This window comes from Anaerostipes sp. 992a, assembly GCF_001940245.1.
In the GTDB taxonomy this organism is placed as follows: Bacteria; Bacillota; Clostridia; order Lachnospirales; family Lachnospiraceae; genus Fimousia.
This window is the reverse complement of sequence record NZ_MJIG01000001.1, coordinates 1-230,686: the sequence shown is the minus strand read 5'-3', so window position 1 is coordinate 230,686 and position 230,686 is coordinate 1. Positions and strand designations below refer to the sequence as shown.

The window sequence follows — 230,686 nt, the reverse complement described above, 5'->3', positions numbered from 1 at the left end:
GGAGAAAGCAGAATAATCTTTTCTACCCCTGCATCCTTCATATATACATCCATTTCTTCTTTTGATAAGAAGTCATGAGCAATAATCACTTTTGCCCCAGATTTCTTTACAGCTTCTGCATTTTCTTCAATCGTATTGTCGCGGCATAATAAAGAAGCTCCAATCTTTTCAGCTGCTAATAACAGAGAAATAAACTGAGGTACAGACTGTAAGAATACTGGAATCTGATCTTCTTTGCCAAATCCAACTGCCTTCAATGCCTTTGCGACTTCCTCTACTTCCTTAAATACCTCTTCCCATGTAATATCTGTTCCATAATAATTCATGGCAGCTACATCCATTCCTGGACATGTGCTCTTAATGTAATCATATAATGTACATTCTGGAATCTGCAACTGTGCCATCTGTGGTGGATAATACTGCATCCAAGGTCTATCAATACTTGCTCTGTTCTCTAAATTTTTCATCATTCAATCTCCTTTTATATACATATACTCCCCAAAATAATGTATCACTAAATTTATTTTGTTCGTTTACTATTTGTTAACACATAGGAGTCTATCATAAAAGGAAAATATTAGCACGGGACTAATATGGACAAAAAATGATAAAATGGAATCACATTCATTCACTTACTTTTCTTCCGTCTTAGAAATTAATAGAATGGACCTCATAAAATGATGAATATTATTGATGATGGTCTCTTTGTCTTCGATGACTACTTCCTTCTGATTCGTCCATATCTCCTCATAAAAATCATTGAACAGATGGGTAATACTAGCTCCATTTAAAATACGTATATTACCTTGATACTCATCGGTGTCCAACCTTAAATAACTTACCATATCGGACATAAACAAGCTTGGCGGCTGAATAAACTGAAATCCTGAAACAAATCCACCATGAATCAATTTCATCTCTAACTTTGGATTCTTATCAATCAATTCTAACAAATGATGCATATATTTCATCCGCTGCTCTGTCGTAAGAATCACTTTATGATTATAAAAATCCAGTTCTCCGGAAACTGCAAAATTCGTAAGCGCAGATTCATAGATCATAATACGAATTGTTGAATCCTCCAGAATATGTTTCGTCAGATCATGTGTTTTCCGAATCATCTGGAAATCAACTCTCCACTCTTTCTCATTTTCCTGTGATAAAAGTTCCTCAAATAAATCCTCCGGAAGAAAATATTCTGTCATATGTCCGATCAGCCATCGCAGATTCGTAGAAAGCACATTCTGAATATAATCATATTTCACAAGCATGGTCCGCATACTCACCTTTCGAAACAACAGTTGCTCTCCCGTACAAAGAGATTTTAATTTTTCACACAGTGCATTGCTGGTATTGATATCTTCACTGGAAATCACCCCCATACAATGATTATTGTCAAAAAGCATTCCCGAAATGGCAAATCCATCTTTTACTGTAAAAATAATCTTTCCATATGCCTGATTACCTCCATAGAGACGAAAATCTACATTGGAAGAGTTTGTCATCATATTCATCAAGAAGATACTATCATAGAGACAATCTCTTTCTCCAATGTCTAAATTCACCATCACAGAAAAATGCACCGTCGGATACTCTCTCCGAACCGATAGATGCTCATTCTCAATTCCTGCAATCATCAACCGATATTCATGTTCCAATGATAAAAGATCCATTGCAGCCACAATCTCTAAAGCTTTTACCCTTCTAAGAACAGGATGCTTCATCTTTGTGATAAACTGAAGCAATGGCAATTCTGAATAAAACAGGATATCCGGTGCAATTTCTGTCCCCGTACTCTTCTTTAAATTTTTTACATACACATATTCCGCTTCCAGATTATCATAAATCGCTTCCTGCAAATCTTCCAGGTTGTCCACTTTATAATCATAAAATAGATTTTCCCTGCCTTCCTCATTTAACGCTTCTACCACACATTTACTAATAACATGCAGTACCTTTTCTGAACTTTTTTCCGCTGGAAGCATACGTCCGCTTACCCACTTGCTAATATAGGAAACATCATATTGCAATTCCTGTGCCAGTGTATAATTCTTTAAGTCTGCTTTTGTCATTAATTGTTCAAGCAAATTACTGAATCTATTCTTTTTTTCCATCTCTACCCCTTCAACTAATCAATCCTGTATTAATCTTTTTCATTATTTAGTTTACCATACTTCATTTTCTTTCTCAAATCAATAATAGTATCCAGTAAAACAATAGGGATTATCTTCATCATATATAATATGAATATGCCTCATATCCGTTTTATTCACTTTGATTGGCATTGCTTCTAAAGGTAAAATATCCATATCAGTAAGCAATCCACATATTCTTTTTCCATCCTTTGTGATAAACTGAACAATGGGATAGCTTCCTTCCTGAGATTGTACCCAGTTTATGATGCTGCCTCTTACCTTTTGTTTTCTTCTTTTCCAAATCTTATCTGTTAAGAACATTCACAAGACCTCCTTTATTAAATGCCAATATCCATTCCACCCTATATGGATAAAGCCACAAAAATTCTATACTTTTATCATATAGAATTCCTGTGGCTGATTTGTGAATTTCTTCAATTCCTTTGATTAAGATTTGCTTAATAATTTCTGTTCACATTCCTACTTTTTTAAATTGCCTTTTTCCACATTCTGATCAATCAAACTGTTGACATACTGAAATAATGTTTCGGATCCTGGCTGAATCTTCTTAGCAGTCCTCGTCCGAACCTTATCTTGACTTACCTGATGCTCTCTCCATGCAAGCCCATCGGTTGCATTGTTTAACATAATCGGCTGTAGACCATCCATGGCATGAGCAAATCTGGCTTCTGGAGTTTTCGCTTCTTCAAATTCATCCCAAAGTTCCCGAAAATACCTTGCCTGATCCTCTGGAAGTATCTGAAAAAGCCGCTTTGCTGCCTTAAGCTCCCGCTCTCGCTTGGTCTTATTGCCGACTGCATCATAAGCGTAAGTATCTCCTGCGTCAATTTCAATCACATCATGAATAACAGCCATGCACATGGTGCGGAATACATCAATGTGTTCATCTGCATACTCAGACAGTACCATGATCATTAATGCAAGATGCCATGCGTGCTCTGCATCATTTTCTTTTCGACTGGCATCTGACAAATATGTCTGCCGTCCGATCTTCTTTTCTTTATCCAACTCCAGAACAAATTCCAGCTGTCTTTTCAATCGTTCGTCCATCTTCTATCCTCTGGTCTTATAATATAACATGCAATGACAATATCCTTCAAATTCGGGATCTGCAATCTGGTCCCGAAATTCCTTACAGATGCATTTATTATCCGGTATCCGTTCCAAACGACATGGACAATATCCATCCTTCTTCTTCAGTCCTTCTTTGATTTTATTGACCACTTCCTGATCTTCATTAAAACGAACTGCCATCGGCCTTTCCTCCCTGTATTTCTTAAACAAAGGTTTTCTTTAGTTCATCTGCTAACTGATCTTCTGGTACATAACCCACAACTTCATTCATTGCTTCTCCATCTTTAAAGAATAATAAAGTTGGAATACTTACTACATGAAAGTTAGATGCAAGTTCCATATTATCATCGATATCTACTTTATAAAACGCAACATCTTTAAACTCTCCAGATACTTTTTCTACGATTGGTGAAAGCATACTGCATGGTGCGCACCAAGTCGCATAAAAATCGATGACCATCCACTTATTATCTTTTACCGCCTGATCAAATGTACTATTTGTTAATTCTTTTACTGCCATATTTCTTCCTCCTCGTTTGACAATTTTTTCTTCGATTTAAATCCACTCATAATCTCCACCAGTAATGGCAAGGCTCAAAAGTGTATCCATCTTCTCTACTTCTTCTCCTTCACAGACCTGTAGCAACTGAGCTGTCGGATTCACATCCGGCATCTCCTCATCTGGTCCAATTTCCATATCCACATCCAAATCACAATCCGGACAGGCAATGACAGGCATGATCTTCATATCCAAAAATCTTTTCCCACATTTTTTACATTCATAAAATCCACATCTGGTTGTGCCTTCTGGCAGATAATACATATCCCTTCACTTCCTTTATTTTCATTTATCTATTTTAAGATAACATATTTTTCCTATTAAATAAAGCACCTGTGCCTTTTCTCCCACCAAAAAGACGGATATCTAATTCATACCTTTTAGATATCCGCCTTTACACTGATTCTTCAATCATGAACTTTTTTATTTCCTTTCTTAACCAGTTACTTTTTTCTAAATCTTCTAAAATACATTATTACTAATATAAGCGATTAAAGAGTTACGAAATGACTTAAAAAAATAAAATGACTTACAACAATTATATGGATTAATACTTATACGACTAATATGACTCTTAAACTTTACTTGAATTTATTAATATAAAAAACTAACGATTTTGGTGGTCCGTACCTCCTTCCATAAATTTAAAGAAGTAAAAAGAGAAATAAAACTTTTACCAGCTATTATCTGTTTTATCTTTCCTTCCCTTTTCTTTATACTGCTATTATACTCACTATTTTTATATTTGTCAATATATTTTTTATATTATTTATTATATTCAGAATTGTCAGATAATTAAAGTGTTGTACTGCACCTATTTGCCAATACACGAAAGACGGATATCTAATTCATACTATTTAGATATCCGCCTTTACTTTGACTCTTCGATCATTCGATTTCCTTTCTCTGTAGTTTTTCACTTCTACAAATCAGTTTTTTCGTCTTCCCTATGAAATTGTGTTGTTAAGCTTCTGTGGTTACTTACCCTTACTGTTCTTTCATACTCTTTGGAGATTTTTGAATGATACATTCTTCTAATCCATTCATTGGAAATTTGAAATCATGTAATCCATTCAACATTTACATGGCCTTAACCCTTTCACTTAAAAGTTTAAAATTTGATTTAACTGTTTGGTGGTCTGTCCTCCTGTTTCAAAAATTTGAACCTTAAATTAAAAACTAATTATTTTGGTGGTCCGTACCTCCTTCTTTAGATTTGTCTACCCATTCTGATTTCTGTAATTACATCTTCGATTCGGGTACTGACTATCTAAATGTCAGCTAAATGTATAATTTTGATTCTGATGTCATCGGCTTAACCACTGCACTGACTGTCTTATCAAATTATACTTTTGTAAATCAATCAAATATTTTTTCTATCTTTTATTTGTTTGATTTACTTTATACTGTTATTATAACTGGTTTTTATTTTTTGTCAATACTTTTTCTTTATTTTTATATATATTCAGAATTTTCAGACATTATTGTTTAAAAAATAATACATTTTATTGCAATAAATATGAGTTTCTTTGACTATGAGATAGTGAGTGAGAACGAAATCATTCCGGTCAGCAATCAGGCTACGGAGCTTCCAAATCTGATACATGTTTTCTCTTGTTCTACACCAGGACAGACGAAAATCTTATCTCTCGTCCAGGGACAAATGGCTATGTAAGCAAGCTTTCAGCCATTTGTCCTTATGGACGGGCAAAAGCATCGCTTTTGCCAAAGATTTTCTGCCCGAGAAAACATGTAAGCTCCTTCGCAGATTGCTTTACCGGAATGGTTTCGTTCTTTGTAGTATATTGGCTTCTCCCATATTCGTGTGGAGAAACGGAGTGTGGCAAAGAAGAAGGCTTTTTCATAGACCATATCCCCGTTTTCCCAACTTATATAGATGCAATATTATAAAAACAGTATCATTTCAGTCAGAGATCAGGCTGTGGAGCTTCCAAACCTGATACATGTTTTTCCTATATTTATATGGAGAAACGGAACATGGAAAAGAAGAAAACTTCTCCGAAAGCGACATATGCGGAATGTTAGAACAACCTGCTGGCTGGATTCTATCACCAGAACTGCTTCAGGCATCGAAGATGACTGTTTTCCATAGGACAGTTGGTAGGGAAGTTTACTTACCTTTCCAACTGTTATGGAAAAAAGGAAGGCAGTTCGTCTTGTGCCTTGCCAAGCCCGACTAGCGGAGCGGATTAGGGTTTGGCTCGGGATAAATCCAGACAGCTTTGGTTGTTCTTACGTTCTGGCATCTTAGGCGCAGGAGGAGAAATTTTCTTCTTCACTTAGTCCACAAAACCCATAGTTATGTTTCCACAGAAAGCGAAGGGCTGTTCTTTTTCTTGTATATCTGTGGCTGAAAATCCTTATTATCTCCAAAAAAACCTCCGCCCAGAGTCTCCGTTATGGTCTTCATTGCAGTTTTGGCTTCCTCAAAACTTTCTGGTACTACAGTTACATAATAAAGTGCTTTTGTGTTTCTTTCCTCTAAGAATGTATTCCCCATTTCCTCACCAAGATTCGGCTCTCCCCATTCCATATCGATGGATTTTCCGCATGGAAGCTCTACTTCAATCACACCTGCTTCCTTCCATACTTGAAGTTCCAGAGCCCCACCTTCTGGAAAGACTTTTAGAAAATCTTCCGGTGTAATCTCCTTTTCATTTAGATAAAGCCATTCCTTTGGCCAATTTACACTTGGTTGTATACGTTTCTTTTGCTGTTTGATCTTTTTTCGTTTTGATTTATTCCTCATATATTTCCTTTCATCTCTTCCTGTATTGCTCTTTGCCAAATTCTTTTGCAATCATGATAAGTCCTATCACTCCAGCTGTACAATCTGCAACCGGTCCTGCATACAAAATTCCATTAATTCCGATCAATAACGGAAGAATCAAAATCAATGGAAGCAGAAATAAAATCTGTCTGGTTAAAGACAGGAACATACCCTTCTTGGGTTTTCCAATCGCAGTAAAACAATTGGAGGTAATTGGTTGAATAAAGTTTAAAAAGGTAAAGAATAAGAAGATTCGAAAATAGCTTTCTGCAAATGCATAGTATTCTTCTGATCCATTTCCAAATAATGAAATGATATTTCTCGGGAATATCTGGAATAACGCAAAGGCTCCAATTGACAAGATACATCCATAGGTGGCCGCCTTAAAATATGCACTCTTTACTCTGTCATATTTTCCTGCTCCATAGTTAAAGCTGACAATCGGCTGTAATCCCTGAGAAATTCCAATAATAAATGAGAAAAATACCTGATTCACCTTTGTAATGATTCCAGCACATGCCAAAGGAATGGATTCTCCAAACGAAGACAAGTTTCCATAGTATGTCAGCGACTTATTCATAACAATCTGCACAATCATCATGGCAAGCTGATTGCTGCAAGGTGCTCCTCCCAGGGACATAATTCTGGATATATATTTTTTATGAGGTTTTAAATGGCTTCTTTTTAACGTTACCGTCTTACAATGGCAAAGATATCGAAGCGCAATACCTCCGGAGACAAACTGTCCTATGATCGTTGCCAGAGCCGCTCCTGCCATTCCCATATGCAGGACAAATACAAACATGGCATCCAATATCGTGTTGATGATCGCACCAATCAGATTACAGATCATAGACATTTTAGGACTGCCGTCTGCACGGATGAGATGGCCTCCCCCACTTGACATAATCAAAAATGGAAAACCGATAGATGTGATTCTAATATAGGTTTTTGCATATCCTGCGATATTTTCCGGTGCCCCAAAAAAATATACCATTGGTTCCAAAAACACCTGACAGATCAAACACAAAAATACACCACACCCAAACATGGAGATTGCTGCATTTCCCATATAATGTACTGCCTCTTCTTCATCTCCATGTCCCATTGCCAGATTAAAAGCAGATGCTCCTCCAATTCCAAACAGCAATGCAATGGCAATACAGGAGGTTGTGAGCGGGAATGCAATATTGGTCGCAGCATTTCCCAATTCTCCTACACTATTCCCGATAAAAAACTGGTCAACAATATTATAGAGGGCACTGACCAGCATCGCTATAATACTCGGCACTGCAAACTGCTTCAATAATTGATTTACCGGTAGTGTCCCAAGTGGATTTTCCTGATTTTTCTTTTGCTTCTCCATATTTTTCCCTTTCTTTTCTATTCTTCATTTCTTTTTGAAGATACATTGGCAACCATTTGCTTTAACAGTCTTCCTGCCTCCTCTTCTTCTTCTTGCGTCATATGACTCATCAAAATATCGTTCCATTGATTTAATACATCTTCTATGATCGGCTCCATCTTTCTTCCTCTGGATGTCAGAAAAACCCGGTTACAGCGCTGATCCTTTTCATCCTTCTTCTTTTCAATCAATTCCTTTTTCTCCAGCGATTGCACAATTCTTGCAACTGCTGATTTATCCAGACAGAGATAGGATACGATATCCTCCTGGGTGAGTCCATCTCCGCGATACAGCATCAACAAAACAGGATATTCACTGGACGAAATTCCATACTTTCTTAATGCCTGCATAATATACATCTGATTTCTTCGATACAGAATAGAAATCCATCTTCCATTTCGTTCCTTCATTGCATTTTCCTCCTTAATACCTTGTGCATCCTGTCTGGAACGTTTTCTTTTATCGATAAGCAATTAAAAAATTCTTATGATCAAAAATAGTTGATATAGCAACCATTATCATACTCGTTTTTAGTTGCTATGTCAACCATTTTCATTTTCCAGAACAAAATAGACGGCATCTTTCGATGCCGCCTGTAATCATTCTTTCCTTTTATTTTGCCCAGCCGAAGGAACATTTCACTGCTTTGTGCCATCCATCCAGCTTTTCTTCTCGTTCTTCTGCTTCTATTTTTTCAACAAATACTCTATCGCTTTCCCAGTTTGCCAATACATCTTCTTTATCTGCCCAATAGCCAACAGCAAGACCTGCCAGATAAGCAGCTCCCATCGCAGTTGTTTCTACACATCTTGGACGGTTAACATTTGCGCCCAGCATATCTGCCTGGAACTGCATTAAGAAGTTGTTCGCACTTGCACCACCATCTACCTTTAAGGTTGCAAGGAGAATACCACTGTCTGCCTCCATTGCAGTTAATACATCACTCACCTGATATGCCAGAGATTCTAAGGTTGCACGAATAACATGATACTTATTTACACCACGGGTAATTCCTACGATAGTACCGCGTGCATACTGATCCCAATATGGAGCTCCCAGACCTGTAAATGCAGGCACTACATAACATCCATTCGTATCATCGACTTTTGTAGCCATGTATTCAGAATCTGGAGAAGAATCTACCAGACGCATCTCATCGCGCAGCCACTGAATTGCTGCACCAGCAACGAAGATTGAACCTTCTAATGCATAATTTACTTCCCCGTCAAGTCCCCATGCAATGGTTGTAACCAGACCATTGTCAGAATATACTGGCTCTGTTCCTGTATTCATTAACAAGAATGCTCCTGTACCATATGTACATTTTGCTTCCCCAGGTGTAAAGCATGTCTGTCCAAACAATGCGGACTGCTGATCTCCTGCAGCTCCTCCAATTGGAATTTCTACGCCAAAGAGGCTTGCTTCTGTGCTGCCGTAAATGCAGCTGGATGGTTTTGCTTCTGGAAGCATGGATTTCGGAATATCCAATTCTGCAAGAATCTCATCATCCCATTTTAAATCCTTAATGTTAAATAACATGGTTCTGGAAGCATTACTATAATCTGTTACATGTACACGTCCCTTTGTCAATTTCCAGATCAGCCAGGTTTCTACGGTTCCGAATAATAAATCTCCAGCTTCCGCACGTTCTCTTGCTCCTTCTACATTATCCAGAATCCATTTTACCTTTGTTCCACTGAAGTAAGCATCGATCAACAATCCTGTCTTTTCACGGAATTTATCAGAAAGTCCCTTTTCCTTTAAAGAATCGCAATATTCTGATGTTCTTCGACACTGCCACACGATTGCATTATACACTGGCTCTCCCGTCGTCTTATCCCAGACAATGGTTGTTTCTCTCTGGTTTGTAATACCGATCGCTGCTACCTGATCTGCAGTAATGTTCAGCTTCTGCATTGCTTCTAATGCTACCGCATACTGTGTAGACCAAATTTCTTCCGGATCATGCTCTACCCAGCCTGGTTTTGGAAAGTACTGTGTGAATTCCTTCTGCGCTACACTGCAGATTTCTCCTTTTTCGTTGAATAAAATACAACGATTGCTAGTTGTCCCCGCATCCAATGCCATTACATATTTTGCCACGTTACATTCTCCTTTCTATGTATAAATAAAATAATTTTATTTCCCCTTCCCATTAATTTCATACTATCATATTGCACATATTCTTGCAAGAATCTTTATAGTTTTTAATCGTTTTATCCAAATTTTCTATAATTTTTCTAATCCAGCTTTCGATATACGGTGAAATACATGGTCGTAAAACATGCCAATCCGCCAATGGCATTGGAAATGGGTTCTGCCAGAAATACTCCATGTACCCCAAGTCCTCCCATCTGAGGAAGCAGAATTGTAAGCGGTACAACGATGATCACTTTTCGAAAAATAGAAAAGAACACTGCCTGCTTCGCCTTTCCTAATCCTGTAAATACCGATTGTCCACAAAATTGAAACGCCATCATAAAGAAACCGAAGAAATAGATATGCAATGCCTTCACTCCATATCGAATCAGCTCCGGATCATTGTTAAAGATCCGAATAAAAAATTCTGGAAACAGGAAAATCAGAATCCAGGCAACGACTGTATAGAAGCTTCCTACTAATACAGTAAAGCGAATTCCTTCTTTTACTCTTCCATATTCCTTGGCACCATAATTAAATCCCAGTACCGGCTGGCATCCAGAGGTAATGCCCTGAATCGGGAGTTGGAAAATATCCCTGACCGATCCAAGGACTGTATTAATTCCCACATAGAGATCGCCCCCATACACACTCAGGGTCGCATTGCAGACCACATGAACTAATCCGTTGGTTCCCTGAAGAATAAACCCAGTCAGCCCCAGTCCCATTATCTCTTTGTCCAGCTTGGGTCTAAGCTTCATAGACTTTAGCGACAGCTTTAACAACGTCTTTTTTCCCAACAAAAACTTCATAACCCATACCGCTGAAACAAACTGGGATATTACGGTTGCCAATGCCGCTCCCCTTATTCCCAAATCCATTCCAAAAATCATAATGGGATCTAAAATAATATTTACCACTGCTCCAATAATAACAGAAAGCATTCCGATCTTTGGAAACCCCTGACTATTGATATAGTGGTTCATGCCAACACTGATCATGAGAAACATCGTTCCTGCCAGATAAATGTTTAAATACTGCTCTGCATATACATAAGTAACATCACTGGCACCAAAGGCATATAAAATTGGCCGTTTACACACATAGCCAACCATCGTAATTGCCATTCCTGCCATAAGAAGCATGGTAAAGGAATTTCCCATAATATTCTCTGCCCGTTCCTTATCACCTGCTCCTCTGGCAATGGAACAAAGCGGTGCCCCTCCCTGTCCAAATAGGTTCGTAAATGCCATTACCAGCATAACAATAGGAAAAGTCAATCCAATACCGGTCAATGCAAGGGACGAACTTCCTTCCATATGCCCAATATACATACGATCAACAATATTATATAAAAGCTGTACCAACTGTGCGATGGTAAGTGGAACAGCCTGTGCGATGATATTTCCCCAGACGCTCCCCTTACTAAAATCATTCTTAGTGACAGCTGCCTGCTCTGCCATATTCCTCATCTCCTTTTTCTATCCAAATCTGCCAAAGCAATCTGCCAATTATTATACAGAACTTCCACTCAAAAAACAAAAATCTTTTTATAAAATATTTTCATTGCCTAACCATACAAATTCCTCTATACTGGTCTTAAATAAATGTTATAATCTTCTTTGAAACGCAAAGGAGGAGCTACTGACTGATAACATGTTCTCATTTTTTATCAATCAGTAGCTCCCTTTTGCGTAAAAACCATTATAAATATTTTCTTACATCCTTTACCAGATTTTCTTCTGATTTTATCAGCTCTTTCGCTATATTCTTTGCATGGGCATCCGCCTCTCCATATTGATTCAAATATCGATTTATGGATGTAATCCCCATATTACACCCATCTGTCACTAAATTGGCGATCGTTTGATCCGACTCCTTCATAACCATTTTCATATTGGTTTTAGCCCAGGACATGGCCGATGCCATAAAATCTGGTTCTTTTCCCATTTGATGATTTTCCTGCAGCATAGAACAGGTTTTAGACTCAATGTTTTCATGTTGAGACCGACTCTGTCTCAATATTTGCTGTAAATGAGAATCACAAACGCTTTCCATAACTTCATTCAATGTTTTTATCCCCATCTTGGCACCTGCATTGCATTCCTGTAAAAGGCGGATGGTATCCTGATTCATTTTGATTTCCTCCTGTCACATCCAAATTTCTCTTTCATTAGTATGTCACAAAGGAATTTTTTTATTCAAAGCTAACGATAATCGTCACAATCTCGCTATCGGTTCCTACTCGCATAGCCGGTCCCCAGACCCCGACTCCAGAAGTTACAACCGTATGCATCTTCTGAATTTTTTTATATCCCGATGGATTCTCCCAAATCCGTTTCATAAGAAGATTTAACGGAAAGAGCTGTCCATTATGCGTATGACCTCCCACCGTCAGGTCTGCTCCTGCTTTCTCAAGTTCCTCATATTCCTTTGGCTGATGATCCATAACAATAATCGGATTGTTATGGTCTAATCCTTCCAAAAGCTCTTCCGCTGTTTTTCGTGTTTCCAAAAGCTTTTCCGATCTGGATGGATCTTTTCTTCCTACCAGATAGAAATCATTTCCTATCCATGCCACTTCATCCTCTAGTAGCTCGATCCCACAGTCTTTTTCCATAAATTCTCTCATTCGTGGATCATCGATCAGACCTTCCTCCTGAGGAAAGGTAAAACCTGCCAGAATATCTTCTTTCACATCATGATTTCCCCAGCAGCCATATACTCCATATCGACTCTTAATTTGTTGAACATATCTGGCCACCTTTTCAGGATTTCCAATTGCCTTAAAATCATTATCATAAAAGTCTCCGGCGAAAAGTACCAAATCTGGATTTTGTCTATTGATCTTCCGTACCATCTGCTTTACATGAAGCTCATCGATGCTATATCCCACATGAAGATCTGCGATCAGAACAACGGTCAATGCTTTCCGGCTCTTGCATTCCTTCTCGATTGGAATCTCATACTGGTTATTCTTTATGATCCTGGGATGAAACATACCATAAGCGGATACGGCTGTAATCAGTACCATGCAAATTCCTCCATAAATACGAAAGCCGTTCCTGGATTTTATCCATTGAGCTCTCTTCCTTCTGCTCTTTTTTAATATAAAAAGAATTCCATCTGCCAGAAAAATGATCATTCCCATATAAAGCAGAATTCCAAACCAGTAATTGTTTAACATTTTCAATATCCGATGTACTAGTCCATCTTTGAAAAGATAGGCAGTAAGTGGGGTGAAAGCCAGAAATGCATAAAGAATACAAAATCCAACACGAAACCTTCTGCTGCCAAATACACCATGACAAATATGCAGCCATTTTAATATGCGCCAGATAAAATAGACATTCACCAAAATATAAACCGGAGATAACCAGATAGCCAGCATACAATCCCTTCCTTCTGCTCTTTTTTAAAGAAACTGTAGCATAATCGGTATTGAATTACAATTGCAAAGTATTTAAATATTTATTATACTTATTAGTAGATGGAAGCATCAAAGAAAGGAATTCAAAATGAGACCAACCATTTTATTATATAGATTTTCAAAAACAGATTTTACAAAATTAGCAAAGCAGCTCCTTCCTATGAAGCTGCGCATAAAACAGGTAAACCCTATGGATTATGGAAAACCCATAGGTGTTTTCGCTGGCATAAAAGAACTGGAACCTGTGGAGATCGAGGAAGCCCCTGTCAAGGAACTATCCGATCCCATGCTCGTCTTCTGTGGACTTGGCAACTCCCAGCTGGATCTAGTTCTGTCCGCAATTCGTCGTTCTGGTATTGGGCCAGTTCCCTATAAGGCTATTCTGACCCCATCCAATCAGACCTGGAATGCCCATAAGCTTTTGGAGGAACTGAAACAAGAGCATGCAAAAATGCAGCAAATATAAATTTCTGACAAATATTCCTTTGCCAGATTGCCCTATTTTTAAATAATCAAGATTTTATTATTTCCACTGATTTTCCCATTTTTTAAATTGGGAAAAATATCCGTGTTTATATAGATAGAAAGGTATTACCATGAAAAAAACCATATTATTTGTTCTTGCAGCGTATGCCATGTTAGCATCTGCTGTCAAAATTGTTGCGTCCGCAACTATGCAGGATGCTATTTATCCTATTATCATTATGTTTATTTGTGTTGCCATCATCATCTGGCATATGCTTCATGCATTATCTTATACAAAGAAAGAAGCCCCTGTAAAAGAGCTCTACCGTCGGGACTTCTATTCAAAACTATATTTAATTCCATTTTACATTTTAATCGTCGTATGGGGATTTGGCTTTGCCATGGCTCCTCTGGGATTCATCTTTTTGCCATTTTTATTTGTATTGGATTATATCGTGCTATTGTCTTCTTCCGCTTACGGATTTGCCGGTCTAATCCACGAACGAAGACAGGGGACGATTTCCTCTCTCTCTCAGAAAATCCATATTATCATGCACATTCTCTTATTTCTGGACTTTTTCAGCAGCTTTTCCCTCTGGGAACGGACCAATTATCCAGATTAAGACAGCTTTTTCGTTATATAGGGGGATTCTTATGAAACCTGTGAATATTTATTTACTCTCTCAGGTAAAGGAGGAACAGCTTTTCTCTCGTTATGAGAATATGCTGTCTGGAAGAAAGGAAGAAAAACGGACGAAAGTACATGAACAGCTATCTCTATGTCTTCTCGTCAATCACCTTCTTCTTTCTGGAACCTCCTTAGAAGCCATGGATGGGTTCTTCTATTCCTATACCATTCAGCATATCAGCAAAGAATTTGACCTGCTTAAGTTTTCCTCTGACTGTAAGAAGATTCTAAATATTGAATTAAAAAGTGTGCCTGTGAAACAGACGGATATGGAAAAACAGTTACTGCAAAATCAGCATTATCTGCAGCATTTGTCCAATAATATCTTATCTTATGTTTATGTGGCTTCAAAAAATCTTCTCTACACACTGGATGTGAAAAAAGGATTGATTTCCTGTGCTTTTGAACATTTAGTGGAAGATATGATGAGCTTCGGAGATGTATTCAGAAATGACATTGATGCACTTTTTGAGGCTTCTGATTATTTGATTTCTCCGCTGAACACACCGGAAAAATTTCTAAATCATAATTATTTTCTGACGAATCAGCAGGAGGATTTTAAGAACAGCATTCTCTGCCATCTAAAGGATTCCGAACACAATCCCACCCTGATCGGCATCTCTGGAAGCGCCGGAACGGGCAAAACTCTGCTTCTATATGACATTGCAAAATCATGTGCTGAAACCAGCCGGATCTGTATGGTGCATTGCGGCCTTTTATCCAATGGACATTATTATCTGGCTTCTCACATTGAACATATGGATGTTCTATCCATTGCAGACCTGAACGAAAAGACATCTTTTTCTTCCTATCAGTATATTTTTATCGATGAAGCACAGCGTATTTATCAGGACCGGTTTCAGATCATCGAAGCTGCTGCCAGACTTCATAACATTAGCTGCATCTATTCCTACGATCCAAGACAGGTACTTTCCAATGAAGAATTTAAACTGGATATCTCATCCAGAATTTCATCGATGACCCATTATTCCTATAAACTGTCCAATCGAATTCGTACCAATAAGGAACTGGCATCCTTTCTCACTTCATTTTTTGATCTGAAACGAAAGATTTATCGCTATACTTATGAATCGGTAGACATCTTATTTGCCTCTCGTTTTCTGGAATCTGTTCGCTTTCTTGATTTTTATGCGAAGGAAGGGTATACCTTTTTTAATTTTACCCGTTTTACTTACCCTCAGCAGATTTTTGATATTTCCCATGACGAAACCGCCATCCTGCAAGTAATCGGACTGGAATTTGAACGGGTCTGCATTCTGATTGACGGTTCCTATACGTATAATGAAAAAGGAGTGTTACAGGCCACCGGTACGTCTGACTCCGATTATATGGCCCTGAAACTCCTGTTTCAGGCTGTTACAAGAACACGGGATAAGCTTTGCATCATCGTGGTTGAAGACTTATCCTTCTTCCAACAGATATTAAATATTAAAGCAGATTGTCTTTTTGATTAGAAAAAGAAGAGGCATCACCAACCGGCTTGAACCTCTTCTTTTTATTTATAATCCTAAAATTTTCTTCTCCACAAGGATGGCGATAACAACATTAAAAATGGAAAGATTTCCAAACGTCCCACCAGCATATCAAAGCACAGCACCACTTTCGTCAATGGTGAGAAGAATGCAAAGTTGCAGGTCGGACCTACCAGTGAAATTCCTGGTCCTACGTTATTCAGTGCCGTCAGCACTGCCGTAAAGGATGTAGCAAAATCATAGTTGTTAATGGATACAATGACCACAGAAATCGCCAATATGATCATATAGGCAAAGAAATAGATCATAACACCACGCAAAGCATCTGATCCTACTTTCTTTCCATTTACTCTGGTCACACATACACATTTGGGATGCAAAAGCTGCTTCACTTCTCTGCTAATGCTCTTAATAATCATTAAAATTCGGGATACCTTCATCCCTCCTCCTGTGGATCCTCCACAGGCTCCGATCATCATGACCATTAATAAAATGCACTTGGAAAATTCCGGCCATAGATTGAAATCTGCCGTCATAAATCCGGTCGTCGAAATAATGGATGCTACCTGGAAAGATGCATACCGAAAGGCCTTTAACACACTTCCATACATATGGGTAATATTAATGGTGATCAGAAAAACCGCACCTGCAATAATTCCCAGATAAGCTCGTAGCTCTTCATTTTTAAATATATTCTGAATGTCCTTGATCAAAATCAGGAAATACATATTAAAGTTAATTCCAAACAAAATCATGAACACGGTAATCACACCATCAATATACGCACTGTCATAAAATGCTACACTGGTATTACGATTGGAGAATCCTCCAGTCCCTGCTGTACTGAATGCATGGAGAATACTATCATAAAGACTCATTCCCCCAAACATCAGGAACACAACCTCTGCTGCTGTTAGCACAAAATACATCTTATATAACAGCATCGCATTCTCTCTTGCCTTAGGAATCATCTTATCCTTATCTGGTCCTGGCACCTCTGCCCTCATCAGATGCATGGCGTTTTTATCGCTTAACGTGGTCAACATCATAACAAAGACCAACACACCCATACCACCGATCCAGTGGGTCAGATTTCTCCAGAAGAGAATTCCTTTCGGCAGACTCTGAATCTCAGAAAGAATCGTAGATCCTGTGGTTGTAAAGCCTGAGATGGTCTCAAATACCGCATCCAGATAAAATGGTATGCTGCCGGACAAGGTAAACGGTATGGCTCCGAACAAAGACCATAAGATCCACGCAAATCCAACAATGACAAATCCTTCCTTTCCGTAAATATGGGCTTTCTCCGGCTTATTTCTTGTCATAGTTATAGAACAGATAAATAAGAGGATGCTGGTAATCAGGAAGAACCGAAAGCAGTTCTCCCCATATATCAGGGAAACAATCATAGGAATCAGCAAGACTGCAGCCTCAATTCCCAGCATCTTTCCCAATATGTAAACGATCATTTTATAATTCATTCCGTACAGCGTCCTTTCCTTCTGCCCCTGGTCTCTGGAATAAAGCCATGGATAGAATATCTTCAATACTTTGTATTTTCTGATTTTTCGTTACCACAATCACACTGTCTCCCGGTTTTAAGCAGTCATTCCCACCTGGAATGATCACATTTCTTCCCCGAACAATAGCTGCGACTAGATTATTAGATTTGATTGGAAGATCCTTCAATGGAATATCCAGATATTTTGCATCGGCACGAATCAGAAATTCCATTGCTTCAATTCGTCCTCCCATCAGCTGGTACATAGTCTCTACATTGGCACTGCTGTAAGAATTCTGTCTTGCACGAACATAACCCAAAATCGTATCGGCAGTTGCAAGCTTTGGAGAAACCACACTGTCAATACCCAGAGAATCCACCATGGAAGAAAGATTTTCTTCATTTACCTTAGCAACGATCTTCTTGACACCCTGCATTTTCGCATATAATGCCATCAGCATATTTTCCTCATCATTGCCGGTTACGGTAATAAATGCATCTGCCTCCTGAATGCCCTCTTCCATCAAAAGCTCATGTTCTCTGGCATTGCCATGAATGACTGTTACTTCTGGTAATTTTTCACTAAGATCTTCACACTTTGCGTACTCTTTATCAATGACCTTTACCTGCATCTTCAAAGATACCAACTGTTTGGCCAGATAATATCCCAGACGTCCACCACCAATGATCATTACTTTTTTAATTCTAGTACTAATATGTCCAATTGCCTTAAAGAAACGCTCCAGCTCCAGATGACTGGCCACCATGTTAAGCTTATCTCCAGTCCGCATCACAAAGTCCCCATCCGGAATATGGACATCCTGCTCTCTTTGCACCGCACACACCAGAATCTTGATCTGATATTTTCGATAAATATCCTTCAAGGACAATCCGTCCAGTGGACTTCCCTTCTTCAATGGAAATTCCACCAGTTCCACCCTTCCTTTTACAAAGTTCTCCACTTTTGTAGCTTCCGGGAATATCAGTACTCTGGAAATCTCATTGGCCGCTTCTAGTTCTGGATTTACCGCCATACTAAGTCTTAAATCCTCTTTCAAAATATCCATTTGATGAAAATAAACAGGATTACGCACACGAGCGATCGTATGTTTTGCTCCCAGTCTTCTGGAAATCAGACAGCTTAACATATTAGACTCATCGGAAGATGCACAGGCAATGACCAGATCCGCATGCTGTACATCTGCTGCCCTTAAAATCTCCACATCTGCTCCATCCCCATGAAAACAAAGTACATCTAAGGTATTCGATGATTTCTTGACTCTTTCCTCATTCTGATCGATCAGGACCACATCATAATTTTCTTCGGAAAGCTCTGTTGCGACCTTATGTCCAACCTTTCCATCACCTATAATTACTATCTTCATTTTGTGTTCCACTCCTTTTATCACATTCAAGAATGCCTCTTTTATGCAGCAAATCTTTATGTACTCTTTATGTATAAACTATAAGCTTTATATAATCTTTATACATATAGACAGAAGCATTATAGCATTTTTACCAAACCACATCAACATCAATTCCAAAGAGTGATACCCCCATGCAACAAAAAAGAAGCTGCTGCTCAAAAATTCTTGCAACAACTTCTCATTAAAGCCTAATCTGCTTTTGGTTCTCTTAGCATCTTCTTTAGTTTTTTCACGACTTTTTTTACATTTTTTACATTGGCCGCCGTATGCCCCGGTCTTTCTAAGGAATGATTACAGTCTTTGAAAATCTCTCCTGTCTTTTGAGGATAATCCTTTGCTGCCTTTTCAATCATCTTCTTTTTTATGTATGGATCCTTTGTTCCTGCAAAGAACAATCCATCCACCTCTTCCAGATAAGGAATCGTAAGAGGAATCGGCGTGAGCAGGCAATGCTTTGCCTTGATTCCAAGTTCTTTTTCTATCCAGCAGGCAATGACCGTTCCAATGCTTTTGGAAAGGAATAAAATCTGTTCATATTGTCCCCAGTCAATGATTTCCAGCTGTTTTTTTACCCTTTCCTGTGCTTTTTCTATCAAAGGCTTTAGTTCTTCTTCCTTTCTTCCCCGAAATGTATGGATGTCCTCTCCGTAATCCAGCTTAAGAAGCTGATAGCCCTCATCCTGCGCTGCAGAGGCTGTATAATACAGGAGCGGTTTCTGAGCAGTATATCCAATACCTGGGAAAATAACTGCGATTTTCTTCATTCTATGCACCTCTTTCCTGAGTATGATTTCTCTTCTTCATAATAAATAAAAATCCGACAATTCCAACTATCCCAATTGGCATGCCTGGAAGCTGGGTTCCCATAAATCCACAAACCACATAGGATAAAAAGCTGACAGCTGCAACCACAATTCCATACTGAAGCTGTGTTTCCACATGGCTGATATGATGGCATCCGGCTCCTGTAGAACTTAAGATGGTCGTATCAGAAATCGGACTGACATGATCCCCGCACACGCTTCCTCCCAAAACTGCAGAAATGGTCAATACCATGATCGGAGATACCTGATTCTGGAACACTGAAATGGTAATCGGAAGCAGAATCGCAAAGGTACCCCAGGACGTTCCCGTAGACAGAGCCAGAAAAATTGCAATTATAAAAAAGATTGCCGGCATCAGGCTCAGCGGAATCTGATATTCTACTACGGTACGGGCAATAAAGCCACCTGCATCCAGATAATCACTTCCACAAATACCACTTAATGTCCACGCAAAAGTAAGAATTAATACCGTTGGCACCATATTTTTAAATCCTTCTACCAGTCCATCCAGGTACTGCTTTCCAGTCATGATCTTTCTTGGCAGATACAAAACTCCAATGAACAAAATCGCATAAAAGGCCGCCATCGCAAGGCTGGTGGCTGCATCACAATTGGAAATTGCAGAGATTGCAGAAGCCTTCCCCGCAAAAAATCCTCCCGTGTAAAGCATGCAGGTAATCGATAATATAATGAGTACTATCACTGGAAGAAGCAGGTCTGAAACTCTTCCATTTTCTGGAATTTCCTTCCCTTCCATCTGCTGATCGATGCTCTCATATTGATATTTTCCCATGTCCGCCGCATATTCACACTTTTTCATCTTCCCGAAATCGACTGCCAGGATGGTAGTTAATAACACCATAAGCAGTGAGAGCCAGGAATAGTAATTACAGAAAATCGATTTGATAAACAATAAAAATCCATCAATGGATGACTGCTCTGGTACCGATGAACTAACGGCTACTGCCCAGCTTGAGATCGGAGCCATAATGCAGACAGGTGCTGCTGTAGAGTCAATGATATATGCCAGCTTTTCTCTGGATATCTTCTTCTCATCACAAATTGGCTGCATAACCGTTCCCACCGTCAGGCAGTTAAAATAATCATCAATAAAAATAATCACTCCAAGAAGCATGGTAGCCAAAAGTGTCTGTTTCTTTGTCTTTAATTTCTGTCCTGCCCATTGTGCATACTTATGGGAGGCTCCGGACATATTCATCAGATGAACGATGACTCCTAATAAAATAATAAAAATCAATACGTTCATATTTCCATAGACTTTTGCTCTCAAAACATCTAAAATAGTAGACACAGCCGTAAAAATATTAAATTTACAGTAAATCAATCCACCTACGATAATTCCAAACAGCAAGGAGAGATTTACTTCCTTTGTAATTAAACTGACTGCTATCGCTAAAATTGTAGGGACAATTGCCCAAAAAGTTGCTTCCATTCTTTCCTCCATATATTCCTTCTTTTTTCGTGTAAGAATGCCCCACAAAGGCACTCCGCTAGTCAACTACCCATGACCGAAAGGTCATGGGCTTGTAACTGCCCAGTCGTAGTAACGGCTTACGCCTCCGACCTTTTAACCCCGATAGGTATATTACCTCCCGTGGCGTTACATCACAGGGTGGTTGACAGCACCCTTTGTAGCAAAGTTTACTCTGTTACAACTGTATTCGGTACTTGGCTATCTGCGAGATAGTTTATTCCCATACGATACAGATTCATAGCTCCAATACGGTCATCATTCGATTTATAGCCACAATTCTTGCAAGTAAACAGATGTATTTTTTTGTTACGGTTCGACTTTTCAGTATGTCCACAAATAGGACAACACTGGCTCGTATAACGAGGGTCAACCTTAATGACAGTAGACTGGTTCTGTTTGGCTTTGTAGATTAGTTTCCGTTCAAGATCATAGAATGACCATGATACAGAAACATAGCGGTCTTTCGTTTTCACACGCTCTGTAGCATTACGAATGCCTGCCAAATCTTCCAAAACAAAGAGCGTGTGCTTCGGGTTTGATTCAACAAGTGCCTTTGATACCTGATGGTTGATATCCTGCATCCAACGGTTTTCTCGCTGACCGATAGCTTTGATTCTTCGTCTTGAAGATGGAGTCTGACGTATTTGAAGCTCTTTACGAAGTTTGGAATAATTAGCACGTTTCTGCTTAATAGCCTTACCACTAACGAATCCGGACTTGTGGGCACTGTTATAGGTCGCAACAACAAAGTTAATTCCTCTGTCGATACCTACAACATTACAGATGTCAGAAATATTGCTTTCCTCGACATCATAAGTTACTGGTATGTGAAGATAATATTTACCATGTTTGTTTACAAGCTTAGCAGTGCCAAACTTGTAGATGGTATGGTCAAAATATTTAGACATACCATCAGCAAAATATGGTAACTTAACACGACCATTCAGAGTGTTCACTGAAAAGCAGTTTTGCGTCAAAGAATAATCTCTGTTCCAAACCAAATCATACTGTGGTTTTTTGAACGAAGGCTTAATCCATTCATTCTGATTTTCAAGGATGGTTTTATATCTCGCAATAACAGTCTTAAATACAGACTGAGTCATTTGCGATTTAAGACCAAACTTTTCTCGGAGCGTAGAATATAACATTTTGTTAAGCGAAAACTGTTTCAAATCGTGTGTACGGAATACGTACTCTGAAACAAAGTTGCAGGCATCACGATATACAGACATGGTTTTATCAAGCAAAACCTTATCTGTATCATCTGCGACTATTTGAACTTTTGCTGTGATAGTCATCTGTTCCATAACATGTACTCCTTTCATTGATATTTCACTAAATATATCGTATAATAATTATTAGTGAAAGTCAATATTTGAGGTAAAGTTATGGATACAGACAAAGATATTTTGGTCAGACGGATACTTTTCATGTAGTATTGGCAAAGTATCATCAGCTACAATTCAAAAGTATATGGAAAGTCAGGGTTAATGGCTAAAGATTTACAAGAACTTAATATTTTCTTTATGTTAAATAGCAAAAATTACAATAGACTAAGGAGGTTTCCATATGCCATCAAATTATGCACATTATAGCTTCGGAAAACAAGTATACCAAAAGCAGCCTGCTTTCATAAAAAAAATCATCCACGATCATCTTGATCTCTATCTGATCGGACTTCATGGACCGGATATTTTCTTCTATTACCATCCGCTTTCCACTCATCCAATCAATCAGATGGGGAATAATATGCATGATCAATCCGGACTCTCTTTCTTTGGTCCAGCCTGTGATCTGATCCGCCAACAGAAACAAACAGCCAAGCAGCATGCTATGCTGGCCTATATCCTTGGATTTCTCTGTCATTTTTCTCTGGATACCTGCTGCCATAGCTATATTGAAAAAAAGATTCTGACCAGCCATATTTCTCATACAGAAATCGAAGCTGAATTTGACCGTTATCTGATGGTCCAGGAAGGCTATCCGCCTCTCAAGCACCGTCTGACCACTCATATACGCCCTACCAGAAAAAACACCGCTACCATCGCTTCCTTTTTCCCAATGGTATCGCAGCAACAGGTATCACATTCTCTCATTACCATGATCGTTTGTGATCACCTTCTTCTGGCTCCCCATGAATGGAAGCGCAAACTGCTTTATTCCGGCATGAAGTTTTTCGGAAAATATGAAAGCCTGCATGGTATGATCATAAATAAAAGTCCAAATCCACACTGCAAGGACAGCTGTATGCGATTGGAAAAGCTTATGGATTCAGCCATTCCGCTTTGTCTTAAGCTAACAGAAAACCTTATGGAACACCTGAATCACTATGTACCACTGGATCAGGAATTCCTTCAGACCTTTGGTCCCGACCCTGACTGGGAATCCATTCCAATACTTTCCCCTAAGGAGGAAAAAACTTATGAAATTTAAACTACATTCTCTAGAAAAAAAATGGATACTTTATGATGTAGGAAATTCTGCATTTACCCTTTTGGTATCTACGATCATTCCAATTTATTTTAATAACCTGGCAGATAATGCCGGTATCTCCAGCATCAATTATCTGGCTTACTGGGGCTATGCCACATCGGCTGCCACAATCATTGTGGCAATCCTGGGACCAACTCTTGGAACCATTGCAGATTTAAAGGGCTTTAAGAAAAAAATCTTTTTTATCTCTCTTTTGTTTGGTGCCATTTCCTGTGTCATCCTTGGATTTTTATCATCCTGGATCTGGTTCCTGCTTCTGTTCGTTCTGGCGAAAGCTGCGTACTCCCTGAGTCTGGTCATCTATGATTCCATGCTGACAGACGTATCTTCGGCAGAGCGTATGGATGAAGTCTCCGCCCATGGTTATGCCTGGGGTTATATTGGAAGCTGCATTCCTTTTGTCTTAAGTCTGGTCCTCATATTATTTTATGAAACATTGGGCATCTCCATGCAGACAGCTATGAGTGGTGCTTTTGTTCTGATCGCCGTCTGGTGGTTGATTTTAAGTCTGCCATTGCTGACTTCTTATCAGCAAATTTATTATATTGAGAAAAAGGACCATCCAATTCTTTCTAGTTTCCACCGCCTTGGAAAAATCTTTCCCGAGCTGGCAGCTAATAAAAAGATCCTCTTTTTTCTCATTGCTTTTTTCTTTTATATTGACGGTGTTTATACGATTATCGATATGGCAACCGCCTATGGTACTGCTCTTGGCCTGGATACCACAGGTCTTTTACTGGCCCTGCTTTTAACCCAGATTGTCGCCTTTCCGGCTGCCCTTTTCTTTGGAAAACTTTCCAGAAAGGTACCTGCTGCCAGAATCATCCTGATCTGCATTGTGGCTTATTTTTGTATCGCACTTTATGGAGTCATTCTGACCAGTCAGTATCAGTTCTGGATTCTTGCAGTCTGCGTAGGGCTCTTCCAGGGAGCCATTCAATCCATGTCCCGCTCATATTTCGCTAAGATCATTCCGGCAAACAAATCCGGCGAATACTTTGGCATTTATGATATCTGCGGAAAAGGTGCTTCCTTTATGGGGACTATGCTGGTCTCCATCATAAGCCAGATCAGTGGAAGCGTAAACTATGGGGTTGGCGCCTTGTCCCTGATGTTCCTGGCCGGTTTTGCATTCTTTCTTATTACTGACCATAAATCATAAAATCCACTTAGAAAGGAATTTTAGAAAATATGAAAACATCAAAAGATTTAAAAATACTATTGCAAAATATTGATCATAAAGGTTATCCCGCCTATAAAAGTGCTCGTGGCAGTTATCGGTTTGATTCCTATGTGCTTTCCATTGATCATGTGCAGGGAGACCCCTTTGCCGCTCCTTCCCGTTTGAGTATCCACCTTACCGGATCAGAGGCTGGCTTCCCAAAGAATTACTATGACAAGCCATATAAGAAAACTGCCCTGTCCGATCACCTGATTCGACTGTTTTTTCACGCACTGGAACGCTATAACTTTAAAGCAAAAGGTTCTGGAAAAAGTGGTTTGATCTCTATCAGCCGGTGTGGGCAGGAAATCTTAGAACGTACTGCCTGTTTCATCCATCCTTCTTCTGGAAACATCACCCTCCGTTTTGAAGTAGGATTTCCAGCAAACGGCCGCACTATCAATTCCAGAGAGCTGATAAAAATTCTCTTTGATTTCCTTCCCAACTGCGTCCTGACTTCTCTTTTTTATAAAAATATCAACCAAAAGACATTGGAAAAGGCCATATTCCTTGCGGAAGATCAGCATTATATCAGAGAGCAGTTATCCTCTCTTGGACTCACCGCTTTTGTAGCCGATGGTTCCGTTCTGCCCAGACAAAGCGGAGTTTCCCAACGTCCCCTCAAAGGAGGAATTCCATTCCAGGCTCCTGAAAGCTATCGGGTCAGCCTTACCCTTCCTCACAAAGGTACCATGACCGGAATGGGTATTCCAAAAGGAATCACTCTGATCGTTGGAGGTGGCTATCACGGCAAATCTACGCTTTTAAAGGCCTTAGAGCTGGGGGTTTATAATCATATAGAAGGGGATGGCAGAGAATATGTGATCACAGAACAAAGTGCTGTAAAAATCCGTGCAGAAGACGGACGAAGCATTCGAAATACGGACATCTCCACATTCATCAACAATCTGCCAAATGGTCGGGATACCGTCTCCTTCTCCACCGAAGATGCCAGTGGCAGTACTTCACAGGCAGCAAATGTCATCGAAGCCATTGAAAGTGGTACCTCCTTATTTTTGATTGATGAAGACACCAGTGCGACCAACTTTATGATTCGGGATGAATTAATGCAGAGAGTCGTAAATCGCCATCAGGAGCCGATCACTCCATTTATCGAACGGGTACGAAGCTTATATGAAGAACATGGAATTTCTTCTATTATCGTTGCTGGAAGTTCTGGATCTTATTTTCATGTTGCGGATCATATTTTGCAGATGGATCAATATGTACCAAAGGATATTACAGCCTTTGCCAAACAGGAGGCTCTTGCCTTTCCTTCCATCTCCCTGCCAAAGGAAGAAAAAAGCCTTCCTTCTTTCCAAAGGAGTCTTCTTCCAGACCGGAGTTTAAAAAAAGAACGTAGAATCAAGCTAAAGACACTTGGAAAGGATGCCTTTATGCTCAATAAAGAAACGGTAGATCTGCGCTATCTGGAGCAGATCATCGATACAGAGCAGACAACTGCTCTTGGATATTGTCTGCTCTATGCCCAGACCCACCTGATGGATGGCAAGAAAACCGTACAGCAGGTGGTAGATTCCCTTCTTTTCATTATCGAAAAAAAGGGATTGGACACGATACTAGATTGCGATTATGTAAAATGTAATTTAGCCCTGCCAAGAAGACAGGAAATATTCGGATGTCTAAACCGTTATCGAAAATAACTCCTTTGCAGTATTATTCCTGGAAGGTTTTCAACGCCTCTATCGTCTGAGCGATCAGATCATCCAACGTCCATCCCAGCATATCTGCACCCCGTTGAATAACCTCCCTGGAGCACCCTGCTGCAAAGTTCTTGCTTTTGAATTTCTTTTTCACGGATTTTACCTTCAGGTCCTGTACGCTTTTTGATGGACGCATTAATACAACGGCTCCGATCAGCCCCGTTAGTTCATCCACTGCATACAGGACTTTCTCCATCTCATGAACCGGTTCAATGTCTACGGTAATGGCATATCCATGACTTGCTGTTGCATGAATCAGACGTTCCTCCAATCCACGCTCTTTCATGATCTCCTGACTTTTGATACAATGCTCTTCTGGATACTGTTCAAAGTCCAGATCGTGAAGCAGTCCTACCAGGCCCCAGAACTCCTTTTCCTCACCATATCCAAGCTTTTGGGCAAAATACTTCATTGTATTTTCTACAATCTGCGCATGCTCCAAATGAAATTCTTCTTTATTGTATTCTGTAAGCAATTCCCATGCTTCTTCTCTTGTCATCCTTTCTTCCTCCCTTTCATGCGATTGCTTCCTGATAATCATCTGCTTCCATTGCTTCCTGAATCAAACGGGCTAATTTTTTATGATTTGCAGCATCCATATGCTCCTGATCCTCTCTGCTTGGAGCTGCCACATCTGAAGCCGCCAGAAAATCACATCCGTACTTTCGGGCAATGGTCTGATATACGTCTTTTAGCTGCTTTGAAATTTCAATCGAAGCTTTGTCAAATTCTGGATCAAACTCCTGCTTCCATACCTCTTCTCCCAAATGAATAGGAGAAATCAATAATATCTTTATCGTTTCATCCACATTCCGAATCTGTTTGATCAGCATCTCAACTCCACTGCCGATCAATGCTGCAGAGGGATGATAGCAAAATTTGCAGTCATTAGTCCCGAGCATAAGGATAACCCGATCGATCGGTTTATGAGTTTCCAAAAGAACCGGCAGCATCTTCGTACCATTTCTTCCCTCGCGCGTTCGATCATCAAATCTGGTCGTCCTTCCACACAATCCCTCCTCAATGATCCGATATCCTTTTGCATATAAATGTTTATCCAGAATTCCTGTCCATCTGGTATTGCGATCAAATCTATTCTCTGTGCCAGGAATTAATCCATACGTATTGGAATCTCCAAAGCATAAAATCTCTCTCATTTTTGCACCTCTTCTCCTATTATTTCACTAGGTTATATAGGAATAATATCTTAAAAGGCGCTGTCTGTCAATCTTTTTTCTTATCTAAGCCGGCAAAAAATCCAGCAAGAAGAGTTCCTGAAATAGAATGCCATACACAGGATACTGCACAGATGACTGCTGATTCTGGTGTTGCCGCAAACTGTGAAGAGGTTGTTGCAAGATTGGTAGCCAGCCCTGCATTCTGCATACCTACTTCAATAGAAATGGTCCTCTTCTTCGCTGTATTCATTCCTGTCAACTTTCCAGCACAGTATCCAAGAAGATATCCCAGACTATTATGCAACAATACTGCAATAAAGATCACAATTCCTGAAGTAAAGAAATTGGCTCCCTGAGAGGAAATGACCCCACCAACGACACAGGCAAGTCCGATGACTGCCACACCTGGCATCACCTGCTGAATTTCCTTAAATTGTTTCTTCTCACCAAATATGTAATTGATCACAAATCCAATGGCAATTGGAACAATGACCGTTTCAATGATAGAAACGAACATAGGCAATCCTTTGATGGATATCTTTGTTCCGCTGGCAAGAAGTGCCACCATGGTCGGAGTCATAATTGGAGATAATAAGGTAGATACCGTTGTCATCCCAACTGAGAATGCCACATCTCCACCGCAAAGATAGGACATAACATTGGAAGATACTCCTCCTGGGCAACATCCTACTAAGATTAGTCCCAATGCAATCGCATCCGGCAGATGAAGCAGTCTGGTCAGAGTAAATGCCAGAAATGGCATAATCAGATACTGGGCTATCGCACCAATACAAATATCAAAAGGACGTTGTGCCAGAATCTTAAAATCCTGCGTTGTCAGCGTAAGTCCCATACTGAACATGATAATTCCAAGAATGATGGACTGACTGGTGAACTTATTGCCAACCGGATCCCAAAAAAGCTGGTAGTTTACCCATCCCATCAGCTGCGGGATGAAAAAAGTAACAACGGCAATGGCGATTACCACCACTGACGTATCATTGGATAAAAATTTACTGAATTTTTGTAGTGTTTTCATAGTTTCCTTTCCTTTCAAAACTCATGTAAGAATTCAAGGAATTTCTTATGTGACAAAAAACCCCCTTCCAGTATAATATCTGGAGGGAGTCCTCTTCTCTTCAGTGAAACTTATTGAATTCTTTTCATTTTCTACATGAGTTTTATTCATTTTTAGTACGATACCTATTATAGCCCTTCGGAAATAAAAATCAAGTATTTATTTTAATACATTTTTCTTTCAAAATCCTTGTGATTTTTTCTACTTCTATTATAATAGAAAGCGAAGGAAATTAAAAAATTAATTTAATTAAGAAGGAGAAACTTTATGCCAAAAAGAACTGACATTCACAAAGTACTTATTATCGGTTCCGGTCCTATTATTATCGGACAGGCCTGTGAATTCGATTATTCTGGTACTCAGGCTTGTAAAGCACTAAAGAAATTAGGATATGAGATCGTATTGGTAAACTCTAATCCGGCTACTATCATGACAGATCCGGAAACTGCTGATGTTACTTATATTGAACCATTGAATGTAGAACGTTTAGAACAGATTATTGAAAAGGAAAGACCAGATGCACTGCTGCCTAACTTAGGAGGACAATCAGGACTTAACCTATGTGCAGAACTTAATAAGGCTGGTATTCTGGATAAATATAATGTAAAGGTTATCGGTGTTCAGATCGATGCCATCGAACGTGGAGAAGACCGTATTGAATTTAAGAAGGCTATGGATAAGCTTGGTATTGAGATGGCTCGAAGCGAAGTTGCTTATAGTGTAGAAGAAGGACTTGCCATTGCAGACCGCCTCGGCTATCCAGTTGTACTTCGCCCTGCTTATACCATGGGTGGTGCCGGCGGTGGACTGGTCTACAATAAAGAAGAATTAAAAACCGTTATGGCAAGAGGCCTTCAGGCCAGCTTAGTTGGACAGGTACTGGTAGAAGAATCCATTCTTGGCTGGGAAGAATTAGAATTAGAAGTTGTTCGTGATGCAGATAACAATATGATCACCGTATGCTTTATCGAGAACATCGATCCATTAGGCGTTCATACAGGAGATTCCTTCTGTTCTGCACCTATGCTTACGATTTCCGAAGAATGCCAGAAGCGCCTTCAGGAACAGGCTTATAAGATTGTAGAATCCGTACAGGTAATCGGAGGCACCAACGTACAGTTCGCCCATGACCCTGTATCCGATCGTATCATCGTTATTGAGATCAACCCTCGTACTTCCCGTTCATCCGCACTTGCTTCGAAAGCTACCGGCTTCCCGATTGCTCTGGTATCTGCAATGTTAGCCACCGGATTAACCTTAAAGGATATCCCTTGTGGAAAATACGGTACCTTAGATAAATATGTACCAGATGGCGATTATGTAGTAATCAAGTTTGCACGCTGGGCATTTGAAAAATTCAAAGGTGTAGAGGATAAGCTTGGAACACAGATGCGTGCCGTTGGTGAAGTTATGAGCATCGGTAAAACCTATAAAGAAGCTTTCCAAAAAGCAATCCGAAGCTTAGAAACTGGACGCTATGGACTGGGTCATGCCAAAGATTTTGATTCCAAATCCAAAGAAGAACTGCTGAAAATGCTGATCACTCCTACTAGTGAACGTCACTTTGTGATGTATGAAGCTCTCCGAAAAGGAGCCACTGTGGATGAAATCCATGAACTGACAAAGGTAAAACACTGGTTTATCGAACAGATGAAAGAACTGGTTGAGGAGGAAGAAGCACTTCTGGCATCCAAAGGAAGTCTTCCAGCCGACGAACTGCTGATCACAGCTAAGAAAGACGGCTTCTCCGATAAGTATTTAAGCCAGATTTTAGAAATTCCAGAAGAAGATGTCCGCAACCACAGAATCCAGCTTGGTGTCGAAGAAGCATGGGAAGGTGTACATGTAAGTGGTACCGAAAACAGCGCTTACTACTACTCTACTTATAATGCAGAAGATAAAAACCCTGTAAACGAAGAAAAGCCAAAAATCATGATCTTAGGCGGTGGTCCAAACCGAATCGGACAGGGAATCGAATTTGACTACTGCTGCGTTCATGCCTCTCTGGCATTGAAAAAGCTTGGATTTGAAACAATTATCGTAAACTGTAATCCAGAGACTGTATCTACCGATTATGATACTTCTGATAAATTATATTTTGAACCATTAACCTTAGAAGATGTATTAAGCATTTATAAAAAGGAAAAACCTTTGGGGGTAATCGCACAGTTTGGTGGACAGACTCCATTAAATCTTGCATCTGAATTAGAGAAAAACGGTGTAAAAATCCTCGGTACTTCTCCTTCTGTGATCGACCTTGCAGAAGACCGTGATTTATTCCGTGCAATGATGGAAAAATTAGAAATTCCAATGCCTGAATCAGGAATGGCTACTACTGTGGAAGAAGCACTGGCAATTGCTGACCAGATCGGCTACCCAGTTATGGTTCGTCCATCCTATGTACTTGGTGGACGCGGAATGGAAGTTGTCTATGATGCAGAAAGCATGATTGGATATATGCAGGCAGCTGTTGGTGTGACTCCTGACCGACCAATCCTGATCGACCGTTTCTTAGGACACGCAACCGAATGTGAGGCAGATGCCATCAGCGACGGTACTCATGCCTTCGTCCCTGCAGTTATGGAGCACATCGAACTTGCAGGTGTACACTCCGGTGACTCCGCATGTATCATTCCTTCTGTTCATATTTCTGCTGAAAATGTAGAAACTATCAAGGAATACACAAGAAAGATCGCAGAAGAAATGCACGTATGTGGATTGATGAACATGCAGTACGCTATTGAAAATGGAAAAGTATTTGTATTAGAAGCCAACCCTCGTGCATCCAGAACCGTTCCTCTGGTATCCAAGGTATGCAATATCCGCATGGTACCATTGGCTACCGATATCATTACTTCCGAACTGACTGGACGCCCATCCCCAGTTCCAAATTTAAAAGAACAGATAATTCCAAACTATGGAGTAAAAGAGGCCGTATTCCCATTCAATATGTTCCAGGAAGTAGACCCTGTCCTTGGACCAGAAATGCGTTCTACCGGTGAAGTATTAGGATTGTCTCCTTACTATGGAGAAGCCTTCTGCAAAGCTCAGGAAGCAACTCAGGTGAAGCTTCCAACAGAAGGAACTGTATTGATTTCTGTGAATAAAAAGGATAAGGCGGAAGTAGTAGAACTAGCACAGATGCTGGCAGACGATGGATTTGATATCATCGCTACTTCTGGTACACATCAGCTGATCAGTGAAGCTGGAATTCCTTCTAAGAAGGTAAAGAAACTTTCCGAAGGTCGTCCAAACATCCTGGATCTGATCACCAATGGAGATATCCAGCTGATCATCAACTCTCCAGTCGGAAAAGATAGCGTTAATGATGACAGTTACCTTCGTAAAGCTGCCATCAAAGCAAAGGTTCCTTACTTTACCACCATTGCTGCTGCCATCGCAACGGCAAAGGGAATCCGTTATATAAAAACACATGGAAACGGAGAGGTAAAATCTCTTCAGGAACTTCATAGCGAGATTCATGACAAATAAAATTTTATAAAAAAGAAGGAGCTGTGTAAAACTGAAGTGGAATAATTTCACTTCTGGAACACAGTTCCTTTTTCTTGTACATTTATTCTTCTTCCGCTATAATAAATATCAGATGAAAAATTTATAGATACTGACAATAATAGAATGAAATTGGAGGACATTATGGGAGGTTTTTTTGGAGTAACTTCGAAACAGGATTGTGTATTTGATTTATTTTTTGGAACGGATTATCATTCCCATTTGGGAACCAGACGTGCTGGTATGGCTGTTTATGATAAAGAATCCGGGTTTGACCGTGCCATTCATAATATCGAAAATGCACCGTTCCGTACAAAATTTGATAAAGATGCCAATACCATGCATGGATGTATGGGAATTGGATGTATTTCTGATTATGAACCTCAGCCATTGATCGTACGTTCCCATCATGGGACCTATGCCATCATGACTGTTGGTAAGATTAACAATATTGATGCCATTGTAGACAGCATTTTCCAAACTGGACATGCTCATTTTCTGGAAATGAGTGGTGGCGATATCAATGCTACCGAACTGGTTGCTTCTATCATCAACCAACGAGATAACCTGATCGAAGGAATCCAGTATGCTCAAGAGATCATCGACGGTTCCATGACTATGGTGCTTATGACGCCAAAAGGAATCTATGCTGCCAGAGACAAGCTGGGCCGAACTCCTGTAGCTATTGGTAAAAAGGAAGATGGCTACTGCCTTTCCTTTGAAAGCTTTGCTTACTTAAATCTTGGCTACACACCAGAACGTGAATTAGGTCCTGGAGAAATTGTCATTATGACTCCAGAAGGAGTCCGAACCTTAGTAAAGCCGGGAGAAGACATGAAGATCTGTACCTTCCTATGGGTATATTATGGATATCCATCCTCTTCTTACGAAGGAATCAGCGTTGAGAAGATGCGTTACAACTGCGGTCAGAAACTGGCTCAAAGAGATGATGCTACTCCAGATACGGTTGCTGGCGTTCCTGATTCCGGAATCGCCCATGCCATTGGATATGCTAACGAATCCGGAATTCCATTCTCAAGACCATTTATTAAGTATACTCCAACCTGGCCTCGTTCCTTTATGCCGACGATACAGAGCAAACGGAATCTGATCGCCAAAATGAAATTGATTCCGGTTCATGACCTGATTCAGGACAAGAGCCTGCTTTTGATCGATGACTCCATCGTTCGAGGCACACAGCTACGAGAAACAACCGAATTTCTCTATCAAAGCGGTGCAAAGGAAGTTCATGTTCGTCCGGCCTGCCCACCAATCATGTACGGATGTAAATATTTGAATTTCTCTCGTTCTACTTCTGAGATGGATCTGATCACACGGCGTATCATTCAGGAAATGACTGGTGATTATAAACATGTGAACCTAACTGCTTTTTCCAATCCTGACACTCCAGAATATCAGGATATGATCAGCCGCATCTGCAAACAGCTGAATTTTACTTCTCTGCGCTATCACCGTCTGGACGATATGATCGACTCTGTAGGTCTGGATCGAAGCAAGCTTTGCACTTATTGCTGGGATGGAAAAGAATAATATCTTAATTGAATTTATGCTATAAAGGAGGACTTACTATGAAAATAGAACGGGTAGAACATATGGCCGGCGGAGAAGGCCATGTTATCATCAAACGAATTCTTGGGGAGAAAGAGTTAAACGGCAAATGCCGTATGTATGCGCAGGTGACTTTAGAACCTGGTTGCTCTCTCGGATATCATGAACATCATAATGAAAGCGAAACTTATTATATTCTTTCCGGACAGGGAGAATATAATGACAATGGAACCACACGACCAGTTGCTGCCGGAGATGTTACCTTTACTCCTGACAACTGTGGACATGGGCTTGCCAATACTGGCGATACCGATCTGGTATTTATGGCACTGATTATTCTAGACTAATTGGGGAGAACTCATATGAATCCAATGAATTTAATGAAAATAAAGGGATTATGGGATGATTTTGTATCCCGCCATCCAAAATTCCCGAAATTTTTAAGAGCAGTTGCCCAGAACGGCATAAAAGAAGGTTCTATTTTAGAAATCAAGGTCACGGACCCTAATGGAAGCTCTCACACTGCCAATATTAAGGTTAAAGAAAAAGATCTGGAATTATTCCGAATCTTGGCGAATATGAAATAAAATCAAGAGGAGTTGTTGCCATGAAAAAGCATCAACTCCTCTTTGTTTTTTACAGCTCAAATGCCTGCTTAATACTGTCATAATGCAGGAAAATTCCCTGACGTGCAAATTCTTTGATCTCCTCCAGTGTTGCCAGCATATACCCATCGGTTTCTTTTTCCTGCAGATCCAAATCACTTTCTTCAAAATCCACAATAAAACGATAAACATCCACAAAATAATTATCGCCTTCTCCCGGGTTTTCTCTATGATATGTGAATAAATATCCACCCTGGCTGTTGGATACATCCAATCCGGTTTCTTCCTTCACTTCACGGATGACTGCATCTTTGGATTCCTCGCCGGCCATAACAGCCCCTCCGGATACTTCCCACCAGCCAGGTGCCCATGCCTTTGTCATCACTCTCTTTGTAATCAAAAATTTTCCATCCGGACGTGCAACAACTCCCAATACTGTCAAATGATATTCATTATCCTTTAAACACCAGTCATTTCGCTTCATCGTTCGTCCGGTTCTCTGCTTGTTACTATCATAAATATCCCAACGTTCCATCTTTCTATTCCTTTCCATATTTCTTTCTATTTCTATATTTTGCTATTTTAACATTTCTTCTCTATAGTAGCAAATATTTATACATTTTCGCATGAAAATTTAACAAAATAAAGTTTGTTAAATGAAAAAAATACAATTACCTTGACAAATTTTTTTCACGTAGTAGAATACCATAGTAAGAGACAACGTTGTTCTAACCAATAGCGTAGTCTCTTTTTCTTTTATCTAAATTTAAAAATTACAAATAAAGGAGAGAGGAATATGGAAAAACTAAATGAAATTGTAGCAGCAATTGACACCTTTGTATGGGGTCCTGTTATGCTGGTCCTTCTCGTTGGTACAGGTATTTTTCTTACGGTTCGTTTGAAATTCCTTCCATGGAGAAATTTACGCTATGCACTGCACAGCGTATTAAGTAAGGAAGCCCGTACAACCAAACGTGGAACTGGCGATGTCTCCCCATTCTCAGCACTGATGACTGCTCTGGCCGCTACCATCGGAACTGGAAATATTATCGGAGTAGCAACTGCCATGTTTTCCGGTGGACCTGGTGCCCTGGTATGGATGTGGATTTCTGCCTGCTTTGGCCTGACTTCCAAGTTCAGCGAATGTATGCTGGCAATCAAGTATCGTGAAGTAAATGAAAAGGGTGAAATGTCTGGCGGTCCTATGTACACGATGAAGAACGCATTTAAAAATAAGACCTTTGGAAAAACCATGGGATTTTTATTCGCTCTGTTTACCGTATTGGCGTCTTTCGGTATCGGCAACATGACCCAGGCAAACTCCATCTCCGGCTCTCTTTCTGAAAGCTTTGGTATTCCAACATGGGGAACTGGTATTGTTCTTACTGTATTATCACTGCTTATCATCCTGGGTGGAATTACGAGTATATCTAAGGTATCTTCCGTTGTTGTGCCTGCTATGGCAATTTTCTATGTCATCGGCGGTGTAATCGTTATCCTTGGTAACCTTTCCAACCTTCCTCATGGTCTGTATCTGATCTTTGGAATGGCATTCAATCCAAAAGCCATCGGAGGTGGTGTTCTTGGTACGATCACCGTATCCATGATGAATTCCATCCGTTATGGTGTTGCACGAGGCGTTTTCTCCAATGAAGCTGGTCTTGGTTCCGCCGCTATCACTGCTGCCGCAGCTACTACTGATGATCCGGTACGTCAGGGATACATCAATATGACTGGTACCTTCTTTGATACCATTGTTGTATGTACCATTACTGGTCTTTCCATCGCTTCCTCTGGTGTTCTTGGGACTGTAGGTGCAGACGGAAAGCCTTTAGAAGGCATTCAGCTGACCATGGCTGCTTTCGGCAGTGTATTAGGATCCTTTGGAAGCTATATTGTATCCATTGGAATCATTCTATTTGCATTTTCCACCATTCTTGGATGGGAATATCATGGCGAGAAAGCCTTCGAATACTTATTCAACAGCCATAAATATAATATCATCTACCGTGTTATATTCTCACTGGTTGTATATGTAGGTGCAACTCAGACACTGGATCTTGTATGGAATATCTCCGATATTATGAATGCTTTAATGGCAATTCCAAACCTGATCTGTATGCTTCTGTTAAGTAATGTTATTGCAGAAGAAGTCAACCGCTTCCAGCCAACCGTAGAAAAGGAAAGAGCTTCCTGGAAAAAACGCGGGGAAGCTGGAGAATACCACAGCTCTAATATCTAAATAAGATAACATTATAAGCAACAAAAATGTCCATAAAGCACACTCAAAGCTTTATGGACATTTTTTCTTTTGCGCAGAAATCCTTGACTTTTCTTCCAAGAACACAGACAATATTGATATGAATACTTATTTATAAATATCTATTTACAAAGGAGGAGCGTATGGATTTTGTACAATACAAGTGTCCCTGCTGTGGCTCAGCACTGACATTCTCCCCGAAGACTCAGAAGCTTTCCTGCAAAAGCTGCAATAATGAATATGAGATTTCTGTCATGCAGCAATACGAAGCAGATAACCAGGCCGCCAGTGACCAGGACTTAAGCTTTCATTCTTCTACCAGTCAACCAGTGGCCCAACGTACCGATGATGGTCATTATATCTGCCCATCCTGCGGGGCAGAAATTGAGGCTGCCGATGATAAGGTCAGCACGATCTGCCCTTATTGCGATAATGTCGTAATTTTAACTGCTGATACCGATGAGCAATGGCGACCCGATGCCATCATTCCATTTAAAGTGACCGGAGATCAGGCTAAGCAAATGCTTGCAGATTTTTGTCATGGCAAACGACTGCTGCCAAAGAATTTTCGAAATAGAAGCTATTTGAAAAATTTAAAAGGCTATTATGTTCCCTACTGGCTTTTCACCTGTGATGCCGAGGCAGATATGAGCTTTCATGCTACCAGAACAAGGGCCTGGAGTGACAGTGATTATGATTATATTGACACATCCTACTATCTTGTTAATCGAACCGGCAGCATGAGCTTTTGCAACGTGCCTGTAGATGGAAGTACCCATATGGAAGATGAGACCACGGAATCCATTGAGCCTTTCCACTATGAAGACCTGACAGAATTCAAACCAGCATATCTGGCTGGCTATGAATCAGACAAATACGATGTAGATGCCAAAACTGCAGAAAAGCGAGCCAACGAACGCCTCTATAACAGTGCAGAGGATTTACTTTGTAACACAGTACAAGGATATGATACGGTCCATGTAAAACGTCGCCAGATGACTTCCAAAACCGGTCAGGTACAATATGTCCTGCTTCCTGTATGGCTTTTTGAAACCGTCTATCAGGGAAAAAATTATCAATTTGCCATCAATGGCCAAACCGGTAAAATGGTAGGCGAGCTTCCGATCGACACACATGCCTTTTGGAAATACCTTTTTGGATTCACTGGAGCTTTCACCATTCTACTTTCCATTCTTGGTATTTTTTTGTTGGGAGGTGTATGGTAATGAAAAACATCTTACATAAATCCTTTGGACAATGGATCTTAAAACTATGTATGCTTCTCCTATGCTGTTTAACCATATTGACACTAAGCATGGCTCCCGTCCATGCACAGGAACAGGCATTTGTTACGGATAATGCCAATTTGCTGGATGTTGAGGAAGAAAATACACTTAATAAAACCTGCAAAGAACTGAGTCAAAAGCATAACGTAGCCATCTGCATCATCACCACGTCTGACTATGGAAGCGGTGATATCAAAGACTGGCAGAGACAATACTATCAGTCACACCATCTGGGGATGGGCGAAGAAAACAGTGGAATCATGCTGGCAATCAGTATGGCTGGGCGTGACTGGGGAATCGTAGGCTTTGGAAACGCACAGAAAGCATTTACTACCTATGGAAGAGAACGAATCGGAGAGCTGATCGTAGAGCATCTATCAGATGGAGATTATTATGAGGCCTTTTCTCAATATGCCTCTCTGGCAGATGAATTCCTGGTGGCAGCCGAGGAGGGAGAGCCTTATACTTCCGATCATAAATATCAGGAAAGCGTCCCTATTCCGTTCATCGTTCTGGGCTCATTCCTTTTATCACTGATCATCTCCCTGATCATTGTCCTTTCATGGAAAAAAAGCATGAATACACGAATTATGCAGGACAGTGCATCCGAGTATCTGAAAAAAGACAGTTTTTCATTGTCAAACCGTTCCGATATTTATTTATATCATACAGTTAACCGGACCAGACGGGTAAAAAGAGAATCTTCTACACATTCTGACAGTTCTGGATCCAGTGGAAAATTTTAATCAGGAGGAATTATTGTGGGATTAATCAAAGCTACTACTGGTGCCATCGGTGGAACGCTGGCTGATCAGTGGAAAGAATATTTTTATTGTGAATCATTAGATGCAGATGTCTTAGCTGCCAAAGGGGAAAAGCGAATCTCTGGCCGCTCATCTAACCGATATGGCGAAGACAACATTATTACAGACGGCTCTCATATTGCCGTTGCAGATGGACAATGTATGATCATTGTAGAGAATGGAAAGGTGTTAGAAGTCTGTGCAGAACCAGGTGCCTACACCTACGACACCAAAACCAGTCCTTCTATCTTTGGCGGATCACTTCTGGGTGGCTTGAAGGGGGCTGCCAAAGAAGCCTGGGAGCGTTTTTCTTTTGGAGGCGGTACTGGAAAAGACCAACGAATTTATTATTTTAATACAAAGGAAATTACTGGAAATAAATATGGTACTCCAAATCCGATTCCTTTCCGTGCTATAGATAACAATATTGGCCTGGATGTGGATATTTCTATCCGATGTAATGGTGAATACTCTTATAAGATTACCAATCCTATGCTTTTTTATACGAATGTATGTGGCAATATTCAGAATGTTTATACCAGAGATCAGATTGACTCTATGTTAAAATCTGAGCTTTTAACTGCTCTTCAACCGGCATTTGCCCGTATCTCAGAAATGGGAATCCGTTATAGTGCCCTTCCAGGACACACGATGGAAATCGCCGATGCCCTTAATGAAGTTCTGACAAAGAAATGGACACAACTTCGTGGTATTCAGATCTTCTCCTTTGGCGTCAATAGTGTATCCGCCTCTAAGGAAGATGAAGATATGATCAAGCAACTGCAAAAATCCGCCGTTTTACGCAATTCGAATATGGCAGCAGCGGTCCTTTCCGGTGCTCAGGCAGATGCTATGCGTGCAGCAGCTGAGAACAGCAGCGGTGCCATGACAGGCTTTCTGGGCTATGGTATGGCGCAACAGGCCGGAGGGGTCAATGCCAGGGATTTATTCCAGATGGGACAGCAGCAGACTCCTTTCAACCCAGAACCTCCAAAGCCAGCAACCGAGCAAGGATGGACTTGTTCCTGTGGTGCCACCAACATAGGAAAATTCTGTACAGAATGTGGCAAAGCAAAGCCATACGACCAATGGATCTGCTCTTGCGGTACCGCCAACAAAGGAAAATTCTGCTCAGAATGTGGAAAGCCAAAACCTGCTGGTGTTCCTCAGTATCAATGTGATAAATGTGGATGGGAACCAGAAGATCCATCCAAACCGCCAAAATTCTGCCCAGAATGCGGAGATCCGTTTGATGACAGAGATATCAAATAAACAAAGGAAATCAGAATTTATGAAAACATCAACCAGTCGAAACTCTTTTTTATTAGTCCTGACTGCATTTATCTGGGGGATAGCATTTGTCGCCCAGAGTAAAGGTGGTCATGCAGTAGGACCCTATACGTTTAACTGTATCCGCTCCTTCATTGGCGGCATGATCTTAATTCCTGCCATCCAACTGTTGGACCGTGCACAGCTTACCAGCCGTCGACCTTCCAATCATGCTGAAGAAAAAACACTTATCGTTGGAGGGATTATCTGTGGTGCTGTATTATTTGTTGCCAGCAGCCTACAGCAGCTGGGACTTTATTATGGATCTTCAGCAGGAAAGGCAGGCTTTCTGACTGCCTGTTATATTATACTGGTTCCTATCCTTGGAATCTTTGTAAAGAAAAAATGCCCGCTTTCTGTATGGATCAGTGTCGGGATTACTGTTATGGGACTATACCTTTTATGTGTAAAAGAATCTCTGTCCTTCCAGTTCTCGGATGTTCTTTTACTCCTGTGTGCTCTTGGATTTGCCATTCATATCATCGTCATCGATCATTTTTCACCATTAGTAGACGGTGTACGCATGTCCTGTATTCAATTTTTTGTATGTGGATTTTTGTCTATGATTCCAATGTTCTTCGTAGATATGAAGCATTCGATGGCCGGCATCTCTGCCTGGGCACCTGCCTTTTCCCATCTGGATTCCTGGATATCAATCTTATATGCCGGTATTCTTTCCTGCGGGGTAGCCTATACCCTACAGATTATTGGACAGCATGGCGTGAATCCAACCATTGCTTCTCTATTGATGAGTCTGGAGTCTGTCTTCTCTGTTATGGCAGGATGGGTACTTTTAGGGGAAATCATGAATCTTCGTGAACTGATGGGATGCCTGTTGATCTTTGCTGCAGTCATTTTTGCACAGATTCCAATGTCATCTATCAAAAAACAGCTTCCCTGCCAGGAATATCAGGAATAGAAATTCTAAGAATTTCTTATATAACAAAAATGATAAAAACACTCCCTTTCGGTATTGGCACGTTCGTGAACTTACCCACTACCCGAAAGGGAGTTTCTGTCTTTTTCGATTCTTTTATCTCGTCATTTAATACAGTGTCTTATATTCCCCTTCATTCAAATCCAGGGTTCCAAAATACTTTTCAAAATCAAGTCCCAGATATTCACTCATCTGCTTCATTTCGATGACGGTCTTCACATCTACGGCAATTCCTTCCTTTTTGGTCCGTTCAATTGCCAATACCTCTTTTTCTCCATGGGTATAGATGCGTTCCTGTCCTTCTGCCTTTGGAGCGTCTCTTAATTCCTGAAGGAACGTAGAGAAATGCTCTTTGATCGCTTCTTTATCCCCGAACACGGATGGGTCAATAGCAATAAATCCATGACAGGTACCTCCTTTTCCATCAATATGTGTATGGTTGGATGTCATCCCCATAGAAAGAATCGAACAGAAAATCTCACAGATCATTCCATATCCATATCCTTTATGACTTCCTGTCTGCTCCCTGCTTCCACCCAGAGGCATAATACCACCTCCCGCTTTTGCCAGAATATTCTTCAATACATCTTCTGCATCGTTGGATGGATTTCCATTCTTGTCAAGTGCCCATCCATCTGGAAGTGGTTTCTCTGCTTTTCGATACATCTCTAACTTTCCTCTGGTAACTACTGTTGTAGAAGAATCACAGAAAAACGGATATGGTTCTGCCGGCATTGCAATGGCAATCGGATTGCTTCCAAGCATCGCCTTTCTCGCGAAGGTCGGTACCATGATCGCTTCTGAATTCGTGAAGGATAATCCAATCAATCCTTCATCACATGCCATTCTCGCATAATATCCGGCAATTCCGTAATGATTGGAATTTCTTGCCGTTACAATTGCGACTCCTGTCTTTTTGGCCTTTTCAATAGCGATCTTCATTGCCTTATGGCCAATCAGCTGTCCCATACCATCGTGTCCTTCGATGACAGCAGAAACCGGTGTCTCAAATACTACTTCCGGCACTGCATCCACTTTAATCAAACCTTTTTCGATTCCTTTATGGTAACGGCTTAATCTCTGCATACCATGAGATTCAATTCCAAATTTATCAGACATTAATAAAACATCTGTAATAATACTACTTTCTTCTTCATTAAAGCCAAATTTTTGAAAGGCTTCTTTACAGAAACTTTCTAGTGTTTCAATACTGAACTTTAAGTGTGCCATATTTTTCTCCTTTTGATTCAAATAATTTTTTCTTCTACTCTTTTACGCATTTATTCTATCATATTTTTGAAAAATAGACAGAATAAATTTTCCTCTTTTGTACTTCCCATTTAAATTATTTTCATTTTTTAATATTTTAAATGACAATTTCCCATGTTTCTTCTTTCGAACAATGATTGACATTTGAATTTTTAGGACTAAAATATACTGTATTCAATATCCAAACTGTGATGAACAGGACATGACCTTTACTCACATGTTTTCAGAGAGCTGTCGGCTGGTGTGAGACAGTAAACATAGAATAAAGGCTATCCCCTGCAAACAGCATGAGTGAATGACTTTTGTTTAGTAATCCATGCCGGAATCCTCCGTTAACGGGACACACATTTTCTGAACGATCAGCGATGTGAATGAGTGGTCGATGTTTATCGGCAAGAGAAGTGGTAACGCGGAGAATATTTCTTCGTCTTCTTATAGAGTCCTCTATAAGCGGACGAAGTTTTTTTATGCAGCTACACATTTGGATATGAAAAAAATATTTGAGGAGTGAAAATTATGAATACTTTAGTAATCGTACTTATCGCAGCTGTATGTCTTTTAGCAGGATATACACTTTATGGCCGCTGGCTTGCAAACAAATGGGGCATTGACCCAAAAGCAAAAACCCCAGCTTATACAAAAGAAGATGGACAGGACTATGTGCCTACCCATGGTTGGATCGTATTTTCTCACCAGTTTTCATCTATCGCAGGTGCCGGCCCTGTAACCGGTGCAATTCAGGCAGCCGCATTTGGATGGCTTCCAGTCCTTCTCTGGATCATCATCGGTGGTATCTTCTTCGGTGCTGTTACAGACTTTGGTGCTTTATATGCCAGTGTAAAAAATGAAGGAAAATCCATGGGTCTTCTGATCGAACAATATATTGGTAAGACTGGCCGCCGTATCTTCCTTGTATTCTGCTGGCTCTTTACATTAATCGTAATCGCTGCATTTGCTGATATGGTAGCTGGTACCTTTAATGCTTATGTAGTACAGGATGGCATCACAAGCCTTGCTCCTACTGCAAAAGCAAATGGTGCAGCAGGAAGTATTTCTATCCTGTTTATCTTATTCGCTGTTGTATTTGGTCTAATCCAGAAAAAGTTCCAGTTAAAAGGAGCGAAAGAGTTTGTCGTAGGTCTTGTTTGTACTGTTGCTGCACTGGCAATCGGTATGATGATTCCTCTGACAGGTGGTAAAGATGCATGGACAGGATTTACCTTCGTATACATCTTCCTGGCATCCATCCTTCCAATGTGGTTATTAAAACAGCCTCGTGATTACATGACGACTTTTATGTTCGCCGGTATGATCATCGGAGCTGCAGCTGGTATCCTGGTTGCTCATCCAACCATGAACCTTCCTGTATTTACTGGTTTCCAAAACGAGGCATTAGGTAATTTATTCCCTATCCTTTTTGTAACAGTTGCCTGTGGTGCTGTATCTGGTTTCCACAGTCTGGTATCCTCTGGTACCTCTTCTAAAACAATTTCCAACGAAAAGGATATGCTAAAAGTTGGCTACGGTGCTATGATCTTAGAAAGTCTTCTTGCCGTATTAGCCCTTTGTGTTGCTGGTGCAGCTGCTGCCACTGATGGAACTGCTGCAGTTGGAACTCCATTCCAGATTTTCTCTGGCGGTGTTGCTGGTCTTCTTGAAATGTTCGGAATTCCGATCTATGTTGCCCAGTGCTTTATGACCATGTGTGTATCCGCACTTGCTCTTACAAGTCTGGATGCCGTTGCGCGTATCGGACGTATGTCCTTCCAGGAATTATTCAGTGTGGATGATATGGAACATGCAGAAGGATGGAGAAAATTATTCTGCAATAAATATTTCTCTACGATCATAACTCTTTTATTTGGATACATTCTTACAAGAATCGGATATGCAAATATCTGGCCTTTATTCGGAAGTGCCAACCAGCTGCTCAGTGCTTTGGTACTGATCACACTTTGTGTATTCTTAAAGGTAACAGGAAGACAGAATAAGACATTATTCCCTCCACTGATCATCATGCTTTGTGTAACCTTCACTGCATTGGTTCAGCGTACTATCGGCCTTGTAAAAGCCTTCTCAGCAGGAACTGCCGTATTCATGGTAGAAGGACTCCAGCTGATCATCGCAATCCTGTTAATGATCCTTGGTGTAACCATTGTTATAACATCTGTAAAAGAATTAGCAAAGCATAAAGAAAAAAAGGAAGTAAAAAACAATCTTAATTCTGCAAAACATGCTTAATCTATCCTAACCGAAGTTTTTTATAACACGAGAAAGGCTCTTCCGGTCACAAAACCAGAAGAGCCTTTCTTTTTCTCTATTTTAACATATACACTTCTCGCAAATGAAATTCCTGATCAACAATAAGAAAATCCGCTCTTTTGCCAGGTGCAATCGATCCCACCTGATCATATACCCCAATACTTTTTGCTGGATTTCTCGTCGCTGCAAAAATAGCATCCGCTTTTGGAATTCCAAATGTCATTGCCCGACACATACAATCGTAAAGATTCGTCGTAGATCCGGCAATGGTTCCATCCTCCAAAGTTGCTTTTTTATCTTTAACATATACCATCTGGCCCCCAAATTCATAGGTCCCATCCTCTAAGCCTGTGGCACGCATAGAATCACTGATCAGAATCATTCGTTCCGGACCAAAAATGCGAAATGCGGTCCTTACTACGCTTGGATGAACATGAAGTCCATCGCTGATGATCTCTGGCATACAGTGAGAACTATCCGCAGCTGCACCGATCACTCCAGGATTCCTGTGCAGGAAAGATGGCATGGCATTGAATAAATGGGTTACGTGATCGGCTCCCAGATCAAATGCCTTTTTCGCTGTATCATAATTTGCATCCGTATGACCGATGGAAATTCCAACCTCCTTCCCAACCTGTCGGATAAATGCTTCACTTCCCTCCTGCTCTGGTGCCAGAGTAACCAACTTAATCTTATGTCCACTGGCCTCATTGCATTCATAAAAAAATGCTGCATCTGGGTGCACAATATATTTTCCGTTCTGAGCACCCTTTTTCTTTTCTGAAACAAATGGACCTTCCATATTGATTCCTACAATCCGTGCTAACTCCTCAGATGGCTGGATTTCTTTCACCGTTGCAAAGATATCCTTTAACCGTTCCTTTGATAATGTCATAGAAGTTGGACAATAGCTGGTAATTCCACAGGACTTCTCATAAGCCAGAATTCCCTTTAACTTTTCCACATCACCATCGCAAAAATCATTTCCAGCAGCTCCATGGCTATGAACATCCACCAGACCAGGAAGAATCAGATTACCTTCGACATCTAATACTGTCTGATCCTCTACCTCATCCATGCCTGCAACGAATCGTCCGCCTTCAATATAAAGTTCTTTTTCTTCAAATGTACCATCTTCTGTAAAAACAATTCCATTTTTAATAATCATTTATAACAGTCCTTTTTCCTTAATTACTGATAATGCTTCTGGATCTGCAAATACAGCTAACTGATTGTGAAGCTGTAAGATAGAAGCTGGAACCTTTGGTGAAATCGGTCCATACAGTGCCTGATATAATGCTTCTGCTTTTCTTTCTCCAGTTGCGATCAGAAGGATCTTTTTCGCAGACATAATATTCTGAATTCCCATTGAGTATGCTTCAGTTGGTACCTCTTCTTTAGAATTGAAGAAGCGTGCATTCGCTTCAATGGTACTTTCTGTTAATTTCACACAATGTGTTACTTTATCGAAAACATCTCCTGGTTCATTGAATCCGATATGTCCATTTCCACCAAGTCCTAATACCTGTAGATCAATTCCTCCAACACTTTCGATCAACTGATTGTATTCATCACATGCCTTTTGGGAATCCTCTTCCAATCCATTTGGAACGTAGGTACGGCTCTTATCAATATTTACATGATCGAATAAATAATGATTCATAAAATAACGATAGCTCTGTTCATTTTCTGGAGACAATCCTTTGTATTCATCTAAATTTACAGATGTTACTTTGGAAAAATCAATTCTTCCCATATTGTATAACTTTACAAGCTCCTCATATACACCGATTGGTGTAGAGCCAGTTGCCAGTCCCAATACTGCATCCGGCTTCATAAATACTTCTGCTGCAATAATCTCCGCTGCCTTCTCACTTAAATCTTTGTAATCTTTTCCCTGATAAATCATCATACTTGTAACTCCTTTTCTTGTTTTTTGCTGTTTATTGACTCCTCGTTATTTCTAACTTGTCTTTACTATATCACGTATGAAGTTTTATTTCAAGTATTTTATTTAAAAATGTAGTTTTACTTCATCTCTTTTTAGATTTCATTGAATTTTCAAGATAAATGAATTATACTTAAACCTAGAAAAACGATAATGAATCTTAATTATGATACTTACGGAGAGAAATCAATGCAGGAAAATAATCTTTTATCAAAACTGGAATCTATGATGCCCTTTTTATCCAATGCAGAACAGTCTCTGGGGCATTTTATCTTAGAACATTCAGACGACATATTGACTATGTCAACAAAAGAATTATCACAAAAAAGCGGTGTCAGCGAAGCCACACTGATTCGCTTTACCAAAAAGCTTGGATTAAATGGATACACGGAGTTTAAATTGACCCTGTCTGCAGATTTGGCCTCCAATGAACGTCAGGCCATCCCGGTCAATGTAACCGAAAAGGACCATTCTCTGGAAATTTATGAGAAACTGGCTGCTTTTACGATTACTTCTATTGAAGCCACTGGCAAGACATTAACCAGTGAATCCATGGATGCTGCTGTTGAGCTTATTTATCATACTTATCAAAGCGGACACCGTATCTATCTAAGTGGAGTCGGTGCCAGCAGTGTTCTTGCCCAGCAGCTTCGCATTAAGCTCATGCGTCTGGATATTCCATCTATTTTCTTTGAAGATACGCATCTGCAGTTAGAATCTAATATTAATATGAAAAAAGACGATCTGCTGATCTGCTTTACCACACTGGCAAAGTCTGTTCAGAACCATCAGTTCATCCAGCTTGCCAATGAGAGAAATGCCAAGGTCATCCTCATTACCCAATTTGGCAATCAGAAGCTGGCAGACAAAGCTACGGTCACCCTCTATACCTCCTGTGTAGAGAACAACTTCCGTCTGACCAACCAGACTTCCATCATCGTCCAATCTATTATCATTGACACCCTGTTCCTGGCTCTTGCCCTTAAAGACCTGCCAAAAATTGTAGGCGACGTGGAAGAAGCGAAAGAAATCTTCGATCAGCTTGGATATTATCATCATTAACAAAAACGGGCATAGCAAATTTCTCTGCTATGCCCTCTGTTATTTCTAATCATTCAAAAATTCATACACGGTTTGATTAAATTCCTCTGGACTCTTATTGGCTACAAAGTGGTCTCCATTCAGAAGTGCCAGTTTCGCATGTGGAATATGCTCTGCGATCAATCGCGTATGCTCTTCCCTGATCATATCCTTAGTCCCGGCAATCACTAACGTTTCTGCTTTTACCTGAGCTAGATCCTCCTTCTTAATAGAAGGATCATGAACCATAAGCCCCAGCATCTCGGCATGTTCTCTTGCCTTCCGGCTTCTTTTCGCAAAAACAGCTGCAATCTTATATCCGACGATGATCGGAAGCTGTATACTCCACTTTACACCACTTCCATCCAGATTTGCTCCATTTAAAATCAATCTTCCCACTCGCTTAGGATATTTCATGGCAAATATCAATGCAATGTTCCCACCATCAGAAAATCCAAGAATATTGGCACGTGCAATATTCATATCATCCATGAACTCATGTAAATCATCGGCAAACTGCCGAATGGTAAATTCCCCGGTTCCTCTTGGCGATCTTCCATGTCCTCTGGTATCGATAGCAATCACTCTATAATATCTGGAGAAAAATTCCATCTGATGTACAAAATAAGAGCTATCTTCTCCGTTACCATGAAGAAGGAGTAACGGCTCCCCCTGTCCTTTTTCTATATAATAGTGCTTTATATCCATGACTGTCCCTTTCTAATATCATAAGAAGCTTCTTCTGCACGCCCTCTTTTATATCTGGATGGCAAGATTCGATAAAAGAACAATGCACACACTCCATTCAGACATAATGCAAGTGTGACATCCAATATACTATGCTGCTTTAAGAACATAGTAGACAAAACGATCAATACGGTCAACAGACTGATCGCTGCCTGAATTCCACGATGCTCCCTCAGGCTTTGCGCTTTCCATACGGCAATGCAGCAAGCTACCGAATGAAATACATGAATACTTGGAAGAATGTTGGTTGGTGTATCAATCCTGTATAACAGATTGACCGCCTGCATGAAAAATCCATCTCCAGTCAGAACCGGTCTTAAATTCTGTCCATTGGGATATACCAATGACACGATCAAAAATATGGTCATGCCCGTCATCAGCGTACCGGTTAACTGACGATATTCCCTCCTGTTTTGATTAAACCATGCAAAATAAAGCACTACAGCAACCACGAAAAAATACCACATAACATACGGAACAATAAAATATTCACAAAAAGGAATACAATCATCAAACCTCATGTGTATAATATGAATCTTCTCATTGGTATTCTCTAAAAAGATGAATGCTGCAAAATAGAAGATACCATAAATCAAAATGGGGCATAGATGCTTATTCTTTTTCAGGAAATCCAAAATATCACCCTTTTCTAAGATTTTAAAAATACTGTCTTTTCAGTATATCTCATTTTATCAAAGAAAGGATACACTTTATAGAAAAATAACCTAAAATTTATATTTTTGTCCACAAAATGCGGGTTTTCTGGACTAAATGAAGAAGAAAATTTCTCCTCCTGCGCCTAGGATGCCAGAACGTAAGAACAACCAAAGCTGTCTGGATCTACCCCGAGCCAAACCCTAATCCGCTCCGCTAGTCGGGCTTGGCGTGGTACAAGACGAACTGCCTTCCTTTTTTCCATAACAGTTGGAAAGGTAAGTAAACTTCCCTACCAACTGTCCTATGGAAAACAGTCATCTTCGATGCCTGAAGCAGTTCTGGTGATAGAATCCAGCCAACAGGTTGTTCTAACATTCCACATATGTCGCTTTCGGAGGAGTTTTCTTCTTTTCCATGTTCCGTTTCTCCATATGAATATAGGAAAAACATGTATCAGGTTTGGAAGCTCCGCAGCCTGATCCCTGACTGAAATGATACCGTTTTTATAATATTGTATCTATATAAGTTGGGAAAACGGGGATATGGTCTATGAAAAAGCCTTCTTCTTTGCCACACTCCGTTTCTCCACACGAATATGGGAGAAGCCAATATACTACAAAGAACGAAACCATTCCGGTAAAGCAATCTGCGAAGGAGCTTACATGTTTTCTCAGGTAGAAAATCTTTGGCAAAAGCGTTGCTTTTGGTCGTCCATAAGGACAAATGGATGGAAGCTTGCTTACATAGCCATTTGTCCCTGGACGAGAGATAAGATTTTCGTCTGTCTTGGTGTGGAACAAGAGAAAACATGTATCAGATTTGGAAGCTCCGTAGCCTGATTGCTGACCGGAATGATTTCGTTCTCACATATTATCCCATAGTCAAAGAAACCCCTATTTAATATAACTGATCAATACTCTCGTTTTTCCTTTGGCATAAGTTCGGTACAGTCCGCCGGTATAAAAATATTCTCCGTAAATGCAAATGGGATTTCTTGTCCGTCATAAAGAATCTGACAGTCCTCTTTCACATTACTAAGACAATAAAAAGTATCTCCATTTGGCTTCAGGCAATAGCTGCCATCAATATCTACCATATGGATAGAAAATTCTTCCCGATTCATAATAATGACATCCTGCTTCTGATCAAAAGGATACGCTGCTTTCTCGCACTGTTTCTTTGTATCGACCACATCAAAGCATTTGGCAAGATGTAATTCCCTTTCCTTACCTTCTACATCCTTTCTATGATAATCATAAAAACGATATGTCGTATCACTATTCGTTCCGATCTCTAGTGCAAGAATACCTGCACCAAGTGCATGCAGTTGCCCTGCATCAATACAGATAAAATCTCCATTCTCCATCTCGATTCTGCGAACGCATTCTTCAATCTTGTCCTTTGCCACAGCCTGCTTCAACCCTTCAATGGAAGATACTGTTGTTCCAGCAATCAGTTTTGCTCCCGGATCAGCCTCAACCACATACCAGGACTCTGTCTTGCCCTCATCATTTTCATGAATGCGAGCATATTCATTTTGTGGATGTACCTGAATGGATAAGGACTCTCTGGCATCCAGATAAGCAATTCTAAGCATCTGACTTCTGTTCTTATTACCCAGCATCTGCTTTGGATATTCATCCAGCAGCTGCATCAATGTCTTTCCTTCATATTCTCCATTCAAGATTACATTATCCGCATGTGGATGTGCACTGACATCCCAGCTGGTACCGCGAATTTTTGGATTTTTTCGAATTTTAGCCAACTTATCATTTCCCTAAATGGAATCCCAATAGATTGGCTCTAGCTTAAGCGGATACATGTGCTTCATCCCATCCTTTCAAAATCTGCAATGAGGAACTGGTTCCAATCCTGGTCGCACCAGCATCGATCATAGCTGCACAAGTTTCCCAATCTCGGATCCCACCAGCAGCTTTTACCTGTACCTCCTCTCCAACCGTTTCTTTCATCAGCTTCACATCTTCAACGGTTGCTCCAGAAGTTCCAAATCCAGTACTCGTTTTAATAAAATCAGGTTTTACTCTTTTGGCAATTAATGCGACCTTTTTGATTTCCTCTTTTGTCAGATAACAGTTCTCAAAGATGACCTTTATGGTCTTTCCATGTTCTCTGCAAACAGCTACCATCTGTTTCATTTCTTCTTCAATATATATCAGATTGCCACCCTTAAGTTCTCCTACGTTAATGACATAATCTATCTCATCTGCACCATCTTCAATGGCCTTCTTTGTTTCTGCCACTTTCATTGCAATCGGTGTCTGTCCCAGTGGAAAGGAAATGGCCGCTCCTACATGAACCGTCGTATCCTTTAAGAACTCCTTACACCATGCAACAGGAGAAGGATTGATCGCAACCATGGCAGTGCCTAATTCCTTTGCTTCCTCACAAAGCTTTCTAAAATCTTCCTTTGTTGCAAATGCTTTTAATAATGTATGATCAAACATTCCAGCTAATTGCTGCCTTGTAATTGTTTTGCTATTCATATTCTCCTCCTTTATCGTGCAATTGAAAATTTTCTCAGACAACGATCAATTCCTTCTTTGGTTGGAAGAAACTCGATTCCAGCCTCTTTTGCCTTCGTATTATCCAGGCGAAGTTCACGAATATGACCTTCATAATATTTCGAATTATCTGCAATCAGCATTTCTTTGATTCTTCCCTCTCCAATGCCCAGCTTTTCCATAATGTATCTCACTATCTCATATCTGCCATCGTTGTTGGTAGAACCGAAATGATAGGTTCCGTATGGGAGGGAGAATAACTTTTCTAAATTTACACAAATTTCATCCACATCCGTCATTCCTCTGAATTCATACTCAGATGTTTTGATCGGCTGATTCTTCATAAGACTCTTCATCGTATCCCATAAAATATTTGTTCCTTCTGCACAATCCTTTTCTGGCAAACCGAAAATCCATGTAAAACGTACAACCCAATAATCAGAAAAAATCTCTGGCAGCTTTTCTTCTACTTCTAATTTATTTTGTCCATAAATGGTGTCTGGATATGGCTTGCTTTCTTCTGTGTATGGACCTGGTTCTGGAGAACCGTTAAATAACTGTTCGGTAGAAGTAAATACCATTTTTGCTCCTGTTCTTTTGCAGGCCTCTGCCATATAAAGTGCTCCATCCACATTGACTGCATGCGCTTTCTCCGGATGCTCCGTACAAAACTGCTGGCTTGGAATTCCTGCTGCATGAATCACATAGTCTGGTTTTTCTTCGTCCATAAACTGATCAATGGCCGCCTGATCGGTTACATCCAGATCTCTGGAACTTAATGCCAGAATTTCATATTTTTCCTGCCACATCTTTTTAAAACGAGAACCTACAAATCCGGAACCACCTGTAATTACTATTTTCTTCATAAGAAATCTCCTTTCCTTTCACACCCATTGCCTTTGTAATTACATTTTAACAGTTTTTTCCCCCGTATAGAAGTCTGTATCTTCAGCTTTTCCTGTGAATATGTTTAAAGGCTAATCTGCTCATATTCCATGTATTTTATATATATTAAAGTAGTTTATAAAACTATATTATAAGTTTCTCAAAAGCCGTTGACGAAGTATCTGGAATACTGTAGAATTATGTATATTTATCTGGTCGGAGAATACTCCGGCTTACGAAAGTACTATTTTATGTATCGAACTACATTTCGAGAGGAGCCCTTATGAACTACAAAATTATATCCGATTCTTCATCAAACATCTTTCACTTATCAGAAATTCCTTATTGTTCTGTTCCTTTAAAGATCATTACCAGCGATAAAGAATATGTCGATAGTCCCGAACTTAAGATTACTCAGATGATGGAGGAATTAAAGAATCATAGCGGAACTTCCAGCACATCCTGCCCAAACGCCCATGAATGGGAAGAAGCCTTTGGCGAAGCAGATACAATCTTCGCAATTACCATCACAAGCACCTTATCCGGCAGCTGCTCTGCTGCTATCCATGCCGGTCAGGAATTCGAAGAACACCATCCTGGTTCTAAAGTATGCGTCATAGACTCCCTGTCTGCAGGTCCTGAGATGGGATTGCTCATCCACAAGCTGCAGGAACTGATGGTCCAAAAGCTTTCCTTTGAAGAGATCAAAGATACGATTCTTTCTTATCAGAAACACACCCATCTTCTCTTCTCTCTTCAATCTTTGGACAACCTTGTACGAAACGGACGTGTCCATCCTGCAGTTGCGAAAATGGCAGGACTCCTTGGCATCCGCATTGTTGGAAAAGCTTCCGAAGAAGGGACCTTAAAACCTCTGCATAAATGTCGTAGTGAAAAAAGAGCCTTAAAAACCATTCTGAAAGAAATGAAAAAGGAAGGCTATGCAGGAGAACGGGTACGCATTGCTCATTGCATGAATCCAGACTCTGCTGCCTCCTTAAAGCAGATGATCCAGGATGAGTTTCCACAGAGCAGTGTAGCCATCGAAGAATGTGCTGGCTTATGTAGCTATTATGCTGAAAAAGGCGGCTTGATGATCGGCTATGTGGATTCTCTCCAGGAATAAGAATACTATCGACAATCCCGCCAGAAGCTATATCATAAAAGGAGAAACATCATGAATCATATATCTTTTGAAACCTGTTGCGGATCTGCAGAGGATGCAATTGCAGCCTGGAAAGGCGGTGCTTCCCGAGTCGAATTAAATTCTGATCTATTCCACGGCGGTTTGACCCCATCGATCGGAAGTCTAATGGTAGTAAAGCAGCAGGCTCCAGATCTTAAAGTGGTCTGCATGGTCCGGCCACGAGAAGGAGGATTTTGCTATACAGACTGTGAATTTGACGTAATGCTGGCAGATGCAAAAGCATTGCTGGCACATGGTGCTGACGGAATCGTATTTGGCATTTTGAATGAGAATGGCACCATTGATGCGAAACGCTGTCAGAAGATGCTTTCTGTCATCGGTAATAAAGAAGCCATCTTCCATCGAGCCATTGATGTGGTACCAAATGTTATGGAAGCACTCGATCAATTAATTGCTATGGGATTTACCAGAGTGCTCACAAGCGGTCAAAAACCAACTGCTTTAGAAGGTGCCCAGACCATTTGTGCTATGATCGAGCATGCGGCCGGACGTATTGAAATTCTTCCAGGGAGCGGTATCCGTCCACACAACGTAGCTTTGTGTGCCAAGACCTTCCAAACCCCATATCTGCACGCCTCCATTCATCAAATTGCTTATGATGACAGCCTGCAGGGGAATCCAGAGATTCATTTTCAAGGCTCCGTCCCTCTTTCTGAGCGTGAATACAAGGTCATTCATTCCGAAGATATTGCAAATTTTTTAAAAAATGCGAATAAATGTTGATTTTTTTTGAAAAATCTGTTTATCTATTATATAACGTAACTTTTAAATCAACAATAAAGGAAGGTAATACCAATGAGCATTGAAGTAATGAAACCGATTAAAGAAGGTAAAGTGCGCGAAATTTATGATAATGGTGACAGTTTGATTATGGTTGCAACGGATCGTATCAGCTGCTTTGACGTCATTTTAAAAAATAATGTAACAAAAAAAGGAACCGTATTAACACAGATGTCTAAATTCTGGTTTGATCTGACAGAAGATATTCTTCCAAACCACATGATTTCTACCGATGTAAAGGATATGCCTGAATTCTTTCAGCAGCCACAGTTCGATGGCAACAGCATGATGTGCAGAAAGCTTAACATGCTTCCAATCGAATGTATTGTTCGTGGCTACATCACAGGAAGTGGATGGAAAAGCTATCAGGAAAACGGAACTGTATGTGGCATCAAACTTCCAGAAGGATTACAGGAATCTGATAAGCTTCCAGAACCAATCTATACTCCTTCTACAAAGGCTGAAATCGGTGACCATGATGAAAACATCTCTTTTGAACAGAGTATTGCGCATCTGGAAAAATATTTTCCTGGCAAAGGTGAAGAATATGCTGTTAAGCTTCGTGACTGCACCATCGCACTTTACAAAAAATGTGCGGATTATGCATTAAGCCGCGGAATTATCATTGCAGATACCAAATTCGAATTCGGTTTAGATGAAGAAGGTAATCTGGTAATCGGTGATGAGATGTTAACACCTGACAGTTCCCGTTTCTGGCCAGCAGAAGGCTATGAACCAGGTCATGGACAGCCATCCTTCGATAAGCAGTTCGCACGTGACTGGTTAACCGAAAACCCAGATAATAACTGGACACTTCCAGAAGATATCGTTGAAAAGACAATCAACAAATATCTTCAGGCTTATGAATTATTAACAGGCAAAACTCTTTAAGATTCATTGCATAACAACAAATGCTGGCAGACTATAGTCAAATAGCTGCCAGCATTTTTAACATGATGTCGTTCAATCAAAGGAGAACTAAAACTTATGTCATTTACAGGTATTTTTAAAGCAAAAGATGGGCTGGTTGCCGTAGTCGATTCCAAAGGGTCCACCATGTCCAATGGACGGCTTACTGAAGATATCGGAAGAAATCCACAAAAGCTGTTTCCATTTACCAATGGCGTTGCTGTTACCTTTGGCGCCAATCAAATTCAGGTACAAAATCCCAATCGGCTCTTCCCGGCAAAAACCAATGTGGAAGACCTTGTCTATGAATATCTGAATCAAAAGCATACTTTAGATTCTGATTTCTTCCAAACTTTTTTGATCAAGATGGGCACTTGCCCCTCCAATCAGGAACCGGTCAATTTCCTTGTAGGACGTAAGATTCGCCCAAAGGAATACCGTATTGAATACCATCAGATTGGATACAACTACTACGTAGAACGCATTGGATCCGATACAGACTATTTTTTTACTGGTGGTGAGGACCTTTACAAACGTGCCTTTGATCAGATTGATTTTCTCTCTCAAATTACTTCTGTAGATGTACTGCAGAAATTTGTAGCTGCCAAATTAGAACAGTTGATCAACTTCTACGATGGCATCCTCTCCTATAATTCTGTGGGCGGTGATGTAAAATCCTATATTCTTCGATAATCTATTGTGCTTTCAGATAACAGTTTCCCGTGAGTACTTTCGTAAGCTTACTTTCAATGCTATCTGGAAGCTTTGTTCCATAAGCGACTACTATCTTTCTATCTTTTTCTTCAGCTTCCAATATTCCATACCAAAATGAAGAAATATGCCTATATATACGATAAAAAGCACTATATACGAAATCAAAACCGGGCGATGAAAACCACCCTCTGATACAAACTGAAAAATTATCTGTGGGATAATGATGCAAAAAAAGATGATCACCAATGGCAGCATCCTTCCCTTCGCAACTCGGATCAACATATCCAGCTTTGATTCCTCATCACAAAAGATGCCTTCATCTTTATCACTCATCTGTGCGCATGACTTTCGAAAATAGCTATATCCTACAAAATCCATCAAATATTCCCATCCGCAATCCTGAAACATCTTCACATACTCATCCTTGTTGGAGATTCCCTCTTGATTATAATCCAGCTGATAGCGGACTTCTTCTGGCTGACATTTTGTAAAATGATAAAATCCAGGAAATGTGATTCCCGTTAGCTTCCATCCCATTCCATGCTGCTTGGACAAATACTCCTCTTCTTTCTCATATTCAGAAATGCTAAACCATCGAAACTCTGTCCTGTTTTCCTTTTTCACTTTACTCATCACATCCAACCTCCTGTAAATTTCGATACAAACGCCTGATTCTCTTCATTTCCAATGACAAAACTTCTCTTCCCAATTCCGTTATGATATAAATCTTACGCTTTTCCTCCTCCCGCACAAAAGTAATCAATCCATCCTTCTCCATTTTCGATAAACTTCCATACATAGTTCCTGGACTTAAGCGGACTTCTCCATTGGTCAAATCTTCTACTTTTTTTACAATGCTGTATCCATGCATCTCTTCTCGCAAACACAAAAGAATATAAAATCCGGTCTCTGTCATAGGTACATATACTTTTTTAATATGCCGATCCATAAATCTCCTCCTGTCATTATTGCATAACAGCTCAATCTATCTCAGTGCTATATATCGCACCTCTATATACTTATAATATCGCACTGCGATGTATATGTCAATAATTTGTGAAAAAAAAGAAATGCTGCCACGGCAACATCTCCTTTTTTATGATTTTATTTCTATATTACAATTTGATCTGTTCTATTTCTGATAATCTGGAACGGCATCTCGTCCCAACGCTTTTAACATCTCCTTATCGCTTCTTATGGTAGCACAGGCAGCTGTTGTCAGCATGTTTCCGGTAATAGTGGCAGATGCACCTGACTGAAAAGCGACTTCTCCATCATTGGTAAGGAGCGCCCTTCCTGCAGCTAACCGTATATTGGCTTCTGGATTGATGTAACGGAAGAAGGCAATCGTACGCAGAATCTCCTCCTCTGTCAGCTGTGGCTGATCTTCCAAAGGAGTCCCTTTGATCGGCATTAATGCATTAATCGGTATGGAATCAATTCCTAATTCAGCCAGACTGATGGCCATATCAAGCCGATCCTCCCAGGTCTCTCCCATGCCTATAATGCCTCCAGAACATGCACACATACCTTCTGCTTTTACTTTTTTCAACGTTTCGATTTTCTGGTCATACGTATGCGTGGTACAAATATTAGGGAAATTTCTTCTGGATGTTTCGATATTATGATGATAGCTGGTAACTCCTGCTTCATGAAGTCTATGAAGCTGTTCCTCATTCAAAAATCCCATAGAAGCACACAGATCGATCTTGCATTCCCGATGCATAGTCTCATACGCATGAATGGCTTTATCAAATTCTTTTCCTGTTAATGCACGTCCAGCCGTGACAATAGAAAAACGATGTACTCCTTCTTTCTCGTTCATTTTGCACATTTCCAATATTTTTTCCTCTGGAAGAAAATCATAGATTTCACAGTTGGTATGATTGTGGGCTGACTGTGCACAATACTTACAGTCCTCGGGACAGCGTCCGCTCTGTCCATTAATAATGGAACAAAGGTCTACTGTATCCCCAATATAATATTCTCGGATTCTATCCGCTCCATCGCACAACTCTTTCAGATCACAGGTGAGGAAAACAGAAAGATCGTCCTCCCTTTTTATACGTCTTCCATCGATGATTTCCTGCGCTAATAACATCATGTCCATTTTCGATATCCTCCATATATAAGTAAGTGGTTTTATACATCATTCTCTACGATTATAGAGCAAGTTCCATATATATGTCAACCAAAACAAATAGAGTGTTAACAATATTATAGTTTTTTAATTTCCAAAGAATCATAGTCATCCAGAAAATGATATTTTTCCCCATCCTTGTGGTATCCAATTACCGTTCTTAGATTAATGTTCTGGACGCTTTTAAATATATTCCCTTCGATTACATCACTGATCTGGCGAAATTTTCCGATCAGCTCTTTCATTTCATCTCTTTTCGATCCTCTTCCTCCTCCACAGCTTGCACAATTTTCCGTAAATCTGCATGCGCATTGTATAAAATGAAGCTTATTATAATCCCTCCATGCTTTAATATCTGCTTCTTTGATCATATACATAGGGCGAATCAGTTCCATCCCCTCAAAATTCCTGCTATGAAGCTTTGGCATCATCGTTTCTACTTTTCCACTATACAGCATTCCCATCAAAATCGTCTCTATGACATCATCGAAATGATGACCCAGGGCAATCTTGTTGCATCCCAGACTTTTCGCCCTAGAATACAGATATCCTCTTCTCATACGGGCACACAAATAGCAGGGATTTTTTTCAATTCCTGCTACAATATCAAAAATATCATTTTCAAAGACCGTCAGCGGTATCCCCAAAAGCTTTGCATTATCCTGAATTATTTTCCAATTATCCTGATTATAGCCTGGATTCATGACCAAAAATACTAGATCGAACTGAATCTTTCCATGCTTTTTCAGTTCCTGCAATAGCTTTGCCATCAGCATAGAATCTTTTCCTCCAGAGATACAGACCGCAATCTTATCCCCTTCCTGAATCAGCTCATATTCGTTAATGGCTTTGGTGAATTTTCTCCAAATCGGTTTTCGAAATTTCTTTATAATGCTTCGTTCAATCTCACTGGTCCGTTCCTGAAGCCCCTGATCTTCCCTGAGGACTCTCCCCAGCTGCAGTCTTAGGAAGGACCGATAACCACCTTCCACATTACAGGCAGTAAATCCCTGCTTGGTAAGCTCCTCTGTTATCCCTTTGCTTTTTTCTCCCGTATGGCATAGAACATATATTGTTTTTTCTTTCTCAAGTTCGTCTATCCTTGCCGGTATCTCTTCGATAGGAAGATTGATAGCTCCGTCTATGGTCCCTCTCTTGAATTCCTCTTCCGAGCGTATATCCACTATGTCAATCTCCGCTCTATCCAGCTTCTCTAATTCTTCTACAACAATTGTATTCATTCCTATTTCCTCGTATTATTCTTATTTTCTCTCATGGCTCTTCGCAGCTGATCCAGAGCCTTCGTCAATGTCTGTCTTGGACAAGCCACATTAATTCTCTGAAAGCCTTGTCCGCTTTTTCCAAAGATGGCACCACTGTCCAGCCAAAGTCCTGCTTTGTGGATGATCAGATCTTCCAGCTCCTCATCTGTAAGCTGCAAATTTCTAAAATCCAGCCATACCAGATAAGTCCCTTCAGGCTCAGTCATTCTGATTTCCGGCAGATACTGTTCTATATAATGTCTGGTAAACCGAATATTATCTTTTATATATCTGCGCACGGCAGTCAGCCATTCTCCACCATAAAGATAAGCTGCTTCCCCTGCAACCAGACCAGCCGCATTTAGCTGACTATAACCAGCCGCTGCTATTTGCTTTCGAAATTTTCTCCTGATGGCCGTATCCGGAATAAAGATATTGGAAAGCTGTAATCCCGCAATGTTAAAAGTCTTACTTGGAGACGTACAGGTAACGCTAATCTTCTTATATTCTTCCTTCAAATTGGCAAATACCTGATGCCTTCCCTTCCATACAAAGTCCGCATGGATCTCATCACTAACGACGAGTACCTGATGCTTTAAGCAGATATCACCCATACGCATCAGCTCTTCCTTTGTAAACACACGCCCCGTTGGATTCTGTGGATTACATAAGAAGAAAAGTTTCACTCCTTCCTCCACGATTTTTTTCTCAAAGTCCTCAAAATCGATGTGATATGCACCATTTTCATCTAAAATCAATGTATTATCCACAATTCTCCGTTCGTTATCCTCAACAACCTCGCTAAATGGGTAATATACGGGCTGTTGAATCAAGATGCCATCACCCTTTTGGGTAAATGCTTTCACCGCCATTGCCAGGGCGAATACAATCCCTGGTGTCTTGATCAGCCATCTTCGTTCTACTCTCCAGTCAAAATTTCTGGCCATCCATGATTTTAAAACCTGAAAATACTCATCCTGTACTTCACTATATCCATAGACTCCATGTTCTGCCTGTTTGATCAACGCTTCCTGAATATAGGAAGATATCCGAAAGTCCATATCTGCCACCCATAATGGCAATATACCCTCCGGCTTTCCACGTCTAACTGCAAAATCATATTTCAGGCAATTGGTATGCCTTCTATTTATAACCTCATCGAAATTAAGATTTTTCTCTCCCATTTTCTTGCCTCCTTAACTGTCTTTTCTGCAGGATAATGCCAGTTGAAAGACCCGATCCAGTTCCCCGATCAGATCCTCTATGGCTTCAATTCCGGTAGAAAGCCGCAAAATCCGATTTGTAATTCCATTTTTAGAAAGCAGCTCCTCCGGCACCTCCGCATGTGTCTGAGTAATCGGATACGTCATCAATGTCTCTGTTCCTCCCAGACTTTCTGCAAACTGAATTAATTTTATATTTTTCAGAATGGATCTGGCCATTTCTTCGCTTTCTACCTCAAATGTTACCATTCCACCAAATCCACGACTCTGTCGTTGCATAATCTCATATCCCGGATGAGAAGGAAGTCCTGGATATATGACTTTGGTAACCAGTTCCTGCCTTTCCAGCCATTTGGCAATACACTTGGCATTTTTTTCTATTCGTTCCATACGTATAGCCAATGTCTTGATTCCCCTTAGAATCAACCAGCTGTCAAATGGAGACAAACCGGCACCGTTGGTTTTAATCAAAAATCGCAGTTCTTCACTTAACACCTGGTCATTGGTTACTAAAAAACCAGCCAGAGTGTCATTATGTCCTCCCAAATATTTGGTTCCACTGTGAACCACTAGATTGGCTCCTAATTCCAAAGGATTTTGAAAATACGGAGACAAAAACGTATTATCTACAATAAAAAGCAATCCTCGTTCCCTGGTAATCTTAGCAATTGCTGCAATATCCGTTACATTCATCATCGGATTCGTCGGCGTCTCAATAAACACCGCCTTTGTCTCCTCCTTAATATAACCGGTAATATCCTCTTTGCTGCAATTAACTCTGGAAAATAGGATCCCATTCTTCTCACTAATATGACTAAAAAGCCGGACACTTCCTCCATACAGATCTTCATCTACAATCACATGATCCCCCGGATGAAATAATTCCATTAGGGTCGCAATGGCAGCCATACCACTGGAAAATGCCAGTGCATCTACACCATATTCCAGTCCAGCTACTATCTTTTCCAACTGCTCCCTTGTGGGATTCTGCAGCCTGCTATAATCATATCCTGTTCCCTCCCCCACTGCTTTATGGGCAAATGTTGCAGTCTGATAAATCGGAAAGCTGATGGCTCCTGAGTGATCACACCCCACGCCATCCTCTTCCAGATGCAGACACTTTGTTTCAAGCCTAAGTCTCATGTATTCTTCCTCCTATATCTCCTTATCCAATGGTCAGCTTCCAGCCTTAATTAATTCTGCCACCAGCTGCGCCCCTTTTATCAGATCTTCGATGGCTATATACTCTCTCACAGAATGCACCTCCTGCATGCCACAGGATAATACGATGCCATGAATTCCATTTTTCACAAAATTATGATTGTCACTGCCACCATAAGTGCCAGTCAATGCGGATGAAATTCCAAGTTTCTGACATGCTGCTTCAAATCTTTTGACGACCAAGTCCTTCGCATCCATCTCATAAGCAATCAGATTGATCTCACGTTCCAATTGATAGGACGCTTGTCTCTTTTTGACCGCTTTTCTGAATATTTCATCTATGTTCTTTAAATAAAAAAGTGCTTTCTTATGACTATAGCTTCGAATCTCTCCTGTACAGCAGCAGCTTTCTGGTACAATATTAGAGGCTTCTCCTCCTGCTATGGTACCAATATTTACCGTTGATTCTTCATCTACATGGCCCTGCTGAATCTTTCCAATTGCCTCACTCATAATCTGGATCGCATGAATACCTTGCTCCGGTGCAAATCCAGCATGAGAAGCCTTCCCTGTCACTGTGACCTGAAAAGAAATCAACGATGGTGCCTTTATGGCTGCCGTCCCAATCTTCCCGCTCATATCCAGTACATAAGCTTCCTTTGCCTGAATTCTCGTAAAGTCAAAAGCATTACTCCCTTTAATATATAATTCTTCTGCAATAGGAAATAACACTTCAATATCCGGATAAGGAACCCCTTCTTCCTGAACACTTCGAATGCCTTCTAAAATCTCCACAAGTCCGGCTACATCATCTGCACCCAGAACGGTATCTCCCTGGCTGGTAATGGTCTCATCCTTATGAACCACCGGTGTTTTCCCAATTCCCGGCTGCACCGTATCCATATGTGCAGATAGTAAGATTCCAGGTCCCTTCCTGGTCCCTTTTAAAAATCCATATATATTTCCTGCATTTCCTCCATATTGCTCTCCTGCCTGGTCTTCCAACACTTCAAATCCAAGCTCCTTTAATTTTCCTTTCAGGCAATCGGCCATCTGCCGCTCCTGAAAGCTAATGGAATCAATCCTTGCCAACTCTTCAAATTCCTGGATTAGTCTTTCTCTCTTCATAATGCTCTTTTCCTTTTTGCTTCTAGATAAAATATTCAATGGTCTTATCTGGCGTTAGCTCTGTCTTGTTATTGAATAATAACACTGCCTCCCGTCCCTCTACTGGTCCCAGGGCATACAGGCTTAATTCTTCCCGATTAAAATATGTTTCTGGAACAATGCAGTTATACTCCTTTGGATGCTCCATCGTCCAGATAATATCCTTTTCCTCAAATGGTCCACCACGATCATACGGATCGAACATATAGATCCTTCCATCCTTCTCACCGGTTAGCAGCACATAATGCCATTCGTCATAAAAAAGACGGAGAACCACCACACCACCTCTTCGCAGTGCATCATTGATGTAACTTTCTCTTCCAAAATATACGCTTTTGCTGTCCAGATACCGACTAGTAACCGGCAATTGTCCAATCCTTCCAAAGCCATTAAGCCAATTAGAAAGAAACATCATCGCTGCCCGTGAGGTACCGCTTTTTCCTGCAACCCCTTCTGTGCTATAGCAATCCAGACAATATAGCATAATATTGCGTATGATTTCTGGTGGAATTTCCTCTCTTTGAAAAAGGTAGCTGATGGCATTCAGCATAGAAGTAGGTCCACAATCATATTCCGATATTTGATAATGCAGCCGATTTTTCATAACTCTCTCCTTATCTTCTATAAATTTGAGAAAATCTGATATAAGAATTTCATATTTTCTTCACTATCAATATACTCATTGCCATGATTCGTTCCTGTGTATATCCGTCTTCCATCTTGATATGCAAGCAATGTATTCATCGGCAGCGGAATCCATCCTTCTCTGGTCAATGGAGCAGTGGCAAACATGGTTCCCTCTTCTTTTTCCAGAAAATGCAATGATTTTTTATAATTGGTATGCACATACATGCATTCTCCATCATATATGATCATATTTAATTTATTTCCTGCTGACATAGCTACAAATATAGAATCCAAAATCTGAAATCGCTCCTTGGCATCCAGTCTTCTTTCTGCCTGTCTCTCTGCCTGGTCAATCTGATCTACCAGATAAAGAAGAATCCTCTCACTATCCGTACTGCCCGTTTGTATTCCCACATACTTGTCCAATGGAGCATAATCAAAAATCGTTCCATTGTGTACCAAGGTCCAACGTCTTCCATTCCGATCCTTTTTGGTATACGGATGGCAATTTATATATTCAACATTCCCGATGGTCGCATATCGAATATGAGCCATTGCATGCTTTACGCTAATGTCAGATGACAAACGTTCCTTCAGATAATAACTTTTGGATGCCTGCATAGGTTCTTTTTCAATCAGTGCCTCTGTCCCATCAAGACATGCCAATCCCCATCCATGAGGATGTTTATTGCTGCGTTCATAAAATTTTTTTAAATAATCATTGATCGTAAAGCGATTCTTAGAACTAATTCCAAATACTTCACACATAGATGTCTAAATCCTTTCCTCGTCTATCCCTTCTGCGTATCTTCTTGCAAGTTCCAACCCCTGTTCTACATATTCCTTCTGATACTCTTCCCTGACAGCAACCACATATCTATATTCCGGATGTATCAGTTTTCTCTTCTGATATTCCATCACATCTCTGTAATAAGCTCCTCCAAACTTTTGAAAGAACTGTTCCATGCCAAACAGGACATGCAATGCCGCATCCCGAACTGGCATGGAGGTACTCCATCCTGTTTCAATCCAGATTCTTCTTTCCTCATATCTTGCTGCTCTTTTTTCATTCTTAATTGCCATCATCTGTTCAAAAGACTCGAATTCCCTGTCTTCTAAAGACATCAGATATAACAAGAACAGATGAATAAACTGAAGATCTTCCTTCATAATCCCCACTGGTGATAGTGGATTTAAATCAAACACTCTCAGTTCAATATGATTTACACCCTTTTCCCGCAGATGATTCAGGGAATTCTCTCCTGCAGGCTTTAAACGAACCGGATAATATAACTCGGCAGCTTCCTTAAGCTGTCCCTGTTCTATATATTCTTCAATGCTGCTCACATAAGTTTCCAGATTCTTATAGTCCAACAATGGTACAAAATCATTCCAGTATCCAATCTCACTACATCTTGCAGAACCATAGTCTCTGATTATCGTCTTTCCTCTGGCATCATCCTCAAAAAAGGAGCCATCCAAAACCGGGCTTGCAGCCGTCAGATATACAAGCAGCCAGGAATATCTGGTTATTTTTTTTGCCAATTCCATATAAATCTGATCTTTATACTGACGAAACGTGGACGCATTACTTTCCCGATAGCCTTCTTTTAGAATGCTTTCTGGAAAAGAATAATTAAAATGAATTCCAGAAAAAAGCATTTTCTTCTTGCCGTATTTTTCAGCCAGATATCTGCGATAGCGTTCCTTCCCCTTTAAGATTCCGTGATAGCTGGCAATGGGTATATCCTCTTCTCCCTTTACATATGGAGGATTTGAAAAGGGCCATAGAAACTCTCTGCCTGACTCCAAATGAAATAATATCTTCACTGCTTTTTTATGTAAACCAGCCATCTCCTTCCAGACGGCATCAATACTATCACACACACCGGTGATCAATTCGGTCTGATTTTCGCAAAAATCACGCTCCATATGAGGATCACTCCCAAATGGATGCTTTGTATGTGCAAGATGTCCATCAAAAGTCACCCTCAAACTTTCTTTTTCTAATCCAAACTGTCCATCCAGCATATGCTCTCTTATTCTCGTATTATCAAAATTCAGACTCATATTCTTGACCCCTTCACCCATTCCAACTTTTCTTATGATTCGAAAAAAGAACGCCGAGGCGTTCTTTTCACAATTCATCCTGCAATAACTCTCACGGTTTATCTTTATAATTCCTATCAATTTAATAGGATTATAATATGTTTTTCACCGTGAGTCAATAGGTTCTAACCACTTTTTACTAAATCCCTATACGTATATGGCTTATTCAGCAAACAGCGGTGTAGAATAATATCTGTCTCCTGTATCTGGAAGCAATGCTACAATGGTCTTTCCTTTATTTTCTGGACGTTTTGCCAATTGAATAGCCGCATATAACGCTGCTCCAGAAGAAATTCCAACCAAAACTCCTTCAGCTTTCGCAAGCAGTTTACCAGTCTTAAATGCATCATCGTTTTCAATTGGAATAATTTCATCATAAATCTTTGTATTCAATACATCTGGAACAAAGCCTGCACCAATTCCCTGAATTTTATGAGGACCGCCTTTTCCGGTAGAAAGAACTGGGGATCCAGCTGGCTCAACTGCTACAATCTTTACCTCTGGATTCTGTTCCTTTAAGTATTCCCCAACCCCTGTTAAGGTTCCGCCAGTACCAACACCAGCAACAAAAATATCTACCTTTCCATCCGTATCTTTCCAAATCTCTGGCCCTGTCGTACTTCGATGAATTGCTGGATTCGCCGGATTCACAAACTGTCCTGGAATAAAGCTATTGGGAATCTCTTTAGAAAGTTCATCTGCCTTTTCAATAGCTCCTTTCATTCCTCTGGCCCCTTCCGTTAAGACCAACTCTGCTCCATAAGCCTTTAAAATATTTCTTCTTTCCACGCTCATCGTCTCTGGCATCGTCAATATAATACGATATCCCTTAGCTGCTGCAATCGCTGCAAGACCAATTCCTGTATTCCCTGATGTCGGCTCAATAATCACGGAGCCTTCTTTTAAAATGCCTTTCTCCTCCGCATCCTCGATCATTGCTTTGGCAATTCGATCTTTGACACTTCCTGCAGGATTAAAATATTCCAGCTTCGCCAATACGGTAGCCTCTAATCCCAATTCTTTTTCAACATTCACAACCTCCACCAATGGAGTATTTCCGATCAATCCTAATGTTCCTTTATAAATACTTGACATGCTATTCACCTTCCCTATTATTTTGATATGTTTTATCTGTTTTATAAATTATATTCCTACTTTTCCTATCTGTCAACTATTTTATATACTTTTTCTCCATCCATAGGCTTTGGATAGCCGGCTTTCTGAATTTACTCATATCCATTTCATGAATTTGCCTTAATCCTATTTTCTCAACTGCCGCAATCGCCTCATTCAAAGGATTATCGTATAAATTTAATTCTTTAAAAGTAATCTTCTCTCCTTGTCTTCTTATCCAAAATACATCTGTTAAAGAAACACAATAGTACGACAGCAAAATTTTGGCACGATCTTTATCTGTTACAGCCTGAGTCACTCCAATGCTATTCAAAAAATCTCTGCCTTTCCGCTTGTAGAAATGCTGGCAACCTTTTTTTCCATGTGCATAATCTCGTATATAATTGGAGTTTTCTTTTTAGAAATAGATTCATTTGAATTTAATACAAAATCATTTTCCAGGAATAATTGATTTTTTCTCATATCATCCACCTCTGTTATTTTTCACAAAATATTGTATATTTTACGCTTCTGACTTTTGAATTACCCATTCCTTCTAAATATGACCAGAACATAAAAACCATTCTTTATCATTGACCGAAACAATACGAACGGGTGTATTCAATCCAGTCCCTTTATCAGCAAAATTTACACATGATAAAATAATATTTTTTCCATCGATGATACTACTAATCTTACTTCCACCAGAATCATCCGTTAAGAATTTTAATACAATGGAAAACTCAAATTCATCATTTGGATTTATCCCAATCTCTAAATCGTCATTTTCATGAAATAAAAATACCTGATTACTCTCCATAATGTTGTATTTACCCGAACTTATATTTACTTACATGGATTCACCTCAATTTTAAATAATTCTATTGCTATTATCATATCTATCAACGATATTCATCTAACATATTTTCCTGGTAAACTGCTCTTTTTTCCTCTAGCATCCTCTTCTTTATTTCCTGCAGTTCTGACAAATTTACTTTCTCAAGCTTTTTTAACCTTTCCTCTGCCAATACGACCTCAGACAAATATTTTTGATAATGTTCTAAATGATATTGCCACAGCCTTGCCTGTTCTCCATAACGTTGCTTCACTTTTTGGGCAATCAATAGTCCTTCTGGATCATAATCTCCTGCATAATATAAAACACTATGTTTGCTAAGCTGATCCAACAAAACAAATGCCGCCAGTCTCAACTGTCCATTGGTACAGACAACACTTTTTTCTGGATTTTGTTCACATAGCCAGGAAAATACTGCCGGATTTTCCACTACATACACCTTATCTTCTGTGGCCCAAATCTCCTCTAATTTTCCCAACGTATATAATGTCAAGATAATGGGTTCTTTCCTCTTAAAAAAGCCTTCGATTCCGGAATGAATATTTCCATTTTCATCTTTTCCGTGAATCCCATAAGCCATTATATGATTGGAAATATCATCTCTCATAATCCCTGCCTGATAAAAAATCATACTTTTTTGCTCTGGACCACTGGTTTCCTTATTATCATCTTTGGAAAAATAAAAATTTAAAAACAATATCAACAAACGTTCTGCCAACGTTTCTGCATCATAAAAATGAGGGTTTCCTGTCATATTGGCAGCAAATACCGCTAAACGCTCTTTCCTTGAAGAAAATACCGGCAATTGGGGAATAGATGCTAACACATGAGACAGCACACACTCCAACTTCACTGGATCTTCCTTATACTGCTGAAGGAAAAGCTGATATCCCTTTCCATGCTCAGAACCAATGTACATCAACCATGATGCACCCTTTTCATCTGCATATTCATTCATCATGTGCTCAAAAAATCTCTGACGTTCTTCTTTTTCCTTTTCGATCTCTTCCTTTTTGCCCTTCAATGCTTCTCCAAAATATTCCTCCAGAATATCTTCCCATGAAAAATTTGAAAATTTGCTATTTCCTAATGCCATCTCCATGTTCTTCATGGAAATGGATACGGTCTTATTCATACAATAATCCTTTTGAAAGAAGCCGCCTAATTGCTTTTTTTCATCGAGGGAAAGATTTCGTAAAGCAACGGTTCCTCCCATTCTTCCAAAACTTTCATATTTTTTCTTAAAGCCTAGAAACAATTTATCAAATACTGGTCTTTTCTTAAAATAATTTTGGCATTCTGACATTAATTCATCATTTTTACTCAAATGAATCACCTATTTTCTCTTCCATTGTACGAACATGTCCATTCCATACATAAGAAATGACCGTAACATATTTTACATTTTCCGGGCGAAGCAGCTGATAAATGGCAATTGCTGGTACCGTTTCATAGTCGCCCCACAAAATTTGAGAATTGATAATAAAATCAAACTCAAATTCTACCATCAAACGAAACATATCCTTAATATTCATTTCATCTACTCCGGCAAATGCTTCATCTAAAGAAATCATTCTTGGTGCTTCTTTTCTCGCGCTGGAATACTTCGCCACTACCGCAGAGAATAAAGGCACATACATTGCCATAGCCTTTTCTCCTCCACTAAATGTAAAAAACATATGATCCGTTAATTCCTTCTTCTTCTCTCCTGCCTTTTGACATTCCAATTGGAACTCAAACCATTTTCGGTAATCCAGAACCTCTTTCATAATACTATGGAAGGACTGTATGTTATTACTATCATCCAGCCGTTTTCTTGCTTCATTGATCTTAGAACGAAAATGTGCCGATAACTGATCAACCTCTTCCTCACGCATGATTTCTACGTCCTTTTCTAACATCTGTACGAGCATTCTGGTATCCATCTGTTCCTCTGTTTCTGCTCTCTTATTTTTCCATTTTAGACTTAACCGAAGACCACTGGATGTCTGCATAGAATCCATTAAACGATTCATCTCGTCTACCCATCGCTTACTAGATTGAATCTTACTCCTTATCTTTTTACTAATGGTATTGGCAAGAATATCCTCAAAAATTTCCCTATCCTTATCATTTAAGAGCCTGGTCTTTTCTTCCACATCATTTTCCAGCTTCTGAAGCAGGTTTAGAAAAGAAATTGTAATTCCACGATACTTTCCAACAATATCAATTCTTCGAATACGTAAATTTAACTCCTTCTCCTGTTCTTCCCACATTTCAAATAATGTCTCAATACTTAAATTATAATCCCTTAAATATATCTGATTGGCATGGAAAGCCTCTCGCATATTTCCTGAAATATCATCCTGACTTTTCTTTGCAAATTTTCCGCCAAATTCTTTACATATTTTATAAGCCTGATCCAGCATATCTTTTGTCTGCACATATTCTTTCGATACATAATCCAACTGATTTTCTTCACGAAATACTTCTTCCAGCTTTATGACCTTATCCTGCTGCTTCAGATACTGAATTTGTAGTTCTTCTAATTTTCCTCTATACATCTCCTGATCTTTGCTTAGAGAAGTTTTCTTCTCAATCGATAATTCAATTTCTTTCGGCAGACTGGCAAGACGTTTTATACATTCATCCAATTTTTCCTTCAACGCCTCATAATCCGTAAGTTTTAGCTGTTCCTGAATCATCTTCTGTTCCAGTAAAAGCCCTTTTTGCCTGCTCACTGCCTTATTTTGATCATATAAGATATCATCCATATCCTGGAGAATTTCTTCAATGTATCCTTCCGTTGTATGAATATCATGAATTTTGGCTAAAAAGCTTTGCTGATTCAGCTGTAATTGGGATAATAAATTTTGATATTCTGACAGATCATCTCTGGCCTGTAAAAAAACATCCAGACGAGCCGTCAGATATGCTTCTGCACATATTTTTTGAACCTGCATACGAATCTCATCCAGCTCCTCTCTTCGTTTTTTGACAATGTCCTGCTGCTCCTGTACTTGATAGATTTTTTTCTCCAACAGATTTTCTCTATACTCAAATTCCCTTGCTGCCACTTTTAGATCATCAAAATCAGGAATCTTTTTCCATTCATCTATCAAATCTCCGATTCCATTTTGAATTGTATGCAGTTTCTCCTGTAGATTATCTATCTTCTGAGATAATTGACTACATACTTCTTCCAGCAAGACGATTTGCTTATCCCGATATATCTCTCTTGTCCTCGCGCCTATAAACTTAGCCTGATATTCTCCGGTAATCGTTCCTTCTAAAATTCCGGATTTATAGTTTCCCCATAGATCAATCCATGACAAGCAATCCTTTTCCTGATTATCATATCCAAGCCCTGACAACACTTTGGAAACTTTTTGATAAAATAAAATATCATTTTCTTCATTAGATATCTCCAACAACATCCCCAAATTTCCTTTTACAGAGGCTACGTCACTGAAAATATAAGTATCGCAAGTTCCCTGATTCAGGGCAAATATCTTCTCGCGATATTCACAGTCTACAATTAATGCATCCAAGACTCCCATACGAAGCAATGCTTCCTCCAGACGGTTTCTCTGCTCTTCCTCCAACGCTTCTGTAAAATCAACCGTCTTATAAAATTCTAAATATGGAATTTTCTGTTCCTTCAACAATTCCCGATTTCTTATGACCGCTTCCTTCCGCTCTGGCTCTGGCTCTTTTTTATTCTTCCATTCCTCAAGCTCTTTTTTCTTCTCATGCAGTTCTTTTTGCTTTTCCTCTATTTCTATGGACAAAATTCGTTGTTCCTGTCGCAACTTTTCTTCTAACTGATACCGTTTCTTTCGAATCGGATCTAAAATCTCATATTCGTCATTACCGTATACATAGGCATGTATCCTGCGGGTAATCTCCTGTAAAATCTCTCTGTTGACTTTTAACTGTTCATTTTTACGTTCCCATTGATAAATGCTCTCAATCCATTCATCTTTGATTTCACCTAATTGTATCTGGTACTGCCGATATTCCCTTTCCGCCTGTTCTCTCTCTTTCCGGCACTCATCCATCTTCTTCCATTCATTGTCATATTGAAGCTGTATATGTCTCTCATTTTCTAATATTTGAATTCCCGCCTTCACTTTATCCATATACTTTAACAGCAACTGTCTGTGAACAGAAAAATCATACTTTTCTTCCGGTCTATTTTTTAGATCATTTTTCATAAAATCAAACTCATCAAAGGATACCTCGTTTATATACTCCTCCATTTCTTCCAGGTTTTCCTGTACTTGCTGCCAGGAATGAGTCTTTTCATTTTCATATGTTCTTTTTTGATCCTCTAACTCAATCCTTCTCTCTTCTTTTCCCTGATACTGCTTTTCCTTTTCCCTCACAGTATGTCCCAGCTCCTGGATTTCTTCCTCTAATTTCAGCTCTTTTTCCTTTAATTTTGTAGCATCACTATCCTTCAGAGAATTTCTTTCCTGTTCTCTCATTTTTTGTTCCTGAAGTAATGCTTCATGATGTCTGATTTCCTCCTCATAAGCATTGACAGTCCACTGAATCTGCTTCTGAATCTCCCCAATCTCATTCTCATATTTCTGGAAAATTTTCCATCCTTCTCTATAAGATAATGCTTTATTATATAAAACACTTTCATTATACTGATTGTATATCTTCTCGATTCGCCTGCCCGCTTCCAGGCTTTCTCTGACATTATCCAGATTGGTCTTAAGCTCATCCATATTTTCAATAGCTTCTGACATCGGGCGTAGATCATCTTCTGACAAAGTCTGTAGCGAGTTGCCTAAAATATCATTAATAATCGTCGGTTTAAAATCCTTTGATAGCTTTGGCGTACGAAGCTGTATTAAAAGTTCCAGCATCTCTTTATATTCTTCCATCGTATCAAATCCAAATAACATCTGATTGACATATTGTGCATAGCTTTTCTGACTGTCAAAGACTTTTCCCCCTTCTCCAATCCGATTCTTCAATTCTGTTTTCGTATACACAATCTTCTGATTCAGATCCTTATACAGAAAAAAATCTTTACCAATTCTTCTTCCATCCGTCAGGCAAAAATACCAGGCATCCAGCTTTTTCCCCTTCCTTGCCCGCATCCCAATCCCTATGGTTATATACTGATTGGCCTCTTTTCTTTTAAATTCCATATAAAGATAACCAGTTCTTTCACTTCTTCCATCCCCTTCTTCCAACAGATAATTTTCCATCTTCCTTGCTCTTGAACCAAATGGATCTAAACGCTCCGGTCTCATATTCCCATCTAATAATAATGGAATAAAGCTCTGCATGGTTACTGATTTTCCAGATCCGTTGGCACCTCGAAGCAGCATTCTTCCATCTAAAAAATAAAATTCCTGTTCATCATAATACCAGAAATCAACCAATCCAATTTTATACATCTTCCATCTACTATTCATTTGCTCCTCCAACCTTAAATGTCTCTGGATATACTCCGGCAATCTTTCCTACTACAGAATGAATTCGAATGCTATCATGCAATTCTTCGATAAGCTCCATTTGTAGCATATAATCCTTGATTTTTTTACAATATTCGCCCATCGTCATTTCTCTATACGTTTTAATCCATCCGCTTCCATAAATCTTTTTACATTCCTCTAATAATGCGGTGAACATTTCCTTTGGTATTTTCACATCCTCATCCGCAGGCACTGGAATCTCTCCTCTTTCTATCTTTTCCCGATATAGATGACACCATAACAATACGATATCTGACAATGTATTCTCCTCTGGAAAACTTCTTCCCAAACTGCTGTCTTCTCCCATAATTAAAAACGCACTGGTTCTATGTACCTGAAGCTCACAATCCAACAATGCTTCCAAATCTCCCTGTATCATATTTCGATAATTTTTTACATAATAAAAATCTTCCTCTGTATTTAACGTCTGGTACATCCCCATAGACATCAAAAGTCTTCGATACACTCTCTGACGCCTGATAATTCCACGATCTTCATTCATACCAATCCATTCCTCTTTCAGAAAATCCTCTGGTTTTTCATACTCAGAAATATCCCTCGTCAGATTTCGCATAAAATATCTGGATGCTCCTGTGTTCTCATATAAAACTTCTCCCGCATCACTCTTCATAAAACTATCTTCATTTCCATCATTGATCTCCATAATTCCTTCTTTTACGCAGAATTTCATAACCTTGATCAAATGACGCCGAAACCGATAAATCGTCCAGTCAATCGGTTCATCCTTCTCCTGACTTTGAATATATTCTGTCAGCTCTGAAAGCACAAATTGCTCTCCGGCTTCCTTATCCTCCAAATACATTAAAATGAAACACAAAAAGACATATTCTATTTTATCTGTAAATTCTTGAATCCCCATCCAGTTCTCAAGACTTGCAGGAATCTTTTCGATTTTAATCAAATTAGGATTCACGATAACCGGATATCCCAGCTTTTCTGTTAAAAAGCCTTTTATCTTCCCGACCTCATCCTTCATCTGATAATATAATTCTTTTTCCCTGCTTTTTAAAATCCATCTTTTGCTTAGTAAAGTTTCAATCGGTCGCATCTTTACTCCTCTTCAAATATAATCACATAGTTTGGCATTTGGAATTTTCCATCTGTACACTGAATCACACATGCATCCTCTCCGGAGGACTGTTCGATATAAAAATTCCTTCCATCCTCCGTCTTCGCTCTTTTATCCTTACGTTCTAATGCTTTCGACAACCACATAAGAAATACATCTCTGACATACGGTTCGATGACTGGCAATGATGCAAATTCCAATCGACTCTCTTTCACATAACTTCTTAATAATTTTTGCTGCGCTTCCAATTCCCGAAGATTCTTTTCCCGCATCTTTCTCTTTTCTGCAGTTCGCTCCACAATACCAGCTCTCTGTGACTTTTCCCTATAATTTCGAACCCGCGGCATCACTATAAATTCTTTGGCTTTTTCATCGTAAACACCACTGTTAATACTCTCCGTATCGCGCCGTATTTCTCCTTTTAGATGTAATGGTTTTTCCACCCCAAACACACTGGCCGATAACCGATGTGCACTTTCTATGCTATCACATTGAAAAAACATATGCGCAAGCCTTGCATATTCTTCTCTTCGATTTGCGCCATTGCTGCTTTGTTCACTAATCCGTACCGCATATCGTGTAATTTTTCGAATAATTTCATTAGTCGTATCAAATACTTTACTAGCCTCAGAGCCATTTGCCCCTTTGCCCAGAAACCAATTATATATACTTTCCCATCTTCCCCTTATTTTATCTCGAATCTGTTCTTCTTTTATCTCCACATCAATTCTCGGAATTGATAATTCATATTGAATGATTCTCTTTAAAAACATTTGAACCATATCATCAGAAACATTTGTCAATAATTTTTCAATTTTTGAAACATTTACCTGCAGACTCTTTACAAAACTTCTTAAATATTCAATCAACCGATCTTTGAATACAAGAAATTCCTTTGTCTTCATCAGCTCTTCCGCTTTGATACTGTTCAAATCTCTCATATAATCCTGATAATTTTGATTTAACCGTTTAAAATCATTATTTAAATCTTCCCACCAGCCATGAATATGCTCATCATCCATTTCTGACAAATTTTCCATCTCAGATAAATGTATCCGTATCCTCTCTAAAAGCGTTGGCTCTAATGATGATCCCTCAATAAATAGATTCTCCAATCGGACAACCATACGTTCAATTTCTACCGAATACTCTGTCAATTGATAGCGAAATTTCTTATTCTTAAATTCTTCAATGGTAGAAACTTTTTTCGTATCCTGGATGGTAGCCAAATTCCCCCAATTGACTAATGAAGATAAGTCCTGTTGACATTGTTCCCAGGTATATTCCTGAAAATAAGGATCTTCCTTTAACTCTTCAAACACATCCTCCTGATACATCCAATAATTTAACTTTTCATACTCCAAATAGAAAATTCTTATAATAGAACGATATCTATCCGCATTTTCCGTGGTTAGATATTTTGTTTCTGTCAGTGGTTTTAATAACTTTTCATTTACTCTCATTTTATTCCATCTACTCTAATATTTTTGTCTGATTAGCAACGATTACTCTTCCTAACTCATATTATAGGCAGATTCTTCTTTAAGGTAAAGGAAATCCTGACGCACCTGATAGAAACATGAAAAAAGAGAGAAGATTTCAAGTATTTCACAAAAATCTTCTCTCTTTTCATTACTCAGAAATTTTTGACAGACTATCCATGATCCTAAAGGCCAACCTTTTGCAATGTCCATACAGTTGCATCCTGATCTCTTTTTTCCAGAGGAATCGATAGTCCAATTCGCATTAATTCATCTCCACCATAGATTTTTCCATCCTGTTCCAAGTAATAATCCCAATGAGGATTAAGACCCAGAAAATGAAAAATTTCATGAGAACTAAAAAAATCATGACGTTTTCTGAAAACCATAGCCATACATTTTTCCTGATTTTTACTCACCGTGGACCACATTACATAATTTTGATTTGTATCATGATGATAAAATTGTCCCTCTTTCATCCAGTTTCGATCAACTTTATAGGCCTCAATTTGGTTTCTGATCTCCTCTACTTCATTTTTATCCACGCATTCCAGATTTAACTCATAACCTAAGTTAAATTGTCTTGCCACTTGATATCTAACAGATAAAGAACTTTCCCTGCCGGTCTGATGATTAGGAGAAGCACTGACATGAGCTCCCATAAGGATTGGTGGATAGAGATAAGAAAATCCACTCTGAATGCAGGTCCGATCCAAGACATCTGTATTGTCACTGGTCCAATTCTGTGCCACGTAATACAACATTCCAGGATCAAATCTGGCACCGCCACTAGAACATCCTTCAATTAATACTTCTGGATACTCTGATGTGATACGAGAAAGAATTTTGTATAATCCCAATACATATCTATGTGCTGTTTCGCCCTTTTGTCTGCCGTTTAATCTTTCAGAACAAACATCCGTTAATGGGCGATTCATGTCCCATTTTATATATTGAATATCCCCATCCTTTAAATACGAACAAATAATATCGACTAAGTAGTCCTGAATTTCTTGTCTGCTTAGATCAAGGAGATACTCATGACGTCCCTCTGTAGGTTCATATCCGGAGACATGCAGAATCCAATCTGGATGTTTTTCATACAGTTTACTTCTTTTCCCAACTGCTTCCGGTTCAAACCACAGACCAAACTGCATTCCCATATCATGTGCCTTTTGGGCAACTTGTCGAATTCCTCCAGGAAGTTTTTCATAATTGCATTCCCAATCTCCCATGGAAGTATCGGTTGTATTTCCCTCTCGAAACCACCCATCATCCAATACAAACAATTCTATTCCTGCTTTTGCTGCCAATTTCATTTGACGTTCCAATTTATCCATCGTCACATCACAATACATTGCTTCCCAGGAATTCAAAAGAACTGGTCTGTTTTGATTTACAAATTGTTTCGGAATCAAATGCTCTCGATACAATCGATGAAAAATGTGGCTCATTCCATTTAATCCCTGATCAGTATAAACCAGCACTGCTTCCGGGCTTTCAAATACAGCCTTCGGGTCAAGTTTCCAGATAAACTCATCTGGATGAATTCCAATCTGCATTCTTACACATCCAAACTGATCCATCTCTGCCTGTGCAAGAAAATTGCCACTATATACCAGATGCATTGCATAAATTTCACCTTGAGAAACATTGGTATCTGGAGAAACAATGGAAAAAAATGGATGGTAATTCGGACTACTGCTCCCCCGTCTGCTTTCAATCCTCTGAATGCCATGATGTAACGGAAATCTGGATAAATTTGCTTCTGCCGCATGAGCTCCATAAAATGATATGCAATCCCAGTTCATAGACGGAAGTTCTAAAGACATACTCTGAATATTATTAATATAAAAATAATCGGTTCCTATATTTTCCAGCTTCTGATGGCGTAAAATTACATTTTGGTCATGATAAATTGTATAATACAATGTCACCCTGACTCCCGCAACCTGATCCTCACAAATAATTTCCAATGTCTCTGCATGTTCCTTCTCTGCCCTAAGGGAAGGTAACCCGTTAAGGTTATCCTTCCCTTTATAAATTTTGTAATTTACATAGGAGAGATCCAACATGGAAATACCGTCTGACTGTTCGATAGAGATTGCCTCAATCCGATAATCGCCGTGTCCCTGATAAGGAAATTCAAATGGAAAGTCATCGAATGATATATTTCCCATACCATGTTCCGTATTATACGACCTTTTGTAATAAGCAACCTTTCCACTATCGTTCCACCTACGAATTCCTTTGCCAAAATATCGGTGCACAAGATAATGCTCATCTATAACTTCTATAATATAACTAATTTGCCCATTGGTCAGATGAAAATAGTTCCCTTGTTTTAAAATCATACCTAATACTTCCTTTACTCAATAGAAAGAAGTTCATCACCTGCAGTTACTTTGCCAGAATCCAGACGCTTTACTGCTGCAAAATCACTTGTATTTCCTACTAAAATCGCAACGGTATCTGGATATCCTGCTTTCTTAATCTCATCAATATCAAACTCAATCAGATTTTGACCTTTTACAACTTTTTGTCCATCTTTTACCAGGGTTTTAAATCCTTTTCCCTGCATAGCAACGGTATCAACTCCAATATGTATAAGAAGTTCCGCTCCATTCTCTCCAGTCACACCAATTGCATGACTCGTTTCTGTTGTAGCTGATATGATTCCATCAAAAGGAGCTACTACTTTACCATTGGATGGATGAATTCCAACTCCATCTCCAAGTATCCCAGATGCAAAAGTTTTATCTGGAATTTCTGATAATGCAACAACCTCTCCGCTAACAGGAGCATAGATTACAGGATCAGCTTTTTCAGAAGCAGTTGTATTTTCTACTGCCATTTCAGAATTTTTACCCTTCGTATTCTTTGCTGCTACTGTCCTATTGTCAATTTCTTTCCAGATAATCCATGTAAGAACAAATGATACTGCAAATGCTACAATGTTTGTAAGGATGTAGAAAGGAAGCTGCTCATTTAAATAAAGCAAAGTTCCCGGAATTCCTGTAATAGACATTCCTGTAGCACGAAGGTGTAATAAAGATGATAAGAAGCCTCCAACACCTCCTCCAATCATGGAACATACAAATGGAGTTACAAGTTTCAAATTGACACCAAACACTGCTGGTTCCGTAATTCCCAGTAATGCAGAAAGACATGATGGGAACGCAACCTGCTTTGTTTTATTACTCGTTGCTTTGATCGCAACTGCCAATACTGCTCCTGCCTGTGCAACATTTCCACAAGTTCCGATTGGATTTAAATAATTCCAGCCGTCATTTGCTAACATACTGATCTCAAGGAAATTCAAAATATGGTGGATACCAAAAATACCAAGCAACTGTCCAAAACTTCCGTATAATAATCCACCAATACCCATTGGAAGATTTAAAAGGTTTTCTACAACGATTAAAACTACACTTTCTAAAGAATGCAGAATTGGACCCAATGCAAAAAGTGCAATCATAATTCCTACTAACAATGTGATAAATGGTGTTACGATCAAATCAATTGCATCAGGAACATGACGTCGAAGCCATTTCTCAAACTTAGCCGTAATAATACCCGTTACAAAGGCTGGCAATACGGATCCCTGGTAACCAGACACTGTAATAAATCCTAAAAAGCGTAAGGGTTCTGCTGCTCCAGAGCCTATGTCATAAGCACTTGGAAGACTAGGGCTAACTAGCATCAATCCAAGAACAATTCCAATGACAGGACTTCCTCCAAAATTACGGAATGTTGACCAGCAGACAAGAGCTGGCAAAAATGCAAACGCGGTATCTGTCAAAATCTGCGTAAACAAAAGAAGATTCTGCGGAACCTGCTAATTCAATAATCTTTTTTGCTAATTGTTGATCTGTCAATTGCTTTTCCTCCCTTTCATTTTGTACATATTCATACTTTTGATCATATCTTTTGATGATTTTTGAAATCTAATTTTTGTATGTTGTTGAGTTGGTATCACTCTTGCAGATAATACAACACTTCCTCCATTTATAAAAATCTCAATGCTGGAAGTATCAAACCAGATTTCCAGATCATCTAATTTTTCTAAAGTAACTTCCTTCTGTTCCAATCCATCTCTTATCCAACTTTTTCTTTGAAATACAAGTTGCTTTTCTCCAGGGTCATAACAAAACACCACTTCTGACTGGTTTATATTTAGTTCAAAGATTCCTTCTTGCTGCAATAGTTCCATTTTGCAATACCAGGTTCTTTCAGATAATGAAACCATTTCTGCTATGGTTTCCTGCTGAAAATGATTTTTCTCTTTTGGAATCTGAATATGATCATCCAATAATTGGTATAATTCTCTGGCTGGCCTTTGGCATATCCGATTTTCTCGTAATGTTAACTCTCTAGGAAGAGTCATACAATGCACATTCGGCTCTCCTTCTCCAAATATTTCTGTCTGTTCTCCATCCATCTGAGACATCCAGGCAAAAAGGATTGTTCTCCCATCTGGCATACAAACTGTTTGTGGTGCATAAAAATCCATACCCCAATCTAATCTAGAATATTTTTCATCCAAGTTCCCAACAGTAAAATCACCTGTTTGGGGTTCCCACTCACCAAGTTGATACAATGATTCACTCCAAAGTACCTCATCTTTATCGTTATCTCTGTGTTGGGAACAAAAGAGTAATATCTGTTGTTCTCCCAGAGAAAAAACTACTGGACATTCTATCATCTCACAATTATCGCTTTCTGCTAAAATGCCAATATAATTCCATTTCTTACCATCACAAGATTTACACAGGGCAATCGCCCCTTTACCAGATACCTTCTGTGCTCCAACTACCATATAATACTTCTGATCCTTGCCTTTCCAGACAAAAGGATCTCTAAAATGTTCTGTAAAATCTTTTGGTGTATTCAGAATGATCCCTTTTTTTTGAAATAATTCTCCATCGTCTGTTTCTGCCAGGCACTGATACGTTTTTCGTATCCCATTGGGTTTTGTATTTCCGGTATAATAGATATGCATTTTTCCATCAATCTCCAATGCATTTCCAGAATAAACACCGTTATTATCATATTCTTGATCTGGTACAATCGCACTTCCATGAAAATCCCAATCTAATAGATTGGAGCTTTTAAATAGTCCCCATTCTTTAAAAGAATGATCTTTCGAAAAACGATTCCATTGAAAGAATACATATAACTCTCCTTTATACCAACAAAGACCATTTGGATCATTCATCAACCCTTTCGGAGCCTCCAGATGAATTTTCTGTTTTTTGGAAATCATATTTTCCTCCTCTCCTTATTTTTTTAAGATTCGCGAATCTAGATGTGGGAGTCATCTCCCATCTGATAGCTTTATTAAACCATGTATTTGATTTTAAATACATGGAAATACAAAAAAACTGCATGGAAAAAACTAACTTTTTTTGATATAATAATTACGAAAATATTTTTAACGTTTCATGAAAGGATTTATACATATATGAATGAACTAGAATATAAGGAAACCAGATATTCCATAAACTTTATGAAAAATTCTGACCTTGCATTTTATGGTGCCGGTCGACAACAATGTAGTCCGGATTACGCATATGGACCAAGAGTTCGTCCATATAATGTCATCCATTTTATAAAATCTGGCTGCGGTTCCCTATACATTGGAAATGAGGAATACTCCCTTCATGCTGGAGAATGTTTTATTATTCCTACTGGAACAGTCGCTTATTATCAGGCAGACCATAAAAATCCTTGGAAATATGCATGGATTTGCTTTCTTGGACTAAAATCACAAACATATATAAACGAAATTATGTCTTCTCTTACAAATCAGTATATTCTTAATAGTTCACAAATCGATTTGTATTGGGAAGATATCGGTAGTATTCTCACTCTTCCTCATAACACAATTAGCAGTTATCTGCATGCAAATGGAATTTTACTAAAACTCCTCGCACGCATGTTTGAAGATATCGATTATAAAGAAGTAACTGATAAAAAACAAACCACAGCAAATAATATCCGATTTTATCTTGACATGAATTATTCAAAACCTTTGCGATTAAATGAAGTAGCACATACTCTCGGTCTGCACCCGAATTACATGACCAGATTATTTCATGAGCATTTTCATATTTCACCCAAACAATATCTTATGAACTTGAAAATGCAAAAAGCACAGAATCTCCTTGAAGATACTATGCTTCCTATTCAAACTATCGCAAATTCTCTGGGATTCGAGGATGCATTGGCTTTTTCCAAGAGCTTCAAGGGAAAATACGGCATCTCACCCAGTTTATATCGTAATGAAAAAATGTTAAATAATACCGATGAAAAGAAAACCCTATAAACAAATAAGCAGACAAAGAGCTTCTTTCCATCCTCTTTGCCTGCTTGTTTGTTTCTTATACTATTCTCCGTCGTAAAATCCTACAAAATTCCCATCCATTTCAAAAACTACGATTCGTTCTCTTTCATTGCTCCCATTAAATAAATCCCGGCAATCAATTTCGTCCAGAAAGGTCAATTCTTCCACCGTCATCAAATACGAAATATATTCATCCGATGGATAATAAAAGAAAAGTGTCATACATCTTGGATTCTCATAATAGGACTCCTGAATGCGAGCCAAAACCTTCTGAAGAATTTCTACAGAAAATGGATGAAAAAAATAGAAACTATCTACATCTGCATCCACCTTGTATTCTTCTGCTCTCTCACAGATAAACTGCGTATGACATGCCTTCTTACAGCCTTTTTGATTTTCCAGTGCAAATCGAATCATCGTCTGATCATATTCGATTCCGATTGCCCGACATCCAGTCCTATAGCTTAAGAAAAAGTCTACTCGCCCTTTTCCACAGCCATAATCCACTAAAACGCTATCCGAAGTCAGATACTCTTCCCTAACCAACCGATCTAGCACCTCATAGGAAGTTGGTTCATATGGATAGCGGTATTCATCCGCATGAGAATCATCTCTGCCCATGGTATGGATATTCAGCTGTTTATCCCAATACTCCTCTCTCTGTTTCATTCCCATATCACCGCTCCACGATTACGTCTTATGCATCAAAATCTACATGATATACTTTATCCCTATCATGGATATCAACATAATGAAGATCAAACTGCTCTTCCATAATTTCCATACATCCCTGATAAAATAAGGTATCACTCTTCTTAACAATAAAAATATATGTTCCAATTTCCTGATCCTCTGCCTCCTTGCTGACATCACTATAAAATTCTCTTCCATCAATCATGCCTGGATATCCTGCTTTCTTGATTTTCTCTTCGATAAATTGATATAACTCTTCCATGTTTTTATTGCCTCCTATATCCTAATTTTTGCCGATGGGCAGTGTTTATTCATTTATTGTGTTGAAAGTATATCATGCATAGTGTTTTTTGTCATCTGGGTGATTGGCTTTTATGGATTTAGGTGAGTAAGAATTTACATTGCAATATGTTTCTACTTCAATGTGGTGTTTCGATGGAGAACCGGTAAACGGTAGAACACTGGTACCTTGACAAATATAATACCGCTTTTGCGGCCGTACATTTATCATTTGAAGTAGAATCATCCAATGGCCAGTTCAGACCAATTTCATCTGCCAGATGAAGGACTTCACTTCCATAAAACAGATCTGTTTCGAATCGGACATCTTTTCACTGGATCTGCCAAATTTGTTTTGATTGGAAAGGACTATCTGCTCCATCATCAGTTGCATCTTATCATTCAATACCTGTGTCCGCTTCGTCAGATCCTCTATAGTGGCTCAGTTGTCAAGACACAAATTTAATCTTTTTATAATGAACTGATATGTGTAGTTGGAAAGGGGAAGAATGCTCCCCCCTAAGCTGCATAATCAATCAACAATGCTGGATAGTAGCAGGACGCTGGTGTTTGATTATTAATAGCGGAATGGCAGCATTCAAAATTGTAGGTGTGGATATATTTCCCAATTGCCTTCCGCGCTTCACGGATATTGGCATACTGGGTAAGATATGCTTCCTCGTATTTAAAACTGTGAAACCATCTCTCAATCATGATATTGTCAGCCCAACGACTTTTGCCATCCATACTCTGCCGGATGTGATTTTCTTTGAGAAAATTTATGTATTCGTTGCTTGTAAATTGACATCCCTGATTTGAATTCAGGATAACAGGTTTTGTCACCTTAAATGCCTTTTTCAATGCGTTGATGACCATTCTGGTATCCAGGGTATCATCGACTTCCCAGCCTACAATAACGGCTGCCAGATATAGGAATCCTCGCTTGATGGGAATGTATGTAATGTCGATTGACCATGCCTGATTCGGACGGTCGATAACGGCATTTCGCAGCAGATATGGGCAGACTTTTGCCTGTTGCATACGTTTGGAAAGGTTCATCTGTAATTCCTTTTTTTATCAGCATCCTACTTACGTATTTCAATTCACGATCTCACGAGGAGGTCGACTCTATGTTACATTTAACTTTTTGCCCGATTTTAAATATTTCAACTCACGACCTCACGAGGAGGTCGACGAAATGGAAAAGATGGGTTCATGCTTCCTCTTAATTTCAACTCACGACCTCACGAGGAGGTCGACTATGCACTGATGATGACAAGCTTTTTTCAAATAGATTTCAACTCACGACCTCACGAGGAGGTCGACGTTATACGATACTAAGAAACAACAAAGTCAAGGTATTTCAACTCACGACCTCACGAGGAGGTCGACAGGCATCTGTAATAACTTCAGCTTCATCTTGATATTTCAACTCACGACCTCACGAGGAGGTCGACAGTGATTTCATGAAAAGCATCGGTATTGTAAGAATTTCAACTCACGACCTCACGAGGAGGTCGACGATGTATATGAAACATTGAATACTATAGAAGCATTTCAACTCACGACCTCACGAGGAGGTCGACGAAAAAGGAAGTGAGAATATGAAAACAAGGAATATTTCAACTCACGACCTCACGAGGAGGTCGACTCGGAGGAAAGCTTATTAGATTTCTTTCGGATGGAATATTTCAACTCACGACCTCACGAGGAGGTCGACCCCATATCCTTAAAGTCTCCTTTATACGTCCAATATTTCAACTCACGACCTCACGAGGAGGTCGACAAGATACAAATGGAAGAAAATTCAAATTCAAAGTATTTCAACTCACGACCTCACGAGGAGGTCGACGAGAATTACAACAAGAACTGGTAACAATATTGTTATTTCAACTCACGACCTCACGAGGAGGTGGATCTATGTCAAGACTTTGGACACAAAAAGTTGAACTTTTCTTTCCTTACTTAATCGCAAGGAGAGATGTTTTTTAACCTGCCAGAGCCTCTTCTTCAACCTGTTGTGGTGTCTTGTAATCAAGAGCACTATGGCGCCTTTTTCGATTGTAGAAAGACTCTATATATTCAAAGAGTGCAGTTTGTGCCTCCTCAAATGTGTGGTAAGTGGTAGGGTAGACCTCTTCCTTTTTAAGTACTGAATGGAAGGACTCTATACATGCATTATCATAGGGATTTCCCTTTCTACTAAAAGAATGAATTATCCCTTGCTCCTGTAAATACTTTTCAAATTCCTCGCTGGCATATTGACTGCCAAGATCACTATGAAGAATAATTCCTGTAGTATTTAGAGCCACCGACGGACCACGCAACATAGTTGTCGATCACTATGAAGAATAATTCCTGTAGTATCTGGTATGTTTAAACAGGCATTTTTGACAGCCTTTGTAGCAAGCTCTGCAGTTATTTTTTTACCATAGGCCCAGCCTATTATTTTGCGATCGTATAAATCCATTACTGAAGCTAGATAGGTCCAACCTTCATTAACTACATGGATGTATGTTATATCTGTTACAAGCTTTTTGAATACCGTTTCAGCCTCAAAATCGCGATTAAGGATATTTTCCTTGTCATCAGGAACATAGCCTTGATGCTTCTGGTATTGATACTTTTTGATAACAATGCTCTTTATCCCAAGCCTTTTCATATGACGCTGAACCCTTTTAATAGAGCAAGAGATGTTTCTATCATTAAGCTCTCGATGGATTTTAATTGCTCCGTAGCGTTTTTTATATTCATTATAAACAGATAAGACTTCTTCGCTGAATCTATTGTATTCTTGTTCTCGTCTAGAAGGAACATGGTTGATAGCAGCATAATAAGTGCTACGAGGAAACTTAAGTGCAGAGCACATTTGTTTAACTGTATATTTATCGATGTTAGCCTGAATAAAGGACACGTATTCAGCTATTGATTTTTTGCGAATATGGCAGTAGCTTTTTTTAATATTTCATTTTCAATTTCAAGCTCCTTCATTTTCTTTTGAAGTGCTTTGTACTCCTTTAATGAAACAGTCTCTGTATCGGAAACTGCAACAGGTGCCAAATTCTTAATCCAGGTAGATATTGTGCCTTTTGGAATGCCATATTCGTTGCTTAATTCAGTTACGCCTTTGCCAGCTTGGCAGTGCAGATCAACAATCTGCTGCCTAAATTCTGGCGTATAAGATTTTTGATTTTTAGCCATTGTATTGAACTCCTTTTTATTTAGTATAGGTTGTTCAACATTTCGTGTCCATAGTTATATCCTAATACCAAGGTCGACCCCTCTCAATATGACAACTAACAGCCATAAAAAATATTTCAACTCACGACCTCACGAGGAGGTCGACTGTGATTTTCCCATCACTCTGATCAGTGATAATATTTCAACTCACGACCTCACGAGGAGGTCGACATGATATCGATGGAATATTAGATGTTACAAATGTATTTCAACTCACGACCTCACGAGGAGGTCGACAAAACAGAAATGACATTGTTGGAAGCTATTGAAATTTCAACTCACGACCTCACGAGGAGGTCGACTTGACCATGACTTGATCTGATTTGCATTTTTCTTATTTCAACTCACGACCTCACGAGGAGGTCGACGTGAAGGAACAGAATGTATAAGTGATGTCAGTTATATTTCAACTCACGACCTCACGAGGAGGTCGACGCTATGTATCTGTATCATTCTATCAGAATAATATATTTCAACTCACGACCTCACGAGGAGGTCGACGAAATATACAGCAGAAAAGGTTTCTTATTTTGACATTTCAACTCACGACCTCACGAGGAGGTCGACAATAATGCAGCTCTATTAGAAAATATATACAATATTTCAACTCACGACCTCACGAGGAGGTCGACTGGGTAACATCAGAGGTCCTTCCAGCTATAAGGAATTTCAACTCACGACCTCACGAGGAGGTCGACGATAAAAATCATGAACGCAATTAAACAAGACATATTTCAACTCACGACCTCACGAGGAGGTCGACGTTCGTAAGACCAGCATTGGATGCTCAAAAAGATATTTCAACTCACGACCTCACGAGGAGGTCGACAAAGCTGGAGAGTTCATTTTGCCGGACAACAAAATTTCAACTCACGACCTCACGAGGAGGTCGACAGAAATACTTGAGAAACCAGTAAAGATTTTAGGATTTCAACTCACGACCTCACGAGGAGGTCGACAGAATAGGTTTTGAAGATGGTGGTGGATTTAAAATATTTCAACTCACGACCTCACGAGGAGGTCGACAGAAATGTGTTTCTGATGGTGATTTTCAGAAGACATTTCAACTCACGACCTCACGAGGAGGTCGACTATATTTACATTTTTGTATTATAAAACTATTGACATTTCAACTCACGACCTCACGAGGAGGTCGACAGATAATCAGTCCTGTATCCGACAACCTTATCAATATTTCAACTCACGACCTCACGAGGAGGTCGACCAAAGTAATCAAATTCTTTCATGACTTAGAAGATATTTCAACTCACGACCTCACGAGGAGGTCGACTAACAAGATTTAATATTTTATCTTTAATCATTTCCATTTCAACTCACGACCTCACGAGGAGGTCGACGATGATTCTATTCAAATAAACGAACAAATAATAAAATTTCAACTCACGACCTCACGAGGAGGTCGACTTGAATATTCCGAAGCATATATTCATAGATTTCATATTTCAACTCACGACCTCACGAGGAGGTCGACTGAGGTTAGTTGATGGACCGAATGTTAACTAATTATTTCAACTCACGACCTCACGAGGAGGTCGACAAAGAACATCCCGTTTTAACTGCAGAAGGATGGAATTTCAACTCACGACCTCACGAGGAGGTCGACCAAATACTGTAAAAGCACAGCAGGAAGAACAGGCATTTCAACTCACGACCTCACGAGGAGGTCGACAGTGTTTTCGGTTGTGGGGAATGTGTTGGAAATTATATTTCAACTCACGACCTCACGAGGAGGTCGACATTGTTTGTAGATAGAGATATGGTTATTTTGAAGAATTTCAACTCACGACCTCACGAGGAGGTCGACAGTGTTTTCGGTTGTGGGGAATGTGTTGGAAATTATATTTCAACTCACGACCTCACGAGGAGGTCGACATTGTTTGTAGATAGAGATATGGTTATTTTGAAGAATTTCAACTCACGACCTCACGAGGAGGTCGACCTCTTTTTAGTTTGGAGGTATCAAAATGGCAACATTTCAACTCACGACCTCACGAGGAGGTCGACCGGATAAGCATTGTATGTTCCGTCGTAGTTAAAAGATTTCAACTCACGACCTCACGAGGAGGTCGACAGTGACAGAGGACGGTGGAAACCTGTCGCTAATCAAATTTCAACTCACGACCTCACGAGGAGGTCGACTACCAGAGCATGACACTTCAAAGTTTGACCATGTTATTTCAACTCACGACCTCACGAGGAGGTCGACGTTTGCTGTTTTTGTGTATAATGTATATGCCATTTAATTTCAACTCACGACCTCACGAGGAGGTCGACATTATCTTCACGATAAGCCAACCATTGAAGAATCATTTCAACTCACGACCTCACGAGGAGGTCGACGTGTGGAGGTGATTCCGTTGGACAGAAAAAGGTTATTTCAACTCACGACCTCACGAGGAGATCGACAGAAAAAGGAAGTGAGAATATGAAAACAAGGAATATTTCAACTCACGACCTCACGAGGAGGTCGACATCTTCATTTTTTTGAATATTCACAGGCAGATAAATTTCAACTCACGACCTCACGAGGAGGTCGACATTTTTTTATTCGTTTCTGTTGTTGACCTCATCGATATTTCAACTCACGACCTCACGAGGAGGTCGACATCTCAACGGCTTGATTTCTCATCTTTTCTGTGTTATTTCAACTCACGACCTCACGAGGAGGTCGACTGGTTTTTAAATGGAGCGAAAATCAGATTAAATTATTTCAACTCACGACCTCACGAGGAGGTCGACCAAAGAAGAGTAAGAAGGTATATTGATTTTGTCAAATTTCAACTCACGACCTCACGAGGAGGTCGACGGTATACAGAATGAATGTTCTATATCCGAATAGGAATTTCAACTCACGACCTCACGAGGAGGTCGACAGAAACTTAGAGCCGGTTCTATCGCTTGTGAGAAATTTCAACTCACGACCTCACGAGGAGGTCGACTATAATGTAGATACAAGGTAAGGAAAGAACAATATTTCAACTCACGACCTCACGAGGAGGTCGACAATAATGAACGTCTGTTTCGGGGTCTTCAAAATCATTTCAACTCACGACCTCACGAGGAGGTCGACGCGTCGTATTTTCCTTTTGCAATTTTTTGAAAATATTTCAACTCACGACCTCACGAGGAGGTCGACCGGTCCAGAAATTAACCAACTTCGCTCCATCCATATTTCAACTCACGACCTCACGAGGAGGTCGACCTGGTCCGGATTTCTTGAGTATGATTTTTATGCTATTTCAACTCACGACCTCACGAGGAGGTCGACGGAGATGGAGGAATATTTTGAACAGCAGAAAGCAATTTCAACTCACGACCTCACGAGGAGGTCGACTCTCATTTGCATCAATCCTTTAATCTTCGAGCATATTTCAACTCACGACCTCACGAGGAGGTCGACACATATGACTTATCCACATTGTCACATCTTGACATTTCAACTCACGACCTCACGAGGAGGTCGACGGTACATATGACTTATCCACATTGTCACATCTTGACATTTCAACTCACGACCTCACGAGGAGGTCGACCATAAACTTTTTCTCCTACTTCACAAGGTAATTTTAATTTCAACTCACGACCTCACGAGGAGGTCGACGGAGATAAGCTGGCTACAAAGGTTGCAGCTGGAATATTTCAACTCACGACCTCACGAGGAGGTCGACAGAGGATACAATTTGATTCTTTCGATGAATGGCTATTTCAACTCACGACCTCACGAGGAGGTCGACAATCAAAATGTTTCATATTCTATCTCCTTTCTAATTTCAACTCACGACCTCACGAGGAGGTCGACGCAATTCCCCTATTTACATTTCCTCCTGAGTACATATTTCAACTCACGACCTCACGAGGAGGTCGACTTTCTAAATCCCATGATCAAGCCTCCTTAAATACATTTCAACTCACGACCTCACGAGGAGGTCGACGTTGTTTTTACTGATAGGCGGGTTAAAAGACTTAAATTTCAACTCACGACCTCACGAGGAGGTCGACGGGAGATCTGGTATTAAAATTCCGTTCTTTGAAAAATTTCAACTCACGACCTCACGAGGAGGTCGACAATATCTCTTACCATCCGAACAAAATTAAAGTCATTTCAACTCACGACCTCACGAGGAGGTCGACGATATTGTTACCTGCAGCTATGCCATCGATTGCATTTCAACTCACGACCTCACGAGGAGGTCGACGTTGCAAAAGCACCAAGTTATACGCAGCTACTTGTTATTTCAACTCACGACCTCACGAGGAGGTCGACTTTTATTTACTTTGCTTTTATCAGTTTTTTTTATATTTCAACTCACGACCTCACGAGGAGGTCGACAGTGGCACCTTGAGAAAGTAGACATTCGCGAAAATATTTCAACTCACGACCTCACGAGGAGGTCGACTTCTATACTGGCAGTCGGTATGACTTCATTAAAACATTTCAACTCACGACCTCACGAGGAGGTCGACTGTTGGATGCGGTAATATTTTTCATGATTTATTATTTCAACTCACGACCTCACGAGGAGGTCGACCCTATTTTTTACTAAATTTTTTATTATTTTTACTATTTCAACTCACGACCTCACGAGGAGGTCGACCTCCTTTATCGCTTCTTTAATCGCTTTCTTTACATTTCAACTCACGACCTCACGAGGAGGTCGACCCACAATTCCAATCTCTCTAATGTCCATTTCTTTCATATTTCAACTCACGACCTCACGAGGAGGTCGACGTACCGGAGAAGGCGGAGAAGAAAATATCTTTAATATTTCAACTCACGACCTCACGAGGAGGTCGACGATATGTTAGCAGAAGATTGGGTATTTGTGGAATATTTCAACTCACGACCTCACGAGGAGGTCGACGGATGAAATTCTTGATATACTGCAGCCGAAAGATATTTCAACTCACGACCTCACGAGGAGGTCGACCCACTTTGCAATTCAATAGCCACTTGTGTTCCGTTATTTCAACTCACGACCTCACGAGGAGGTCGACCTGTATAGGTTCCCTATAAGCGAGCTTAAATATATTTCAACTCACGACCTCACGAGGAGGTCGACTTGAAGAAAAATTTAATATATTATCTCAACATAATTTCAACTCACGACCTCACGAGGAGGTCGACCTTAAAAGGCACTTTAACAATTCTCTCTAATGTATTTCAACTCACGACCTCACGAGGAGGTCGACACTTTTCTAAGGATTATTACATCAGAGTACGTACATTTCAACTCACGACCTCACGAGGAGGTCGACTATATATTCCACAGAAATATTTTTGCAAAGAAATATTTCAACTCACGACCTCACGAGGAGGTCGACCATGAAGGATGGTGAGAAGAATGATTGGAAATGAATTTCAACTCACGACCTCACGAGGAGGTCGACATGATTTGAGCTATACAGAAAAAGAAGGAGAATATATTTCAACTCACGACCTCACGAGGAGGTCGACATAAATGGTGATGATTTACAATATAGCAGAAAAGAATTTCAACTCACGACCTCACGAGGAGGTCGACAGTGAAACAATTGCCGAATTCGCAGCGGATTTAATATTTCAACTCACGACCTCACGAGGAGGTCGACTTTGTTTCTGAATATACTCAATATCGAATTCTTCATTTCAACTCACGACCTCACGAGGAGGTCGACGGATTATTTGCTAAAATTCTTGGTTCATTAATGAATTTCAACTCACGACCTCACGAGGAGGTCGACTTCCACCGTCAGCAGGTGGTTAGTCTGTCAGAAAGTATTTCAACTCACGACCTCACGAGGAGGTCGACAAACAAATTGGGCGTTAAGGGCGTTTCTTATGATATTTCAACTCACGACCTCACGAGGAGGTCGACTTGACGAGTATGAGAGAATTCTAGAAGAATGGGTATTTCAACTCACGACCTCACGAGGAGGTCGACGATATAGCGCTTCCAGAGATCATGCCTGCGAGCGTATTTCAACTCACGACCTCACGAGGAGGTCGACGGAAATTCGTTGCTATATCGCAAATTCCAATAAAATTTCAACTCACGACCTCACGAGGAGGTCGACAATATTGATGGTTGCTTCTACAATCTTATGGGTATTTCAACTCACGACCTCACGAGGAGGTCGACTTGACGGAATTATCGAAAATGAATTCAAATCTGATTTCAACTCACGACCTCACGAGGAGGTCGACTTTGGACGGTGAATTAACCGACCTGTGCGGAGGAATTTCAACTCACGACCTCACGAGGAGGTCGACGAACTGTCTTTCCGAGTATTCCTGCTTGTCTTTCATTTCAACTCACGACCTCACGAGGAGGTCGACTACCTGCCATCAAACATCGAAATTGGCGATAGAGTATTTCAACTCACGACCTCACGAGGAGGTCGACGTGATATGAAAGTACGAATTAAAATATTAAGAGAATTTCAACTCACGACCTCACGAGGAGGTCGACCATCAAGGCAGCTAACAGCAGACGTGCAAGCAGGCATTTCAACTCACGACCTCACGAGGAGGTCGACGAGGAAAACAGCTTAAAAGCATGGATGTGTGGAATATTTCAACTCACGACCTCACGAGGAGGTCGACGATTTAAGGATGCCAGTGTTCGTGAAAAGATTGCAATTTCAACTCACGACCTCACGAGGAGGTCGACGTTACAAGCATAACGTAAAGTACTCCTTTTTTAAATTTCAACTCACGACCTCACGAGGAGGTCGACCCTCTAACGGTTTAAGGGATGCACCAAAAAAGAGATTTCAACTCACGACCTCACGAGGAGGTCGACAGCAATTTTAAACAAATATTTTGTTTAAAATCCAATTATATTTGTTATTATTCACAACATAAAACATTCTAGATTTTATCTTAAATCCATTTTTCCATTTTAGGGCACATAAACTCAATATTTCTTGGTGCGAATCTCCCTAAAAATCTCTGTGCACTTGATATTCGCACTACAATATTAACGTATCTGTAACATCAAATCCCGGCTTCGCTCCTATATGTTCAACTTTATTTTTATATTTGTGCCCCAAATAATAAAACCTTAAACTATCTACTTCTTTATCAATAATCTTTTCCAAAATATTTTTTACTTGTCTACATTTCACAGCATCCATATGACATTCAAATACAGAATTCTGTACCCTTTGTCCATAATTTACACATTCTTTTGCAACCTTTCTCAATCTCTTTTTTCCTGCTGCAGTCTGTGTATTTACATCATATGTAATTAATACAAGCATCTTTTCACCTACTTCCAAAAAAATGGTGGATATTCATCCAAATCACCACGAAGATATCTAGCTAAAAGTAAACTTTGGACATATGGCACCATACCCCATTCTATTTTTTCATCAAGAAATGGGTGTTTAATAACTTCTTGTTTTTTTGACTGCCAAGCAGATAAAAAAATCTTCCTGCCTTCATCATTCAAAATAACCGCACCATTTTCTTTTTTAATAAAATATTCGTGTTTTATTATTCTTTTATTAATTAATGTCAATACAAATCGATCTGCCATTATGCTTCTGAATTCTTCCATAATGTCTAATGCCAATGATATTCGTCCCGGACGATCTGTATGAAAAAAACCCACATAGGGATCTAACCCTACGGCTTCCAAAGCCGAACCACACATTCCTGCTAGTAAAGAATATGAAAATGATAACATAGCATTTACATTATCTAAAGGAGGACGTTTATTTCTTCCATTAAAATAAAAGTTTTCCTTTTGCTGTAGAATTAACTCATTAAATACAGAAAAATATACAGATGCAGCTTCTCCTTCTAATCCGAGCAACATATCAGCTCTTTCACACTTTCTGATATTTCCCAGACTTTGTGCCAAAAATGCCGATTTTCTTTTTATCTGTTCCACATCTAAACGCAAAGCATAATCTCTAGAAGCTCTTTCCAAAACCCATCTTGCATTATATACCTTTCCCAAAATAAAATTTCTGGCAATCTGTATACTTTTCTGCTCATCTTCGCTAATTCGATACTGTTGCTTTCTCAACATCACATTCCCTTTTACTTCGCCTGTAACTCTTGCAAGGAAACGGCCATTACCAGACATAAAAGATAAATCAATATTTCTCTTTGCACAAGCCCCCATTAAAGCGGGACTGGCACCTGTATATCCAAATGTCACTATAGCCTGAAGGTTATGAAGGGGAACTCTTCCTATCTCCTTCTGTTCTTCTGAAATGACAACATTCTCTCCATCTAAAGACAGATATCTGTTTCCTGAAGTTACATACAAAGTATTTAAAAGTCTTTTCATCTTTTTTCCTCTTCTAAAAGCCTATTCTCAATATATCGGGAAACGGATTTCTTTTTATTCAGCACAGGAAGGCATATATCCTTCAACGAGCATGCATTACATTTTTTACTGACTTTGACCTTAGGTGTATACTGCTGATCATAATATTTATGCATTTCAGCAAATATACTTTTAACCTTATCTCTTATCTCATTTGTAAATTCAACCTTCATACGATGTCTCGTTTCACCATAATAAATATATCCATATGGTATTGTACAAAATAGCATCTCCTCTAGACATAATGCCTGAGCGGTCACTTGAAGTACATCTGAATCATTCGTCTTAGGTTTGCCTCTTTTATATTCCACAGGAGTAACTATATAATTTCCTTCTCTTCCCGCCAAAACGATTCCTTGTTTACTTTTACGAAACTCTACTACATCACATTCACCACTCACTCCCATTTCACGAGAGTGAATAGGCATTGCTCGTATAATCAACAAATCTCCTCTTTTTTCTTTAAGACCCGCATCGTGAGCATTTTCATGAAAGATTTTTCCCTCTACAGTTCTTACATTTTCCTGCCATTGCATCTCAATATAGGCTAAAGCCCACTGTCTCCGACAAAAAGCAAAGTGCTGAATTCCGGATAATTGAAGAAATTCCTCCTCATTATACAAAATCAAATTCCTCCGGTTTCATACATCCATCCACATTCCATTCGATTACATAATCTTTAAACTCCGTTGGCCGTTCAACATTTTTATGTATACAAAAGCCTCTCTGAATCTTTCCACTAGAAATTGCCGGAGTTTTTTCATTATGCTGCCACCAATATAATTTACAGACCTCCATACTGCCTTCTGGTCTTGCTGACGATGCATCATTTTCAAACAGAGTTTTTAATGCTTCTTTCAACAGCTCTGCATCCTCCTGACTAAACCCGGTCTTTTCAGCAAGTTGCACATTCACGCTTCCCATCACTTTATAAACTGCAAATCCAACTCTATGTTTAGTTCCCATTGTATCAGAAGCTTTACTTTCTTTTCCCGCTTCACTGTTGACACTTTTTGTAATCTGCATACTGACAATATCGATTGGTGATAAACTTATTGCCTGATGAATGGAAACCGGACCTCTTACTCCAAATGAAACCGGCACTTTTTTAAAGGCGAACACCTGACCGAAAGCCCTTACATCAATCCATTCTTTACATGCTATCTGTGCACATAGATCACGATTTGCTTTTTTTTTGTTACTTATTTGTGCTTTCAATTCTTCACAGCCATCTGCACGATCTTTTAAGCTGGTAAATGAATCATCTGAACGATCATCTGACTGTACAAAGATTCTCTGTCCCAAATCCTGAAGACGATTTCTTATTTTTCTTTTTATACAAACATCAGAAATCTCTCCGTATCCATTCAAATCAATTCTGGGACGATTTCCATTTAATGGATCTCCATTAGGATTGGCATTACATGCACTGATAAATAAAGTAAAATCAATTTTTCCTTTTAATTTGCTCATCGGTTATTCCTCCTCTTTCTTTTCTTGTTTATAATTTTTCAAATCATACGACTGGCTATGAAATCCCAATAAATATAAACCGTTTAATTTACAGTTTTCTTTGTATTCCTCGATATTAAAAAGCTGATTAATTTCATCCATCTGATTTTCATAATACCGTCTTTCTATCATGTTCAGTTTATTTAAATATGGCTGAATATTCTCCTCAATCACTTTCCATGTCTCAAATGGACGCTGTGAAAATTGATTCATATATCGTTTTGCGTTTGTAACTCTTGAACCATCTTTTTCTTTATCATAAGTACGATATTCAATTCGATCTGCAATTGCCAGTAATCGTCCATACAAATAATCCCGTTCCCTACATGTTCTATCCAGTGCCACTTTCCATTCCTCCTCTTTTTTTATTTCTTTCCTATATTTTTTTACCATAGAGCACGCCAACGTTAAAACTCGTTCCCAATTTATTCTTTCTTTATAAGCCATCGGGTTGGATGCCCTTATCATCGCTCTTTGGACATAATCATAAGGTATTCTCTGACCATCCCAGATACAAGGAATTAATCTTTTTGCCACCTCTGCATATAATTTTTTACCATTTGCATCAACAATCGTAAGAATTCCCTTACTTTCCATTCCAAACAGAATGTCGGCCACATCTCTGACACCCACCATCCCCAGGAATTTTGATCTTTTCCCATCTTTCCATTTTTCATGTAGCCATTCGCATCCTTCATGCCACTTTCTTATATTTTCCAGATATCGTGCAGATTCCAGTGTCTTTGCTTCTACCAAAGACAATCTTCCGGTAGTGGCTGCATCTACGCCTAATAAAATCATTGTAGATGTGTTATTAATCTGTCTTCCATATCCATTCAAGGCTTTATAAAACACTTCCGACGTAATTTCATTGCCATCTGAGATATAATCTTGTTCATCCTCCTCATACCATTTCATGCAATCATTCTCATAATCTGTAACAATTCGATCTGTATCCGCATCCCATCTGGGCATAGCAAGCTTATTGGATTCCCACGTGACTATAGTTAACGTATCAAAAGCTCTTCCCTGCTTTCGGATAATCCACTTTAAAGCATTATGCATTTTCTGAGAAGTCTCATTTCCGACAGCAAAAGCTTCTTCCTTTTCAGCAAATCGTCCTCGATATGTAAAATTCTTACTGTCATTTGCAGAAATCAATTTTGCCCCATCGCCTTCATTACGGATTTTTTTTGAGTGTAAATAAGTAATAGATTCCATATTACCACTCAGATAGCAAATTCCTTTGTTCTTTTCTAATGACCTGCTGTATTCAATATAACACTGCTGCAGAGACTGATCCTTCCAGCATTCATCCGGAGAATTTACAGACCGGATAATAAATCTGACAAATGCTTTCGTCTGCGGTATTCCCTGTATCGTTTCTTTCTCATCCAAAATTCCTTTTTCATTTAATTTCAGAACTCTGTACTCCAACAGATCCTTTATTAACGTACCTTTCACTAGATATAAATAGATTGCACGAACCTTCTTATGGGAATAATCTGATTGACACCACTTCTCCAATTTCTTTATATATAGGTCATGGCATACGCCATCATCTTCACAATAATTTTTATAATCTCCTGCAAGATATTTTAAATTGTCACATAACGGATGAGGTTCTTTTCCCGCAGTACGGCTTCCTGATTTTTCAGTAATTGGTATAATAGTAAATTTTTTAATGTTATCTACAGTTTCTGCTCTCAGAAATGTACCGTTCTCATCAATCGTTACTTCTATTTGCGCTGTCACAGTTGTATGAAACGGTGGTAGCAACACATAAGACATATTATTTCTTTTTTCAATGATTCCTGCTTTATCACTGTTTTTTTCATATAAATCAATAAGTTCCTCTGCCCAGTTCACTCATCCACCTCCTCATCAACAAATTCCTTCAGTCCTGTAAAGTTTCCTTCTCCAAAGACTCTTCTTTGCATTTCCCGGATATGTCTCTTCTGTACACATTCCTCAGGTCTGGTAAATTCTATGATTCCACCTTTTTTCATAACAGGTTTCCAGAAACGCACCGTCATCTTGTTTTGATCTTCCGGCAAAATTGCTTCATCAGCATAGGTAATTCCATGATACATAAAGCCGTATTCCACTTCTCCCGACATTGTATCATAATAACTATCTCCTTCACCAAATACACATGGTTCTACAAAAGCCTGACATTCTCTTGTTCCCAGAAAAATATCTCTACGGCCTCCCCGTTCCACCATTCTCCTAGCAATATTGTAATGCTTGTTTTCATTTCTGTCCTGCTCTAATTCCGGATGATTCATATTAAACTCAAAATGAGCTCTGACCTGGTAACATACATCTTTCAAATATGTATAATATGCCAGTTCATTTCCCCCATTGTAAGCAATCGGCCGGATTCCTTTCGTTTCTGTCTGAATAGGTTTCATAATACGCACAGCATCAACGATCCACATGATTGTAGGCTTCCAGTAAACGCTCTCTACAATTCCTTTTAATGCTTCATACGTAGGAATATGATAACTTGTCTTTTCACCGCCTACACGCATAACCGGATCTGAAAATAATGCATATGTACCGTAAACTTCAAACTCTATAGTATTTCTATATTTTTTCAAAAATATTTCACCCCCATCATATCATTAAAGTATTCATTTTTGGATTGTCTAACACTCCAATCTCATGATCATAATAACCATCACTCAACACCAATATCTTTTTATCGCATATTTCATGTATAGCATTACCTAATTTGTTTCTTTTATTTTCAGAAATACTAACTGTATATCTTTGCAATACTCTCATTTCCTTTCGTTGTTCCTCCTGGTTTAAACGGTTGCTTTCCAATTTTTGTATAGAACGTTTTGCAGTTTCATCATATTCAATTACAACATTCGTCTTGTACTCATTGGAAATAACTTCAAATTCTTTTCCTGCCGTTTGAAAAGCCTGTACAAATGGAGACTTCAAGCTTTTTGGATTATGTGAACGTTTGTACTGCTTACAGCCAATGCTGTCCTTTCCTAATAAGTCTACTAAAGTTGTATTATAATCTTTTACAGGAAATTTTGTTTCACCGGTATCCAATCCATAGTGATAATTCTCATAATATGCTTTAATTGTTTCCTGGGAATCCAGCGACCCCCCAAATCTCTCTGGATCATTTCTATAATCATCCAAGACTTTCTGTAAAGCGTTCTGTGCGGTTATTATTTCAGGTAAACTATTCAGGTTTTCTGCTTGTTTTGACATCTGTATAATATAAACGGCACCAAGCCCTTCTAATTCTTTATGCCGATTACATCTTCCCGCTGCTTGAATAATATTGTCCAATCCCGCTTTTGAACGTATCACACATCCAAACGAAAAATTTACACCTGCTTCCACCAACTGTGTACTGACACAGATTACCTTTTTCCCATTTTTTATTTCTTTCAATGCACTCTTTATCTCTTCCAGTTTATCAAGCTTATTCTTTGCACACATGTTATTACTCAAATGAAAAATCTGATATTCACTACCATCACACCACTCTCTCAACGAAGAAAACAGATTCCGGGCACAAGACGTAGTATTCACAATTACTAATATACTTTTATACACTTCTATATTTTCCAGAACAAAATCCTTTAAATCTGCTATCTCCATTCCACCTGGATAAATGCCTGTCTTATCAATAATTTCTGTTCTTTTAAATATTTCCATATATTTTTTTACTTCACCGGCCATCTCAATACATTCACAAATGTTATTTTCTTCATAAGATGCCAGAGTAGGTTGAGTAGCTGAGCATAAAATAACTGTTGTGTTACAGAAAACAGTCAGGAAATTAACTGCCAGATTAAACAATTCCCTACACTTTACAGGAAAAGCCTGTACTTCGTCAAAAATAATAATACTGTTGCATAAGGAATGCATTCTTCTGATACAGCTCTTTTGTTCCGAAAATAGCGTATTTAATACCTGAACCGCCGAAGTAAGAATAATTGGAGAATCCCATGTTTCCGTTAGCCCTCTATATTCTCTTTCCTTCTGTTCATCCTCGCAGATCACATTACAGTGATGTTCCAGAACTATTTCTGAATTTCCTACTGCATTCCTGATTTCCTGAGCATTTTGCTCCAAAATAGAATTAAAAGGAGCAATATAAATAATATGCTGTTTCTTTTGTTCAATCGCATGATGCAGAGCAAAACGCAAACTGCTGAGAGTTTTTCCAGCGCCAGTGGGAACAGTCAATCTATAAAGATTCCTTTTTTGTTTGGATGCCTCCCTGCATAAGTCTGATATTTCCTGCCTATATTCATTTAAAGTACTACAGTTTTCAGGATTCTTTTTAACTTCACTCGACAAATAATTTTCAAAATAATTAGCACTTTGCTTCCATATTACTTGCACTTTTTCCACTGACAAACGTACTGGAAGAGGGATATCTTCAGAAAAACAAGCTGTATCTGTCCAATCACTATCTATCAGAATTGATATTAAAAGCCGAACATACATTCCTATAAAGAAAAATCCATTACCACAAGTTCCGCTTTTATGATTCGACAAAAAAGCACTAATTTTATCATTGATACATTTAAAATCATCCAATGCACGTTTACACTTTTCCTCCAACATATATTTATCATATATTTGAAAAAATCTTTGTTGGATTAAATCATATTCTATACTTTTTTCTCTGCGCTTCTCCTCTAGCGTCTGACCGGTTCTCAAGTCAATACAATCCTGCACTCCATGGTGTGAATACACAATAGTACTAACCATTCTTCCTGCTGCACTGCCTTTGAATAAATCATTCGCCATACGTCCTCCTGCTGTAGAATGATCCAGATTATGTTTATGTACCCCTTCACCATACTGCAAAATTGTCTCAAAATCATTCTGGTTCTCCTTCCCTAATTTCCCAGCATCATGGAAAACTGCCCCAAGATACGAGATATTTTTTAATTCTGGAAGAGGACAAATTTTTTCTGAAAATTCTGCAACATTTCTGAGATGTGCTTCAATAGATTGTTTCCGCCTTGTTTTGTAAATGACATGTGCCAAGTATTCCCTTTTTACTATAACCTCTTCTTTATTATTGATAGTATAACTCCTTTCCAAACTGTGCTTTTTTAGGCGTTTGCGAAACGCTAACACCCACATAAATACAGAATCATTTTTGTCACAAAATATTTCAAACAGAATTTCTTACCGGACTTACAATCCATGTTCGACCATCTTGTTGATCTGACCGAACCGATATGCCAATGTATTGATGCAGATAAAGCCGCTATGGTTTTGTTTGACACTTCCGGTATTGAAACATGGGTAACTGAAAATAATCTTAAATATCCCAATCGTATCATCAAACATCTGAAAACCTTTAAGAAAACCCATAATCTGGATCAGTCCTACGACCCTTACAAAGTTGCTTATGGCTCCATGCCTTCCCACTCAGCTACTAATCCGGCAATCCAGAAGATGTACATTAACGGACATTTCTGCTATACATTTAAATTTGGTATCATTGTCAACGAGCTTGGTATTATCAGGGATATCACCTTCTACAATAAAAATTTCCTCAAATCTCACCCGGACATCGTCATAGAAAAGAAATCAGATTTTCCCGATGAGGATAAATCCCTCTCTCTATAAGATTCTCTTTGTATATTTAATATTTTAAAAGTACTTCTTGCAAATACTCTTTATATTCCTCACGAATATCTTCTGGTGCAATAATTTGAATTTTATCTCCAATTCCTGTAATCCAGCCAAAAAATTGTCTGCTTACTGTCACTATAACTTTTGTTCTAAAGTAATTTTCTCCCTCTGGTATCATCCATATATCCTGTCCAAAGCGGTCCAATATAACACCAGCAAGTCCATTATGACAAAGTAACGTTATTTCTGCATCTTTTCCCCCATACATACCAAATGTTTTTTTTGCATACAACGCCAGATTAAACTCAAGAAAATATTCTTTTCCTTTACGTTCAATATCAAGCATATTTATATGCTGTATTTTATCAACACGATAGTGCTTCACTTTTTCTTCTGACTCATCATATGCTATTAAATAATAATTTTCGTCATCCCAGGTCAGACTCCATGGGCTAACTATATAAAATGTACCATTTTTTCTTAAATGTAATTCTTTTTTTACAGTCCACTCAGCATATTGAAATGTCACTTGTTTATTATAAAAAATCGCCGCATGTATCTGATCCACATTATAATAAATCGTTTCATTTTTTGTTTTTGGTCGATTATAAATTACAACCTGTTGTGATAACTGCTTTGCTTCAAATTCACTACACAATGTTTCCAATTTATTGATAAGCTCTCTTGATTTACTTTCTGTTATAAATTTCGAAGACTGTACCGCGTCTACTAAAAGTTTCAATTCCGGAAGTTCAAATTTTCTCGTTCCAACATAATATCCAGCATTTTTTCCTTTTAATTGAATAATATTTAATCCATAACTATCAAGCGTATTTATATCACTATAAATTGTCCGTCGATCAACATCTATACCATATTCCTTACTTAAAATTCTACATAAGTCTGTTGCATTGAGAATATGTTTTTCATCTGTTTTCTTTAGCATAATATGCATCAAATACAAAATTCTTAATTTTTGATCATTGGTTGCCATAAAAACCCTCCCTTTACATTTAATAATTACACATACCTATGTGCAAAAATCCTGACATCCAATTATTTCTTCTTATTTTTTTCACATATTCCATTTTATTCCTTTTCTCTATTATATTCTTTTATTTATCAACCCACAAGCTTTGTCTTACATTTTTGTTATATTGATGCTAATACAGAAAAAACTGCCAATGAGAAATACTCATTGACAGAAATATTACATGACTCATATTATATTAAAATGCGTTGACAAAAAATGATACAATATCTCATTTGTCACCTTGTTCACTCTCTGATCCTCCACCAGCTGCCCCACTGGCTCTGCCAAGCTGCACTCACCGCAAATATCCACTCCAATAACCTTCTGATTCATAAATACCTCGGAAAGCAGTTTTTTTAGAGTATCCACAGACATATCTCCCTGATTCCAATTGGTTCTGGCACCGTACCGATCAAGAACATCCTTATCAATAGAAATGTAAGCAGGCAAATCCATGCGTATTTTCGATACATCCTTTCTGGCCGTTTCACACTCAATATCCTGGATGCTGACGCAAACTAGTTTTTTCATAAGATCAGCCGGTATTTCTTCCATACTCTTTTGATTTGGTCCTATCAGAATCAGTTGCTCTAAATATAGATTTTGCCGAAGCATTTCGCCTGCCCAACTGCCGCAACTTGTCAATTCATGGATCAATGGCTGCTGCATATCGCTGTGATGATCGAATAATACCAGCGCAAAGGGGATATGAATCTTTTCTGTAAATAATTTTGTTACATAATGATAATTCCCATTGTCCAAAAAGTGGATTCCTTCTGGTCCAAAATCCTTTAGTCGGTTTCGAATCTCATCTTCTGCCTCTTTTGTACAATACATATTGGTCCCGCTGATATCACTTAGATCAACTCTCGTCAAATCCTCTACCTGAGTTTCGATATTTTCTGGATAAACGTGTGAAAAATCAAGTATCACATTTTCTGTCTTTTTCAAATGGAGCACATCCTTTCTTCATAGACATTGTGTGTATGCTATATGAATCCTTTTCGATTATCGAAAATTAAAAATTCTTTATAATTGAAAAAAAGCCTACAAGGCTTTTTTTCAATTCAGACTGTAGACAAAGTTGGTGCTGGAGATAATCTCCAGCACCACTTTTCTTTGAAAAATGACTTTTCTTTTAATAACCGCCAAATATTATGGATGGTTGAGATTCTTTCTTCCCTTTTGGCCAGTATCCTGGCCAGTTTTTTCAGGTTCATACATGCAAAAGTAAGCCCCGCTTTCATCTCCATCCGGGCTTTTCCTATGTATTGTGTATAACGAAATCCATGCTGCTCTTTGGCTGTTCCGAAAATCCTCTCGATTGTCTCCTTTCTTAAGTCATATATCTGTTTATTGCCAAGTGTATGCCTGATGTCCTCTGCTTTCTCCATATATTCTTCCCACACATGGCGGGTGATCACTTTTATATGTTCTTTGCTTTCCGTACATCTATGAAGATTTGGACAACTGGCACATATTTCTCCGCAGCTTACGTATTCCCTATAACCCTCCCTGTTTGTCGTATGATAGGATAATATATGGTTTTCCGGACATATATAGCAGTCATAATACTCATCATATACATACTCATATTTTCGGAAAAAACCTTCCTTTGTCATTGGCCTTTTGTATGGGAACAGCGGCTCGATACCATCTTCTAACAACTCATGGGCGATTGCTGGTGTACGATAACCGGCATCTGCTATGATCATAGCCGGTGAATAGATCTTTATCTTGTCATAAAGTGTTTTGAATGTCCGGCTGTCATGTTCATTCCCCGGATGAATGCTGTATCCCAGGATCCAGCCATGTTTATCACAAGCTGTTTCCACTGCATAGGCAAAAACATGTTTATGCTCGCCTTTACGAAACCAGCCGCTTTCCGGATCACTGATACTGCATTTCTGCGTTTTAATTCCTTCTGGAATTTCTTCTTCCTTTGTATTATCACCGCTCCCGCTGCCGGATGGGGGATCATTTTTGTCTTTTTCTTTCAAAGGCTTTTTCCCATGCGCTTCACGATCCCTGGATATTTCCTTCTGTAGTTTCTCTTCATACCAAAGGGCCTGTTCCTGTGCAACTCTTTTTCGCATTTTTTTGCTGTTTGCACATGCTTTCACATGAGTGGAATCCACAAAGATCTGATCGGTGTCCACCAGTTTAAATTTCATGCAGTCTTCCAATATTTTTGCAAAGATCTGCTCAAAAAGATCTGTGTCCTTAAAACGGCGTGTATAGTTTTTTCCAAAGGTTGAAAAATGTGGTACCGGATCCATCATGTCTAATCCAAGGAACCATCTGTAAGCAACGTTTACTTCAATCTCCTTGATAGTCTGTCTCATACTTTTAATTCCATAAAGGTATTGAATAAAAGGAATTTTGATCAGCATAACAGGATCCATGCTGGGTCTTCCATTATCAGAACAGTATTTTTCTTCTACAAGATCATAGATAAAAGTCCAGTCGATGGCTTTATCAATCAAACGCAGCATATGGTTTTGAGGAACCATGTCATCCATACAGAACATCATCATCTGTTCCCTTTTTTTGTCTGCATTTTTTGTCATCATAAAAAACACCGCCTTTCTGATATTTCAATTATATCAGAAAAACGGTCGTAAACATAGAAAAGCCCGGCTTTCGCCGGGACTTTGTCTACAGTCTGAATTGAAAAAAAGCCTACAAGGCTTTTTTTCAATTAGTTTTCATGCAAGACTATGAGAGTAACTCTCTTACCATTTTGGCATCAAATACTACAGAATCTACGTGGTCCACTTCAATCTGATACAGGGCATTGGCTGCAATATGCTCTGCCGCCTGTTCCAAATCACGGATTCCGCTGGTGTTTCTATGAATATCAATCACTTCATCCAATCCCTCTGGAGTCAGAATACATTCATTCTCCTGCATACCAATTCTCTTCAGTACTTTTGGAAGAGCATATTGGGAAAAGATGATCTTCTTCTCTTCCGGTGTATAGTCTGGAATCTCGATGACCGCAAAACGAGACATCAACGGTGCGCTGATCTGATCTTTATCGTTGGCAGTAGCAATCGGATATACACCAACCGTTGGAATCATACATTCCATGTAGTTATCGGTAAATCCAAGGTTGTCAAGCAGTGTCAGAAGAACATCTGCAGGGTTTCCATTTCCTTTCCCAGAGGCTGCTTTATCCAATTCGTTGATAATAAATACCAGATTAGACTCGCCGGCCATGGAAAAGGCTTCCATAATAATACCTGGTTTTGCGTTGGCATAGATTCTGGAGCTTCCCGTCAGCTGCTCTGGATCATTGATAGAACTCATATCCAGAGTCGTCCAAGGAAGCTTTAAGATACGAGCTACCGCATAGGCAATCTGGGATTTCCCGGTTCCGGCAGGACCGATCAGTAATAAACCATAAGCTGGCAAAGTATGGGTGCGGTTAATCTGAATAATTGTCTCGATGATTCTCTGTTTTACCCGCTCCATGCCATAAAGCTCTTCATCTAAGATGCGACGAGCCTCTTCGGGATCAATGGCTTCAAAATAATTGCTCTTCCACTGAATGTTCATCATCATGGACAGGGCACGCTGGGCATGACGTCTCTCTTCCTGAGAAACCTCGTGAGAACGTGCTACCGCCAGGTTTCTTCTGGCCCAGAGATGAATATTATCCGGCAGGGTTCTGCCCGCACAATTCATAAAATCAGTAATGCTCTGGATACTGGTCAGCTTCATGCTGTCACCAACTTCCTCCTGATCCTCATTCTCCATCTCTTCTGATGGTGCATTGCTAGACAGCAGGCGTTCAATCATAAACTGTAAGAATCCATCTTCTGCAGAAAGTTTGCTTCCTCCTCCAAATGCGATCTCACGAATCTTATATACGGCATAACCATCTTCACGATCGGCACCGGAAAGGCGCACATTGATACGATTCTCACCTAGCCATTTTAAAAGGCTAACAAAACGGGCATCCAACTGTAAAATATCAGCAGTTACCACACCATTTTCTCCTTTGAATTCAAACGCTGTCCGCTGAGACGGATTAATGAACACTCCGCAAGAGTGGTGCTGCAGATTTTTCCCTTTATTATCCAAAACAAGAATCGGCTGTTCTGGAGAAGTGGTAGACTCATTGGTACGAAAAATTGTATAAGTACACGCAGAAACTTTTTGTTTTTCTGGTGCATTGCTAAAATCAAAAACTGGCATGAAATAAACTCCCTTTTCTCTTAAATTTGTAACGTAATGAAAGCATATCCTCGCATTCTTTCTGCAATATATGCATTGGTTTTTAGTTTAACATGAAATAACGCTCCACACAATGTACATCTGCTCAAGTCCAGCAAAATAGACATGTATTTCTACTTTCTTGCAAGCGAAAATCCTTTTCCACGCACTTCCTTCACCTGAGTAATCGTTAAGAAAGCACCTGGATCCACTTCATGGATCATTTCTTTCACCGGGTATAGCTTTCGCCCCGGAATCACACACATGACTCCCTGCAATGAATCATGGGTATAACCTTTTTCCATGTAGATCATGGTCACTCCAGCATCCTGTTCTTCCAGCAGATTCTCCCGGATTTCCTCAAATTTATCGGAAATGATCACAATCTGGATCTGGGCCTTTCCGAGCAATAGAATCTGATTCATCGTCAATGTCTCGATCAGTAATACTAAAATACCGAATAAGATCTGCTCTGCATTAGAAAACGGAACCTGAATACCCAATATAATAAAATCGATGATATACAGCCCAACTGCTACTGAAATCATCGGAACCCAACGATGAAGCAGCAAAGCAATAATATCCGTTCCGCCGGTGGACGCTCCTACGCGGACAACCAATCCGATTCCCGTGCCCAGCACCAGACCTCCCAGAACCGAAGCCAGCATAGCATCACCTGTCAACGTATTTATTCCAGGAATCCCCATGATGATAGAAAGCCATATAGGATAAATAAAGGTACTGGCAATCGTAGAAATGGCAAACTTCTTTCCCATTGCCACTGCTCCCAAGAGAAACAGACAGACATTAAAGCCAAATACCACAACCGGAAGCCCGATGGATAAATAATGACTGACAGCCAGTGCCATACCTGTAACACCTCCCATAATCACACCATGGGGAGAGAAAAAAGCTGCCACGGAAAATGCGATCAGCCCATTTCCTGCCACAATACTGGCAATCATATCTAATTGTTTTTTTCGTTTCATAACAACCTCCCAAATACTGTTTTCCCTTTATCTGACTATTATAGCAAAAAAAAAGACCAAATCCTATGTTATATAGAATTCAGTCCTTTTTCATCTAATCAATTGTTACGTAAAAATATTATACTGCCAAAATACGTCCTATAAACTGTTATTTTTCATTATGAAGCAGCTTATGCTCTTTTCCTTTTAAGATTCCTTCATATGCAGTCCGCACAATTGGATTCTCTTTTGAAAGCTTAATCTGTGCCGCACGATCAATATTATAGATACCTTCAAAACGTGCCTGCTTTGTTCTTGATCCAATTGGAAGTGGCTGACCTCCACCGGAAATACATCCTCTCTTGCAGGCCATAACCTCTACAAAGTCATACTGTACTTCACCGCTTTCCATTTTCTTCAAAAGATTGTCTGCGTTGCGAAGACCATTAACAATTGCAATACGAACTTCTCTGCCTTGATAATCAATAACCGCTTCCTTTGTGCCATGTAACCCGCGGACACCGGTAAAGGCAATTTCTTCCAAGTCTTCCATCCGATTACTTCCTACCAGATTACGAATAACTGCTTCCGTTACACCACCAGTAACACCAAAAATTGCTCCAGCCCCGGAAGCCAGACCAAATGGCATGTCTAATGCTTCTGAAGGCATCTCCTCCAGATCGATTCCCGCCTCTTTAATCATACGTGTCACTTCTGTAGTAGTAAGTACGTAATCAACATTTTGTTCACCATCCGTAAAATGCTCTGGTCTTAAAATCTCTGCCTTTTTGGCCGTGCAAGGCATGATGGATATAACCACTGTTTTTCTCGTATCTTTTTTGTTTTCACGTGCCTCTTCTTTCAAAATAGCTCCAAACATCTGCTGTGGTGATCTGCAGGAAGAAATATGTTTCACAAGATTTGGATGTTTTTGCTCACAAAATTTTACCCACGCAGGACAACAGGATGTAAAAAGAGGCAAATTTTCGCCTTTTGTCAGGCGTTCTACAAATTCCTTAGACTCTTCAATAACCGTTAAATCTGCGCCAAAGTTTGTATCATAAATCTCATCGAAACCAATTCTTCGAAGAGCAGCTGCTAAACGTCCAATGGAATTCTTTCCTTTTGGAATACCAAATTTATCACCGATTGCCACACGCACCGCTGGCGCAACCTGTGCAACTACGCGTATGGAAGGATCTGCTAAAGCTTCCCATACTGGACGGAAATTTTGTTTGATCGTGATGGCTCCAGTAGGACATGCAACCCGACACTGACCACATCCTACGCAATCTGTTTCAGACATCTTCCTATTAAATGCAGGCATAACCCTCATGTTGGAACCACGATATGCAAACTCTAAAATTCCCATTCCTTGTATTTCATCACAAGTACGTACACAATCGCCACAAAGAATGCATTTATTCGCATCAATAACGATACAGTCTGAGGATTCATCAATTGGTACCTGCTCTTTTGTATTTGAAAAACGAATATAACTTACACCCAATTGCTGTGCCAGTTTCTGTAACTGACATTCCCCATTCGTATGACAAGTTGTACATTCTCTGCAATGAGAAGCCAATAAAAGCTCTAAGATCATTTTTCTATGATGCTGTAATTTCGGTGTGTTTGTATAAATTACCATCCCATCTCTTGGTACTTCTGAACAAGAGGCAAATACTCTGCCTCGATCGTCTTCCACTACACATAATCTACATGCACCATATGTAGATAATTCTGAATGATAACAAAATGTTGGCAGGTTGATTCCTGCTTTTCGAATAACGGAAAGCAGATTTTTCTCATCATCAAATGCAATCTTTTGGTTATTCACTGTTAAGTATTTCATCTTCTTTCCTCCTATCCTTCTACATGAATTGCATGGAATGCACATGCATCTTCACAGGCGCCGCACTTAATACATTTATCAGTGTCAATCTCAAAGGACTCTCGAATCTTACCGCTGATTGCACCCACTGGACAGTTTCTGGCACATTTTGAACAGCCTTTACAAAGCTCTGGACTAATGATAAAGCGTTTCATGGCTGTACAATTGTGTGCACGACATTTTTTATCTACTACGTGTTCCAGATATTCATCTTTGAATAAATGCAAGGTACTAAGTACTGGCAACGCGGCACTTTTCCCAAGACCACATAAAGCAGTATCGGTAATGGTTATTGCAAGTTCTTCCAAAAGATCAAGGTCTTCTAACTTACCTTTTCCTGCAACAATTCGTTCTAATACCTCCAACATGCGTTTGGTACCCTCTCGACAAGGTACGCATTTTCCACAGCTTTCATTCTGTGTAAAATTCATAAAGAATCTGGCAACTTCAACCATACAAGTATTATTGTCCATAACAACAAGTCCACCAGAGCCGATCATTGCTCCCATTTTCTTCAATGAATCAAAATCAAGGCTAACATCCAGATGTGGTGTGATCAGACATCCTCCGGATGGTCCACCAATCTGAACACCTTTAAATTCAGCACCTCCCTTGATGCCACCACCAATATCAAAAATAACTTCTCGAAGAGTTGTTCCCATTGGAACCTCTATCAGACCTGTATGCTTTACAGAACCAGTCAGGGCAAATGCTTTTGTTCCCGGACTATTTTCTGGTCCAATACTCTTATACCAGTCCGCACCACGTTCAATAATCATTGGTACATTGGCATATGTTTCTACATTGTTTAATACCGTTGGTTTCGCAAATAATCCCTGTTCAACCGTACGAGGTGGTTTTACACGTGGAAAGCCTCTGTTTCCTTCAATGGATGCCGTCAGAGCACTTCCTTCTCCACAGACAAAGGCACCTGCACCACGGTTGATATGTAGTTTAAATGAAAAATCTGTTCCAAGAATATTCTCTCCCAACAGACCTATTTCCTCTGCCTGTGCAATGGCTAATCGTAATCTGCTGATCGCCAGTGGATACTCCGCTCGAACATAAATATAACCTTCCTGTGCTGCTACTGCATAAGCTGCGATCAACATGCCTTCAATCATCTTATGAGGATCGCCTTCCATGATACTTCGATCCATAAATGCACCTGGATCGCCCTCATCTCCATTACATACGATATATCGAATCTTTTCTTTCTGCTTGGCAACCTGTGACCATTTGTAACCAGTTTTAAATCCACCGCCGCCACGGCCACGAAGATTGGATTCTGATATTTCATGTATCACTTCTTCTGGAGTCATCGTGAATAAGGCTTTGGCAAATGCCTGATATCCCCCAACTGCAATTGTCTCTTCAATATGCTCTGCATCAATATGTCCGCAGTTTTTTAAAACCAACCTGGTCTGTTTCTTATAAAATGGAATTTCTTCCTGCTTCTGATACTCAATTCCATCCTGCTCAAATAAGAGACGATGAATTACTTCACCATTTTGGATCGTCTTGTGATAGATTGCTTCACAATCATCTGGAGATACTTTTGTATAAAGAATTCCCATCGGTTCAATTCGCATCAATGGTCCCATCTCACAAAAACCATGACATCCACTTTTTCGAACAGCAATGCCTGCACCCGGGCAAGTTCCGTCTAAATGTGCAATTTCCGGACCAAATTCTACCTCTACATCTTCATTTCCAGAGGTAAGCTGGCACATTTTTTTATAAATCTCGTCAGATCCTCCTGCAAGACAGCCTGTACCGGCACAAATAAGAATTCTACAAGTCTCTGCATTAATTTTATCTCTTGCCTCATCCTGAAATTTCAGAAGAGCTTCACGGTCTTTTATAATACTCATATCATACCTCCTCCTTTAACTTCCTGATTAACTGAGATACCTGATCTGGAGTCATAGATGGATGTACCACATCATTCACGGTCAATACTGGTGCTAATCCACATGCTCCAAGACAAGAAACTGTCTCCACAGTAAACAACATATCATCGGTTGTAGACTTATTCTTTGAAAGTCCAAGCTCTGAATATAATCTCTCTAAAATTCCAGGAGACTTTCTTACATGACAAGCCGTTCCGTCACACACTTTGATCACATATTTTCCCTTTGGATCAAAGGAAAAATTCTCATAAAATGTCGCCACACTAAATGCTTTTGCTTCTGTAATTCCGATTTTTTCCGCTACATAAGACAATAATTCCGGTGGCAAATAACGGTACTCATTCTGGATATCCTGAATAATAGGGATCAACTTCTCCTGCCTGGCTCCGTACAGATCAATAATCCTATCTGCACAGTCATAATAACTTTGCTCTAACATAAACCCTCCATACATATTATGCTTTTGTGTATTCGTTACATTATATAATTTTATTCTATCTTATTGATAATTTTTTGTCAATTTTTATCATCAATCTACACAACAGTATCATTTAAGCTGTCAATACATTATAAAAAAATGTTCACTACTATACACTTTTGTATAATGATTATGGTTTTATATGTGTTCCATTGTCCGCTCTGTCTGCTGAATATCTGATGGCTGAATATTTAAGCATAAATTTCTCGTCTACTTTCCGAAATAGTAGTATAACAAAGGGGCTGTCTATTTCCCGACAGCCCCCTATTTTCACATTACTCAAACTCGTCTCACAGGAGATTAATCCTGGTATGCTTCTTTTATGCAAAGGGTTATATAAAAATGTCTTTCCTATGATTTAAGTGAATGCCGATATGCCCTACACCCAATATTACTGCAGCCATGAATAGCAATGGATTCCGTCCATATATAGCAATCATACAACATGCAATAACTGGCAGAGTGGCACCTGGCACAGGAATGCTTATTAAGATTTTCCTGCAAGTGAACTTAATATTTTTGGAACAAACCATACGAGCGGAATTCCCACTACAAGAATCCATATTATTGCTATTACTCGATTTCTATATCTAAAGGATTTCTTATCAAGTATCCCTCCTGTATTGCTGCAAAAGTGGCAATGACGCAAATAACACATCCACTATATTTTAAATCAACAAAAAGCAAAGACAATGGAAACGCAAATAACATGGCACCCGTTAATTTATTCAAAAAAGAATGCACTGCCACAAATTTCTTTTTAACTATAAAGCCAGAGATTACATTAATCACCTTTATAATTGCGATTGCACCTATCCATACCAAGAGAAAAACGGGTATTTTCAAGATGGGAAGCAATTTTATTAGGCAAACTGCAATAAAGCTAAAATCTGCAATAGTATCAAGTTTAGAACCTAATTCACTGACGGTATTCGTTCTTCTTGCAACAAAACCATCCATAATATCCGTAACTCCAGTAAGCAAGTAGAAAAAATAAAATGTAGGAGAAAAGACCGGAATGAACAGCAAAAAAACACTCCCTAATATTCTACAGCCGGTTATGATATTTGCCATTCTTCATTCTCCCTCTCTTGTTTAATATATCATTCATATATGCAAGCTGAAATATGCGTTATTCCCTTTTCTTTTGCTGTTTCAGTTCAAACATTCGTATCTCTTGAGCCTCTTTTCGCTCTCGACTTTTTAATTTACGTTCCTGTTTGTTCTGCTCCTGTTGCCTCTTCAATGCTTGCTGTGATTTTGTACCAATACCATTTTCCTGCATCTGTTTTTTAGCATCACGCTGCATTCTCTTAGGATTTCTTTTCACTTATTTTGTCCATGACAATCCCTCCTAAATAATTGATTTGCAAAGAATGGACAACCCGGAGGGGCAGGTTACTTACCCTATATAATGTAGGACGGCTGGGCTACCTACCAGCTCTAGTACATTTACAATGTACATTGCGTTTTTATCTTTGCATATATAATCAAGCCATATGGCACGATTAATAAAATAGGAAATCAACATCTCGAAAATTTCCGATTTGTCTTTTCTCATTTTATCACACTCACATTCCAAACACCATTCTTATATTAACTAAATGAGCAACCTGTACACTGCTCTCCACACTTACAAATGTGGCATATAACTTACCCATTGTTTGCATCCTATATACGTTTTTTTATATTCTCACAACTCCATTCCGGTGTGTTTATAATTATTCTGTAAACGGTAGAATGCAAGTACCTTTTTATTGATTTGAAATTATGCCATAATTACACTCGACAAGAAACTATAAGTCTAAAGAGTTTAACACTCAACTTTTTTGACTGATTATAATCAGGAGGTACGATTATGGATGTCAAAACCTGGTACACCCAAAATAACATCACAAAAGCTTAGAAACTGTGTATTCCATAACTTTGACATGGCAACCATCATTAAAAATGGCATCCTCTCTTTTTTAGGAAATGCATCAAAATAAATACGTTTTATATCCCTGTTGCTTAACTTTATGTTCCGGCATATTCAAAAGCAACTTTGCCTCTGTTCCGGAAAATGCCTGTTCGCAAGAATATCCCGCTTTGGATAGTGCCTCTTGAAGCAGATTGTTGATATTTGTATCATCCTCTACAATCAGTATTTTCTTCATGATTGTTCACTCCTCTATTTTACTAATCAAAAATACCATATCATTCAACCCTCGCAATAAAATTGTTTTTTCATCCAATGTTTAAAATGGTAACTGTCACCTTCTGTCAAGTAATAGTCCGAATAAAGGAATCGTATGATATCTGTATCACCAAAAAGATCAAAAATCCACCCATCCCACCCATCTTCAAGAGGGAAGTCGCTACTTTCCATTAAAAATCGGGACTCTTCAACAATCAAATACAACATCAGCTCCTCAAGAACACTGTGTACTACAAGTTCTGTCCCACAATGAGCCATTTTACGAAACCAAACAATCAAAGCATGCAATGCATACAAAAACTCATAGTCATATTCCATGTAAAATTGCTGTGGCAGAATATCTATCAGATACGAAACTCTAATCTGTCCTATGTGAGTCCCTTTCGGCATCTTCAAAAGCTGTGTCATATCCTCTTCTACATAATCCATCAGAATATCGCTTCCAATCGCAAAAGAAATCGCTGCTACTTCTCCAAAGCGATCTGCAAGATATTGCGACCATGCTTCATGACTTTTGTACTCCTTTATCTCTGACAGAAATTCTTCTCCCGCATTATCGCCCGGCAGGCTTATCCAGTTTAATGCCCTACAAACTCCTTTATACTTATCCTTGCGAATAGATTCTCCTGCTTCGTATCTGCACCACGTTTTTGTGCCAACACCTGCCCTTAATGCTGCTTCCTCTATTGTAAGATCTAATTCATTTCTTCTCGTTTTAATTGCTTTCGCCAATTTTTCATTCCCCTTTATTGATCTCTGTGGCATAATCCCCTCTCCTTTCTTTAGTGACTAGTCATTTTTTTGTCATTATATCACTTCCATTCTATTTGTCAATAACCATACGTAAGTATGTGAACAAAAAAGACCCTGGGGAATTGCTTCCTCAAGGTCTAACTCTTTATTTGTTATAGGATAGTCGATTTTACACTAAACGGGATAATGACTATCACACCATTACAATTTTTTTATTCAAACTCGCAAATAAAATCTCGTCACTATACTTTCTTGTATCGGTATTATGGTTCTATTTGGTTTTATATGTGTTCCACTGTCCTAAGTCCATAGGCTGTACTGAACGGTGTTATCAGACATCATCTTTCATAATGTGTCCACATACGGATAATCTTTACATATCCTTCATAACCAATTTCTTCATGTGTGTTAGGTTCTTCTATAACCTGAAATACAATCCTGTGCTGAATATTGATTCTTCTAGAACAGTATCCCTGTAAATTCCCTACCAGTTTTTCATATGCCGGAGGATTCTGAAACGGATTATTTTTTATAATCTCAATCAATTCTCTGGCTTTTTTATCCAATCCGCAGGATTTCAAATTCTTTATGTCTTTAGCCGCCTGTTTGGTATAAATGATTCTGTACATTACCATTCCACCTCTGACTCATCAAGACATTCGGAAATATCCGTATTTCCTCCCTCAATGATAGATTCTGCCATACCAGGAATAGACATCAGATACAGCGTTTCTTCAATCGCTTTCCAGTCTTCCTCGCCAATCAGAACTGCATTTTTTCCTCTGGTGTTAGTAATTGTTACCGGAGTACAGCTTGCATTTACATCCTGTATCAACTGGTAAATATTCTCTCTGGCTTTTGTTGCTGTAATTGCTGTCATGATATCACCTCTTTTTTCTTTATTATAACGTACGTTTTAACGTTCGTCAATATATTTTAATTGATTCTTTTCAACAATCAGATTGATTCTACATCGTTTCTGCTATTTTTAGTATACGCAAAAAGCTGTAAAATTCAACGTGGATTTTTACAGCTTTTTATTATAACTATCTCTATTTTTTTAATTCTACAAACGGGAATCTGTAAATTTTTAATGTTCCTTACAAGACAAAGCACTGACGGAAAGTTTCAGAACTTTTGTCACATTTAAAACTTTTTCGTTAAATTCCCATTGTGTCTTGTTTGTGTAATGAGCCATAATTTTCTGTAATCCGTAAATTTTCTCATCTATGTCTGAAACTTCCTTCACTGTGCCTGTTCCCATAATACTTTGATATAGAAAGGAAAAATCACACCCAAGATTTCCCTCTGCCAATCGGTGTTTTGTATCCATTTCAAAAGACACTACTGATTGTTTAGGGAGTAAATCTATCTTCCTACCTTCATTTGCACAATGAAAATATAGGAGTATCTGCTCATCGATTATGTCATAACCAAAATTCATCGGTATAATATAGGCTTCATTATTATCCACGAGTCCTAAGCGACAACAATCACAATCATTTATAATATCCATAATTTTAGAATAGTCTTTAATTTCTCTGTCTTTTCTTCGCACAGCAATCATCTCCGTAAATTCCAATTTATCTTTTCCTCATTCTATCATATTTTATTCCGAAATTCTATTCTTATATTTGCAAAGAGCAGCCTTTCGACTGCCCTCTTTACTTTTGTTCATCAACCCGACCCATTTCATCTGATCCTGCATTTTCAACAGCTCTGTCACACTCTGTTTTTCCGCCATCTGCTTCATCAACACTTCCACCTGCTCTCTGGCTTCCCGATCGACTTGATTCAGATGTGCTGTCAACTTCCCAGTCATCAGTAAATACTGATATCTTGCCGGTCTATGCTCTTTCAGAAACTGCTTCCGCAACATTCCTTATTTTCCATATGTTGGTTCATCCTCATTCACTAAAGGAAAACTATCTGAATGCACTGGCTGTCCCAGATATTGACAGCTATGTAGGGCTCATGTACACGCTATTTGCACTGGAAGCCCTCTACGGTCTGCATATCGGCGAGATTGATGGGGAACTCTGCCTGCGGCTTGATAAAACCAAGGGTACCACCTACCTTTCTATGTTTGATATGTTCCACGAATGGCAGGAACAATCTGCAAAACTGGAATCCGGCGAGATCACGAAAGAAGAATACGACCACTGGCGGTATAACTATCCCAACGTGAAAAAATAAAAAACCAGCAAAAAAGGCCTTACCAAACTGATTTCACTCAATTCGGTAAGACCTTTTTATGTTGGTCAAAAATAATAATTACCTGATAACCTCCGGCTCACGCAAGAATAAATGCATGGTTGCCAGTGTTATCATTTTGTTATCAAATAGAACCTTGCTGCCCCTCAAACGCCCTGTTTATGCGGGTTCTCAGATTTTTTTCATCACTCAAACTCCTTTGCGGACTGCGTTATACAGCACACATAGGACATAATTAGTGGCTTATACATCGAACATTTATTCTGTTTTTGTACTTTCCGTACCGCTTATGAAAAGATAAACTCCAAAATAACTCCATTTCACTCTTTGTTATTTTGTTGTTCTTCTCTCTTGTAAAGAATGTCAAGCGCCTGGAATATTACATTACTCATAGTCTGATAGTGGCGTTCCGCATATGAAACCAACCGCTCTTTTTGTTCTGGAGACATTCGAATTCTCAGACTAGAATCTTTCCCGTTTAATGATGGTTTTCTAGGCATCTTTCTCTCCTCCTTACATTGCACAGTTTAACGCAAATTGATACATGTGCCAATCTCTATTTTTCTACTAAATGCCATCTGGCAGCATGTCCTGTTCCATTAACATCTGCTATTCCTGCACGTTTCATCGCCTGCAATATGTTCGATACTTTTTTAGACTGTTGCTTTTCATCTAATACCGCCGGCAGAGCTCCTTCCAATACACTCTTTAGCTCTGTAACGCTGGCTTGTTTCATAGTATCTAATGCATTATATATAATCTTTTTATAAACATCATTAGATAATCCTTTATTTTTTACATACTCTGTTTTCTGACCAACCATATTTGCAATTTTATAAGAAACATAAATATTCGGATATCTTCCCTCTACTATCCCCTGTTTTTTTAATATCTTATAACTTTCTTTTGAAATCACTTCGTGCTTCTGTACTTTATCTAGCAAAAACACTGTCTGTAAATCCAAATCGCCATTAGATCGTAATAATTGCGTATAATTTTTATCTAATATTCTTCCATACAATGTAACTTTCACTCTATTAGGATCACTTAAATCATATGTTGGCAACGGGAAACATTTTTCTTTTTGTATCTGGTACATCATCGGAATGCCCATTGAATTCGTATCAATCATATATAAATTTACCATTGCTCTGCACAAAAAAGTATTTCTATAGTATGGTGGTTTATACCCTTCTTCCAGTGCTCTTTCTACAGTTTCCGGAATAAAGTTTCCTTCATTGATAAAAACTAATCTATCTTCAAATTCTTCAAGATTAATTTTTCCCCTCAGCTGATAATTTGAATGTGCAATGCAATTATTAAGCACTTCTTTTACAACATCAGCCTCATATTGTGTAGTTTCATCTGGAAATAGAGTTTGCTGTCCTGCTATATATCTGTATTTTTCGTTTCTGATTTTAGAATATGCTCTATCTACAGCTAATAATAAAGGCATATCGAAATGTTCATATGCTTTTACTGTTCCATTTCCATTATATAAGGTCCATGTAATTCTTGGTATAAATCCATCAAACAAATATGCCGATTCTTCTTTTCCCAAGAGTATTAATGCGGTATTCGTTATTTTCCCTTTAATTAAAATGCCTGCTTTGTTTAAAATCTCTACATCGCTCATTTTAACAAGCATATCCGTTGATTTTTTTGCTACATTTTGTTTTTTTATAAAAAGTTCTCTGGCATAAATAACCGCTTCTGGATCCAGATCTTCAAAAGATGCTCCCTCAACAATTTCTTTTGACCAATCTACACCAACTTGACTTCTTATTAAATCCATCTTATCAATCGGAAGTGGGCATGTATTTTCATCTTCTCTTGCATATGCTGCACCATTCCAAGTTGTTGGTATACCACGTGTTGCCGGAGGTATTTGAAAAGCTACTACTCTATGTCCATCGATTTCGACTTCATAAATTTCCATAAAAGTAACTCTTTCATTTGTTCCACCTACTATTTCCTTTTTCAAATTTTGAAGATTTCCATCCTGCCGATAAGCTGTTCCAACTATTTCTTTTTTATTTGTGACTCCAAAAATAAGCCATGCTTCTTTGTACCCTCGAATGTTCGCTTCATTTCCTAAAGCTGAAAAATACTTGCCGATGTCTTTAAATGAGTAATTTGTACGTGCCTCTTTAAATTCAACCACTTCGTCTTCAAAATCTATTATCATTTTCCGCACTTTTTTTATTAACTGTTGATCGGTATATATCATGCTATTTCCTTTCTGCTTAAACTATCTTGGACTAATCTTGAGCTAATCTTAGACTATTTTTTTACCAAAACACTTTGATTTCAGCATTGTTTCATCATTTTTTGAACTAAGTTCAGACTAATCTTGAGCTAATTTTTGTTTATTCCTCTGTCTTTAGTCAATGACTTAGCATTACTTATTCCCCCAATGCTATACGTTGCATATGTTCCACATTTATAGGAATACACAAAATTTCTATCATTTTCCCATTTTTCTATTGCCTTTTCATATTGTGACCGACTCTTTTTCTGATTTATAAAAAAGTCCAAATAACTAATGATATCACTTTTTGTTAAGATGCTATTATCAATCAAACTTGCTAAAATTGTTCTTCGCTTTTTCTCTGACAATCCTTCTTCTTTCGAGACATTATATCCATACTGCATCAATATGGACTCTTGCGCCAGACTCATACCTTTCAAACGTGTATTATCTTGTAAATATTTTTTTTCATCCGTTATTCTACACAAAGGTGTACCTATACTTCTTATTTTTTCATATGTACTTTCCATTATGAAATACAAATTACATTCAGGACAATAACCTGCAGGTATTACATGTTTTTCAATACTTCCGTCAGAATTAACAATCCCAACAATCCCTTCAATATTTTTTAATTTATGTTTATCATGCATACATTTGAAGGTGGCTCTTCGTATTACAAAATCCTGAATAGAAATATTATTTTCTTCTTCCTGTTTTTCACGCTCTATTCTTTCTTTCCTTTTCTCTAGAAACTCTTGAAACTTACGCGCTTTCTCTTTTTTTGCCGGATCTTCTTCATTTTTTTTGCTATCCTTTTTTTCTTGTATTTTATCAAGATTAAAAATTGCAAATTGCTCTTGATATCTTGGAAGTGCAGCTTTATTTTGTATATCCCACTTTTCATACCTATGTGCCATATATACACTATATTTTATGTAATATACATCACAGCTTTCACAATATCGTGCCGCATAAGATCTAGAAGTTCCAATATCTTCTTTTGAATATAATATTTGTACTAATTTCAGCGGTTTACGACACTGTCTGCATACCTTTGTCTTTTCTAGGCCATATATATAACATTTAGGGATTACTTTTTTCATATTCTCACTCATATACATGTCTTCCTTTCCAGCAACAACTGCTTATTTCACTTCCAGCATAAATTTCTCAGGATTATCAATAATATTATATGTCCCACTCATATCATCCGACAAGTAGGAAAAAGAAAACATCGCCTTGCCCTTCTCTACCTGTCGCTTAGAGCTATATACCGTCACATAGAGGGCATTCGGCATTGCCTGATCATAGCTAAAACGGACACTTTTGAATGAATTTTCTCTACAGCGTTTACAATTTATTTGCAACTACTGTTAATCGTTCTTCCTGGTAATTATCAAAAGATGTCACATAAGAGCTGCAAACATCCATATCACGACCATACTGCATGTATCCAACACAGTAGCCTGTAATAACTATTATACCGATAATAAGACTAATAAACCACCTTTTTTTCATCTTCTCTTTCCTCGTCTTCTATATTTTCCATACACCTGTATTATAATACAAGTGTATGACAGGACAGCTTATTTTTCAATACAGTTGTATTTATAACTCTAAGAAAAGATGAGGTGTCGACATGATTGTATATATGGATTTAGAAAATCTGCTTAAAGAAAAGAATATCAGCAAAAATAAGCTCTGTGAAGCTTGTAATTTGCAGCGTACACAGCTTAACAACTATTGTAAAAATAAAGTAACCAGGATTGATTTCACCATTCTCGCTAAACTCTGTGAGTTTCTAGATTGTACACCAAACGATATACTGAAATTAAAATAGGGCATTGGATCATTCCAGTGCCCCCTTTTCATGTGATCAAACTTTATGCAACGCTACGATTAAATCTTATTCTTCTTTTTTCTTCTCTTTGTAATCCGACGGCAATCTTACCTCTCCACTCCGTCTTTTCCTAATAGAATTCTGCGTTTCCATCTGTGTTGGAATATAGTCATGCTCTTTTAACAAATCACTGGCAGCTTCCGCATAAGACTCATATCCAGCTGCTTTCATCCCCTTCAACATTTTTGCTAAAGCACTGTTCTTATCCCTGCTCGCCTGACGGTAGCTGATTCCCAGTTCCTCTGTTGTCTCCTTAAGTTTCTTTCCCATAATGAAATAGTCACTCACGATTTTCTTCTCTTTTTCTGTAAGATCACTGAATAACTCCTTGAAAAACAGCTCATTTGCAATATCGCCTGCCACATCAAAACTCATATCTGTGAGAAAGTCTTCCGCACTGCTTGTTTCTGACTGCATTCCGCAAAATAACAAGATATTGTTCCTTTTATGCTGCTGATGGAACATATAGTGTTCTTTATTATAAGAAGTATTCAGTACTTCCAGTTCTTCTGCTGTCACACTCTCATATTTTACTCTCTGGTATCTGTCATAAAATGTATATTTTCTTTCTTCCATGATTGTTCCTCCGATTTGTCGATTTGATTAATTTGCAACAAATCGAAGGTCATGGGTATCTGGCGTAATGCCAGCCTTTTGCCTGCATGGTGATATGCAATCTCATTTTGGGCAATCGAGTAGGAGGGAAATTTAAATAAATTTCCCGACCTCTCACACCACCGTACGTACCGTTCGGTACACGGCGGTTCAACCAACTTAACAAACAACACACCTTTCGGTGTAGTAATCTAACATAGAGACTACTCCAAATTGGGTTAGTCTCCCTTTTGTAACAGCCATATTCATTGCACCGCCTTGGCACACGCGTGCTATATGAGCTCCGTAATAAGCTATTGACCATGCAAACTTCTTGCTAATCCCAAGTTTCATCAAGTTCTTTGCTCTGTTTTGTAGAGTTTTCCATTGTTTCCATATACACATTCGTAGGCGGAAACGTATTCGAGAATCTAGTTCCTTACAGAGTGTCCTCATACTTCCTATCTTGAAGTAATTAACCCAGCCTCTAATAAGCTGATTGAGTTTCTCTACCTTGTGGCTGTTGCTAACGCCCCAACTACGACAAGTGAGTTCTTTCATCCTTTTCTTGAACTTCGCTACTGATTTTGTATGTGGCTTTGCCTTGTATTGGTGTGCCCTTGAATCAAAGTAGAATCCAAATCCTAGATATTTGATATTGACAATATCACTATGTCGCAAATCATGAATTCGAATTCTCTTTACTCCCGACTCTTTTACTCCACGATCCATTTCATGATGTAAATAAGATTTTGAAATATTGAAAATTCGTGTATCTGGTTCAATCCCATATAAACCATTAATAAAATCTTCCATTTCCTGCGCTACCATTTCGGGCATGATTACAACCCTGATACTCTTCTTCGTCTTTGGTTTTGTAATAACATCCCTACCCTTTATCTTCTGATATGACTTTGTTATAGAAACTATTTTATTCTCAAAGTCGAAATCAGATGGTGTCAATGCTCTTAACTCGCCGAGACGAATTCCACACCAGTACAACATCTCAAATGCCATATAGGAATACGGTTTATTTGCCATTGTCGGGATGAATTGTAAGTATTCCTCCTTTGTCCAGAAAAGCATTTCTTCCACCTGTGATTCTGCCTTTCTGACTGGATTAGCCGGAAGATCATAAAACCGTACTGCATGATTAAAAATGCAAGATAATTGAGACTGTATCGTTTTAAGGTATGTTACCGCATATGGATTCCCTGCAGAGTCCTTTAAACTTCTCATCATGTTCTGCCACTTAATAATGTCTCTTGCCTGAACATCTATCATCTTCACTTTACCGAAATATGGAAGTAATTTGTCCCGCACAATATACTCTTTGGATGCCCAAGTATTCTCTTTTAATTTTGGTTTAACATCTGCTTTATATACTTCAAAGAAATCTTCGAATGTCATATCCATACTGGAAGCCTTTGTTAATAAGAAGTTGTTCTCCCATTCCTGGGCTTCTCTTTTAGTTGAAAAACCTCTTTTCAACTTTCTTCTGTTTGTTCCTGTCCAGTCAACATAATGGAAAGATGTATACCATGTTCCTTTTTTATGTCTTTATAGACCGGCATTATCGCTCACCTCTTCGTCTGGTTTTGTAATCCCATAAAAGCGTTCATTAAAATACTGTCTGCTTACTCTACCCGGAATCACAATGTAACCTTTTTCTTTTAATTCCTTGTTTAATAAACGAATGATTCTGTATGCCTTTGATTCTGAAACCTCAAGACATTCCATGACATCAACAACAGTCATAAATGTATTTGTCTTTTCCATTTTCAACCTCCTACACTGCTATTTTTCTTTGTCACAATGTATTTGGGTTGAAAAAAAAGCTAATTGCTAAATTCTTTGGAAAATTTTTTAGAAAATGAAAAAATTGAAACTAGAGACAGAAATAAAATTTATTCTTAGGATATTTAAGACCCCGATTTTTCCTTGCAAAAGGTATCAAAAGATAAAAAAATAGCCCAGAACATTGCATTTTGCAACATTCTGAGCTAAAAAAATTTATTCAAACTCAATCGTTCCAGGTGGTTTACTGGTCAGATCATACATTACCCTATTAACACCCTTCACTTCGTTAATAATTCTTGTTGTTACTTTAAACAGTACTTCGTAAGGAATTTCTGCACATTCCGCTGTCATGAAGTCGCTTGTGTTGACTGCTCTTAATGCCACTGCATAGTCATAGGTTCTAAAGTCTCCCATAACTCCTACAGATCTCATATTGGTAAGACCTGCAAAGTACTGGCCTAATCCTTTGTCTAAGCCTGCTTTTGCGATTTCTTCACGATAAATATAGTCTGCATCCTGTACGATACGTACTTTTTCTTCGGTTACTTCACCGATGATACGGATTCCAAGTCCTGGACCTGGGAATGGCTGTCTGTAGACTAAGTATTCTGGAATACCTAATTCTAAACCAGCTTTTCTTACTTCGTCTTTGAATAACATACGAAGTGGTTCGATGATCTCTTTGAAATCAACTACGTCTGGAAGTCCTCCTACGTTGTGGTGGGATTTGATCACTGCTGATTTTCCTAAACCACTTTCGATAACGTCAGGATAAATGGTTCCCTGAACTAGGAAATCTACAGAACCGATCTTCTTTGCTTCCTCTTCGAATACACGGATGAATTCCTCTCCGATAATCTTACGTTTTGCTTCTGGTTCTGTTACTCCCTTTAATTTATCATAATATCTCTGCTGTGCATTGACACGAATGAAGTTCAGTTCATATGGGCCTTCCGGACCAAAGACTGCTTCAACCTCATCTCCTTCGTTTTTACGAAGAAGGCCATGGTCAACGAATACGCAGGTTAACTGCTTGCCGATTGCTTTGGATAATAATACGGCTGCTACAGAAGAATCAACCCCGCCGGAAAGAGCACAAAGTACTTTTCCATCGCCGACTTTTTCACGAATGGATTTGATGGTTTCTTCTACGAAGGATCCCATCTCCCAATCGCCTTTGCATCCACATACATCATATACAAAGTTGCGAAGCATCTTCTGTCCTTCTTTGGTATGCATAACCTCTGGATGGAACTGGGTTGCGTATAACTTACGTTCCGGACATTCCATGGCTGCAGTTGAGCAGGCTTCTGTGTATGCACTGCGAACGAATCCTTCTGGTACTTCTGCAATATAGTCTGTATGACTCATCCATGTGATGGTCTTTTCTTCTACATCCTGGAATAAGAGAGAAGAACAGTCTACTGTTGTTTCTGTATAGCCATATTCGCTAACTGGAGCTGTCTCTACTTTTCCTCCCAACAGATGTGCTATCAACTGAGAACCATAGCAGATTCCAAGAATTGGCACTCCAATGTTGAAGATTTCTTTATCGTAGACCGGTGAAGCTGGATCGTATACGCTATTAGGCCCACCTGTAAAAATGATTCCTTTCGGATTCATTGCTTTGATTTTTTCTAAATCCAATGTATATGGGTGCACTTCTGCATAAACATTGCATTCTCTGACGCGTCTTGCAATTAACTGGTTATATTGTCCTCCAAAATCAAGGACGATAATCATTTCTTTTTGCACGAAAGTTTCCTCCTAATGTCTTATTATTTTCTTATTATAAGGGAAGAAAAATAGTTTTACAAGGGAACATTAAAAAATAAAGCCACAAAAAACTTTGTGACTTTATGATTCTTTTTATTCGTTTGTCATATATTTCTGAAATTGCTCTAATAGACTTCCCTTTGCCTGCCAGCCAAGATATTTCAGAGTTTCATCCAATCCTGCCATCACTGCCAGCATATCAGGAGTATTGGCACTGGCACCCATGTGCCCAATACGAATCACTTTACCTTCCAGTTCTCCAAAAGATCCTGCCAGCATGATATTGTGTACCTTCTGCATACGGTCCAGAATATCATCTGCCAAAATTCCTTCTGGTACATTGAATACGGTAACCGTATCCGAATATCCACTTTGAAGATGAAGCTTAAGACCGGATGCCTTTACCGCTTCTCTTGTAGCTTTTGCAATCTTTTTATGACGATCATAGAGATCCTTGTCATCTCTAATCAGTTCCATCGCCGCTCCCAGTCCATAGATATCGCTGATTGGCATAGTATATGGGAACCACTGGTTTTTATAGTAATCCTTAAAGATAGTCAGATTACAATAAAAAGATGCTATTGGTGTCTTTCTGTTTTCCATAGCAGCCTTTGCATCTTCGCTTAAGGTTACGAAGGTCAATCCCGGAGGAGCTGACACTGCCTTTTGGGAACCACCACATAACAGGTCTATTTGCGCCTTATCCACATCCAGTTCATTTCCAAACATTCCGGATACAGAATCCACCACTGTCAAAATTCCATATGATTTTAATAACGGACAAATACGATGCACGTCATTTAACATCCCGCTTGGGGTATCACAATGAACCACCGTTGCATATTTAAAATCATAATGCTCCTTAAGATAAGCATCTAATTCTTCGACATTGATCTCATTCAGATAATCTGTTGTATAAAGCACTGGCTGACCGCCATACATGGAAACAAAATCTGCAAATCCTGCTCCATAGATTCCATTGTCTAAGACTAAGACCCGATCTCCCGGCTCCGTCATAGATGCACAGGCAGCTTCTAATCCGAGGATTCCTTCTCCACTTAAAATAAGAGTTTCGTTTTTTGTATGAAGCTGTTGGCTGATCAACTCACATATTTCCTTATATTCATCATAAAATACTGGATCCAAATCTGCATTGGTCGTCGAACGACTTCTTGCCATTCGTACCTTCTCCGGAACCTGAACAGGTCCTGGTGTCATAATCTTATACATTGCCCGTTCCTCCATTCATGCAAAAATATCTTTGCGATTATGCAAACTGATGTACACCGATCTTGCTTGCTGCCAGTTCAATCGGACGAATGACTACTGCCACAACGACTGCTGCTACTCCGATCTGAACCAGATTTCCTGGAATGGAGGCTACTGGTGCAACCCAGTTTCCGTAAATAATTCCTTCAGCAATATAGTATCCAACGATTTTGATTACACATGCAACTGCCATAGCAACGAATTTCCACTGGTACTGAGGATGCTTTTCGCAGATTGCTCCTACTGCATATCCCATGATTCCTACAATGATTAAGGTAAATGGTGCCCATAAAGTCCATCCAGATAGCAGGTCAAATAGTCCCATTCCAATCCCGCCGGCAATCATTCCTGTCTTCTTACCAAATAACATTGCCAGAATAAATAATGCCACATTACCAAGATGGATCAATCCCCCATTAGCTGCGATCGGCAGTCTTACGTTGACAAACGCGGTAAATACATAAGTTAAGGCAATTCCCATTGCTGTAATTGTTAAAAACTGAATTCTATCTTTTTTTTCCATTATCATAAACCTCTCTTCTCATATTCTTATTAAAACATACTGCAGTGTTTGTTGTGTTTTAATGTAGCAGAGAATTGGCTTATTTAAAACAGCCAGTTTTTAATAAAATTATAGTGCCAGATTAGAAAAGAGGAACCTACTACGCCAATTTTAATAAATCATTGCATATATTTTGCAGCTTTTGCGCTTGATGACCTAATATTCTGATGACTACCACATCCTCATCCAGTGCTGTGACTCCACCTGCTTCCTCTTCTCTGGAATCTAAGTATTTCCACACCCGATCCATCCAGTCCCTACCCTTTTTCTGGTTGCACAAAACCAAATTGGCCATATGGGTATAACCTTCGTACATCCCAATCGCCTCCAGATTCATCTCATCCGGGCGATAACGGGTATTATCCCGGTAAATGAGTTTATCGTTCTTATAAATATTGACCAGAGAATCATATTTTCGATATTGAAATCGTTCTCCCCTTGCGGCACGGCCACAGGAGAGGATTTCTTGCATGGTAAAGACTGCAGAGGAATCCGCTAGATAAATATCCATTGTATTTTCATAAGCAGAAGCTTTGAATGGAATCGTCGGCTGTGGATGAAATAAGAAGTGTCCATTCTTTTCCACAACTGCCTTTGTATAACGACGAGCTTCTCCTTCTTTCATCTTATGAATTTTATCAAAGGACTGGGAGAGAAATTCCATCTTAGAACCTTCTCCAATATGAAAATGAAATTCCTGCCGATCTCCTTCCATGATTCCTGCAGAAGCAGACATCATCATAATCTGAATCGATCCATCTTTTTTTACGAAGGGATTCATGACCTTAAATGGAGCTGTAAAATATACATCTTCTAAAATCGTTTTCCCATCTCTTTCTTCTGTCTTAAGATTCAGTTGGGAAACACGTCCAAACGGATTTTCCATTTTCTACATTCCTTCCATTAACACATCTTCTCTCAGCCATTTTACCACTGCATCGATGCCTTCTTCCCCACGAATATTGGTAAAGATAAATGGCCGTTTTCCACGCATTTTTTTTGAATCTCTTTCCATGACCCCAAGATCTGCTCCTACATAAGGAGCCAGATCGATCTTATTAATCACCAGAAGATCAGATCGGGTAATTCCAGGTCCGCCTTTTCTTGGAATTTTATCGCCTTCTGCCACATCAATCACAAAAATGGTGGCATCTACCAATTCAGGGCTAAAGGTGGCAGACAGATTATCGCCACCACTCTCAATAAAAAGCAGTTCAATATCTGGAAACTGTTCTTCCATTTCCTCAATGGCCTCTAAATTCATAGAAGCATCCTCTCGAATGGCTGTGTGTGGACAACCCCCAGTCTCTACTCCGATGATCCTCTCTCTCGGAAGAACGCTGTTCTTACATAAAAATTCTGCATCCTCCTGTGTATAAATATCATTGGTAATTACGCCAATGCTGTATTCTTCTGCCAGTTTTCTGGTCAGTATCTCAATTAATGCCGTTTTTCCAGATCCTACCGGACCTGCAACTCCGATTTTTGTATAGCTCATTGTATGTTCTCCTTCTATGACATATAAATACGGGAATAAAGATGCTCATGCTGAATGGAGCGTAGATCAAATCCAGGGGTAGATGCATAAAGCATTTCTTCTGGAATCTGGTCCATTTCTTTTACAATCTTATCCATCAGCGGGTAGCAAGATGCCAGAATCTGCTGTCCCACAGATTGGCTCAGTGGGATACTCTTGACACAATTGGTCACCATGGCAGATGTCTGGGCATAGAGATAATGTTTTAACGTTTCATTCAGAGAAATTCCTATGGATGCACAAAAGACACCATAAGCGCAACTATGACTTGTTGTTTTTCCATTTCTCATCTCTACATACCTTTCATAAATATCCCATTGATAAGAAACAGACAGTCCCTTGGTTGTTTTTACAAAACGTGCTCCCAGCTTTTTTGCTGCATTGCGGATTTCTTTGGGAATCTTTGCTGCTTCTGCCATTTCCTCCAGTTCCATTAATCTATCTACATCGTGATTACATGTTGCCTCATAGGCAAGTCTTACCATAAGAAGATCCCCATATTTCATATTGACCGCCAATCTGCTTTTGATATAGGTTTCTGCTTCTTTATCATTTGACACCAGCTCCTGCTGAATATAAGTTTCCAGTCCATAAGAATGGGAATATCCGCCTATGGGAAAAAGGGCATCATTGACCTGCAGCAAAAAAAATGTCTGTATCGTTTCCTGTTCGCTCATAAATCTTCTCCTTAATGGTGATGGTTATTGATGGAAGAAGAAATACTATTCTCAAAATTTAACTTTATAACGTCCCTCCATGCAGTAACTCCGTGGATTTTCTGAAGCATGACCAACGTTGGTTCGTTATACGGAGTGATAAAAGTACCCTCTTCCTCTCCCCAAAACAGTGTGGCATGCTTATTGCCAATCTCATAGCATACCTTTTCACGCATTTTAGGGTGATGCTCATCTACCTGAATGATAATTACTTCGCAGGCAGGGATTTCTACTACAACTACTTTTTCTTCGTCAGCATAAAGCACATCTCCATCTTTTAGCCCACGAGTCAGTATATGATGATCCATGCGAATGCCGATGGCTTCTCCATCTCTTGTTTCTTTTTTATGCAACTTTTTAAAAGCCTCATGCCATTCGATTTCAACATAATCTATCTTCTTCCCAGCAAACTTAGGATCGGATATGTGTCCTAATATTTTTTCACAAAGCATAATTCCTTCCACCTTCCCTGTTTTATTTTCCTGATTTTTTTAGAATAAACTATAAAGCTGAGTTAATGGGAGTTTTTTTGCTGGTTTGGAAGTAATGCTCTCCCCATCTGCCTTCACTTCATAGGTTTCTGGATCTACTGTAATTTCTGGAGTCTTATTGTTATATACCATATCTTTTTTACTAATATTTCTGCAATTTTCTACTGGCACGACTGTCTTTTCCAGACCATATGCTGCTTTCACATTTTCTTCCATAGCTGCTTTTGACACAAATGTGAGGCAGGAAGCATATTTGGCCTTTCCATGAGCGGCAAACATTGGCTGGTAAACGACCGGCTGAGTTGTTGGAATGGAAGCATTGGCATCTCCCATCTTGGATGCGATGATCATTCCACCTTTGATGACCATATCTGGTTTTACTCCAAAGAATGCCGGATTCCATAACACAAGATCAGCGATTTTTCCTTCTTCCACAGAACCCACATATTGGGAAATTCCATGAGTAATGGCAGGGTTAATGGTATATTTAGCAATATATCGTTTTGCACGAAAATTATCATTTCCATGACCTTCATCTTCTGGAAGCGGTCCCCGTTCCTCCTTCATTTTCGAAGCAGTCTGCCATGTACGGGTAATCACTTCTCCAATTCGTCCCATAGCCTGAGAATCGGAGCTCATCATACTGAATACGCCCATATCATGAAGAACATCTTCTGCTGCAATGGTTTCGGGGCGGATACGGGAATCTGCAAATGCCACATCCTCTGGAATCTTATTATCCAGATGATGACAGACCATTAACATATCCATGTGCTCATCTAAGGTATTTACTGTAAATGGCATTGTGGGATTCGTAGAAGATGGAAGAATATTTGAAGTAGCGGCAGCCTTGATAATATCTGGTGCATGCCCTCCGCCAGCTCCTTCGGTATGATATGTATGAATGGTTCTTCCTCCGATCGCATCGATGGTATCTTCCACACAACCTCCTTCATTCAGAGTATCCGTATGGATTGCTACCTGTACATCATAATCATCAGCCACATTTAAACAGTGATCAATAGCTGCTGGTGTCGCTCCCCAGTCTTCATGAATCTTCAGACCAATGGCCCCTGCTTTTACCTGTTCTGCCAATGCTTTTTCATCAGAACAATTTCCTTTTCCAAGGAAACCTAGATTCATAGGATACTCTTCTGCTGCTTTTAACATCATCTCCATATTCCATGGTCCCGGCGTACAGGTTGTCGCATTGGTTCCATCTGCAGGTCCCGTTCCTCCTCCTATCATAGTGGTCACACCAGAATATAAAGCACAGTTGATCTGCTGTGGACAAATGAAGTGAATATGAGTATCAATTCCACCAGCTGTTACAATCAGGTTTTCACCTGCCAGAGCTTCTGTAGATGCTCCAACTATCATTCCTTTCGTTACTCCATCCATAATACTTGGGTTACCTGCTTTTCCTATCCCTTTGATCTTTCCATCCTTAATCCCTATATCCGCTTTGATGATTCCTGTATAATCCAGGATCAGCGCATTGGTAATGACCAGATCCAGATCCCCATCTGCACTTGTCGTCTTGACCGATTGACCCATACCATCACGAATGGTCTTCCCGCCACCAAATTTCATTTCATCTCCATAAGTGGTATAATCTTTTTCCACTTCAATCATCAGTTCGGTATCTGCAAGTCTGACCTTGTCTCCTACCGTCGGCCCATACATCATTGCATATTTATCCCCTGAAATCTTTATGCTCATTTTTACATTTCCTCCTTAGCTGTATCTTCCACAAAGCCCCGTTGTCTTGCTCTGTCCATGGATGTTTTCTTTGTTGCATCCGAAACCTGTGCACAAGTCAGATCATTTAGACCAAAAACTCGTTTGGTACCTCCTAACTGCGTTAGTTGAACCTCTTTTTCTTCCCCTGGCTCAAATCGTACAGAGGTTCCAGAAGGAATATCCAGATGGTAACCATATGCCTGTTCTCTATCAAATCTCAGGCATCTATTAACCTCAAAAAAATGAAAATGCGAGCCTACCTGAACTGGACGATCCCCTATATTAGCAACGGTCAGTGTAACCGTATTCTTTCCTTCATTTAATATGATTTCGCGATCTGCTGCTATGATTTCACCAATTTTCATACTACTTTCCCTCCTATTGAATTGGATTATGAACGGTTACCAGTTTGGTTCCATCTGGAAACGTAGCCTCTACCTGCACTTCATGCACCATATCTGCAACGCCTTCCATCACATCTTCCTTTGTCAACAGCTTTTTCCCTAACTGCATCAATTCCACTACATCTTTTCCATCTCTCGCATACTCTAATAACTCAGAGCTAATGTATGCCACAGATTCTACATAATTAAGCTTTACTCCTCTCTGCTTTCTCTGTTTGGCAAGTTCTCCTGCCATATGAAGCATTAATTTTTCTTGTTCTTTGGGATTTAATCTCATATAAAACTCTCCTTTGTTCTTTCTTCTGTACATAAATTTTTTCCCAGAACCAAAAAAGGATACAAAGACATCTCTTGTACGTCTTTGTACCCTTTGCATTCAAGAATCTTACTAATTCCTGTTCTATTTCATAAACTGATCAATGGCTTTATTAAGCTGTTCAATGGCTTCAAAATCCTTTTCTTCCACCGCATGAACAATACAATGCTCGATATGATCTTTTAAAATCACCTTTCCTGTATTATTAATTGCGGATTTAACGGCTGAGAGTTGGATCAATACTTCGCTACAATCTCTACCGTCCTCCACCATTCTTTTTACAGCCTCCAAATGTCCAATGGTTCTGGAAAGTCTGTTCAATACTGCTTTGGTATTCGTATGAACATGGTTATGTGAATGATTTCCTTCTGCCATCCCTTTCTCCTTTTTCATTTCTACCTCTGCTACGCCTATTATAACAACGAAAGTCAAACAAAACAACTTATTTTTCAGAAAATGTGATTCTGCTCATAGGATGGACTCCCGATACCATCAAACTAATAAATTTTCGTAACCAGTTTTTCTCCTGTTGCCATATCTTCTGTAATCTGAATCTTCATAGTCTGGCCACTGTTCCCAGCTTTAAAAATTGGCAAAAGTTTTGGATACGTCACACGGTAACTCTGCTCTTCTCCTCGCACCTTCATTCTTACCGTTTCTTCATCTTTCATGCCCAGAAAAACGCCTTCCACATCATAGATCACAGAGGTATCCGTCTTCTTAACCTGCGTACTCTTAAAATCTCCCAATCCTTTATATGGCTGGTTCATTGGGATCGTAAGATGCAGCTCTGAAATGTTCAATGGCGTATCTTCCTTTCCCCAATAATAGATATTCATTGTCTCTCCATCCTTCTTCAGATTATAGCGAATGGTCTGACGGATACTATCTAAGACAGACTGATAAAAATATTCTTTATATGGAATATAAAATTCGTCACTTTCTTCGTTCTTCTGCCCTGTGTACAAAACAGATTTCTTGGAAAAACAAATAATATATCCATCTGCCCTTTTTGTTACCCTTTTATTCAGGGTCAGATTCCAGCCTGTCGTCTTTTCAATCCCTTTCATCAGTTTTCGTGGAGTTAGCGTTCCTTTATAGTTATAATAGTAACGTCCATAATCTCCTTTTTTTCCAATGAAAAGCGTTGCTGTTTTGACATTTTCTTCTTTTTTTGTTTTTTCCTCTGTCGCTGCAGTTGTCTCCGTCGTAGCTTCTTTCTCGTTATTTCCACATCCGGTTCCCATGATACAAAGGCCAAAAATAACCAAAAACACGGCAAACAGTCGTTTTCTCATATCCTGTTCCTTTCTTATCTCTTATCCTTATTGCCCATCGCCGGAAGGCCCTAATCCTATATCCATGCTTCCTGATCGAAATCCTTCCAGATCAACGGTAATATAATCATAACCCAATTTTTTTAATTTGGGAACCACAATATCTTTTCGGCTTAGAATCTGATCCATGTCCTTTTCATCTACTTCGATTCTTCCAAGAGTACCATGTACCCGAAAACGGACATTATAAAATCCTTCTGCCTTGAGAATCTCTTCTGCTTGTTCTACTTTCCTCATCTCTTCTATAGAAAGTCTGGTTCCATACGGGAACCTGGTGGCAAGACAAGGAGTGGATGGACGATTTGCTACACGAATACCATATTCTGCAGCCATCCTGCGTACATCATTCTTGGTAAATTCACATTCTGCCAGTGGACTATATACCCCAAGCTCCTTTACCGCACGAAGTCCCGGGCGATATTTCCCAAGATCATCCAGATTACTTCCTTCCATGACCTTGGCTGCTCCTTTTTCTCTGGCATAAGATAACAGATTCTGAAATAAAAACCGTTTGCACCGATAACATCGATCCACTGGATTCTTTCGAATATCTGCATCCTTGAGTTCATCCATGTGAATTACTGTGTGAACGGCATCGGTTTCTCCTGCAACCTTTTTTGCGATTTCTTCATCTGCTTTCGGATGCAGTTCCGTATCCATTGTAACTGCATAGACTACCGTTCCATTCTTCTTTGCCTCTTTGCATGCCTGAATCAGAAGAAGGCTGCTGTCCACCCCTCCTGAAAATGCAATAGCCGTATCCTCTTTGGTCAGTTCCTGAAGTCTCTGTATCAGTTTTTTCTTTTTTTCTTCGTATTTCATTTGTTCATTCCCGCTTCCCACTCTGTCAATACCTGATGATATACATCCTGATAAGATTTTCCATTTTTTCTGCACAATGCAATAACGCTGTTATATTCTGGATAAGCGCGTACACCCGTATGAAGATGACACAGCTTTATTGCCGCCTCCCCCAGTGTACTTTGAAATGAAACAATATCTCTTTGTAAGACCGTTCTTTCTATCTCTATTTTTCGAATTCCAATTGTAGTAGTTTCCGCAAAAATAATTTCTTCCAGTTCTGAAACCTTTTCCTGATCGCAGATTACATTCAGCTGGACCGCCGGACGATTCTTCTTCATATAAACAGGTGTATAATGCACATCTCTTGCTCCTGCTTCAAACAACCGTTCCATTACATAGCCAAGTGCCTCTCCGCTGCAATCATCCACATTGGTCTCCAGCTTAAAAATCCTGTCATTTTCCATCTGTGCCGGACAGATCAGCATGGCACGCAGTATACTCGGCCGTTCGTAGCTTCTTTTGCCAGCTCCGATTCCAATCTTATCTACCGTATAAGAGGCTGGAAGCTGTTTGCTGGTCATAATGGCCGCTGAAATAGCTGCTCCTGTAGGTGTTACAAATTCCCCTTCGATTCCAAGTGGATGAAGCACCAGGCCATGTGCCTGTACAATATTGGCTGTTGCCGGCACTGGTACCGGAATCATCCCATGCTGACAGCGGATAAATCCTTGTCCTTCTGATAATTGTGGAATAATAACTTCTTCCACATCCAACAGATCCAGACAAACCGCTGCCGCAATGGTATCCACAATGGAATCAATGGCTCCTACTTCATGAAAATGCACTTGATCCTTCGGCATTCCATGTGCCTTTGCCTCTGCTTCCGCCAAAATATCAAAAATCCGATCAGCCATTTCCTTTGCTCTTTCTGAAATTTTGGTATGGGCAATCATGTGTGTAATCTCTGGAAGACCTCTGTGTGCATGGGAATGATGATGATGGTGTTCCAAATGACCATCTCCATGCAGGTATTGCATATCATGGTCATGATTTTCATGTTCTTTGTCTAACAACACAGAAAAATCACAGGCATCTAGTCCACTTTTTTTCACTCTGCTGATCTGAATCTCAAATCCATCCACTGGAATAGATGCAAGCGCATCCAGAAGCTTCTGCTGATCCACACCCAAATCCAGCATCGCTGCTACAAACATATCTCCACTGATTCCTGAATTACATTCCAGATATAATGTCTTACTCATAATGTCCTACCCCCAATCGATTAATCTGTGTTGCCATATAACCTGCTCCATATCCATTATCAATATTCACTACCGCAATTCCATTTGCACAGGAATTGATCATGGTAAGTAAAGCCGAAACCCCATGAAAACTTGCTCCATATCCAATAGAAGTTGGCACTGCGATTACCGGCTTGTCCACCAGTCCTCCTACTACACTGGCCAACGCGCCCTCCATTCCTGCTACCGCTACAACACAGTTGGCGCTTTGAATGGTGTCTAATTGGGACAAAAGGCGATGGATTCCACTGACACCCACATCGTAGACTCTTTCTACATTGGTACCAAAGTATTCCGCTGTCTGAGCTGCCTCTTCTGCAACTGGTATATCTGCTGTTCCCGCACTGCATACAACGATTTTTCCAACTCGTTTTTTGCCTTCCTTCTCAATTTTCAAAATACGGGACAGCGGATCATAAGTAACCTCTGGATATACCTTTCTGACCAGCTCATATTGTTCCTTAGAAGCTCTCGTTCCGAATACTTCTCCGTCCTGTTCATATAGTCTTCCTACAATATGTAATAAGTGTTCATCGCTTTTTCCACTGCAGAAGATAACCTCTGCAAAACCAGAGCGGATTTCCCTGTGGGTATCCAGCTTTGCATACCCCAATTCTTCAAATGGTGCTTTGCGGAAATGATGTTCTGCTTCTTCAATTGACATCTTTCCATTTTTTACTTGCAGTAAAATTTCTTTCGTATCCATAAAAGTTGTCTCTTCCTTTCCGTCTTAATCTTAACAAAATACCTTTCGGATTCAAAATGTCAGTTTCTTACTTAACTCTAAAAAGCAGAAATATTCTTTCCTTACATCTATCTATACTTGAATCAATTCATATTCTCTGTTTCCCAATCCAATCTTCTCCGCATGCGCAAGACAGCTCTTCCATTCAGATTCTGGGGATGAATTGGTAAAATGATCATGATGATCCACAAATCCTTCTTTATGCATATTTTCATGCAGCTGGCTATGTGGAAGTGGTTCTGCTGCCATACATAAGTCTACACATGCCTGATCCAATGCCAGAGGATCAAAAGACGCCAGCATACCAAGATTTGGCAGGATTGGCGCATCATTTTCGCCGTGACAGTCACAATTAGGAGATACATCCACGATCAGTGAAATGTGGAAGTTCGGTCTTCCATCCACAACTGCTTTGGTGTATTCTGCCATCTTGCAATTCAATACTTCATTGGCATTATCATTGTCAAACGCAATGGCATCAAAATTGCATGCGCCAAGACATCTGCCACATCCAACGCAAGATTCCTGGTTTACCGTCATCTTTTTTCTTTCTCCGTCAAAAACCAGTCCGCCGTTGGCACATTCCTTTTGACATCTCATACAGCCACGACACAGCTTTTTAATGATATGCGGCTTTCCGCTGCTATGCTGCTCCGTCTTACCTGCACGGGAACCACAACCCATTCCAATATTCTTGATAGTTCCACCAAAGCCTGTCATCTCATGACCTTTGAAATGAGTCAAGCTGATAAAAACATCCGCATCCATGACTGCACGTCCGATTTTTGCCTCTTTTACGTATTCTCCACCTTCTACCGGTACTGCAATATCATCGGTTCCCTTTAATCCATCACCAATGAGAACCGGACACCCTACTGTAAGTGGTGTAAACCCATTCTGCCATGCACACTCCAGATGTTCCAATGCATTCTTTCTACTTCCCGGATACATGGTATTACAATCTGTTAAAAACGGTTTTCCGCCCAGCTCCTTTACCAGATCTACAATAGCTCTGGCATAGTTAGGACGAAGATAGCTGATATTTCCCAATTCTCCGAAATGCATCTTAATGGCTACAAATTTCCCGTCCATATCGATGTCACCAATTCCAGCTTTTTTCACCATCTTCTTTAATTTGGTTGGCAGCCCGTCGCCAAATGCAATGGTGCGAAAATTTGTAAAATACACTTTTGACTTTTCCATAACGTTCCTCCTGTTCAATTTCTTTCTTCCAAAATTTTTAGTCTTTCAAATATTCCATGGCAATTTCAAGATCTACTTCTAATTCCTGATGGATTGGCGGCAGCTTGCCTCCAATATCCTTTTTGATTCCATCATACATCTCTCTGGAAAAAGAAATACTTCTGTGATTTCCATCCTGTGATAAAAAGGCAATCTCATATTGATTCTGATCACCCACAAAGAATAGCACCTCATCCACCTGGATATCCTGCTCCTGCTCATACAACTGACTTAAGAAATAAGCCTTAATGATTTCCACGATCCTGTCATCCAGTCCTTCATCGAAGATTCGAATCTTCTCTGCCAACTGATTTTGCGATAAAACAATTCTGACAATTTCATGGGCCAACACAGGACTGCTGTGAGAATCCCGGTCTGCATAGATATTCACCGCCTGCATATAGCTCTCCTCCGATGTTACCAGATGAAAGGTTCTTCCCTTTGCCACCTCCTGATAAATGGTATCATAGGTCACTCTCCTTTTGGCACCACAATGCTTGCAGGTAAAGGTAAAAAGCTCTCCGCTTAACACTTTATCTTTTGTTTCCTGGTTCATCATCGGATCTATCATGTCCCAATATCGATAGGGTGATTCCTTCCCGCAGGCAATACAGGTAATGTTCTCCATATGTACTCTTGACATAATCTCCTCCTTTTATTTTCTTTTTATTCTTCTTCAAAACACCGTTGATAATTTTTCTCCGCTTCCTCCCAATTGATCACGGATAACCAATGATCGATATACTCTGCTCTCTTATTATAATTTTTCAGATAATAAGCATGCTCCCATACATCAACATTCATAATCGGGCATAATCCCACAGAAAGAGGTGTATCCTGATTCGGCGTCGTCATAATCGTAAGCTGTCCGGATCGATTCACCACCAGCCATGCATATCCTGATCCAAAAACAGATAATCCTGCCTCCTTCATCGCTTCCTGAAACTTATGGATGCCTCCATAAGCATAGTCCATTGCCCTTTCCAGATTCCCATTCATGCTCCGAATGGATGCCTTCTTCATTCCACAAAAATAAAGCCGATGACTATAAACACCTCCTGCATTATTTCTCACCGGAATTTGAATCTCGGCTGGTAAATAATCTATATTGGTAAGCAGCTGATGTAATGTCCACTGATGCAACTGAGGATAATCCTTTAAAACAGCATTCAACTGATCCACATAGGTCTGAAGATGCCTGTCATGGTGAAGCTTCATCGTCTTTTGATCAATATATGGTTCCAACGCATCATACGGATAGGGCAAAGGTGTATTCACAAATGGATAATGATCATTCAATTGATTTTTCCCTTTTTGCTATCCTATGATGATTCTCCCAACATGTGCATGAAAAATTGGGTAACCCAAATCTCTTTTCTATCATTATAACAGAAAAAGGGATCGTTTTAAAACAATCCCTTCACTTTATCCCAAAATATTTCTTTTTTCCGATCTTTAAATTCATTAAATAACCATGATTATACACCGGAGCCGGTAAGCTCATAGCTTACCGCATTCCCATTCATTGGTCGTGCAATAGTAGTCATGCTCCAAGGTCCATAGCTATTATCTGCTCTCTTGATTCTGACACGAACATAATACACCTTCGTCTCATTAAAATTAATATACTCCTTCGTATTCTGGCGATTTGCGCCCACCATGCACTGGTCACCCAAATTAAAGTCTGTATGTGTCTTAAAATTCCACTCACGACTGATCTGAAGCTGGTAGCCAACGGCTCCTTCCACCTCGTCCCAATGAATATTGATCAAGTGCTTATCTGTATATTTTGCGGTCACCGTGGTAATCTCTTTGTTGTATTCCTTCCATGAATCCTGAAAACTCATAGCAGAAGCATCCACCTGTGTCATAAAAATCAATAAGAACATCAATAAAAAATTAACTGCTTTTTTCATACTTTCACTCCTAAAAAATTATTGAACTGTTATAAAACGTTATAAATTCAAATGTTTTTGCACGTGCTGATTGTTCTTTGAATTTTTTCTCATATCCCATGCTGCTTCCATGGTACCCAGAGAGATGAAATACCTCTTTTACAAATACATGGAAAGATTCACCGTTGATCACTCGATGAATCTTTTTACTTTTTTTCTTTGAATCATTATAAATTGAAATAACTCTTGACCTGCAGCAGCCATATATGCCCAACTGCAATAGAACTTAGAAACCACTCTTGCGTAGATATGTACCTAGATATATTTGCAAAATGGTTGTTTCATCTTTTATAACATACCACATTTTGCTCTATATTGCAACCATTTATTTCCAATTATGGAATAAATTTATTAGTTTTCTTATCTTCTTATAATGTTTTTGACGATACCATATGTTTCTATTCTCTGTCAAATTTTTATTCGGTACTTGACAATCAAAAAAAATAGTATTATATATAATTATTGAGAATTAAGTGCATAGAAACCCATACTAATGTTAGCAAGAGCTTCCACTACACTTCGTGTTTTGGAAGCTTTTTTTATAGAATAGGAAATTACTTTTCTTAATTTTCTTTAAGGAGGAATTGATAATGAACACATTAAAAGCAGAAAAAAGAGAAATGAGCGTGAAAGCCAAAAAATTACGAAAGGAAGGCTTTATTGTTGGAAACTTAGTTGGAAGAGATATAAAAGACTCTATTCCACTGAAGATCGAAGAGAAAGAAGCTGCAAAATTCATGAAGCAAAATAAAAAAGGTTCTCATATTACCCTTGAAATCGGCGATGAAAAAATTGATGCCTTATTCAAGGATATGGGCTATGATGCTATGAAAAAAGAAATTACATTTATGGATTTTCAGAACCTGGTTGCTGACGAAAAAGTTCACGCAACAACACAAATCGTACTTCTGAATGAAGAAACTGTTCCCGGAATTGTGGAACAGGAATTAGAAGAAGTCGACTATAAGGCATATCCTGCTGATCTGGTAGAAACCATTGAAATTGACTTATCTAAATATAACATTGGAGACAGCATTCATGTCAAAGATCTTCCAATGGCAAAAAATGACAAAATTACAATTTCTACCTCTTTCGATGCTCTGATCTGCCATATCGCAGAACCATCCAGCAATGTTGCAGAGGATGAAGAAGCCGAAGAAGAATAAGGAAGAAACAAAAAGGTGGGTGACAGAAAATTTCTGCCACCCACCTTTTTTATATAATATATAGTAAAAAGAAATTATAGGGTCTGTTCTGTACGTTCGATAATATCATCCTGTGTTTTTTTAGAAAGAACATTGAAAAATGCACTATATCCCGCCACACGAACAATCAAATCTCTGTGATTTTCCGGATGTTTCTGGGCATCCAGAAGTGTTTCCTTGCTAACTACATTAAACTGTACATGATATCCGTGTAAACGGTTAAAGAATGTACGTAGAAGCATGATCAGCTTCTGTCTATTCTCTTCTTTAGCAAGCATCTGTGGTGTCACCTTCTGATTCAACAAAACTCCACCTGTGATTTCCTTTGTTGGAAGCTTGGATACACTCTTAAATACTGCAGTCGGACCATTTTTATCAGCTGCATGGCTTGGTGAACATCCTTCTGCCAGCGGTTCTCCTGCTTTTCTTCCATCTGGAGTAGCTAAAGTTCCTGCACCCTGTGGTACGTTAGCAGAGATAGAAGAAGTTCCTGCATAATATACACCTCCAATCGGTCCTCTTCCATAGCGTGTATTATGATACTTCTTCATTTCATCAATATATACATTGTAGGCATCTACTACCAGCTGATCTACGTAATCATCATCATTTCCATATTTTGGTGCTTCTTGCAGCAGCTTACGAATCTTCTCATTCTTTTCTCCTGCAAAATCAGACTGCAGGGCATCCCAAAGCTCTTCTGGAGTTACCTTCTTGTCCTCAAATACAACCTTCTTCATTGCTGCCAGACTGTCTGCCAGGTTGGCAATTCCTACCTGAAGATCACTGATAAAGTCATAGACAGCTCCACCTTCCTTCATATTAAGACCTCTCTCAATACAATCATCGGTCAGAGCAGAGCAAAGGATATCCGCTGTATCCTGTTCCAAAACCATATCACAAGTTGCATCAATGATCATACACTGACGACACATCTCTCGAATTACTTTATCCCAACATTCCAATACCTGATCAAAGCTTGTAAAATCTTTAAAATGGCCAATTCCTTCACATAGTTTGGTCCCTGAGGTTGGCTCAACACCGTCATTCATGGCAATCAGCAATGCCTTAGGGAAGTTTAAGAAGCTCATTCCGGTACAACGATATCCCCATTTACCAGGAACTGCTGTCTCTACACATCCAATTGCACTGTAATTATAGGCATCTTCCGGCTTTACACCCTTTTCAATAAAGCTTGGAATAATCACCTCATCATCGTTAAATGCCGGCATACCGAATCCACATCTAACTACTTCTACACATTCTTTCATAAATGCATCGGTCAGTCCATGGTGATAACGGACCGTTAAATTCGGCTGTGTCAGATGACATTTTGCAACACTCTTTAAAATCAGCCAGGACATCTGATTCGTAGCATCTTTTCCATCTGGTGTCTGACCTGCTACCGTTACATTCTGATATAATGGTGATCCAGCAGAAAACTGTGTATGACTCCAGGAACGAATCTTATTAATCGTATAGGTCTTTAACCACAGGTTGCACATCAGCTCACATGCATCCTCTTCTATAATCTTACCTGCCTCTAAATCTGCCTCATAATACGGATTCAAATACTGATCCATACGTCCATAGGATAAGCTGTGTCCATTGGATTCGATCTGAAGGATCAGATGTACCAACCATAAGCTCTGTACTGCTTCCCGAAAGCTTTCTGCAGGCTCATAAGGAACTTTTGTAAGAATACGACTCATCTCCAGGAGCTCTGCTTTTCTCTTCGCATCCTCTTCTTTATCTGCCATCTGCGCAGCAAGCTGAGCGTAACGTTGTGCAAATGCTTTGACTGCTTCTACCACGATCAGGATTCCTCTATAGAAGTAGCTTTTTTGAATATTCTTATAATCCGTCAGATCCAATGCATCCAATTTTTCCTGAGCTCTTCTCTCATAATCCTTTAATCCAACCTGCATCATCTTACCGTAATCAACAGCACAATGTGCATCTCCAGAAGTAATGTTTCCTTCAGACTTAATAATCCCCAGATCATAATATAATTTAGAATGAGGAGGAAATGCTGCCAGCCCTCTGTCAAGCAGCGTATTGTGTTCCCAGAATGGAGCAATATCACGGAGCTTCTGTTTATTCTCTTCGGTAATATAAAAGACATCGCCATCTCGATGTTCAAATTCATCCAACTCATCAATGACCCATTTCATGGCATATTCTGGGAAAATCGGTGCACTACGGTTGCTGGACGCCTGATTTCCTGCAATCATGGTTTCCGGTTCAATAAATATCGTCATCTGCTCCAGAATGTTCTTTAACATCAAGGCTCTCTTAATCGCAAGAGGCTGATCCTGATTTTCTTTATAAGTCTGTGTAGTGATCATCGCTCTTTCCACACATACCTGTGGCTTTGCATTCAATAATTCTTCACGGAAATGCTTCATTCTCGGTGTTAAATCTCCAAAATAGCTGCTCATCTATATCCTCCTTTTTGTTCGTAAGTTAATTTCATTTTGTTTGTAACTTAATCATAAATTATCCATAATATTTTGTCAATATTTTTTTAGAATAATCCCATTTACTTTCATTCATAATTATTTTCATTTACATATGAATCTTTATATGCTAAAATAATAAAATAAATATAGAGGAATTATCGCAAACAGAAAGGAATACACGATTATGAACATATCTTCTGAATCCGGAATGATCTTTAATATACAGAAATTCAGTTTAAACGACGGACCTGGAATCCGAACTGTTGTTTTTTTAAAAGGATGCCCTTTAAAATGCAGATGGTGTGCTAACCCGGAAAGCCAATATCCAAAGCTTCAAATCCTCTGGGACAGAGAGGCCTGTGTGGGCTGCAATACTTGTGTCTCTGGCTGTCCATCAGGTGCAATTACCAATGTTGATGGCAATATTCGAATTCAGAATGCCCAATGTCAAGGATGTCATACCTGCATTGCTCATTGCCCTGAAGATGCCTTAAACGCAGAAGGAGAATCTAAAACTGTAGATGAAATCCTCAAAATATGTCTACAAGATAAGGATTTCTATGAAGAAAGTGGCGGGGGTGTTACGCTTTCTGGCGGAGAGGCTCTGATGCAGCCCCAATTTTCCACCGCTCTGTTAAGAACCTTAAAGGAGCATGGAATTCATACTGCCATGGAGACCACCGGATTTGCTTCCCCAGAAGTCTTTCAATCAGTTCTCCCATATCTGGATCTCTTACTTTTTGATATGAAACATTGGGATGAAAAAAAACACAAAGAAGGTACTGGGGTATCCAATACACAGATTCTAGAAAATCTTAAGCAGGCCATCGCTGACGGAAAAGACGTACTTCCAAGACTCCCCGTGATTCCAGATTATAATCACTCTCCTGCAGATGCCGAAGGCTTTGTAAGACGTCTAAAAGAAGTAGGGGCCAACAGAATCCAATTACTTCCATTCCATCAGTTTGGTGAAAAAAAATATGATATGCTTCATAAGACTTACGCATATGCGGATGTCCCTGCACTTCACGAAGAAGATTTGAAAGAATTCCAGCAGGTCTTTTTAAATCATGGCATTGATACTTTTTTTTAAAAAGACCTGCTTATAAGACTTTGTTCATTCTATTAAGGATGTTTATTTACATTAAAGTAGGATAACTGCGGGTTTCTTTGACTATGGGATAGTGAGTGAGAACGAAATCATTCCGGTCAGCAATCAGGCTACGGAGCTTCCAAATCTGATACATGTTTTCTCTTGTTCTACACCATGACAGACGAAAATCTTATCCCTCGTCCAGGGACAAATGGCTATGTAAGCAAGCTTCCAGCCATTTGTCCTTATGGACGACCAAAAGCATCGCTTTTGCCAAAGATTTTCTGCCTGAGAAAACATGTAAGCTCCTCCACAGATTGCTTTACCGGAATGGTTTCGTTCTTTGTAGTGTATTGGCTTCTCCTATATTCATATGGAGAAACGGAACATGGAAAAGAAGAAAACTTCTCCGAAAGCGACATATGCGGAATGTTAGAACAACCTGTTGGCTGGATTCTATCACCAGAACTGCTTCAGGCATCGAAGATGACTGTTTTCCATAGGACAGTTGGTAGGGAAGTTTACTTACCTTTCCAACTGTTATGGAAAAAAGGAAGGCAGTTCGTCTTGTGCCATGCCAAGCCCGACTAGCGGAGCGGATTAGGGTTTGGCTCGGGGTAAATCCAGACAGCTTTGGTTGTTCTTACGTTCTGGCATCCTAGGCGCAGGAGGAGAAATTTTCTTCTTCATTTAGTCCACAAAACCCGTATTTATGTGCATATGCTCTATTTCCCTTGCTTTATCAAAGCCTTTTGATATACAATCGTAAATAAAATAGTAGTAAAGGTTACTGCAAAGAAATCTGCAATGGGCTCTGCCATATAGACAGCCATCGTCTGATTGCTTTTCCATATCTGTGGCATAATATAAATAATCGGTATCAACAGTACAAATTTTCTCATAATCGCAACAGAAATAGATGCAGCTGCCTTTCCTAGCGATGTAAAGGTTAACTGACATGCAATCTGAAGACCAAATAAAAACATACATGCCATATACATACGCAATGCATCTTTGGTAAAGAGAAGCAATGCCTTATCTGCAGTAAATAATGCTGCAAATATCTGAGGGAAGATCATGACCAGCAGCCAGAGTAAAATAGCATATCCAAGGCTGATCTTTAACAACAGCCAGAACGTCTTCCTTACACGTTCCAGATTGCCCGCTCCATAATTATAGCTGATGATCGGCTGCGCTCCCTGTCCAAATCCCTGCAATGGAAGCATGGCAAACTGCATAACGCTGGTTAAGATGGTCATCGCCCCTACTGCAATGTCTCCTCCATATTTCAATAAAGAAGAATTAAAGCAGATGGAAATCACACTTTCGCTGGCCTGCATAATAAACAATGCTGATCCTAGTGCCAAACATGGCAGGATAATGCTTTTTTGCAGTTTCAAATTACATCTTCGTATTCTCAATGTTGTTTTCTTCCCGAATAAAAAGGCCAGCACCCAGATACAGGATACTGCCTGAGAAAGAATCGTAGCCAATGCTGCTCCTCTTACTCCCAAATGGCACCCAAAAATCAGGATGGGATCTAATACGATATTCGTTACCGCCCCGATCAGAACCGATAACATCCCGATCTTAGCAAATCCCTGTGCAGTAATAAATGCGTTCATCCCCAGTGTCAACTGTACAAAAATTGTTCCCACCGCATAAATATTCATATACTTTACTGCATACCCAATGGTATTTTCACTGGCTCCAAACGCCATCAGAAAGCTTCGATTCCATATCAGTAAGATAACCGTCAGAATCGCTGAAATCAAAATCTGCAGGGTAAAGCAGTTACCCAGTGTCTTTTCGGCAGATTCATAATCTCCTTTTCCCATATAGATAGAAGATCTTGGTGCTCCACCGTTCCCAACGAGAGCTGCAAATGCCGTTACAATCAGAATAATCGGCATACAGACACCAACTCCAGTCAGTGCCAAAGCTCCTTCTCCTGGAATATGACCAATATAAATACGGTCTACAATGTTATACAGCATATTAATGAGCTGAGCTGCTAACGTAGGAAGTGCCAATCGGAATAATAATTTGCCAATGGGCTCCTTCCCCAAAAAATCTTTTTCTTCCTGCATTATATATCTCTCCTTCTCATAATGTCATCCGCATTTTTCAAAATCCGTTCATTAAACTTCCATAGCTGCTGCTTTTCCTGTTCGGAAAATCCAGAAAATAATTCTTTAAAAAATACATTCTGCTTATCATCAATAGCATCTGTAATACCTCTGGAAGCCGGCAACAAGGACAAATGCATCTTCCGTCTGTCCTGCTGGTCCGGCTCACGCTCCAACAGCCTCTTTTGAATCAATACCTCCACTGCTCTGGATACATTTCCCTTCGAAAGCATACGAAGCTCCACAATATCCCTGGCCGTGTCCTTAGATGGATGATTGTGAAGAAAACTGATAATATTAGCTTCAAGCAAAGAAAGCTCATATTCTTCACAGATTTCTTTCAGCATACTTTCATGCATCTTATTGATCCTCCGGATACTAACCAGAAAATCTGTTATATTCATCCTCTTCCTCCTTTAAAAGTTTTTATAAAAACTGTTCTAAAAAGAACTTTTATACCGATTATACTCCAATAAAGAAATCTGTCAAGTATACAATCCTTGCGAAGTGTTTTTATCACATAGATATGATAAGAAAAAAGCCCCTAAGGGCTTTTCAGACTGTAGACAAAGTCCCGGCGAAAGCCGGGCTTTTCTATGTTTACGACCGTTTTTCTGATATAATTGAAATATCAGAAAGGCGGTGTTTTTTATGATGACAAAAAATGCAGACAAAAAAAGGGAACAGATGATGATGTTCTGTATGGATGACATGGTTCCTCAAAACCATATGCTGCGTTTGATTGATAAAGCCATCGACTGGACTTTTATCTATGATCTTGTAGAAGAAAAATACTGTTCTGATAATGGAAGACCCAGCATGGATCCTGTTATGCTGATCAAAATTCCTTTTATTCAATACCTTTATGGAATTAAAAGTATGAGACAGACTATCAAGGAGATTGAAGTAAACGTTGCTTACAGATGGTTCCTTGGATTAGACATGATGGATCCGGTACCACATTTTTCAACCTTTGGAAAAAACTATACACGCCGTTTTAAGGACACAGATCTTTTTGAGCAGATCTTTGCAAAAATATTGGAAGACTGCATGAAATTTAAACTGGTGGACACCGATCAGATCTTTGTGGATTCCACTCATGTGAAAGCATGTGCAAACAGCAAAAAAATGCGAAAAAGAGTTGCACAGGAACAGGCCCTTTGGTATGAAGAGAAACTACAGAAGGAAATATCCAGGGATCGTGAAGCGCATGGGAAAAAGCCTTTGAAAGAAAAAGACAAAAATGATCCCCCATCCGGCAGCGGGAGCGGTGATAATACAAAGGAAGAAGAAATTCCAGAAGGAATTAAAACGCAGAAATGCAGTATCAGTGATCCGGAAAGCGGCTGGTTTCGTAAAGGCGAGCATAAACATGTTTTTGCCTATGCAGTGGAAACAGCTTGTGATAAACATGGCTGGATCCTGGGATACAGCATTCATCCGGGGAATGAACATGACAGCCGGACATTCAAAACACTTTATGACAAGATAAAGATCTATTCACCGGCTATGATCATAGCAGATGCCGGTTATCGTACACCAGCAATCGCCCATGAGTTGTTAGAAGATGGTATCGAGCCGCTGTTCCCATACAAAAGGCCAATGACAAAGGAAGGTTTTTTCCGAAAATATGAGTATGTATATGATGAGTATTATGACTGCTATATATGTCCGGAAAACCATATATTATCCTATCATACGACAAACAGGGAGGGTTATAGGGAATACGTAAGCTGCGGAGAAATATGTGACAGTTGTCCAAATCTTCATAGATGTACGGAAAGCAAAGAACATATAAAAGTGATCACCCGCCATGTGTGGGAAGAATATATGGAGAAAGCAGAGGACATCAGGCATACACTTGGCAATAAACAGATATATGACTTAAGAAAGGAGACAATCGAGAGGATTTTCGGAACAGCCAAAGAGCAGCATGGATTTCGTTATACACAATACATAGGAAAAGCCCGGATGGAGATGAAAGCGGGGCTTACTTTTGCATGTATGAACCTGAAAAAACTGGCCAGGATACTGGCCAAAAGGGAAGAAAGAATCTCAACCATCCATAATATTTGGCGGTTATTAAAAGAAAAGTCATTTTTCAAAGAAAAGTGGTGCTGGAGATTATCTCCAGCACAAACTTTGTCTACAGTCTGAAAAGCCCCTAAGGGCTTTTAAGATATTTCCTTTTTACGGAATGGTTTTGCCAGGAGGAAACTTCCAAAGATCAAACCATTGATCACCAAAGTCATAGGAAGCTGTCCCCAATGGATTTCCTGATTCTGAAGCACATCTACAGAATAATTTCCCACAATGATCGGTATCAGATTGTTATTGAGAAAGTGTAAAATTACCGGAACCCATATATTCTGTGTCTTCATATATGCATAGGCAAAGAAGATTCCAAGGGTAATACAAGTAATCTGTTGGGAGGCTGCAGCAGCAAATCCCATCTCCGGCCGAGTATAATAAAAGAAATCTACCGGCAGATGCCACAATCCCCACACAATACCAAGTACGATCACTCCGCCCCGAAGTCCAAACCTTTTCTGAAGCAATGGCTGCAGATAATAGCGCCATCCATATTCCTCACCGAAAAAAGCTACAAAAACTAAGAAAAAGTTTATAGCAAGTGCTGCCATACTAATCCAGGTAGTCGGGTTCTTCACGATTTCGAAGAAGCTTTCCATATCACCGGAAATTCCATAAGAAATCACCGTTCGGAGCATATATAAGGCAATAAACAATACAATACATGCAACGGATGCCTTACTGTTTCTCCAACACAGACCATACTCCTTTCTCTTCTCCTTTCCCGATGTCAGATAAAAAATCCAACAGACAATGCTACCAACAATCATCGCATATTGTACTGCCAATGCCCATATGGATATATTCATTCCTGCAATCTGTAAATAATTTCCAGGTACGATTACAGATAAGATAGAAATTCCCATGAGAAATACTGTGAGCACCAAAAAAGCCAGAAAGAATCTCGTTGGTGTCTTTTGTTCTTTTCGTTTCGTCAGTAAATATGCCAACATTACTCCTGCAGCTGGATACATCATCTGCGCATTTGGAAATGCACTGACATCCAGTTGCCTTCCATTTCCATAAGCCATCAAACCTCCCATAAGAAAGGTAATACCGTAGGCAACAATGATAAAGATTTTAAGCTGCTTTTTTTCTAACCTTGATAACATATTTTTCCCCCTTTCTCCTCGTTAAAAATATTGTGTACCAGCTATCTTTATTGTACCAAATTCTTCTATCTTATGCCATGAAATTACAATCCTCATTCTACCCCCTTGAAAATTCCAGTCAATTTATTACAATGAAATATAGGCTAGTATACAAAGAAGAATATCAATAAGGAGGTGTCTCTTATGAAGACGATTGAAGTACATCATCTTACAAAAGATTATGGAAATAAAAAAGGAATCTTTGATTTAAATTTTTCTGTACAGAAGGGAGAAGTTTTTGGATTTCTTGGACCCAATGGGGCTGGTAAGACAACAACCATCCGTCATCTGATGGGATTTATCCGTCCCGATTCCGGAACCGTAACCATTAATGGCATGGACTGCTTTTCGCAGCACGCCAGGCTCCAGCAGACACTGGGCTATCTGCCCGGCGAAATTGCTTTATTCAATGACATGACTGGCACCAGCTACTTAAAATTCATGGCAGATCTAAAACGGGTAAAGGACCAAACCCGGATAAAAAAGCTCATGGACTATTTTGAACTGAATCCCAAAGGCCCCATCCGGAAAATGTCTAAGGGAATGAAGCAGAAGCTGGCAATCATCTGTACCTTTATGTCCGATCCAAATATTATTATTCTAGATGAGCCTACCAGTGGACTGGACCCCCTGATGCAAAACCGTTTTATTGAATTGATCCTACAAGCCAAAAAGAACGGTGCTACCATTCTGCTTTCTTCCCATATTTTTGAAGAAGTAGAAAAAAGCTGTGATCGCACTGCTATTATCCGAAATGGCCGACTGGTTACCATCGAGAACATGAATTCTCTCGCACAAAAAAAGAAGAAAACTTATACTGTAACCTTTGCCGATCAACAGGCTGCTCAGAAATTTGCTCTGGATCCTTCACTCCCTATTCAGAAGGTCTCCAATAACCAGGTCTTATTATCCGTAAATGGTGCTCCCGGAGAGATTTTACAAAAAATCGGAGCCTGTCACCCTGTAGATATGGATATTAAAACTCAAACTCTGGAAGAGTTATTCTTACATTATTATGATGAGGAGGTCACACCATGATTATTCCATTATTAAAACACAATCTATCCTCTGCGATTAAGACATTTTTCCTGCTTTTCGCATTGATCTGTCTATATACTATTACTATTATTTATATGTATAACCCGGAATTGTCCGATATGCTAAGCGGATATCAGGATGTACTTCCTGGTATGATGAGTGCCGTGGGCATGACCGGCATTGCCTCTAACCTGTTGGAGTGGATTCAAATCTACTTATATGGGTTCATTATGGAGTTATTTCCTATGATATTTGTCATTGTTCTTGGAAATCGTCTCATCATGAGCCACATTGATACGGGAAGTATGGCAAACCTGTTATCCACACCACACTCCCGCTTCCGCATTATTTTTACACAATTGATTTCCTCTATTATGTTGATAACCTGTTTGTTGTCTGCAGTTACTGCCGTTGGTATTATCAGTAGTCATATTCTATTTCCTGGAGAACTTGATATCACAAGATACATACAATTAAATGTTAGCACCTTACTGCTACAGCTGATTATTCTTGGTATTGTATGCCTTGCTGCCTGTGTGTGTAACGAAGCCAGATATTACTATACCTTTGGTGCGGGAATTCCAATCATATTTTTCCTGCTCCAGATGCTATCCAATATGGGAGAAAAGCTGGAAAAGCTAAAATACGTAACCATCTATACGCTTCTTCCAGCTAAGGAGATTATTCATGGAGAGTCTTATTGGATCTACAACCTGTCCATGATTTTATTGGCATTGGCATTATTTTCCTTTAGCATCTTCTGGTTTGACCGAAGAGATTTATCCATATAACACCAGCTATCTTTTCTTTATGTATTTCTCCTGTTTTCTTTATTTTCAAAAGAATTTATGATATAATTCTTCTGTTTATACTGTGTTTACACGATTTTTACAAAACGACAAGGGGAAATTTAGAAAGAAAGGTATGAAATATGTTACACACAATTGAATCTATTAACAATGTGGTCAACAACTTTATCTGGGGTGTTCCGGCCATGATCTGTATCATCGGTGTAGGACTATATCTGAGTATCCGTACAAACTTTTTACAGATCCGCAAGTTTCCATATGCCATAAAGACTACCTTAGGAAGAGTGTTCCGCAAAACAGAGGCCTCTGAAGGCTCCATGACTCCTTTCCAGGCGGTTTGTACCGCTTTAGCTGCCACCGTAGGAACGGGAAATATCTCTGGTGTGGCTGGTGCCATCGCTATCGGAGGACCCGGTACTATCTTCTGGATGTGGATTTCTGCACTTCTTGGCATGTGTACCAAATTCGCTGAAGTAACACTGGCCGTACATTTTCGTGAAACCAATGACCACGGTGAATTCGTCGGCGGTCCTATGTATTATATTAAAAATGGATTGAGTAAAAACTGGCACTTTCTTGCCTATTTGTTTTCCGCTTTCGGTGTCCTTACTGTATTTGGTACTGGAAATGCAACTCAGGTCAATACCATCACTACTGCTATTGATTCTGCATTGTTAAATTTTCATATCATACCAGATAGTTCTGTCTCTACGGTCAATCTGGTATTAGGTATTATCATCGCTATTGTGGTTGGACTGGTACTGCTGGGCGGAATCAAACGAATTGGTAAAGTAACAGAAAAGCTGGTTCCGTTTATGGCTCTCTTCTATATTGCTTTGGCCTTAGGTGTAGTAATCCTTAATATGCAGCATATTCCAGATGTATTTTACTCTATTTTCTATGGAGCATTTCATCCACGAGCTGTGACAGGAGGAATCGTAGGAAGCTTCTTCCTCAGCATGAAAAAGGGAGTATCCAGAGGAATTTTCTCCAACGAAGCCGGTCTTGGTACTGGTTCTATCGCTCATGCCTGTGCCGATACAAAAAAACCTGTTAAACAGGGGATGTTCGGAATCTTTGAGGTATTTGCCGACACGATCATCATCTGTACATTAACTGCACTGGTTATTTTATGTAGTGGTATTCCAATTCATTACGGAAATCCTGCTGGTGCAGAGCTGACGATCCTTGGACTGACCTCTACTTACGGAAACTGGATCTCCATCTTCACTGCAGTAGCTATGTGCTGTTTTGCCTTCTCCACCATTATCGGCTGGGGACTATATGGTGCAAGATGCATTGAGTTCTTATTCTCTTCCAAGGTAACAAAGCCATTCCTCATTGCATACTCTCTGGTAGCAATTCTCGGGGCCACTGTCGACCTTGGATTATTATGGAGCATTGCTGAGACCTTCAATGGCTTAATGGCCATTCCAAACCTGATTGCCGTCTTCCTATTATCTGGTACGGTCATCAAATTAGTAAAAGAATATTTTTCAAACGAACAAAGTCATTAGACTATAAACTTAAGTGGGAAATCTATCAGATGTAATAGAGCTCCCACTTTTTTTCCGCACTGTTTTTGAAAATCTTCATATAATAGAAGAAACTATCTAGATTTTGAGGTTTCTTATGAATACAGATCCCCGTGGCACCATGGTTCAGCAGGGAAACATTATAAGGATTGACAATGCTCTTGTAGAAGAGGTTGTCTGCTTTACGAATTTTAACGGATACATCTTAATTTCCTATGCAGTTCCGCAAAAAAATCAGACCATTTCCATTGAAACAATTCGATTAAATCTAAATCAAAATACCGTGGTTTTGAATGCTTCTGGTCAACGGCTCTGTCCATGCTGTATCCAAAAAGGACTTTGGATCAATGCTATCTTTTCCGCACGAATGACCAGAAGCATTCCTCCTCAGTCCAATGCATTCTTAATCTTAATCCAAAGAAATCCAAAAGCTCCTTCTTCTACCACCACCGGACGAATCTCTTTTGTAGATGTGCGAAATTCAGCCATTTACACTGGAAATCTTAACAACATTAATAGTCAGACCAAATATATGATTACCGAACAAACTTCCATTATTAATCGTTCTGGCAGACCGATCAGCCTCCAGAATCTTAGCCCTGGTCAGTTAGTAACCATCACACACGCCAATTTTCAGACAGCCAGCATTCCTCCACAGACGACAGCATTTGAAATCCGAGTCCTTTCCACATAAGAATAAGCCAAATGGGGTGTGACAAAACATTCGTAAACAATGTTTCGCCACACCCCATTGGTCTCCCCTCAAAAATGCTTTATTCCCGTCTATGCTGCTTCCATCATCTGATAAAACATTTCATGGATTTTATTATTCTCATCCAGCTCTGGATGGAAGGAAAGTCCAATCTGTGTTCCATATCGGACTGCTACGATCTTCTCCTCTACTTTTGCCAGAACTTCCACTTCATCTTCCGCACTTTCCACATATGGTGCCCGAATAAAGGTCATTGGAACCTGTCCAATTCCTTTTACTTCTTCCTCTGTATAGAAGCTTCCCAACTGTCTTCCATATGCATTTCTCTTTACTGTCACAGGAAGTGTCTGAAAATAAGCTTTATCATCATTGCTGATATGCTCTGCCAGTAAGATCAATCCAGCACAGGTCGCCAGTGTTGGAATTCCCTGCTGAATTCTTTTCTTAAGATCAGCAAACATATCCAGGTCATTCAGCAGCTTTCCCTGAACAGTACTCTCACCGCCAGGCAGGATCAGACCATCGAAATGCTGATTTAAATCTTCTTTTTTTCGTATTTCCACACAGGTTGCTCCCAAAGCTTGCATTTTATGCTCATGCTCGATAAATGCTCCCTGCACTGCCAGAATTCCTACCTTCAATCTATTTACCCCTTTCAGCCATAAGAAGCTCGATCTCCTGTTCATTAATTCCTACCATAGCTTCTCCAAGATCTTCAGAAAGCTCTGCTAAAAGCTTGGCATCATTATAATTGGTAACTGCTTTTACGATAGCCTGTGCTCTCTTTACTGGGTCACCAGATTTAAAGATACCAGATCCTACAAACACTCCTTCTGCACCCAGCTGCATCATCAATGCTGCATCTGCAGGTGTTGCAACACCGCCTGCTGCAAAGTTTACTACTGGAAGACGCTTATGGTCATGTACATACTGTACCAATTCATATGGCACACGCAGTTCTTTTGCTTCGTCAAACAATTCATCTTCTCGCATAGAAGATATTTTTGCGATCTCGCGATTCATCATTCTCATATGACGTACTGCCTGAACTACATCTCCTGTTCCTGGTTCTCCTTTGGTACGAATCATGGAAGCACCTTCGTTGATTCTTCGAAGTGCTTCTCCAAGATCTTTCGCTCCACAGACAAATGGTACTTTAAAGTTTGTTTTGTCAATGTGGTAAACATCATCTGCTGGAGATAATACTTCACTTTCATCAATATAATCAATCTCGATTGCTTCTAAAATCTGTGCTTCTGCAAAATGTCCGATTCTGCATTTTGCCATAACTGGAATGGATACTGCTTCCTGAATACCTTTGATCATCTTTGGATCACTCATTCTGGAAACTCCACCTGCTGCACGAATATCTGCTGGAATTCTTTCCAATGCCATAACTGCGCAAGCACCTGCTTCTTCTGCAATCCTTGCCTGCTCCGGAGTCGTAACATCCATGATGACTCCACCTTTTAACATCTGTGCCAGTTCTTTGTTTAAATTCCATCTTTCTTTGCTCATTGGTTTCTCCCCTTTTCTATCTGTTTCGTATGATTATGGAGTATAGAGCAAAACTGTCCAGGTGAAAATAGCCAGTTTTTAATTTTTTAACCATGCCAGTTTGATTTTCAAAATCCTCTTTACTGATTCATCAATCCGTTCTTCCGAAATTCTCCCGTCTTCTACCGCCTTCATGACTCCCTGGTACGCTTTCTGAAAATCCTCTGGCATAAGAATCATATCTACTCCAGCCTGAATGGCTTTTATGGCTGCTTCATCAGAAGAATAATGATTCGAAATTGCTGCCATGTTAAATGCGTCGGTAATCACGATATTTTCATATCCTAATTGGTCTCTAAGCAGTTCATCCACCACTTTTTTATTCATAGAAGATGGCAGCTCATTAGAATCTCTGCCTCCAGGTATCATATGAGAAACCATCACAAACGGTACTTCTTCCTTTATAGCTGTCTGAAACGGAAGTAGATCGGTATCCATCATCTCATCAAAGGATTTTGATATATAACCACTCTCTAAATGGGTATCCTGTTTTACAGAACCCTGTCCTGGAAAATGCTTCACTGCTCCTAAAATTTCCTGTTCCGTTAGTCCGTTCAGATAAGCAGTTACCATCTTGGAGACCTTCTCCGGATCATTCCCAAAAGAACGGCTTCTGATAACATCTGCAGTATCTTCATTGGAAACATCTGCAACCGGTGCAAAGTCTACGTTAAATCCATATTCCCTTAGATAACCGCCAATATAGAATGCTGCCTGGTATACATCCTCACTGCTCCTGCTTCCCAATGTCTTCATATCCTCTGTCTTTTTCACATTGCACTTTCCACTGTTGGCAATTCGGGCAACTTGTCCCCCTTCTTCGTCAATACCAAGAAAAATGGGAATTTCTCTCTGGCTGTCATTGATCTTTTTGAATCCCTTCATCATCGTTTTTAACTGTTCATCATCTTCAATATTATTGGCAAATAAAATCATTCCGCCAACAGGATATTCCTTTAAGGCTTGCTCTGTCACCTCTCCTGCCTTTATCACCTGACCATATCCAGTCAACTGTTCTGGTGTGATCATAAAAAGCTGTGCTACTTTTTCCTCTACTGTCATCTCCTTCAACCAGGTCTCTTCTTGGGTCTTTTTCCTTTCTTCCTTCACTTGCTCATTCTGATTTTTTTTGCTGCATGCAGAAACAAGCAGGGTGAGACAGAATAGCAGCACAATACCTATTATCGTTACTCTTATTTTTTTCATTTTTATACACTACCTCCATTTCAATTCCACCGCCTATTCACATAAAGGCGGAGTACCTCTCCCATTCAGTTATATCTCCCTTAATTTTACAAGCTTTTCTATATTAGCACATTCTTAATACATAATAAATGAATTTTTTTCAATTTTTTGTTACAATTTTATCAAAATGTAGTATAATAACCACGGATATGTCACCTGGCATATCCGTTTTTACGTTCTAACTTAAACAAAAAGAAAGGAAATGATACATATGAGAACAGCATTAACAATCGCTGGAAGCGATTCCAGTGGAGGCGCCGGCATCCAGGCCGACATTAAGACAATGATCACCAATGGCGTTTATGCTATGAGTGCGATTACTGCATTGACCGCTCAGAACACCATGGGAGTTACCGGAATCATGGAGGTTACTCCAGACTTTTTAGGCGAACAGCTGGATAATATCTTTACTGATATCTACCCCGATGCTGTAAAGATCGGTATGGTATCCAATAGTGATCTGATCAAAAAAATTGCAGAAAAACTAAAAGAATATGATGCTAAGAACATTGTTGTAGATCCTGTTATGGTCGCTACCAGTGGCTCTAAATTGATCAGTGATGAGGCCATCGCCACATTGAAGGAATATCTGCTTCCTATGGCGCTTGTCTTAACTCCAAATATTCCAGAAGCTGAAGTATTATCTGGCATGACCATTCAATCTGCAGATGATATGATCGAAGCTGCCAGAGTCATCAGTGAAACCTATCACTGTGCGGTCCTCTGTAAAGGCGGACATCAGCTAAATGATGCCAATGATCTGCTTTATAGAAATGGCTCTTATCAATGGTTCCATGGAAAAAGGATTGAGAATCCGAATACTCACGGAACCGGATGTACACTGTCTAGTGCCATTGCCTCTAATCTGGCAAAAGGATTTGATCTGGATATATCCGTAGAACGTGCAAAAGCCTATATTTCCGGTGCTCTTTCAGCCATGCTGGATCTTGGAAACGGCAGTGGTCCTATGAATCACGGATTTAATCTCACTGGAACCTTTATAGAAACAGCAAAGGAGGTACAAAAATAATGTCTGCAAAACGTACTTCCATTTTTGAAAATAGTTTGATCTGGTTCGGTGCCGGTGTTTCCATCGCCGAAATCCTGACTGGTACCTATCTGGCACCTCTTGGTTTTTCCAAAGGATTAGCCGCAATTGTCATTGGACATGTGATCGGATGTCTAATGCTATTCTTAGCCGGCATCATCGGTGGAAAGTCAAGACGAAGCGCTATGGAAACCGTAAAAATGAGTTTTGGAGAAACAGGAAGTCTGCTTTTCTCCATTCTAAATGTTCTCCAGCTGGTCGGCTGGACGGCCATTATGATCTACGATGGAGCCCTTGCTGCCAATGGCCTGATGGATACAGGAAGCTTTATCTGGTGTCTTGTCATTGGTGCCCTGATCATCCTCTGGATTGTCATTGGTATCACAAACCTTGGAAAAATAAACGTAATTGCCATGTCAGCCCTGTTTATTCTGACTTTAATCCTATCCAAGGTCATCTTCTTCGATTCCGGAGCTGTAGGAATGATCGCAGATGACAGCATGACATTTGGAGCAGCCGTAGAATTGGCCGTAGCAATGCCTCTATCCTGGCTTCCACTGATCAGTGATTATACAAGAGAAGCCAAAGAGCCTGTGAAAGCAACTGCTGCCAGTGCTATTGTCTATGGAATTGTCAGCAGCTGGATGTATATCATTGGTATGGGCGCAGCGATCTATACCGGCGAATACGACATCGCACAGATTATGTTAAAAGCAGGACTTGGAATTGCAGGATTGCTGATCATCGTATTCTCAACCGTAACTACTACTTTCCTGGATGCGTATTCCGCTGGTATTTCCAGCGAATCCATCTTTCCAAATCTCAACGGAAAACATGTGGCTATCGTTGTGACCATCTTAGGAACCATCGCTGCCATCGTATACCCAATGGATAATATTACTAACTTTCTTTATCTCATCGGCTCCGTATTTGCACCAATGATCGCGATTCAGATTGCAGACTTTTTCTTATTCCATGATGACCACAGCAGAAAAGGCATCAATTTACCAAATCTGATCGTCTGGGTAATCGGATTTATCGCATATCGATTCCTGATGACCGTAGATATTATTGTTGGAAATACACTTCCTGATATGGTGATCACGATTCTTTTGTGCTGTATCGTAAAAAAAGTAATTGGAAATCGTAGATAAAAGCAACATTAAAAGGGCTCTTCCACTTGAGAAAAGCCCTTTTGTCTTCTTTTATTCACAATGCATATTCATATTCAAACGAGGCCTTCCTGGTTTCAAATGCAAAAAGAATTCGGTTTCCTTTCCGAAATCGGTAATAAGCTCTGCAGACAGCGCTTTCATGAATGGTTCGTCCCATATCTCCCGCCACTGGGGCCTGTAATGGCTGATGTGCTGCCTCTAAAAGCCAGGCTTCCAATTCCATATCTCCCTGTCGGATTCGCAGCTTTCCTCGCTGAATGTGTATTACTCTTGCCCCCAGATAAGTGGCCATCCTATATTCTCGTCCATGCCACATAACCACAGCGATCGTACCAGTAAAATGAAACCCTGCCATAGGAATATCTGCTACAGACAGCATCAAAGAGCCTCCGGGAAAACAACACTGAGTCCATGCATATTCTTTTGGAAAAGAATATCCACAATCTCCTTCCCAGTATCCCCAGTCATGATCAAAACAATAGCTGCGACCATTTATGCTAAGTGTTCCAGTAACCAAATGCTTCATGCTAAAGACACGATGTTTACATTCCAGAAATGGTATGAGAGCAAAAGGACCCATGATATCATATCTTAAGGAAGAGAGGGGCCCAAATCTCAGTTCTCCTTTTGCGTCCAGTCTGGATGTAACCAGATGCAACCGGATTCCCCTCTGACTGAACCGATTTTCCCCAATGGAAATTCCTCTTTTATCCCTGCAGAATATATTTCCCGGCATTTTGGCCATCCACACCCCATTTTCCGTAATCAACTGAATGGAACAACTCTTTTGCCCATTTTTCTGATGGACTGCCGGTATGACTGCCACCGTATGCTCTTTCGACTGACACTTCATATACCACCCATTAAAAAAGTTTTTCATAATTCTTCCTTTTTGTCCACTTTCATGTTCTTTAAATTTCTTTTGGAAGGATTGTCAAGAAGCCTTCCATTTTCATCGTATCGTGATCCATGGCAGGGACAGTCCCAGCTGTTCTCATCTGGATTCCAGGTAAGTCCACATCCAAGATGAGCGCATCTCCCCGGCCCTTGTGGTACGATTCCCTTGATCAGTCCCTCAATACTCATTCCTACATCACATAATAAATTCCCGATAGATGCCCGAACATTCATCCTCTGCGGAGAAAATACTTTCTTATATGGATGCTCTCTCTCACATATTTCATCCCGCAAGATCATAGCCGCTACCATGGAAGAGGTCATCCCCCACTTTTGAAACCCAGTTGCCACATAAAGATCAGGGGTAAAGTAAGAATATCTCCCGATGAAGGGAATCCCATCATGAGGCATACAATCCTGTGCCGACCAACGATATGCTTCCCTGCATTCTGGGTAATACTTTCTTGCCTCTTGCCAAAGATTTTCATAAGCACATTTTCCATGATGAATACCTGTCCGATGACCACTTCCTCCAAGCAGCAGATGCTCTCCTGCCTGACGAAAAGAAAGCCCATCTTCATCTATGCCATAATACATTCCCTGTATTCTTTCACAGCCAGACAACGCCAGCACATAGCTTCGTTCCTGATGCTGCCGTAAGAAATAAAATCCAGGAATATTTAAGAAAGGATAATGAGCAGCAACGACTATTTTATCGGCTGAGAAAACGGACGCATTGGTCATCACTTTATGATCTTTGATTCCAATGACCTTGGTATGCTCCAAAACCTCTAATTGGGCAGCAATATATTGTAAGAATATCAGTGGCGAAAATTGTGCCTGATGACGAAATCCTGCGGCTCCCACCACTGGAAATGGAAGCTGTGTTTCTTTTGTAAAAAATGCATCAATTCCGACCTCTTTGGCAGCTCTTATCTCATTTCTCAGCTTTTCTTCTTCCTTCCGACTATATAAATAAGCCGTAACCCTCTCAAACTGACAGTCAATCTTATATTTCTTGATCAGCCGTTCATACTCTTTTATGGCCGCCTCATTTGCCTGAGCATACAATCTTGCTTTTTCCTTACCGACCTTCTTGATCAGACTGCTATATTTACATCCATGCTGGCTTGTGATCTTTGCTGTCGTACGCTCCGTCTGACCAGAAGCAATGGTATCTGCTTCCAGAACAAGGACTCTTCTTCCCTGCTCCTTTAGCTGATAAGCAATCAGGATTCCCGCCATACCAGCGCCGATCACAATAACATCCCAATGCACTTTTTTTAATGCCGGATCTGCAGGTCCTGCTTCCAGCTTCTCTTCTTGTGCTCTCCATAACGACTTCATATCTTCTTTCCTCCTGGAAGTTCATTGGATGGAGGAAAACATGTATGCCCTTCACAGACATAATACGTAGTTTGATCGTTTATGAGTGAATAGCCTTCTTCCGGCTCCAAAAGAATGCGAACATCTGCATACAATGGCAGACGAGGATACATATTCTGTGCTTTTTCGTCCCTGGAAAGAACCACCGTAATCTTTTTTGGCGGATGGAGATAGAAAAGCAGTGCAATTTGAAACAGGCTATGTCCAGCAGGATACTCCCTTGCTTTTCCAGATAAAAAGATCAGCTGCTTTTCTGCTCGTTTCCGGTCCTCTTCTCTCCCGGTCAGCTGCCAAATCCGCACCAGACAATATGCCATCACAGAATTTCCACTTGGCAGTGCTCCGTCATAGGTTTCCTTCGGCTTTGTAATGAGATTTTCATTCTCCGTTCCATAAAGAAAATATCCCCTTCCTTTGGAATCACAAAATTGTCTCTGTGCCTCCTCCATAACCTCTTCTGCTCGCTCTTGGTAACAGGATTCTCCCGTAACTTCATATAAGCTGAGCAACCCTGCCACATAATATGCATAATCATCCAAAAATCCATTTACGGACGGTATCTGATCATGACAGCTTACGTAGAGACAATTTTCATTTGTAAGATACTGTTCTATGAACTCCTGGTTCTTTTGGGCGGCATGAAGATAATGCTTCTTTCCTGTTACTCGGTAAAGGATGGCCAAAGCACAGATCATCAGGGAATTCCATGCAGTAAGAACCTTATTATCCAGATGAAGACTGGTACGGGATTTGCGATACTCGTATAACAGCTTTCTTTCCTCTTCCAATTCATGAGAAATTTTCTTGCCATTTCGTAGATTTGGAATGTTCTTCCCCTCAAAATTTCCCTGCTTTGTCATTCCAAAATAATCACAAAATCTTCGCCCCTTTTCCTCTCCGAGGACCCTTATGACTTCTTCGTAACGAAAGACATAATATCTACCTTCCTCTCCCTCACTGTCCGCATCCTGGGCAGAGTAAAATTCTCCCAAAGGCCCTGCCATTTCCCGCAAAACATATTCCGCTGTCTGTTCTGCGGTGATAAGAAACTGTTTTTCTCCAGTAGCCTTATATGCAGCAGCATAGGATAATATCAACAGACCATTGTCATACAGCATCTTCTCAAAATGAGGAACCAGAAAATACGCATCGGTGGAATATCTGGAAAACCCATAGCCAATCTGGTCAAAAATTCCTCCTCTTCGCATCTTTTCTAACGTAAACGCGGCCTGCTTCAAAGCATTCTTATCCTTATAAATGATAGAATACAGAATAAGAAAAATCAGATTATGGGCTGTCGGAAACTTCGGTGCCTGCCCAAAACCGCCATTTTCTTTATCAAAACTTCGTAAAAACTGCTCTGCTGCCTTCTTGGGAAGCTGCTCCTCCATAGTCTCATGAATCTCCCCCTCTTCCATCTGCATATGCGAAAGGATCTCTTCTGCTGATTTCAACAGATGGGGCCGCTGTGTCTTCCATTTATCCACAATTGCAAGCAGTAAATCCCCAAAACCGATCATCCCATACTGGGATACTGGTGGAAAATAAGTCCCTGCATAAAAAGGTTTTTGTTCGGGCGTAAGAAAAATGCTCACAGGCCAGCCTCCGCTTCCCGTCAGCGCCTGACAGACTGCCATATATACACGATCTACGTCCGGGCGTTCCTCCCGGTCCACCTTGATGGATATAAAATTCTGATTTAATATGTCTGCAATGTCATGGTTTTCAAAGCTCTCATGGGCCATGACATGACACCAGTGACAGGTGCTGTAGCCAATACTCAGAAACACCGGCTTATCCTCTCGTCTTGCCTTTTCAAAAGCCTCCTCTCCCCATGGATACCAGTCCACCGGATTTTGTGCATGCTGTAAAAGATATGGGCTGCTCTCATTTTTTAGGCGATTGCTCATGTCACATGATCTCCTTCCAGATAGAATTCATAACTTTTCCTTTGTCTCTGTTCAGAAAAATTCGTTTTCTATAGTCTGTGCATATCATAGCAATTTATTCAAATTTTCGATCATATAAGGGCAAAATGAGTTATGAATCATATTACTTATCCATGCCATCTGAAATTACCTTACCTGCCAAATTCCACCGTACAATTCTTCCATCTTTATACTGTGCTTCAAAATACTCCCCATATTTCGGATCAGAATCATGAATCCATGCCTCAACGTCCTTATTATCATATTCATAAACATATGCTGGAACTTGCTCTGATTTATGCTCCTCCCTTCTCCAGACTACTTTATCTCCCATATAAATAGTATCAAAATCATCTGGTATAGCATCAATCACATCATACTGATTACCGATATTAATACCTTTTACTACTCCAGATACTACTGATTTCTGAATATTAAAATGTAATCTGATACAGCCATCTTTTATTTTTGTTATGGTTATATTGCACTTTGATGGATATTTATATACAGGAGTACCATATTGTATAAATAATTTGGTTTCTCCATTTTCTTTAAAACGATAGATTTGTGTTATTTTTACAACATCATCGGAAACATGAACAAACGGAACCTGTGTCAAAAAATAACCTCCTCCTACAAATAGAAAACAAGTAATCAAGATTGCTATCAACACAGTCTTCCACTTTTTCTTTTTCATTTTATTTTGAAATTCCTGAAATTTCAATTTTGTAACCTGTTTTTCGTCCTTCTGCATAGATAAATTAGCACACAATATTTGGTATTCCGCTTTACAGTTTTCACAACTATCTAAATGCTTTTTTACCATGAATGCTGTAGCATCAGAAACAACATGATCCACAATCTTTTTCTTAGACCGATAATAGGTAACTCTCGCCCAGCTCTCCGTTTTTGAAAACAAATCTGCAATATCTGCAAAAGAAAGTTCCCCAAATGTCCGTAAGGAAAATACCTCTTTATATGGTTCTTCCATCACATGCAGAATTTGATGAATTCTTCTGGATGCAGCTTTTTCACAAAACAAAATCTCCATTGATTTTTCTAATCCTGTGACTTCTTTCGTTTTTTCCTCCAGGAAAATCTCCTTTTTTCTTTTTTGGCATTTATTTATCCACAGGTTTTTTGCAATCGTACACAACCACGTATATAGACTACTCCTTCCCTGAAATGTAGTAGAAGAGAGCATCGCTTTTAAAAAAGTTTCCTGTGTAATGTCCTGAGCCTCATTTTGATTCTGACAGATTGCCAGTATATAATAATACACTGCTTCATATTCAGCCAGCAGAGCTTCCTCGCTTATTGGCTTTTCGTTTTCTTGCATAATATCCTCCTTCACATTCTGAGAACAATATAGCATGACTTTTTCCCTTCATACTATTAGACTCTCTATGTCCAAAAATGTTACATAAGAAATTCGAAAAACTTCTTATGTAACAAAAAAGAACTGTATCTCAAACAACAACATACAGTTCTCTTTTGCCTTTTGGCAGTTCTACTAAATTATCCTATTTTTCACCAGATCATCGCAAAGAAAGACGCTCCCACTACGGTAAAAATTCCTGCTACCACAATGGATAAGCTACTTAAAGCTCCCTCGATTTTTCCCATTTCCATTGCTCTTGCTGTTCCCACTGCATGGGAGGAAACGCCAATGGCAATTCCTTTTGCCACAGGTTCTTTGATATGAAAACATTTTAATATAAAATCAGAACATATATTTCCTAAGATTCCAGTTATAATAATAGCTGCTACAGTAATTGAAACATACCCTCCAAGTTCTTCTGATACTCCCATTCCGATTGCTGTGGTGATGGATTTAGGAAGGAACGTCACATATTCTGCATGACTAAAATGAAAAAGAAACGAGATTACCAGAACAGAAATTAGAGATGTAAAAACTCCGCTAACAATCCCAATCAAAACCGCCCTCCAATTCTTTTTCAAAATCTCAAATTGCTCATACAGGGGAATCGCCAGACAGATGGTTGCTGGTGTCAGAAGGTAACTGATATATTTTGCACCCTCATAGTAATTATCATAATCCACATGTCCAGCTACCAGAAATGCTATTGTAAATACAATGGAAATCAATAACGGATTTAATATGGCCATTTTACACTTTTTCTGAATCCACATTCCTAAAAAATATGTACCTAGAGAGATGGCTACTCCCCCAAATACCGTGTTATATAAAAAATCATTCATGTTTCTTTTCTTCTTTCTTTTCTTTTTTCATAAATGCCTGCGTTACCCTGCCCGCAACAATCATGACAAGAAATGTTGATACGACAATAATCACTATATAGGAAATCCATGATGGATGGATCACATCCCATACGTCGATCAGGCCTACTGCTGCAGGGATAAACATCACCGGCATAATCTCCACTAAAAAATTTCCTGTATCTTCAATTTCCGACAAAGGTATCCATTTGGTTTCCAATAAAAAAAACAGCAACACAATCCCATAGATGTTTCCCGGTACCGGAAATGGTAAAATTTCATGTAAAGCCTCTCCAATAAACGAAAGGATTAAAATAATAGTAAATTGTTTCAAGTATTTCATAATGCGCCTCTTTTCAAACTAGTAAATTTCTTCTTGCTCATCTATTTTCTTTTATTCCAATATGAAATAATCGCATAATTATCAATCTAATCCATCATTTCTTAACTGTCAAGACAAAATATTTATTTTTACAAAGAAAGGGATTCTTGACACTGTTTTTTGACTACTATATAATTTATATTTTGTAAGACACTTTGTTTTGTATTTAAGAGAGGGCTTCCTATGAAAAAGAACCAAAGTTTTTTTAATACAGTATGTAATTTGGCAATTCCAGTTGCCCTTCAGTCAATGCTTCAAGCTTCCTTCAGTATTGTCGATCAGATCATGATCGGTCAGCTTGGAAGTGTGAGCATTGCCGGCATTGGGCTTGCTGGAAAATTTTCATCTATTTTTTCTGTTATGGTTGCAGCGATTGGTGCTGTAGCCGGAATTATGATTTCTCAATATATGGGACAAAAAAACAGACAGGAAATACGAAGAAGCTTTTACCTGAACCTTACAATCGCATTGATAATGGCCATAGGCTTTTCTATTGTTTGCATCGCATTTCCAAAACACATTATGTGTTTTTATACAAAAGACTCTCAGACTCTGATTGCTGCTTCCCGTTATCTTTCAATCATTGCAGGAACCTTTCTTCCAATAGCCGGAGCTACTCTGCTTTCTACTATGTTTCGCTGTATGGAAAAAGCACAGATTCCTCTTTATGCAAGCATTGCATCTGCCATTTTAAACACAGGATTAAACTATCTTCTCATTTTCGGAGCATTTGGATTTGCCCCAATGGGTGCGAAGGGTGCCGCAATCGCAACGGTCATCTCGCAATGTGTGAATGTTATCATTATGCTGATTATGCTGGCAAAAAACAGAACCTATGTAACAAAGACTTCCTGCGTCAGCAATACGATGGAAAAATTTAATTGGCATCAATACGCCTCCATACTTTTTCCCATTCTGGTTTGTGAATTTGTATGGAGTCTTGGCGAAAATGTATATGCTGCTATTTATGGTCACATGGGAACAAAAGCCAGCGCTGCAATGACTCTTATAAATCCGGTTCAAGGGTTGATGATCGGAGCACTTTGTGGACTATCACAGGCTGCCAGTGTGATTATTGGAAAAAAACTTGGAAATGAAGAATATGAGGAGGCCTATCAAGCATCAAAAAAACTGATTTTATATGGCTTTATCGGTTCCATTCTATTATCTGTGATCATTCTTTTGACAAGTACCTATTACATAGAAATTTACCAGGTGGAGAAATCTGTAAAGCTTTTTACACAGCAGATTCTGGTTGCCTATGCAATCATTGCTCCATTTAAAGTGGAAAATATGATTGTTAGTGGTGGAATCATCCGAAGCGGCGGTAAAACAAAATATGTTATGCTCATTGACCTAATCGGAACATGGGGATTTGGAGTACCGCTTGGTCTGTTTGCAGCATTTTTTCTGAAACTATCCATCCCATATGTTTATTTTATTCTCTCATTAGAAGAATGTATTCGCTTTGGCATATCTATAATTGTACTTCGTAAAAGAAAATGGATGCACAGATTATGAATCGTCTCATCTGCTTTTCAAAAAAGGATTGCCATTTTTAAAGAATTTGTATCAAAGTCTGCTACGAAAAAAAGGAAGCGGTTCATTTTGTAAAATTCCTATGATTCAAAATTTGATAAATTTCTTTTGCTACACCATTTTCGTAATTACATCCTATCACTTTCTCTGACAAATCACGAATCAATGGAACTGCGTTTCCTACTGCACGAGATCGTCTAAATTTCTGAAACATCGTTTCATCATTTTCTCCATCTCCAAATATAATTACTTCGTCTTCTGAAACCCCATAGTACTGAATTATTTTTTTCAACATATTTCCTTTTTGTGCCACTGATGCTGTTATTTCTACATTCCACACAGCAGATGATGTAACAAAAATTTCTTTCCAATCACTAAAATGATTTTTTATATTCTTCATGAGAATGGCTTCATTAGAAAAAGCAAAGAGCTTTAATATCTTTGGTTTTTTCTCCCCAAATTGAAGAAACTCTGAAAAAACAGATGCAGTCTGGCATAAGTCTGTGTCCGTAGAAAAATCTCCCTTGTCAGTATTTACTTCCAAACCAACTCTTGCCGTTAATAAATAGTCTATCACTTTTTCCGCGACATCCTGCTGGATAAACTCCTGATAAATAATTTCTCCCGAAGATATTCTAAACTCTGCTCCATTAAGCAATATATAATCAACCTCAATCCCTGCTTCTTGGAAAATCTGATGTGCCGTTTCCCAAGATCTTCCTGTAACTGCTATAAAATGAATGCCTGCATTTTGAGCTTCCTTTATTGCTTTTGCTGTTTTCTCGGATATTCTGCTGTTTTGATCTAAAAGTGTTCCATCCAAATCACTCGCCAATATCTTTACTTCCATTCTCTGTACCCCCAGATTCATTTTTTCTTTCTATGTTGTAGTCTGTAATCATATTAAACAATATTTTTTACTATTTTTCTATGGCAATTTAAAAAGAGAATATGGAAAAAACGAACCTTCTGTATACTATTTATCTGCCAGAGGATTCATATATGTCCGAAATAATTTCTACACATTTTTCAATACCCAGGACACCGCTATTTAGACACATATGATAGTTCTGAGCGTGTCCCCATTTCATATCCGTATAAAAGCGATGATACGCTGCACGGCGTTTATCCTTATCCTTCAGCCGCTGCTTCGGAGATTCTTCCCGCTGTTTGTCCTCCTTTCACTTTAAGCTCCCTGTAAGTTCCACAAATCAGGAATGCTGCCACGACAAACGTTAAAATGTCGGAAACAGGCATTGAATAAAGAACCCCATCCAGTCCAAAGAATACCGGCAGGAGCAATGCAAAGCCCACGCCGAATACCACTTCACGAATCATAGAAAGTACTGTAGAGGCTACAGCCTTTCCCATGGCCTGAAGGAAAATGAAGCAGGCCTTGTTCACACATGCCAAAATCATCATACATAAATACGTGCGGAATGCCTTAATTGCAAATTCTGTGTAATAGATACTTTCATTGGCAGCGCCAAAGATATGAATGAGCTGCTGAGGGAAGAACTCAACCAGAATCAAGGCAATTGCACCAACCGTTGCCTCTGAGATCAGCAGTTTTGTAAACAATTCTCTGACACGATGCTTATAACCGGCTCCCATGTTAAACCCAACGATCGGAATACATCCAGCAGCCATTCCGACAACGATGGAGATTACGATTTGGAAAAACTTCATAACAATTCCCACAACCGCCATAGGAATCTGTGCGTACTGTTCCTGACCGAAAATCGCATCCATCGCACCGTATTTGCGAAGCATATTATTAATAGCTGCCATGGCTGCGACCAGGCTAATCTGAGACAAGAAACTGGTAATACCGAGTACCAAAGTTTTTCTGCAGATAGAACCTCTTAAACGATAATCGCCCTTATCCGGTTTGATGATCTTCATATTCAAAAGATACCAGACTGCCAGTACCGCTGTTACAATCTGACCCATTACAGTAGCCACAGCTGCACCCATCATGCCCCATTGAAAAACAAAAATAAAGATAGGATCAAAAATAATATTGATGACCGCACCTGCAAGAGTTGAGATCATTGCAAACTTGGGATTTCCATCCGCACGAATAATCGGGTTCATTGCCTGACCGAACATATAGAACGGAATACCCAAGGAGATGTAGAAGAAATACTCCTTAGAATGATAGAAAGTTTCTGCATTAACCGTTCCACCAAACATAGCGATGATTTTATCTGCGAAAACTAAATAGATTGCAGTTAAAATAATACTTCCCACTACAATCATCACCACCGAGTTTCCAACGCTCTGTTTTGCAAGATGAGATTCTTTTTTCCCAAGACTGATACTGACAAAAGCACAACAACCGTCACCAATCATAACCGCAATTGCCAGAGCTACCACTGTCAACGGAAATACAACGGTATTTGCCGCATTTCCATAAGAACCGAGATAGCTGGCATTGGCAATAAAAATCTGGTCTACGATGTTGTAAAGCGCTCCTACCAAGAGCGAGATAATGCAGGGAATTGCATATTGTCTCATCAATTTACCAATATGCTCTGTTCCCAAAAACTGATTTGAATGTTCCATTGGTTTCACCTTTCCTTTCCTATTTTTGTAACATAAGAAATTCGAAGAATTTCTTATGTTACAAAAAAATAAACGAGTAGCACAAACGCAACCGGAATTACGCTAAATGCTACTCGTTGTAATAACATTATACTTCAAATTTGTTTATTTTTGCAAAGGTATTTTTGCACAAAATTCCATTCGATGTTTCCTTATTTTCTCTTCTTACTAAACAGAACATTCATTGTCACATAAACCGTAATCGCAAGGACTACTGCTCCAATAAGAATGATATACATCTGATTCAATTCTACTTTATTTCCAAAAAAGTATAAATTACAGTCTACGCTGTCTTTTATGGCCTCTACTACCTCAGGTGGAAAATTCTGATTCTCCATCTCTCCAAAAACACCTCGCAAAGCATGATTCCGGAGCAGGGATGTTCCATATGTACCGGGCAAAAAGGAGATGACCTTCTTAAGTCCATCCGAGAACTGAGAAATCGGCATATAGGCTCCACAGATAAAGCCATAACCTGCACTGACAATCGTTCCTACTGCCGATGCCTGACCATTGGTCGATAATGGGAAATTCACACAGGAGGACAATGCTGTACCAAACAGCACCAGTAAAAGTACATCCAACAACAGGCATATAACGTCTTTGGCTGTCAAATACCAGCCTACATGAAAAAGATAACCAAGGCATACTCCAGTCGCAATCCCACAGATCAACAGAGTAGAAATCAGAGTAGATAAGTAATAGCTGAGTGCCAGAGTACTGCTTTTTACCGGAGCAATCGTAATATCTTTCCGAGCTCCGGTAATCTTATCCTGAACCATCAATAGATTGGAGCAAAAAGCTACTGTAACACAGCTGACTGCCAGGAGAGAAGAAATCAATTCCCCACCTACACATCCGCCGATCAGCTTCTCTGGTACAATTGTCCCTGTTGTCTCCAATGCACTGCGAAAGGTATCCTCATAGACATTGCTCAAAAATGTGCCATACAATATCAGTAAAATCAGTGGGGTAATCAAGGACGTAAAGAACATCCCCTTATCCTTAAAATAAAGCTTTATATTTCGCTTCACAAGTGCGCCAAGTCCTATCATTTCTCAGTACCTCCCATCAGTTTTTTACCTGTCACTGCTAAAAATACATCATCCATCTTCCCTTTTGTAATCTCATAGTCCTGAAAAATCTCTGGATACTTTAGAATCAGATCTGTAGCAGCAGCAGTATTAGGAACCTCTACCCGATACGCATCCCGGATGACTTCATAGGGGGCACCCAATTTCTGAATCTTAGCTTCTTCTACCCCATAGATGGTAATAAAATCTCCCGTGTAAGTATTTTTCATCGTCAGTGGAGTGCCTTCAGCAATAAGTTTGCCTCGATCGAGAATCACCACATAATCTGCATCCGCTGCTTCCTCCATATAATGAGTCGTGAGAAATACCGTCATCTTTTCTTTCTTCCGCAACTCACCAATGACTCGCCAGAGAATACTTCTGGTCTGAGGATCCAGACCGGTAGTGGGTTCATCCAGAATCAAAATGCGGGGTCTATGCAGCAGAGCACGTGCAATATCAATCCTGCGCCTCTGACCTCCTGATAGCTTTCCAACGGTACGTTTTAGTAAATTTTCAAATTCCAGAAGTTCTGCCAACCCCAAAAGACGCTCTCTAAATTCCTTTCCTCGAATACCATATAATGCCGCACGACTTTCCAGGTTGTCCCGCACAGACAATTCTTTATCTAATACAGAATTCTGAAATACCACACCCAGATTTCGTTTGACATAATCCGGCTCCTCATCCAGGTCAATGCCACCAATCCGAACCGTCCCTGCATCCTTGGACAGCTGTCCACATATAATGTTAATAGTCGTGGACTTTCCTGCACCATTAATACCTAAAAAGGCGAACAGCTCCCCTTCTCGTACTCGAAAACTCAGATCCTGTACCGCTGCTACTTCGCCAAAGCTTTTGCTCATATGTGTAATCTCAATCATATTATTCATATTCCTACTTCTCTCTTATTAATTTTCATTTAGTTGCCAGACCTTGGTGCAAACAAAGATATAATACCTACAATCAGCAGTACCGGCAACGCTAATTTGATCAGTCCAACCACTACTAGACCGATCAGCACCAATGGAAGCAGTATCACGGTACATACGATTTTGGAGATTCCCCAAGCTGCTTTTATTGCAAAAATAAGGAGTTTCCCAAATATAAGGAACATCAAAATTGTAAAAATCAATGTTAACATGTCTTTCCATCCTCCTCTTCACGAATTTTTTTTCATAAAATTTTGATTTATTTTCAAGCCCCAGATTTTCGCTGTAAACTTTCTACCAAAATATAATTTTATTATAAGCAATGCTCTAATTTTAATAAAGTATTCATTTGCAGAAATAGAAAAAGATCTGTTAAAACCTTTCATTTAACCCTAATATCCTTTGATAGATTTCTCTGTCACTATCTTTAAAGACATTTTCATAGCAGTTTCTAAGTTCTTGACCAAGTTCATCATTTACTGCACCATACACGATCGGTCCAACTGTATGAATGACGGTTTCACTCTGATACTTTCTCTGGCATACGAATATTCATTAGAGACCGAATTGCATTTTTCTTTTCCATTCCGCAGCATTACATACATCTAACTGTTGTAATAACCGGCGAATCACTACAGGATTGACATTGACACTTCCTGTCTCTTTGCAAAAAAATCTTTCCAAAAACATCCATCCATGTTATGATGATTATAACGTTGTACTATATGATCTTAAGGAGGTATCATCGATGTGGATTTTCTTTGCAATTGGTTCAGCATTTTTTGCAGGAGTAACTGCTGTTTTAGCAAAATGCGGAATCAGAAGAACGGATTCTGACGTGGCAACAGCCCTTCGCACCATTATCGTGCTGATGTTTTCCTGGATTATGGTATTTCTGATTGGTTCTTCAACCCAGATTTGCGAGATTTCAGGCTATACCTGGACATTTTTGATCTTATCGGGTCTATCTACCGGAGCTTCTTGGCTTTGCTATTTTCGGGCACTGCAGCTAGGAAATGTCAATATGGTCGTACCCATTGATAAGTGCAGTATCATCCTGACCGTACTGTTATCCTTTTTACTTTTGAGAGAACCAATCAGTATGTGGAAGCTAATGGGTGTGATATCTATTGGTGTCGGTACTCTTTTGATGATTCAGAAAAAAGAAATCACAAAGGAAGCAAAAGGCCATTCCTGGATAGTATATGCCATTCTATCCGCCATCTTTGCCAGTCTGACCTCTATCTTTGGAAAAATTGGAATCGATGGAGTGGAATCCAATCTTGGTACGGCTCTTCGAACCGGTGTGGTACTTCTAATGGCATGGCTGGTAGTCTTCTTAAAGGAGAAACAACACCTCATCAAGCAAATTCCCCGCAAGGAACTGATTTACATAACTCTTTCTGGAATTTCAACTGGTGCCTCATGGCTTTGCTACTATAAATCTCTACAGGCTGGCCCAACCAGTGTGGTGGTATCTATTGACAAGCTGAGTATTCTGGTGACTATCGCCTTCTCCTATCTGGTATTCAAGGAAAAACTGTCGAAAAAAGCCAGCGTTGGCTTGGTATGTATTGTAATCGGGACACTTCTCATGTTACGGTAAGCAAAATATTTAAAACGATCATCCTATTACGATATTTCGTTATCCCACTGATAAGCTATCGCAGCAGAATCTTGTTATTTATAGCGTGCTACATCGCCATTTCGAATTTTATTCCCCAAATATTGAAAGCTTCCATCCTCTGCAAACTTTACCGTCAGTTCGTGGGTAATGACTGCATCATCACAAATAACCATATCGCACACAGCATCTACTACTAATGTCACTGTTCCATCCTGATTCTTTTTTATATCTGTCACTTCTGGTAAAGAAGTTCCAAAGAACGTCCAGTCAGAATCATCTTTTCTTTCCCATGTATAAGTTTGGTTTTCCTGATCGAACGCAGCATATTCCTGTATCTGCTCTGCTGTTATCGGAAGGTATTCCATCAGCAAGCTCTCAAACTCTTCCTTCGGTATCCCCTTTGCCCCATCTTCCGGATCAAAGCTTTTTTGGTATTTCATTGCATATAAATATTCATATATTCCATTGTAATCTAATTCTTCCATATGCTCTTGATCCCAGTTGGAGCACAAGAGGTTATTGCCCTGATATCCTAGCCCCTGCACACATTTTTCAGACATTTCCCGTTGCTCTGTGCTCATTGGCTTTACTCTGAGCAAACAACTACCATCCACAATTTCACTGACCTCCGGTGGTTCTGGAACACACAATTCATATCCAAACCAGCCTTTCTCCGTATAATTCCACTCTTTTATCCTGGTATAAGATATGTATGGTATTCCTGGCTTATGATCTGTCTTCCATATCGCATTTGCGGCCAGTACATACATTTCCTTTCCATCGAACGTAAATTTGTTTCTTCCGATCCCACCATCCGAATGGACCTCGTAAACGATCATTGATCCTTTTTTGCCTTCCTCACATGCTTTTAGAAAACGATCCATCTTCTCATAATTTTCCATGTTAGTATATGCTATGCTTGTAGCAACAGGCTGCCCTGTTTCCTTCACTTTGGACTGTATCTTAAGAATATCTTCATCCGAAAGGATCGTATTCCATGAATTCCCTTTTTCTGCATTTTCATAAATATCAGAAATCAGTGTCATTACCCTGTTACAATCATTCTCTGCTTTCTCACTTTCCCTGTCATCTAATGGAAGATCATATCCTTTTTCCCATTGTTCTGCTACTTCATCACTCTTTGTACTTTCTTCCAGAATGGTTTCCTGTCTTTCCTTCCCTTTTTTACAGAAACATAAACAAAGCCCCAATAGAAACACCATAAACAACAGAACATATTGCTTCTTCAAAATCATATGATCATCTTTCTCCTCCAATCCTTGACATTTTCTCCTGTTTTGTATTTATTTAAATATTACATGTATAGGATTTAAATGTCAAGTGGAAGAATAATAAAGTGCAAGGTGAGAACCTTCACTCCTCGTTGCAATGATACCAGTTCCGCTGCTGTTTTATACAGGTATGCTCCTATTCGATCGGCAACTGAATTTCAGTCAGCCATTCATCGACCGTTTCTTTATTCCAGATTCCGTCAATGTAGCACTCTCTTGAAAGACCAGTCACCTTATATCCATTTTCCTCCACATACTTCATAATGAAAGCGTAGGCTTCTCCAATCTGGTCATAGGCACCTTTATGGAAAATACTAAGCACCTTTGTTGCCGGAATTTCACGGAACTTGATATTCTCATTTTCATTTCCAAACGCCACAACTGCTTCATTATATCTGATCAGCACATCCTTGTCTTTATGCTCCTCATCGAGGTATTCGCAGAATTCATAAGACGGTTCTGCACACTTCAGACCCGGATTCAATTTCATGCATTCCTTTCCAATCTCCGGAATATACTGCATCATATCGGAATACTTGGAAAGCTTCACCTCTGAATAATAAACGATCACTGATGGGATTTCTTTTACTGTAACTTGATATTTCATCTCTTCATCCTCCAAAATATAATTGATTATGGAGAGGCGCATATCAATTTCTTCTTTCTGGGTTTTAAGTGCAATTGCTTTTGCATTAAGGATTGCTTTTGCATCTGCACCAGATAGAATTGCTTTTATCTCTTCAATAGATAGATCAAGCTGTCTGTATGCTTTGATTTTAGCAGCATCTTCTAGCTGGCTGGTTTCATAAAAACGATACCCAGACCATTTGTCTATGGATGCAGGTATCAGAAGGCCTTCTTTTTCATAAAACCTGAGTGCTTTTACAGTCAAATGAGACAGCTTTGAAAATTCGCCGATTTTTAGCATATGATATTACCTCCTTTCCACATTTCTTACTTTAGAGCATCCTCTAAGGGGAGAGTCAATACTATTCATAATATTTCTAAAACTGACTCCTCATCACCGGAAAAAGTCCAATGATGGGGAGTCTTGTTTTGGATAAGCTCGTTAATGTCCTCGATGCTTATCTTTTTTCTTTTGCTGTTTCAGTTCAAACAAACGCTTAGCCTCCGCCGATTTCTGTTCTCGACTTTTCAACTTGCGCACCTGCTTGTTCTGCTCCTGTTGTAATTTTAAAGCCTGCTGCGATTTGGTTCCAATTCCAGTATCTTGTAATTGCTTCTTCACATCTCGCTGCATCCTCTTTGGATTTTTCTTAGTTACTTTTACAACAGCTGCCACAGCCGGACTGAATCGCAAGCTGCAATAGTGTTTCACGATAAACTCATACACTTCATAATCCTTCGGCTCAGCACCAAAGGATACCTTAGCTACGGATAGTTTTCCATCTCCGATTCTCTCGAAAACACCTACCCAGAATGGCTCTTCAAAAAACACTGTTAGCTTGCCACTTACTTTGTCCATGACAATCCCTCCTTAATAGATTGATGAGCAAAGAACGGACAACCCGGAGGGGCAGGTTACTTACCACGAATCCTTACGTGACGGCCGGGCTACCTACCGGCTCTAGTATGTATTGCTACACACGTTGCGTTTTTATCCTTGCTATTTCATTTATAATCAAGCCTACTGGCTGGATCAACGGATTTTCTCTATCTCCTTTACTTGACACCACGTCTTACTTTACTTCCTTCCCCATTCTGATAAAGTATCCTTCCTGAATAGCTGCAAATGTTGCAACCGCGCAAAGCACAATCGCGCTATATTTTAAATCAATAATAGATAATGTCAATGGAAAGATAAAAAGCAATAAGCCAGTAATCTTATTCATAACCGTATGCTCTGCCACAAACTTCTTCTGAACAATAAATCCTGATACCAGATTTATACTCTTTATTGCAGCAATAATGCCTATGCATACCCAGAGCCATACTGGTACGTCTAATACTGGAATCAAATAGCTGTTAAATTGATGTTGATCGTTACCTTTATAACCAACTAAACTTTTCGTTACCAGCACCAATTTCAAAATGGTATTTTACAATACCTAAGTCAAGCTTCGTATAAAATCCATTTCCGGCTTTTGCTGATACTTTATCGTTATCATAAGTCAGAGTAAACTTCTGCTGATTCATAGCAGTTGGTGCAAGAAGTGCCGCTTCTACGCCTTCTTTGAACCAGTTTGGTGTTTCTGCACTGACGTTGCTGACCTGTTTGATACTCTTTACTTTGTGTCCCACCCCCTGTGTTTTACCGTAACCAAGAGAAATAACGACAACCAATTTTTCTCCATTTCCCACCTTGAAAGCACCAGAAATCTTCTTGTATGTCATAGCAACCCAGCAGGTATTCAGACCAAGCTGCTGTGCCTTTTCTTCATTGCTTCCCAAATAGTCATCTTCATAATCTCCTTTTATAATGTAATTATCTGTTCTCGGATGGTTGGATCGTGATTTGCTGCCACCAAGATGCAGTTTTCATCCTGTGCGCATTCACATATCCAATCCAAAGATTTTTTCGCAAAATCCCAATTTGTTTTGACATAACGGAAAAAGTATTTTTTGCTGTCTGCAAGTTCTTCTTCTGCACCATAATACGCTTTACATTTTGGACAAGGCATAAACCGCTGGTATGATCAAAATCCATATGGCTCAAAAAAAGATAATCAATGTCAGATGTGGAAAGTCCTAAACTCCGAAGCTTGCAATCAATACTTTCACCCTTATTATATCCTTGCCACGCAGAACACCTGTTACCGCCAACGGGTTCTTTTGCTTGTACGGAATTTGTTGTGGTCAAGCTTTTTTGTAACATTTGTGGCTAAAAAAATACGTTGGATTATTGCTTGGATAATACCGGAGTCTTCTGGTAAAGAGTAGTCAAGCAATCCATCGGGCACAGTATCGCATTAAGCGATCCTCGCCTGATAGGGGGTTAAATAACCATTAAAGCTATGAGGTCGTACATGATTATATTCAACATATGCAAACTCCTCTACAGCCTGATATAGAGCTTCATCGGTATCATATTCATATAGATAAATGAGCTCGCTTTTCAAGGTGTTGAAATATCTCTCCATTGGAGCATTATCATATGGATATCCTGCTTTACTCATGCTTTGTGTCACATGAACGGATTCGCAAAACTCTACGAATGCTTTGGAAGTAAATTGTGATCCCTGATCCGAGTGCAGGATTAATTCCCCCTTAAGTGCCGGCTGTGCTTCCAATGCCTTCTGCAAAGTACGGATAGCAAGATCACTTGTGATATGCCGATCTGTTATGCTGGTAACAACACTTCGGTCATGCAGATCTATGATTGTACAGTTGTAGCGGACATCATGATTCTTCAAAAACAAATAGGTAAAATCTGTACACCATTTTTGATTCATTTTATCTGCCGTAAAGTCCTGTTTTATTTTGTTTTCAAATACTTTATGTGGTTTACTATGCTCATATCCCGGCTTCTTCGGGCGAACGATAGATCTCAATCCAAGTATTGAATTCATATACTTATGGACCGTTGTTGCGCTGTACGAGAAACCTTGACGCTCTAAATATATCCGCATGCTGCGATAGCCATCTACACCATGGTGTTTGTGATAAATTTCTGTGATTTTAGATAAAATCTTCTCTCGCTGTGCATAGTAATCCGCCTTCCGGTGTTTTCGGTAGTTGTAATAAGCATTTGGACAGATATCAAAGCGCCGCAGGAGACAACGTAAGTCAAATTCACTATGATGTTGTTCGATAAATCGATAAGCCTCTAATCGATTTCCTTCGCAAAGAATGCCGCTGCTTTTTTTAAGAAGAGATTTTCCTTTTTTGCCTCTTCCAGTTCTTTACGTAACCGGAGGTTTTCTTTCATAAGCTCCATTTCGTTTGGAACATCTGGATCTGAGAGGGATTTCTCTTGGCATTCTTCGCTGAATTCTCTACACCACTTGGAGATGCTGGCTTTGGATACGCCATATTCTGCAGTGATGCTGTTGTAAGTGCGTCCTTCTTCCACATGAAGACGGACAATCTTTTTTCTAAATTCGGTTGTGTAAGTTTGTGGCATAATAATTCCTTCTTTCTGTGATAGATTGATTATATCTTATTAGCCACTACTGTTACAACATTAGTATAGCACTTCAAATATAATTGATGAGTTAAGATTATTCTAAATGAAATTTTTCGAAGTGTTATAACTCTAATCAATTTGTTAATTGTTATTGGTCAACAATCTCATTATTAACTACTGATTAAACTTGAAAAGTAACTTGGCAAAAAAGATTCTTTTGTATTCTCTTCAAATATATCTGCAATAGTACATAGCTGTTCCCACAATAAATGTAATGATTGGATTAAGTTAGCTTCTTTAAATGATACTTCTCCTACACAATATGTTCCTTCATATATTTTAGAATCAATATCTTCTCCTCTTGCAATTTTATCATTTAGAATTTTGTTACCCATTTTTGTATTATGATGTTCTAAATAGTAATCTATTTCTTCTTTCGCATATTTTAACGCTGGAAAATAATCGACTGCAGACCACACATCAAGTCTACATAATATTTTTAAAAAATGTTCAGTTAGTTTTTTATATTCTATATTTGAACTATAATTTAACTCTCTTAATTGATAGTGTACCTTATTAAAAAAGGCGTATAATTTCGCTCTTTTTCCATACCATTCAATTAAACGTTTACCCATATCTGTATTCACACAATTTTCGATTGGAATATTAATCATTACAGTTTTCTGATTATAAAAGTCTGGTTTTTCTGGGACTATAATTTTCTCAATGTAATCATTTAAACAAACACAATATGCCTCTTTATTTTCTATATCCACCACACATAATAAAACAGGAACTGCACTTCCCATTTTTTCTATTGTTACGAGTAAATCTGTATCTATAGAATATTGAATAACATCCATTGTACAATAGTCTGTTTTATTTTCTTGATGTTCCTTTTCTACATTCATTCGAGAATACAATTTTATTGTTTTCTTATTCAGTTTTTTTGTCCCTTTAACTTGAAATAATACATGTTCTCCCTTTGTCATATAAACGTCGTTTCCCAAATCATCGAATAATTCAACATCTAAATCAATACCATAGTCTGGCGTATACTCTCTAACTGCCCATTCACTTGGAAACAACTCTTTTAAAATCTCCACACCTTTTTCACCTATAATATGTTGTTTAGGTCTTTTTTTCCCTTTTCTTTCCCAATCTATGTAGTATTCAAAATTAGCCATAATATTCTTGTATGATGTTTTTAGAAGCTATAACAACATACTTCCTTTCTTTTTCTGTTTCGTGGTTTAATACATTCAGATACTGTGACTTTTGATTTTTTTCTGTAGCTTGGCTACTCGACAGGAGTGTATTGCCATCACTTTTATCTGAATTGTTTATTAGCTGGATGTTGCCAGAGCATATGCTCAGAGTACTTATTTCAATCAAGTCTACGATGATAACTGTTGATGGATATCACGGTATCAGACTTTATGAAAGGGAGGTATAACCTCATGATTTACGTAGGCATTGATATTGCCAAACTCAACCATTTCGCCGCCGCGATTTCTTCCGACGGTGAAATACTCATCGAGCCGTTCAAATTCACAAATGACTATGATGGCTTCTATCTGCTGCTTTCTAAACTGGCACCACTAGACCAGAACAGCATCATCATAGGTCTTGAGTCAACGGCACACTATGGTGACAACCTTGTTCGTTTTCTCATCAGCAAGGGCTTTAAAGTGTGTGTTCTCAACCCGATTCAGACTTCTTTTATGCGTAAAAATAACGTGCGCAAAACGAAGACTGATAAAGTCGACACGTTTGTTATTGCTAAAACCCTTATGATGCAAGATTCCCTTCGGTTTATGACCTTAGAGGATTTGGATTATATTGAGCTCAAAGAGCTCGGACGTTTCCGCCAGAAACTTATGAAGCAGCGTACACGTTTAAAAATACAGCTGACTTCCTACGTGGATCAGGTTTTTCCTGAACTACAGTATTTCTTTAAATCTGGCTTGCATCAGAAATCTGTCTATGCCCTCCTCAAGGAGGCTCCGACACCCAATGCCATTGCTTCTATGCATATGACCCATCTTGCTCATCTCCTCGAAGTTGCTTCCCACGGCCATTTCGATAAGGAGAAAGCCAGAGAATTAAGAGTTCTCGCACAGAAGTCTGTCGGTATCAATGACAGTCCTTTATCTATTCAAATAACTCACACCATTGAACAGATTGAGTTATTGGATAGCCAACTTTTTTCTACAGAGCTTGAAATGGCAAACATCGTCACCTGCCTTCACTCTGTAATTATGACCATCCCCGGAATTGGTGCCGTGAATGGTGGAATGATTCTTGGCGAGATTGGGGATATACACCGTTTCTCAGAACCCAAGAAGTTACTCGCATTCGCAGGACTGGATCCATCCGTTCGTCAGTCTGGAAACTTCCAGGCATCTAAAACACGGATGTCCAAGAGAGGCTCAAAAGTGCTTCGCTATGCCCTCATAAATGCAGCACACAATGTTGTTAAGAACAACTCAACTTTCAAGGCATACTATGACGCCAAGAGAGCTGAAGGCCGGTCTCACTACAATGCTTTGGGCCACTGTGCCGGCAAGCTTGTCAGAGTCATCTGGAAGATGCTCACTGACGAAGTAGAATTCAACCTCGAGTAAGAGGTCTCGATACCATAATCGATAGATTTTGAAAAAGGGCTTTTAGGGAGCTTTGTTAAAGTTACCCTTTTTTACCTGAAACAGCTGAAATAAATTTCCAGCTAATTTATGCTTGACTTTTCATAGCTGGTCTCCTTTGATTATCATGTGTAACCCTTATATAATTTATCTCTACCTTTTTGATAAAACACGTGTATTGAAACAACTCTGCCAAAATTTAATTCCTCATTTTCACATTAATATTATATCAGCCCCATTTTAACCTTTCAATGAATTTCATAGCGTGACTATCTTTTATCTCCGTACCATTCCATCCCACTCATTCCCCTATGTTCTTTCCTTAAAGGGAAGTCTGATAAGTTTGCATGACCATAAACCACTAATTGCTATGCTCCGATAATACGGTTGAACAGCTCTAATAGCACGTCTTTAACACCGCTAGCATTGAATACCAGCCCGACAGCGATAAGAGCAATTACAAGGAAGCCGATAAGTTTGGAAAACTCTCTCTTAAATCCTAAGTAAATACCGATTACCACGATTGCCATAAGCACCAAGCTCTGGGCATTGCTTAAAAACCAGTTGTATAAATTCTGTCCGAAATTCATTCTTTATCAATCCTTTCCTTTTTGATTTCTTCCATCTCTTCGTCAGCCATTTTGCTGACCTGTGCGATACACATAAGGACGACACCGATACCCATTCCCAGCGATACCAGCACCAAGTCCTTGACAAGTTCTGTCATAATCCAAATTCTCCTTTACTCTGTGATAAGATCCGCTGTGTCCGCTGTCTGCTGTCGGATTATCTGCAAATGCTTTTCCGTCAGCTTTGCATTGTCCTCAATCTCTTTCAGATAGCTTGTGCTGTTGCCAGCGTCTATCTTTTTTAGCATTTTTAAGGTTGGGGCGACCTGTCGGCTTATCCAGCCCAGCGTCCTTTCCAGCGTGTAAGGCTCTGGGGCTGTCGTCAGCTTGACAGGCAGGCGGTCTTTCCCGATAAACCACGCCCAGCGGTCATTGAGTTTCCAGTCTGTCTTTCGCTTCTCTGGCTCTCTGTCCACGAAGCGGATATAATGATTAATGATAGAAAATGCTGTCTGTTCTGCATCATAATGAGTCAGCAGTTCACGGACGGCATAATAAGCTCTTTCATCTTTCAGTCGTATCTCGAAGCGGTTCTTTATGGGTGCTTCCTCAAGCGGTATTCCCAGCTTCGCGTACTGTTCGTAGTTCTTCTCGTAACAGCAGAAGTAGACTTCCGATTTCAGAGAGCCGATATACAGCGTATGTCCCATGCCCGCCTTGTCCTGCTCATGGGATTTTACCAACTCACCGGAAGCATAGGACTTGAAAGAACGGAACAGCGAAACACATTCCTCACGGTTACACTTGGCGGTCAGATCTGGAATATCCAGTATGCCCGCCCTGTCGTTAATGGCAAGGTCAAGGCGTTTCATCACACCACCCTCAATCAGAGCGTCCATGAGGAAGTCATACCAGCTTCGCTCCTGTGCCAGCAGATAGCTCTCAAATTGGCGACAACCTTTTCCTTTCAGCTCCAGAAGTGTGCCTTTTTCCTCGTCCTGCGAGGTATAGACGAACACATCACCCAGATAGTAATGTTCTGTATATTTGTAGTGTCCGTAATCCTCATGGAGCATATAGTCCATATTGAGCTTCAATATATCTCGGATAACATGCTGTATGTCCAGTGTAGGAAAACGAATACGCACATAGTCGAACAACAGGAACATGGGAGCGTCGGAATTGAATTTTTCGACAGCTTCCATGAGCTTTTCCTGCATATCGTCTGTGAGGTTGACCTTTCCCGCTTCGATACGGTTCAAGTGTTCACGGCTGATACCAGCCATGCTTGCAAGCCTTGTCTGGGACACGCCGTAAGATAAGCGTTTCTCTTTCAAGGCGGTTATAAAGGTGCTTTCATTCAGCCTGCATACCCCCAATCGTAAAACTGTGATATTTTCCACCGATTGTCACAGTCAGTCATGAATGAGAGAAACCCCTTATACCATGCGGGATTTCCTGACTTTTTGACCGTAGTTTCCAGCGGAATTGTGCCCCTCTGTTAGATACCGAGGGGCTTCTTTCGCTGGCGTGGCTGACGCCACACCAGCAGGGCTAGTCCGTTCCGTCGCCTTTCGCTTCGCACGTCGCCGTCCCGTCCTGCCTTGTGAGGACGAGAGAGCCAATAGCCTGTAAAAAATCATGCTCCTTTGGTACAAGGGGAGTATAAAACTCCGATATGACGCTCGTACCCACGTCACAATAGCCACGTCCTTTGATACGCTTTTGAAAGAACTGCTTCTTTACGTCGCTTCCGAAAAGCATACCGTAGCCAAGCTCGCTGATACGTCCCAAACCCACACGGAAGTTGAAATTATCTCTGATACCGTCTGAAAAATACTTTGCGTCGGGACGCTGGCAGGCGACAATGAGGAAATACCCCGCCTGTCTGCCAAGCATGACGATTTTCTTCAACTGGCTTAAAAGGCTTATGCTTTCCTTTGTCCCCAGCATTTCCAAAAACGCCACATACTCGTCAAAGATAAGGAAACAGGGCGATAAGCCCAGATAGGCATAGTTTTCCCCTGTCTTGTAGTCTGGGTGGTGCTTCATTTCCTCGCTTCGCTGTACCATGCCCTCATAGAATGCATTAACACATTCAATCATATCTTCTTTGGTGTGGTACACGTTATCCATGACCGTACCCAAATCTGCAAGGTCAGCATTCTTAGGGTCTAAGATGTAAAGCTGGGCTTTGGTCTGCAAGAGGGCTTCAATGATTGTCAGCAGGAAATAGGTCTTTCCACCGCCAGTCCCGCCACAGATAAGGGCATGAGGGAGTGCGTCATATTCCCATATAAGGTTCTTCATCAGACGCAAGCCCCCGTTTTCAGCCTTTACCTCGTCAATCGTGATACGGTTCGCTATCATGTCATAGAGCAGAGTGTATTCAATATAGCCATCATGGAGCGTCTTGTCGGTCAGCTCACAGTAAAGCCCGCTTTCCAGCTTATCTTCCAGCCTTAGTAGCTGGTCTTGATACTTTCCGAGCGTAATTTCACAGCGGATATGGAGCAGTCCCGTTTCCATCTGATAATAGATTTTCGGAAACCAGATGATTTTTTCCTTTGATCTGCTCTGCAGGTCAGTGAAAAAACCGCTGTCCTGTACGGTCTGTGTTTCATACCACTTATTGTCCAGTATCATGCGTGCTAGCTTTTGACGGTGCAACAGCTTCTTAAAGCTGTCATGGAAGAAGCGGTAATATAGAAAAGCGACCAATGCACAGGCAAAAGTCGCTATCCCTATGGTTATGAAGTTGTATGTGGAAAGCGTAATACTGTTATTCAGTAAACTGAAATGCTCCCAATCGGTACGCAGGAGCTGTCCCATGTTCAGTAGCAGAAGAACCACCACGAACAGGAATAGAAGAGTACATACACAGAAGCGGTACACAAGGTTCTTGTCGCTGGTTCTGATACGCTTTCCCCTGTATTTGTATAGGTTCATAAATACCCCTTTCTGGATATGGAAAAAGCGGTCAATCGTATAGACTAACCGCATTTTTCTAATTAGTAACTTTTTCCCATGAAAACCGATAGTTAGGAATATCTTAAAATGGAATTTCTGACATACTTGATGTTAGCACATTAAATTTATAACCATACCTTATTATTAAGTCAACAACTATTTCTTGAAACCATTTAGGCGAATATGGAGAAATATAGACATTTTGTATTAGTTTGTTCAAATCTACACTTATCTCTATTCCAGAATTTTGTGTATTACTAAAATCATGAATAATCGCACGAACTTCTTTTTCGTATTCAAAAGATTTGCGTTTACACCAAAATTCTTCGTTTGGTCCTATAAATTGCTTTGAATAATCCACATATCGAATTGGTTTGATAGCTACTTTTTCTCCCAATTCTTTTTTCAGATTTCCATATGATGTTTGAATTGCAATAGCATTTTTTACATTAACAGAATACATTTTCCACATTGCTTCGGACTCAAATTCACTGCGATACCAACAATTAATGTATACTCCTTTTTTCCAAGTTTGTGATATTTCTTTTACTAATCTTTTTGCATTATCCTTTAATTTCTCTGGTTCAATTTTATGCCAACGATTATCTGGTGCTGTTATGATAGAAGCTCTAGCAAAACTAAAGTAAAAGTCATCCCATGCCTTCTTGTTTTTTAATTCACCATGAGCACCTTCATATATATCGCTAAATCCGTCTGGTGCCGAGAAATATAAGGTACTGTTTTTTAGTATACTTATAAACTTTGCTAAGTCCATATATCGCCAAAGCTTATCTTCATCTTTTAACAAAGTTTCTGGCGAGACATTAGAGCTGGTTCTATTTTCATGTTTACCTTTGCTTACAGAATTATAACAATTTTTGTGTACAAGCAGAAAGGGCCCTTTAGGTAATTCTATTTCAGTAACACATTCGCCCTCTTTAAATGCTTTTTTGCATATTGGACAATGGTTTAAATCTTCTCCTTTATTGTAATTATAATCCTCGTATATCATGACAATTTCTCCTTTAGAATTACATATAATTAATATCTAAGATAATTATACCGTTATAAAAATTACCCTACAAGAAAAAGATACTTGTTGATTATTTTTTCTGCTGTCCCTGCAGAGCGTGGTTCTGCGGATTGCCTGCGGGCTGACTGCCTTTGTTTTTCAGTACAATATCATCAGCTTTGATGTACCATTCCACATCTGCCCCTCGGTAGTTGGCGTTTGCCACCGTATCGGCAACGGGATTGATAAGCTCCACCTCGGCATTGTACGGGTAGTCCTTGACAGGGATTTCCGCTGGGATAGATACCTGTATCGTGCGTTCCTGCTGACTGCACCTCAAGTCATAGGTTCTACGCTTGATTTCCTCGCTGGTCGTTCCGTCCTCATTCTCCATACGCACCTCATGTCTTAGTGCGGAAAATTTCAAAACACCGAAGGTCTTTTCCTTATTTAATACAATTCCATTCGCTAATCTCATAATCTGTTATCCCCCTTTACTTACTTTCCCCGGCTGGAAGCATATCATCAGCCGTTAAGATATAGTTGGTATAGCCACGACCTCGCACGTTCTTTCCCTCGGCGGTAATCTTCGGGTTGACGAGCTTGACTTTCTGCTCATATTTGAAACGCTTCTCCCCAGCCTTTGCGGGAAGCACCACGATAATGTCGTCGGCTCTCTGAATGTCAGAATACAGGTTATAGCTTCTTGTCATGGGAACAAAGCGACCATTGACGCGCTGTTGCTCCACCTCATTTTCTCCTGCAAACTCCAAGTTACCAAAAGTCTGTGCCATGTCTGGCACGATATATTTCAATTTCATGTGTTCCTACCTCATTTCTTTCTATAATTGATATGTGGGGAGCTACACTCCCCACGCCTCTAGTAAACTGTTCTTTGTTTTCTGCCGTCTCTGAACCCACGGCGGGGAACGCTCTTTCTTCATCATAGGCAGATTATCCTATGAATGTTTACGACGCTTGATGAAGTATGTTCCTGCTACTCCTGCACCAGAAAGAACAAGAAGCCCTAAGAATAAGGTAATGTTTGTATTATCGCCTGTCTTTGGAGCGTCACTTGTTTTTGTCGGTGTATCTGGTGTGGTCGGCTGTTCTGGTGTAGGTTCTTCTGGCGTTTCTGTTACTTCTGTGATTGTTATCGTCTGCCCGTCGTCCTCAATATCCTTATGCTCTGTAACCTTAGTCGGCTCATCTGGATTACTCAAATCGTATAATTCCTCAAAGGTCACAAGGTTCTGACCGCCAAGAGCAGAAGCATTGAACGTGTATTCCATTTCAATCTTCATTTCTTCATCATCAGCAGTAAAGGTATAGCTGTTTTCTACACGCTGTCCGTCGATAAGAAGCTCGGCATTTTCCTCTTTCAACATCTGCCAGCCTTTCAACTGATATTTTGTGCCTTTTTCCAGCCCGTCAAGCGTAACCGTGTCAACGATTGTTATCTCTTTACCAGCCACGATAGACTTCTCACCGTCCTTGCCTGTTGCTGTGGTATGGATAGAGATTTGTTTCTCGTATTCATCAGTAAGTGTCCCTAAGTCAACGGTCACATTGTTTCTGGACACCACGATTTCAAACGGTGGGATAAGCTCAAAGCCTTTGTTGCTGTCACAGCGTAATTCCTCAATGATATACGTATCATAAATCAAAGCACCTTTGCTGTCGTCTGGCTCGCTTGTCCCGAACCAGATACCGTCCTCGCTGGTCTTTCCTGCGTTGGTATTGTTCTTATGGGAAGCCCAGTCGGAAGAAGTGGAGAACTGCCCGTTGTCGTCGGTCACGATAACGTGGCTCTCACCTGTGGTCTTGCTTATGATCCTAAAAGGAACTCCCGCAAGACGCTGGTGTGTGCCAGCACCAATCTTGACACCCTCTAGGTCGCCACGCTTCACTTGATTGTAGATTGATGTGTCCGCACCTGTAAGGTCAACGATTTTTCCATCCTCTGTGATTTCAAATTCAATCGGTTTCGTACCGTCTGTCAGATAGCCCTCTGGTGCTTTGCTTTCCTCGATACGGTATTTCCCGTATGGTAACAGGTCGGCAGAAGTAGAAGCTACGCCCTCAATGTCAGTAAGGATTGTCTTTACCACTTCACCTTTCTTGTAGAGCTTGCCCTCAACAAGTACGGTATTGTCATTAAGAGAAACGATTTCAAATTCAGCGTCTTTCAAAGTCGCACTTCCTTGACCTTTTGTATCGCTGGTTTCCAAATCTCGTTTCTGGATTTTCACACCGCCACGGATAACCTTGTCTGATACATGGTACTGATTGCTTCCAGACAGTACGGCAAGGTCGCCGTCCTCGGTAATCTGTGCAAGGTACATTCCTTTAATTTGTTCTTCACTACCATTTGCCTGCATATACGCACCATCAAGAAGATAGCCGTTTGGAGCTTTTGTTTCCTCAACGGTCAGCGTTCCTAAAGGAAGCACGTTCTTTCCATTCTGTGTATAGAAACTGTCCCCAGATACATTGTATTCATCAGAAAGGCGGGAAATATAATGGATAGTGCCGTCGCTGTCTTTTTCAGCGATTGTTTTTGTCACCCATGTTTTCGTCGGCTCGCTAGGGAGATTGTCAGCGGTATAGTGTCCCGCATAGAATTTCCATGTGAACTCCACACCCTCTAGGGAAGCGTCGCCCTGTGGAGCGTCTTTCTGTGTTTCCATGTCAATCTTGAATAATTCAATCAAGGTGTTTGTGACCTTTGGTGTATCGGATACGTTCAAGGTCGCTGTCTTGCCAGCTTCCACATTTAAGGAATATACAGTGCTGTCCACCTTATAGCCAGCAGGAGCAGAAACCTCTTTGATATAGACCGTACCAGCCTTTACTTCCACGGTATCCGTGTTTCCGCTGTTATCCGTCGTAAGGGTGACAAGCTGTTTCGTACAGCCCTTATCAGAATAGACACCATAAGTCGCACCAGCGATAGAGTAAAGCCCGTTTCCGTCGGTAACGCTGGCATTACTGGAAGTCTTTTTCAATGTGGCATTTCCTACAGCAAGTTTCGCCCAGAACTGTCCAATGTCCTGTCCTTCGCCAGAGTAGATATAACCACTACATTCATAGCGTCCCTTGTTTGCACTGACAAAGGCTTTCGCCCCAGCGTACACCTCGTCCTGTATGGCTTTCGGAATTTCATCATAAGAAGCTCTGACGCTATCGCACTGCCAACCCAGATGAACACTTAATCTCTGCCATATGACACACTGTTCAAGAAGATAGACCTGTTTATAGTTCAATCCGCTGTGGCTCTGTGTGTACTGCTTGACATATTCCAGTGATAGGGCAACGTCAGAAATCTGGTCGGCACTCATGCGTGTGCTTGCGTCGGCTCTGGTCTTATAACCGTTCTTGAAGTTGGTGTTGATGTCCACGCAGTAAGCAGTCTCGCCCTCAACTTTCATAATGCCCTCATTAAAGGTCGAACCGATAGAACCGTCATTCATAACCTTTTCGATATAGCCTGCTCGCTCCGCACTTTCTGTCCAGTATTGCGTTTCAGAAGCGTGGACTGCCGTTGTCGGCAAAGCGGTAACGACAGTCGCAAAGGCAAGGAAGCCTGTGGCTAATCGCTTCAATATCTTTTTCATAGCTTTAAATTCTCCTTTCGTTTTGGTAAAAAAATAGACGCTCATTTCTGAACGTCCTACATTGAAAAGGGATACTTTTTTGCAAGTACCCCTCAAATTTAGTATTTAATTGTTTGTGTTCCCACACTCTATATCAACTACCACCGAAACATTGATATAGTTTTTTATCTCCTTATTTCTGATTTTATCGCCCTCGCTCGTAAAAACGATATGCTTGAAAAAGTGCCTAAAATTAAGGATTTCTACATAGTTCGTCTTTGTAGCAACACACAAGTCTCCACATGGCTGGTCCCAGGGAACATATCCACGGCACATGCCTTCTCTACTTGATACCCAGCTTCCTCCAGCACTTCTAAGTCTCTCACCAGACTGGTCGGCTTGCAGCTGATATACACCATAGAATCCACACCAAAGTCGATGATCTTCTTCAACGCCTTTGGATGAATGCCATCTCTCGGAGGATCTAATACGATAAAGTCCGGTTTATCCTTGACGTCATCGATCACCTTTAATACGTCTCCTGCGATAAACTGGCAGTTGGTAAGTCCATTGATTTCTGCATTGACCTTCGCTGCCTCTACCGCTTCTTCGATAATCTCTACACCCACTACCTTTTTGGCAACTGGTGCCATCATCTGAGCGATGGTTCCTGTTCCACTGTATAAATCGAAGATGACCTTATCCTTCGTCTCGCCAATATATCCACGAGCGGTTTCGTAGAGAACCTCCGCTCCTCTGGAATTGGTCTGGAAGAAGGAAAATGGGGAGATTTTAAATTTCAGTCCCAGAATGTGTTCATAAAAGTAATCTTTTCCATATAGTGTGTGGGTTTCATCGCTTTTCACCACATCGGATAAGGAATCGTTGATGGTATGCAGAAATCCTGCCAACCTTCCTTCTAATGGCAATGCAAGAATTCTCTCTACCAGCGGCTGGAAATCATGCTTCTGCTGGGAGGAGGTGACCATATTTACAAGAATTTCTCCTGTGCTGACGCTTCTTCTTACCACCAGGTGGCGCAGAAATCCCTCATGAGACATCTTATGATAGAAGGAAAATTCCTGTTCCATGCAGTAGGCAAGAACGCAGTCTAAGATCTTTGTATAGTCCTCATGAACGATTTTACAGTCGGATACGGTAACAATGTCATAGAATCCACCCTTTTTGTGCATGCCAAGAGCCAGAGGACCATCTTTGTATTCATCTCCAAAGGAGAATTCCATCTTGTTACGGTATGCCCATTGTTCCGGACTTCCCTTGATGCCTTCCCAGACATAATCCTGACATACGCCATCTAACAGACCTTTGACCTGAGATTCTTTGATGGCCAGCTGATTCGCATAGCTGACTGTCTGATAAAAGCAGCCGCCACAGGCACCAAAGTGCTGACACGCAGGCTTGGCATCCTCTAATTTAGAAGGCTCTACGACTTCTAAAAGTCTTCCCACAGCCTTTCCTTTTCTTAACTTCTGCACTTGGAATCTGACTTTTTGTCCCTCTATGGTCCCTTTGATCGTAATGTCTCTATCTTCTATCGTGCATTTGCCCTTGTTTGGGAAATCCACTTTGGTAATCGTTGCTTCTAGTTGTTGTCCTTTTTTCATGCTTGTCTCCTTATGTTCTTCGGAGCCATTTCTTTATCTTTGACAACAGCCCCGTTCATATATTTAATTCATCAAAATGAGAATGATAATATCCGTGTCCAAAATGAGCTTTCCCATTGTCGTCGATTTCCATCATGAGAAAGGTTGGCTTTCTCCCCATCTGACGTGGATAGGTCAGACTTCCCGGATTTAAGATGGTCAGCTCATCATCCACCTCAAAGTAAGGTACATGCGTATGACCGAACATGGCAATATCCACACCCTGTTCTCTTGCATATGCTTTTAAGTTATCCACTCCACTATTTACATAGTAATAATGGCCATGCGTTACTAAAATCTTATATCCTTCGATCTCAATGATTTCTTCCATTGGCAGATCCAGATAATAATCGTTATTACCGGACACAATGGTGCATGGACAGCCTACCAATGCGCGAACATAAGCATCTCCACGCTCCAGATCTCCACAATGGATCATATAATCAATATGACCAACCTGCTGTAATACACCTTCAATATCATCATTTCTTCCGTGGGAATCACTAATTACTAAAATTCTTTTCATGCGAATCCTCCTATATCAATTCTTTCATCTTCTGTAAGGCCTTCCCACGATGGCTGATTTTATTCTTTTCTTCTGGAGCCAACTCTGCAGAAGTACATCCATATTCCGGCAAGTAGAAGATCGGATCATAACCAAATCCATTCTCTCCCTTACTTTCATAGCCGATTATTCCTTCAATGGTCCCACGCACAGTTTTTGTCATTCCATCCGGAAATGCTGCTGCAATGGCACACACGAAACGAGCAGTTCTTTTTTCTTCTGCTACGCCTTCCATGCGTTCCAGGATGACACGGTTCTTTACCTCATAAGGGGTATCTTCGCCCAAATATCTGGCAGAATAAACGCCTGGTGCTTTATCAAAATAGTCGATTTCCAATCCGGAATCGTCTGCCAGCACAAGCTCCCCTGTCTCCTTCATAATTGCAGTGGCCTTGATCAGTGCATTTTCTTCAAATGTTTTCCCATCTTCAATAATTTCAATTTCAACTCCTGCTTCCTTCATAGAAACAATTTCATAATCCATATCCGCTAAGATCATGCGGACTTCCTTCATTTTTCCTTCATTTCCTGTTGCAAAGATGATTCTCTTCTTCATATTGCCTTCCCCTCTTATCTTCTCCTTGGAGGCTTTGGTCCTAAAAACTGATAGTAATAGGTTTTAAGCATCCCATTATATATCTTTCGATTCTTATTTGCCTTTTTCCCAATATATTTTTCTGCATCTTCATAAGAAGTGATCAGGTACTTGGACCAGGTATCCAGCTTGTCAAATGCCTGTCCTATCTGTCGGTATAATTCTGGAAGATCTTCCTTCTCCTCCAGTCTTTCCCCATATGGCGGATTGGTAATGATAAATCCATATTTCTTCGGATGACTTAATTCCTTGACTTCTCGCTGCTGAAGATGAATCAGATGATCCACCCCTGCATCCTCTGCATTTTGCCTTGCTGCACGGATCATACGCCCATCTATATCATATCCCTGAATATCCATGGACACGGAGTCATCGATCAAGTCATTGGCCTCCTGAATCGCCTCGTACCAGTTCTTCTTGGCAATCAGGTTCTTCCAGTTCTCAGAAGTGAACGACCGATTCATACCTGGCGCAATATTGGCTCCGATCATGGCTGCCTCAATCGGTATCGTCCCACTCCCGCAGAAAGGATCCACAAGGATCCGATCTTTTCTCCATGGAGTCAGCATGATCAATGCTGCTGCCAACGTCTCTGTCAGAGGCGCTTTGCTGGTGAGCTGACGATATCCCCTTTTATGTAATGGCTCCCCGGAAGTATCCAATCCAACCGTAACTTCATCTTTCAATAGGAAGATACGCACTGGATAAGAAGCTCCCGTCTCCTGGAACCAGTTCTTATGATATTTCTGCTTCATACGTTCTACCATGGCTTTCTTGGCAATAGACTGAATATCCGGTGCACTGAATAGCTTACTTTTAGTGGTAGATGCCTTGGTGACCCAGAATCTGGCATCTTCCGTCAGATATTCCTCCCATGGAATGGCCTTAATTCCTTCAAACAATTCATCAAATGTTTCTGCATGGAATCTTGCAGCCTGCAAAAGAATGCGGTCCGCCGTACGCAGGAAGATATTGGATCTTGCAATTCCTGCCATATCTGCAAGAAATGTAATCCTTCCGTCCTCTACTCGTTCTATCTCATATCCTAAATTTTGAATTTCTCTCTTCAATATTGCCTCAAGCCCAAAATGGCATGGTGCAATCAATCTTATCTTTTCCATGAATTCTCCAATCTTCAAATCCGTATCGGTTAAAACATATATTTTTTATTGTACCTTGTTAACCCTTTACATGTCAACATACTTATCGTTTCCTTTTATTCCTCCGATTACATTATACACATGACATCCCTCGATGGCCATATCTCTGGCTGCCCGCATGCTCTGCATACCATTGTCGCAATACACGATATAGGTCGCTTCCTTCTGAAAGGAAGTGTTCGAAAGCTTATCATATGGAATGTTGACTGCTCCTTTCAAATGACTCTTCTGATACTTTTCCGGTTCCCGCACATCAATCAGAATCACTGGATAATGCTCCATCATCCACAATGCCCGCTCCAGAGTGATATTATCAAATCTCATAGAATCCCCTCTTTCCTTCTTATTAATAGCATATTCATCTGTATCACTGTATGGACCAATCGAGTAGGAGGAATTTCTCTTGATTGAGAAATTCCGACCTCTCACACCACCGTGCGTACCGTTCGGTACACGGCGGTTCAATCAACTTAACAAGTAACACACCTTTCGGTGTAGTAATCTAACATTGAGACTAATCCGAATGAGGTTAGTCTCTTATTGCTTATAGCTTGGCATACATCTGAACCTCGACATACTCTTGCGAACCCTTTAGCGTAGGATGTTCGCTTTGCTGCCCATTGGGGCACGCCTAGTTTCATTAAATTCTTTGCCCTGTTTTGTGGTGTTTTCCATTGTTTCCATATACACATACGAAGTCTGAATCGGATATGTTTATCCATTTCTCTGCACAGATGTTTCATACTCCCTATCTTGAAGTAGTTAACCCATCCTCTGATAAGTTGATTGAGTTTCTCCACTTTGTAGCTGTTGCTTACACCCCAGCTACGACAGGTGAGTTCCTTCATCCTCTTCTTGAATTTCTCAACTGATTTTGCATGTGGCTTCGCCTTGTATTGGTGTGCTCTTGAATCAAAATAGAATCCAAATCCAAGGTATTTGAGTCCTTGCGGTTTATCCACTTTACTCTTTGTCATGTTGACCTTAAGCCCTAGTTTCTCCTCAATGAATCGAGAGATATTTCTCATTACTCGATTTGCAGACATTTCACTCCCAACCATAATGATACAGTCATCCGCATATCTCGCGAAATTGAGCCCTCGCTTTTCCATTTCTTTGTCAAGTTCATTGAGCATGATATTCGCTAATAGCGGAGAAAGATTTCCTCCTTGCGGTGTTCCTATTACAGAGTCTTCATACTCATCATCAATCATAATTCCACTGACAAGATACTTTCTCACAATGGAGATGACATCTCCATCCTTGATTGTTCTTCCAATTAAGGTCATCAGCTTGTCATGATTTACTGTGTCAAAGAACTTTTCCAAGTCAATGTCTACAATCCAATCATTACCATCATTCATCATATCAAGTGCTGTTAGGATTGCTTGTTGTGCACACCTATTCGGTCTGAATCCATAACTGTGGTCATGGAATTGTTCCTCATAGATTGGTGTTAGTACCTGTGCAATGGCTTGTTGTACAAATCTGTCTGTTACCGTTGGTACTCCTAGGTTTCTGACACCACCATCAGGCTTTGGTATCTCCACTCTTCGTACTGGTTGAGGTTTGTATTTTCTTGTCCTCAACTGTTCCTTGATGATTTCGCCGTTCTTTGCAAGATGTTCCTTGAGTTCTGTGTACTTCATTCCGTCCACTCCCTCTGCACCTTTGTTTCGTACGACTTGCAGATATGCTCTGTTGAGATTATCACTAGATAATATCTGCTCCATTAGATTACTTGTGTCCATGCGTTCTTTCCTTTCCGTCTCGCTTGATTTGACCATCTTTTACCCGATTGGTTACGGCAGATGTTGTCATTTCTGCAATACGAGACATACTCAAACTGATTGATTGTTCGCCCCTTCACTCCATCCCCATTACAGAGACTTCTTCACTACTATGGGCTCGGCTGATTTCTCACAGTTCGTTGTTACTAGGCTGATGATACCTCTGTGAGACCTCCACGCTTAAGGTGCACGCTCTTTCCTCTCATCTATCCGCCACATTTACTCGTACTTCCAGCAACTTTTGGACTTCATCTCCTTTTGCAGACTTATCCGTATTTCCGAGCCTTATATGTGATTTCTGTCCGTCGGACCAAGAGTTTGCTTACAGCTTCCTTCAGATTCCACCTCACGATGGACACCCTTGCTGTTCGGCTATACACTTCCTCGTTGCCTAGGCGTGTTCGGGACTTTCACCCGTTAGAGCGCGCCCATGGCGCGCAAACAAAAAGAGGGTCAAAATTTCTGATCTTGACCCTCTCTTTCTCATAACAGACTATCCGACTATGATAAAAGAACTATCTTTTATTGCTTCCAGATTCATTTGTGCTGTTATTTGAATTATTATTATAAGAATTAGAGTTGTTGTTAGCATTAGAAGCATTCTGGCTGTTATTCATTTTATTGCTCGCCTTGTTGCCTGCCTTATTGCCTGTTTTGTTTTTGTTTGATGATTGACTATTGCCAGTCTGATTATTTGCGTTGGTTGAATTTGCATAATTTTTAGCCATTGTCATAATCTCCTTTCATTTGATTACAAGAATATTTTGCTCCCTCTGCTTCGTTTTTATTCAGTAAATAATTTTTTTCAAAGCAAATATCTCCATAAAAACACAAAATTTGATTTTTTTGAATTTTTTTTATTAAAATACTTGCATTTCATGCTCATAAACTATACAATAAGGATGTAGATAGTCATGCTATGTGACTCTACACACTATATAACCCCTTATTAATTATTTATACTCCCCTCAAAAGTGCCAAGTGACTCCCTCACTTGGCACTTTTACTTTTTACATGAAAAAAGCAGAAATGAAGAAAATTCTTCATTTCTGCTTTTTTTCTCATATTGGTTAAATCACCGCTAACTGATCAAATCCAGTCAATAATCCTCGTACAATCTCTACCATCTTATCACAGTCGCCTTCTCTTTCTCCTTCTAAGTTCAAAGGCATCAATGGATCATGAAGGGATAATCTAAGAAGTGCCCATCCTTTTACTTCTTCAGAAGCAAATGCCAGACGTACACCTTCATAAGAATTTGGAGCAACGGTAATTCCCTGTTCCTTTGCTCTTTCTTCAAATACCTTCAATACATCCTGTCCATAAGCCTTGAAATCTTCTCCGGACAGCTTCATACGATATTCTCTGGATTCAAACTCTGGTTCTAACTTAGCTACAAAGAACTGTAACTGTTTTCCTTCTTTCTTCGCAAGAGCTGCTGCGATCAATAACTTAACAGCCATGTAAGCTCCATCGTCTAAGAAATAGTTCTCACTTAAAGCACCATGTCCAGATGTCTCAATCGCAAGTGGAGATACGATTCCTTCCTCATTCAGACGTTTGGATTCATTGATAACATTCTTATAGCCTCGTTTGAAACGGTGCTGCTTCATGCCTAATTCACCCTCTAAGAAGCGTGTCAGACGATCAGAGGTTACAGAATCTGTAACAATGGTTCCACCTGGATAGTCCTTTGCGATAATTGCTGCCATCATAGCGATGATACTGTCACGGTTGATCTCTGATCCATCGGATAATACTGCAGACATTCTGTCCACATCCGTATCAAAGATAATACCAAGATCCGCTTTGTTATCCAGTACCGCATTCTTAATCGCCTCCATCGCCTGTGCATTCTCAGGGTTTGGAATGTGATTTGGGAACATCCCATCTGGATTTAAGAACTGGCTTCCAGAGATATCTGCACCCAATTCTTCCAGTACGCGTTTTGCAAAAAATCCACCAGCACCATTACCAGCATCTACGACTACATGAAGTCCTGCCAGTGGATGATCAAAATCTTCTGCATTCACTCCAGCTTTGATCTTCTCACAAAGACTAGCTGTATATAAGGAAAGAGAATCAAAGCTTTCTGCTTCTTTCTCACATTCTGCCACTGTACAATCCTGAGCAACCGTCAGAATCTCTTTGATATCTGTACTTTCCAGCCCACCATCCTTATCAAAGAACTTTAATCCATTTCGGTTAAATGGTAAATGGCTTGCTGTGATCATGATGGATCCATCAAATGCTGTCTCTGGAAATACAATTGTCATAAACATGGATGGAGTAGATACCAATCCACAATTATATACAACTGCACCCATAGAAGCCATTCCCTTCATGACTCCGTTCTTCATAGCATCTGCAGTAATACGGGAATCATTCCCTACTCCAATTCTTAAATCTGCTGCTGCTTTCCCTGTCTTCTTAGAAAGCCATGTTACAAATCCCTGTCCGATTCTGTTGGCAATCTCGCCAGTTAAGTTGACACTTTCTCCTTCTACGCCTTCTACTGCGATTCCGCGGATGTCACTTCCATTCTGTAATTTTAATAAGTTGTCCATTTTGTTCTCTCCTTCTTCTTAAAAACGATTGTCTCTAAGCGAAATACCCACATACTATGGACATTATATCATACCTATGCAGTCTCTTCAAACTGAGAATTGTATAAATCACAGTAAAATCCACCCTGCGCCATCAGCTCTTCATGATTTCCTTGTTCAATAACATCTCCATCCTTTAATACGAGAATCAAATCTGCATTCTTAATCGTAGAAAGGCGATGTGCAATAATAAAGCTGGTTCGTCCCTTCATCAGATTATCCATTGCTTCCTGAATCAGCACTTCTGTTCTCGTATCCACAGAGCTGGTTGCTTCATCCAGAATGAGAATGCGGTTATCCGCAAGAATTGCTCTGGCAATGGTCAGCAGCTGCTTCTGTCCCTGAGAAATGTTCGTAGCCTCTTCATTTAATTCCATATCATAGCCATCCGGCAATGTCTGTACGAAATGATGCACATGTGCCGCCTTGGCTGCTTCCATCACTTCCTCATCCGTTGCTTCTAATTTACCATAACGGATATTATCCATAATACTTCCTTTAAATAACCAGGTATCCTGCAGTACCATTCCAAATGCCTCTCTTAGCTCAGAACGGTCAAATCCCTGCACGTCATGGCCATCAATCTGAATGGAACCGTCATCAATGTCATAAAAACGCATCAGAAGCTTTACGATCGTCGTCTTACCTGCTCCAGTCGGACCAACAATGGCAATCTTCTGTCCCGGTTTTACATGCAGGTTAAAATCATGAATAATCTGTTTGTCCCTGGTATATCCAAAGTTTACATGCTCAAAATCAACCTTTCCCGTAATGTCATCTGGTGTTACATTGCGGACCTCACCCGTTTTAGGATCCTCCATTGTGGCATGAAGAAAGGATTTCTGTTCCTCTTCATTTTCATCCAGAAATTCAAATACCCTCTCAGATGCTGCTATGGTTGACTGAAGCATATTGGACACCTGTGCCATCTGAGAAATTGGCTGAGTAAACTGTTTTACATACTGAATAAAGGACTGGATATCCCCCACTTCAATACTTCCTTTTATACTTAAGTATCCACCTAAGACGGCTACCGCCACATATCCAAGGTTACCGATAAATCCCATAACCGGCTGCATTAACCCAGATAAAAACTGAGATTTCCATGCAGATTGATACAAAATCTCATTGGTTTCTTCAAATTGCTTTAATACGGTCTCTTCTTTATTAAAAAGCTTAATGACATTATGCCCGCCAAAGACCTCTTCCACCTGTCCATTGACATGCCCTAAGTATGCCTGCTGTGATATAAAGTATTTTTGTGAATGCTTTACTACGATTCCAATCAAAATTCCTGAAACCGGAAGGGTAACCACTGCAATCAATGTCATGATCGGGCTGATGCTCAGCATCATAATAAAAATACCGATCACCGTTGCAACAGATGTAATCAGCTGATGCAACGTCTGATTGAGGCCCATTCCCAAGGTATCCACATCGTTGGTCACCCTTGACAAAACCTCTCCATAGGTTCTCTTATCATAATAATTCATAGGAAGACGGTTGATCTTCTCTGATAATTCCTTTCTCAGATTAAATGCCACCTTCTGGGAGATTCCCGTCATAATGAATCCCTGAATATAACTAAATACTGCACTGATCAAATATAAACTGATCAACAGCAGAAGGATTCGCCCAATCTTCTCAAAATCAATTCCAGCACCACCTTGTACCTTACTGACCAGACCATTAAAAACCTCTGTTGTTGCTTTTCCAAGAATCTTCGGTCCGACGATATGAAAAACCGTACTTCCGATTGTAAAAATCATGACACAAATAATGGCCAAATGATACTGTCCAAGGTAATGGACCAATTTCTTTAAAGTCCCTTTAAAATCCTTTGCCTTCTCGGCTGGTCTTCCCGGACCTCCATGTCCTCTTCTTGCCATGCTTTACACCTCCCCTTCTAATTCCTGCTTGCTTAACTGGCTCTTGGCAATTTCCTGGTAAACCGGATTGGTCTTTAAGAGCTCTTCGTGAGTGCCTTCCCCCACAATTCTACCCTCATCCAGTACAATAATCTTATCTGCATGCAAAATGGTACTGATTCGCTGTGCTACGATCATCACAACTGCATCTCCTACTTCCTTTTGCAATGCTTTTCGTAACGTCACATCTGTCTTATAATCCAACGCAGAAAAGCTGTCATCAAATATATAGATCTTTGGTTCCTTGGCAATGGCTCTCGCAATGGCAAGTCTCTGTTTCTGACCACCAGATACATTAGAGCCCCCCTGGGAGATCGGTGTCTGATAGCCCAGTGGCTTGGAATCAATAAATTCTTCCGCCTGAGCAATCTTGGCTGCTTTCTTAATAGTCTCTACAGTCGCTTCCTCTGTACCAAATCTTAAGTTGGACTCAATCGTTCCTGAGAACAACAATCCCTTTTGCGGAACATATCCAATATTCTCACGTAAAGAAGAAAGCTTGATATTCCGTATATCTTCGCCGTCAATGGTAATCTTACCCTCTGTAACGTCAAACAATCTTGGAATCAGCTGTACCAATGTGGATTTTCCGCTTCCAGTACTTCCAATAAATGCTGTGGTCTGTCCGGCCTTTGCAGTAAAACTGATATTCTGAAGCACCTCTTCCTTGGCACCTGGATACGCAAAGCCTACATTGTGAAATTCCACTTCGCCAGCTCCGTTTACATCCTTTGCTTCTTTGGCATCCGTAATCAATGTATCAGATTCCAACACTTCATCAATACGCTCCGCTGCCACTGCTGCTCGAGGAAGCATAACAGAAATCATAGTCATCATTAAAAATGCCATAATGATCTGCATTGTATAGGTAATAAATGCCATCATATCCCCAACCTGAAGATTTCCTGCATCAATACCATGCGCTCCAACCCATATGATCAGAACAGAAACTCCATTCATAATAAACATCATGGTCGGCATCATAAATGTCATCACACGATTGGTAAACAGCTGAGTCTTCATCAGATCATAACTGGCACCTTCAAAGCGTTGTTCTTCGTATTTTTCCCGGCTAAATGCCCGGACTACCGGAATTCCTGTCAGAATCTCCCTGGTAACCAGGTTCAAACGATCCACAAGAACCTGCATTTTCTTAAATTTTGGCATGGCAGCACTCATAAGAATCATCACAACCCCCAACAGCACAATGACAGCCAATGCAATAATCCATACCATGGACGTATCTGTATGAAGTACCTTTACAATTCCACCAATTCCCATGATCGGCGCATACAACACCATTCGAAACAGCAGTACCATCACCATCTGAACCTGCTGTATGTCATTGGTACATCTGGTAATCAGCGATGCCGTAGAGAAATGATTCATTTCCTCGTTGGAAAAGGATACCACCTTTCTAAATACCTTATTTCTAAGCTCCTTGCTGGTCACTGCGGCTAATCTGGATGCAAAGAATGTCACCAAAATTGCCATAACCATGCTTCCCATAGCCAACGCCATCATCTTCATGGCTGACTTCTTCAGATAATTCATCTGATATTGATCCATATCCACACCGATGGCCTTATATTCTTCCTGAATAAATGCCACCGCCAAAGAATCTCCCATCACATCCTTGAGCTGGTCAATATTTTCCTTGCTCATGGAAGCATTCTTCTCCAGTTTCTTTTGCATTTCCGGTGTAGATGCCATCATCTCCATCAGCTTAAGTTCTGCATCGGTTACCACTTCTGTCAGCTCATCCGCTTTCTCTTCTCCTAAGCTGTCATAATCCAGCACATAAAGATTGCTTTTTTCCAATGCCGGATATAATTCTTCCAGGTCCTTATCAGACCCTTTTTCGATCAGCTCATACGCATCCTGTACCAGTTCCTTTTCATCCGAATCGGAAATCATTCCAAGCAATCCCTGAAAGGTTTCTGGACGAACCGCTTCCGGTATGGTTCTTTCAATTCCTTTATACTGAATTCCCACATCTACAATATTGGATGTATACTGTGGCAATGTCAGCTCACAATATGCCTGGCCAAGCAGCAATGTTATGATGAGCACCATCATATACCATCGTTTTTTGGCAAACTTTAGAATCCTAATCATCTTTTTCTTCTGCCTCCTTTTCCAGCAATTCAAACAATTCTGCCATAAGATCCAAGAGCTGATCCGTCTTCTCTTCCCCAAACTCATCGAAAGCCTTCTTCATCAATTGACCTCTTTTCTCAAAATCTTTTTTCAAGATCTCGTTTCCCTTTTCTGTCAATATAAGATGGGTCACTCTGCGGTCAGATTGACTCTGGACCTGTTTGACATATCCTTTCATGGAAAGATTACGAATCACCTTTGATACTGCAGGCATCGTTGCCCCTATATGCTTTGCTACATCAGAAGTTGAGACAGACATCTCTTTCCCATTCTCCCTCATTTTGGATCTTTCAGCAATGGATATCAATGCCACATATTCTGCCTGTGGAACATTCAGATCCTGCTTCATTCTAGTAAATACTAATCTCATCTTATTCATCAGGAACGTAAATTTATGTATTTGATTTTTCTTCATGTTCTTCCTCCCAATTTATTTAACCTACTCAATAATTAATTAAGTTAACTTATATGATTATACACGTTCAAAAAGGGAAATCAAGATTATTTTTAGAATTTTATACTTTTTTCATAAACTGCAGATACGCTCTATAGAAAAGTAATGAGAAGATCAACCTACCACAAAAGAACTGCTGTCCAAAAAATATTCTTACAGCAGTTCTTCCTAATTTTTCTTTAAAAATGGTTATACATGGTCATCTCAAACCTGGTCCGGTATGCAGATGCCTTTGAACATGCATACTCCAAAATATGATCTTCCTTGTCATATGTGATACTGTGGGTAATCGTAATCGGATCGCCAACTTCAATTCCCAAATGGAGTGCCTCATATTCGTCAGCATGTTCAATTTCAATGACCTTATCCGCCTTATACGGAACATGCCCGTATTCCACTAAAGTATTATGAAGGGAACGACCTCGAAAATCAATGTCCAGTAGCTCAGGACATAGATCATACGGCACATATGCATTGGCCAGTGAATACAATCGATCGTTAATATAACGAAGTCTTTCCAAGTGAAAGACCTTGGTTCCTTTCTCAATTCCCAGCTGAGCCGCCACATCGCTGGTCACCAATTCGATATTTTGCAGTAAAATTCTGCTTTTCGTGTAATCTCCCCGCAGAGATACCTGATTATAGAAAGCAACCGACTGATTTTGCGTGTTGGATTCCACATAATCCTTATTGCCCAGAAAGAAAGTACCCTTTCCGGGAAGCTTTTGAATCTTCTTCTCCTTTTCCAGAAGCATCAAAGCTTTGCGTACGGTCGGGCGGCTTACCCCATAAATCTCACAAAGTTCCCGTTCTCCTGGTAATGGTGAAAAATATGGCTTCTCTCCATAATCCTTCAGCAACCGTTCTTTCAATTGTAGATATAATAGTTGTTTTCCGTCTTTTGCCATTTTCTTTTCCGCCTTATACTCCTTTTTCAGTTATACACCTTAACCACTTATTACCATTGGTTATATTTATTTTACATGATTTCCTAATTATAATCAAGAAGGATTGTCTATATAACACGAAAAGCTGCCGGCTTTTTATGCCAGCAGCTTCTCACTCATGGATGAATATGAATAAATTACAGAATTCCAAGAACTCCACCAATAACACCGATTACAACTAAGATAGCCATAACCGTAGTTGCCTTCATCTGTTTATTTTTTAATAAATATAATGTCAGTAAAGTAACACCAAGTGGAAGGATTCCCTTAAATAACGCATCGAATACTGTTTCCTGTACATTCATTTCCAACGCACCGAATTTAATCACTGCCGGACAGGAGACTGAGACGAACTGGGCGCTGAGCGCTCCTAGTACGATTGCTCCGACACAAGAGGCAGCCGTGATTACCATCTTCAGCTGGTTTCCTCCAAGAATCTTTTCAACTCCATCTTTACCAAGCTCGTATCCCTTCATCCAGCAGATATATGCCAGTGGGAACATGATACCAAACATTAATAATGTATAAATCACAGGTCCTAACAGGTTACCCTGTGAACCAAGAGAAATACCAAACGCCAGTAAGATCGGTGTTAAGGTTCCCTGCCATAATGTATCACCGATACCAGCAAAAGGTCCCATTAAACCAGTTTTTACACCATTGATAGCTTCATCTGTGATTGGAGCTCCATTGGCTCTTTCTTCTTCCATCGCCAATACAATTCCAGGAATTACACCACCAATATGTGGTTCTGTATTAAAGAACTGCATATGTCTCTGAATACATGCTTTATATTCTTCTGGATTGTCACCATATAATTTTTTGATTACGTGTTTATAAGAATGTACTAAACCTGTTGCTTCCAAACGTTCGTAGTTATAGTTTGCATGAGAGAAGAATGTCCATCTCCAGAACGCTCTTACAACATCTTTTTTGGATAATTGTTTTCTTTCTGCCATATTAAAAATCCTCCTCGTCATCATCATCGTCTTCAACTGCCGCAACTGCTGGTTCCTGATTGCTTAAGGTTGTATATAACCAAGCGATTACTACCGCGATCAATGCGATTGCAATTGTTGGAAGTCCTAAATATACACTTAAGATGAATCCTAAAATAAAGAATAATAAGGTTCCTGGTCTGTTAATCGCACGCAGGTTCATAGCAATACCTAATGCAGGTAAAAGTCCACCGATAACTTCTAATACATGAAGTGGTGTTCCTGTTAATACTTTGATCAATCCTGCTACTGCATCAGAACCGAAGTAAACAGCGATCGTTGCTGGAATTACACAAAGACAGAACATCAAAATCTGTGGTGGTACTACATGATAGAAGCAGATCTTATCGATATCGCCTTCTTCTGCAGCTTTATCAGCCATATGAACAAAGGTTACGTCTAATGTCATATGTGCTACCCAGATCATAGTACCTAATAATCCTAAAGGTAAAGCGATGGTTACTGCAGCTGCTGGACTTACACCAGCTGCCATAGCCCATGCAGTACCTACAGTACCTGCAAGTCCTGGATCCTGAGGTGCTGTACCACCGGCAGAAATGAATGCTACATAAGGCAGGTTGATCGCTGCACCAATGATACATCCTGTTACCGGATCACCCAGAATACATCCTACTAATGTACCGGCTACTAATGGTTTGTAAACAACAGAGATACTTCCCAGTAATGAAAGCCATGGAGTACCGATATTACCTAAGTAGTATACAACTCCAATCAAAATGGCCTGGAATAATGAGATTGTCATACTGTTACCCTCCTCTTTTAATATAAATTAAGTTTGACATTTATAATTTCAGAAGCAGCTCGCTTCTGGAATAATTGATTTACAGCATACCTGAAATATCAGTTTCATTATCTTCTGCAATAATACGAACATAACATTTGGAACCCGCTTCAATCAGTTCTCTGAACATCTGCTTTTCTTCTTCAGAAGCAGAAATATTTCTAAAGAATTTGGTTCTTGTTCCGCTTACACCCATGCCTCCAATATCAATTTCATCAAATATAACACCTAATTTCATTAATTTGTGAAGTGTTTCCGGATATTTTACTAGTACGATACAACGGTCTCCTGCAAATCCCTTCTGAAGTCTTGCAGCCGCTTTTTCTACGGTAAAGGTAGCCAGCTTGATGTTGGCAGGGATACAGGTTTTTAATACGCTCTTCATAAATTTGTCCTTTGCCACTCCATCATCAATAATCATGATCTTGTTAGCACTTGTGTAGTTGAGCCAGGATGTCATTACCTGCCCATGAATCAAACGATCGTCAATTCTTGTTAATACAATTCCATCTTTTTCTCCGATTCCCATAAAAAAACTCCTTTCATTTCCGATAGCTGACGATTCTAAATTTCATCTTCCTCGTCGTCATCAGCCATCATTTCCTGATACATTTCGTGAACCTTCACAAAACTCTGCTTTCCGGCTTCGATACAGCTTTCCATTAATTCATCCACAGATCCTGCCATATCTCTTTCCATATAAGCATTTAATACCATTGGCATATTCACACCTGCTACACATGGAAACTCTTTCTTTGCCATGCATTTCATCATCGTGTTGGCTGGTGTTCCTCCCAAGAAGTCAACAAATCCCAGGACTCCCTGTCCTTCATCCAACTCCTCTAAGGCTGCCATAATATCCGCTTCATATTGATCCGGGCTGTCTCCATGATAAAGCCCAAATGCTTTCATATTAGGAGGAGTTCCTGCAATCAGTGATACTGCATCTATCAGTCCCTGTCCTAATCCTGCGTGTGTCGCTATTACAATTCCTATCATTTTGTTACCTCCAAATATATCTTCCATACCATTGGTCTCAAAAATATTACCATAGGTACCATCCTTGCATTTATCTTACAATAAACCGACAATAAAATCAATTAAATTATTCATTCATGTGTTATTTTTGTCTGAATATACAATGACAACATATTACCTTTTGTGCATTTTGCTATTTAATATTACCACCGGTTATTTTTTCTTGTCAAATAATTTCACTCATGTTACACTAAAACCAAGTAAGATTCCGACTAAGAAAGAGGTGACCAGTTTATGACCAGTCAGAAAGGAACCTATCGGGTATCCGCTTCTGTTTCCTGTATGGACCTTATGAACTTAGAACAGCATATGGAACAGGTACAGCAGACAGATATTGATTTTTACCATTATGACGTAGTAGACGGAATTTTTAATCGCTGCTTTATATTAGGAGATTTATTATTAGAAAAGATAAAGCCTTACGCTTCTATTCCAATAGAAGTTCATCTGGCCGTTTACGAACCAGAACGATATTTGTCCCGGTTTGCCGATGCTGATTATATCGCTGTTCATTATGAAGCTATGGACCATCCACTTCAGATCTTTGACAAGATCCGCAGTTATGGTGCCCAGCCAATACTGGCATATAAGGCTTCCACTGTACCAGGAGATGATTTTATCGCTCTGGCAAAGGAATGTCCATGGGTGTTAAAGCTTACGGTAAATCCTGGTTTCTCCGGACAGACGATACAGCCTGCTGCTATTGAACACATTCGCCTGATGGACCATATGATCAAAGAAGCTGGTATCTCAACCCGAATCCAGGCCGATGGTAATGTAAATCCATCTACGATCACACGTCTGGCAGATGCCGGAGCTACCATTTTTACTGGCGGAAGTTCTGGGCTTTTTGTAAAGGGACACAGCATTCAGGAAAACAAAGATATCTTATTATCTTCTATAGAAAGATAATCAATATAAATGAGTATGAAATGGAGGATTTATCTATGTTAGTAACTTTAAAAGAAATCTTGGAAAATGCAAAAGAAGGAAAATATGCCGTAGGTGCATTTAATGTACCAAATCTGGAATCCATTCGCGCTGTCATTGAATCTGCAGAAGAATTAAATATTCCAGTCATCTTACAGCATGCAGAATGCCATGACAACCTGATCAGCTTAGATGAAGTTGGCCCGATCATGGTAGAATGGGCTAAGAAAGCAACCGTTCCTGTATGTGTACACTTAGATCATGGTGAAAGCTTCGAAACATGCATGAAAGCCATCCGTCTCGGATTCACTTCTGTTATGTTTGATGCATCTGCAAAACCATTTGAAGAAAATGTTGCTGGAACAAAAGAAGTGGTGAAAGCTGCACACGCAGTTGGTGTTTCTGTAGAAGCAGAACTTGGTAATATGTTTACTTCTTCTGTCGGAGGCGGAGAAGGACGCGGGCCCGTAGATGCTTCTAATTTTAATTCTCTGGATGACTGCTATACCAATCCAGATTTAGCAAAGCAATTTGTGGAAGAAACCGGTGTAGATGCACTGGCAATCGCCTTCGGGACAAGCCATGGCGTATATTTGACAGAACCTCAATTAGATTTAAATAGAATTACACAGATCAAAGAAAAGATCGATATCCCATTTGTTATGCACGGAGGATCTGGAGTATCTGAGGAAGACTTTAAACAGGCCATCCGGAATGGTATTACAAAAATAAATTATTACACCTATTCTTCTATGGCTGGTGGAAAGGCTGCACAGGAATGGATCGCAAAATGTGAAGCAGAGAATTCTCCTGTCTTCTTCCATGATGTTGCCATGGCCGCACAAAAAGCCATCAAAGAGGATGTAAAAGCAGCAATGAAGGTATTTGCAAGCTCTATTTTATAAATTATGATAGCAACAGGTTTCTTCCTGTTGTCCCATAAAAACTCAAAAAGAAATATGTCCTGCCAGGGGTACAGTCCCAGCAGGACATATTTCTTTATGTCAAACTAAATTTATAGAGATAGGCTTTTATGGTGTATAATCCACAACCAGTCCATACTTGGTCGTATAGGCATTGGATTTCGTAATCGCATAGCTGACTACCCGGCCTTTGTCATCCATAACATCTGCATAGGAGATGATCACCGGTTCTTCTACACCAATACCAAGATGCAGTGCTGTAAACTCATCCGCTTTTTCCACAGCGATAACTCGCTTTCCCTTATCAATCTTAATTCCCATTTCCACCATATATTTTAATAAACGTTTCTCAGTAAAGTCTACGTCCATTACCGACGGACAGACATCATACGGAATATAATCACTAACAAGACACACCAGAACATCCTCTGCATAGCGGATTCTCTGAAGGTGGATCACCAGACTTCCTTCTTCCACATTCAGATGCTCTGCTACCTCCTTTGTTGCCTTTTCTATGTTCTGACGAAGTACCTTACTGGACGTTACATCCCCGGCAAGGGAAATCTGATAATACTCCATCTGAGTCTCGGATCTGCCCCCTTCGCCGACGTAAAAAGTTCCTTTTCCCTGTACTCTTTGAATAATACCTTCTTCACTTAATAATTCCATCGCCTTCCGAACCGTTGGACGACTGACATGATACTTCTGGCAGATTTCTCTCTCTCCAGGAAGCATCTGGATCCCTTCTTTTCCTGCATATTCCACGCTAAAACGATTCTTCAGCTGATTATATAATTCGACATATCGTAGTTGTTTTATCATAATCTATGAGCTTCTCCCTCTACATTCTCTGTATCCTTTAGTAAATTATACCATAGTCAACATTCACTTTACAAAACTTTCTTTTTAATGATAAAATACTTCATCCAAAATCAGTCCTGCAGCAGGGGCTGTCCTGCCTGCATTCTGACGCAGCCTGCTTTCCAAAATTCCCGGTAGCTGCTCTATCGCCATCTCTCCTGTTCCAATCTCCAGTAAGGTCCCTGTTAAAATGCGCACCATATGAAAGAGAAAGCCATCTCCTTCATAAATAAAACGAATCTCATTCCCAATTCTTATGATGTCCAGTCTGGTAATGGTACGAACGGTGGATTTCTTTTTCACCTTTTTCCCACAAAAGCTTTGAAAATCATGGGTACCCATAAGCATCCGAGCCGCCGCCTTCATCTTATCAAAATCCAGCTCACCGATAAATGGATATACATACTTGCGTTCAAAGACATTGTGCTCTGTACTGTTCCAGACACGGTAGATATATCGTTTCCCCGTCACATTCAACCGGCTGTGGAACCGGGGAGAGACTTCTTTTACCTCTGTAATCCCAATGTCCATCGGAAGATATTCATTCAAATACTCTTTGATCTCCTCTTCCGTCATATCCGTATCACATTTAAAGTTGGCTACCTGCCCTCTCGCATGAACTCCTGCATCGGTTCTTCCGGAACCATGGATCTCAACCGGATGAGACAGCATCTTCGCCAGTACATCTTCAATCTTTCCCTGTATGGTATTGCCGGTCCCCTTCTGCCGCTGCCAGCCCTGATATCTGGTACCCTCATAGCTGATCTTCAACCGAATATTTCTCATAATTTCCTCTCCTTCCCGTCGTATTTACAAACATAATTCCCATACATACCAGCAAGATGGAAAGTAAATGTACAAGATCAAAAATATGCTCTCTCAGGAAAATTCCAGAAAGTAACGTACCAAATACCGGAATTAACAGATTATAAATTGCAATCTCGCTGACGGGATTATATTTTAACAGCTGTGTCCATACGGTAAATGCCACAGCAGAAAGAAATATCATATAGGTCAATAATAAAATCCCTTTTGGATTTGCTTCCAAAGAACCGCCCAGTCCATATCCGATCAAGAGTAGCGGAATTCCTCCTAACAGAAGCTGACCGCCGGTTACTACCATTACATTCGTTTCTCTTACCAGCCTTTTGCTATAAAAAGATGCCAATGCCTGTGCCAGAGCGGCAAACATGACAAACCCCTCGCCCAGCAGCGTAAATCCAAACAGGCTGGTTCCATCCATATTGATCAGGACGATCCCCGCAAAGCCCACCAAACATCCCGCTATCTTTCGCACGGACAACCAATCATCTTTATAAAAAAGCGGGGCCAGCAATACACCAAAAAAAGCTCCTGACGCATTGATAATGGAACCTCTGGCTCCAGTAGTATTGGCCATACCTAAGTAGAAGAAGATATATTGTGCCGTTGTCTGCATCAGACCAAGCAGCAAAATTCCGATTATTCGCTTCCCACTGTTCCTTTTTCTTGTATTTTTTTCGACACAATCCTGTTCTCTGCCAGATAAAAATCTGGAAAATAATAACACCACAATTCCTGCAATGCTAAAGCGATATCCTGCAAAAACTATTTTACTTCCTATATCATCTGCTGCAATGGAAAATAGCTCATATCCCGCTTTTACACTTGGATATGCGCTCCCCCACAGAACAGTCGCCACCACTGCCATGCAGATAATAACTATTTTCTTATTCCATATTGTACCCACTTATTTTTCCTCCGTTTTTTCTTACTTTTTCATAATACCGTTAATAGAATCTCTTTGCAACCTTAAATTTTTTTCAAAAAAACCATTGACAAATCCATTTTAACGTTTATAATATGACTCATACAGAAAACAAAGGCGTTTCATCCAGGGGTGAAGCGTCTTTTTTTGTATTATGGCATAGGGCAATCGCTTCTATACTGCCTTGCCCCTGAATATGAAAAACTCTTGTGTTTTTCATAGTTCTGAAATAATAAAGGAGGTAAATATATGAAAAAGCTTGAAATCATCATCAAACCAGAAAAGCTGGAGACCGTAAAGGGAATCTTAGAAGCTCAGAAGGTCAGCGGTCTTATGATTACCCATATTATGGGATTTGGTAAACAAAAAGGATATACTCAAAAGTATCGTGGAAATGAAATGAACGTAAACCTTCTTCCTAAGGTAAAGGTCGAAACGGTCGTTAGTGATGATGCTGCATCTAAAATCTGTGACATTATCGTCAAAGAAGTCAGCACCGGCGAATACGGTGATGGTAAAATCTTTGTTTTCCCAGTAGAAGATGCAATCCGTATCCGTACAGGCGAACGTGGCGAAAAAGCAATTTAATATTATGAAGCAGTTCAATCAATTTATTATCAATGGGGATAATTGTTAATCAGATAGGTTCTATCCACTTCTATCTGATGAAGAATTATCCCCTTTTTTGTTTTCAAAAAGGAGGATATAAAAATGGCAGAAATTGCAGAATTACAAAGACTTATGGATATTATGTGGACGATGATCGCCGCATTTTTAGTATTTTTTATGCAGGCCGGATTTGCAATGGTAGAAACCGGTTTCACAAGAGCCAAAAACTCTGGTAACATTATTATGAAAAACTTAATGGACTTCGTATTAGGATCCATCTTCTTCTTCCTGTTTGGATTCGCTGTTATGTTTGGTGGCGATAATCCTTTCATCGGAACAAGCGGATTCTTCAATCCTTTTAGTTTAGATTTAGATGCATTTGATGCACTGGCACCTGGAGTATTCTTATTCTTCCACACAGTATTCTGTGCAACAGCATCTACTATCGTATCAGGAGCTATGGCTGAAAGAACAAAATTCTCTTCTTACTTAATCTATAGTGCATTGATTAGTATTCTGATCTATCCTATTACTGGTCATTGGATCTGGGGTGGTGGATTCTTATCTACTATGGGATTCCATGATTTCGCTGGATCTACAGCTGTTCACTCCGTTGGTGGTTGGTGTGCATTAGTTGGTGCCTCTATCGTTGGCCCTCGTATTGGTAAATACAAAGATGGTAAACCTCAGGCTATTCCAGGACATAACATTCCACTTGGTGCTTTAGGTGTATTCATCTTATGGTTCTGCTGGTTTGGATTCAACTGTGGTTCTACAACCGCTGCTACAGATACTCTTGGACATATCGCTGTTACAACAAACCTTGCCGCTTGTACAGCAACCTTAACTGCTTTGATCGTTACATGGGTACGTTACGGCAAACCTGATGTTTCCATGACATTGAATGCTTCCTTAGCTGGTCTGGTTGGTATTACTGCCGGTTGTGACATCGTAGGATATTATGGAGCTATGGCAATCGGTGTCATCTGTGGTATCGTTGTTATCGCTATTATCGAATTTTTAGATAAAGTATTAAAAATTGATGACCCTGTTGGTGCATGTGGTGTTCACTTAGGATGTGGTGTTGTCGGTACCTTCTTAACTGGTGTATTTGCACTTCCTGACTTCTTAGCAGAAGCTGGCATGACAAGAGCGCACTTCATCGGTGTTCAGGCACTTGGTATTGCATGTGTTGGAATTTACACTTGCATTCTTGCCTTCATCATCTTCAAGGGAATTGCCGTAACTGTTGGTTTAAGAGCAGACGCAGAAGACGAAGAAATTGGTATGGATATTTCTGAACATGGTATGAGCGCATACGCAGACTTCCAGATCAATTCTAATAACTAAGATTCCTATTCCCACTATTTTATAAAATGTTTTAAAGCCAAGGGACTGTGGCAAAACGAAGTGAAACGGTTTCACTTCTGAAGCACAGTTCCTTGGCTTTTTCTATAAAATGCGGGTTTTGTGGACTAAATGAAGAAGAAAATTTCTCCTCCTGCGCCTAGGATGCCAGAACGTAAGAACAACCAAAGCTGTCTGGATTTACCCCGAGCCAAACCCTAATCCGCTCCGCTAGTCGGGCTTGGCATGACACAAGACGAACTGCATTCCTTTTTTCCATAACAGTTGGAAAGGTAAGTAAACTTCCCTACCAACTGTCCTATGGAAAACAGTCATCTTCGATGCCTGAAGCAGTTCTGGTGATAGAATCCAGCCAACAGGTTGTTCTAACATTCCGCATATGTCGCTTTCGGAGAAGTTTTCTTCTTTTCCATGTTCCGTTTCTCCATATGAATATAGGAAAAACATGTATCAGGTTTGGAAGCTCCGCAGCCTGATCCCTGACTGAAATGATACCGTTTTTATAATATTGCATCTATATAAGTTGGGAAAACGGGGATATGGTCTATGAAAAAGCCTTCTTCTTTGCCACACTCCGTTTCTCCACATGAATATGGGAGAAGCCAATACACTACAAAGAACGAAACCATTCCGGTAAAGCAATCTGCGGAGGAGCTTACATGTTTTCTCAGGCAGAAAATCTTTACCAAAAGCAGTGCTTTTGGTCGTCCATAAGGACAAATGGCTGGAAGCTGGCTTACATAGCCATTTGTGAATGGACGAGGGATAAGATTTTCGTCTGTTATGGTGTAGAAAAAAAGAAAACATGTATCAGATTTGGAAGCTCCGTAGCTTGATTGCTGACTGGAATGACTTCGTTCTCACTCACTACCCCATAGTCAAAGAAACCCGCATTTGCTATATTAAAAAAAGAAGGGATTTCCACCCTAACTAAAATTTAGTCATTGCGGAAATCCCTCTTTCATAAATTATGATCTTTCTATTTGTGAGCTGCCTGATAATCCAAAGCTGCTTTGATAAATCCTTTGAATAATGGATGTGGTTTATTCGGTCTTGACTTAAACTCTGGATGAGCCTGTGTAGCAATAAACCAAGGATGAGATGGAATCTCGATCATCTCTACGATTCTTCCATCTGGAGAGCATCCAGAAAGCATCATTCCATTCTCTACAAATGCATCTCTATATTCATTATTCACTTCATAACGATGTCTGTGACGTTCGTGAATTTCTTTTTCTCCATATAATTCATATGCTTTTGACTGATCCGCCAAAATACAAGGATAAGATCCAAGTCTTAAAGTTCCTCCAAGATCTGTCACTCCATCCTGATCCGGCATAATATGAATAACCGGATGTTTTGTCGTTTCACTGAATTCATGACTGTGTGCATCCTTCCAGCCAATGACATGGCGTGCATATTCTACCAATGTCAGCTGCATACCAAGACATAAGCCAAGATAAGGAACCTTGTTCTCTCTTGCATACTTAATAGATTCGATCATTCCTTCAATACCACGGTCTCCAAATCCACCTGGTACGATGATCGCATCTACTTTGCCTAATACTTCTTTTACATTATAGGAGCTGATTCTCTCTGAATCCACCCACTTAATCTCCACATCTGTATCATTAGCAACACCACCGTGTTTTAAAGATTCTACAACGCTGATGTATGCATCGTGAAGGCTTACATACTTTCCAACTAATGCAACGGTTACTTTATGCTTTGGATTCTTCCATGCATCGATCATACGGATCCAATCTGCCAGATCTGGTTCTGGACAAGGCAGCTTTAAGCACTCACATGCAACCTGAGCAAGTTTTTCTTCTTCCATCATCAACGGAACTTCATATAATACTTCTGCATCCAGATTCTGAATAACATGGTTACGATCTACATTACAGAACTGTGCAATCTTATTACGAATTGCAGAATCTAATGGGTAATCAGAACGACATACTAAGATATCTGGCTGAATTCCCATTCCCTGCAGGTCCTTAACACTTGCCTGTGTTGGCTTTGTCTTTAATTCCTTAGATGCTTTTAAGTATGGAATCAACGTAACATGAATCAGAATACAGTTTTCACGACCCACTTCATGCTGGAACTGTCTCAATGCTTCTAAAAATGGCTGACTTTCGATATCGCCTACTGTACCGCCAATTTCAATAATTGCTACTTCCTGAGCCGTCGCCTGATCATCTCCGCGGTAAAAACGACTTTTGATCTCATTGGTAATATGAGGAATTACCTGTACTGTATTACCCCCAAAATCTCCTCGACGTTCTTTTGAAAGAATACTCCAGTATACCTTTCCTGTTGTTACGTTAGATTTTTTATTTAAACCTTCATCGATAAATCTTTCATAGTGCCCTAAATCCAGGTCTGTCTCCGCACCATCATCTGTAACGAATACTTCTCCATGCTGAATTGGATTCATAGTACCTGGATCAATATTAATATATGGATCAAATTTCTGACTCGTTACCTTATAACCTCTCGCTTTTAATAGTCGTCCCAGGGAAGCGGCTGTAATTCCTTTCCCAAGTCCGGACACAACTCCACCCGTTACGAATACGTACTTAACTGGCATGATTTATCCTCCTGTTAATCTGCAAAATAATTAGTACTTTCTTGTCATTTAAAAATTCTCATAATTTAAAGAATAATACTACCACATTATACATGGAAAGTACAGTATTTTCTAGTGTTTTTCCATATTCTTTGGATTTTTATGCTCCAGCACAGAAAGGAAGGCACTTGGCACCCTCCTTCTTATATCAGATACCTTACGATATCCTTTTTGTCCTTCATTTTTGATAGAAAGAATAAGGCATATAGCAGCTTATAATATAATAAAAGAAAGAAAAAATTAGTATTTAAACGTTTGTTTGGATTGAATCTTGTATCATAAAGTCGAGATGGATGATTGTTCTTTCTGAATTCATACACTTAATGGGGATATCTTCTTAGAGTATTAAACGTCCTGAATGTCAGATGAATAAGCTTTTGCTGCCTTATTCTTTCTAACCTTATATTAACATACATTTTTTTACATTTCAACTATTAATTTACATTTTCTGTAAATTTCTCATTACACTGGCAATCGGAAGTCCTACCACGTTATAATAATCTCCACAGATTCCTTTGATAAAAGCTGCTGCCTTTCCCTGAATTCCATATGCACCTGCCTTATCCATGCTTTCTCCAGAAGCAATATAAGCTTCCATTTCCCCTTCTGAAAGTGGATAAAACTCTACCATGGTCTCTTCATAAAAGGTCTTCTCTTCCTTATTCGTAACCAACGTCACGCCAGTATATACAAAATGTTTTTCGCCACTTAACATGGCAAGCATTTCTCTGGCTTCCTGTTTATCCTTTGGCTTTCCAAGAATCTTTCCATCGTAGGCTACTACCGTATCAGCACCTAGTACGATGACACTCTCATCGCCCAGCTGCTGATATACATCCATCGCCTTCTGTCTGGATAGTTCCATCACGATTTCCGCCGGAATCTCTTTGGTAATCACTTCCTCTACCTGACTTGGAATGACCTTAAATGTCATTCCCACCTGCTCAAGGATCTCCTTTCTCCGTGGTGACCCAGAGGCTAAAATCAATTGTTTCATTCTCTTTCCCTGCCTTTCACAGCAATTATATCAGCTTTTATTTTTTATATAAAGTCAGTTTATAATTTATATTCTTACCCGATTCATCCGTATAAACCGTACCACGGGAAATCTTCCATTGATAGCCATCCCTGCTGCCCTTTTCATCATTTTTTATGCATGACAGCTGTCCTGCCAACCGGCTTGCCTGAGCCTCTTCCATCCCAAACAATACAAATAGCTGCTGCACCGGTTCTCGTTCTTCTTCCTCAAACAAAGGATCTCCATAAAGGATTCCTGCTCGTTCTATAAAAAAATCCAGCTGAAGGATTCCTGTTTCATCCATGGTCAGAATAGCTCTTATTCCCTTTCCATCGCTGCCATCATCATAGGCCGTTTTATCATCTTTATATAAATAACAGCCTATTCCTTTATAATATCCCTGACTCATCAAATTCTCTACCATCCATCCGCAATTCTCCACAACCGTCTGCACCTCATCCAGATACCGATAGTTTTTTAACTGCTTTCTATTCGCCCGGAAATAGATACCGCCAGAATCATAAACCACCTGGATTCCCTGAAAGATCTTCTCACCTCCGCTTTCCATAATTCTCACCTTCTTCTGATCCTTTGTTGTTGCCTCCACTCCCCTTTCTTCCATTCGCTTCATCCAGTCTGCCAGTCCCTCTAATCCCTGATCCTCCAGTTCCTTTACCCATTTTTGCTCATACATATGATACGGAAAGATTTGGGACAATGTTCCATGCTTTTTGCAATAACAATAGATTCCATTTCCCTTCTGTTCATAGGAAAATTCACTTAATTTTCTATCGTACATTCCAAAAAAACAATCATCCTCGATTCCTTCTTTTTCATTGCCAAAAAACTCAATGGAAAACTCCATCACTTCTTCGTCATAGACAGGTAGACTTTTCTCTGCCACTGCCCATAGCTTTTTTTCAAACTTGGAGGCGGAAGAAAGATTGTTGTTATATTTTACCGCAACATTATACGCCTTTAAAATCTGATTTACATATTCCTCATTGACTCCCATATCCCAATTCTGGCTTTCCATATTCTCCAGATCCTGTTTCATTCTTCCCACTGCTCCAGCCTCCTGCTTATAAGAAACAGATAGCAGAAAAAATACTGCCACCAGGACTATGGAAGTTCCCATGGCGATTCTATGCCTTCTTTCCCGTACCTCCTTTGTCATCAACACTGTTGCTTTCTGCCTTTTTAAAACTACAATTACGATCAGCATTAGAATCAGGGCAACACCTGCAAAAGAAATCCAGACACTCACTAATATCCCCTCCTTTTCATCAGATTATGAGCTGCTACTGCAAATAACAGTGTAAATCCTGCGATTCCAAACAGAACCAGCCATCCATTCTCAAGATCATGATAGAGAACCAGATTGGCAAAGATACCAACACCGATACAGCCTCCCAAACCTGTCAGCACAAGAATCCTCATCCATCCAATCCGAAAAAGGCCTTCCACATGCTGATCATTGATTCTGCAAAAATAATATCTGGACAACATCAGACAGATAACAATTACCAAAATTGCAAATGCCATCTTTTCCCAGGATATCTTACAGGAAATCGAATAAAACATACTATCCACTTCCGTTGCTTCATACATATCATCTAATACAAGTAGAACTAAATCTTTCCAGCTTCCAACCACACGCTCCAATATTTTGACAATTTTCATCGAAGAATATACTGGTAGGATCCCTCCCGCAATTGTTACACCAAGATATGCCGGTGTGCATATAATCCCAGTGCCAAATAAAGCTGCCAGTATATTCTTTCTACAAGCAATTTGCATGAAAAAGAAAATACTATAGCATGCGGTTCCCCAGATCCAAAGGAGAACCAATATCTTCATATAGTTTCCCACCTGCTCCAGTTCCATCCATTTTTTCCAATTTACATCTAACAAGTACAGTTCCTGAATCCATGAAAGATTTCTTACTCTCAGGATAAGCACTCCAACTGTATATAGTAACCATGGGATGGTATATGCCAACACGCCTCGCAGCCAGGCTCTTGCAAAAAGCACCCGTTCTGTCACCGGCAATGAAAACATCCATTCCCTTGTATCATCCTGTCTGATATCCCAGAAAAGGCATAGAACAATTAAGCCAATGGTAACCAGAAAAAGGAGATGCCATACACAAGATATCTCTTTAAATATTTCAAATAAAGTATTCATTGCTCCACAATCCACATAGCCATCATACATATCGGGAGTGTTAATATAACCGTTATTCCATAAGGTTGCAATATTGTCAGAAAAGCAATATAACATAAAACAACTGATCACTGCCATCCCCAGGGTAATCTTATTCAGTCTCCTGTCTGTACATTTCCATATCTGTCTGCCCTTCATCAGAATCTCTCCTTTCCTGTCTTATGTCTTTTCCCTGTCACCCCTGCTAGTTTGTTACTAACGATCATAATCAGCCCTGCTATCACAACACTTGCCAAAAGCAATCCCATAGCCTTTCCAGCTTCTATAGTTCCTCCCGGATTGTTATAATAAGAAAAGCACTTCATTCCAATACTGTCTATGCATATGCTTTGTTCCCCCAGATTATATATCTCTGAAGCCAGATTTGCACATTCTACAAGAATAGAAAATACGAGCATCCAGACTGCCACAACCGTGATTGGCCATTTTCTCTCCATAACTTCCGGCATTTTTTCTGCATCTTTTTTCCCACTTTTTACAAAAAACAGAATCAAAAGGATCAAGATCAAGGCCATAACAATATAAATATATGCATAATGGGAAATCTGCCATTGAAATATATTCAGATGATAATCATTGGCATTTTCGAATATCAACATTTCCATTCTTTCCTCTCCCAGCATCTTAAAATAATGTTGAGATGCCTGTTTGGGATAAAGGAACGTATACAAGATATTATTGAGCCAGGAATACAGTCCAACACCGTTTCCCTTTAAATACATAAAAATAAATTTGGTCACGTTTTGCAGGAATAAAATGCAAATTCCAAAACCTCCAAAATAAACGCCCAACACCTTTTTGTTGCTTTTCACTTTGGTATGCAGCCACATTAGCAGGCTGACCAACATGACATCCAAAAGGATGTATGCAAGAAAGCTCAATCCCATATCTGTCTTAGAAACCTCTGACAGATTCTTTCCTGCGGCAACTATCATCATGATTCCCGCCATCATCCAGGACAGCACAACAAATCCACAAATGCCTTTCCACTGATTCATCCAGACATCCTGTCGCCTGACCGGAAGCACATAAAACAGTTCCCCCTCTCTCCGTCCTTTTACAGTTACCAAATAAGAATGGGTTACGATCAAGGAAACTCCTAAAATCAGAAGATGTACAAATGGCATGTAATAATCCGTTATAATGTTTAAAATCCCTGAAAGTCCCCATTGACTTCGATCCCAGTCTACCGTCGTCAGATATAAAAAGATGATTACTATACTGATGAAAAAAACGATTCCATTTCTCTTTCTATAATATCGCTTCATCCTACTCATTCCCCCAGTTCTCGTATAAGAAGATCTCCTCTAACGAAATTGGTATCTCCTCAATCAGGCTGGCTCCCGCAGCTCTTAATGCTTTCTCACAAGCTTCATCAAATCCCTTCCAGACAATGGTATAAATGCTTCCCAGATTGGAATAATGCAAGATGCCTTCCCATTGATCAAAGCCTTTTGGAAGTCCCTTTTCCATTACAATTTGAAGCTTGGTAATAGCTTCTTTCATCTCATCAATACTTCCTCCACCGATGATCTGTCCATCCCGAATCATGGTCATACTGTCACAGAAATTTTCCAGTTCATTCAAATGGTGAGAAGTAATCAATACTGTCATATTCCTTTCCTCTACCTCTTTGATGATAAAGTCCATCACCTGCCGCTTTGCAATGACATCCAACCCTTCTGTAGGTTCATCAAGGATCATCAGCTCTGGATGCATGGATAGGTTTAAAATCATTGCCAGACGCATCTTCTGCCCCTTTGAGAGCTGTTTAATGAACTTGCGCTCATCAATCCCCATCACCTCATTAAAATCGTTAAAATCATCTCTCTGAAACGTTGGATACAATTCTGCATACAAGTCAATGATTTCATCCACATGATAGTTGGAAAAATACTCATTTCGGTCTGCCACATAACCAACCTTTTCCTTAATACGCGGTTGATCATAAATATCTCCCCCACAGATCTGGATGCTTCCCCGATCCGGGCGATAAATTCCAGTCAGGCATTTGATCAATGTGGTCTTCCCTGAACCATTTCTTCCGATCAGTCCATGAATCGTCCCTTTCTCCACATGAAACGTAATATTCTTTAATACCGGCTCCTTCCCATAGCCTTTATATAAACCGTTTACATAGATCATGCTTCTTCCTCCTTCATTTCTTCACAAAGCTCTGTTATCATTTCATGAATTTTCTCTACTCCAATTCCCATATAAAGCAATTCCATGAGCAGAGGGCGAATCTGTCTCTTTACATCCGATATCTTATCTTCTACGGGAATCTCTGGCTTTTTCGAAGCAATGTATGCTCCTTTTCCCCGAACTGTCACTATGACCTTCTCCTGCTCTAAGATCCGATAAGCTTTCTGTACCGTGTTAGGAGTTACATGAAGCTCCCTTGCCATCTTACGCACGGAAGGCAGCCCATCTCCCGGCTTTAAATATTCCTTCATAATATTCTCTTTTATCTTTCGGATCAATTGCTCATAAATTGGTACGCTACTATAAATATCCAATTGAAACATCTTATCCCTCCAATCTGTATTAACTGTACCACTACGAATAATACAGTTAGTATAACAGTACCTTCATTTACTGTCAAGAATTTCTTATGTAATAAAAAAAGAGACATAACAAATGTTATGTCTCTAAAGAGCTGGGCTAGCAGGATTCGAACCTGCAGATACTGGAATCAGAATCCAGGGCCTTACCATTTGGCGATAGCCCAACATTATGGAGTACTTTGTATGCTGTGTTTTGTGTTCAGCACCTCAGTACATTTATGTATTATACAGGAGTGTACCCCAAAATGCAATAGTTAATTTTAAACATATTTAATTTTATTTCTTCTATTTTTATTGTGCAATTTAGACATTTTTTGCCATTTTCACAATAAAAAGGAGTCTTTTGTGGAAAAAGAACGTTCTTCACTCCTTCTCAACAATGACTCCTCTTATCTTCATTATTTTACAATTCTTCGAACTGCTTTTACTTTCATGATCGTAACAGATGAAATCTTAATTCCTCCCTTTGGATATGGCTTGGAGTTGCTTGCATGTACGATCTTATTATTACCAATATAGATTCCAACATGTCCAGAATAGCAAATCAGGTCTCCTACTTTTCGGTTGGAAAAACTTACGGATTTTCCTGACTTTCTCTGTTCACTGGAAGTTCTAGGAAGTTTATATCCAAAATGCTTGTATACAGATTGTGTAAATCCAGAGCAATCCGCACCATTGGTCAGGCTGGTTCCACCATAGCGATATGGATTACCTACAAACTGCTTCGCATAGTTGGCAACCTGCTGCCCTGTTGTAGTCTTGATCTTTGTCTTGGATAAATACTTGGTCAGAACAAATCCTTCTTCTCCATTCTTCTTCACAACTGTCCAGCTTCCGCTTGTTCCATAGCAGGTAATCTTTGCTCCCTGGCTGAACTTTCCAAGAGATGCAGAACCCGTAGAAGGTGTCTTTCTTATATTGATGCTTGACTTTACGTATCTTGTGTAGCTGCTCGTATATGTAACGACTGGCATGCTTTTAGACAGATACTTTGTTGATACATATCCCGGTTCCCCCTCAAAGGATACTTTCGTCCAGTCTCCGCTTGTTCCTGTACAGGTAACCTCATCCTTCCAATAATACTTTCCTAAAATAGAAGATGATGCAGATGCCTTGGCTCTGATATTCAGAAAATCAACTGTCACATATCTGACATAAGACGCTGCTGTTTCCTTCTCTCCTGCTGTTACAACGATTCCCATACTCATTACGAGAACCAAACAAATAGCCATCAATTTCGTAACAAATTTCTTCATAACTTCTCCTCACTCTTACATTTATTTTAAATAAATATTACAAAATTATTTCACAAATTGGTAATTAACATTTTTATTATATCACGTAAAAATAAGAGTGTAAAGAAATAAAGAGCATAAATCCCAGATTTATGCTCTTTTCAGACTGTAGACAAAGTTTGTGCTGGAGATAATCTCCAGCACCACTTTTCTTTGAAAAATGACTTTTCTTTTAATAACCGCCAAATATTATGGATGGTTGAGATTCTTTCTTCCCTTTTGGCCAGTATCCTGGCCAGTTTTTTCAGGTTCATACATGCAAAAGTAAGCCCCGCTTTCATCTCCATCCGGGCTTTTCCTATGTATTGTGTATAACGAAATCCATGCTGCTCTTTGGCTGTTCCGAAAATCCTCTCGATTGTCTCCTTTCTTAAGTCATATATCTGTTTATTGCCAAGTGTATGCCTGATGTCCTCTGCTTTCTCCATATATTCTTCCCACACATGGCGGGTGATCACTTTTATATGTTCTTTGCTTTCCGTACATCTATGAAGATTTGGACAACTGGCACATATTTCTCCGCAGCTTACGTATTCCCTATAACCCTCCCTGTTTGTCGTATGATAGGATAATATATGGTTTTCCGGACATATATAGCAGTCATAATACTCATCATATACATACTCATATTTTCGGAAAAAACCTTCCTTTGTCATTGGCCTTTTGTATGGGAACAGCGGCTCGATACCATCTTCTAACAACTCATGGGCGATTGCTGGTGTACGATAACCGGCATCTGCTATGATCATAGCCGGTGAATAGATCTTTATCTTGTCATAAAGTGTTTTGAATGTCCGGCTGTCATGTTCATTCCCCGGATGAATGCTGTATCCCAGGATCCAGCCATGTTTATCACAAGCTGTTTCCACTGCATAGGCAAAAACATGTTTATGCTCGCCTTTACGAAACCAGCCGCTTTCCGGATCACTGATACTGCATTTCTGCGTTTTAATTCCTTCTGGAATTTCTTCTTCCTTTGTATTATCACCGCTCCCGCTGCCGGATGGGGGATCATTTTTGTCTTTTTCTTTCAAAGGCTTTTTCCCATGCGCTTCACGATCCCTGGATATTTCCTTCTGTAGTTTCTCTTCATACCAAAGGGCCTGTTCCTGTGCAACTCTTTTTCGCATTTTTTTGCTGTTTGCACATGCTTTCACATGAGTGGAATCCACAAAGATCTGATCGGTGTCCACCAGTTTAAATTTCATGCAGTCTTCCAATATTTTTGCAAAGATCTGCTCAAAAAGATCTGTGTCCTTAAAACGGCGTGTATAGTTTTTTCCAAAGGTTGAAAAATGTGGTACCGGATCCATCATGTCTAATCCAAGGAACCATCTGTAAGCAACGTTTACTTCAATCTCCTTGATAGTCTGTCTCATACTTTTAATTCCATAAAGGTATTGAATAAAAGGAATTTTGATCAGCATAACAGGATCCATGCTGGGTCTTCCATTATCAGAACAGTATTTTTCTTCTACAAGATCATAGATAAAAGTCCAGTCGATGGCTTTATCAATCAAACGCAGCATATGGTTTTGAGGAACCATGTCATCCATACAGAACATCATCATCTGTTCCCTTTTTTTGTCTGCATTTTTTGTCATCATAAAAAACACCGCCTTTCTGATATTTCAATTATATCAGAAAAACGGTCGTAAACATAGAAAAGCCCGGCTTTCGCCGGGACTTTGTCTACAGTCTGTAAAGAGCATAAATCCCAGATTTATGCTCTTTTATCGCTATCGTTGTTTTATTATCCTATTCTAAAATTATTGCATATTACTTAATAATTCTTCTACTGCTTCCTTTGTCGCCAGGCCTTCGGAAAATGCACTTGCGCTTCCTGTGGCAATTCCCATCTTTAATGCATTTTCATAAGTTCCTTTCTGCAAATATCCTGCAATGAAACCAGCAACCATGGAGTCCCCTGCCCCAACAGAGTTCTTAACCGTTCCTTTTGGAGTTGCTGAAATATGTGTCTCTCCATCTTCTGTCACAAGAATTGCTCCATCACCTGCCATAGAAATCAGAACGTTTCTTGCTCCTCTTTTCTGAAGTTCTTTTGCATAATGAATAATTTCATCGTTATTCTTTAATACGACTCCAAACATTTCACCCAGCTCATGGTTATTCGGTTTGATCATAAATGGATGATATTTTAATACATTTAACAATAAATCCTTTGTTGCGTCTACTACGATTCGAATATCCTTTTCCTGTAAACGAGCCATGATTTTCTCATAAATGTCTTCCGGAAGTGTATTTGGAATACTTCCTGCCAATACAAGAATATCTCCATCTTTAATTTCATCTAATTTTTTATACAATTCTTCCAGTTCATCATCGTGGATCATCGGTCCCTGTCCATTGATCTCGCTTTCTTCCTGTGATTTAATCTTGACATTGATTCTGGACATTCCTTCCCGTAATGTAATAAAGTCAGAGGATACACCTGTGGCTGCTACCCCATCGGAAATTTCTTTTCCAGTAAACCCTGCCACAAATCCCAATGCAGTACTTTGAATTCCCAGATTCTTCAATACAATGGAAACATTAATTCCCTTTCCACCATAATAGATATCTTCTTGTGCTGTTCGATTTACCATTCCCAATGTTAAATGATCAACCTTTACTACATAATCAATTGCTGGATTAAATGTCACCGTATAAATCATAACTTTTTCCTTTCCTTATCAAACTTCAATAATTTTTGTGCTTTCTTTATAAATCTTATCTGTCAATCGATCCGTTATAATAATGGCATCCTCAAGGTTACCAAACGTAACAGATGAATTAACAGAGAATTTTGAATAATCTGCCAAAATATAGGCGTCATAGGAGTGCTGCATTGCCATTCTTTTGATCTGAGCCTCTTCAATATTCGGCGTAGAATATCCCGCATCCAAAGATATACCATTCGTTCCAAAAAATCCTTTTGTAAAATGATAATTTTGAATGGATTTTTCTGCCTCACATCCAACCATTGCTTCCGTAATCTGACGTATCTTACCTGCTATCATATAGGTTGTCAGACCCCTTTTCGTCAGATTCATCGCAATTTCCAATGAATTGGTTACGTATACTGCCTTTTTCTCTTCCAGATAGGGAAGCATACTGGCGGTTGTCGTACCAGCATCCAGATAAACAAAGTCTTCCGGCTCTATCAAAGAAGCTGCATATCGTCCAATACTCTCTTTCTGAATCGTATGGATCTCCTTCCTGATTTCAACCTGATCCTCATGAGTCACCTTATTTCGAGGTTCCAAATAAGTTGCTCCACCATGAACTTTATTTAATTTTCCCATTTTGGCCAACGCATTCAGATCTCTACGAATCGTAGACTCGGATATGTTTAATTCCTTTGTTAAAACGGCAACGGATACGGCTTTTCTCTGTTCTAGTGCTTGTAAAATATAATTATATCGTTCCTGAGTAAGCATCTTATCCCTCCTTTTTTATAATATAGCATACTTTATTTTTATTTTCAAGCTTTTTCAATCATTTCCGGTCATTTTCAATCACATATGGTATTTTTATATTTTTATGAAAAAAAACTCTGCTCTGCAGGATTCCAGGCCTGCGGCAGGTCACTCTTGTGACATCTTTCTATCCACCATAGTACAATGTTTTGTTACATAAGAAATTCGAAGAATTTCTTATGTAATCACAACCACCGGCTCAGCCGGTGGTTTGTACTTGCCCTATAAGGGCAAATTACCGGCACTAGAGTCTAAAGACTCATCGAATGGTTCGCCAACTGCAACATCATTTACCTATGGAGCCCTAAAGGGCTCATTTTATTTATTTGCTTTTACTGGCTCACCCGTAAACGGGTCAATATACTCTTTTAATGTCATTTGATCATATTCTAAATCCTCTTTTAACTGATTTTGAATATACTCTTGTATTTTCTTTGCATTCTTCCCTACAGTATCTACATAATATCCTCGACACCAGAAATGTCTATTTCCATATTTATACTTTAAATTTGCATGTCGTTCGAATATCATGAGTGTACTTTTTCCCTTTAAATACCCTACAAAACTTGAAACACTTATACTTGGCGGAATCCTCACCAGCATATGTACATGATCTGGACAGATTTCTGCCTCCACTATTTCTACACCTTTTCTTTTGCATAGCATACTCAGAATATTAGCTATATCTTGTTTTAACTTTCCGTATGCCACTTTTCTTCTATATTTTGGTGCAAAAACAATATGATACTTACAATTCCATTTTGTATGTGATAAACTACTAATATCCATTTGGATAACCTCCTTTGATTTTATGTGGTTGGCGAACCAACATAATTATATCATTGGAGGTTTTTTACTGTAAGCTGAAGCAATGCTGACTCACCGGCTGAGCCGGTGGTTTCTTTGTTCCTCAAAGTTTCGTTTCTCTGCCTGAGAAACTCCACAATGATGAACAGGCTTAAAGCCTAACAATAAAAAAAACTCTTATTACAAGAAGTAATAAGAGTTTTCCTACGTGGGTTAGAGGATTCGAACCCCCGGCCTTTTGGTCCGTAGCCAAACGCTCTATCCAGCTGAGCTAAACCCACAAATATGAAATTTTCGTTTTGTAAAAAACGAATGCCGGCGACCGGAATCGAACCGGTACGGGAGTATAAGTCCCGCAGGATTTTAAGTCCTGTGCGTCTGCCAGTTCCGCCACGCCGGCATGCAACCTTTCGGTTACGATGGGACCAACAGGGCTCGAACCTGTGACCCCCTGCTTGTAAGGCAGGTGCTCTCCCAGCTGAGCTATAATCCCATTTTCTGAAAATATAAAATTTTCAAACGACCCAGAAGGGACTCGAACCCTCGACCTCCGCCGTGACAGGGCGGCGCTCTAACCAACTGAGCCACTAGGCCATATTCCTTTATCAATATCTTATCTTCAGTGATGAGTGGACCTTCAGGGACTCGAACCCAGGACCGATCGGTTATGAGCCGATTGCTCTCACCAACTGAGCTAAAGGTCCTTAATAAGGAAAAGCCGACGATCGGACTTGAACCGATAACCTGCTGATTACAAATCAGCTGCTCTGCCAATTGAGCCACGACGGCTTATTAATCACTTTAACAGCAATTAATGATGACTCCTACGGGAATCGAACCCGTGTTACCGCCGTGAAAGGGCGATGTCTTAACCGCTTGACCAAGGAGCCAGATAAAAACTCCCCGAGTAGGACTCGAACCTACGACAACGCGGTTAACAGCCGCGCGCTCTACCGACTGAGCTATCGAGGATTATTAAGGTTGTACCTTAAAAACTACATACAGATATCTTCTTAACCTTCCATCTCTTCCTGTACGTTCAAACATCTCTACAGCCATTCTCTGGTTAAGACCTCGACCGATTAGTGACAGTCAGCTCCATGCATTGCTGCACTTCCACCCCTGCCCTATCTACCTCGTCGTCTTCAAGGGGTCTTACTTCCGAAGAATGGGAGATCTCATCTTGAGGGGGGCTTCACGCTTAGATGCCTTCAGCGTTTATCCCTTCCAGACTTGGCTACTCTGCTATGCCGTTGGCACGACAACAGATACACCAGCGGTCCGTCCATCCCGGTCCTCTCGTACTAAGGACAGCTCCTCTCAGATCTCCTGCGCCCACGCCGGATAGGGACCGAACTGTCTCACGACGTTCTGAACCCAGCTCGCGTACCGCTTTAATGGGCGAACAGCCCAACCCTTGGAACCTGCTACAGCTCCAGGATGCGATGAGCCGACATCGAGGTGCCAAACCACTCCGTCGATGTGAACTCTTGGGAGTGATAAGCCTGTTATCCCCAGGGTAGCTTTTATCCGTTGAGCGATGGCAATCCCACTTTATACCACCGGATCACTAAGTCCTACTTTCGTACCTGCTCCACCCGTCGGTGTCACAGTCAAGCTCCCTTCTGCCTTTGCACTCTGCGAATGGTTTCCGACCATTCTGAGGGAACCTTTGAGCGCCTCCGATACCCTTTCGGAGGCGACCGCCCCAGTCAAACTCCCCACCTGACATTGTCCCCCAGCCGGATCACGGCTGCTGGTTAGAAATCCAATACTGCAAGGGTGGTATCCCAACAGCGACTCCTCATGGACTGGCGTCCATGGCTCCACGTCTCCCACCTATCCTGTACATGCAGTACCGAATCCCAGTATCAAGCTAGAGTAAAGCTCCATGGGGTCTTTCCGTCCTGGCGCGGGTAACCAGCATCTTCACTGGTATTTCAATTTCACCGGGTGTGTTGTTGAGACAGTGCCCAAATCATTACGCCTTTCGTGCGGGTCGGAACTTACCCGACAAGGAATTTCGCTACCTTAGGACCGTTATAGTTACGGCCGCCGTTTACTGGGGCTTAAGTTCAGACCTTCGATTGCTCTAAGCCCTCCCCTTAACCTTCCAGCACCGGGCAGGCGTCAGCCCATATACTTCACCTTGCGGTTTTGCATAGACCTGTGTTTTTGCTAAACAGTTGCTTGGGCCAATTCTCTGCGGCCTGCTCTCGCAGGCACCCCTTCTCCCGAAGTTACGGGGCCATTTTGCCGAGTTCCTTAACAACACTTCTCCCGTCGGCCTTAGGATTCTCTCCTCATCCACCTGTGTCGGTTTACGGTACGGGCACATGAAATACGATAGCGGCTTTTCTTGACAGCCAGGGGCAAGGGCTTCGCTACTTATGTTCGCTCCCCGTCACGTCTTCGGATCGCACCGCGGATTTGCCATCGGTACTCCTACCTCGCTTGGACCGGACTTTCCATTCCCGGCTCCCTCTTCCTGTCTGTGTCCCCACAGTTCTGATTTCATGCGGTACAGGAATCTCAACCTGTTATCCATCGACTACGTCTTTCGACCTCGCCTTAGGCCCCGACTTACCCAGAGCAGATCAGCTTTACTCTGGAAACCTTAGATATTCGGCCAAGAAGATTCTCACTTCTTTCTCGCTACTCATTCCGGCATTCTCTCTTCTTAACCGTCCACTGCTCCTTCCGGTACAGCTTCCACCGTTTAAGAATGCTCCTCTACCAATCACTACGTGATTCCACGGCTTCGGTGTCGTGTTTCAGCCCCGGACATTTTCGGCGCAGGACCTCTCGACTAGTGAGCTATTACGCACTCTTTGAATGAATGGCTGCTTCTGAGCCAACATCCTAGTTGTCTTCGAAATCCCACATCCTTTTCC

Annotated in this window: 216 protein-coding genes, 9 tRNA genes, 1 rRNA gene, 6 pseudogenes, 2 CRISPR repeat arrays and 1 other annotated feature (1 of these 235 cut by a window edge); of the genes and pseudogenes, 45 read left to right on the top strand and 187 right to left on the bottom strand. The window is 39.8% G+C overall.

Features of this window, described 5'->3' with window-relative positions; translation table 11 throughout:
* The 7 genes from BHF69_RS01160 to BHF69_RS01130 all read right to left on the bottom strand — a co-directional run.
* Positions 1-470, bottom strand: partial view of a class I adenylate-forming enzyme family protein gene (locus BHF69_RS01160; protein WP_075669244.1) — the start only. Its footprint begins 1,255 nt before the window's first position; the window shows 470 of its 1,725 coding nt (coding positions 1-470); the start codon lies at positions 468-470; its stop codon lies off the left edge, out of view.
* A 162-nt stretch (positions 471-632) separates the two neighbouring features.
* Positions 633-2,114, bottom strand: coding sequence for a hypothetical protein (locus BHF69_RS01155; RefSeq protein WP_075669243.1), 1,482 nt, complete (start codon positions 2,112-2,114; stop codon positions 633-635).
* A gap of 78 nt (positions 2,115-2,192) precedes the next feature.
* Complete coding sequence (locus tag BHF69_RS01150) at positions 2,193-2,456, bottom strand: hypothetical protein (RefSeq protein ID WP_075669242.1); 264 nt, start codon at positions 2,454-2,456, stop codon at positions 2,193-2,195.
* A 159-nt stretch (positions 2,457-2,615) separates the two neighbouring features.
* Positions 2,616-3,206, bottom strand: a complete 591-nt coding sequence (locus tag BHF69_RS01145; RefSeq protein WP_075669241.1) for an HD domain-containing protein — start codon at positions 3,204-3,206, stop codon at positions 2,616-2,618.
* 3 nt (positions 3,207-3,209) lie between these two features.
* Positions 3,210-3,410 (bottom strand): ferredoxin-thioredoxin reductase catalytic domain-containing protein, encoded by a 201-nt coding sequence (locus BHF69_RS01140; RefSeq protein ID WP_075669240.1) that lies wholly within the window; start codon positions 3,408-3,410, stop codon positions 3,210-3,212.
* Positions 3,411-3,432: 22 nt separating this feature from the next.
* Complete coding sequence (gene trxA, locus BHF69_RS01135; RefSeq protein ID WP_075669239.1) at positions 3,433-3,750, bottom strand: thioredoxin; 318 nt, start codon at positions 3,748-3,750, stop codon at positions 3,433-3,435.
* A 36-nt stretch (positions 3,751-3,786) separates the two neighbouring features.
* Positions 3,787-4,053, bottom strand: a complete 267-nt coding sequence (locus BHF69_RS01130) for a hypothetical protein (RefSeq protein ID WP_075669238.1) — start codon at positions 4,051-4,053, stop codon at positions 3,787-3,789.
* A 1,775-nt stretch (positions 4,054-5,828) separates the two neighbouring features.
* On the opposite strand from BHF69_RS01130, the gene BHF69_RS14085 reads away from it, so the two are divergent.
* Positions 5,829-5,990, top strand: a complete 162-nt coding sequence (locus BHF69_RS14085) for a hypothetical protein (RefSeq protein ID WP_158022534.1) — start codon at positions 5,829-5,831, stop codon at positions 5,988-5,990.
* A 119-nt stretch (positions 5,991-6,109) separates the two neighbouring features.
* Here the strand turns inward: BHF69_RS14085 and BHF69_RS01120 are convergent, their stop codons facing one another.
* The 7 genes from BHF69_RS01120 to BHF69_RS01090 all read right to left on the bottom strand — a co-directional run bounded on the left by BHF69_RS01120 (position 6,110) and on the right by BHF69_RS01090 (position 13,515).
* Positions 6,110-6,559 carry a hypothetical protein gene (locus tag BHF69_RS01120; RefSeq protein ID WP_075669236.1) on the bottom strand — a complete coding sequence of 150 codons (450 nt, stop codon included), beginning with the start codon at positions 6,557-6,559 and terminating at the stop codon, positions 6,110-6,112.
* Positions 6,560-6,569: 10 nt separating this feature from the next.
* The gene (locus tag BHF69_RS01115) at positions 6,570-7,946 is read right to left on the bottom strand and encodes an MATE family efflux transporter (RefSeq protein WP_075669235.1); all 1,377 of its coding nucleotides are present in this window, start codon (positions 7,944-7,946) and stop codon (positions 6,570-6,572) included.
* Positions 7,947-7,963: 17 nt separating this feature from the next.
* Positions 7,964-8,395 carry a MarR family winged helix-turn-helix transcriptional regulator gene (locus BHF69_RS01110; RefSeq protein WP_075669234.1) on the bottom strand — a complete coding sequence of 144 codons (432 nt, stop codon included), beginning with the start codon at positions 8,393-8,395 and terminating at the stop codon, positions 7,964-7,966.
* 202 nt (positions 8,396-8,597) lie between these two features.
* On the bottom strand, positions 8,598-10,088 hold the full coding sequence (glpK, locus tag BHF69_RS01105; protein WP_075669233.1) for a glycerol kinase GlpK: 1,491 nt from the start codon (positions 10,086-10,088) through the stop codon (positions 8,598-8,600).
* A gap of 137 nt (positions 10,089-10,225) precedes the next feature.
* A complete protein-coding gene (locus BHF69_RS01100; protein WP_075669232.1) occupies positions 10,226-11,587 on the bottom strand; it encodes an MATE family efflux transporter in 1,362 nt (453 codons plus the stop codon).
* A 241-nt stretch (positions 11,588-11,828) separates the two neighbouring features.
* On the bottom strand, positions 11,829-12,260 hold the full coding sequence (locus BHF69_RS01095; RefSeq protein WP_075669231.1) for a hypothetical protein: 432 nt from the start codon (positions 12,258-12,260) through the stop codon (positions 11,829-11,831).
* Positions 12,261-12,321: 61 nt separating this feature from the next.
* The gene (locus tag BHF69_RS01090; protein ID WP_075669230.1) at positions 12,322-13,515 is read right to left on the bottom strand and encodes a metallophosphoesterase; all 1,194 of its coding nucleotides are present in this window, start codon (positions 13,513-13,515) and stop codon (positions 12,322-12,324) included.
* 127 nt (positions 13,516-13,642) lie between these two features.
* Here BHF69_RS01090 and BHF69_RS01085 point away from each other — a divergent pair, with 127 nt between their 5' ends.
* From BHF69_RS01085 to BHF69_RS01075, 3 genes are all read left to right on the top strand, one after another.
* Positions 13,643-14,020, top strand: a complete 378-nt coding sequence (locus BHF69_RS01085) for a DUF3783 domain-containing protein (protein WP_075669229.1) — start codon at positions 13,643-13,645, stop codon at positions 14,018-14,020.
* 130 nt (positions 14,021-14,150) lie between these two features.
* Positions 14,151-14,642 carry a hypothetical protein gene (locus BHF69_RS01080; RefSeq protein WP_075669228.1) on the top strand — a complete coding sequence of 164 codons (492 nt, stop codon included), beginning with the start codon at positions 14,151-14,153 and terminating at the stop codon, positions 14,640-14,642.
* A gap of 31 nt (positions 14,643-14,673) precedes the next feature.
* A complete protein-coding gene (locus BHF69_RS01075; protein ID WP_075669227.1) occupies positions 14,674-16,182 on the top strand; it encodes a DNA/RNA helicase domain-containing protein in 1,509 nt (502 codons plus the stop codon).
* Between the two features lie 53 nt (positions 16,183-16,235).
* Here BHF69_RS01075 and BHF69_RS01070 read toward each other — a convergent pair whose 3' ends face one another.
* From BHF69_RS01070 to BHF69_RS01050, 5 genes are all read right to left on the bottom strand, one after another.
* Positions 16,236-17,681 carry a TrkH family potassium uptake protein gene (locus BHF69_RS01070; RefSeq protein ID WP_075669226.1) on the bottom strand — a complete coding sequence of 482 codons (1,446 nt, stop codon included), beginning with the start codon at positions 17,679-17,681 and terminating at the stop codon, positions 16,236-16,238.
* Complete coding sequence (gene trkA, locus BHF69_RS01065) at positions 17,671-19,086, bottom strand: Trk system potassium transporter TrkA (protein WP_075669225.1); 1,416 nt, start codon at positions 19,084-19,086, stop codon at positions 17,671-17,673. The genes BHF69_RS01070 and trkA overlap by 11 nt, the downstream gene beginning before the upstream one ends.
* A 230-nt stretch (positions 19,087-19,316) precedes the next feature.
* Positions 19,317-19,892 carry a hypothetical protein gene (locus BHF69_RS01060; protein WP_075669224.1) on the bottom strand — a complete coding sequence of 192 codons (576 nt, stop codon included), beginning with the start codon at positions 19,890-19,892 and terminating at the stop codon, positions 19,317-19,319.
* Between the two features lies 1 nt (position 19,893).
* Positions 19,894-21,405: a Na+/H+ antiporter NhaC family protein gene (locus BHF69_RS01055; protein ID WP_158022533.1), complete on the bottom strand. Its 1,512-nt coding sequence runs from the start codon at positions 21,403-21,405 to the stop codon at positions 19,894-19,896.
* A gap of 209 nt (positions 21,406-21,614) precedes the next feature.
* A complete protein-coding gene (locus BHF69_RS01050) occupies positions 21,615-22,754 on the bottom strand; it encodes an RNA-guided endonuclease TnpB family protein (RefSeq protein ID WP_075669222.1) in 1,140 nt (379 codons plus the stop codon).
* Between the two features lie 94 nt (positions 22,755-22,848).
* Here BHF69_RS01050 and BHF69_RS14700 point away from each other — a divergent pair.
* From BHF69_RS14700 to BHF69_RS01030, 4 genes and pseudogenes are all read left to right on the top strand, one after another.
* Positions 22,849-22,938 (top strand): annotated as a pseudogene (locus BHF69_RS14700) (transposase); the annotation flags it as partial.
* 78 nt (positions 22,939-23,016) lie between these two features.
* On the top strand, positions 23,017-23,880 hold the full coding sequence (locus BHF69_RS01040) for a zinc dependent phospholipase C family protein (RefSeq protein ID WP_075669221.1): 864 nt from the start codon (positions 23,017-23,019) through the stop codon (positions 23,878-23,880).
* Positions 23,870-25,102 carry an MFS transporter gene (locus tag BHF69_RS01035; protein ID WP_075669220.1) on the top strand — a complete coding sequence of 411 codons (1,233 nt, stop codon included), beginning with the start codon at positions 23,870-23,872 and terminating at the stop codon, positions 25,100-25,102. Before BHF69_RS01040 ends, BHF69_RS01035 begins: the two co-directional genes overlap by 11 nt.
* A gap of 29 nt (positions 25,103-25,131) precedes the next feature.
* A complete protein-coding gene (locus tag BHF69_RS01030) occupies positions 25,132-26,826 on the top strand; it encodes an ABC-ATPase domain-containing protein (RefSeq protein WP_075669219.1) in 1,695 nt (564 codons plus the stop codon).
* 13 nt (positions 26,827-26,839) lie between these two features.
* Here the strand turns inward: BHF69_RS01030 and BHF69_RS01025 are convergent, their stop codons facing one another.
* The 3 genes from BHF69_RS01025 to BHF69_RS01015 all read right to left on the bottom strand — a co-directional run bounded on the left by BHF69_RS01025 (position 26,840) and on the right by BHF69_RS01015 (position 29,103).
* The gene (locus BHF69_RS01025; protein ID WP_075669323.1) at positions 26,840-27,385 is read right to left on the bottom strand and encodes a hydrolase; all 546 of its coding nucleotides are present in this window, start codon (positions 27,383-27,385) and stop codon (positions 26,840-26,842) included.
* 16 nt (positions 27,386-27,401) lie between these two features.
* Positions 27,402-28,043: a GDSL-type esterase/lipase family protein gene (locus BHF69_RS01020; RefSeq protein ID WP_075669218.1), complete on the bottom strand. Its 642-nt coding sequence runs from the start codon at positions 28,041-28,043 to the stop codon at positions 27,402-27,404.
* A gap of 67 nt (positions 28,044-28,110) precedes the next feature.
* The gene (locus tag BHF69_RS01015; RefSeq protein WP_075669217.1) at positions 28,111-29,103 is read right to left on the bottom strand and encodes a bile acid:sodium symporter family protein; all 993 of its coding nucleotides are present in this window, start codon (positions 29,101-29,103) and stop codon (positions 28,111-28,113) included.
* Between the two features lie 306 nt (positions 29,104-29,409).
* Here BHF69_RS01015 and carB point away from each other — a divergent pair, with 306 nt between their 5' ends.
* From carB to BHF69_RS00995, 4 genes are all read left to right on the top strand, one after another.
* Positions 29,410-32,634 carry a carbamoyl-phosphate synthase large subunit gene (gene carB, locus BHF69_RS01010; RefSeq protein WP_075669216.1) on the top strand — a complete coding sequence of 1,075 codons (3,225 nt, stop codon included), beginning with the start codon at positions 29,410-29,412 and terminating at the stop codon, positions 32,632-32,634.
* 162 nt (positions 32,635-32,796) lie between these two features.
* Complete coding sequence (locus BHF69_RS01005; RefSeq protein ID WP_075669215.1) at positions 32,797-34,203, top strand: amidophosphoribosyltransferase; 1,407 nt, start codon at positions 32,797-32,799, stop codon at positions 34,201-34,203.
* 38 nt (positions 34,204-34,241) lie between these two features.
* Positions 34,242-34,568: a cupin domain-containing protein gene (locus BHF69_RS01000; RefSeq protein WP_075669214.1), complete on the top strand. Its 327-nt coding sequence runs from the start codon at positions 34,242-34,244 to the stop codon at positions 34,566-34,568.
* A 15-nt stretch (positions 34,569-34,583) separates the two neighbouring features.
* Positions 34,584-34,808: a hypothetical protein gene (locus BHF69_RS00995; RefSeq protein WP_075669213.1), complete on the top strand. Its 225-nt coding sequence runs from the start codon at positions 34,584-34,586 to the stop codon at positions 34,806-34,808.
* Positions 34,809-34,857: 49 nt separating this feature from the next.
* Here the strand turns inward: BHF69_RS00995 and BHF69_RS00990 are convergent, their stop codons facing one another.
* Positions 34,858-35,361 carry an NUDIX hydrolase gene (locus tag BHF69_RS00990; RefSeq protein ID WP_075669212.1) on the bottom strand — a complete coding sequence of 168 codons (504 nt, stop codon included), beginning with the start codon at positions 35,359-35,361 and terminating at the stop codon, positions 34,858-34,860.
* A gap of 261 nt (positions 35,362-35,622) precedes the next feature.
* On the opposite strand from BHF69_RS00990, the gene BHF69_RS00985 reads away from it, so the two are divergent.
* The 5 genes from BHF69_RS00985 to BHF69_RS00965 all read left to right on the top strand — a co-directional run bounded on the left by BHF69_RS00985 (position 35,623) and on the right by BHF69_RS00965 (position 41,423).
* A complete protein-coding gene (locus BHF69_RS00985) occupies positions 35,623-37,068 on the top strand; it encodes an alanine/glycine:cation symporter family protein (RefSeq protein WP_075669211.1) in 1,446 nt (481 codons plus the stop codon).
* A 161-nt stretch (positions 37,069-37,229) separates the two neighbouring features.
* On the top strand, positions 37,230-38,312 hold the full coding sequence (locus BHF69_RS00980; protein ID WP_075669210.1) for a hypothetical protein: 1,083 nt from the start codon (positions 37,230-37,232) through the stop codon (positions 38,310-38,312).
* Positions 38,312-39,118, top strand: a complete 807-nt coding sequence (locus tag BHF69_RS00975; RefSeq protein WP_075669209.1) for a TPM domain-containing protein — start codon at positions 38,312-38,314, stop codon at positions 39,116-39,118. Before BHF69_RS00980 ends, BHF69_RS00975 begins: the two co-directional genes overlap by 1 nt.
* Positions 39,119-39,133: 15 nt before the next feature.
* Complete coding sequence (locus BHF69_RS00970) at positions 39,134-40,447, top strand: SPFH domain-containing protein (RefSeq protein WP_075669208.1); 1,314 nt, start codon at positions 39,134-39,136, stop codon at positions 40,445-40,447.
* Between the two features lie 19 nt (positions 40,448-40,466).
* Positions 40,467-41,423, top strand: a complete 957-nt coding sequence (locus BHF69_RS00965) for a DMT family transporter (RefSeq protein WP_075669322.1) — start codon at positions 40,467-40,469, stop codon at positions 41,421-41,423.
* A 126-nt stretch (positions 41,424-41,549) separates the two neighbouring features.
* On the opposite strand, the gene BHF69_RS00960 is transcribed toward BHF69_RS00965, so the two are convergent.
* Positions 41,550-42,671, bottom strand: coding sequence for an Ldh family oxidoreductase (locus tag BHF69_RS00960; RefSeq protein WP_075669207.1), 1,122 nt, complete (start codon positions 42,669-42,671; stop codon positions 41,550-41,552).
* A 221-nt stretch (positions 42,672-42,892) separates the two neighbouring features.
* Positions 42,893-43,145 (top strand) — a binding site (T-box leader).
* Between the two features lie 81 nt (positions 43,146-43,226).
* Between BHF69_RS00960 and BHF69_RS00955 the strand changes: the two genes are divergently transcribed.
* Positions 43,227-44,951, top strand: coding sequence for a carbon starvation CstA family protein (locus BHF69_RS00955; protein ID WP_075669206.1), 1,725 nt, complete (start codon positions 43,227-43,229; stop codon positions 44,949-44,951).
* 76 nt (positions 44,952-45,027) lie between these two features.
* Here BHF69_RS00955 and nagA read toward each other — a convergent pair whose 3' ends face one another.
* Both nagA and nagB read right to left on the bottom strand, forming a co-directional pair.
* Positions 45,028-46,140 carry an N-acetylglucosamine-6-phosphate deacetylase gene (gene nagA, locus BHF69_RS00950; RefSeq protein ID WP_075669205.1) on the bottom strand — a complete coding sequence of 371 codons (1,113 nt, stop codon included), beginning with the start codon at positions 46,138-46,140 and terminating at the stop codon, positions 45,028-45,030.
* Positions 46,141-46,884 (bottom strand): glucosamine-6-phosphate deaminase, encoded by a 744-nt coding sequence (gene nagB / locus BHF69_RS00945; RefSeq protein WP_075669204.1) that lies wholly within the window; start codon positions 46,882-46,884, stop codon positions 46,141-46,143. It lies immediately after the preceding gene.
* Positions 46,885-47,109: 225 nt separating this feature from the next.
* On the opposite strand from nagB, the gene BHF69_RS00940 reads away from it, so the two are divergent.
* The gene (locus BHF69_RS00940) at positions 47,110-47,982 is read left to right on the top strand and encodes a MurR/RpiR family transcriptional regulator (RefSeq protein ID WP_075669203.1); all 873 of its coding nucleotides are present in this window, start codon (positions 47,110-47,112) and stop codon (positions 47,980-47,982) included.
* A gap of 45 nt (positions 47,983-48,027) precedes the next feature.
* Here the strand turns inward: BHF69_RS00940 and BHF69_RS00935 are convergent, their stop codons facing one another.
* From BHF69_RS00935 to BHF69_RS00905, 6 genes are all read right to left on the bottom strand, one after another.
* Positions 48,028-48,708 carry an alpha/beta fold hydrolase gene (locus BHF69_RS00935; protein WP_075669202.1) on the bottom strand — a complete coding sequence of 227 codons (681 nt, stop codon included), beginning with the start codon at positions 48,706-48,708 and terminating at the stop codon, positions 48,028-48,030.
* On the bottom strand, positions 48,699-49,382 hold the full coding sequence (locus BHF69_RS00930; RefSeq protein ID WP_075669201.1) for a phosphatase PAP2 family protein: 684 nt from the start codon (positions 49,380-49,382) through the stop codon (positions 48,699-48,701). Before BHF69_RS00930 ends, BHF69_RS00935 begins: the two co-directional genes overlap by 10 nt.
* A 235-nt stretch (positions 49,383-49,617) precedes the next feature.
* On the bottom strand, positions 49,618-49,779 hold the full coding sequence (locus BHF69_RS14080) for a hypothetical protein (protein ID WP_158022532.1): 162 nt from the start codon (positions 49,777-49,779) through the stop codon (positions 49,618-49,620).
* Between the two features lie 535 nt (positions 49,780-50,314).
* Positions 50,315-51,169: a type I phosphomannose isomerase catalytic subunit gene (locus BHF69_RS00915; RefSeq protein ID WP_242946076.1), complete on the bottom strand. Its 855-nt coding sequence runs from the start codon at positions 51,167-51,169 to the stop codon at positions 50,315-50,317.
* 43 nt (positions 51,170-51,212) lie between these two features.
* Positions 51,213-51,908, bottom strand: a complete 696-nt coding sequence (gene deoC / locus BHF69_RS00910) for a deoxyribose-phosphate aldolase (RefSeq protein ID WP_075669198.1) — start codon at positions 51,906-51,908, stop codon at positions 51,213-51,215.
* 11 nt (positions 51,909-51,919) lie between these two features.
* The gene (locus BHF69_RS00905) at positions 51,920-52,792 is read right to left on the bottom strand and encodes an SDR family oxidoreductase (RefSeq protein ID WP_075669197.1); all 873 of its coding nucleotides are present in this window, start codon (positions 52,790-52,792) and stop codon (positions 51,920-51,922) included.
* A 302-nt stretch (positions 52,793-53,094) separates the two neighbouring features.
* Here BHF69_RS00905 and BHF69_RS00900 point away from each other — a divergent pair, with 302 nt between their 5' ends.
* The 4 genes from BHF69_RS00900 to BHF69_RS00885 all read left to right on the top strand — a co-directional run bounded on the left by BHF69_RS00900 (position 53,095) and on the right by BHF69_RS00885 (position 56,400).
* Positions 53,095-53,937, top strand: a complete 843-nt coding sequence (locus BHF69_RS00900) for a DegV family protein (protein WP_075669196.1) — start codon at positions 53,095-53,097, stop codon at positions 53,935-53,937.
* A 51-nt stretch (positions 53,938-53,988) separates the two neighbouring features.
* On the top strand, positions 53,989-54,741 hold the full coding sequence (locus tag BHF69_RS00895) for a copper homeostasis protein CutC (RefSeq protein WP_075669195.1): 753 nt from the start codon (positions 53,989-53,991) through the stop codon (positions 54,739-54,741).
* Between the two features lie 72 nt (positions 54,742-54,813).
* Positions 54,814-55,689 (top strand): phosphoribosylaminoimidazolesuccinocarboxamide synthase, encoded by an 876-nt coding sequence (locus tag BHF69_RS00890; RefSeq protein WP_242946075.1) that lies wholly within the window; start codon positions 54,814-54,816, stop codon positions 55,687-55,689.
* A gap of 96 nt (positions 55,690-55,785) precedes the next feature.
* The gene (locus tag BHF69_RS00885) at positions 55,786-56,400 is read left to right on the top strand and encodes a hypothetical protein (RefSeq protein WP_075669194.1); all 615 of its coding nucleotides are present in this window, start codon (positions 55,786-55,788) and stop codon (positions 56,398-56,400) included.
* A 90-nt stretch (positions 56,401-56,490) separates the two neighbouring features.
* Here the strand turns inward: BHF69_RS00885 and BHF69_RS00880 are convergent, their stop codons facing one another.
* The 23 genes and pseudogenes from BHF69_RS00880 to BHF69_RS00775 form a co-directional block, all read right to left on the bottom strand.
* Positions 56,491-57,054, bottom strand: coding sequence for a DUF2812 domain-containing protein (locus BHF69_RS00880; RefSeq protein ID WP_075669193.1), 564 nt, complete (start codon positions 57,052-57,054; stop codon positions 56,491-56,493).
* Entirely contained in the window at positions 57,047-57,370 is a 324-nt protein-coding gene (locus BHF69_RS00875; RefSeq protein ID WP_075669192.1) for a PadR family transcriptional regulator, read from the bottom strand. Before BHF69_RS00875 ends, BHF69_RS00880 begins: the two co-directional genes overlap by 8 nt.
* 183 nt (positions 57,371-57,553) lie before the next feature.
* Complete coding sequence (bioB, locus tag BHF69_RS00870) at positions 57,554-58,531, bottom strand: biotin synthase BioB (protein WP_075669191.1); 978 nt, start codon at positions 58,529-58,531, stop codon at positions 57,554-57,556.
* 107 nt (positions 58,532-58,638) lie between these two features.
* A complete protein-coding gene (locus BHF69_RS00865) occupies positions 58,639-59,802 on the bottom strand; it encodes an ATP-binding protein (protein WP_075669190.1) in 1,164 nt (387 codons plus the stop codon).
* Between the two features lie 2 nt (positions 59,803-59,804).
* The gene (locus tag BHF69_RS00860; RefSeq protein ID WP_075669189.1) at positions 59,805-61,007 is read right to left on the bottom strand and encodes a MalY/PatB family protein; all 1,203 of its coding nucleotides are present in this window, start codon (positions 61,005-61,007) and stop codon (positions 59,805-59,807) included.
* A gap of 12 nt (positions 61,008-61,019) precedes the next feature.
* Entirely contained in the window at positions 61,020-62,189 is a 1,170-nt protein-coding gene (locus tag BHF69_RS00855) for a trans-sulfuration enzyme family protein (protein WP_075669188.1), read from the bottom strand.
* 33 nt (positions 62,190-62,222) lie between these two features.
* Positions 62,223-63,335: a M20/M25/M40 family metallo-hydrolase gene (locus BHF69_RS00850; protein ID WP_083650899.1), complete on the bottom strand. Its 1,113-nt coding sequence runs from the start codon at positions 63,333-63,335 to the stop codon at positions 62,223-62,225.
* A gap of 22 nt (positions 63,336-63,357) precedes the next feature.
* A complete protein-coding gene (locus tag BHF69_RS00845) occupies positions 63,358-63,978 on the bottom strand; it encodes a peptidase C39 (protein WP_075669187.1) in 621 nt (206 codons plus the stop codon).
* Positions 63,979-63,995: 17 nt separating this feature from the next.
* On the bottom strand, positions 63,996-64,769 hold the full coding sequence (locus tag BHF69_RS00840) for a class II glutamine amidotransferase (protein WP_075669186.1): 774 nt from the start codon (positions 64,767-64,769) through the stop codon (positions 63,996-63,998).
* 6 nt (positions 64,770-64,775) lie between these two features.
* Entirely contained in the window at positions 64,776-66,071 is a 1,296-nt protein-coding gene (locus BHF69_RS00835) for a hypothetical protein (protein WP_075669185.1), read from the bottom strand.
* 201 nt (positions 66,072-66,272) lie between these two features.
* Positions 66,273-67,205, bottom strand: a complete 933-nt coding sequence (gene cysK, locus BHF69_RS00830; protein WP_075669184.1) for a cysteine synthase A — start codon at positions 67,203-67,205, stop codon at positions 66,273-66,275.
* Between the two features lie 76 nt (positions 67,206-67,281).
* Entirely contained in the window at positions 67,282-67,557 is a 276-nt protein-coding gene (locus BHF69_RS00825) for a hypothetical protein (RefSeq protein WP_075669183.1), read from the bottom strand.
* A complete protein-coding gene (locus BHF69_RS14075) occupies positions 67,554-67,706 on the bottom strand; it encodes a hypothetical protein (protein ID WP_158022531.1) in 153 nt (50 codons plus the stop codon). The genes BHF69_RS00825 and BHF69_RS14075 overlap by 4 nt, the downstream gene beginning before the upstream one ends.
* 73 nt (positions 67,707-67,779) lie before the next feature.
* Positions 67,780-68,067, bottom strand: coding sequence for a DUF6864 domain-containing function (locus BHF69_RS00820; RefSeq protein WP_330393036.1), 288 nt, complete (start codon positions 68,065-68,067; stop codon positions 67,780-67,782).
* Between the two features lie 58 nt (positions 68,068-68,125).
* Positions 68,126-69,406 carry a TIGR02679 domain-containing protein gene (locus BHF69_RS00815; protein ID WP_143249443.1) on the bottom strand — a complete coding sequence of 427 codons (1,281 nt, stop codon included), beginning with the start codon at positions 69,404-69,406 and terminating at the stop codon, positions 68,126-68,128.
* Positions 69,399-73,496, bottom strand: a complete 4,098-nt coding sequence (locus BHF69_RS00810; RefSeq protein ID WP_075669181.1) for a TIGR02680 family protein — start codon at positions 73,494-73,496, stop codon at positions 69,399-69,401. The genes BHF69_RS00815 and BHF69_RS00810 overlap by 8 nt, the downstream gene beginning before the upstream one ends.
* Complete coding sequence (locus BHF69_RS00805) at positions 73,489-74,625, bottom strand: TIGR02678 family protein (protein ID WP_075669180.1); 1,137 nt, start codon at positions 74,623-74,625, stop codon at positions 73,489-73,491. Before BHF69_RS00805 ends, BHF69_RS00810 begins: the two co-directional genes overlap by 8 nt.
* 2 nt (positions 74,626-74,627) lie before the next feature.
* A complete protein-coding gene (locus tag BHF69_RS00800; protein WP_075669179.1) occupies positions 74,628-76,109 on the bottom strand; it encodes a TIGR02677 family protein in 1,482 nt (493 codons plus the stop codon).
* 51 nt (positions 76,110-76,160) lie between these two features.
* Positions 76,161-76,340 carry a hypothetical protein gene (locus tag BHF69_RS00795; RefSeq protein ID WP_075669178.1) on the bottom strand — a complete coding sequence of 60 codons (180 nt, stop codon included), beginning with the start codon at positions 76,338-76,340 and terminating at the stop codon, positions 76,161-76,163.
* Complete coding sequence (locus tag BHF69_RS00790) at positions 76,313-78,481, bottom strand: alpha-galactosidase (RefSeq protein ID WP_075669177.1); 2,169 nt, start codon at positions 78,479-78,481, stop codon at positions 76,313-76,315. Before BHF69_RS00790 ends, BHF69_RS00795 begins: the two co-directional genes overlap by 28 nt.
* Positions 78,482-78,495: 14 nt before the next feature.
* On the bottom strand, positions 78,496-78,981 hold the full coding sequence (locus BHF69_RS14620) for a PTS sugar transporter subunit IIA (protein WP_330393035.1): 486 nt from the start codon (positions 78,979-78,981) through the stop codon (positions 78,496-78,498).
* Positions 78,982-79,215: 234 nt separating this feature from the next.
* Positions 79,216-79,947 (bottom strand): annotated as a pseudogene (locus tag BHF69_RS14615) (PTS transporter subunit EIIC); the annotation flags it as partial.
* 54 nt (positions 79,948-80,001) lie between these two features.
* Positions 80,002-81,393 (bottom strand): glycoside hydrolase family 32 protein, encoded by a 1,392-nt coding sequence (locus BHF69_RS00775; RefSeq protein WP_075669176.1) that lies wholly within the window; start codon positions 81,391-81,393, stop codon positions 80,002-80,004.
* 198 nt (positions 81,394-81,591) lie between these two features.
* Here BHF69_RS00775 and BHF69_RS00770 point away from each other — a divergent pair, with 198 nt between their 5' ends.
* Positions 81,592-82,455: an AraC family transcriptional regulator gene (locus tag BHF69_RS00770; RefSeq protein ID WP_075669318.1), complete on the top strand. Its 864-nt coding sequence runs from the start codon at positions 81,592-81,594 to the stop codon at positions 82,453-82,455.
* 60 nt (positions 82,456-82,515) lie between these two features.
* On the opposite strand, the gene BHF69_RS00765 is transcribed toward BHF69_RS00770, so the two are convergent.
* The 13 genes from BHF69_RS00765 to BHF69_RS00710 form a co-directional block, all read right to left on the bottom strand.
* Positions 82,516-83,148, bottom strand: a complete 633-nt coding sequence (locus BHF69_RS00765) for a class I SAM-dependent methyltransferase (RefSeq protein ID WP_330393031.1) — start codon at positions 83,146-83,148, stop codon at positions 82,516-82,518.
* A gap of 22 nt (positions 83,149-83,170) precedes the next feature.
* Positions 83,171-83,428 carry a hypothetical protein gene (locus BHF69_RS00760; RefSeq protein WP_075669175.1) on the bottom strand — a complete coding sequence of 86 codons (258 nt, stop codon included), beginning with the start codon at positions 83,426-83,428 and terminating at the stop codon, positions 83,171-83,173.
* Between the two features lie 536 nt (positions 83,429-83,964).
* A complete protein-coding gene (locus BHF69_RS00755; RefSeq protein ID WP_075669174.1) occupies positions 83,965-84,504 on the bottom strand; it encodes an IS3 family transposase in 540 nt (179 codons plus the stop codon).
* A 36-nt stretch (positions 84,505-84,540) separates the two neighbouring features.
* Positions 84,541-85,363: a CRISPR direct-repeat array (repeat unit 32 nt; unit sequence ATTTCAACTCACGACCTCACGAGGAGGTCGAC).
* 70 nt (positions 85,364-85,433) lie between these two features.
* A complete protein-coding gene (locus BHF69_RS14330) occupies positions 85,434-85,757 on the bottom strand; it encodes an integrase core domain-containing protein (RefSeq protein WP_242946070.1) in 324 nt (107 codons plus the stop codon).
* Positions 85,748-86,359: an IS3 family transposase gene (locus BHF69_RS14325; protein ID WP_242946068.1), complete on the bottom strand. Its 612-nt coding sequence runs from the start codon at positions 86,357-86,359 to the stop codon at positions 85,748-85,750. The genes BHF69_RS14330 and BHF69_RS14325 overlap by 10 nt, the downstream gene beginning before the upstream one ends.
* An 8-nt stretch (positions 86,360-86,367) precedes the next feature.
* The gene (locus BHF69_RS14320) at positions 86,368-86,646 is read right to left on the bottom strand and encodes a transposase (RefSeq protein ID WP_075669173.1); all 279 of its coding nucleotides are present in this window, start codon (positions 86,644-86,646) and stop codon (positions 86,368-86,370) included.
* 112 nt (positions 86,647-86,758) lie between these two features.
* A CRISPR array of direct repeats spans positions 86,759-93,488; the repeat unit is 32 nt; unit sequence ATTTCAACTCACGACCTCACGAGGAGGTCGAC.
* A 169-nt stretch (positions 93,489-93,657) separates the two neighbouring features.
* On the bottom strand, positions 93,658-93,948 hold the full coding sequence (gene cas2, locus BHF69_RS00740; RefSeq protein ID WP_075669172.1) for a CRISPR-associated endonuclease Cas2: 291 nt from the start codon (positions 93,946-93,948) through the stop codon (positions 93,658-93,660).
* An 8-nt stretch (positions 93,949-93,956) separates the two neighbouring features.
* On the bottom strand, positions 93,957-94,988 hold the full coding sequence (gene cas1c / locus BHF69_RS00735; protein ID WP_075669171.1) for a type I-C CRISPR-associated endonuclease Cas1c: 1,032 nt from the start codon (positions 94,986-94,988) through the stop codon (positions 93,957-93,959).
* Positions 94,985-95,653, bottom strand: a complete 669-nt coding sequence (cas4, locus tag BHF69_RS00730) for a CRISPR-associated protein Cas4 (protein WP_334292904.1) — start codon at positions 95,651-95,653, stop codon at positions 94,985-94,987. The genes cas1c and cas4 overlap by 4 nt, the downstream gene beginning before the upstream one ends.
* Positions 95,643-96,500: a type I-C CRISPR-associated protein Cas7/Csd2 gene (gene cas7c, locus BHF69_RS00725; protein ID WP_075669169.1), complete on the bottom strand. Its 858-nt coding sequence runs from the start codon at positions 96,498-96,500 to the stop codon at positions 95,643-95,645. The genes cas4 and cas7c overlap by 11 nt, the downstream gene beginning before the upstream one ends.
* A gap of 3 nt (positions 96,501-96,503) precedes the next feature.
* Entirely contained in the window at positions 96,504-98,408 is a 1,905-nt protein-coding gene (gene cas8c / locus BHF69_RS00720; protein ID WP_075669168.1) for a type I-C CRISPR-associated protein Cas8c/Csd1, read from the bottom strand.
* Positions 98,405-99,142: a type I-C CRISPR-associated protein Cas5c gene (gene cas5c, locus BHF69_RS00715; RefSeq protein WP_075669167.1), complete on the bottom strand. Its 738-nt coding sequence runs from the start codon at positions 99,140-99,142 to the stop codon at positions 98,405-98,407. The genes cas8c and cas5c overlap by 4 nt, the downstream gene beginning before the upstream one ends.
* Positions 99,143-99,158: 16 nt before the next feature.
* On the bottom strand, positions 99,159-101,675 hold the full coding sequence (locus BHF69_RS00710) for a CRISPR-associated helicase/endonuclease Cas3 (RefSeq protein WP_083650872.1): 2,517 nt from the start codon (positions 101,673-101,675) through the stop codon (positions 99,159-99,161).
* 30 nt (positions 101,676-101,705) lie between these two features.
* Between BHF69_RS00710 and BHF69_RS00705 the strand changes: the two are divergent.
* A pseudogene (locus BHF69_RS00705) lies at positions 101,706-102,161 on the top strand (ISNCY family transposase); the annotation flags it as partial.
* 22 nt (positions 102,162-102,183) lie between these two features.
* Here BHF69_RS00705 and BHF69_RS00700 read toward each other — a convergent pair.
* The 16 genes and pseudogenes from BHF69_RS00700 to BHF69_RS00620 form a co-directional block, all read right to left on the bottom strand.
* Positions 102,184-103,167, bottom strand: a complete 984-nt coding sequence (locus BHF69_RS00700; protein WP_075669166.1) for a helix-turn-helix transcriptional regulator — start codon at positions 103,165-103,167, stop codon at positions 102,184-102,186.
* A 225-nt stretch (positions 103,168-103,392) separates the two neighbouring features.
* Positions 103,393-104,157, bottom strand: coding sequence for an arginase family protein (locus tag BHF69_RS00695; protein WP_075669165.1), 765 nt, complete (start codon positions 104,155-104,157; stop codon positions 103,393-103,395).
* 116 nt (positions 104,158-104,273) lie between these two features.
* Complete coding sequence (locus tag BHF69_RS00690) at positions 104,274-105,779, bottom strand: IS1182 family transposase (RefSeq protein ID WP_075669164.1); 1,506 nt, start codon at positions 105,777-105,779, stop codon at positions 104,274-104,276.
* Between the two features lie 145 nt (positions 105,780-105,924).
* The gene (locus tag BHF69_RS00685; protein WP_075669163.1) at positions 105,925-107,409 is read right to left on the bottom strand and encodes an AAA family ATPase; all 1,485 of its coding nucleotides are present in this window, start codon (positions 107,407-107,409) and stop codon (positions 105,925-105,927) included.
* Positions 107,410-107,561: 152 nt separating this feature from the next.
* A complete protein-coding gene (locus tag BHF69_RS00680; protein ID WP_075669162.1) occupies positions 107,562-108,416 on the bottom strand; it encodes a YitT family protein in 855 nt (284 codons plus the stop codon).
* Positions 108,417-108,564: 148 nt separating this feature from the next.
* Positions 108,565-110,247 carry a [FeFe] hydrogenase, group A gene (locus BHF69_RS00675; protein WP_075669161.1) on the bottom strand — a complete coding sequence of 561 codons (1,683 nt, stop codon included), beginning with the start codon at positions 110,245-110,247 and terminating at the stop codon, positions 108,565-108,567.
* A gap of 11 nt (positions 110,248-110,258) precedes the next feature.
* Positions 110,259-112,160 (bottom strand): NADH-quinone oxidoreductase subunit NuoF, encoded by a 1,902-nt coding sequence (locus BHF69_RS00670; RefSeq protein ID WP_075669160.1) that lies wholly within the window; start codon positions 112,158-112,160, stop codon positions 110,259-110,261.
* Position 112,161: 1 nt separating this feature from the next.
* Positions 112,162-112,638 (bottom strand): complex I 24 kDa subunit family protein, encoded by a 477-nt coding sequence (locus tag BHF69_RS00665; RefSeq protein ID WP_075669159.1) that lies wholly within the window; start codon positions 112,636-112,638, stop codon positions 112,162-112,164.
* Between the two features lie 612 nt (positions 112,639-113,250).
* On the bottom strand, positions 113,251-113,751 hold the full coding sequence (locus BHF69_RS00655) for a CDP-alcohol phosphatidyltransferase family protein (RefSeq protein ID WP_075669157.1): 501 nt from the start codon (positions 113,749-113,751) through the stop codon (positions 113,251-113,253).
* Positions 113,752-113,809: 58 nt separating this feature from the next.
* Positions 113,810-114,007: pseudogene (locus tag BHF69_RS00650) on the bottom strand (DUF2992 family protein); the annotation flags it as partial.
* A gap of 688 nt (positions 114,008-114,695) precedes the next feature.
* A pseudogene (locus tag BHF69_RS00645) lies at positions 114,696-114,833 on the bottom strand (DNA-binding response regulator); the annotation flags it as partial.
* Positions 114,834-114,877: 44 nt separating this feature from the next.
* Complete coding sequence (locus BHF69_RS00640; RefSeq protein ID WP_075669156.1) at positions 114,878-115,639, bottom strand: helix-turn-helix domain-containing protein; 762 nt, start codon at positions 115,637-115,639, stop codon at positions 114,878-114,880.
* A gap of 326 nt (positions 115,640-115,965) precedes the next feature.
* Positions 115,966-116,256 carry a Txe/YoeB family addiction module toxin gene (locus BHF69_RS00635; RefSeq protein ID WP_075669155.1) on the bottom strand — a complete coding sequence of 97 codons (291 nt, stop codon included), beginning with the start codon at positions 116,254-116,256 and terminating at the stop codon, positions 115,966-115,968.
* Entirely contained in the window at positions 116,256-116,507 is a 252-nt protein-coding gene (locus tag BHF69_RS00630) for a type II toxin-antitoxin system Phd/YefM family antitoxin (protein WP_075669154.1), read from the bottom strand. The genes BHF69_RS00635 and BHF69_RS00630 overlap by 1 nt, the downstream gene beginning before the upstream one ends.
* 210 nt (positions 116,508-116,717) lie before the next feature.
* Complete coding sequence (locus tag BHF69_RS00625) at positions 116,718-117,209, bottom strand: pyridoxamine 5'-phosphate oxidase family protein (RefSeq protein ID WP_242946065.1); 492 nt, start codon at positions 117,207-117,209, stop codon at positions 116,718-116,720.
* Between the two features lie 27 nt (positions 117,210-117,236).
* Positions 117,237-117,506, bottom strand: coding sequence for a TnpV protein (locus BHF69_RS00620; RefSeq protein WP_083650869.1), 270 nt, complete (start codon positions 117,504-117,506; stop codon positions 117,237-117,239).
* Between the two features lie 53 nt (positions 117,507-117,559).
* Here BHF69_RS00620 and BHF69_RS00615 point away from each other — a divergent pair.
* A pseudogene (locus BHF69_RS00615) lies at positions 117,560-117,814 on the top strand (helix-turn-helix domain-containing protein); the annotation flags it as partial.
* Positions 117,815-118,161: 347 nt separating this feature from the next.
* On the opposite strand, the gene BHF69_RS00610 reads toward BHF69_RS00615, so the two are convergent.
* From BHF69_RS00610 to BHF69_RS00600, 3 genes are all read right to left on the bottom strand, one after another.
* A complete protein-coding gene (locus BHF69_RS00610; protein WP_075669153.1) occupies positions 118,162-118,341 on the bottom strand; it encodes a hypothetical protein in 180 nt (59 codons plus the stop codon).
* Between the two features lie 56 nt (positions 118,342-118,397).
* Positions 118,398-120,071 (bottom strand): RNA-binding domain-containing protein, encoded by a 1,674-nt coding sequence (locus BHF69_RS00605; RefSeq protein ID WP_075669152.1) that lies wholly within the window; start codon positions 120,069-120,071, stop codon positions 118,398-118,400.
* A 128-nt stretch (positions 120,072-120,199) separates the two neighbouring features.
* A complete protein-coding gene (locus BHF69_RS00600) occupies positions 120,200-121,210 on the bottom strand; it encodes a hypothetical protein (RefSeq protein ID WP_075669151.1) in 1,011 nt (336 codons plus the stop codon).
* Positions 121,211-121,734: 524 nt separating this feature from the next.
* Here BHF69_RS00600 and BHF69_RS00590 point away from each other — a divergent pair.
* Positions 121,735-121,935, top strand: coding sequence for a helix-turn-helix domain-containing protein (locus BHF69_RS00590; RefSeq protein WP_075669150.1), 201 nt, complete (start codon positions 121,735-121,737; stop codon positions 121,933-121,935).
* Between the two features lie 66 nt (positions 121,936-122,001).
* Here the strand turns inward: BHF69_RS00590 and BHF69_RS00585 are convergent, their stop codons facing one another.
* From BHF69_RS00585 to BHF69_RS00480, 22 genes are all read right to left on the bottom strand, one after another.
* Entirely contained in the window at positions 122,002-122,571 is a 570-nt protein-coding gene (locus BHF69_RS00585) for a sigma factor-like helix-turn-helix DNA-binding protein (RefSeq protein ID WP_075669149.1), read from the bottom strand.
* Between the two features lie 198 nt (positions 122,572-122,769).
* On the bottom strand, positions 122,770-124,080 hold the full coding sequence (locus BHF69_RS14315; protein ID WP_075669148.1) for a group II intron maturase-specific domain-containing protein: 1,311 nt from the start codon (positions 124,078-124,080) through the stop codon (positions 122,770-122,772).
* A gap of 69 nt (positions 124,081-124,149) precedes the next feature.
* The gene (locus BHF69_RS00575; RefSeq protein ID WP_075669147.1) at positions 124,150-124,368 is read right to left on the bottom strand and encodes a MarR family transcriptional regulator; all 219 of its coding nucleotides are present in this window, start codon (positions 124,366-124,368) and stop codon (positions 124,150-124,152) included.
* A gap of 234 nt (positions 124,369-124,602) precedes the next feature.
* Positions 124,603-126,144 carry a glutamine-hydrolyzing GMP synthase gene (gene guaA / locus BHF69_RS00570; protein ID WP_278276932.1) on the bottom strand — a complete coding sequence of 514 codons (1,542 nt, stop codon included), beginning with the start codon at positions 126,142-126,144 and terminating at the stop codon, positions 124,603-124,605.
* Positions 126,145-126,258: 114 nt separating this feature from the next.
* Positions 126,259-127,395 (bottom strand): pyridoxal-phosphate-dependent aminotransferase family protein, encoded by a 1,137-nt coding sequence (locus tag BHF69_RS00565; protein WP_075669146.1) that lies wholly within the window; start codon positions 127,393-127,395, stop codon positions 126,259-126,261.
* 37 nt (positions 127,396-127,432) lie between these two features.
* Positions 127,433-127,957 (bottom strand): ECF transporter S component, encoded by a 525-nt coding sequence (locus BHF69_RS00560; RefSeq protein ID WP_242946063.1) that lies wholly within the window; start codon positions 127,955-127,957, stop codon positions 127,433-127,435.
* Positions 127,958-128,096: 139 nt separating this feature from the next.
* Entirely contained in the window at positions 128,097-128,882 is a 786-nt protein-coding gene (locus BHF69_RS00555) for an urease accessory protein UreD (RefSeq protein WP_075669144.1), read from the bottom strand.
* A 3-nt stretch (positions 128,883-128,885) separates the two neighbouring features.
* Complete coding sequence (gene ureG / locus BHF69_RS00550; RefSeq protein WP_075669143.1) at positions 128,886-129,494, bottom strand: urease accessory protein UreG; 609 nt, start codon at positions 129,492-129,494, stop codon at positions 128,886-128,888.
* 14 nt (positions 129,495-129,508) lie between these two features.
* Entirely contained in the window at positions 129,509-130,210 is a 702-nt protein-coding gene (locus tag BHF69_RS00545; RefSeq protein WP_075669142.1) for an urease accessory protein UreF, read from the bottom strand.
* A gap of 11 nt (positions 130,211-130,221) precedes the next feature.
* The gene (locus BHF69_RS00540) at positions 130,222-130,701 is read right to left on the bottom strand and encodes an urease accessory protein UreE (protein WP_075669141.1); all 480 of its coding nucleotides are present in this window, start codon (positions 130,699-130,701) and stop codon (positions 130,222-130,224) included.
* Between the two features lie 39 nt (positions 130,702-130,740).
* Positions 130,741-132,462, bottom strand: a complete 1,722-nt coding sequence (gene ureB, locus BHF69_RS00535) for an urease subunit beta (RefSeq protein WP_075669140.1) — start codon at positions 132,460-132,462, stop codon at positions 130,741-130,743.
* Between the two features lie 2 nt (positions 132,463-132,464).
* Positions 132,465-132,848, bottom strand: coding sequence for an urease subunit beta (gene ureB, locus BHF69_RS00530; protein ID WP_075669139.1), 384 nt, complete (start codon positions 132,846-132,848; stop codon positions 132,465-132,467).
* Between the two features lie 13 nt (positions 132,849-132,861).
* Positions 132,862-133,164, bottom strand: coding sequence for an urease subunit gamma (ureA, locus tag BHF69_RS00525; RefSeq protein WP_075669138.1), 303 nt, complete (start codon positions 133,162-133,164; stop codon positions 132,862-132,864).
* 123 nt (positions 133,165-133,287) lie between these two features.
* On the bottom strand, positions 133,288-133,578 hold the full coding sequence (locus BHF69_RS00520; RefSeq protein WP_202816989.1) for a metal-sensing transcriptional repressor: 291 nt from the start codon (positions 133,576-133,578) through the stop codon (positions 133,288-133,290).
* A 122-nt stretch (positions 133,579-133,700) separates the two neighbouring features.
* A complete protein-coding gene (locus tag BHF69_RS00515) occupies positions 133,701-134,501 on the bottom strand; it encodes a hypothetical protein (RefSeq protein WP_075669136.1) in 801 nt (266 codons plus the stop codon).
* 27 nt (positions 134,502-134,528) lie between these two features.
* Entirely contained in the window at positions 134,529-135,362 is an 834-nt protein-coding gene (gene larE / locus BHF69_RS00510; RefSeq protein ID WP_075669135.1) for an ATP-dependent sacrificial sulfur transferase LarE, read from the bottom strand.
* Entirely contained in the window at positions 135,359-136,606 is a 1,248-nt protein-coding gene (gene larC / locus BHF69_RS00505) for a nickel pincer cofactor biosynthesis protein LarC (RefSeq protein WP_075669134.1), read from the bottom strand. The genes larE and larC overlap by 4 nt, the downstream gene beginning before the upstream one ends.
* Positions 136,599-137,351, bottom strand: a complete 753-nt coding sequence (gene larB, locus BHF69_RS00500; RefSeq protein WP_075669133.1) for a nickel pincer cofactor biosynthesis protein LarB — start codon at positions 137,349-137,351, stop codon at positions 136,599-136,601. Before larB ends, larC begins: the two co-directional genes overlap by 8 nt.
* Positions 137,352-137,462: 111 nt before the next feature.
* Positions 137,463-138,593, bottom strand: coding sequence for a DUF362 domain-containing protein (locus BHF69_RS00495; RefSeq protein ID WP_075669132.1), 1,131 nt, complete (start codon positions 138,591-138,593; stop codon positions 137,463-137,465).
* Positions 138,594-138,630: 37 nt separating this feature from the next.
* The gene (locus BHF69_RS00490) at positions 138,631-139,275 is read right to left on the bottom strand and encodes a CpXC domain-containing protein (RefSeq protein ID WP_075669131.1); all 645 of its coding nucleotides are present in this window, start codon (positions 139,273-139,275) and stop codon (positions 138,631-138,633) included.
* 23 nt (positions 139,276-139,298) lie between these two features.
* Entirely contained in the window at positions 139,299-139,931 is a 633-nt protein-coding gene (locus BHF69_RS00485; RefSeq protein WP_075669130.1) for a superoxide dismutase, read from the bottom strand.
* A gap of 179 nt (positions 139,932-140,110) precedes the next feature.
* On the bottom strand, positions 140,111-140,548 hold the full coding sequence (locus BHF69_RS00480) for a hypothetical protein (RefSeq protein ID WP_075669129.1): 438 nt from the start codon (positions 140,546-140,548) through the stop codon (positions 140,111-140,113).
* Between the two features lie 629 nt (positions 140,549-141,177).
* Here BHF69_RS00480 and BHF69_RS00475 point away from each other — a divergent pair.
* Entirely contained in the window at positions 141,178-141,753 is a 576-nt protein-coding gene (locus BHF69_RS00475) for a 50S ribosomal protein L25 (protein ID WP_075669128.1), read from the top strand.
* A gap of 74 nt (positions 141,754-141,827) precedes the next feature.
* On the opposite strand, the gene BHF69_RS00470 is transcribed toward BHF69_RS00475, so the two are convergent.
* A complete protein-coding gene (locus BHF69_RS00470) occupies positions 141,828-144,233 on the bottom strand; it encodes a glycyl radical protein (RefSeq protein WP_075669127.1) in 2,406 nt (801 codons plus the stop codon).
* A 205-nt stretch (positions 144,234-144,438) separates the two neighbouring features.
* Between BHF69_RS00470 and BHF69_RS00465 the strand changes: the two genes are divergently transcribed.
* A complete protein-coding gene (locus BHF69_RS00465; RefSeq protein ID WP_075669126.1) occupies positions 144,439-145,347 on the top strand; it encodes a glycyl-radical enzyme activating protein in 909 nt (302 codons plus the stop codon).
* Between the two features lie 174 nt (positions 145,348-145,521).
* Positions 145,522-145,938: a hypothetical protein gene (locus tag BHF69_RS13860; protein ID WP_143249442.1), complete on the top strand. Its 417-nt coding sequence runs from the start codon at positions 145,522-145,524 to the stop codon at positions 145,936-145,938.
* A 134-nt stretch (positions 145,939-146,072) separates the two neighbouring features.
* Here the strand turns inward: BHF69_RS13860 and BHF69_RS00455 are convergent, their stop codons facing one another.
* Together BHF69_RS00455 and BHF69_RS00450 are read right to left on the bottom strand one after the other, a co-directional pair.
* A complete protein-coding gene (locus BHF69_RS00455; protein ID WP_075669124.1) occupies positions 146,073-147,437 on the bottom strand; it encodes an MATE family efflux transporter in 1,365 nt (454 codons plus the stop codon).
* Positions 147,437-147,880 (bottom strand): MarR family winged helix-turn-helix transcriptional regulator, encoded by a 444-nt coding sequence (locus BHF69_RS00450; RefSeq protein WP_075669123.1) that lies wholly within the window; start codon positions 147,878-147,880, stop codon positions 147,437-147,439. The genes BHF69_RS00455 and BHF69_RS00450 overlap by 1 nt, the downstream gene beginning before the upstream one ends.
* Before the next feature lie 247 nt (positions 147,881-148,127).
* Here BHF69_RS00450 and BHF69_RS00445 point away from each other — a divergent pair, with 247 nt between their 5' ends.
* Positions 148,128-149,633 (top strand): IS1182 family transposase, encoded by a 1,506-nt coding sequence (locus BHF69_RS00445; protein ID WP_075669122.1) that lies wholly within the window; start codon positions 148,128-148,130, stop codon positions 149,631-149,633.
* A 17-nt stretch (positions 149,634-149,650) separates the two neighbouring features.
* On the opposite strand, the gene BHF69_RS00440 is transcribed toward BHF69_RS00445, so the two are convergent.
* Entirely contained in the window at positions 149,651-150,679 is a 1,029-nt protein-coding gene (locus BHF69_RS00440; RefSeq protein ID WP_075669121.1) for a CPBP family intramembrane glutamic endopeptidase, read from the bottom strand.
* Between the two features lie 183 nt (positions 150,680-150,862).
* Between BHF69_RS00440 and BHF69_RS00435 the strand changes: the two genes are divergently transcribed.
* The 4 genes from BHF69_RS00435 (at position 150,863) to BHF69_RS00420 (ending at position 154,794) form a co-directional block, all read left to right on the top strand.
* Positions 150,863-151,756, top strand: coding sequence for an ABC transporter ATP-binding protein (locus tag BHF69_RS00435; protein ID WP_075669120.1), 894 nt, complete (start codon positions 150,863-150,865; stop codon positions 151,754-151,756).
* Positions 151,753-152,547, top strand: a complete 795-nt coding sequence (locus BHF69_RS00430) for an ABC transporter permease subunit (protein WP_075669119.1) — start codon at positions 151,753-151,755, stop codon at positions 152,545-152,547. Before BHF69_RS00435 ends, BHF69_RS00430 begins: the two co-directional genes overlap by 4 nt.
* Before the next feature lie 140 nt (positions 152,548-152,687).
* Complete coding sequence (locus BHF69_RS00425; protein WP_075669118.1) at positions 152,688-154,082, top strand: alanine/glycine:cation symporter family protein; 1,395 nt, start codon at positions 152,688-152,690, stop codon at positions 154,080-154,082.
* Positions 154,083-154,197: 115 nt separating this feature from the next.
* Positions 154,198-154,794: a hypothetical protein gene (locus tag BHF69_RS00420; RefSeq protein ID WP_075669117.1), complete on the top strand. Its 597-nt coding sequence runs from the start codon at positions 154,198-154,200 to the stop codon at positions 154,792-154,794.
* A gap of 89 nt (positions 154,795-154,883) precedes the next feature.
* Here BHF69_RS00420 and pdxT read toward each other — a convergent pair whose 3' ends face one another.
* The 3 genes from pdxT to BHF69_RS00405 all read right to left on the bottom strand — a co-directional run bounded on the left by pdxT (position 154,884) and on the right by BHF69_RS00405 (position 157,575).
* The gene (gene pdxT / locus BHF69_RS00415) at positions 154,884-155,453 is read right to left on the bottom strand and encodes a pyridoxal 5'-phosphate synthase glutaminase subunit PdxT (protein WP_075669116.1); all 570 of its coding nucleotides are present in this window, start codon (positions 155,451-155,453) and stop codon (positions 154,884-154,886) included.
* A 1-nt stretch (position 155,454) separates the two neighbouring features.
* Positions 155,455-156,330 carry a pyridoxal 5'-phosphate synthase lyase subunit PdxS gene (pdxS, locus tag BHF69_RS00410; protein ID WP_075669115.1) on the bottom strand — a complete coding sequence of 292 codons (876 nt, stop codon included), beginning with the start codon at positions 156,328-156,330 and terminating at the stop codon, positions 155,455-155,457.
* Between the two features lie 78 nt (positions 156,331-156,408).
* Positions 156,409-157,575: a glycoside hydrolase family 3 protein gene (locus BHF69_RS00405; RefSeq protein ID WP_083650866.1), complete on the bottom strand. Its 1,167-nt coding sequence runs from the start codon at positions 157,573-157,575 to the stop codon at positions 156,409-156,411.
* Positions 157,576-157,825: 250 nt separating this feature from the next.
* Here BHF69_RS00405 and thiD point away from each other — a divergent pair, with 250 nt between their 5' ends.
* Positions 157,826-158,644 (top strand): bifunctional hydroxymethylpyrimidine kinase/phosphomethylpyrimidine kinase, encoded by an 819-nt coding sequence (gene thiD / locus BHF69_RS00400; RefSeq protein ID WP_075669113.1) that lies wholly within the window; start codon positions 157,826-157,828, stop codon positions 158,642-158,644.
* The gene (gene cytX, locus BHF69_RS00395; protein WP_075669112.1) at positions 158,644-159,816 is read left to right on the top strand and encodes a putative hydroxymethylpyrimidine transporter CytX; all 1,173 of its coding nucleotides are present in this window, start codon (positions 158,644-158,646) and stop codon (positions 159,814-159,816) included. Before thiD ends, cytX begins: the two co-directional genes overlap by 1 nt.
* A gap of 55 nt (positions 159,817-159,871) precedes the next feature.
* Here cytX and BHF69_RS00390 read toward each other — a convergent pair whose 3' ends face one another.
* From BHF69_RS00390 to BHF69_RS00365, 6 genes are all read right to left on the bottom strand, one after another.
* Positions 159,872-160,717, bottom strand: a complete 846-nt coding sequence (locus BHF69_RS00390) for a tocopherol cyclase family protein (RefSeq protein ID WP_075669111.1) — start codon at positions 160,715-160,717, stop codon at positions 159,872-159,874.
* Positions 160,714-162,081: an FAD-dependent oxidoreductase gene (locus BHF69_RS00385; RefSeq protein ID WP_075669110.1), complete on the bottom strand. Its 1,368-nt coding sequence runs from the start codon at positions 162,079-162,081 to the stop codon at positions 160,714-160,716. Before BHF69_RS00385 ends, BHF69_RS00390 begins: the two co-directional genes overlap by 4 nt.
* Positions 162,078-164,030, bottom strand: coding sequence for a thioredoxin domain-containing protein (locus BHF69_RS00380; protein WP_075669109.1), 1,953 nt, complete (start codon positions 164,028-164,030; stop codon positions 162,078-162,080). Before BHF69_RS00380 ends, BHF69_RS00385 begins: the two co-directional genes overlap by 4 nt.
* A gap of 142 nt (positions 164,031-164,172) precedes the next feature.
* On the bottom strand, positions 164,173-165,387 hold the full coding sequence (locus BHF69_RS00375; protein WP_075669108.1) for an RNA polymerase sigma factor: 1,215 nt from the start codon (positions 165,385-165,387) through the stop codon (positions 164,173-164,175).
* 191 nt (positions 165,388-165,578) lie between these two features.
* Positions 165,579-166,271 carry an LrgB family protein gene (locus tag BHF69_RS00370; RefSeq protein ID WP_075669107.1) on the bottom strand — a complete coding sequence of 231 codons (693 nt, stop codon included), beginning with the start codon at positions 166,269-166,271 and terminating at the stop codon, positions 165,579-165,581.
* The gene (locus BHF69_RS00365) at positions 166,264-166,632 is read right to left on the bottom strand and encodes a CidA/LrgA family protein (protein ID WP_075669106.1); all 369 of its coding nucleotides are present in this window, start codon (positions 166,630-166,632) and stop codon (positions 166,264-166,266) included. Before BHF69_RS00365 ends, BHF69_RS00370 begins: the two co-directional genes overlap by 8 nt.
* A 222-nt stretch (positions 166,633-166,854) precedes the next feature.
* Between BHF69_RS00365 and BHF69_RS00360 the strand changes: the two genes are divergently transcribed.
* The gene (locus tag BHF69_RS00360; protein WP_075669105.1) at positions 166,855-168,192 is read left to right on the top strand and encodes an MATE family efflux transporter; all 1,338 of its coding nucleotides are present in this window, start codon (positions 166,855-166,857) and stop codon (positions 168,190-168,192) included.
* Positions 168,193-168,274: 82 nt separating this feature from the next.
* Here BHF69_RS00360 and BHF69_RS00355 read toward each other — a convergent pair whose 3' ends face one another.
* From BHF69_RS00355 to BHF69_RS14690, 7 genes are all read right to left on the bottom strand, one after another.
* Positions 168,275-169,060, bottom strand: coding sequence for a Cof-type HAD-IIB family hydrolase (locus tag BHF69_RS00355; protein ID WP_158022529.1), 786 nt, complete (start codon positions 169,058-169,060; stop codon positions 168,275-168,277).
* 130 nt (positions 169,061-169,190) lie between these two features.
* Entirely contained in the window at positions 169,191-169,352 is a 162-nt protein-coding gene (locus BHF69_RS14695) for a cytidylate kinase family protein (protein WP_083650863.1), read from the bottom strand.
* On the bottom strand, positions 169,342-170,778 hold the full coding sequence (locus BHF69_RS00345; protein WP_075669103.1) for an MATE family efflux transporter: 1,437 nt from the start codon (positions 170,776-170,778) through the stop codon (positions 169,342-169,344). The genes BHF69_RS14695 and BHF69_RS00345 overlap by 11 nt, the downstream gene beginning before the upstream one ends.
* A 191-nt stretch (positions 170,779-170,969) precedes the next feature.
* Positions 170,970-171,872, bottom strand: coding sequence for an ABC transporter permease (locus BHF69_RS00340; RefSeq protein ID WP_075669102.1), 903 nt, complete (start codon positions 171,870-171,872; stop codon positions 170,970-170,972).
* Entirely contained in the window at positions 171,869-172,774 is a 906-nt protein-coding gene (locus BHF69_RS00335) for an ABC transporter ATP-binding protein (protein WP_330393027.1), read from the bottom strand. Before BHF69_RS00335 ends, BHF69_RS00340 begins: the two co-directional genes overlap by 4 nt.
* Positions 172,775-172,812: 38 nt before the next feature.
* Positions 172,813-173,034 carry a hypothetical protein gene (locus tag BHF69_RS00330; RefSeq protein ID WP_075669100.1) on the bottom strand — a complete coding sequence of 74 codons (222 nt, stop codon included), beginning with the start codon at positions 173,032-173,034 and terminating at the stop codon, positions 172,813-172,815.
* 160 nt (positions 173,035-173,194) lie between these two features.
* A complete protein-coding gene (locus tag BHF69_RS14690; protein ID WP_143249447.1) occupies positions 173,195-173,374 on the bottom strand; it encodes a macro domain-containing protein in 180 nt (59 codons plus the stop codon).
* A 196-nt stretch (positions 173,375-173,570) separates the two neighbouring features.
* Here BHF69_RS14690 and BHF69_RS00325 point away from each other — a divergent pair, with 196 nt between their 5' ends.
* Entirely contained in the window at positions 173,571-174,428 is an 858-nt protein-coding gene (locus BHF69_RS00325) for an EamA family transporter (protein WP_075669099.1), read from the top strand.
* Between the two features lie 74 nt (positions 174,429-174,502).
* Here BHF69_RS00325 and BHF69_RS00320 read toward each other — a convergent pair whose 3' ends face one another.
* The 8 genes from BHF69_RS00320 to BHF69_RS00280 form a co-directional block, all read right to left on the bottom strand.
* Positions 174,503-175,705 (bottom strand): DUF6070 family protein, encoded by a 1,203-nt coding sequence (locus tag BHF69_RS00320; protein WP_075669312.1) that lies wholly within the window; start codon positions 175,703-175,705, stop codon positions 174,503-174,505.
* Between the two features lie 172 nt (positions 175,706-175,877).
* Entirely contained in the window at positions 175,878-176,669 is a 792-nt protein-coding gene (locus BHF69_RS00315; RefSeq protein WP_075669098.1) for a MerR family transcriptional regulator, read from the bottom strand.
* Positions 176,670-176,810: 141 nt separating this feature from the next.
* Positions 176,811-177,227: a YjdF family protein gene (locus tag BHF69_RS00310; protein WP_075669097.1), complete on the bottom strand. Its 417-nt coding sequence runs from the start codon at positions 177,225-177,227 to the stop codon at positions 176,811-176,813.
* Between the two features lie 214 nt (positions 177,228-177,441).
* Complete coding sequence (locus BHF69_RS00305) at positions 177,442-177,792, bottom strand: hypothetical protein (protein WP_158022528.1); 351 nt, start codon at positions 177,790-177,792, stop codon at positions 177,442-177,444.
* On the bottom strand, positions 177,752-178,153 hold the full coding sequence (locus tag BHF69_RS00300; protein ID WP_075669095.1) for a nitroreductase family protein: 402 nt from the start codon (positions 178,151-178,153) through the stop codon (positions 177,752-177,754). Before BHF69_RS00300 ends, BHF69_RS00305 begins: the two co-directional genes overlap by 41 nt.
* Positions 178,154-178,176: 23 nt before the next feature.
* Positions 178,177-178,383: a hypothetical protein gene (locus BHF69_RS00295; RefSeq protein ID WP_075669094.1), complete on the bottom strand. Its 207-nt coding sequence runs from the start codon at positions 178,381-178,383 to the stop codon at positions 178,177-178,179.
* Positions 178,384-178,671: 288 nt separating this feature from the next.
* Positions 178,672-179,825, bottom strand: a protein-coding gene (locus tag BHF69_RS00290; RefSeq protein WP_143249441.1) for an IS3 family transposase whose coding sequence is annotated in 2 segments (ribosomal slippage) — positions 178,672-179,576 and positions 179,576-179,825 — 1,155 coding nt in all. Because the reading frame shifts where the segments join, the coding sequence is not laid out codon by codon here.
* Positions 179,826-179,998: 173 nt separating this feature from the next.
* The gene (locus tag BHF69_RS00280; protein WP_075669091.1) at positions 179,999-181,015 is read right to left on the bottom strand and encodes a DUF4365 domain-containing protein; all 1,017 of its coding nucleotides are present in this window, start codon (positions 181,013-181,015) and stop codon (positions 179,999-180,001) included.
* A gap of 273 nt (positions 181,016-181,288) precedes the next feature.
* On the opposite strand from BHF69_RS00280, the gene BHF69_RS00275 reads away from it, so the two are divergent.
* Complete coding sequence (locus BHF69_RS00275) at positions 181,289-182,455, top strand: IS110 family transposase (RefSeq protein WP_075669090.1); 1,167 nt, start codon at positions 181,289-181,291, stop codon at positions 182,453-182,455.
* A 386-nt stretch (positions 182,456-182,841) separates the two neighbouring features.
* Here BHF69_RS00275 and BHF69_RS00270 read toward each other — a convergent pair whose 3' ends face one another.
* The 24 genes from BHF69_RS00270 to BHF69_RS00155 all read right to left on the bottom strand — a co-directional run bounded on the left by BHF69_RS00270 (position 182,842) and on the right by BHF69_RS00155 (position 207,288).
* Entirely contained in the window at positions 182,842-183,063 is a 222-nt protein-coding gene (locus BHF69_RS00270) for a hypothetical protein (protein ID WP_029731849.1), read from the bottom strand.
* A complete protein-coding gene (locus BHF69_RS00265) occupies positions 183,060-183,200 on the bottom strand; it encodes a DUF3789 domain-containing protein (RefSeq protein ID WP_075669089.1) in 141 nt (46 codons plus the stop codon). Before BHF69_RS00265 ends, BHF69_RS00270 begins: the two co-directional genes overlap by 4 nt.
* A 15-nt stretch (positions 183,201-183,215) precedes the next feature.
* Positions 183,216-184,406: a MobT family relaxase gene (gene mobT, locus BHF69_RS00260; RefSeq protein WP_083650926.1), complete on the bottom strand. Its 1,191-nt coding sequence runs from the start codon at positions 184,404-184,406 to the stop codon at positions 183,216-183,218.
* A 190-nt stretch (positions 184,407-184,596) separates the two neighbouring features.
* The gene (locus tag BHF69_RS00255; protein WP_075669088.1) at positions 184,597-185,991 is read right to left on the bottom strand and encodes an FtsK/SpoIIIE domain-containing protein; all 1,395 of its coding nucleotides are present in this window, start codon (positions 185,989-185,991) and stop codon (positions 184,597-184,599) included.
* A gap of 103 nt (positions 185,992-186,094) precedes the next feature.
* Positions 186,095-187,024, bottom strand: a complete 930-nt coding sequence (locus BHF69_RS00250; protein WP_083650860.1) for a hypothetical protein — start codon at positions 187,022-187,024, stop codon at positions 186,095-186,097.
* Between the two features lie 91 nt (positions 187,025-187,115).
* On the bottom strand, positions 187,116-187,502 hold the full coding sequence (locus BHF69_RS00245; protein ID WP_075669087.1) for a YdcP family protein: 387 nt from the start codon (positions 187,500-187,502) through the stop codon (positions 187,116-187,118).
* Positions 187,503-187,518: 16 nt separating this feature from the next.
* Positions 187,519-187,845, bottom strand: a complete 327-nt coding sequence (locus BHF69_RS00240; RefSeq protein WP_075669086.1) for a YdcP family protein — start codon at positions 187,843-187,845, stop codon at positions 187,519-187,521.
* A gap of 138 nt (positions 187,846-187,983) precedes the next feature.
* Positions 187,984-190,641, bottom strand: a complete 2,658-nt coding sequence (locus BHF69_RS00235) for a SpaA isopeptide-forming pilin-related protein (protein WP_143249440.1) — start codon at positions 190,639-190,641, stop codon at positions 187,984-187,986.
* A 242-nt stretch (positions 190,642-190,883) separates the two neighbouring features.
* Positions 190,884-192,245 carry a 23S rRNA (uracil(1939)-C(5))-methyltransferase RlmD gene (rlmD, locus tag BHF69_RS00230; protein WP_075669084.1) on the bottom strand — a complete coding sequence of 454 codons (1,362 nt, stop codon included), beginning with the start codon at positions 192,243-192,245 and terminating at the stop codon, positions 190,884-190,886.
* Positions 192,246-192,300: 55 nt separating this feature from the next.
* The gene (locus BHF69_RS00225; protein WP_075669083.1) at positions 192,301-192,810 is read right to left on the bottom strand and encodes a metallophosphoesterase family protein; all 510 of its coding nucleotides are present in this window, start codon (positions 192,808-192,810) and stop codon (positions 192,301-192,303) included.
* Between the two features lie 10 nt (positions 192,811-192,820).
* Positions 192,821-193,405, bottom strand: coding sequence for an XTP/dITP diphosphatase (locus tag BHF69_RS00220; protein ID WP_075669082.1), 585 nt, complete (start codon positions 193,403-193,405; stop codon positions 192,821-192,823).
* Positions 193,406-193,419: 14 nt separating this feature from the next.
* The gene (locus BHF69_RS00215; RefSeq protein ID WP_075669081.1) at positions 193,420-194,565 is read right to left on the bottom strand and encodes a THUMP domain-containing class I SAM-dependent RNA methyltransferase; all 1,146 of its coding nucleotides are present in this window, start codon (positions 194,563-194,565) and stop codon (positions 193,420-193,422) included.
* A 66-nt stretch (positions 194,566-194,631) separates the two neighbouring features.
* A complete protein-coding gene (locus tag BHF69_RS00210) occupies positions 194,632-194,928 on the bottom strand; it encodes a rhodanese-like domain-containing protein (RefSeq protein ID WP_075669080.1) in 297 nt (98 codons plus the stop codon).
* 146 nt (positions 194,929-195,074) lie between these two features.
* Positions 195,075-196,355 carry a group II intron reverse transcriptase/maturase gene (gene ltrA / locus BHF69_RS00205; RefSeq protein WP_158022527.1) on the bottom strand — a complete coding sequence of 427 codons (1,281 nt, stop codon included), beginning with the start codon at positions 196,353-196,355 and terminating at the stop codon, positions 195,075-195,077.
* 554 nt (positions 196,356-196,909) lie between these two features.
* Positions 196,910-197,122, bottom strand: a complete 213-nt coding sequence (locus tag BHF69_RS00200) for a hypothetical protein (protein ID WP_075669078.1) — start codon at positions 197,120-197,122, stop codon at positions 196,910-196,912.
* A 342-nt stretch (positions 197,123-197,464) separates the two neighbouring features.
* Positions 197,465-198,961, bottom strand: coding sequence for a phosphomannomutase/phosphoglucomutase (locus BHF69_RS00195; RefSeq protein ID WP_075669077.1), 1,497 nt, complete (start codon positions 198,959-198,961; stop codon positions 197,465-197,467).
* A gap of 74 nt (positions 198,962-199,035) precedes the next feature.
* Positions 199,036-200,889, bottom strand: coding sequence for an ABC transporter ATP-binding protein (locus BHF69_RS00190; RefSeq protein WP_075669076.1), 1,854 nt, complete (start codon positions 200,887-200,889; stop codon positions 199,036-199,038).
* 3 nt (positions 200,890-200,892) lie between these two features.
* On the bottom strand, positions 200,893-203,046 hold the full coding sequence (locus tag BHF69_RS00185; protein WP_075669075.1) for an ABC transporter ATP-binding protein: 2,154 nt from the start codon (positions 203,044-203,046) through the stop codon (positions 200,893-200,895).
* Entirely contained in the window at positions 203,039-203,503 is a 465-nt protein-coding gene (locus BHF69_RS00180; RefSeq protein ID WP_075669074.1) for a MarR family winged helix-turn-helix transcriptional regulator, read from the bottom strand. Before BHF69_RS00180 ends, BHF69_RS00185 begins: the two co-directional genes overlap by 8 nt.
* Positions 203,504-203,721: 218 nt before the next feature.
* Positions 203,722-204,450 (bottom strand): GntR family transcriptional regulator, encoded by a 729-nt coding sequence (locus BHF69_RS00175; protein ID WP_075669073.1) that lies wholly within the window; start codon positions 204,448-204,450, stop codon positions 203,722-203,724.
* Between the two features lie 176 nt (positions 204,451-204,626).
* Positions 204,627-205,448, bottom strand: a complete 822-nt coding sequence (locus BHF69_RS00170) for a PTS system mannose/fructose/sorbose family transporter subunit IID (protein WP_202816988.1) — start codon at positions 205,446-205,448, stop codon at positions 204,627-204,629.
* A 1-nt stretch (position 205,449) separates the two neighbouring features.
* Positions 205,450-206,250, bottom strand: a complete 801-nt coding sequence (locus tag BHF69_RS00165) for a PTS mannose/fructose/sorbose/N-acetylgalactosamine transporter subunit IIC (protein ID WP_075669071.1) — start codon at positions 206,248-206,250, stop codon at positions 205,450-205,452.
* 79 nt (positions 206,251-206,329) lie between these two features.
* A complete protein-coding gene (locus tag BHF69_RS00160; RefSeq protein ID WP_075669070.1) occupies positions 206,330-206,818 on the bottom strand; it encodes a PTS sugar transporter subunit IIB in 489 nt (162 codons plus the stop codon).
* Positions 206,819-206,853: 35 nt separating this feature from the next.
* A complete protein-coding gene (locus tag BHF69_RS00155) occupies positions 206,854-207,288 on the bottom strand; it encodes a PTS sugar transporter subunit IIA (RefSeq protein ID WP_075669069.1) in 435 nt (144 codons plus the stop codon).
* A 273-nt stretch (positions 207,289-207,561) separates the two neighbouring features.
* Here BHF69_RS00155 and BHF69_RS00150 point away from each other — a divergent pair, with 273 nt between their 5' ends.
* Together BHF69_RS00150 and BHF69_RS00145 are read left to right on the top strand one after the other, a co-directional pair.
* On the top strand, positions 207,562-208,239 hold the full coding sequence (locus BHF69_RS00150) for a ribulose-phosphate 3-epimerase (RefSeq protein WP_075669068.1): 678 nt from the start codon (positions 207,562-207,564) through the stop codon (positions 208,237-208,239).
* Between the two features lie 35 nt (positions 208,240-208,274).
* On the top strand, positions 208,275-209,162 hold the full coding sequence (locus BHF69_RS00145; RefSeq protein ID WP_075669067.1) for a class II fructose-bisphosphate aldolase: 888 nt from the start codon (positions 208,275-208,277) through the stop codon (positions 209,160-209,162).
* 126 nt (positions 209,163-209,288) lie between these two features.
* Here BHF69_RS00145 and BHF69_RS00140 read toward each other — a convergent pair whose 3' ends face one another.
* The 3 genes from BHF69_RS00140 to BHF69_RS00130 form a co-directional block, all read right to left on the bottom strand.
* Positions 209,289-210,002, bottom strand: coding sequence for a GntR family transcriptional regulator (locus BHF69_RS00140; RefSeq protein ID WP_075669066.1), 714 nt, complete (start codon positions 210,000-210,002; stop codon positions 209,289-209,291).
* A gap of 84 nt (positions 210,003-210,086) precedes the next feature.
* A complete protein-coding gene (truA, locus tag BHF69_RS00135) occupies positions 210,087-210,827 on the bottom strand; it encodes a tRNA pseudouridine(38-40) synthase TruA (protein ID WP_075669065.1) in 741 nt (246 codons plus the stop codon).
* Positions 210,796-211,770 (bottom strand): DMT family transporter, encoded by a 975-nt coding sequence (locus BHF69_RS00130; RefSeq protein ID WP_242946061.1) that lies wholly within the window; start codon positions 211,768-211,770, stop codon positions 210,796-210,798. The genes truA and BHF69_RS00130 overlap by 32 nt, the downstream gene beginning before the upstream one ends.
* A 267-nt stretch (positions 211,771-212,037) precedes the next feature.
* On the opposite strand from BHF69_RS00130, the gene BHF69_RS00125 reads away from it, so the two are divergent.
* Positions 212,038-212,376 (top strand): P-II family nitrogen regulator, encoded by a 339-nt coding sequence (locus tag BHF69_RS00125; RefSeq protein ID WP_075669064.1) that lies wholly within the window; start codon positions 212,038-212,040, stop codon positions 212,374-212,376.
* 123 nt (positions 212,377-212,499) lie between these two features.
* A complete protein-coding gene (locus BHF69_RS00120; RefSeq protein ID WP_075669063.1) occupies positions 212,500-213,747 on the top strand; it encodes an ammonium transporter in 1,248 nt (415 codons plus the stop codon).
* Between the two features lie 228 nt (positions 213,748-213,975).
* Here the strand turns inward: BHF69_RS00120 and BHF69_RS14070 are convergent, their stop codons facing one another.
* Positions 213,976-214,137 (bottom strand): hypothetical protein, encoded by a 162-nt coding sequence (locus BHF69_RS14070; RefSeq protein ID WP_158022526.1) that lies wholly within the window; start codon positions 214,135-214,137, stop codon positions 213,976-213,978.
* A gap of 287 nt (positions 214,138-214,424) precedes the next feature.
* Here BHF69_RS14070 and BHF69_RS14065 point away from each other — a divergent pair, with 287 nt between their 5' ends.
* Positions 214,425-214,601: a hypothetical protein gene (locus BHF69_RS14065; RefSeq protein WP_158022525.1), complete on the top strand. Its 177-nt coding sequence runs from the start codon at positions 214,425-214,427 to the stop codon at positions 214,599-214,601.
* Between the two features lie 143 nt (positions 214,602-214,744).
* On the opposite strand, the gene BHF69_RS00110 is transcribed toward BHF69_RS14065, so the two are convergent.
* The 22 genes from BHF69_RS00110 to BHF69_RS00005 form a co-directional block, all read right to left on the bottom strand.
* Positions 214,745-216,361: a CTP synthase gene (locus tag BHF69_RS00110; RefSeq protein WP_075669061.1), complete on the bottom strand. Its 1,617-nt coding sequence runs from the start codon at positions 216,359-216,361 to the stop codon at positions 214,745-214,747.
* Between the two features lie 478 nt (positions 216,362-216,839).
* Entirely contained in the window at positions 216,840-217,397 is a 558-nt protein-coding gene (locus tag BHF69_RS00105; RefSeq protein WP_075669060.1) for a Maf family protein, read from the bottom strand.
* Between the two features lie 37 nt (positions 217,398-217,434).
* Positions 217,435-218,685 (bottom strand): hypothetical protein, encoded by a 1,251-nt coding sequence (locus BHF69_RS00100; protein ID WP_075669059.1) that lies wholly within the window; start codon positions 218,683-218,685, stop codon positions 217,435-217,437.
* Positions 218,685-219,782 carry a hypothetical protein gene (locus BHF69_RS00095; RefSeq protein ID WP_075669058.1) on the bottom strand — a complete coding sequence of 366 codons (1,098 nt, stop codon included), beginning with the start codon at positions 219,780-219,782 and terminating at the stop codon, positions 218,685-218,687. Before BHF69_RS00095 ends, BHF69_RS00100 begins: the two co-directional genes overlap by 1 nt.
* Positions 219,782-220,912 carry a hypothetical protein gene (locus BHF69_RS00090; protein ID WP_075669057.1) on the bottom strand — a complete coding sequence of 377 codons (1,131 nt, stop codon included), beginning with the start codon at positions 220,910-220,912 and terminating at the stop codon, positions 219,782-219,784. Before BHF69_RS00090 ends, BHF69_RS00095 begins: the two co-directional genes overlap by 1 nt.
* Position 220,913: 1 nt before the next feature.
* Complete coding sequence (locus BHF69_RS00085) at positions 220,914-221,789, bottom strand: ABC transporter ATP-binding protein (RefSeq protein WP_075669056.1); 876 nt, start codon at positions 221,787-221,789, stop codon at positions 220,914-220,916.
* The gene (locus BHF69_RS00080) at positions 221,786-222,172 is read right to left on the bottom strand and encodes a GntR family transcriptional regulator (RefSeq protein ID WP_075669055.1); all 387 of its coding nucleotides are present in this window, start codon (positions 222,170-222,172) and stop codon (positions 221,786-221,788) included. Before BHF69_RS00080 ends, BHF69_RS00085 begins: the two co-directional genes overlap by 4 nt.
* A gap of 131 nt (positions 222,173-222,303) precedes the next feature.
* Positions 222,304-222,375: transfer RNA gene (locus BHF69_RS00075), tRNA-Gln, on the bottom strand.
* Between the two features lie 234 nt (positions 222,376-222,609).
* Complete coding sequence (locus tag BHF69_RS00070; protein WP_083650858.1) at positions 222,610-223,467, bottom strand: C40 family peptidase; 858 nt, start codon at positions 223,465-223,467, stop codon at positions 222,610-222,612.
* A 140-nt stretch (positions 223,468-223,607) separates the two neighbouring features.
* Entirely contained in the window at positions 223,608-225,113 is a 1,506-nt protein-coding gene (locus tag BHF69_RS00065) for an IS1182 family transposase (protein WP_075669054.1), read from the bottom strand.
* Between the two features lie 162 nt (positions 225,114-225,275).
* Positions 225,276-226,181, bottom strand: a complete 906-nt coding sequence (pfkB, locus tag BHF69_RS00060) for a 1-phosphofructokinase (RefSeq protein ID WP_075669053.1) — start codon at positions 226,179-226,181, stop codon at positions 225,276-225,278.
* Between the two features lie 18 nt (positions 226,182-226,199).
* Positions 226,200-226,946: a DeoR/GlpR family DNA-binding transcription regulator gene (locus BHF69_RS00055; protein ID WP_075669052.1), complete on the bottom strand. Its 747-nt coding sequence runs from the start codon at positions 226,944-226,946 to the stop codon at positions 226,200-226,202.
* 357 nt (positions 226,947-227,303) lie between these two features.
* Positions 227,304-227,774, bottom strand: a complete 471-nt coding sequence (gene tnpA, locus BHF69_RS00050) for an IS200/IS605 family transposase (protein WP_075669051.1) — start codon at positions 227,772-227,774, stop codon at positions 227,304-227,306.
* Positions 227,775-227,999: 225 nt separating this feature from the next.
* A tRNA-Arg gene (locus BHF69_RS00045) sits at positions 228,000-228,073 on the bottom strand.
* Positions 228,074-228,105: 32 nt separating this feature from the next.
* Positions 228,106-228,192 (bottom strand) — tRNA-Leu (locus BHF69_RS00040).
* A 20-nt stretch (positions 228,193-228,212) separates the two neighbouring features.
* Positions 228,213-228,285 (bottom strand) — tRNA-Val (locus BHF69_RS00035).
* A gap of 27 nt (positions 228,286-228,312) precedes the next feature.
* Positions 228,313-228,386, bottom strand: a tRNA-Asp gene (locus BHF69_RS00030).
* A 36-nt stretch (positions 228,387-228,422) separates the two neighbouring features.
* Positions 228,423-228,496, bottom strand: a tRNA-Ile gene (locus BHF69_RS00025).
* Between the two features lie 12 nt (positions 228,497-228,508).
* Positions 228,509-228,581: transfer RNA gene (locus BHF69_RS00020), tRNA-Thr, on the bottom strand.
* A 29-nt stretch (positions 228,582-228,610) separates the two neighbouring features.
* A tRNA-Glu gene (locus BHF69_RS00015) sits at positions 228,611-228,682 on the bottom strand.
* A 9-nt stretch (positions 228,683-228,691) separates the two neighbouring features.
* Positions 228,692-228,764: transfer RNA gene (locus BHF69_RS00010), tRNA-Asn, on the bottom strand.
* A gap of 90 nt (positions 228,765-228,854) precedes the next feature.
* A 23S ribosomal RNA gene (locus BHF69_RS00005) occupies positions 228,855-230,686 on the bottom strand; the annotation flags it as partial.

What these genes read in the sequence shown, in the direction of transcription:
- BHF69_RS00220 (WP_075669082.1), bottom strand. Translation starts at nt 193,405, where the DNA reads ATGAAGAAGAGAATCATCTTTGCAACAGGAAATGAAGGAAAAATGAAG.
- BHF69_RS00565 (WP_075669146.1), bottom strand. Translation starts at nt 127,395, where the DNA reads ATGTATAAGATTATGACACCAGGACCTGTTCAGGTTCCGGAGAAGGTA.
- BHF69_RS00295 (WP_075669094.1), bottom strand. Translation starts at nt 178,383, where the DNA reads ATGCCTTGTCCAAAATGTAAAGCGTATTATGGTGCAGAAGAAGAACTT.
- nagA (WP_075669205.1), bottom strand. Translation starts at nt 46,140, where the DNA reads ATGATTATTAAAAATGGAATTGTTTTTACAGAAGATGGTACATTTGAA.
- BHF69_RS00995 (WP_075669213.1), top strand. Translation starts at nt 34,584, where the DNA reads ATGAATCCAATGAATTTAATGAAAATAAAGGGATTATGGGATGATTTT.
- BHF69_RS01150 (WP_075669242.1), bottom strand. Translation starts at nt 2,456, where the DNA reads ATGTTCTTAACAGATAAGATTTGGAAAAGAAGAAAACAAAAGGTAAGA.
- BHF69_RS00620 (WP_083650869.1), bottom strand. Translation starts at nt 117,506, where the DNA reads ATGTTGCGGAAGCAGTTTCTGAAAGAGCATAGACCGGCAAGATATCAG.
- BHF69_RS00420 (WP_075669117.1), top strand. Translation starts at nt 154,198, where the DNA reads ATGAATACAGATCCCCGTGGCACCATGGTTCAGCAGGGAAACATTATA.
- BHF69_RS00310 (WP_075669097.1), bottom strand. Translation starts at nt 177,227, where the DNA reads ATGGACAAAGTAAGTGGCAAGCTAACAGTGTTTTTTGAAGAGCCATTC.
- BHF69_RS00355 (WP_158022529.1), bottom strand. Translation starts at nt 169,060, where the DNA reads ATGGAAGTAAAGATATTGGCGAGTGATTTGGATGGAACACTTTTAGAT.
- BHF69_RS00685 (WP_075669163.1), bottom strand. Translation starts at nt 107,409, where the DNA reads ATGCCAGTTTTTGATTTTAGCAATGCACCAGAAAAACAAAAAGTTTCT.
- BHF69_RS00200 (WP_075669078.1), bottom strand. Translation starts at nt 197,122, where the DNA reads ATGGCTAAAAATTATGCAAATTCAACCAACGCAAATAATCAGACTGGC.
- BHF69_RS01130 (WP_075669238.1), bottom strand. Translation starts at nt 4,053, where the DNA reads ATGTATTATCTGCCAGAAGGCACAACCAGATGTGGATTTTATGAATGT.
- ureG (WP_075669143.1), bottom strand. Translation starts at nt 129,494, where the DNA reads ATGAGCTATACAAAAATCGGAGTTGCAGGTCCGGTAGGATCTGGAAAA.
- bioB (WP_075669191.1), bottom strand. Translation starts at nt 58,531, where the DNA reads ATGGACATGATGTTATTAGCGCAGGAAATCATCGATGGAAGACGTATA.
- BHF69_RS00975 (WP_075669209.1), top strand. Translation starts at nt 38,312, where the DNA reads ATGAAAAACATCTTACATAAATCCTTTGGACAATGGATCTTAAAACTA.
- ureA (WP_075669138.1), bottom strand. Translation starts at nt 133,164, where the DNA reads ATGAGATTAAATCCCAAAGAACAAGAAAAATTAATGCTTCATATGGCA.
- BHF69_RS00455 (WP_075669124.1), bottom strand. Translation starts at nt 147,437, where the DNA reads ATGCAGGAAGAAAAAGATTTTTTGGGGAAGGAGCCCATTGGCAAATTA.
- BHF69_RS14320 (WP_075669173.1), bottom strand. Translation starts at nt 86,646, where the DNA reads ATGGCTAAAAATCAAAAATCTTATACGCCAGAATTTAGGCAGCAGATT.
- ltrA (WP_158022527.1), bottom strand. Translation starts at nt 196,355, where the DNA reads ATGGACACAAGTAATCTAATGGAGCAGATATTATCTAGTGATAATCTC.
- BHF69_RS00090 (WP_075669057.1), bottom strand. Translation starts at nt 220,912, where the DNA reads ATGAAGCGATATTATAGAAAGAGAAATGGAATCGTTTTTTTCATCAGT.
- BHF69_RS00255 (WP_075669088.1), bottom strand. Translation starts at nt 185,991, where the DNA reads ATGAACCTATACAAATACAGGGGAAAGCGTATCAGAACCAGCGACAAG.
- BHF69_RS00425 (WP_075669118.1), top strand. Translation starts at nt 152,688, where the DNA reads ATGTTACACACAATTGAATCTATTAACAATGTGGTCAACAACTTTATC.
- BHF69_RS00325 (WP_075669099.1), top strand. Translation starts at nt 173,571, where the DNA reads ATGTGGATTTTCTTTGCAATTGGTTCAGCATTTTTTGCAGGAGTAACT.
- BHF69_RS00185 (WP_075669075.1), bottom strand. Translation starts at nt 203,046, where the DNA reads ATGATTAGGATTCTAAAGTTTGCCAAAAAACGATGGTATATGATGGTG.
- BHF69_RS00690 (WP_075669164.1), bottom strand. Translation starts at nt 105,779, where the DNA reads ATGATGACAAAAAATGCAGACAAAAAAAGGGAACAGATGATGATGTTC.
- BHF69_RS00790 (WP_075669177.1), bottom strand. Translation starts at nt 78,481, where the DNA reads ATGATTTTAAAACAAGGGAACTATTTTCATCTGACCAATGGGCAAATT.
- thiD (WP_075669113.1), top strand. Translation starts at nt 157,826, where the DNA reads ATGAGAACAGCATTAACAATCGCTGGAAGCGATTCCAGTGGAGGCGCC.
- BHF69_RS00360 (WP_075669105.1), top strand. Translation starts at nt 166,855, where the DNA reads ATGAAAAAGAACCAAAGTTTTTTTAATACAGTATGTAATTTGGCAATT.
- BHF69_RS00680 (WP_075669162.1), bottom strand. Translation starts at nt 108,416, where the DNA reads ATGAAACGAAAAAAACAATTAGATATGATTGCCAGTATTGTGGCAGGA.
- BHF69_RS00765 (WP_330393031.1), bottom strand. Translation starts at nt 83,148, where the DNA reads ATGGGAATGAAACAGAGAGAGGAGTATTGGGATAAACAGCTGAATATC.
- BHF69_RS00850 (WP_083650899.1), bottom strand. Translation starts at nt 63,335, where the DNA reads ATGAAGAGAGAAAGACTAATCCAGGAATTTGAAGAGTTGGCAAGGATT.
- BHF69_RS00985 (WP_075669211.1), top strand. Translation starts at nt 35,623, where the DNA reads ATGGAAAAACTAAATGAAATTGTAGCAGCAATTGACACCTTTGTATGG.
- BHF69_RS00835 (WP_075669185.1), bottom strand. Translation starts at nt 66,071, where the DNA reads ATGAGTCTGAATTTTGATAATACGAGAATAAGAGAGCATATGCTGGAT.
- BHF69_RS00700 (WP_075669166.1), bottom strand. Translation starts at nt 103,167, where the DNA reads ATGGCAACCAATGATCAAAAATTAAGAATTTTGTATTTGATGCATATT.
- BHF69_RS00250 (WP_083650860.1), bottom strand. Translation starts at nt 187,024, where the DNA reads ATGATATACGAGGATTATAATTACAATAAAGGAGAAGATTTAAACCAT.
- BHF69_RS00555 (WP_075669144.1), bottom strand. Translation starts at nt 128,882, where the DNA reads ATGGAAAATCCGTTTGGACGTGTTTCCCAACTGAATCTTAAGACAGAA.
- BHF69_RS01110 (WP_075669234.1), bottom strand. Translation starts at nt 8,395, where the DNA reads ATGAAGGAACGAAATGGAAGATGGATTTCTATTCTGTATCGAAGAAAT.
- BHF69_RS00440 (WP_075669121.1), bottom strand. Translation starts at nt 150,679, where the DNA reads ATGTTATCAAGGTTAGAAAAAAAGCAGCTTAAAATCTTTATCATTGTT.
- BHF69_RS00940 (WP_075669203.1), top strand. Translation starts at nt 47,110, where the DNA reads ATGCAGGAAAATAATCTTTTATCAAAACTGGAATCTATGATGCCCTTT.
- BHF69_RS00935 (WP_075669202.1), bottom strand. Translation starts at nt 48,708, where the DNA reads ATGGATATAAAGCACTATTATATAGAAAAAGGACAGGGGGAGCCGTTA.
- BHF69_RS00670 (WP_075669160.1), bottom strand. Translation starts at nt 112,160, where the DNA reads ATGAGTATTATAAAAGACCGTGAAGCTCTTCTGAAATTTCAGGATGAG.
- BHF69_RS00775 (WP_075669176.1), bottom strand. Translation starts at nt 81,393, where the DNA reads ATGATTTCCAAAAAACAGAAAATTCATCTGGAGGCTCCGAAAGGGTTG.
- BHF69_RS14085 (WP_158022534.1), top strand. Translation starts at nt 5,829, where the DNA reads ATGTTAGAACAACCTGCTGGCTGGATTCTATCACCAGAACTGCTTCAG.
- BHF69_RS00490 (WP_075669131.1), bottom strand. Translation starts at nt 139,275, where the DNA reads ATGTCAAGAGTACATATGGAGAACATTACCTGTATTGCCTGCGGGAAG.
- BHF69_RS00445 (WP_075669122.1), top strand. Translation starts at nt 148,128, where the DNA reads ATGATGACAAAAAATGCAGACAAAAAAAGGGAACAGATGATGATGTTC.
- BHF69_RS00240 (WP_075669086.1), bottom strand. Translation starts at nt 187,845, where the DNA reads ATGAAATTGAAATATATCGTGCCAGACATGGCACAGACTTTTGGTAAC.
- BHF69_RS01140 (WP_075669240.1), bottom strand. Translation starts at nt 3,410, where the DNA reads ATGGCAGTTCGTTTTAATGAAGATCAGGAAGTGGTCAATAAAATCAAA.
- BHF69_RS13860 (WP_143249442.1), top strand. Translation starts at nt 145,522, where the DNA reads ATGACAGACGAAAATCTTATCCCTCGTCCAGGGACAAATGGCTATGTA.
- BHF69_RS00540 (WP_075669141.1), bottom strand. Translation starts at nt 130,701, where the DNA reads ATGCTTTGTGAAAAAATATTAGGACACATATCCGATCCTAAGTTTGCT.
- BHF69_RS00170 (WP_202816988.1), bottom strand. Translation starts at nt 205,448, where the DNA reads ATGGCAGAAAGAAAACAATTATCCAAAAAAGATGTTGTAAGAGCGTTC.
- larE (WP_075669135.1), bottom strand. Translation starts at nt 135,362, where the DNA reads ATGAAATACGAAGAAAAAAAGAAAAAACTGATACAGAGACTTCAGGAA.
- ureB (WP_075669140.1), bottom strand. Translation starts at nt 132,462, where the DNA reads ATGAGCATAAAGATTTCAGGGGATAAATATGCAATGATGTATGGGCCG.
- BHF69_RS00065 (WP_075669054.1), bottom strand. Translation starts at nt 225,113, where the DNA reads ATGATGACAAAAAATGCAGACAAAAAAAGGGAACAGATGATGATGTTC.
- trkA (WP_075669225.1), bottom strand. Translation starts at nt 19,086, where the DNA reads ATGAAGATAGTAATTATAGGTGATGGAAAGGTTGGACATAAGGTCGCA.
- BHF69_RS01070 (WP_075669226.1), bottom strand. Translation starts at nt 17,681, where the DNA reads ATGAATTATAAAATGATCGTTTACATATTGGGAAAGATGCTGGGAATT.
- BHF69_RS00315 (WP_075669098.1), bottom strand. Translation starts at nt 176,669, where the DNA reads ATGCTAAAAATCGGCGAATTTTCAAAGCTGTCTCATTTGACTGTAAAA.
- ureB (WP_075669139.1), bottom strand. Translation starts at nt 132,848, where the DNA reads ATGAAAATTGGTGAAATCATAGCAGCAGATCGCGAAATCATATTAAAT.
- BHF69_RS00120 (WP_075669063.1), top strand. Translation starts at nt 212,500, where the DNA reads ATGGCAGAAATTGCAGAATTACAAAGACTTATGGATATTATGTGGACG.
- BHF69_RS00605 (WP_075669152.1), bottom strand. Translation starts at nt 120,071, where the DNA reads ATGATATATACCGATCAACAGTTAATAAAAAAAGTGCGGAAAATGATA.
- BHF69_RS00235 (WP_143249440.1), bottom strand. Translation starts at nt 190,641, where the DNA reads ATGAAAAAGATATTGAAGCGATTAGCCACAGGCTTCCTTGCCTTTGCG.
- BHF69_RS01145 (WP_075669241.1), bottom strand. Translation starts at nt 3,206, where the DNA reads ATGGACGAACGATTGAAAAGACAGCTGGAATTTGTTCTGGAGTTGGAT.
- BHF69_RS00710 (WP_083650872.1), bottom strand. Translation starts at nt 101,675, where the DNA reads ATGTGGGTGTTAGCGTTTCGCAAACGCCTAAAAAAGCACAGTTTGGAA.
- BHF69_RS00755 (WP_075669174.1), bottom strand. Translation starts at nt 84,504, where the DNA reads ATGAACCTTTCCAAACGTATGCAACAGGCAAAAGTCTGCCCATATCTG.
- BHF69_RS00430 (WP_075669119.1), top strand. Translation starts at nt 151,753, where the DNA reads ATGATTATTCCATTATTAAAACACAATCTATCCTCTGCGATTAAGACA.
- BHF69_RS00610 (WP_075669153.1), bottom strand. Translation starts at nt 118,341, where the DNA reads ATGCCTAGAAAACCATCATTAAACGGGAAAGATTCTAGTCTGAGAATT.
- BHF69_RS14075 (WP_158022531.1), bottom strand. Translation starts at nt 67,706, where the DNA reads ATGAGAAAAAATCAATTATTCCTGGAAAATGATTTTGTATTAAATTCA.
- BHF69_RS00590 (WP_075669150.1), top strand. Translation starts at nt 121,735, where the DNA reads ATGATTGTATATATGGATTTAGAAAATCTGCTTAAAGAAAAGAATATC.
- BHF69_RS00675 (WP_075669161.1), bottom strand. Translation starts at nt 110,247, where the DNA reads ATGAAATACTTAACAGTGAATAACCAAAAGATTGCATTTGATGATGAG.
- nagB (WP_075669204.1), bottom strand. Translation starts at nt 46,884, where the DNA reads ATGATGATTTATCAGGGAAAAGATTACAAAGATTTAAGTGAGAAGGCA.
- BHF69_RS01155 (WP_075669243.1), bottom strand. Translation starts at nt 2,114, where the DNA reads ATGGAAAAAAAGAATAGATTCAGTAATTTGCTTGAACAATTAATGACA.
- BHF69_RS00055 (WP_075669052.1), bottom strand. Translation starts at nt 226,946, where the DNA reads ATGCTTACTCAGGAACGATATAATTATATTTTACAAGCACTAGAACAG.
- BHF69_RS01095 (WP_075669231.1), bottom strand. Translation starts at nt 12,260, where the DNA reads ATGAATCAGGATACCATCCGCCTTTTACAGGAATGCAATGCAGGTGCC.
- BHF69_RS01100 (WP_075669232.1), bottom strand. Translation starts at nt 11,587, where the DNA reads ATGGCAGAGCAGGCAGCTGTCACTAAGAATGATTTTAGTAAGGGGAGC.
- BHF69_RS00165 (WP_075669071.1), bottom strand. Translation starts at nt 206,250, where the DNA reads ATGACAATCTCATTATTCCAGGCCATTTTGATTGGAGTTGTATACTAC.
- BHF69_RS00180 (WP_075669074.1), bottom strand. Translation starts at nt 203,503, where the DNA reads ATGAAGAAAAATCAAATACATAAATTTACGTTCCTGATGAATAAGATG.
- BHF69_RS00890 (WP_242946075.1), top strand. Translation starts at nt 54,814, where the DNA reads ATGAGCATTGAAGTAATGAAACCGATTAAAGAAGGTAAAGTGCGCGAA.
- BHF69_RS00760 (WP_075669175.1), bottom strand. Translation starts at nt 83,428, where the DNA reads ATGGAAGAGTTATATCAATTTATCGAAGAGAAAATCAAGAAAGCAGGA.
- rlmD (WP_075669084.1), bottom strand. Translation starts at nt 192,245, where the DNA reads ATGAAAAAAGGACAACAACTAGAAGCAACGATTACCAAAGTGGATTTC.
- BHF69_RS00855 (WP_075669188.1), bottom strand. Translation starts at nt 62,189, where the DNA reads ATGAGACTTAGGCTTGAAACAAAGTGTCTGCATCTGGAAGAGGATGGC.
- BHF69_RS00095 (WP_075669058.1), bottom strand. Translation starts at nt 219,782, where the DNA reads ATGAAGGGCAGACAGATATGGAAATGTACAGACAGGAGACTGAATAAG.
- deoC (WP_075669198.1), bottom strand. Translation starts at nt 51,908, where the DNA reads ATGAATAGCAAAACAATTACAAGGCAGCAATTAGCTGGAATGTTTGAT.
- BHF69_RS00665 (WP_075669159.1), bottom strand. Translation starts at nt 112,638, where the DNA reads ATGTTAGAGCAAAGTTATTATGACTGTGCAGATAGGATTATTGATCTG.
- trxA (WP_075669239.1), bottom strand. Translation starts at nt 3,750, where the DNA reads ATGGCAGTAAAAGAATTAACAAATAGTACATTTGATCAGGCGGTAAAA.
- BHF69_RS00840 (WP_075669186.1), bottom strand. Translation starts at nt 64,769, where the DNA reads ATGTGTGAAGTATTTGGAATTAGTTCTAAGAATCGCTTTACGATCAAT.
- BHF69_RS00980 (WP_075669210.1), top strand. Translation starts at nt 37,230, where the DNA reads ATGGATTTTGTACAATACAAGTGTCCCTGCTGTGGCTCAGCACTGACA.
- BHF69_RS00275 (WP_075669090.1), top strand. Translation starts at nt 181,289, where the DNA reads ATGATTTACGTAGGCATTGATATTGCCAAACTCAACCATTTCGCCGCC.
- BHF69_RS00070 (WP_083650858.1), bottom strand. Translation starts at nt 223,467, where the DNA reads ATGAAGAAATTTGTTACGAAATTGATGGCTATTTGTTTGGTTCTCGTA.
- BHF69_RS01025 (WP_075669323.1), bottom strand. Translation starts at nt 27,385, where the DNA reads ATGACAAGAGAAGAAGCATGGGAATTGCTTACAGAATACAATAAAGAA.
- BHF69_RS00380 (WP_075669109.1), bottom strand. Translation starts at nt 164,030, where the DNA reads ATGAGCAATCGCCTAAAAAATGAGAGCAGCCCATATCTTTTACAGCAT.
- BHF69_RS01055 (WP_158022533.1), bottom strand. Translation starts at nt 21,405, where the DNA reads ATGGAAGCAACTTTTTGGGCAATTGTCCCTACAATTTTAGCGATAGCA.
- BHF69_RS00330 (WP_075669100.1), bottom strand. Translation starts at nt 173,034, where the DNA reads ATGTTAACATTGATTTTTACAATTTTGATGTTCCTTATATTTGGGAAA.
- BHF69_RS00080 (WP_075669055.1), bottom strand. Translation starts at nt 222,172, where the DNA reads ATGTTTCAATTGGATATTTATAGTAGCGTACCAATTTATGAGCAATTG.
- BHF69_RS00085 (WP_075669056.1), bottom strand. Translation starts at nt 221,789, where the DNA reads ATGATCTATGTAAACGGTTTATATAAAGGCTATGGGAAGGAGCCGGTA.
- tnpA (WP_075669051.1), bottom strand. Translation starts at nt 227,774, where the DNA reads ATGGATATTAGTAGTTTATCACATACAAAATGGAATTGTAAGTATCAT.
- BHF69_RS14080 (WP_158022532.1), bottom strand. Translation starts at nt 49,779, where the DNA reads ATGTTAGAACAACCTGTTGGCTGGATTCTATCACCAGAACTGCTTCAG.
- carB (WP_075669216.1), top strand. Translation starts at nt 29,410, where the DNA reads ATGCCAAAAAGAACTGACATTCACAAAGTACTTATTATCGGTTCCGGT.
- truA (WP_075669065.1), bottom strand. Translation starts at nt 210,827, where the DNA reads ATGAGAAATATTCGGTTGAAGATCAGCTATGAGGGTACCAGATATCAG.
- BHF69_RS01075 (WP_075669227.1), top strand. Translation starts at nt 14,674, where the DNA reads ATGAAACCTGTGAATATTTATTTACTCTCTCAGGTAAAGGAGGAACAG.
- BHF69_RS00545 (WP_075669142.1), bottom strand. Translation starts at nt 130,210, where the DNA reads ATGAGCGAACAGGAAACGATACAGACATTTTTTTTGCTGCAGGTCAAT.
- BHF69_RS00495 (WP_075669132.1), bottom strand. Translation starts at nt 138,593, where the DNA reads ATGGAAAAGTCAAAAGTGTATTTTACAAATTTTCGCACCATTGCATTT.
- BHF69_RS00140 (WP_075669066.1), bottom strand. Translation starts at nt 210,002, where the DNA reads ATGATAAAACAACTACGATATGTCGAATTATATAATCAGCTGAAGAAT.
- BHF69_RS00320 (WP_075669312.1), bottom strand. Translation starts at nt 175,705, where the DNA reads ATGATTTTGAAGAAGCAATATGTTCTGTTGTTTATGGTGTTTCTATTG.
- BHF69_RS00865 (WP_075669190.1), bottom strand. Translation starts at nt 59,802, where the DNA reads ATGAATACAATTGTTGTAGAAGAATTAGAGAAGCTGGATAGAGCGGAG.
- BHF69_RS01040 (WP_075669221.1), top strand. Translation starts at nt 23,017, where the DNA reads ATGCCATCAAATTATGCACATTATAGCTTCGGAAAACAAGTATACCAA.
- BHF69_RS00160 (WP_075669070.1), bottom strand. Translation starts at nt 206,818, where the DNA reads ATGGGAATCGGAGAAAAAGATGGAATTGTATTAACAAGAATTGACGAT.
- BHF69_RS00280 (WP_075669091.1), bottom strand. Translation starts at nt 181,015, where the DNA reads ATGGCTAATTTTGAATACTACATAGATTGGGAAAGAAAAGGGAAAAAA.
- BHF69_RS00515 (WP_075669136.1), bottom strand. Translation starts at nt 134,501, where the DNA reads ATGAGAAAACGACTGTTTGCCGTGTTTTTGGTTATTTTTGGCCTTTGT.
- BHF69_RS00210 (WP_075669080.1), bottom strand. Translation starts at nt 194,928, where the DNA reads ATGAGATTTGATAATATCACTCTGGAGCGGGCATTGTGGATGATGGAG.
- BHF69_RS00575 (WP_075669147.1), bottom strand. Translation starts at nt 124,368, where the DNA reads ATGGAAAAGACAAATACATTTATGACTGTTGTTGATGTCATGGAATGT.
- BHF69_RS00655 (WP_075669157.1), bottom strand. Translation starts at nt 113,751, where the DNA reads ATGGCAAATATCATAACCGGCTGTAGAATATTAGGGAGTGTTTTTTTG.
- BHF69_RS00155 (WP_075669069.1), bottom strand. Translation starts at nt 207,288, where the DNA reads ATGATAGGAATTGTAATAGCGACACACGCAGGATTAGGACAGGGACTG.
- BHF69_RS00885 (WP_075669194.1), top strand. Translation starts at nt 55,786, where the DNA reads ATGTCATTTACAGGTATTTTTAAAGCAAAAGATGGGCTGGTTGCCGTA.
- BHF69_RS00810 (WP_075669181.1), bottom strand. Translation starts at nt 73,496, where the DNA reads ATGAATAGTAGATGGAAGATGTATAAAATTGGATTGGTTGATTTCTGG.
- cysK (WP_075669184.1), bottom strand. Translation starts at nt 67,205, where the DNA reads ATGTCAAGTATTTATAAAGGAACATTAGGATTGATCGGAAATACTCCA.
- cas7c (WP_075669169.1), bottom strand. Translation starts at nt 96,500, where the DNA reads ATGAGCAAATTAAAAGGAAAAATTGATTTTACTTTATTTATCAGTGCA.
- BHF69_RS00895 (WP_075669195.1), top strand. Translation starts at nt 53,989, where the DNA reads ATGAATCATATATCTTTTGAAACCTGTTGCGGATCTGCAGAGGATGCA.
- BHF69_RS00105 (WP_075669060.1), bottom strand. Translation starts at nt 217,397, where the DNA reads ATGAAACAATTGATTTTAGCCTCTGGGTCACCACGGAGAAAGGAGATC.
- BHF69_RS00875 (WP_075669192.1), bottom strand. Translation starts at nt 57,370, where the DNA reads ATGGATCGGCATATTAAAAAAGTATATGTACCTATGACAGAGACCGGA.
- BHF69_RS00475 (WP_075669128.1), top strand. Translation starts at nt 141,178, where the DNA reads ATGAACACATTAAAAGCAGAAAAAAGAGAAATGAGCGTGAAAGCCAAA.
- BHF69_RS00770 (WP_075669318.1), top strand. Translation starts at nt 81,592, where the DNA reads ATGAATGAACTAGAATATAAGGAAACCAGATATTCCATAAACTTTATG.
- BHF69_RS00335 (WP_330393027.1), bottom strand. Translation starts at nt 172,774, where the DNA reads ATGATTGAGATTACACATATGAGCAAAAGCTTTGGCGAAGTAGCAGCG.
- BHF69_RS00635 (WP_075669155.1), bottom strand. Translation starts at nt 116,256, where the DNA reads ATGTACAGAATCATTTATACCAAACAGGCGGCTAAAGACATAAAGAAT.
- BHF69_RS00640 (WP_075669156.1), bottom strand. Translation starts at nt 115,639, where the DNA reads ATGCCACAGAGATCAATAAAGGGGAATGAAAAATTGGCGAAAGCAATT.
- BHF69_RS14620 (WP_330393035.1), bottom strand. Translation starts at nt 78,981, where the DNA reads ATGGCAGTAGAAAATACAACTGCTTCTGAAAAAGCTGATCCTGTAATC.
- BHF69_RS00245 (WP_075669087.1), bottom strand. Translation starts at nt 187,502, where the DNA reads ATGAGATTAGCGAATGGAATTGTATTAAATAAGGAAAAGACCTTCGGT.
- BHF69_RS00150 (WP_075669068.1), top strand. Translation starts at nt 207,562, where the DNA reads ATGACCAGTCAGAAAGGAACCTATCGGGTATCCGCTTCTGTTTCCTGT.
- BHF69_RS00600 (WP_075669151.1), bottom strand. Translation starts at nt 121,210, where the DNA reads ATGAGTGAGAATATGAAAAAAGTAATCCCTAAATGTTATATATATGGC.
- BHF69_RS00480 (WP_075669129.1), bottom strand. Translation starts at nt 140,548, where the DNA reads ATGAAAAAAGCAGTTAATTTTTTATTGATGTTCTTATTGATTTTTATG.
- BHF69_RS00955 (WP_075669206.1), top strand. Translation starts at nt 43,227, where the DNA reads ATGAATACTTTAGTAATCGTACTTATCGCAGCTGTATGTCTTTTAGCA.
- BHF69_RS00900 (WP_075669196.1), top strand. Translation starts at nt 53,095, where the DNA reads ATGAACTACAAAATTATATCCGATTCTTCATCAAACATCTTTCACTTA.
- BHF69_RS01060 (WP_075669224.1), bottom strand. Translation starts at nt 19,892, where the DNA reads ATGAAGAAAATCGCAGTTATTTTCCCAGGTATTGGATATACTGCTCAG.
- larB (WP_075669133.1), bottom strand. Translation starts at nt 137,351, where the DNA reads ATGGATACGAAAGAAATTTTACTGCAAGTAAAAAATGGAAAGATGTCA.
- BHF69_RS00795 (WP_075669178.1), bottom strand. Translation starts at nt 76,340, where the DNA reads ATGGACATTGCAAAAGGTTGGCCTTTAGGATCATGGATAGTCTGTCAA.
- BHF69_RS01085 (WP_075669229.1), top strand. Translation starts at nt 13,643, where the DNA reads ATGAGACCAACCATTTTATTATATAGATTTTCAAAAACAGATTTTACA.
- BHF69_RS00345 (WP_075669103.1), bottom strand. Translation starts at nt 170,778, where the DNA reads ATGGAACATTCAAATCAGTTTTTGGGAACAGAGCATATTGGTAAATTG.
- BHF69_RS00225 (WP_075669083.1), bottom strand. Translation starts at nt 192,810, where the DNA reads ATGAAAAGAATTTTAGTAATTAGTGATTCCCACGGAAGAAATGATGAT.
- BHF69_RS00385 (WP_075669110.1), bottom strand. Translation starts at nt 162,081, where the DNA reads ATGAAGTCGTTATGGAGAGCACAAGAAGAGAAGCTGGAAGCAGGACCT.
- BHF69_RS00465 (WP_075669126.1), top strand. Translation starts at nt 144,439, where the DNA reads ATGAACATATCTTCTGAATCCGGAATGATCTTTAATATACAGAAATTC.
- BHF69_RS00470 (WP_075669127.1), bottom strand. Translation starts at nt 144,233, where the DNA reads ATGAGCAGCTATTTTGGAGATTTAACACCGAGAATGAAGCATTTCCGT.
- BHF69_RS00990 (WP_075669212.1), bottom strand. Translation starts at nt 35,361, where the DNA reads ATGGAACGTTGGGATATTTATGATAGTAACAAGCAGAGAACCGGACGA.
- BHF69_RS00190 (WP_075669076.1), bottom strand. Translation starts at nt 200,889, where the DNA reads ATGGCAAGAAGAGGACATGGAGGTCCGGGAAGACCAGCCGAGAAGGCA.
- BHF69_RS00195 (WP_075669077.1), bottom strand. Translation starts at nt 198,961, where the DNA reads ATGGACAACTTATTAAAATTACAGAATGGAAGTGACATCCGCGGAATC.
- BHF69_RS01120 (WP_075669236.1), bottom strand. Translation starts at nt 6,559, where the DNA reads ATGAGGAATAAATCAAAACGAAAAAAGATCAAACAGCAAAAGAAACGT.
- BHF69_RS01050 (WP_075669222.1), bottom strand. Translation starts at nt 22,754, where the DNA reads ATGGAACAGATGACTATCACAGCAAAAGTTCAAATAGTCGCAGATGAT.
- BHF69_RS01035 (WP_075669220.1), top strand. Translation starts at nt 23,870, where the DNA reads ATGAAATTTAAACTACATTCTCTAGAAAAAAAATGGATACTTTATGAT.
- BHF69_RS00845 (WP_075669187.1), bottom strand. Translation starts at nt 63,978, where the DNA reads ATGAAAAATCGGCTGCATTATCAAATATCGGAATATGATTGTGGACCT.
- BHF69_RS00125 (WP_075669064.1), top strand. Translation starts at nt 212,038, where the DNA reads ATGAAAAAGCTTGAAATCATCATCAAACCAGAAAAGCTGGAGACCGTA.
- BHF69_RS00435 (WP_075669120.1), top strand. Translation starts at nt 150,863, where the DNA reads ATGAAGACGATTGAAGTACATCATCTTACAAAAGATTATGGAAATAAA.
- BHF69_RS00390 (WP_075669111.1), bottom strand. Translation starts at nt 160,717, where the DNA reads ATGAAAAACTTTTTTAATGGGTGGTATATGAAGTGTCAGTCGAAAGAG.
- BHF69_RS01000 (WP_075669214.1), top strand. Translation starts at nt 34,242, where the DNA reads ATGAAAATAGAACGGGTAGAACATATGGCCGGCGGAGAAGGCCATGTT.
- pfkB (WP_075669053.1), bottom strand. Translation starts at nt 226,181, where the DNA reads ATGATTTATACGGTGACATTTAATCCAGCAATTGATTATGTAGTAAAG.
- BHF69_RS14065 (WP_158022525.1), top strand. Translation starts at nt 214,425, where the DNA reads ATGTTTTCTCAGGCAGAAAATCTTTACCAAAAGCAGTGCTTTTGGTCG.
- BHF69_RS00370 (WP_075669107.1), bottom strand. Translation starts at nt 166,271, where the DNA reads ATGAATGATTTTTTATATAACACGGTATTTGGGGGAGTAGCCATCTCT.
- larC (WP_075669134.1), bottom strand. Translation starts at nt 136,606, where the DNA reads ATGAGTAAGACATTATATCTGGAATGTAATTCAGGAATCAGTGGAGAT.
- BHF69_RS00340 (WP_075669102.1), bottom strand. Translation starts at nt 171,872, where the DNA reads ATGATAGGACTTGGCGCACTTGTGAAGCGAAATATAAAGCTTTATTTT.
- BHF69_RS00960 (WP_075669207.1), bottom strand. Translation starts at nt 42,671, where the DNA reads ATGGCACACTTAAAGTTCAGTATTGAAACACTAGAAAGTTTCTGTAAA.
- BHF69_RS00880 (WP_075669193.1), bottom strand. Translation starts at nt 57,054, where the DNA reads ATGAGTAAAGTGAAAAAGGAAAACAGGACAGAGTTTCGATGGTTTAGC.
- BHF69_RS00265 (WP_075669089.1), bottom strand. Translation starts at nt 183,200, where the DNA reads ATGACAGAACTTGTCAAGGACTTGGTGCTGGTATCGCTGGGAATGGGT.
- BHF69_RS00630 (WP_075669154.1), bottom strand. Translation starts at nt 116,507, where the DNA reads ATGACAGCAATTACAGCAACAAAAGCCAGAGAGAATATTTACCAGTTG.
- BHF69_RS00965 (WP_075669322.1), top strand. Translation starts at nt 40,467, where the DNA reads ATGAAAACATCAACCAGTCGAAACTCTTTTTTATTAGTCCTGACTGCA.
- BHF69_RS00585 (WP_075669149.1), bottom strand. Translation starts at nt 122,571, where the DNA reads ATGGAAGAAAGAAAATATACATTTTATGACAGATACCAGAGAGTAAAA.
- BHF69_RS00905 (WP_075669197.1), bottom strand. Translation starts at nt 52,792, where the DNA reads ATGAAGAAAATAGTAATTACAGGTGGTTCCGGATTTGTAGGTTCTCGT.
- BHF69_RS00175 (WP_075669073.1), bottom strand. Translation starts at nt 204,450, where the DNA reads ATGGCAAAAGACGGAAAACAACTATTATATCTACAATTGAAAGAACGG.
- BHF69_RS00110 (WP_075669061.1), bottom strand. Translation starts at nt 216,361, where the DNA reads ATGCCAGTTAAGTACGTATTCGTAACGGGTGGAGTTGTGTCCGGACTT.
- BHF69_RS01015 (WP_075669217.1), bottom strand. Translation starts at nt 29,103, where the DNA reads ATGAAAACACTACAAAAATTCAGTAAATTTTTATCCAATGATACGTCA.
- BHF69_RS01030 (WP_075669219.1), top strand. Translation starts at nt 25,132, where the DNA reads ATGAAAACATCAAAAGATTTAAAAATACTATTGCAAAATATTGATCAT.
- BHF69_RS00145 (WP_075669067.1), top strand. Translation starts at nt 208,275, where the DNA reads ATGTTAGTAACTTTAAAAGAAATCTTGGAAAATGCAAAAGAAGGAAAA.
- BHF69_RS00805 (WP_075669180.1), bottom strand. Translation starts at nt 74,625, where the DNA reads ATGCGACCGATTGAAACTTTACTAAGCAAAAGATGGATTTTAAAAAGC.
- BHF69_RS01115 (WP_075669235.1), bottom strand. Translation starts at nt 7,946, where the DNA reads ATGGAGAAGCAAAAGAAAAATCAGGAAAATCCACTTGGGACACTACCG.
- pdxS (WP_075669115.1), bottom strand. Translation starts at nt 156,330, where the DNA reads ATGAGCAAAGAAAGATGGAATTTAAACAAAGAACTGGCACAGATGTTA.
- BHF69_RS01020 (WP_075669218.1), bottom strand. Translation starts at nt 28,043, where the DNA reads ATGAGAGAGATTTTATGCTTTGGAGATTCCAATACGTATGGATTAATT.
- BHF69_RS00215 (WP_075669081.1), bottom strand. Translation starts at nt 194,565, where the DNA reads ATGGAAAAGATAAGATTGATTGCACCATGCCATTTTGGGCTTGAGGCA.
- BHF69_RS00560 (WP_242946063.1), bottom strand. Translation starts at nt 127,957, where the DNA reads ATGGAAAAAAAAGATAGAATTCAGTTTTTAACAATTACAGCAATGGGA.
- cas1c (WP_075669171.1), bottom strand. Translation starts at nt 94,988, where the DNA reads ATGAAAAGACTTTTAAATACTTTGTATGTAACTTCAGGAAACAGATAT.
- BHF69_RS00800 (WP_075669179.1), bottom strand. Translation starts at nt 76,109, where the DNA reads ATGAGAGTAAATGAAAAGTTATTAAAACCACTGACAGAAACAAAATAT.
- BHF69_RS00450 (WP_075669123.1), bottom strand. Translation starts at nt 147,880, where the DNA reads ATGAATATAACAGATTTTCTGGTTAGTATCCGGAGGATCAATAAGATG.
- BHF69_RS14070 (WP_158022526.1), bottom strand. Translation starts at nt 214,137, where the DNA reads ATGTTAGAACAACCTGTTGGCTGGATTCTATCACCAGAACTGCTTCAG.
- BHF69_RS00520 (WP_202816989.1), bottom strand. Translation starts at nt 133,578, where the DNA reads ATGGCAGAAGGAAATCATTCACATAACCATGTTCATACGAATACCAAA.
- BHF69_RS01090 (WP_075669230.1), bottom strand. Translation starts at nt 13,515, where the DNA reads ATGCTGGCTATCTGGTTATCTCCGGTTTATATTTTGGTGAATGTCTAT.
- BHF69_RS01005 (WP_075669215.1), top strand. Translation starts at nt 32,797, where the DNA reads ATGGGAGGTTTTTTTGGAGTAACTTCGAAACAGGATTGTGTATTTGAT.
- cas2 (WP_075669172.1), bottom strand. Translation starts at nt 93,948, where the DNA reads ATGCTTGTATTAATTACATATGATGTAAATACACAGACTGCAGCAGGA.
- cytX (WP_075669112.1), top strand. Translation starts at nt 158,644, where the DNA reads ATGTCTGCAAAACGTACTTCCATTTTTGAAAATAGTTTGATCTGGTTC.
- BHF69_RS00270 (WP_029731849.1), bottom strand. Translation starts at nt 183,063, where the DNA reads ATGAATTTCGGACAGAATTTATACAACTGGTTTTTAAGCAATGCCCAG.
- BHF69_RS00860 (WP_075669189.1), bottom strand. Translation starts at nt 61,007, where the DNA reads ATGGGAGAGAAAAATCTTAATTTCGATGAGGTTATAAATAGAAGGCAT.
- BHF69_RS01080 (WP_075669228.1), top strand. Translation starts at nt 14,151, where the DNA reads ATGAAAAAAACCATATTATTTGTTCTTGCAGCGTATGCCATGTTAGCA.
- BHF69_RS00405 (WP_083650866.1), bottom strand. Translation starts at nt 157,575, where the DNA reads ATGAAAAAAATAAGAGTAACGATAATAGGTATTGTGCTGCTATTCTGT.
- BHF69_RS00365 (WP_075669106.1), bottom strand. Translation starts at nt 166,632, where the DNA reads ATGAAATACTTGAAACAATTTACTATTATTTTAATCCTTTCGTTTATT.
- BHF69_RS00375 (WP_075669108.1), bottom strand. Translation starts at nt 165,387, where the DNA reads ATGCAAGAAAACGAAAAGCCAATAAGCGAGGAAGCTCTGCTGGCTGAA.